Raw genomic sequence first — 230,686 nt, forward strand, 5'->3', positions numbered from 1 at the left:
CTCGGCGAGATCTGAATAACCCTTCTTAATATCCTCAGCTAAGTCAGCTGGCATTGTTGCTCCAACAATTAAATTACGAATCTGTTCACAAGTTTTATGAAGCTCATCTGAACTTTCGTAGTCCTGAATACCCTCCAACAGTGCATTAACCTTATCATTTAATCCAGTCTGCTGCATAAAGTACCGATATGCGCGTGCAGTTGTAGCAAAACCATATGGGACTGGTACATCCATCGAAGAAGTCATTTCTCCTAATGAAGAAGATTTGCCTCCAACTAGGTTAACATCTTCACGATGTAATTCATCAAACCATAAAACATTCGCAGTATCTCGACTACTCATGATGATACCTCCTTATAATTTATTACTTGAAGCCGTCCTCATTAATTATATATATGAAAGCGGTTACATCTATGGCTATAGTATAGTTCATTTATACACAAAGTGTTAGTGTATTTAGAAAATATTTGTTCTAAATATTTATTATAGCTTGCAGGATAATTAAATTATATATTATTCAAACCGTTGTTATAATAGCAATCATCAATTAATAAATTATAAAATATTGTTATTAAATAATTGCATTATCTATATGATATATTATTCACAATTTTGATGATATAAAAATCATCTCGTAAAATAATACGATTCCTTCCGTTTTATCTGACAAAAGCAATTAATACAATTGTCCTTCTAAGCGTCCAAAATCATTTGCCCATCCTAATAATTCTAACTTTCTATATTTATCAAAATAATATAAACTACATACTATAAAGCCATGTGATATTTAAATGGGGGGATTAGTATAATGTTCGCTAAAACTAAAAAAGTTACTATTTTATTGGCTGCCAGTTTATTTCTTGCTACTAGTTTAGGGGAAAATATTGCCCTTGCCGATACAGTAGTTACTGACAATAATAATCTAACAACGGCGACAACCGTTAAAACGGACAGTAATACAGCAGTTACTACTGCTGCCAATAATAACGATGCCAACAAAACCACTGTAACTACTACACCAAACAATAATAATATTGATACTGCTGCAGTTAAAACGGCTATGTTTTCAGAATTAAATCGTTTGAGAGGTCAAAATAATTTACAACCACTAACATCAGTTGCTGTCCTTAACACCTACGCTCAAACCAGAACCGATTCATTCATCGATTCTGGTGGGGTCGATAATCATGCTGGTTGGAAATCTGACAATATGTACCCTTACAACCACACAGCTGAGGAAAACATTTCTCAAATGCCCTTCTCAATGCTTGGGACAACTGACTCCTCAATTATTGCTCAAAAAATCACTCATGAATTTTACAGTGAATTATATGACCCCGAACCCAATTATGGTCATCGAAAAAACATGCTCAATCCATATATTAACTATGTTGGAATTGGTGTAACACTTGGGAACGGCATTCTATACGCCTCACAAGAAATGGGGAATGATCAAACCGCTTATGATAAATATAATCCCAATGACATTTATGCCTATTATCTAACAAAATATAATGATTATTCAAATCCCTCTCAATATGATATTGCCGATAATAGCCATAAAAACGCTGACTATACCCGTCGTGATAAATACAGTACGGCTGATGTCCGTGGCGGTGTAACCACCAAAAATCACGTCACTCAGCTCTATGACCGCTATGGAAAACAACAATCCGGTTTAACATTATCACCAAATTCTGATTGGCTTTCTGATTTAATTGGAATTATAGATGGCAATTATTATTACCATGTAAGTGATAATGGTTTTGTATCCGCCAACGATGTCTTACCATGGGCTTCATTCTTATCCGGTTCTAGTATTACCACGACCACTATTGCTAAAATTTACGATAACAACGGAATTTATACTGGTAAAACTGCAGCTGCAAATAGTAAATGGATTGTTGATCGACGTGCTGAAAATCCGCTTACCTTTAGTAAAATGTATCGAATTGGTACCAACGCTTGGCTCCAAGATAATCAAATCACCCGAAATTAATCCACATTCTTCCTCGTTTTTAGTTAAATCGACATGTTATTTCTCGATTTCACATCAACTAAATAAATCGATATTCTATCTTAATTGATAAAATATCGATTTTTTATTAGTTATTTTAATGTAACATCATTGATGCCCAGAAAAGTAAAGATGCTAATACAATAATAACCCATGAATTTTTAGAAATGAAATCCCAGAAATTCATTTTTCCATATCTTCTAACATATTGATTACTGACCGGATCAAGCACAAACTCATCTGAATCCACTTTTGACTTATTATCAATACCTAATACCAAAGAATCCAAACTGACATTAAATATATCGGATAGTTTAACCAAATTATTTAAATCCGGCGTCGACTCACCCGATTCCCATTTTGAAATTGCTTGTCTTGTTACATACAATTTCCCGGCCAAATCATCCTGCGTAATTCCACCTTCAGTTCTATATTTCTTTAATTGCTTTGAAAATTCAATCATAATTGCGACCCCCAAATCAGTTATTTTGTCTTAATCTATAATTTTATTTTCTTATAGAATTAAGCTTTGAGCAAGTCTTGATTTTTTAATAACTGTTGTCGATTCCATACAATTATTGCAACTCTGATTTGCGCGCTTAGCTGAAAACAGCGCTAGAATAACCCTTATATAGTTGCATGATTGGTTGACATATTATTTGAATGAAACGCCGTTATTATATAGTATTTAAAACTTTGATCTGGTCTATTTATTCATTTTCATGCTGCCCCACCAATTAGGTAATAGTTCTCCTATAGTGATGGTTTCTCTAGTATCATAATTGACCATTACCTAAGTATCCTTATTATTTACTGAAAATTGCATCAATGTTTCTCGGCAGCAACCACATGGCAATCCATCTAACCCTTCTGGTGGAGTCTCCCGAAAGCTTATGATCCGTTTAACTTCCATCTCACCACTATCCTGTAACATATTCAATAATGCCACTCTTTCAGCACAAAGATTAATTGTGCCACAAAGTCCTTCAATACAATAACCAGTATAAATTTTTCCGGATTTCGTTTCTAAAGCACAGACAACATTATTAGCATAAATAAATTCATTTAATTCTGCTGGTTTATATAATGGTTTCGCAGTTAAATATAATTTTTCCCAAATATCCATAAGTTTCCTCTTTTTTCGTTATGATATTGATAATTATAGCAAATAATTACATGAATTCTAATTTGATTAAATTACATGTAATAAACAATGAACACTAACTACTTTAATGCTAAAATAGAAATATTATTATAAAAATGGAGGCCCTTAAATGAGCTCAATCTATATCAAACGTGCACAAGTTTCAGATCTAAAAGAAATAACGAATATCATTAAACAGGCTCAGGCTATGTTGAAAGCTGATGGCAGTCCTCAATGGCAAAGTGGCTATCCTGATACTGCCACTTTAAGAAATGACATTATGGCTCAACAATGTTGGCTTCTAATGGTTGATGGTAAAGTTGCTGGAACGGCCACTTTGATCGTAGCTGACGATCCTAACTATCGGGTCATTACTGATGGTCAATGGCAAAATAATATTGAGCCATACGCCACTATTCATCGAATCGCCCTCAACGCCGATTATGCTGGTCAACATTTAAGCAAGTTCTTTATTTCTAATTTGATTAGTCAAGCTTATCAAAATGGCATCAGTAACTTTAGAATCGATACCCATAAAATGAACAAACGGATGCAAGCTCTAGCTACCAGTGCCGGATATATTCATCGCGGTAAAATCTATGTTGATGAACCCGCCGCTGATCACGAGGATAATGCTCGTTTGGCTTTTGAACTAAATCTTTAATTTTCAATAGATAGGACCCACTAAATTAACTTTGGTTAATTTGGTGAGTCCTATTTTAACGCCATACTTTTAGAACAAGCAAAACAAATCCCGAAAGAAGTAAGATTATTACTATCGAAATAATTATCATTAAAAATTCTCTTTTCCAATAATTTTGACGACTTTTCTTTTTAAATTCAGAACTAACTTCTCTACCTTCGTCAAAAGCTAGAATTTCTTGATAAGTTTTTAAATTATACTTTTTCTTAATCAAATCAATTTTAATTGCAGCAAACATCCCTATACCCCAGAGCAAGATAGGAACTATAAAACCATCGTGCAATAAAGCAGTTGCTGGTATTCCTACTATTATCCCTAAAAATATAAAAGCCAACATTACTTTTGTCCAAAAACTCATATCATGTTTACTTAATTCCTGCCTCATAAGATCAATATCCCCTTTGACCAAAGTATCTAAAGAAATATCAAATAATGCACTCATAATTAACAAGCTATCCAAAGTTGGATAACTACGATTGTTTTCCCAATTAGATATCGTTTGGCGAGATACATAAACCTTATCAGCCAGTTCTTCTTGAGAAAAGTGTTTCTGCTTACGATACTTCTTAATCTGCTCATGAAGTTTCATTATTCATATCTCCTCGACTTCCATTGTAAATTACGACTTCAAAAGAAACTATCAAATGTATTTTACATTAAGGTTATTATTTAATAATATAACGACGTTACGATAATTATTAATCTCAATAGAAAAACAGTAGCAACCTGATTAACTGAGGTCACTACTGCTTTTTTAATATTAATCGCTTGGTCTACTTTAATTTCAAAAATATCATAAAACAAATTTATTAATAACCTCAGCCAAAGCATCATGGTTATTATCAGCTTCAGTCACATACTTAGCAATGTCTTTGACACTATCAATACCATTACTGACACTAACTGGTAAACCAACAACTCTAAGCATTGGTAAATCATTACTATTATCACCAGCCGCAATTATTTCTTCTGGTTTAATATCCAACAATTTCCCTAATTGAACTGCGGCACTCCCCTTATCAATCCCTGCTGGATTAAATTCTACATAACGTCCAGATGAATAGGCAACGGTCAATTTAGAAGCATCGACCTGTGACTCAACAACTGCACGCATTTGTTTACGCTCATCAATTGTCGGTAAGGCCATGATAACTTTCATAACGTTTTGATCTTTAAATTGGTCAAAATTGTCGTTTTCCATGACTTCAAAAGAAACTCCACGATTTTTTAAGTAATTAGAATCATCGTCAATAGGATGATAAATATACAATTCATTCTGAGTATATACATGTGTTGCAGCCTTAGGATTAGCCACTCCAGCTGCAAAAACTGCTTTAGCAATGTCAAATGGCATAGCATTAACAGCCACTGGACGGTTATCCTTATTTTCAACGATCAACCCGCCATTATAAGAAATTGAATATTGATTTGGTTGATCACGTAAGTGCATTGTCTCTAAATCATTTTGAAATGAGGCATAACCACGACCAGAATTTGGAACAAAATAAACACCCTTAGCTGTGGCTTCTTGAATCGCCGCAGCATTTTTCTTTGATAAACTGCCATCATCGTTCATTAAAGTTTCATCAAGATCACAAACAATCATTTTATACATATATAAAATTCTCCTCAATTTAAGCTTATCTGAACACCTTATCGAAGACATCAGACAAATGCAACCGCTTTAACCTCGTAATAGCAAGAATTGATCTCAGTGACACACACTTAATCTTGTATTAAAGTATCCCTATTAATCTAAAAAGTAGGTGTTAGGATGAAATATATTATTTTCTGCTTAGAGTTAATTGCCATCTTTCTGTGGTTAAAGTTTGGAACGACATCAATTTTAACTGGTGTAATTGGAGTGGCCATTATAATTATTATTTCCCAAGGATTACATTCGCTTCTAAAAGCACGTTAAAAAAGAATCTTAACTAACCTCTATTATCTTCATCAACCATTGAAACACCATAACTACCTGTATAGTTGGCATAATTTTTTACCTCAATGCCATGTTGTTTCATATTCTCAAGATTAACAACATTAACATTGAGCGGTTTGAAATATTGGTTCTCACCGACCTTCCACCAGTTCTCACCATTAATTTTGACACGTTGAGCATACCAATGCGTTATCGTCTGTTCATCATGAATAGCCATGGTTCGATTAGTCTTGTGCATCTTATTATCCGTTAATTGATAAACACGTTGTTTTTCAGAATCACCTTTATTATCTAGCGATACAACAATCGTTCTAATTTCTGTTGAAGCTGAATCATTAGTAACTGCTAAAATATTATTACTTGTGCCTACAATTGCGAAACTGATACCTAATAAAGCTGCAATAATTAATTTCTTCATTGGATTACCCCATAGTTTTTTGATGTAATATTCAATTAAGTATAACAAAAAGATTTACCCAATCTTGCTACTAATTGCTTATGATTTCAGAATAGAATATTATTAAATTAGTTCATTAATAATATTGGAAGGATGATAAATATGTATACAGCTTCAGATAAACGTTATTCGAATGGTTTGGTCCGTCATGCCGGAAAAAGTGGCTTAATGTTGCCCCCAATCTCCCTTGGACTATGGAGACATTATGGTAGTGCCGATTCTTTTGGCGACCGCCGAAAGGTTATTCTTCACGCCTTTGATAAAGGTATCTTTCATTTTGACAATGCTAATCACTATGGTGATGGTGACCTTGGCAGTTCTGAAAAATTGCTTGGTCAAATTTTAAATAGTGAATTAAAATCATATCGTGATGAATTGGTGATCTCAACCAAAGCTGGTTATGAAATTCATGACGGCCCTTATGGAACAGGAACTTCTAGAAAATCTTTACTCCAAGGAATCGATGGTTCACTAGAACGTTTAAATTTAGATTATGTCGATATTTATTATGCTCACCGTTATGATGAAGCAACTCCGGTTGAGGAAACTGTCCGTGCCTTGGATGATATTGTTAAATCAGGTAAAGCTTTATACGTCGGTGTTTCTAACTTTGAAGCTCCTCAATTAAAAGAAGCCATCACGCTATTCAAAAAATTAGGGACACCATTCGTTTTGAATCAAATGAGTATGAATATATTGAATAACCATGTTGAAAATAGTGGTATTACTGACATTCTCAAGACTAACGGCGCCGGAGCCATTGCCTATGGTCCCCTTTCTGAAGGTTTGTTGTCCGATCGTTATCTCGATGGTATTCCCGATAATTTCAGGATTCACCCTACTAACAAATACCTATTTGATAACGGTAAAGCCGCTCTAGTTAAAAAGTTAAATAATCTTAACGAAATCGCTAAAAATCGTGATCAAACTCTCAGTCAAATGTCATTGGCTTGGTTATTAAGAGATCCCGTAGTTGCCAGTGTAATTATTGGTACAACAAGTATTGAACATTTAGATGACAATTTGAAAACTCTTGATAATTTACAATTTAATTCTGATGAAATTAAAAAGATTGATGAATTACTCAAATAAAAAAATGGAACTGAGAATTTAATAAAATTCTTAGCTCCATTTTTTATTCCAACATATTCATCTTGATATACCTTCTTGAACCAATTTTACTAAAGTTCGACAAGCTAAGACCGAACTAGGAATCTTTTCTTCATCAATCATCGTCAATTCTCTGGTGTGCCTATTAATGGAACGAATATTATCGATATTAACGATATACGATTTATGACATCTAAAAAATATTTTGTTCTCGGTTTCAATTTTTTTAACTGTACTATAAAATTCAAATTGCCCATTGATCAAATGAACAATCACTTTATGTGGTACTGGTGAACTTTCAAAAAATAAAATATCACTGATCTTGACCAATCGAAGATGATTGCCAGTTTTTATTTGATAATATTCTTCACTTTGTGATTCGTTTTCCTTAAATTGTCTGTTACAAGTAACAATAGCAGCAGTTATTCGTTTCTGAATCTCATTCGGAAAATCCTTCAAAATGTAGTCTAAAGCCTCAATTTGATATTTAAAAGTTAAAAATACCATTTCCGAATGTGTTGTAACGAAAACTATTTTACTATTGAAATGTTCCTGGCGAATTTTAGCGGCCAACTCAATACCATTCAAATCCGTTTTCAAATCAATATCAAGAAAATAGAGACCCTTATTGACATTATTTTTATCTAGATAATCCAAGATTTCCTGCGGATCATTTGTGGCTAATTTGATTTCCATGTCAAAATTCTCCATCAATAAATAACTACTGATATAACTGACTATCTCGGTCATTTGTTTAGCATTATCTTCACAAACAAAAATATCAATCATTCTTCATCCTCACCAATTCCGATGGTTATCTTCTGTAAGAAATATTCATCCATTTTCATAGTCTCTAACATCAAATTATCATTTCGATTTATTATTTCGGTAAGATTGTTTAACCCTAATCCTCGATTAGCTCCCTTGGTCGAAAAACCCGCTGATTTCATTTTCCAAACTGAAATATCATTATTACGCAATGAGTTTTTAACAATAATTGTTATTTCTAAAGCAGTATTCATTATTCCCGTTTGAATACTGCCATTTTTTTGCCCATTTGTTTCTTCAATTGCGTTATCCAGAATTATTCCAACGGCTAAAACCAGATCCAACGTATCAACACAAAAATCATCTATTTTATTTTTAGATTCAAACGACACCTCTGTACCAATCATCTGAGCAGAATAAAGTTTATTAAAAAAAATACTTTTCAACTCCTTCACACCTATTTTACTCAAATCCTCTAATTTATACTTTTGACGTAACACCCTAGAAGATACAGGCTTTATGGCTTCACTATAGTAAACCTTTAAACCGCTTATATCATCCGTTTTAAGATATTCATCTAACGACAATAAAATATTCTGATAATCATGTCTGAATTTTCTCAATTCATTATAGTGCTTTTCCATCTCATTAATATAACGATTATCGTTTTTAATTTGGGTTTCTTTTTTCGTTAAGAGAAACTGTTTTCTCAGTTCCCTTATTCGTGAAAAATGAATAGTTATTAAAATAATAGTTATTAATAATAAAATTACAAAGTTATAAATGATATTGTTTAATTTATTTCCTTGCATCGTTTCAGTAAATATTATTAAGCCACCTATGAGGATTAAAGTGCCAGCAGCAAGAAATACTTCATTTTTAGACAATAGAAATTGCTTATTGAGTCTTTTTTCTCTAATTTTTCGGCAAACCAAATATAATATCAACGTCATAAAGAATGACAATGGAATAAATTCAATCAGATAGGGTAAATTTTTCTGAATTAGTAGGTTGATAATATCCACTAAATGATCGGTGATCACCTCAATAATATATACCATGGTGCCAATCACTATCGATATTTTAATATTGCGAGTCAGTATAATCAGATAAATTATATTCAATATCAAAATAGTTCCTACAAGAACCGATTGATTAAGGTTTGATGAAAAAATAGCCAATGGCATATTAAATAATACAAAAAACAAATCAGCATACTTAATTCTAAAATCATTCAAAACAATCTTACAATTCAGAGCAAAAAAAAGTTCTTGGAATACTAACATCATTACATTTACCATTGACTAACTCCCCTATTAATCCATTTTATACAAGGATTATACCAAATATTCTAAAAACACTTTCTTATTTCTAATAAAACCAAAAGAATATTGAATTTTTTTAAAATAAAAAAGATACGTTAACGACTTAAAACGTATCTTTTATGACATCGTATTTCTAATATCTTTATATTTTGTAAAAAATAAGGTTCATAAAGATAAAAATTTCAATAATAACTGTTTTTTCAGGAATTTCTATCTCCGTTCAAGTCTTTAAATTGTCTTTAGAAATCTTTATTATAGTTAAAAGTGCTGCTATTATTCTGTGTGAGAACCGAAATAAAAAAATTTAAGGAGGACTCAAGATTATGAATCATAAATTAATAGGGACAATAAGCAGTATTATGGCAATTACTGTTTTACTTACGGCTTGCTCAGCTAATAATCATTCTTCAAAAGAATTAAAGGATACAACAACTAAAACTGAATCTGTTAAACCTGCTAAAAAGAACAAACCCAAGAAGAACACTAAAAAAGTGGCTTCCAAAAAAACGACCGACGCTACCGCTTCCCAAACATCACAAAATTCCGCAACAAATAATGATTCACAACCTAAACAACAAGCAACAACTTCTACAGCTCAAAATAATCAGAACAAAACCCAGACTAATTCCAATCAACCAGCACAATCAGCAGCCATCATTACTACTCCTGATCAAGCCGCCAGTTTAGTAGCACATTCCTATGGTAGCAACTCCCATGAGGCAATGAATGTCACTCAAGAAGCTGATGGTTATCACGTCTACTTTGACAGTGGTTCAACCAATCCCGTCGTTACAGTTGTAAAACCAAATGGTGATTTTTACGATGTTAATGGCAATATAACCAGTACTTATGCACACGTATCCGCTCCAAACGGTGGTGATGATACTCAATGGTCCAATTAATAGATAAAAAAAGAGAGTCGAAATATCGATTCTCATTGATGAAACTATTTAAGACTCATAATTTTAAGAAAAATATCCGTATAACGTTTTCTTTCCTGATCATTTAATGAAAAGAATTCCTTAACAAATTGATTACCACGTTCATCTAATTCACTGTGCTCAAAGATGTCACCAAGTTTTAGACCTAGGACGGTTAAAATACTTTCAAGTCTTGAAATGGTAATATCGTCTCTATTACCTCTTTCTAACCGTGATATTAGATCCACTGATACATTGGATTTTTTCGCCAACTGTTCAATTGTTAATCCCATATCCGTTCGTTTATCCCTAATAAATTCAAAACGCTTCGCCATAGTTCTATCACCTCTTATATCACATAATAATGGATTGATCAAAATTATTGTCATAGTTTTAATAAGATGTTTTCAAATAAACATTGCCAAAAAACTGTGTTTGCCCTATTATTGAAAAGTACGTCGATCAATTCGAGTCTATGTTAATTGAATTATGATACTTTTTATTGGATTTTTTATTGAAGTATTGTTTAGGGTGGAATCAGATAATTTAGTTATTGATTCAATAAACCAACAGTTCATTTTCTCTTTTGCATAAATCAATATATGTTTCGATACGTTCTTTAATCTGGTAGTTATTGAATGTATTCCGACTACTTCTCTGAGTAGTCAAAACATCTGTAATATTGTCTATGCTCGTATTGTTATCGACGTACTTGACTACGTTGATACGTAGTCTTTTTTTATAATTAATAATTTTATTTCTAATAAATTCTTTACAGGGGGAACTTTAAAATGAATAAAAAAAGAGTCTTATTAGCCTCTACAATGGCTATTTTAATTGCACCAACTGTCCTCGAAACAATCTCTAACCAAGTAACCGTTCAAGCCGCTCCAACTAACATAAGTGAAAATACAATCAACAACCCTATCGGTACCGTTGACTATGGTGGAGCTGACGCAATTGACAGTAATGGTAATAAAACCGGTCTTTTTCTTTCCGGAAAATCATCTTGGAAATTAGGAGCCTCGGTTCTAATTAACAATCAAAGATGTTACGCTATTGGCGTTAATACTTATGTTAATTCACAAAACATTACCATCACCGATGGTATGCCACCAGTCAATCCCTTCTTAGTCAAAGATACTGACAACAATCAAACTGGTACACTTGGTTATGCGGTAAAAGTTGTCGACATGCATGGAAATCCTACCGGAGTTGTTCTGCCTGCAGGATCATCTTGGAAGTTAGGTAATCTGTATTCAATTAATGGAAAAACCTATTATCAAGTTGCTACAAATGAATACGTTGAATCCACAGTCGTCAAGGTTAACGACGTACCTGCTACTGCCCCCTCTACCTCAGGAAACATGACTCCTGAAAATAGAACAATTGCCTTATCTAATGATTCTCAAGTTTTAGACGATAACGGTAATCCCACTGGAAAAACCCTTCCTAAAGATAGCTTCTGGCATACTGATCAGTCCAAATCAATCAATAACTACCGATACTATCGTGTTGCTACTAATGCTTGGGTTTCTATGGGTGGAGCATCTTCAGCCACTATTTTCGGTAACGGACCAATCTCCATTACTTTAACGACTGATACAACACTATACGATTCTTCAACTAACACCTTTACAAGAAGCCTACCAGCTGGTAGTTCGTGGAAAGCTTACAGCGCAGTTAAAAATCAAAATAATGAAATCTATGTCAAAGTATCATCTAATGAATGGCTCCGTTTAACTGAGAAAAATCAATCTGGTGGCGCTTATACTATGGAGCAAATTGCTACCTATGGAGCTTCTTCGGAACCTGACTTTGCAACACACTACGCTCCAGCTGTCGCACTTACAGCCACTTTAAAGAATAACCAAAGTGTTTATGATACATCATCCAACTCTCTAACTAGAGCATTACCAGCTAGCTCTTCGTGGAAAATAACTAAAGTAGTACGTAATCAGAAGAATGAGTTCTGGGGACGTGTCTCAACTAATGAGTGGCTCTTAATAGATGCATCCAATCTCAATATGTCATACGGTGATTCTGATACGGTACCTAATGTTGCTATCAGTGAACCAACTTTCGCAACAAATATTACTAAATAATTAGATTTATCAACATTATCAACGTTTCATAGTCTAATCTGACTGTGAAACGTTTTTTATTAAAGCCTAGGGGAGAAACATGACAACTGAAAAATCAAAAAAACGAATCACTGCTATTATTTGGGTCCTTTGTGGACTGATACTCATTGGAGTCTTTGGAATACCAAAAATGTACCAAAACTATCATTCTGCACCCTACTATAACGTTAGTGGTCGAACCGTTATTTTGGAAAATAGCCAAACCAATACTCACAAATTAAATAAATATCAAAAAGGTCAATTTATCAAAATTGCCAAAAAAACAATTGATTCTCAAGATGGACCCTTTAAATGGAATAATTATAAAGTCATCTCATTAGATATTTATAAGATAGCCAAAAAATCAGAATACGCTCTTGTTCTCAAAGTTAAACCGAAGATAAAAGTCAAAAATTCGACTGTTACCAACTCTATGATCATTAAATTACATCATCGAAATCTAATAAATTATTACGATGTCTCCGTACAAAAGTATTCATCAGGCTTCTCTAATATTTTCAATATAAAAGGGAAATAGAATATACTTATAGTATGAAACATTGAATACAACTTATATTATATAACAATCAAATACACTTTTGTACATTGATTGTACTTTTTAAATATTCAAATGACTATTATGGATGGTGTCTTTATGGAAAATATTTCAAGAACCGATTTTGGATTACGATTAATGCAACTTCGAAAGACTAAAAACCTCAGCATGCAAGAACTTGCCAACATTATTGGCGTTAGTGGTAAAAGCACCATAAATGAATGGGAAAAAGGCCGCGGTTTGCCAAAAAAATCTACAATGGATCGTCTTGCAACTGTTCTCGGAACTAATAGTAATTATCTATATTATGGTGACCTTAATGCATTCTTAAAACTAAAAGTTCTAAATGTGGTAAATAACTATGGTTATAAGTCAAATGTTACCTTCAATAAGCTCATTGATGTAACTAACGGTAATTTTCATCCTGACGACGTAATTGTAAGACATATCACCAAACCTAAAGGATCACGTCTTAAGAGATGATGAATCAGGTGTTAAAGAGCGAATCTTTAATGAAATCTATCCCGGCCTCTTTCAAATATTTTCAATCAAAGGTATTACCTACGACACTAATCTCGAAGAAATCGACCGAATAACTAATCCGTATATTCAAAATATCTATTTTGACCAAGTCCGTTCTTTCGAAGGTCAAGCCATGGATGTTTTACATGAGTTGGAGGATCGATCTACACATTCAAAGAACACAGAATGGACTAAAAAGGATTTTGATGAAGTCGCTAAAAAATTTGTCAAAGATGGCAACCTCAATTGGGATGGTCAAGACTATCTAATCGATTCTATGAAACAACTAGTTCAACAATACTATCGTGACAAACTAAATGACGAATTGGTTGAAACTAGATTACGCATTAAAAAATTACTATCTGAAGAAAATAATATTGAAGAAAGATATCTTAAATAAAATAATCTAAACAAAAAGTTATTCGGGAAAAGTTATATTTTTTCTCACGCTTTTGTACTATAAATGTACTTATTATATCTTAAATCCTTTTCCTTTTGTTTTAAATTCCAGCTTTCTTTTTCCCTTTAACAACACATATCTAAGTAAAAGCATAGAAAATAATTCTGCAATAAAAAGATTAACCCAGTTGAAAAATTGGATTAATCTTTTTATTTTTGACTTTCCCCAAGACTCCCACTAGCTAAAAGTGTCAGCATCTGAATTGTTGCTGGATAATAATTATTGGTCGACATTTTGGACGTTAACGAACTGGTATAACGAGTCTTGAGCGTTTGATTGGAAAGAACTTCTGCTGCATAAGCTACTGGTGCCGTAAAAGCAACATTTGTATATGACTCAACCGCCTTACCATTTAAGGTATAAACGGCAGTAATCTTTCTTCTTGTCACAAAGAATCGATTCATTTTCTGAACGATCGATTTACTAATCTGACTATGATTCAATTGATAATCATAAGCTACCCGCCAAGGAATTCGACAAGCATTAAATCCGTATTGATTATCATATTCAGAGGCAACTTGCTTAGCCTTAACACTACCGGTTTTCAATTGTGTGCCACTAACAGTCACAAAATCAGCCATCAATCCAGTTGACTGTTGATCACTTAATTTTTTCAAAACAGTTTGACTATTTTGGGCCACTTTAGACCAACTTCCATCCTGAGTATAGCTGGCAAATTTACGGAAATAGGCCGTCATCAAATCAGAAGTACGAACTAAATCAACTGTACTAGCGCTAGTCGACCAATCCCCTACTTTTGGTAATTTAGTAGTCGGATTAATTTCTCTTTTTTGAATAGCACTTAACAATTGTTTGGCGAGGTTGTTATATTTCAAATCACCTTTACTACCCCATTGCTCATCCGCCAAAATCAAAGCATAAGCAATATCCAGATCACCATCAGTAGCACTAGTTTTTTCAGCCTTAGTGCTAATCATTTTTCCATTCTTTTGTTGTTGACGCCAGGCCATTAAGGGATTGCTTGAATCAATTTGATGAGCCAAATAATAGCGTGTTAATTTATCAAATGTCTTTTGACTGCCAAAACCCTGTTTAGCCGCCATAACAGTGATCAACATCCCATAACCTTGTGATTCTGATAATGTTTTCAAATTGCCGCTGTCATTTGTTTTGATGAAATTTTGTTGATGATTAGTTATCAGATAGGATTTTTCCCAGGTTTGATAGTGCGATTTAATCGTTGATTCATCGACACTAGATGTATTTTGGGTCGATTGAGTTGTACTATAAATAGCCGTTCCAATTGCTAAAGCCACCAAAATAATTAACCCACCAATCAACCACTGATACTTATGCTTTTTAAACATTCTTACCTCCATTAGAATCTCTGGGTTTTATACCACTTCGTATGACGTTGTCCAGTAATTTTATCTCGTATCATATCCCAAATTGCAGCAAATGAGACAATAATAAAGAGTTGCGCATAGGTAAAATATGAAATCAATGTATAGAAAAAGTTTTTCACTGTTTCCTGACCATAATCGCTGGCCAAAGCAATATTCATCTGTAATAAATACAAGAAAAACATTAATAACCAGTTGACCATGAAAAGAACAGACATCGGTGCTCCTAACGCTACTATTTGATGTACTTGGGGAAAGAACTCTCTAATTCCAGCAATACTAATATTAAATACAAAGATTAAATTTGAAATAATAATGGCAGCATTAAACCAAAAAAAAGTACACAGATAATAAAACACTTCCAATTTAATTCGCCATGGAGTTCGATCAAAAAGATACTTCATATTCTCCAATATAACCTCGTAATTTCCACGAGCCCAACGTTTACGTTGATTATAATAAGCAAACAATGTCTCCGGTTCCTGTTGAAAGGCTTCCGCTCGATGAGCTAAAGCAATCAATTTTCCAGAGCGCATTAAACTAAATGAAATTGCAGTGTCCTCAGTTAAAGCACCATCATTCCAACCACCGATCGATTGAACAATTTTTTTGTTAATAATAAAATTGGTCCCGGGAATTCGACCTATCTTAAATAATTGCCACAAACCTGTATGCTGAATCCGTTGAGTATTAACGATTTCTAAATTTATACATCTGGTTAAAAAATTTTGTTGATAATTACGAGTTTTATTACGACCAAATGCCGCCGCATATTTAACTGGATCTTCCAAAATTTTTTGAATCAAAAAATAAAGTGCATTGGTCTCTGGAGCAGCATCAGCGTCATAAACACCAAGATACTCACCAGTTGACACTTTGAGTGCATCATTTAACACACCTGCTTTACCACCTGTACCAGTTCTTTCGATAACACGGAAATTCCGACCATGAAACTGTTTTAACTGGTTTAATTCCCGTACACGATCAGCCGTATGGTCATTACAGTTATCTGCATAAACTAAAAGTTCATATCGGTCATGCGGATAATTTAAATTCAGGATTGCCTTAACTGTATCTTGCACCACCAATTCCTCATTATGAGCCGGAACAACTAGAGTCACTCGTGGATAACGTACTAACGGTGGTAAATCGTCAATATTGGTATGATGCATATGTTTAAAAATGAATATTACACCACCAGACAAAGTCACAATAGTCATAAAAATCGACAGCCAAATTGTAATAATTGCCGTAACATACAAGCCATCAATCATGATGTTTATCCTCCGTATTAAAATGACGAATCGTTAATTTAAAAATTTGCCACCAGCAAATCGATAAAACAATAACTACGATGGCAAACATGATCGTAATAACTAAACTAAACGAAAATAACCAACTGAATTTCCCAGCTGCCATTTGATTACCTCTCTATTATAAATATTCTTTAACAATATCGGTTTCAGCACTACGTTCTAATCGTGCCAAAGTATCCTCAACATTGTCGTTTCTGACTTTATCCTGTGTTGAATAAGTAATTTGCCCCATCCTCAATACTAGGGCATTTCGTGCTAAACCAAACTCTTCAGCAATGTCATCAATATGATCTTTGATTTTCTGTTTCATGATAGGCGCATTATCAGCTCCTAACATTGGTGATAGAATTACGAATCGGCCAGTTCCAATATAATATAAATGATCCACGGTAAATAACATCTCATTTAGATGATCAGCTGTGGCTCGCAATAAACTATTGAAACGCTGATTTCCCAAAAAATTAACAATATTTTCTAAAAAATCTATTTTGACCATTGTTAAAGTAAATCGATAATCTTGTTCATGATAATAAACCAACTTTAATTCTCGAGACACATCAATATTTAAAGCCCGTTCATTCAGAGCCCCCGTAATAACTTCCAAATCAGGTTTTTCTTGTTGTAAATGTGCTAATTCTTGTGCCAAAGCCTTTCGCTTCAATAATTGATGATCCAATAAATACATCAAATAAGTTGTTAATGGCGTGATTGTCAATAATGCAATTGCTGGCCAAAAATAAAGTGTCCGCGTATACGGAATCAATAACATGAAGCCCCCAGCACACATACTGACAAATGACAAAGCACTTCCCAAAATAATGTAAGTTGTTCGCCCTAATATTAGTCCCAAAATAAAAACCAATGCCACTATCAGAAAATTCAACCACGATCCATCAATTACACTTAGATACAGTAGTGTATATTGGTAGATTAGAATTAAAACCATCCCAATAAAGACCAGATTATCAACTGATTTCACTTTCATTTATTTTCCCTCATTCATTTTTAGCAAATTTATTTTATACTTTATTATTCTATTCATAGTACAGTTAATAATATTTAATGAATAATATCAATATTTAAACGACTAAAAGCTCAAAGAATCTCATTATTTTGACCCACTCACAAAAATATGGAATGAACCAAATTCATCCCATACAGATATACTTTATTTATTGGAAACGTTCGCTGTCTTACTGGATCTATTAATAATATATTCATAAACTATTAACAAAATAGCTCCGATAACAATTCCACTAGCATTAGCAATCACATCGTTGATATCACTCGTTCGGTTGATCAAGAAAATATGTGATAAGAAATACTGCATAGTTTCAATTCCTCCACCGATAACTAAACCTAGTAGCATAGTTGAGATCAATGATATTTGCGCAAAGAAACGCTTGATCAAAAATCCTAATGGAACTGTTAAAATAATATTTTCCGCAAAACCGATTTCAAAAATCTCTAATTGATGTAAATTAACACTCCCAATTCCCGCTGGCATAACATAAACTGCTGTCCCATCAAAGGATATTGGGGTAAATAAAATTGTCCCCAAAAATGTTAAATAGACTAAACTAAGCAAATAAAATCGACGATTTTCAAAATTCTCAGTTGTCATGATAATGGACAATCCACTGACAATTGAAATAACTAACACGACTAATAATGGTATCCAACGCATTATCATCACTCCTTTTTATATTTATATTTAAATTTCTAATTAATATCTTTAATTGATACTGTTATCTTACCGTTGCTTTATTTAACTAAGCTTAAAAAATATTGATGAATTTATGAAATAATGATGTATTATTTGTGTGTTAAGTAATATACATAGGGAGATTTTAATATGAACTTAGGGATTATTGGCGCTACCGGAAAAACCGGTAATGCTGTTTTACAAGTAGCTCTCGACCGAAGAATTAACGTCACTGCCATCGTCCGCAATGAAACTCGTTTAACAATTGACGTTCCCACTATCGAAAAGGATATTTTTTCTCTGACAGCCGAAGACTTACGTCCATTTGATGCAGTCATTTGTACTTTTGCTTCATCTAAAAAAAGTGACTATCCACGAGTTAATCAACATCTTACTGATATTTTAACTGGTACTGATACTCGACTAATTGTTGTTGGTTCGGGATCAACCTTATTTATCGACGATAGTCGTACTAAAACCGTTGGTGACAAGTTACCAATCATCATGCGTAATTCCAGTCGTAATCATCTGAAAGCACGGCAGATTCTGCAAAATAGTAATATTGATTGGACCTACATGGCCCCTCCAATGAACTATCTTCCTAGTGGCGATAAAACTGGTTATTATCAAACTGGTCATGACGTTCTACTTCACGATCACAATGGTAATTCATCAATTAGTTACGCTGACATGGCTTTAGCACTGGTTGATGAATTACAGCACCCTCAAAATGAAAAGCAATTAATGACTGTTGCTTGGGAATAACTACAGGACAAACAAAAAAGAGAATCCTATTAACTGGATTCTCTTTTTGGTTTACTTTTTTATGAAACTAATTGATTCAACACGTTCAAGACACCCTCATCATTATTAGATTCCGTCAAATGAGTCACTTGATTTTTGATTTTAGGTTCTGCATTATCGACTACATAACCATAGGGCGTCAATTTCAACATACTTAAATCATTCTCATTATCACCAAAAGTCATAATTTCATCATTAGCAATATTGTATTTATGTTGTAATTCTAATAATCCAGCCGCCTTATTGACTGAATTATCACTGATTAACTCCGTGTTATATCCCGATGTCTGACTGGATAATCCACTTGGCAATGACTGGCGCAGATCAGTGATTTTAGCATTGAAATCCACGTGAGGTTCAAATGTGATTCCAATACTAGTAATTTGATCTTGCAAACGTTGTGGTGTCACTGTAGCTAAATCAGTGACACGTTTTAAATGATTGTAATAATGATAGGTTAAATCATAAGCTGCCTGTGAAATCGTTTGATCAACATAAGCTGATTTGACCCCAACCACCAAGTGCTCGGCAATATCAGTTTCAGCAAATTGATGATTGATTACATCTAAAGTAGCGGTAACAGCTTCTTCTGGCATAGCACGGATCAATAACGGCTCCCCATTACTGTAAACAGCTGCTCCATTTTGAGAGACAAAATCCATTTCAGATTTAAACTCGGAAAACTGGTCCTGTAAACGTTGATACTGTGAGCCACTGGCAGCAACAACCCGAATATCTTTGGCGCGTAATTGCTTGAGAATCTCTCCAAAGCGTTGATGATTATACGTATTTTTGTCATTGAGGAATGTTCCATCCATATCAAAGGCAACTAATTTAATGGTCATAACACTACCTCCTTGAAAATTATCTTTTTATCATATCACAAAAAAATAAGCGTTAATCTAATTAGTTATTAAAACTAACTTAAATTAACGTTTTTATTTTGCTAAAGCATAACTATCTTGTAACCGTTCAAAAATTTCGTTATTAGCTACTGAATCATCAAGAATTATCGTATACCAATTTTTCTTATTCATATGATAACCTGGAAAATAGTTTTGTCCATCAACTATTTTTTCTATCTCAGTTACATTGCCGCGCATATCTAATACGGTAACTTCTTCTTCAGAATCTATCCCTAGCTTAGATTTTTTAACAGTCAATAGCGCCCCATACCACTTATGTGTATCATTTCTACGCCAAATAGCATTTTTAGGAAATTTTTCCCATAAGAATTCCAACTGGTTCTCATATATTTTATTTACATATTTAATTATGGTTATAGCTTGTGAGGATTTAAACACATCATCGTCATAACAATCGTTCTTAATTTCAGCTAAAACTTGTCGATATTCAGCGGCTACTTGCCCAACAAATTCTCCACTGGCTTTCGCTGCTAAATGTAAAACGTATTCTTCATTGGTAGTTTGATCAATTACATGTGTTTCTATTTGGTCATCCTTTGAAATACTTACTCGCAACTGAAATTGATCATTAACTATTGGAGTTACATAAGAATATGCTGCGCCATCTTTACTGAATCCAAACGATATTAATTTAGTCAAATTCATCTTTTTATTTTCAAAATTTACAATTGCCATTTATAAAACCTCTTACTTCTAAAAGTGAAACCAGATGCCACTCATTATTGCTGCAGTGGATATCCCATTATATTTCTCTTTTTTATTTACACATTGATTATACAAATCAATAACAGCTTTAGGAAGTTTTACTTTGTGGCTGATACCATAATAAGAGATTCTCCAACATAATGCTGAATAGGTTTGATCACTGATCTGATCCATCAAGTAAGTTACTGCTTCTTCACGTTTCATTTTATTCGCCTCAATTAAAATTCAAGACTAGGATAAAACATTATCATATTTCTAGCAATTGCTTTTAAACAATAAATAATTATTTTATAAGCCCTTGAAAAAATCCGCTTTAGTATCAAAACTGGCATAGTACAAACCTGCATTACCAGCCTTTTGACCAATAACACCTAAATCATTGATCAAGCTCTCTTGATCTTTAGGGAAAAATATCTTATTAGCTGGACCCATACTATAAATGTACGAAACTAGTTTACTGATTAATCTTTCCGGATATTTATTCTTAGCCACCGTCTTGTTGACTTGTTCCAAAACATCCGTGATATCTTGTAAACCACTGTTAGTCTTGTAATCATCACGTTTGATTAACAAATCCTCTAACGCCTTAATAAGTTCTTGACTCTTTTTGATATTATTTTCTGTTTCCAATTTATTCATAATATTCCCCTCCTACTATGAAGACTGTAACACTCAATCCATCAATAGAATAAAAATATCCTGAACCCCTTATTTTATATTCATGAAATAAAAAACCAAGAATTTAATTATTAAATTCTCGGCCTCTAAAAATATTTTATTAATAATCACCTGATGTCATTCTGCGCTGTTCAACAATACCGTAATCTAAGAACCAATACTTATGAATATCTCCACCCATAGCAGTAAAAGTTACAGGTGTTTTATCATTCTCCGTCACTTTTTCCAGTAAATAATCCCGTAAAATGAAAGGATCATTTAATGAGTTCTGTTCCAATTCAAAAATACGATTTAATTTTACAACACTGATACCTAAATCAGATGCTACTTGTTCTTTAGAAAGTCCCGTTAACTCAAAATTCTTTTTTAATTCGTAACGTGTATCTCTCATTTGTTGTGCATTTAATGACATATTAATTTCTTCCTATTCATTATAAGTAGTTTGAAACTATTCAATTGTTTTATCTTTGGTTAAATTAAATAAAATTTGTTGTAACGTTTGCTGAGTTATCTGTAAATCAGTTTCAGAAATACCTCTAGTCATCTCTAACATGGCATTATCAACTACTTGCCTAATCTCTGGCATGATTGTTTCTGCCTTGGATGTTAATCGCAAGTATTGCATATGTTTGTTGTGACTAGCCGGTTCTCCAGTGACATAATTCAATTGCTTCAATTTAGCAATACTTCGTGCCGTCATGGCCCGATCATTTCTCAATTCTAATGTCAGATTACTCTGAGTCATATTGGAGCTAGCCTGCAATACCGCCAGATACGGCCAAAGTCCAGATGTGATCTGATACGGTTTGAGAAGTTTATCCAAATTGACTTGCTTGAATCGAAAAATTTTATTTAATAACATTTCCAAATCCATTTGTTCAATTTCCATAGGGCACATCACTTCCTTTACTATACCAAGCTATTTTAAAACACCCTTATTATAAAAACCATTAGTTGACTAGTCAACTAATTGGCTTAAAAAAAGAATTTGAGCCCTGGAACCAAGTTCAAATCCCTTTTCATTTTTAAAAGTTTTCACCACTAACTAATCTGATCCATTCATTAGTAGCTACCTGACGATATTGAGTCAAAGTTGTTTGATTGGGCATATCAATTACACGATTACTAGCCCATCTCCCAGCATCCAGCATTCTTCCCGTATCACTGAAAGAAAAATCATCTTTATTAAATTGATAGATTTTTTGTGGAGAATCAATACTAAACGTAGCATCCCAATCAGTATGAACGTAGGCCACGTTTTGGGAACTGACCCATTCATTAGTCGAAACACGCCAATTAGGGATTGCAGCATTATCCACGGGAATATCAACCTTATCGGTATACCAATCCGTATTCGGCGCTAAAGCACGATCATAGACCTTCGAAAAATTATACAAATACGCCCCTGGATCAGGTACAATTTCAGCGACCGATCCTCTAGCATACAAACTTTCCTGTTTAAATGTATGAATATAGTCAGCCTTAACTTTTGTTACCCCTGTAATACTTGTCAATGAAAGTAATGCCAAAGCTGAAATAATTGATACCTTGATAACATTTTTCATCTCTTTTACCCCATAGTATTATATTTGATTTTACTATTATTATACTATCTAAATCGCTTACACAAAAGACGTGTTGGATATTTCGTCATCAAATATTTCAGGACTTGTAATTCCCTCATCATAATAAAAAAAGTCCGAAATAAAATTCAGACTTTTGTATTTTAATAATTAAGATGTTTGTCTTGATCCAAACCGTTAATGGCTTTTATTTCTTCATCAGAAAGATTAAAATCAAAAATATCAAAATTTGCTTTAACATGATCAATGTTTGATGATTTGGGGAAAATCACAAAGCCAGTATCAACTTGCCAGCGTAGAACTACTTGAGCTGGTGTCTTACCATGTACCTTAGCAATCTTGTTGATCGTTGCATCTTCCAAAATGAGGTGACCATGTCCAATTGGAGAATAGCCTTCATTAACAATTCCATTCTTAGTATCAAAAGCAGCCAACTCTTGTTGAGTCTTATATGGATGACGTTCGATTTGGTTAACCATTGGTTTAACCTTAGCCATGGCAAAGACTTCATTCAATTGTTTTTCAGAGAAGTTTGAAACACCAATTGACTTAACTTTACCTTGATCATAAAGTGTTTCCAAAGCTTTCCAAGTATCTAAACTCAATTGGAAGTTGTCTTCATTAGGCCAGTGAATTAAATATAAGTCTAGATAATCCAGTTGCAAATCTTTTAGGGTTTGTTCAAAAGCAGCAAGTGTTTTATCATAACCTTGATCAGCATTCCAAACTTTTGAAGTGATGAATAGATCTTCACGTTTAATGCCTGAATCTTTAAAGGCTTGGCCAACTTCAGCTTCGTTGCCATAAATATGGGCACAGTCGAAGTGACGATAACCAGCGTCCAAAGCACCTTGAATTGCAGCGGCAACTTCGGACTTTTTAATTTCATAAGTTCCAAATCCCAACATTGGAATTGAAACACCATTACTTAATTTTTCAAATTGCATAAAAATACCTCCTCCCTTAATTAAACTACTCTTTAAGAAAAATATTAATAAAAAGCTCTCTGATCATCGAAAAAGCCATAAAATCATCAGATTATATCTAATAATTTTATGGCAAGATTTAAATTACATTTTATAACGATTAGTTTCACTTGAATCCCAATCTGGTTTTCTCTCAGTAAACCCATATTTATAATTTCCTGGACGTATCCCATTAATTGAGTTTACTCTGATCAATGGTAAATATTTCACGCTTCCAATTCCGAGAGCACTTTCTTCTTTATAAAAAATTCTAAATTCTGGACTAGATGTGGCCTTTTTTAGTTGAACCCCATAAGAACGCTCAATGGGAATTGGTGATCCACCATCAATATTAAGCATTGGTGTCGAGAATGTATTCAGAGTTCTATTGACATCATCTACATACTTGATCCAATTATAATCATATTCTGACATATTATTATCTCCCTCTTTATTTTATTACAGTTACTATCTTACTAATTGGAGGCGTCTAATTTAGACGTTTTACAAGATTAGTAATAATAAATCAAAATAACAAGATGATTTTAATTAACTATTAAAGTATTGATTTTGGTGTGATTAACGACAAAATTTCCAACTGAATGGGTGAGAATTCTCTCCACTCCACGAGCTCTGCATTTCCCCATAATGATCAATGACACTTTATGTTTACTGGCATAATCAATAATTTCATCTTGTGGTTCTCCATATAAGACCCTAATTTTACATTTTAGACCGGAATTATCAACGATACTTTCAGCTTTTCTCAAGTTAAATTCGGCATCCTTTTGTAATTGTTCGGTTAAATCCGGTTCATAAGAAACACCAATATTGGTTGGTAAGTTAGCATCATTAACAACGGATATCAGATTTAGATCAGCATGGGTTTTAGGCGCCATATCAATTGCCTCGTATAATCCATCAAATGAATTTTCACTACCATCGATTGCTACTAAAATTTTCTTTGTCATGATCGACTACCTCTTACTATCAAGATTTAGCCCAATTTTAATACGACGATTTCTCAATACATCATTTGCTGTGTAGCCATTCTGTACAAAAAAATATCCTCGAAATTCCAAAGATGTTTTCAAATTGCCGAAATCAAATAATATACTCCACTAACCCCAATGAATCCGTAAATGAATACGGTCATTAATTTAATATTCAAATGACTAACTAAACGGTTGGCTAAAATAGTTCCGATAACTGCACCAACAATACCAACTAAAACAAATTTCAAACTATTCAGAGTTAATATTCCGTTAGCAAAACGCAAACTTGTCATCAGCAAAGTATCCACTAAGAAAAATGTTTGAATACTGGCCAAATAATTTTCCTTCGAGTCAGAAATCGTTAGAAAATACAGTGCCATCAATGGTCCCCCGATTCCGAATAATCCATTGAAGAAACCTGAAATAACTGAGAAGAGAATCATTACGTAAATTGGAATCGTTTTGATTTCAATTGAACGGAGATGCATGAAAAAATAATAGACTGTCAAAATAATCAACAATATCCCTAATAACATTTTCAAATGACCACTAGCCAAAGACTTACCTAAGTACAGTGAACTAAAGGCTGTCATTAAATATATAATCAATGGCAAGACTAACCGTTGCCATTTCAAATACTTGCGGTACCTCCAAACCACCATCACATTAGCAACCAACATAGTCATTGTCTGTACGCCGGCACTTTGGTTAATTGGTAATAATGAGGGTAAAAAAATCATCATGACAATTCCCGAACCAAATCCAGTGACACCTTGCACAAATCCTGCCATTAAAGCCGCAAAAATCATTATAAATATCCAGCTCATATTGCCCCCTTTTTTATCATTATTATATCGATAATAATCAATAAATTCCAAAGTACCAGATTATTAATTATCTACAAAAAAAGCGAAAACTGACAATAATCAGTCTTCGCTTTTTCTAATCTAATCAAATTTTTTCCAAAACTTTTGTTGATAATTATGCCAGATCCAACTTGATAAACCAATAATAAGAATAGCGACCATTCCATTAACTAACCAAGCTTGGTTAATAAATAAAATTGCTGAACTATAAACTACGATTACAATAACTCCTAATAAAATACTAATAAACATTGTCCCCATCATGGTAAAATTACCACCACCACGACTAAACAACTGCGTAATATTAGTCCAATTAGTCAATCGTAAACGATAGTCACGAACAAAATAATGCTGACTGATCAGATAGGTCCCCCAGATTTCACCAATAATCAAAGCTAATACCATGATTAAATCAACTCTCAAAATGATTGTCAAAATCAAGATCATTATTGTATTAATACTTAATTGGAAATAATAACCCAATTTAAATTTTCGTTGTAAATATTCCTTCATGGAAATTGGCAAAGATTTAATAAATTCAAAATTTTCTCGATCCAATGAAATTAAATTTCCCACTAATGATGCTTGATTAATTGTGATACCACTAAAAGCCAAACCAGCTACAAAAAATACTCCCGACCATTTAAGTGGTAAGTTTGCTGGTACCTTTACAAAAGCAAATGAAATGATGAAGATAATTGGGATCATCACTGAATTAGTAATTACTTGCAACATTAAATTAGGCTCGCCCAATAGCTGACGATTATAAGCATCTAAAATCGACTTTAATCCTTGTCTGCGAACTCGTTGATGGCTCTTAGAATTTGTGACAGCTAATGTATTAGTTTGCGTTAATTGTTCACTTAAATGTGGCACAATCAAATATTTCAACAAACCACTTAGAACCAATAATATTACTAATAATCCGATCCAGGCTAAGCCACTTTCCATTGATAGTGAATTGGCAAAGATATTAAATAACGGCAGAAATATTTGAATTACCGGTCGATCAACCGTCGTCGATGATGCCCCAGCACTCATAAACATGATCCCACCAATAGCTATCACCATTGTCACACCCATCAAAATATTCATCATCAAATTTTGATGTTCTTGAAATAATTTGGTTTTGGTTAAGGCAAAAACAATCAACGAACATAAAAAGAGGATGATCGTCAAAACAATCAGAAAAACAACGATTGCTAAAGCTAACGCTAACGGTAATAACGTTCCTGAACGCCAACTAGTCAGAAAAAATGCTAACAATAAAGGTAAAGTAAATGGAATAACATTAAAAGAGACAATTAATATTTTGCTAGCAAAAATCTCCTTTTGTCGAAATGGTAAAGGTAAATAACTGGCCAGATCTTTACCCGCAAAGAAAATATTATAAATTCCCGAAATACTTTGTGAAAGGCCTAATAAAATAAATAATCCTACATAAAAAGTAAATAATCCTGGCATCTTACTGAAGTTCATCGCAATCATTGTAAAACCATAAATAAGCATAAAAAGCAGTGTATTCGTAACAAATTGCATTTTTAATTTTTTAGTTAATTCGGAACCAGTTTTACCCTTTTTCCGATATCGGTCAGTCACTTGAGGATTTACCAGTCGTAGATCAACTGCCAGCAAGGCCTGCAATTGTTTTTTATTCATGGTTATCACCTTCAATATCATCAACCAAATGACCACCATCTTGGCGACCAGCCATCTGGAGATAAATATCTTCTAGAGATTCATTATCATGTTGAGCTAACAAGTCATTGACTGTTCCGTTATAAATCAATTGACCTTTTTTCAAGATGGCTAAGTCGTCACATAATTGTTGAGCCGTATCCAAGTTGTGAGTTGAGAAAATCACTGTCTTACCCTTTTTAGCATGAGCCTTCATTAATTGTTTCAAATCATGAGCTGCCTGAGGATCCAATCCTTGCATCGGTTCATCCAAGATCCAAATATCGGGATCAGACAACAAAGCCCCAATTAAGATAGCCTTTTGACGCATCCCGTGAGAAAAACTAGCAATCGTTCCGTCAACATGTTCCCCCATGCCAAATAATTCAACTAACTGCAAGCGTCGTTGTTTAACATCTTGATCAGATAAATTATAGGCGGCCGTTAACAAATCCCAATATTCCATCGCACTTAGTTGTAAAAATATATCAGGTGTATCCGGTACATAAGCAATTTTTTCTTTGATTTCCTGACGGTGTTCTTTTAATTCCATGCCATCAACCGTAATTGATCCACTAGTTGGTTCAATAATACTGACCAAGCTCTTAATGGTGGTCGACTTACCAGCACCGTTATGACCTAAAAAGCCAAAAATCTCTCCTTGTTTAATTTGCAAAGTTAAATGTTGAAGGGCTTTTTTATCACCATAATTTTTACAGAGGTCGTTTATTTCAATCATGCTTTATAATCTCCTATTAATTGTGTCTTGATATAATTAATTATATCAAGTATTCAACTTATTATTTAGGGCATTATGACAACATTAATTTTTATATTTACTAAATATCATTGACACTTTATTTTTGACAAAATAAAAAAGCCCCAACATCAGGACTTTTTCATCATTCATTAAATTGATTCGCCATCTGCTTCAGCGATTTGTTTCTCTATTTCTTTATTGCCACGGAATTCATCATAAGTCGTGTCAGCACGATCAATTACACCATCAGCCGTAATATAAATCAAACGGTTGGCAATAGTTTGAATAAACTGGTGATCATGTGAGGCAAAAAGAATTGAACTCTTATAATCAATCAAACTGTCATTCAAAGCTGTAATTGATTCCAGATCCAAATGGTTAGTTGGGTCATCTAACAAGAGTACGTTAATCTTTTGTAACATCATCTTTGATAACATGACACGAACTTTTTCACCACCAGAGAGAACATTAACTGATTTAGTAACATCGTCACCAGAGAACAACATTCTTCCTAAGAAACCACGTAGGAAAGTATCGTCATCTTCACCCTTTTCAGCGAATTGACGTAACCAGTCGATAATTGGTGTGTCTTCATTAAACATTGAATTGAAATCTTTTGGTAAGTAAGCTTGGTTGGTTGTAACTCCCCAAATAACTGATCCAGAGTCCGGTGTTAAATCACCAGTAATAACTCTGAATAGTGCTGTTGTTACCATATCATTTTTAGCTAAGAAAGCTACCTTATCATCTTTGTTGATAATGAAACTGACATTATTAAGCACTTTTTTGCCATCGATTGAAGCTGACAAATTAGATACTTGCAACAAGTCATTTCCAATTTCACGATTAGGAACGAATTTGATAAATGGATAACGTCTTGAACTTGGTTGAATATCATCTAAAGTGATTTTCTCCAACATCTTCTTACGAGAAGTTGCTTGTTTAGACTTAGAAGCATTGGCTGAGAAACGAGCTACGAAGTCTTGAAGTTCCTTGATTTTTTCTTCTTTTTTAGCATTTTGATCTTGCATCAATTTTTGAGCAAGTTCAGATGATTCTTGCCAGAAGTCATAATTACCCATATAAAGTTGAATCTTACCATAATCAAGATCAGCCATATGTGTACAAACCTTGTTCAAGAAATAACGGTCATGGGATACGACAATAACGGTATTTTCAAAATTGATCAAAAATTCTTCTAACCAATCAATTGAGTCAACATCCAAACCATTAGTTGGTTCATCCAATAGGAGAACATCAGGTTGACCAAACAATGCTTGAGCCAATAAGACCTTAATCTTTTGACCAGCAGTTAAAGTACCCATTTTTTCTTGATGTAATTCTTCAGGAATATTTAAGCCTTGGAGCATTTGAGAAGCTTCACTTTCAGCTTCCCAGCCACCCATTTCACCAAATTTTGATTCAAGATCGGCAGCCTTTGCACCGTCTTCTTCATTAAAATCTGGTTTAGCATAGAGAGCATCTTTTTCTTGCATGATACTATACAATTCAGTGTGACCCATCAAAACAGTTTCCATCACGGTATAGTCATCATAATCAAAATGATTCTGTTTCAAAGTTGCTAAACGTTCATTAGGTCCTAATTTAACCGTTCCGGTTGATGGTTGGATTTCTCCAGACAATACTTTTAAAAAGGTTGATTTACCAGCACCATTGGCACCAATCAAGCCATAACAATTTCCGGGAGCAAACTTAATATTTACGTCATCGAATAACTTACGGTCTGCATAATGCAAACTAACGTTACTAACTGTAATCAAATATATAATCCTCATTTCTTTATTCTAGTCTAAAGCATTATACCGGCTATACCTCTCCGGTGCAAGCCGTGGAACCCTTGAAAGCGTTAATAACTGGTGGAATTATTATTCTTATGGTGATAATATCTTTTGTGATGATTGCGATTTTGATATTGTGAATTGACCACTTGAACACGACCATCATCCCCCGCTACCTCAAAATTATTATCCGCTTGTGAACGGCCAGTGGCATAATCAAATTGAATTTTTGATTGTACATTCCATAAATAACGATTGAATTTCAATGTGCCGTCAGTCGATAATGCTTGAACCCAGACACCCCGTGCCATTAAATCATCACCATGAAAAATCGGGGTAACTTGGTATATAACTTTCTTATTCTGGGCCAATGCCGTGCGCACTAACTGTTCAGTTTCAGTCATCGTCTTTTGATTAGAAAACGCTGTTTGCGTAAAGAGATTGTAAGGATTATTGATACTTCCCAAATGTCCTTGATCAGTTTTCCCATTATCATTCAAATTAAAGGTCATTGTATAGGCAATCAGATGTCCTCTATTTTGGGGAATCACTCGTTCACCATTGATTTGTTTAGGCTCATTATGCCAACCAGTTGGTTTCCAAACTTGTTCCGTTCTGGTTTTGGATTTCCCTAGGTTGTTTCTGGTTAGATACGCGGTGGCTGTTCCCGTTCGATTTAAACTATCTAAACTAGAATAATCAATCCGTGACGTGGAAAAATCAGTTGCCGTTAAAGTAGTTGGTTGGTCATCATTCAAAATTTTAACTGGATTGTCTCCCGATTGATAAGTCCAGTTACTCATTTCACTAAGATTGGCTTTTGAAACAGTCTTTTGTTTTTTTACTTGGGTTGACTCGGTAGTGGTTTTATTACTATCGGTCACTGTGTTACTTGAACACGCTGACAGTAAAAACGGTATTAATAATAGTAGAAAAATCTTCTTTTTCATTTATTCCATCCTCATAATTAAGTTAAATCCATCCCCTTTTAAGTTACTCTATCTCACTCGAAAAATCTTGGTACAATCTGTATTTTTTTAAAACCTATTGCCGCCAAACTAATCCTGCTTGTGTGGCACTCCAATTAAGACCATCATATTCTGATTTCTCGACCCTAGTTTGATAATATAATTCAATCAATGACTTAGGAAAATCTTTGCTATTGGCTAAATATTTTTCGGAAATTTGCTGACATAATACTGATGAAATACAATCAATGTCTAGCTTTTTTTGAAATTGTTTAATACATCGTGAAACAAATATTTTTAAATCAGGCCTTTTTTCAAGTTGTGGATCGTTATAAACTACCTTCAATTCTTGCTCGATTTTACCCGCAATTTCTTCAAGTTCTTCTTGTTTTTCTTGACTTCTCATATTTAAACTCTCCCTCTATTACTTACCCTATCAATAAAATTACAATCATAATATAGTCGGAAATATTCTTCTTAGATAGTTAGAAAGAATCATTTATTATTAATTTTTCTCATCAAAAAAACAGCCATAAGCTCAACTGACAACTGAGTTTATGACTGTTTTTAATTAATTATTCTTAATTTTAATATCGGCTATATTTCAAATCACTATTTTCCATCTAAATCAGGTGAATGTGAATCCTGTCTGCCTTGCTGGCCTTGACGTCCCTGTGGTTTTTGCTGAGGATCAAGAATATATCGATTGATCAGATCGATTATTTGATCATTTTGTGGTAAATCAGAATGTTGTGCATCCGAACCAGAAACTGAAATAGTAGTAAAGTGTTTAACTTGTCCCTGATAAATGTATTTTCCAGCCATCACACTCCCCAGTGGGACTAGTCCATCTGAATTATAAGTTTCTGTTCCAGCCACAAAATAAACACTTAATGAAGTTGGTATTTTTTTCTTATCCTCAATAAAATCGGACAGCATTTGTGTTTTATGATGAACTGATTTTTCATTGAAATTATACGGTGAACCAATTGTCATCAATTGTTTTATTTTGATTTGATTAGAATAACTGGAATAATAATTCTCCAAAAAGGCTGTATAGATCAATCCTCCATTGGAATGACCAATGCCTTTGAAATTATTAAAATTATACTGTTTAGTCAACTGTTTAAAAGCAATATTGAACCAACGAGCTTGTTTTTTTATATTGCTATAGCCATCATGATTATTTTCAAAAGCTACAACAATTATCGGTTCATTGTCACCTTGACGTAATCGGCCACTAAAGTGTAATTTATCATCCGTCGTAACTTTAACCTTGATTAAACTATGGGGATTACGATTATTTTTATTCAACTTTTTTACTAAAGTATCAAACCGATTTTCCGTTGCTGAACTACCAGGAATCATGATTACCGGAGACATTTTAGAATTATGTACCCGCATCAAATCAGAAACATTATTTCGAGACCAATTAAGGGAAACGATGACCAAAACAATCGTTAAGATAATTCCTAACGCTGTTAAAACCCAGGTTTTAATTTTCATCGATCTCACCAGCTTTCTGACTGATCCTATCTGATAATTTAACAAACGGCAGATAAATAAAAACATCTAAAACAAGTAAAGCTACTCCTAAAATCAAAGATAACCAATTACCATTGGTTCCAATAAAAGCAATCAATGGTCCTGGAGTCCCTGATGGTACAGGATAGGCAACTGCTGGAATCCAATGAAGGATTATAAATAACGCTGCTATCAGCATATTAACTAATGGAACTAATACAAACGGAACTAAAAATACCGGATTAAATAAAATAGGAATCCCCAACATCATAGGGTAATGGTTATTAAATATTGCTGGGAATATAGCCCACTTTGAAACATTACGATTTTTAGATTTCTTAGAAAAAATCAAAATAGCAATAATTAAGGCCAGAACGACCCCACTACCACCAAAGTTGGCAAAACTGTGAAACAAGGTGGTATCAGTAAATTTATATGGGACATTCCAAGATGATCCAGCTTTTAGAGCAGCATTCATATTAGCCATTGAAGGCGCATCAGAAAAGGTTGGACTATTGGTAAACGGTCCCCCAACCGCCATCCAAGCTAATAAATTAGTCAAAACGCCCAATCCTAGAACGTACAATAATGCGTGCGATTGACTATGGTCAACGACAAAACTAGCCACATAGGTTGGCACTTCCATCTTTAACATAGCCATTCCTAAAAGGTTTATTAAGGCGGATATAATCATAATTATCAGAATGGGACTAACAATTTTATAACGTTGATCCAGTTTTGAATTCTCAAACGCAGTCAACAGACGACTACATAAATAACCAACAATTATTGCAATCAACATCCCTTGAGACATCAAAAAGGGACTAAAATTTGGAATCCCATCTGCAGTTGGTTGAAAAGCAATAACTAGATAGGCCAATAATCCTACTGCACCTGCTCGAGCAGTATTTTGACCGTATTCCTTAGCTGTGTAGTAAGCCGCACCATAAACAGCATACAGAGCAATCATTTCAATTGTACAGTGGAAAACGACCCCCATGATCCAGCTCAATTCATTATTATATGGTAACCAAGTTGTGATACCGAACATTCTTGCCATGTAACCATTTTTCGTTAAAAAAGCGAACTTGATTACTTCTGCAAAACTACCTAACAACATAATTGGAAAAAGTAATATTAGCGTATCACGGACAGCACTGGCTATTTTAGTATTACGTAATTTAGCTGATAAATATAATATTTGAACTAACATTTTAGCCCCCATAATTCAACAAATCGTCATTTTTTATTACCCACATATTATTGACTTTTTTAATCCTTTTATCCATATTATTAGATAAAAAAATACACTCACAAAGAATTTTTTCTTCATGAATGTTTATTTATAATTAATTAACCTTGATATTTACCATGAATAACAACCTTCATATCAGAAGGTACGTTGTCATAAACCCATTTACAGTCAGGAACTGATAAATGAACACAGCCATGTGACGATGGTTCACGGCCCAAAGTTTTCCCAATTGTTTCATCATATTTTCCATTAATATCTGTTGGTGTGGTGTGGAACAAATACTCACCATGATTCAAGAATGAGACCCAATAATATGCCCCCATTTTTAACGGTTCTGTATAGAAAAAGTCACCACGTTCATGTTGAATATAATAAGTTCCCCGTGGAGTCGTATCGTGTCTACCTGTTGAAGAATACATTGAATATAACTTAGTAGTACCATCCATGATATAAACACGCTGGGTCGCAATATCAACATCGATCCAAGCATTGGGATGTGCCTGCAAATCTGGATAAGCTTTCTTCTCTGATGGACTATCGTACTTAAAATTCTTTAAGCCAACCATATCCTTATCATCTTGAACCGTCTTTGGTGTATCAGCTTTTTTAGCAATACTTTTGGTCGATTTAGCAGATGCTGTTGTTTTAGTATTAGTTTTACTATCAGCTTCTACTTTAACATTGCCATTATTATTGATTGCATAAAAAGCCGCGGACCCCAATCCCAACACAAGCAAAATTGTTAGTACGATTTTATATATCCCTTTATATTTAATTGCTTTTTCCCCCGAATTTGTATATTACAGTTACATTTGTTCATTATACGTTTTCCTTAATGTGAAAAAAAGTCTAGATTGTAGTAGAAAATACGGTAGAACAAATATATGGATAAAAAAACAATCATAATGGTTAAAATATACCAACCGTTATAATTGTTTTATTAAAAACAAAAAATATTTTAAACTTCAATTTTATTATCTGAAATATAAAACTATTCCATTAATTATCGAAAATAAACCCACAACAACACTAGTAATCATTAATCCAAATCCCATATTAAATAAATTATTGATACCACCAATTAGAACCACTGTTCCAAATAATATAAGGTGAATCTGATTAAATAGTGTAGTATGCCAATTCAATCGTCTTCTTATCGATCCTTTTATAACAAGAAAAACAACTATCCAAACGATCAACATATCAAACCAATAAAGACCCTTATTTGTGGACACTTGAGTTAATCTTTCGAGCACCAAACAAAATAAAATACAACTCCATGCGGAAAATTTAATAATATTATTCACTGGGGATGGTTCATTTTTTGATATTAAAGAAGTCATAGACATTTGATAAAAATTTGCAATTGCTTGAATCGTATCCACATCTGGGTGATTACGATTTGTTTCCCAACTGGAAACAGTTTGACGCGATACATGTAATTCTCTTGCAAGATCCAGTTGTGTCAAATGATGATTTAACCGTAATTGTTTTAGTTTAGTACCAATATCGGATGAGCTCACTGTCAATTTCCCCCATATAATAAACAAAGTTCAAAATTTTATAACTTCTTCAAATTTAAAGTGCTATTTTTAATGGCGTCGTGCTATATCCCTCATTAACTTACATATAAATTCTCAATCTTGATACTATAATTATAGACTTAAATTATTCTATTTATTAAATAGCAATGGAGGATTTTATCATGTCAAAGCAAAAGATTATCAATATTATTATTGGAACTACATGGATGTTGATGGCACTATTCTTATATTTTCGTCAGACAGATGGTAGTGGTGCGACTAATAATACCTTAAACCAATTTGTTTCACTCTTCATTTGGTTATTTATAGGACTAATAATATTAGTTATAAGTTGGATTTATTGGCATCACAGGGATTAATTTATTTTATAATGTTTAGCTGTAACGTCGTTATACTTAGAATAGCATGGTTATTAATTCGTTATAAGTTCATGACATGGACTACCACTGCTATCGGAGATTTAAAATAAAGGGCTGAAGTGAACCTCAATAAGGCGGGTGGCCCTTTTTTCTGAGACTATAATTCCTCTTTCACTAGTATCTCAAGATCAATAATATTTATTACAACTTAAACTATATAATTTGAAGCGACCCACTCGTTTGTAGACACACGATGATATGTAATACCATCGACCAGCTTATTTTGACCAGTATACCAAAGCGTATTATTTGCTAATCCACGATCAGAAACAATACTCATACTTCCATCAGGCTGTAATGCTTTCAATGGAACATAAATTGAAGATGTGTTGTTAACACGAATAGTGTTAGTATCTGTTGACCCATTAGCATTCGTTGTGCCAGAATCATTTCCTTCACCATTACTGTAATCAGATGGTGTCTGATAACTAGTGAAAAAATCATCATACAATTGAGAAACATCAAAATTGCCATAACTACCTGCAAATTTATAAGTGCTTGTCCATTGCCAACCATGTGTCCATGAATATTCATTCATATTGGTGGCATCTGAAGGCCATTTAGCAATCCAACCTTTTTCTACATCAACATGCGTTCCTGTGAGACGAGCTGCAAATCCAACAGTTGAAGGTGTTTTTTGAAAATCTACTTTTACAGCTTCATCAAAAACAGCCTTATCTATCAATATCAGTGCTCCAACAGAAGACAAAACCAAAACATCAATTTCAATTATTGTTTTCTCATTTGTATTCTTCTTACCATTTAAAGGTATTCCTATTATTGCCAGTATAATCTCTGGAAGTGTAATTACTCTCGTAATATCAGGTATGGATCTGTTTGCTAATCATTTCCGTGAATAAGAATTGATTGTATTAAAAAATAGAGCTATGAATTTTGACGTTTAAAATTCATAGCTCTATTTTGTTCTTATTCAAATTTTTATCATACCATATTAATATGTTACATGTTTCCATTACTACTAAAACCACAAAGATTAATCCAGAAACCATCAATGGTAAATCGATTATTATCATAGTGTTAAAAGCATTAATCAGATGATCTCTAACAATAAAATATAAGAAAATGTTACTGATCAAAGAAACAATGAACAGCAGACAACTATTGAATAATATTTCTTCACTACGCTCATGTATCAACATTCCACGTGTAAAGCCAATTCTACTTAATTGTCCAAAATTTTCATATTGCTCTGGCTGCTTCAACATTGCTACTGAAACAGTATTAGCTATTACAATTATAAGAGGTGCGTCAACATAAATGATGAATGACACAACGATATTTTTCATATCCATATTATTTGGATCAGACAATCCAAACAGTAATTCTATCAATCCATAGATAATAGTTTGAACCACAATAATTGGAATTAAATCATCCCTTATTTTACTTGCATTAACGCTTGTTTGTTGAATTGCCAAGTTGCCAGTACTGCCGCAATTCTCAGGTAATAATAATCTTCCAATTTTTGCCAATATTTTTATTAAGTCTTGTCCCAAATAGATTTGAAATAATATCATCCAAAACAAAACGAGAAATAAACTTCGTCCAGATTCTGTTCGAGAACTAATTAAAATTATTTTTACAGATGAAACTATAAAACCAACGCTCACAACGACTTGTATGATTAACTTAAAATATTTCCCCGTTGATCTTATTTTAAGAATTTTCTTGGAATTTAAAACTCCTGACAGAAAACAAATCATGATAGATAATAAATTAACTATAACGAATAACATTGGTATTATTTTGAAATTAACTTCAGGTAACCAAACTTTTCCAATAAAATTTTGCAACGTATTATAAATGGAATCTATTGAAAACAACATAACTATATATCCCAAACAACTGCCTATAAATCCAACAAGACTCAACTGTACTGCAATAATAATTGATATTTGACGGGAATCTGCACCAAGAAACATCCACATTCTATACTCATCGCTTAATTCATTGACTATCGTTTTAATTACATTACTAATAACAAAAAATAATGTTATTCCACCAAAGAACATCGGCATGACAAAAATAGGTAAGGGATTGTTCTGTTGTGATGAAAGCTCTTTTTCAAGGGTAACTGCTCCTGTCAAACAAAAGCTTATCAACCAACCATAGACAATAAAGACAAAAATACCTGTCAACCACATCTTTATGGACGATTTAAATTGCAATAAACCCAATCTAATCATATTATTGCCTTCTTTGTTTCATTCATGGCACTAATTAATAACGGTTCAGTTGGATGGTTCACCTCAGCCATTACTTGTCCATCGTTAAGAACTAAAGCTCGGTCTGTTTGTGCTGCCTGTCCTATATCATGTGTAACCATTACTATACAAACACCTGAATCAGCCAGTTGCCTTAACTGATCAAAAATAATTTGTCTAGATGTCGAATCCAAGGCTCCAGTTGGTTCATCCGCAAAAATTATCTCAGCTTTCATTGTTAATGCACGGGCAATCGCCACTTTTTGTTGTTCGCCGCCTGATAATTCAGCAGGTAACTGTTTTAAATCAGCTTTAAAATTCAAGCTATTCATCAACTGATATATTTTCGTTTTATTAATCCTTTGGCGTGATAACCGTAATGGTAAAACAATATTATCAAACGCTGATAGTGCAGGTAACAGATTATAAGATTGAAAAATATAACTAATCTTCGTCCGCCGAAGTTTTGCTATTTTGCGTTCTGATATATTATTCAATAATTGATTATCAATTTTTACAGTACCAGATGTTGGTTGCACCAAGCCGGAAAGACATTTCAATAAAGTCGTTTTGCCTGATCCAGATGGTCCAATTATACTCAAAAATTCGCCCGAGCTTGTCTGCAGGTCAATTCCATGCAAAATTTCAATCTGATTGCCTTTATTTCCCATTACCTTAGTTACTTTGTTTGCCATTATCTTCATAATATTCATCCTCTAATTATTATTAGATTTCGTTCTAGGGACAACTTCATAAATAATTGAATTAATATTGTATCGATAATAAGCTTTTAAGATGTTCCAAAGATATTTAGTTATTTTCCATATTATCGGCAACATTATTGTCCCAACAATAAACATTACAAAACTAACAAGTAATCTCAGCAAATTGAACGATTTAACACTCTCAACTACCTGCCAGATAATTACCCCAGGAGCAATCAAGAATGCTCCTGCCATTACCCAAATGGTCAATATAATTGGTAATAAAATTATGACGATCATACAGAAAAATAGAAAGTTAAAAACCAAGCTTCCTAAAAAAGCATAGAAATTAAAATGATAAGTTTTTATTTGATTCTCCCCGAAAAAATATGATGGTTTGACATGGAATAATTCACTCAGATCTTGTACAGCCTGAATTGGAGGATTGTGTTTATCCTTTTCCCATCTGGCCACGGTCTGTTGTGTCACATATAATTTTTCAGCAACTTGATTTTGTGTCATCTTTTGTTCGATTCTCTTTTGCTTAATACGTGCTCCAATCAATTCTGTCATTTATAAAATCCTCCGCCTGAACATACTCATTAAGACATTATATATTCAAACTAACCAACAATTTATTTGATATATGATGCTCAGCACTGATATATCAAGGTTTTAAATATTGTTCTTCACAAAAAAACATAATTACCAACACAGCGTAACGCCGTGATGAAATTTCTTTATTTAATTCAAAAAAGCATTACTAAGTTTTAATTGTACATTTCTAACTTAGTAACACTTTTTAAAGGAAATAATATTTTTATTATTAATTAATCATTTTACTTTGATTCAATACTCCCCCACCAATTCAGTAAAAGTTCTCCTGTCCTTGTTCATCTATTAAAGCATTTAATTGTGATTCATTAAAAATATACCTATTGCTATAGACCCAAACCATAAAACACTCAAATATCCTTGAAATAGCTTTAGCCTCCATCCACCTTTTACTTTTCCATGATAGGCCTCAGTTAATGCATCTACATACAAAGCAAACGGTGAATATAAGAATAATCCGACCAATCCTATTGCAAATAAGTTGATCCAGGCTCCATGTAAGATATTTTTAATATAAAGACTAAAAATGAATATTCCTAATAATATAAACGTTGGCAATAATTCAAAAAATCGTTTCATAATTATCAACCTTCAATTCTCTAGTTTATTTATACTTTTGAAACACCCTAAACATCATCAGGAAATAAAATTTATACAGATACTACTTATACTGTATCACTTCAATGTAATCGATTACCAAAATAGAAGAATAATATGTTAGCTTCATCACCATTCCGCTATCCAATAATGAGGCCAATATATTATTTCAGTTAACCAATGCACTATATGAACAAATGCTCACCATTTTTAAACAGCTCTTGACAATATTGCTGATACCAAATTTATACTTAGTAATCAAACTATCGGCATAATCAATTTAAATAAAAAAACAAGAGCCATAATTGAATTCAATCATAACTCTCATTTAATAATTACTCTAATTATGAAGCAATCCGATAATATAACTCATTAGTAGCAGCACGTCGATATGTTACCCCATTGGCATCCTTTGTTTTATCAGTATGCCAAGAAGTATTATTTGCTAAAGCGTAATCCGCAACTGTTTCTGTATTAAAAGCAACTAATGGAACTTAATTTCTATTTGCGTTATTAGTTTTGATGACATTTTTTGAAGCGACATCATTTCCTTATATAACTGTACTCACCAATGTAAATATAAGACCTAAATAAAAAAAAACGCTAGATAAAGATAGTTGTTTTAAATGATTAAACAGTTCTGTTGAAGTATCCGTATATTTACTTTCATTATTTTCATTAAAATATTTTGTACATGTTTTAAATTTTAACTTCAAATAACTCTGTGACAGACCAAATTCCACAAGTGTAATAATTAAACAAATTGCAGAAACTAATCTAAAAAGACCATCATCTTGGTAAATATAACCAGCATATAATCCAATACATAATATTCCTATCATTACTCCCCAAAGAAGAATGAACAAAAGAATTAGTCTTGGAGTCCTTGGCCTTTCCTTGATTATTATTCTAGATATTTCTGCGTTAAATTGCTTAGACTTGTTTTTCCCTATACGGGTATTTACCTTACGAGCACGTTTTAAAGATACTCCACTGAGTACAACCAGAACAACCCCCAAGGTCAATAAAGCTATTTCCATTAAAAAACTTATGCCAAACATAAACTCTCCTTCTCCTAATTAAGATTAACAAACTTAATTTCTCCGTTGATCATGTTAACTTTCTACTGACTAGGTCATCAGTTACCTAACATAACTGAACATTAATACCATTAGCCCAATGATTACTGATTTTTGCCCTAATGGGCTCTACCTACAACAGTACAATAAACTATCTAATACTAGGAAAATTAATAAGGTAAAAGAGTATATCAACTTGAAAGAAATATCGTGGACTCAACCTCCTTCATCTTTCCCATACGATTATGATTTTAATTAAAATCTTACTGACTTGCTTAATTAATTATATTTGTTTGCTATTAAAATCTTGTTATGATTTCCGTTAAAGTTTTATAAATTCCGTTTTATTTTATCGTTAATAAATGTTTGATAAATCATCATCACCACTCCACCGATAACTATTCCAAGTGCGTTAGCAATCACATCATTAATATCACTACTACGATTGATCAACCAGGCATTGGACATGTAATATTGCAAAACTTCTATTCCACCACCAACAGCCACGCCGAGTATTCCAATGACTAATAATGGTAACTGGGGAACGAGTTTTTTGAGTAAAAACCCTAGAGGTATTGTCAGGATAATATTCTCAATAAATCCAGCGCCATGCAGATACAATCGGTGCAAATTAACTCGGCCAACCCCTGCTGGCATGATATAAACTGATGCTCCATCAAATGAAACCGGTGTAAACAAAATAGTTCCTAATCCTGCCAAATAAAGCAGGCTAATAAATAATAATTGACGTTTACTATTATCTTCAATTCTTGGTAAAACGATTAAACCACTTAAGGTTGCTAAAGTAAGTATCAGCAAGAGCGGTATCCAACGCATAATTTTAACCTTCTACAAAGCTATTTTTGTTGTGTAAATTTCATCAAATAGTCGTAGGCTTCCTCAATTGTTTTGAAATTCTGTTGTTGTCTAATCTCTTCTAACTTTAGTTGAGACTTTTTACTCAACTGTTTTATTCTGTCTTGTTTGGATAATTCTTTTTTATCTTTCATTTTATGACCTCATTAATAATTCTATTATGAAGTTATATACCTTTTTAAGCAATTTGTCATTAATATTTCATGGTCGAAAAATAAATGTCCTTGTCTCCTTTACTTAGATACTAATGGTAAGATTGAAATAAATACAGTGTTTCAAAGGAGTGTAATTTTTATTATGTTAATGATGGCCTTTGTTTTTTCAGCTCTATTATTTACTACAACCACAATTTGGATGGCCATTCTGGTCTTAAAACAACAAGTCAAGAAACTTTCATATACGGTTAACAAAAATGATCCATCAATCACTATTCAATTAAATCAAAAACTACGTCAAGAATTTGGTTTTGATTTTGTTTATATTGCGATGATATTTTTCGCTTTTTTAGCTTGGCAAAATAGTGTCATGATTCCAACTTTGACGGCCTTTGTAGTTCCCACTAGTTTGACTGTCAAATGTAGCTTATTAACCATAGTCAATTTAGCCAGTACACTCATTAACTACCTCTTCTTAAAACAGACCCGTACTAAAAACGAATTCATTCAAAATTTTTACAAAGAATATAATAATTAGTCAATATACATTCGTTTCAAATGTTTTTCTGTCATCATGCTAAACACCTTGGCATATCGACTCTTAAGATTAAAAAATGGAACTAAAACCGTCACTTGGCGATTTTAGTTCCATTTTGATTTTCAGGATAAATAATCGTTGATAATTGTTTAACCATCCCAATGTGATCAGAGCTTACTTTTCCCAAGGTGAGTTTATGATCGTATCGTAGAAGTTAAATCCTTTATAATCATCATCTAATCGTTTACTAATATCAGCGTTAACAGTTCCAAATGTACTGGCCGGTCTATTTTTAAATCCATTGTAAAATTCTTTTATAATATCATTTTTAAAGTCAATTGATTTAGGATAATCCTTTAAAATTAAATCTCTTATTTCTGGTGAAAATTCAGCGAAATTATCACCCATAACATCCATCCCCACACCATAATATAAAGCCCTGATCACATTATCTTTATGTTCTGGAATGCCAATTGTTGTATGCAAGGAAATAGCACCCCAAACCTGATCAATATCACTCTTATCAATCTGATATTGATTTAAAAATGCTCTGGCAGCATTAGCTCCATCAATCTCAAAACGATCACATTCGCTAGAATATTTCTTAGTTAACCCCATATCATGAAATAATGCAGCTACATATAATAACTCCAAATTTACACAACGGTCATCCTGTAAGCTCTTAACAGCTCCAAAGAAAAAGACTCGATGACAATGATTCCATAACAATTCATCACCATATTTTTTTAATAGTTCCCTAGTCTCTTGCGCCATTGCCGTATTAGGTAAGTTAATTCTATCCAATTTTTTTAACATTATTTTCCCTCCTAAAATTCCATCTCTGCTGTTTCGATGGGAACCATTCTTTTGATTGGTAATTGTGGTTCTAACAGCCCATTGGTACTCCACAACCGATAACTATCTGTATTAGCTTTAAAATCAATTCTCATTTCAGAATCCAAGTACCATTCAGTATCTCTATTAAAGAAGATCGGTCCAACTGTAGAATCAAGTTTCTTTTCAAATCCAGCAGGAACTAAATCAGCTCTAACAACCAATAACTGATATTTCAAACCATTTTCCATCAATAGTTTTGAGAAAGCTCCAATCCCATCATCCAAATCCAAAATCAGTTTATCGTTGCTGGTTCTAATTTCATTTATTCTGGCCATAGCTTCTGCATTAATTGTTAGTCTCATGATCTCTACCTCTTTCTCATTTTTATTTTTTAACGTATGTTCAACAATTAGAGTATATTCTCATACACTAAAAAAAGCAACGTTTTTTAACAGACGTTCAATAATTACCTAAAAAAATATCCAAATTGAAATTTCACTCTTCAATTTAGACATTTTTAACATACTATTTATTTGAATTACTCGATACCATAACCTGTGGATCAATCATTGGTTTCTCACCATTGTTTATAAAATAAACTTGATACCAAACTAAAAAGGTATAGATTGTCCACACTTTGCGCCGATCATCATTCAATCCTGCATAACAATCATCTAACATCCGTAAGATGATCCTTTGGTCAAAAAAGTCTGCGGCAAATTCAGTACTCGTTTAGGTATCTCTATCGAAGTTTTCGAAAAGAAAAGTTTTTATGAGAAACACGAATTTTATATCAATACGGTTTTAAACAAATTGGAACTATTAGTTAATAACCGTGACTATGCCAAAATGAAACCATATCTTAATGATGAAATTTTACAAAACCATTGTACTAATCCTCTGACCAAACAGTGTTTTCTTTGTTATCGTGGAATTTACACTAGTTATGGTGTTAAACAACCTCGTAAAGCCCTGGAAATCTATCGTCAAGCACTTCAAGAAACCAACGTTACAGCTTTTAGCGATATTTCAGACTTTCCTAAACATAAAGAAATTTATTCTAAAACCGAAACCCTATTAATTTCGGGTGCTGCTAGCTGTTATTACCTCTTAAAAGATTTCCAGAAAGCTGAAATTCTATTCAAAGTGGCTTCTCAGAATATCAGCAACATTGAAATGCAATTGTCAACTCAGATTCTAGGGACCATCTATTACAATGCCTGTAAAAATCTCAAAACTCTCAAAAAATACCCTCAGGCCATTGAAATAGCTCAAGACGGTCTAAGATTTGAAACTAATCGAAAAACTATCTATCGTTCGGCTGAGATTCTTTATGAACTCGGTGATATCTATTATCAACAAAATCAACTTGAGCTTGCTGAAAAATACTATATCAAATCAATGTACTTGTCCTATTCGACTAATAGCACCCATTTTTTACCATTACTTTTAACTAGCTTGAGAAAAAAAACCAATTTAAAACTATTACAAAAGAACCTCGTCATGCTCGATCTAATCAATTTAAAAAATCCCTGAAAGATATTTCTTCAAATTATGAGCAACATATTTGCATCAACTAACCTTATAGTGTAAATTATTAATTGTAATAAAGGTTTCGTACAAATCAATTTTGTGCAAATCATTTTCTTAATAGAAGGGAAATTAATTATGAAATTAAATATTAAAGATGAAGCAAAAACATACTTAGCAAATAAAATTCCTGCCGGCAGTCGTGTAATTTTGACAACTGACGATGGTTCAAATAAATATTCAAGTTTAGGTGGTAGTTGTGCCATTGGTGATAAATTTCAATTAGTTATTCTCAAGGATGCTGATTCTGACTACACAACTGAATTGGAAAACAATGCTGGTTATGAAATGAGCACTTTACCTTCATATGAATATCTTTTAGGTAATGGTCTTAATATTGATTTGGTTCACAATACCTTAGCTTTAAGAGATAACGGTGGTATCCTCGATGGTGCCCTTGGTGTTGTTGACTGGAGAAATGTTAAACCTGAAACTGCTGCTGAACGCCGTGAAAAGATGGAAAAACTTGGCGACAAGATCTGTTAATTAATTAAAATACAATTTAATCATCGTGGTGAATCGACTAATTATTTAGTTGATTCACCATTTTTTATTTTGAAATAGCACTAATGATTTTTTAATAAATATGTTAAAAATAAATCTACTGTAGCAAGTCAACCACTTGTACACAAGCAATCATTGTCTATCATCCACCTCTGATGTATTATTAAAAATAAATTAAAACATTGGAGATGTCATCAATGGCAAACCACAGTTTGATCCAACGTCAAATATCTTTATCAACTATTGCCACTTTTGTTTCAGGAATGAGCAATGGTTCTTTTACCTTTGCTATTGGTCTGTTGACCCTCAGAGAAAGTAAATCACCCATCTGGTTTGCCTGTACTCAAATCGTGTCACCAATCATTGCTTTATTGATCAATCGTATCGTTGGAAATATCGTTGATCATAACTCTCACAAAAAAATTCTTTTAAGCACTTATCTTGGTGAAATACTAATTATTGCTATGTATGCTTTTTTGATCAATCAAAATACGGCTGAATATTTAAAACTATCTTTGACTATCCTAGTCGTAATGTTAATTGGCATCTTCTCACTTTTTGAACAATCAGCCTATCAGTCGTCAATTATTGGCTTGGTACCAGAAGATAAAATTCAACAACTGAATTCACTTCAACGGACGGCTAGTTCTTTATCCTCGGTCATTGCCCCCAGTATCGGAGCCGCCCTTTTTAGTACACTTGGTATGTCCAAACTATTGATCTTTCAAATCATAATGATTCTGATTACTTTAATCTGCGTCAGTACCTTGGTATTTGAAGCTTTTAATCAAAATCAAGATACTGACAATTCACCTGAAATCAAAATATCTATTGGTGAGATTCTCAAAAGTAATCGCAAACTGATCTATTCCGTGAGTGCCGCCATTGGGGTTAACCTTTTTATTGCCATCTCTAATACTTCCATCCCGATCATGGCCTTGCACCAACTGAATTTTACTAATCAGCAGTATGCCCTGATCGAAACTATCTTTGGAATTGGTGCTGTAGCCAGTGGTTTAGTACTAGCGCGTTTCAAAACTTTTAAAAATCCAATTCGAATCAGTGCCTCAGCTATGATGGTCGCTGCAGCAACGATTTTTCTATTGGGTCTGTTTGCTAAACTTCCCTTTTCACATTTGGGAACTGTTAATTTGATTCTTCTAGCCGTCTTAATTCAGGGAATCTCTTTTACAGTCATGGAAGTTCCGATGGGTTCTTACATGCAGATGCACGTTGCTAAAAAAGTTCAGGGTTCATATTTTTCTTTTGTCTTTGGCGCCTCACAGGCAATCGTACCCATTGGCGTTATTATTGCTACTATCTTTTCTAGTGTCGCACCATATTTACTATTGATTGCCGGTATTTTGATGTTTATCTTCATTTTCACTATTTACAATATTTGGGGGAAAAATGTTTAAAAAAAATCAGTCTTGTCATTTTCGACAAAACTGATTTTTTTAGAAACTATTTTTAGTCTAAGCTAGCAAACTTTTCAAGTGAACGGATCATTTGAGCTGTGAAACCTGATTCATTATCATACCAAGCAACGGTTTTAACAACTTGACCAGAACCTGAACCAACGATTTGTGTTTGAGTAGGATCAAAGATTGAACCAAAGCTAGTTCCGATCACATCTGATGAAACAATTTCGTCTGCGTTGTAACCGAACGATTCACTGTTATCAGTATATTTCTTGATAGCATCATTAACTTGATCAACAGTAACTTCCTTGTCCAAAGTTGTAACTAACTCAGTTACTGATCCAGAGATAACTGGTACACGTTGAGCATGACCATCCAACTTGCCATTCAATTCAGGAATTACTAGTCCTAAGGCTTTGGCAGCACCAGTTGAATGAGGAATGATGTTTTGAGCGGCAGCACGAGCAGCACGGACATTACCGTTACGTTCTGGACCATCTTGAAGCATTTGAGTAGCTGTATAAGCATGAATAGTTGTCATTGAACCTGCTTTGATGCCAAATTCTTTGTTAACAGCATTAGCTAAAAGTGCAATACAGTTTGTTGTACATGAACCTACTGAGGCAATTTTAACATCATTAGTTAAAACATCTTCGTTAACACCATAGACAACGGTTGGCATTTGACCTGATGGTGCGGAGATCATCACACGCTTAACGCCAGCATCGAGATGGGCTTGGGCTTTTTCAGTTGATGTATAGAAGCCAGTACATTCAAGCACAATGTCAACTCCATCATTTTTGACCCATTTCAAATCTTGGGCCTGCTTTTCAGCGTAAACAGGAATTCTCTTACCATCAATAACGATGGCATCGTCTTCGTTTGAAATTGAATCGATTTTGAAATTACCATGTCCAGTATCATACTTCAATAAGTGAGCCAACATATGTGGTGATGTTAAATCATTGATTGCTACTACTTCCAAATCAGTCTTACCTTGAGTTTGTAATGTAGCAATTCTTCTAAAGGCCAAACGACCAATTCTACCAAATCCGTTAATACCAATTTTTGTTGTCATAATAAATTCCTCCTAAGTTTTTTCTTTCTCTTAACTTACAAGTACATTATATGGTCAGTCTGCTATATAATAAACTACGAGAATGAGAAAGTGGATATCTCAAATACAGATATCAAAAGAGGCTCAATTATGAATATCGATACCTTTAAAATGGTCATTGCCATTGTTCAAACTGGTAGTATCTCTGGTGCGGCACAACAGTTAGGTTATGCCCAATCTAATATTTCGGCCAAGGTCCACCAACTAGAATCTGAATTAAAAACTACTATCTTCTATCGAACTAATCGTGGTGTTGTTTTGACACCTGACGGCAAAAAATTCTACAAACGTGCCATCGAAATCGTTAATTTAACCGAAGATACTATCCACCAACTCCAAAGCCCCACTATGGTAGCTGGTGATTTACATATTGGTACTCTACAATCGGCTTCTGAATCTTATTTACCACCAATTTTAGTCAAATATCATCACAAGTTCCCACGAGTCAAGTTGGCCATCGCCACTGGTAATCCTTTGGAAAACATTCATCAAGTTTTGAATTATGAATTAGATGGTGCCGTTGTTGGTGAAAACGTCGATGAATCCGAATTAGAATCAATTCCCTTAACTACCGAAGAGTTGTGCCTAGTATCAGCTAGTCCAGAAATTCCCGATTTAGATCACACACCATTCTTGGTCTTTTCACCCGGTTGTATTTATCGTGAAGTAGCTGAGGACTGGTTGAAGTCCTTGAATAAAACCATGCACCATCCCATTGAATTTAATTATTTAGACGGAATCATGGCCAGTGTTTGTGCTGGCCTTGGTATCGGGATTGTCCCTAAACATAAAGCAGAATTGTTTGCGAAAGAAAAGCTAGTCTATATGACCGAATTACCAAAAGAATTCTCTTCGATTCAGTTATCATTTATTTATCGCAAAGATTATGTTATTAATCGTCCTTTCTCTGAATTTGTTAATGTGTTACAAAAATAATCAAATCCAACTTGTCTAGCCTATAAATTTGTTTACTTCCCTTTGATGACTTACATTTAAGAAAAAAAGAAATTATTGGAGATGTTGAGCATGATTAGGGAATTTGATATCTTTTCTAAATTAATTGCTGGTCTTTTATTAATCAGCAACTTATATTTTTGGATATTTAAACGAGAATTTAATCTACCATTAATTATTGCAACTTTGATCCTAGTTGTAATCTACTTTATCATGAAAAAGAAACTATCAAAAAACTCGTAATTGGTTTTTAAATCAATTACGAGTTTTTTTATGCCAAATATAAATTTTTCTTGTTATCGAACCGGTTCGATAGACTATATTTAAAGTGATTAGTTATTTAATTTTTTATATGAATATTTAATTAATCAACAATTTTATTATTGGGGGATGTTTTTATGTTGCACTATTTCGACTTAAAACGACCAGCTAAAATTGGACTTTCAATTGATCAACAGAAACAACGTTGGTTAAGAGAATTTCTAAAATCGTTCCTGGTTGTTTTCTTTGTTTATTTCTGTATGTATTTGATTCGTAACAACCTATCAGCGGCTCAACCACTTTTAGTTAAGCAAGGTATATCGACAACTGCCTTAGGTTGGATCGGTTATGGCTTTTCATTAACCTACGGAATTGGTAAAACAGTTCTTGGTTATGTAGTTGATGGTAAGAATACCAAACGATTCATGTCATTTCTTTTGATCTTAGCTGCTTTCATGACTTTGGTCATTGGTATGGCTTTGTTGATGAATCAAGCTCCAGTTGGTTTGATCCTAGTTCTTTGGTCATTAAATGGACTATTTCAATCACCTGGTGGTTCAGCTTCACTTTCAACCATTTCTCGTTGGACAACTACAACTTCACGTGGTCGTTACATCGGAATTTGGAATATTTCTCACGAATTTGGTGGTGCCGTTGCTGGTGTGATTGCCCTTTGGGGTGCCAATCACTTATTCGCTGGTAACGTCGGTGGTATGTTTATTTTTCCTGCTATTATTGGTTTGATTGTTGGTTTCTGGGGATTATTCTTCGGTGCTGATGATCCACAAGAACTTGGTTGGGATCCTAGTGAAGTTATCTTTGGTGAAAAAGTTTCCAAGGCTGATGAAACTGCTTCTCAAATGAGTAAATGGACTATCTTTAAAACTTTTGTTATGAAAAGTCCATGGGTTTGGTTACTATGTGTCGCTAACGTCTTTGTCTATGTGGTTAGAATTGGTATTGTTAACTGGGCTCCACTTTATACCGTACAACAACTACACTTTACCGTAGCTCAAGGTGCCAACACACTATTATTGTTCCAATTAGGTGGAATTATCGGTAGTGTTGTTTGGGGCTGGTTCTCAGACTTTCTAAAAGGCCGTCGAGCTGTGGTATCAATTCTTTGTTTAGCTTTGACAGCTGTCGTTGTTCTTGGTTATCGTTATGGTACTACACCAATGATGATCAATACTTCCCTCTTCTTCTTAGGTATGTTGATCTACGGACCACAATTATTGATTGGTGTTTCAGTTATTAGTTTTGTACCTAAGAGTGCTTTGAACGTTTCTGATGGTATGACTGGTACCTTTGCTTATATCTTAGGTGACTTAGTTGCTCAAGTAGGATTCGCTGCCATTGCTGATCCCAAGGCTAACGGTCTTTCAATTTTTGGTACAACTTTACACGGTTGGAACGATACTTTCATCGTCTTCTATATTGCGGTTGTCTTGAGTATCATTGTCTTAGCAATTATTGCAGTTGGCGAAGAGAAACGTATTCGTCAACAACTAGCTACTAGAAAATAATCTTTAATTATAATCAAAAATAAATCGTATTAACTAGAAATCATAGTTAGTACGATTTTTTTATTATCAATCGAAGCAGATTTAAAAATATTTAATCTATAAAAATAACTATACATTTCTAATATCTTTTCACTTATTAACTGTCCAATGCCTTATAATTTAAGTAATAACTTGTGAAAGAGGGTATTTTTTTATGAAAGCAGCAGTATTTGAAAAAGCTGGTTTAATGAAAGTTGAAGATGTTGATAAACCAACAATTCAAGCTCCTGATGACGTTTTGATCAAAGTTGTCCGTGCTTGTGTCTGTGGTTCAGATCTCTGGTCATATCGTGATTTTGAAGAAAAAGCCGCCCATTCTGAAAATAATGGTCACGAAGCTATCGGTATCGTTGAAGCAGTCGGTGATGACATTACCACTGTTAAACCAGGTGACTTCGTCATTGCTCCATTTACTCACGGCTGTGGTCACTGTCCTGCCTGTTTAGCCGGATTTGATGGTGATTGTCAATCACACACTGATAACTTCAGTAACGGCAATCAAGCCGAATATATCAGATTCCAACATGGTCAATGGGCTTTAGTTAAAGTTCCTGGTCAACCAAGTGATTACAGCGAAGGTATGCTCAAATCACTCTTAACTTTGGCTGATGTTATGGCTACTGGTTACCATGCTGCCAAGGTTGCTAACGTTAAACCTGGCGATACCGTGGTTGTTATGGGTGATGGTGCCGTTGGTCTTTGTGGTGTTATTGCTGCTAAATTAATGGGTGCAAAAAAGATTATTTCAACTAGTCGCCACCCTGACCGTCAAGCTCTAGCACAAGAATTTGGTGCAACTGATAACGTCGCCGTTCGTGGTGATGATGCCATTAAAGAAATCATGGCTTTAACTAATCATTCTGGTGCTGATGCTGTCCTTGAATGTGTCGGAACTGAATTATCAACTGTTACTGCCTTACAAGCTGGACGTCCTGGTTCAATCGTTGGACGTGTTGGTTTACCACACACTGGTAAAATGGATGTCGCAGAATCATTCGGCAAGAATGTTTCTCTAGCTGGTGGTCCTGCTTCCGTTACTACTTATGATAAAGAATTACTTCTCAAAGCTGTCTTAGATGGTAAGATCAACCCTGGTAAGGTCTTTACTAAGAGCTTCTCACTTGATCAAATCAATGACGCTTATCAAGAAATGGCTGATCGTAAGGTCATCAAATCAATAATCGTGGTTAGTAAATAATTAAATGTTTGGTTCACTGCCGCCTTCCACAAAAAGCAAAATTTGGCTGGAACGTGTTGGGCACGATTTGGAGCCCTACGGTCTTCAAACTCGGCCTTGTTCTAAGTGGGTTCCCCACTAAGAACAACTTCAACACTGAGTCAATTTTGCTTTTTGTTCCAGGCTAGATTTTTGTTAAAATATACTATTAGAAATAGTTGAAAGCTTAATAGTTTTTTGTCAAAGACCCTCTATATTAATTGGTTGAGTATGTGTTTCCGATTAATATAGAGGGTCTATTTTTTATTATTATCTAAATTTGAAATATAAAAAAACTCTCTATACATATTGAGCTATACGGAAATTAACCCAATAAATACAGAGAGCTTATTATTATTAATCCATTTTTGTGGAAGACGGCAGTGAACTACCAACAAGAATCAAACCGTCAATTCGATTTGATTGCCTTCTGGATCACAAACAACACTTTCATAATAGCCATCCCCAGTAGTTCTAGGACCACTCAGATGTTTGTAACCGGCAGCATCAATCTCCTTAGTTAGATCATCCACTTTATCTTTAGATCCAAGTGACATCGCAATGTGCATATAACCTAACGGATAACCGGTTTCATGATGTTTATTCAAATCTTCTCTAGAACCAACTTCTAATCTCGCACCATCTGGAAAAGTTAGAAACACAGACGAAAAAGTTGTAACCGGATTATGATATTTTTCCGATGATGTAGCATCAAAAAATGTCTCATAAAATTCAACTGTCCGCTCGATATTCCTGACAAATAGACCGACGTGTTCAATCCTCATAGAATCCCTCTAATCTACAATTTACGATATTTGTATTTATTGGTATAACTAACTCTTTGGCCTTTATTCAAAACTGTTTCGCCAAAATCTTTTTGATTAATAGCATCAGGTAATGTCTGCATTTCCATAGCTAAAGAATCATAGTCATATTGACTAGCTTTTTGTGAATCTTTAGGATTAGCTGTAAAAATAATCAATCCATTACGATCAGTATATAAATCCACTGCTCGCTGATCATTTTTGATTGTAGCGGCTTTGTCACCGACTACAAAAGCATCATCATATTCAAACTTATCCATTGGCTTTAATTGCTTCAAGCCTTGACCAATCTTCTTAAAATTCTTGAAGTCATAAGCATTGGTTGTAGCCAATAATTTACCAGTTGGTATCTTCTCATCATCAACGTCTAAAAAGCGCTTAGCATTGATTTGTAGCTGTTGCTGGCGAATATTTCCTTCACCAACATCAAAGTAAACATGACAAGTTGGATTAAACAACGTATCGTGATTAGTTCTGGCCGTATAAGTAATAGCAACCTCGTCATCATCGTTTAGACTATAGCGAACCTTAACCTTCAACTTACCACCAAAACCATCTTCACCATCGACAACATGACTAAAGATGACTGAATTGTCAGAATCAATTTCTGCATCAAAATTTTGATACTGCAAGCCATTGTTACCACCATGCAGTAAATTTTGACCATCATTTGGCTTCAACTGATAATTAACATCATTGATAGTAAAATGGGCTTTATTAATTCGACCAGCGACACGCCCAATCGTCTTACCCACTTGATATGGTGTCTGAATATAATCAGTCAAATTATCAAAATGTTCGATCAACGGATGTTTTTGACCATCCTCAATCACTTCAAAATTTTGCCAAGTAGCAGCATAACTTAAAACACTGATACTAGTTTGATTACTATTAGTTATTTTGTACAGGTTCACTGATTTATCATCAGTTTCCCCAAATTTTGTTTTTGAAACTACCATACATTTACCTACTTCTGTGTCTCAAATATCTTAATCAGTTGCAATAGAATCGGACATCTGATCCATAGCCTTCTTAATATTTTCAAGTGTTACTTCTGAAGTATCATTGAAGTTAATATCAGCTTCATGAAGAATTTTTGGATCTCCAATTCCAACAGATGTTTCACCTGATCCATTAATAGCTTTAACACCAGCAACGGCATCCTCTAATCCAACACACTCTTCAGGTTTGAGATTCAAGATTTCAGCCCCACGAGTATAAATTTCTGGATCTGGTTTACCATGTTTTAGAGTGACTGGATCAACCCGTTCATTAAAGTACTTAGCTAAATCTAATTTTTCCAAAACTCGTGGTGAGTTTTTAGAAGACGAAGCCAATGAGATCAAATAATGATGATCAGCAATATCTTTAATAAATTCACCCATACCTGGTAAAATTACGGATTTATCTAATGATTCTAGTAGTTTCAAATAATTATCATTTTTCTCTGCAGCATATTTAATTTTTTCATCTTCTGTATAGTCGTTCTCTTTACCACCATACTTTAAGATCAGATTCAACGAATCCATTCTACCAACACCTTTTAGTTGGTTTCCTAGGTCCTCAGTCCAAGTAACGTCTAATTCATCAGCCAATTGATGCCATGCTTGGGCATGATAAGCCGATGTATTAGCAATTACTCCATCTAAATCAAATACAAATCCTTTGATCTGTTCGAATTTAACCATATTAGTTAGCTCCTTTGATTAAAAAGATGCCTGAATTATATATCCAGACACCCTTATTTTACAATTATTTAAGCATAAGTGATTTATCATAAACTTTAATTTCAAGTGGTTCACCAGAAACAAGTTCAAAGTGTGGTCCGTCTTCTTGAACCGAAATTTCGATCACACGTCCTCTGAATACCTGTCTGAATGAATAGCTATTCCATTTCTTAGGTAAGAATGGTTTATAGCTCAATGTCCCATCGTCATGGACACGCATTCCTGCAAATCCTTGAACCATAGCAAGCCAGCCACCGGTCATTGAAGTGATATGTAAACCATCTGCGGTGTCATTATTATAATTGTCTAAGTCTAGTCTAGCGGTTCTTTCATATAATGCAACCGCTTTCTTTTCGTAGTGCAAATCAGCTGCTAAAACAGCATGAATTGCAGGTGAAAGACTTGACTCATGAACTGTTAATGGCTCGTAGAAATCAAAATTACGTTTCTTTTCACGTTCAGTAAAATCATCCATGAAGTCCCAGATTCCTTGAAGGACATCACCTTGTTTGATATATGGTGAACGAAGAATTTTATCCCATGACCAATGTTGATTGATTGGCAATTGATCCTTTGGAATTGCACTAACTGGTTCAAGATCTTTATCTAAAAAGCCATCATGTTGAACAAAAATTCCAAGATCTTCATCAAATGGTAAATACATTTTGTCTACAATATCTTGCCACTGTTTCATTTCAGTTTCAGTAACATTCAGCTTGGCGAATTGCTCTGGTGATACTTCACCTAAGATCTCCAAGGTATATTTCAAAGTCCAACGAGCTAAGAAATTAGTATACCAATTGTTGTCGACATTATTTTCATATTCATCTGGTCCAGTAACACCGTGAATCATATATTGACCGTTACGCTTACTGAAGTGAACTCGATCTTGCCAGAAACGTGACATTTCCGTTAAAATCTTGCTACCCTCGTTGAGAACGAATGACTTATCACCCGTGTATCTAGTGTAATTATAGATTGCAAAAGCGATATCACCGTTACGATGAATTTCTTCAAAAGTGATTTCCCACTCGTTATGACATTCAATTCCATTGAACGTTACCATTGGGTACAAAGCACCCTTTAATCCCTGCTCTTGGGCATTAACATAGGCACCCTTCAATTGATTGTAACGATACATCAATAGATTTCTGGATACTTCTGGCTTAGAAACTCCTAAGTAAACTGGAATACAGAAAGCTTCAGTGTCCCAATAAGTTGCCCCACCGTATTTCTCACCAGTGAAACCTTTTGGTCCGATATTAAGTCGTGAATCTTCGCCAGAATAAGTCGTAAATAATCCAAAGAGATTAAAACGCATCCCTTGTTGAGCATCAACATCGCCATCAATTTTAATATCCGATTGATTCCAACGCTGTGCCCAGACGTTACTATGAGCTTCAAATAAGTCATCATAGGAAACCTTTGCTACTTTGGCTGTAATACCTTCCATAGCATCACGTAGTTCAGCAACTGAATCATAATCACGCGATGTTACTACTGTAACTCGTTTTTCCAATTCAGCAATTTCTTGAGGTTTTAATGTGCTAGTAAAAGTCTGACTAGTTTCCAAATCAGTAACTTGTTGATCAGTCTTTTTCATATCAGTGACATAATTCACTTGCATACCTGAAGTAAATCTTGGTGTACCAAAATCATTTGGTTTAGTTTCGGCAATAATACTGTCATCGTTGATTTCCAAAACGTTCCAAAATCTTTCGTCATAATTGGCATCTTCGTTTTTAACATCTGCATCAAGAGCAGAAATAACTTGAATATCAACTGGTTGATCAGAAATATTTTCAAAACTAACTTTTTGAACTGATAGTTCCTTTTGAGCTACACTCAAGAATCTTGTAAAGCTAAATTTAACTTTACTACCATCTTTTTCAACAACAAACGACCGATTCAAAGTAGCGTTTTTCATATTTAAATCTAATGTAAATTCACTAATTATATCTTTATTAAGGTCAAGTTTTGAACCATTGATCAAGAAGTTCATTTTAATAAAATTAACCGCATTGATGACTTTTCCAAAATACTTAGGATAGCCATTCTTCCACCAACCAACACGAGTCTTATCAGGGTACCAAATGCCTGCCAAATAAATTCCGGCCAGACTGTCACCTGTGTAATCTTCTTCAAAATTACCTCTCATACCCATGTAGCCATTACCCATACTTGTTAAACTCTCTTGGAGTCTTTTGTTATCTTTATCCAATTTGTGGGTCACAACGTCCCAAGGATTTACTTCAAAAATTCTTTGCATTAAGTACACCTCCTATAAAAAAAGGTAATTAGGTAAAAATACCTAATTACCTTTGATAATCCCTAAAGAATTGTTTCGTCTGTATCTTTGTCAAAATAATGTGCCTTTGTCATTTCAAAAGCCATTTGAACATCGTCACCAGGTTTATGATGATCACGTGAGTCAACCTTCGCAATAAAGTCAGTTCCTCCGACTTGTGAGTAAAGGATTGATTCAGCACCTAGTAATTCTGAAACTTGAATATTAGCATTAATTACAGCATCAGGGAAAGCTTGAATTGCAACCTCTTCGGCATGAACGTCTTCAGGACGAATACCAAATGTGAGTTCCTTACCAACATAACCCGCCTTTTCAAGCACCTTATATTGACCTTCAGGAACAGCAATGTTCAAACCTTGATCATTAACAATTTTACCGCCTTCAAGTTTAACATCGAAGAAGTTAGTAGCTGGTGAACCGATAAATCCGGCAACAAACTTGTTTGTAGGTTTGCTGTAAAGTTCAGCTGGCGTACCAACTTGTTGGATTTTACCGTCATTCATGATGACGATTCGATCGGCCATAGTCATGGCTTCAACTTGATCATGGGTAACATAGATGAAATTACGTCCTAAACGTTGGTGCAATTGAGCAATTTCCGTCCGCATTTGGACTCTCAATTTAGCATCCAAGTTTGACAATGGCTCATCAAGTAGGAATAAATTGGCATCACGGACGATAGCACGACCTAAAGCAACACGTTGTCTTTGACCACCTGACAAGGCTGCTGGTTTACGTTTCAAGTAAGGAGTCAATCCTAGAATCTGAGCGGCGTTGTCAACTCGTTTCTTAGTATCTTCCTTGTCATTTTTACGAATATTTAAACCAAAAGCCATGTTATCAAAGACTGACATATGTGGATACAAAGCATAATTTTGGAAAACCATCGCGATATCACGATCTTTTGGTGATACCTCATTCATGACTTTGTCATCCATTTTAAAGTCACCTTTTGATATATCTTCCAAGCCCGCTATCATACGTAATGTGGTGGATTTACCACATCCGGAAGGTCCAACGAAGACAATGAATTCACCATCTTTAATGTCCAGGTTGAAATCACTAACTGAATAGTCAGTATTACCTTGATAGCGTTTGTAAATGTGTTCCAAGTTTATTTTAACCATTTTTAACGCTCCTTTTAATTTTTGACTTCCAGTTAACTAATAAGTTTAATCTTACTAATCAATCTAGATGTGTCCACCACACCCAAAGTCAATCCTTTTTAGCTACTTGACCACCAAGCAATCTGTATGAAAGATATGTTGGTAATGAAACACTACAGATCACACTTAGAAAAGCCAGTTGCAAAACGAAATTCATCAATATCAAGATTGAAAATACTATTACTGAAAGAATAAGTGGAAAGGGTTTTTCAACAAATAATGTCAAAATATTTTCATATTTTCCAGTTGCTATTTGAAAACTTGTGGCAACCAATACCATGCAGTATACAAAGGTAAAAATCAAAACTGCCATATGCCATTGTGGATCACCAACAGTGAATTTATTTAATAGAATAAACATACTTGCTAACAAACCTAATCCGAAGTTAAGCCGATAGTTCTTCAAAAAATCGAACCACTTTTTAAAAAAGTATTTGAAGAAACCTACACTCCCATTGACCTGCCACTCTTGAACTGATGCAAAACTCGCGATTAATCCAGGAATAGTAAAGACTGAGATCATTAACCAAAGAATAAATAACACAATATTATATATCATTGAAAATTTTAGATTGAACAAGATTATCGCGGTCAAGATAACCGAAAAGTTAATCAGGAAAAAGGCGAAGTTGATGGTAAATAATGACATCAGCCAATTGCCACTCGCTATCAGTCGTTGTCCATTTTTAGATTTCAAATTGATCACAATAACTAGTCCTCTCTTTAATTATTTAACCGCACCATCGGTAACACCCTTGATGATCCACTTTTGTGCAAATAGATAAAAGAGAATTACGGGGATGATTGATAGAGTGATACCAGCTAAGGCCAAGTGCCATTGCTTTGTATACTCACCGAAGAAGTTGAACATTTGTAGTGGAATTGTATATTGCGCTTGTGGCAAGACAAGTGATGGCAATAGATAATCATTCCAGATAGCAATGATATTCAAAATTGCAACGGTAACCGTGATGGGACTGAGCATTGGAAAAATGACTTTCGTAAAGATCTGCCAGCGACTAGCGCCTTCGATCTCAGCTGATTCATCCATCGCAATGGGAATACTTGATAATGTACCTTGATATAGGAAGACTGACAAACTACAGTCAAAACCAACATACATGATAACAAGTCCCCACATATTTAGAAAATGTACAGCACCAAAGTTAGCCGTCAAAGGAATCATAACTGATTGGAATGGAATCAACATGGCTGAAATGAACAACATGAGAAGTCCACCACTCAATTTACTATGGTTTCTTTGGAGTGCGTAGGCTGCCATTGATGAAGCTAAGATAATGAGCAACACAGCACAAACTGTGATAATTAGTGAATTAGTCAATGAACCGATAAAGTTCAAAGCCTTGAAGGAATTGACATAGTTATCACCAGTACTAGGATGTGGAAATGAGAGAACTGATGCGAAGATCCCTTTTGGTGTCTTAAACGAATTGGTTAGAATTAAGTAAAATGGGAATAACCATAGGATACCAAGCAAGATTCCAACAATACCTAAAGTAGTTCTACCTTTTTTACCCATTAGAGATCCTCCTCTCTCTTACGGTTATAAGCAACTTGGATCAAAGAAATAGCTGCAACGATGACGAAGAACACGATAGCCTTAGCTTCTGATAAGGCGAAGTTACCAGAGTTATAAGCAGTATTAACAATATCCATTGCTAACATTTGTGTTGAATTGTAAGGTCCACCATTTGTTAATGACAAGTTTTGGTCATAAATCTTAAAACCGTTTGATAATGTTAAAAACATACATACTGTGAATGCCGGAGCAATCATTGGGAACGTGATCTTAGTGAAACGTTGCCATGCTGAAGCTCCATCAATTTTAGCAGCTTCAATGATTTCATTAGGAATATTTTGTAAGTAGGCAATGTAGATGATCATGATATAACCACTCATTTGCCATACTGTAACGATTACTAATCCCCAAAAACCAGTTGTTTCATTAGTCAACCAGTTTTGTAGCCAATCCATGTGTAAAGCATTACCTAAGGCTTGGAAACCTTGAGTAAAAATGAATTGCCAGATGAAACCTAAAATCAAACCACCAATCATATTTGGCATAAAGAAGATAGTACGTAGAAAATTATTTCCCTTGAATTTTTGTGTAACTAATAATGCTAATCCCAAGCCTATTACGTTCAGCATAATGACAGTGACAATTACAAACCCCACTGTAAACCAAAAGGCGTTAAGAAACGCCTTATCTTGGAACAATGTTATGTAATTTTGAAATCCGACCATTTTGGTAAATGTTAAACCGTCCCAGTTGGTAAATGAATAAAACAAACCTTCAAGTACCGGAATAAATACTACCAATGCTAACGCAACGAGGGTTGGTGTTAAAAACAACCAAAACGAAAGACTTCTATTTTTCATATTCATTGCCCTCTTTTGTTACTACTAATTATTAGCTGATTTTTGTTGTTTTGCCCAACCATCAGTCATATTTTGAACTGTCTTATCCCAGCTTTGTTTGCCTGATAAGTACTTTTGTAGATTTGGTTGTGCTACATCTGGATCCCATGAAGTACCTGTATATCCTGGGAATGCCCAGCCTGTTGTTTGATGTTCTTGTGAGTATTTGAAGACTACTGATGTCAAAGGATCTTTCATCTTGTAGTTATCATAACCCTTGTATGCAGGAACAAAGTGCAATGTATCAACAACATCCTTCTTACCAGCCTTAGATGTGTACATCCAGTCTAAGAAGTTCTTAGCAGCTTTTTGTTCTGCAGTTGATTTTTGGCTATTAACAGCCCAGTACAATGATGTACCAACTGGTAATTTACCTTCTTGACCAGGTACTGGAATAGGAATCATACCGATATCGTTTTTAGCAAAGTTCTTATCAATACCTTCAACTGTTGGATAAATCCAGTCACCTTGTTGAATCATAGCGGCTTTTCCTTGTGAGAAGTATTGATTAACTTGTGCTGAATAATCCATTTGCATAACTGGCTTGATTGAGTAATCTTTTTCCATATCAAGCATAGTCTTCATATCAGCATTCTTTGAGAATTTCATTGTTTTTGACTTGTAAAGCTTTTGAGCGTTTCCATCGTAATCTTGAGCAAGGTATAGGTTAGCCAAGTGATCTGACATAATCCATGCTTCCTTACCAGGTAATGCGAAGACTCCCTTAATACCTAATTGATCCTTTTGTGAATCCAATTGTTTAACAGCAGCATCCAATTTATCAACTGTTGTTAAGCTTTCTGGATCGATTCCAGCCTTTTCAAAGACCTTCTTGTTATAAACAAATCCATAACCTTCAACGTTAAATGGTAATCCAACTGTTTTACCTTGATCACTCTTTACAGCGTCCAAAGTTCCAGGTTGTGCTGCCTTAGCAGCCTTTGTATCTGATAAATCTGCTTCATGTGCTTTGAATTGTTTAACATCAGCAGGACCAGCTAAACTGAAAATTGTTGGTGCATTACCTGATGAAATTCTTGTCTTCAAAATTGGATCATATTGAGTACCACCACCAATTGATGTAACTTCAATCTTTACATTTGGATGGCTCTTTTCATACTCTTTCGCAATTTGCTTAAATTGCTTATTATTCTCAACCTTTCCTTGAAGAATTGTAATCTTAACATCCTTACCTGAGGATGAACTATTGCTGCAGGCTGCCAACATAAATGCTGCACCGGCTGCCAAAGCAACAACTCCAACGCTTTTACCTAAACGCTTCCAGAAGTTCTTCTTCATTACCAAAGCCCCCTATAAAAATAATAATTTCTTTATTACGATTCCCATTATTATGCGAAAACGCCTTCATTGCAACCGTTTTCAGGATGTTACCGATAACAGGTTTTGAAATACAAATAAAATTGCATTAAAAAAAGAACCAAATCCACTTACGGATCAGTTCTCATTATCCTGTTATAAATCCCCTTAAGCGTTTGTCTTTCCTTGAATCACGATTGGTTCATAATCGACCATTAAAATACCATCTTCGACCTTAACCAACGAGTTATTAATCATATTAGTGTAATTGTCACTTGACAAAGCTACTGGCACCTCACCCGACATCCCTTTAAGACTAAATAAACCAACTCGAATGATCTCGCCTAAACGATAAGTCACTTCAACAATATCATTCTCAAGTGCTGTTACTTTGTAAGTCCCGGAAACTTCAATATCGCTTTGACTTAACTGATGCATTCTCAAAATCAGAGCGCTAAGATCCATCTGTTGCGACTTCCAATCTAATTTATCCTTATCGAATAAACTAGGTGTCTTTTTGAAACCAGCCTCTTGGCCTGCATAAACCAACGTTGAACCCTTTTGGAATTCAGAGAAGGCTGTCCAGTTGAACAAATCATTTTCATTAATAAATAGACTGTGTGCCCGTGGTTGATCGTGGTTTTCCAAGGCTCGCATCTTAATATAATTTTTAGGGTAAATAACTCCTTGTGTGTTCAGAGCTTCAACATATTTCTTCAATGGAATATCGCCATTAACATACGTCCGCCATGTTTGATCAATATCATAGTCATACGTCATGTCAAAAGCACTGTATAATTCGGCATCAGAAGAAACGTGATAGCCTTTTTCACCCAGACTCTGGATATAATCCTTACTTGTTGATTCTGCTAACCAAACGGTCTTAGGATTGACTTTGGCAACTTCCTTACGTGCTTCCTTCCAGAATTCGATAGGAACTTGCGGCGCTACATCACATCTAAAACCATCAACTATTTTAGCAAATCGTTTTAAGGTTGTAATTTGATAGTTCCACAATGCCTTGTGTGAATAATCTAATTCGGCAACATCAGTCCATTCGGGGTTCTTATTCAACAGCTTTCCATCTTTATCATGTAAAAACCACTCTGGATGAACCTGTAAAAGAACGGAATCACGAGAAGTATGATTATAGACAATATCCAACATAACTTTCATACCATGATCATGAATTGCTTCAACCAATTTCAAAAAGTCTTGCCAAGTACCCAATTTTGGATCTACGGCTCGGTAATCTTTCACAGAATATGGTGAACCCTCTTTACCCTTACGATCTTTTTTGCCGATAGGATAAATGGGCATTAACCAAATACAATCGGTTCCCAATTGTTTGATTCGTTCCAGGTCTGGTTCAATCGCCTTTAGAGTACCCTTCTTAGTATGATTTCTGACAAAGATACAATATATTTGTGCCTTTCTTAATTTGATATCTGTTTGACTTGCCATAATTACACCCCTCTATGATTTTGATTCAAAAGCACAACAATCCCATGGTTCCAGCTTTACAACTCCATCAATTATCCTAACTGTTGTATTTGCTAAAACACTCTTCCAATTCGCCTTAGGCAATTGAAAGCTCTTCTCTTGATCAGAAAAGTTAGCAACCACTAGTCCCTTATGATCACTGGCCTTTCTTAAATAAGCATAAATTTCTGGATTGGTAATCAATAATTGATAATTACCATTTGTAAAACAATCGTGCTTCTTGATTTTCAAAAGCTCTCCATAGAACATCATAATACTATTAGCCTTATTTAACTCTCTATTAACGCTTGTTTCATCCGTTTTAGCCCAATTCCAAGGTTCTTGCGTCGAAAAACCATGAAACTTGGAATTGTCCCATTGCATTGGACCACGTGCAGTCATTTCATCTTGATCATTCAATAACTTCAGAATGGTTGGATCATCAAAAGATTTTTGACGTAAATTGGTAATCAAATCGAGCGCTCTTTGATCATTAAAATCAGTAACTTTTTGATATTTTAATCCATGCATTCCAATCTCTTCACCATAATAAACGATGGGAATACCACGTTGCAAAAATAACATCATTGCTAAAAGTTTCATTACTTTATCATTTTCTACGGGAAGATTCAGGCGATCCAAAACACGACTAATGTCATGATTCCCCCAAGTCAAGGTTGGTAAACTAACGTCATCTAAAATGCTTTCCCAAGTCACATATGTTTGCTTAAGTGAATTGAGCGATAGTTTTCTAGGTTGAAAGAACCTGGGGATATTGGGATCACTGCTATCAAAATTCTCACCGAAATTATCTGAATTAACTACTACATCACAAACGTTCTCATCCTTACGAGTATACTCAGCTGCATCTCGAGCTTTTGCAGAAGAGGCCTCACCAAATAAAAAAGTGTCCGGTTTAAAAGCTTTGATTTCTTTCACAAATCCCGCCAAATAATCTTTAACGGCCGGTAATTTGGCATAGAAGGTATCATCGATTGGAAACTTTTCATCTTGAATTAAAGAATTCTGCTCCAAGTTTGCCTTAGCAATATGAATAAAAGCATCTAATCGAAAACCATCAACCCCTTTATCCAGCCAAAATTTGGCGATATCAGCCATTGATTTTTGAACTTCGGGATTTCTCCAATTCAAATCCGGCATTCGCTTATCAAATAAATGAAAATAATATTCCTCAGTATTATGGGGATTTTTAGCCCAAACACTACCACCAAAGAAGGAGCCCCAATTATTTGGTTCGTGACCAGCAACTTGTTGATGCCAAATATAATAATCCTTAAAAATGCTATTGGCATTATTCACTGCATCTTTAAACCAAGGATGTTGATCAGATGTATGATTTATCGGCAGATCCAATATAATATGTAGTCCCAAACGATGAGCTTTCTCAATCAGCTCTGAAAAGTCATTCGTATCCCCTAAAACCGGATCAATGGCGAAATAATTAGATACATCATATCCATTATCAACTTGTGGTGAAACAAATATTGGATTTAACCAGATCGTATTAAAACCCAGGTCTTTAACATATCTTAAACGGTTAATTACTCCCCTAAGATCCCCGATACCATCATCATTGGTGTCCTGAAAACTTTTGGGGTAAATTTGATAAATAATTGCTTGATCATACCAATTCACGACAGTTCCCCCTTTTGTAAGCCTTTACACCCCAGTATAAAAAAGTAAGCCCCGCACAAGCAAGGCTTTAGTTGATGCTATCGGTAACATTTTACTCTCTAAGTGTACCACCCAAACAAATCTTAGGTTCAAATAGAATTGAACCTTGGGTATCATTGTTTTCGATTTTATCCAGTAGGTTCTCACCACAGGTACTACCCATTTCTATGATTGACTGTTTGACTGTCGTGATTTTAGGAGATGCTACTTGATTTAAAAAGACCCCATCAAATCCAGTAACACCATATTCTTCCGGAATCTTGCCGCCACGACGAGCTATCCCCCGTTCAATTCCAATCGCTAATCGATCGGAAGCACAAATGAAGGCTGTATTTTTCGTAAAGTTATCCCAATTTTTTTCAATAAACTCTTCGCCTAAATGGCTATGATTATCAAAGCGGTATAACTCTGGAACCATTCTTTTTTCTTGAACTTGCTGAATATATCCAGCTTCCCTTGAATATTCAAAGGATTCTTTACTATCAATTCCTATATAAATCAGTCGGTCATAGCCCTTTTTCAAAGCCAATTGTGACAAAAGATATGTCCCCATTTTATTGTTAGTATCAACATAATCCAAACCATACCGATTTTCACCAAACATAATAACTGGTTTAGTCAATTTTTTAATCCACTCGACGTCTTGTTGTCGCATACCAGTAATTATATAGCCATCACAATTACCAATATCAAAATTTCTCCGTGTTACTAATTGTAAAGAATATTGATGTAGATCCAAAGTTTTAGCAATCCCCAGCATCAAGTTCATATAATATGGTTCTGTCGTATCAATGTCTTCTAGGATGCAGAGTTTGATGATCATGGTACTCTTATTGACCAATGCTTTAGCAATCATATTAGGATGATAGTCTAACTCGTGCATCGCATCATAGACCAACCGTTTTAACTCATCGGTAACTTTGTCTGGATGATTTATGACCCGTGAAACCGTCATCTTAGATACATTAGCTTTCTTTGCTACATCAACCAAAGTAGTCATGTTTTCCCCCCTCTATATCATCACTATCTCATTATACCAATTTGAAACCCTTACAAGTCTATTTTTATTAATTATGCTATTTATTTAATTATTATCATAAAATTATATTATTTTGTTTTAGCAAGATATAAATGCGCAACTTGTTTGAACATCTCTTGAATATGAGCAATTATTAAGTTGAAATACATTTAAAGAGATGACAAAAATGATTATTTATTTAACAGCTATTACTGTTTTTATGGTCGAATGTTTGACCATGTATTTCATCTACTTCAGTAAACAAAAGGAATTTAAACAGGAATTAACTAATGCCTACAAATCAAAATATCCAATAGATAAATTTTTCTATTTTATTATGATTCCCTGTCTCAACGAAGGTAAAGTCATCAAGGATACCTTGCAACATTTAATAGAACTAAACGGACAAAAACACATCATTGTAATTGACGATGATTCCGATGACGATACTGTTAAACAAGCTAAAAGTATTGCTGGTCCAATTACTATTCTCCAAAGAAAATTTCCTAACGCTAGAACTGGCAAGGGTGACTCACTCAACAGTGCGATGCCTACCATTCAAAAGCTTATTGACAAGCAACATTTGGATCCCAAATATTGTTTAGTTGGTGTGATTGATGGTGATGGTATCCTCAGTGGCAATAGTATTTATAAATTAAATGATGTTTTCGGTAATGAAGATATTGATGCTGTACAATTGCGAGTCAAAATGAAAACTCCTAAAAATATTTTACAAACCTTTCAAGATATTGAATTTTTTGTGGTTAATCATTTAATGCAACTACTTAGAACCAACCTTAATGCTGTGGCTCTTTGTGGTAATGGTCAATTCTTCAGATATTCATCAGTTTATAAAAAAATGGGGATTCATCCTTGGGGCGATGCTCTTCTGGAAGATTATGAATTAACTTTAAGATTGGAATTACATGGTTTAAAAATCAAATATATTACCGATGCCTATGTTGACCAAGAGGCTCTTTTGAGTATGAAGAGTTTAATCAAACAAAGAGCTCGCTGGTCTCAAGGTGGTTGGGACTGTTGGAAATATTTCAAAGCGATTACTCAATCAAAAATTATGTCGAACGCTCAAAAGTTTGATGTCTATTGTTTCTTTATTCAACCAGTTCTGAATATCTTCGCTGATTTTAGTATTATTTATTTAACCATCAAATTTATCATTCAATATCATGAACATCCTGAGTTTCTATTTGTTTCGATGATTTCCTTAGCCATTCTCGGTTTACTATTTGGCACTATCTTTACGATGATTTATATTCATGAAATGAGAATAAATGACCAAGCTAACGTTGTTATTCAAGAATCTGATATGATCAATGAGAAATTGCATTTAAGAAAAGCTTTCCTATCTATCGGTTTGATGTCCTATATCTATATTATGTTGTTCTTTAGTCTAATTTTATCGACTTATCATATGTTGATTGGTCAAAATGCTTGGGATAAAACTAAACGTATTTAATCTTCGATTCTAACTCAAGTTCAATTAAATTATAAATCAACAGAGTTGTTATTATATTTCCGTCTTCCACTCGATAGTGTTTTCTAGATTCGGTAAATAAATTTCATTTTAACGATATATAGTTACTTTAGAATTACAAAAAATCCATATTAGCTGATATTCACTAATTTCAGTTAATATGGATTTTTAATTTTTCCTATGTTTGATTTCAACAATTCCAAATAAGATTGAACTGACTATCAACGATCCAACAAAAGCTATGACTAAATACCAAGGAATATAAAGGTCCTTGGGGATTTGATCCAAAAATATCATAAATGGCATCTTTATCACCTCTTATTACCTATAATTATCACCGTTAAGTATTTAGATAACAAAAAAGTCGTCCATACAAGATGGACGACGATTCTAGTTACGGAGTCTGCATAACTAGGCGTATGTACTTTTTGAATTTTTGACGGACATATTTAAACATCTATCGAATATCATTATCACTGCTCACTCATAGAAAGTAAATGATTATTCACTTTTATAACCGAACCGTTAGTTTCATGTGACAGAATTGTAAGATTAACGTTATTATGAAATACTTATACTAATAACAAATGGAAGTGATAATATGAATTTTTCAACTGAATTAATTTTTGATATTACTATTATTATGATAACTGCTACTTTAATTGCCGGTGTCGTTTTAGGATCAATCGCCCTATTTCGAATTCTCGCTACTTTAAAACTACGCAACAAAATGCTTCAACAAGCTACCCGTCCATATATTTTCTGCCAAAGAAATCATCAACAACTGGAGATTCGCAACAATGGTCAAGTCCCCATTAAAATTGATGCCTTTGACTCCCAAATTGATTTAACCACACTAATCGGTAAAGTATTACCAGCCGGCCAGACTTTCCTCTATCGAATAGACGAAAGCTCTCAATTCACTATTACAGTTAAATATCATGATCAAATCACTAATTACACTGATAGTTTCAACATTTAACTGATCTCCACCTTACAAAACCGTTAGGACAAAAGCCTGACTTACTATGCTATCATTCCTATTGAAAGTAGAGGAATGATCATGAGTAAAAAAATTTGGACCAGTATTGTTATCATTATTATTTTATTGATCCCGTTAGTGGGTTACCAATTTTGGTATGTCCCCAATTATACTGGTGATGATTATTACACTTATATTGGCAACTCTTATAAAGAGATCATTGAAAAAGATGACTCTGGAAATGACTACCGTGAATACGACTACAAACAAAATGGCTACGATAAAAATGGCAGTGAAAAACTGCTCAAATTTGACAGTGCCTTGGGTCGTCCTATCAAACCTCATAATTACCTAAAAGTAACCTATAATAACAAACATCAGCAAGTGATGTCCTGGGAAAAAGTCCCCAAAGATCAAGTTCCTCGCAAATCACTGGAACAGATACTAAAATAATCCTTTTTCACCTAAAACAATAGCCGCAAGTAATCAAAAAATGATTACTGCGGCTATTATTTTAATATTAAATTCTATTTAAAATATTCTTTTGCAAAATCGGTTGTATTAGTAACGTACTTTTGACCAGCCACTTGCTTCGACTGGGCATGACCAGCGCCTTTAACAATCCATAACTTCTTCGGACCTTGGGCATAATCATAATTCTTATAGGCATTATTCGTTGGTACGAACTTATCCTTTGAACCATGGATCACATACAATGGTACCTTACTTTTCTTCAGAGTATCCTTAGTATTAGCCTGATAGAAGTTATAACCCGCTAACAGATCACCATATAAACTAGCTGTTGGTACGATTGGAAAACTTGGTAAATGGAACATATCTTTTAGTTGATAGTCCAATTCACCGGAGATCGTCGAATAACCACAGTCGGCAATCGCAAATTTAACATTTTGAAGTTTCTCACCCAAAGTATACATTACAGTTGCAGCTCCCATGCTGATACCATAAAGTCCAATTTGTGACTGTGCACCGTTCTCATTGTTGATCATTTTGATCCAATTAGCTAAATCAGTTCGATCTTTCCAACCATACCCCGCATACTTCCCCTGGCTCAAGCCAAAGGATCGATTATCTGGTGCTAAAACGTTATATCCGGCCTTATGAAACATTTTTACATAAGTTCCCATATACTTGCTAGCACTACCATAACCGTGAACAACAACTACTGTTTTAGCGGTTTTGTGCTCAGCTGGTAGATATCTGGCTTTTAACTTTAACTTGTCTTTCGTAGTTTGTTGCCAAATATCTTGTTTTTGGTCGGCCAACCAGTGATCATCTTTACCCAAAGGGCCTTGCGCCTTACTAGCATAACCATTTTTACTGAAGGCATAATTGAACATATAGCCCCCAGCTGCAATATCAGCTACCAACACTACCCCAACGGTAACTGACAAAATTACTTTAATATATTTTTTTAATCGCATAATTTACCCTACTTAAAATTATTATCGCTAATAATCATAAGCTAATTGGTAATTTAATTGCAACTATAAGGTCTAAGCTTCTTCACTAGATAATTTTTCATCTCTAGCACGGTTAGCTGTAGCATCCTTATGGAACCAGTGAATATGTGAATCGAAGAAAGCAATCATATCGTTCATGAAGTACATGATGTAAGTTAAGAATAGAACTGGACTGGCATCACCTTGTGTAGCTGTAAGTCCCCAAAGAACGATTGACATGATACCTTGAACTGTCCAGAAATAATATTGTTCACGGAAACGTAATGTACATAGAAGTGCACCGGTGAAACCAATAGCAGCTGAAACTGAATCAACGATAGGACGAGGACTGATAAATAGACGTGTATCCATCAAATATAGAAGACCCCAAGCTACAAAGAAGAAGACAGCTGTCAAAAGCCATTTAACGCCTGTTAGACCATGGATATGTTTTTCAGCATCTTTAGCCCATTGTGGACTGATCAAAACAGGAATATCTAATAGGACAATATAACTTAATTGAAGAACAACATCAGAGAAGTTCTTAGCATTAATAGCTACATAAATATAAATAAGTGCTGAAACTAATCCTAAAACACCATTTAATGGTTTGGCATTAGTAATAGCTACGGTACATGTAAAACCTAATGTTCCGGCAAGCCATGTCCAGACAGCAAGTCCAGTAAGTGAATGTGACAAGGTTGAAGCTGTGATGGCCCCTAGACCAAACATTAATAGCATGTAACTTCTGAAACTCCAGTGTTTCATTTGATCGACATACCATCTTGGATCGAAAATACTCATGTGATTGTTCTCCTCTTGGATCAAAACAAAATCTATAATCGTGGTAATTATATTTTGAATCGATCGAAATTTATTTATCTTGTAAACTGTATTTATGAAAAATATCAATTTAACCGACAGCTAAAATCATACCACCATTTCCACCTATTTTGGAATCGATTATCTTGGTCATACGGACGACATATCGGTGTAAAGCGCTTAACTAACCTGATAGATAGGTAATTTATCATTTGATACAAGATATAGATTTTTTTTGTTTTGTATCACTATATATTGTTATAACGATTACGTCTCTTCTTAACGCACCGTCATAACATCACTTATCTAGACCAAAAAAAGACCCTGAAAACTATTTTCAGAGTCAAATCATGCTATAAATTAAATTTTGCCAACTAATTTACCACTTGGCTTAATAGTTTTTTCACCAGGATGCCAATTAGCGGGACAAACATCATCCCCATTAGCTTCAACAAATTCTGCTGCCTGCAAGGTTCTTAAAATTTCTTGAGCATTTCTACCGATACCCATAGCATTAATCGTATAGGACTTGATAATACCCTTAGGATCAGCGATAAAGACACCCCGATAAGCTTGACCACTCTCATTATCTAAAATATTGAAAAAATCAGTCAATTGATGAGTCTGATCGGATAACATTGGGTATTCAATTTTTCCAATTGTTTTAGTCGTTTCAGCCCAAGACATATGTGAAAACTGGCTATCAACTGAAACAGAATATATTTCTGCATCAGCTGCTTTAAAATCGGCATATGAATCTTGGAGATCACTCAACTCTGTTGGACAAACGAATGAAAAGTCGGCTGGATAAAAGAAGATAATTGACCACTTTCCAATCAAATCTGCTTTGCTAACAGTTATTAATTCACCTTTTTGATAAGCATTGACATTAAAATCTGGTATTTCCTTATTAATGTAATTCATTTGTTAGGCCTCCCTAAAATATGATTTAATTATATAACAAGCTAGCTTAGAACGCCATCGTCCTATTATGTTTAAACACCTACATAATAACAAAATTTATGACTCATTCAAATATAAAACCATTTATATTCAAATTGTGTAACAATATAGGTATCCAGATAAAAAAGGACTGAGTTTATGACATATGAAAAACAACTTGAGACTATTAAACAATATTCTTATAGCAAGATGAGTAGTGATACTACTGGCCATAATTTTGATCATATTCAACGTGTAATTAAAACCGCTACTAGAATCTTAAAAAGTGAATCTGCTGATCCATTGATCACTTTAGCAGCGGCGTATTTACACGATGTAGCCGACGATAAATTAGTCAGTAACCCTGCCAAATTAGAGGCTCAGATCAAAGACTTTTTGCATAGTATTGATTTTACCAATGAACAAATCACTGAGGTGCTATTCATCACACACAATATGTCCTTCAGTAAGTCACTCAGTACTCCACCTAAGCTATCATTAGCTGGTCAAATCGTTCAGGATTCCGACCGTTTGGATGCCATTGGTGCCATTGGTATTATTCGGGCCATTTATTATGGTGGTGCTCATGCAGAAACAATTTATGATCCTGATATTCAACCACGGCAAGTAATGAATAAAGCCGAATATCGTGATTTGAGTAATGAAACAATTATCAATCACTTTTACGAGAAATTATTAAAATTAACTGCTATGATGAATACCCCTACCGCCAAAAAGATTGCCGAACAACGTCATCAATACATGCTCAACTTTCTTGATGAATTTAAGGGTGAATGGGATGCAGAAAAATAACTATAAAGGGAGTAATTAATTTTGGTATCATATGAAGAACAAGACCATCAATATTATCAACATATCATCAGAAATCTAAAAGATCGTGGTGTCGAATTAACTGATATCGCTGAAATCGTCATTTTTCTAGAGAAGGATTATGTTGAAGGATTAAATGAAGAAGTTTCTATTTATGCCATCAACAAAGTTCTACACAAACGTGAGGCTCAAAATGCCATCATGACCGGAATTGAGCTGGACGTTCTGGCTGAAAAGGGTCTATTATCATCCCCAATGCAACGAATCATGGAAACTGATGAATCCACTTACGGTATTGATGAAAATATGGCCATTACTTTAGCCAGCCTCTATGGATCTGTTTCAGTTACTAACTATGGTTACGTCGATAAGTTAAAACACGGTATTCTAGGCAAACTCAATGATAAATCCACCGGTAAGATCAATGTCTTTCTAGACGATTTAGTCGGTGCCATTGCTGCCGCTGCTTGTGGTTGGTTAGCTCACAATGAAGTTGCAGTTAAAAAAATGTTAGAAGAATAAATTAATCAACGAGGGTTCTAATCATTAATTTGGTTGGAATCCTTGTTTTAGTTATGTTTATTAAAAATAACAATATATGGTGATACAGAAAACAAAAAATTATACCTTGTAGCAACAGATAAATTACCATCTATCAGGTAGTTAAGCACCTTACAACGTTATGTCATCAATATACTTCAGATACTCGTTTTCAAAACTACTCCAAAAGATGGTATGATTCTAAACGTTGCCTTAACAATCCTGCAACGGATTGGAGGTGTATTTAATGTTCAACTCTCTTTTTGCCCCACTTGTGTTTACTGATTGGCTAAAACGTAAACACCGCAAGTAAAAATAAAAGGCAACTTAGCCCACTAAAAAACCCTCAACTACTTACGATAGTTGGGGGTTTTGGTGTATTCATGTTGCTCTCTCTTTGCGGTATTTATTGTATCACAAATCATGATAGTACGTAACTCACGGTTACTCGACTAATGATCTAGTATAACTATAGTTAACAAGCTTATTAAATTCGTATAATGGGGAATAATTAAAAATACTCCGAATTATTAATCGATTAAATATTACGGTTTTGTTCAATAAATACTTAGTAAATATTATTTATTTAAAAATTGGAATTTTATGAGTAAGTTAGGTACTAAGTAAATTTATACATTTTAAATTAGTCTTTATATTCTATTCACCCATAACTAATACATGACAAACTCTATTACGATTCCTATTTTGATCCCAATCTACAAAGTAAATATAACCAACTGATCCAATTAATAATTTACTTTCCTTAATAGCGAACGTCTGATTACCACCAAACATGGATCCTCTAACATGAGCATCACCGTTCAAAATAGTACCAGGATCATCTGGATAATTAGGATTTGTTCTAGCCAAATCTGCTAAAAATTGTACATGCTTTGGACCCGGATATCTATAATTAGTATTCTCAGATAGCTCTCTCGGAACTATGTTATCTAAAATGTTATTCAAATCTACTTGTAAAAATTCATCACCATTGTAGTCTCTATCATGCGTGAATTCCTCAAACAAAACTGAGCATGTTGTATGTGATGTCTGAACTAAACAGATACCATTTTCGATTCCAGATTTTGCAACAATCGATTTAACCTGATCAGTAATATTATCATAAGTAACTCTTGATTCGGTTTTTACTTTAACGTCCTCTTGATAAATATTCATAATTTCACCCTACTTCTTGAATTTAACTAAGGCAGACATCATCTCATCAATTTTATCTTCCCAACTTGGTGCGTTGATAATTCCACTTGTTCCACCTGTTCCATCTGCTCCTAAAGTCATCACTTTTTTAACATCAGCAGCATTGCTTACTCCAGCGGCTTGCATAATTAAAATATTGGAATTTACCTCTCTAACTGCTTTAGTGGTTTCTAAAATATATTCTTCATTACTACTATTTCCAGTACCTATTAAAGTATTGGGCTCGCAGATCATACAATCAGGATTTAATTCAGCGATAGCTCTACATTGTTCAACAGTATCTGCACAGACAATTGTCATTAATCCCAACTCTTTAGCGCGTTTAATTGTTGCGTCTAATTTAGCAATAGTTAATGGTTTTTCAGCATGATTTAGAACAACAGCCTGAATACCCGCATCTACTAGTCCCTCTGGTAATACGTGTCCCATTCCTCTTCCTGGAACTAGTGAGTCCATATGTTGCGCTGTAATTATTAAGTTATTTGTTTCTAATACAATCTTTTGTAAATCAATTAATTGACCCGTAAAAATACAATCAATATTATATTTTTTTGCTAATTTATCTGCTATTTTAGCCATTTTCATTGAATCTTTACCATACAAATATGATTTAGGATTAACTATAAAGAATGGTCTTTTAATTTTTAACATTCTACTTACTCCAATCTGAACTTATCTTTTAAACGTGATACACATATTTATTGGTTTCAAAAACATCATAGTAATGTTTACATAGATTCTTAATTGCAGTTCTTTGAGCAAGAGCTAGATCCATTTCCGTATCGTATTCTTTAGCTTGGCTTGCGTGTAATGAAGTATTTGCTAAATCCGTATAAATATTTACTTTTGTAATTCCCAATTCTGCAGCTTTACGAAGATTATCATCACCTGACGATGATCCTCCATGTAATACCAATGGAATAGAAATTGCTTGTCTCAATTCTTGAAGCCTATCAAAGTTCAATTTAGGGGTCCCAGTCTTATATGTTCCGTGTGAAGTACCAATTGAAACGGCCATTGAGTCAACCCCTGTTAATTCAGCAAATTTCTTGGCAGCGTCGACTTCAGTATATTTGCTATTATCTTCAGTCGAATTTGTTCCTACATGTCCTATTTCGGCTTCAACAACGACTCCACGTTTATGTGCATATTCAACGATATCCTTAGTAGTTGCTACATTATCACCAAATTCATTGGCTGAGGCATCAATCATTACCGAAGTAAATCCGTTATCAATTCCCTTTTTTACCAAATCTGAGGTAACGCCATGGTCTAAGTGAAGAATCACTGGTATTTTTGCTTGTGATCCAAAATACTTACCCAATCCAAGAGCATCATCAATTCCAATTTCTGGGGAATGTTTTTCAGCCCAAGCAAGAATTATTGGTAAATTCAATTCTTCAGCAGCCGCAATTTCTGCACGAATGGAATTACTATCCCAATAATTAAAATGAGGGAAAGAATATCCTTTGTTAAATGCATCATTTAAATAAACTTTAGAAGATACCAACATAATAATTACGCCTCAATTTCTTTCTTAATTTCCTCAAATACCTGATCTGAACCCATTCCGGTTAGTAGCGGAACGCCATTAATAACTTTATCCTTGATATTGTCTGGGACTAACGTTGTTGAAACTACAATGTCATAGTCGTCAATATGATTAACTTCTTCAGCAACTTTACTCTGATACAGTTTAACTTGTGATTCTAATCCTTCATCAGCTAACCATTGTTTTACTTTTCCCATAACAACAGTTGACGTTGCGACTCCACTACCACACATAATCATTAATTTTTTCATAGTAATAACTTCCTTATATTTTATTAAGCCTTTTCAATTTTTTCCATTTGTTTTGCGTCTCTATTCTTAAGCCAAATCAATAATCCTAGCGCAATTAAGAATAATGCACCTAGACCCCACCACTGGAATTTTTCTCCAATAACTAGATAGATCCAATTTGTCCATAGACCGCCATCACTTAATGCAGAAATAGATGAATTACCGCCCATATTAAAACTTGCAGCAATTGCTAATTTTGTAACAACTGGTGCAAACCATGTTGCAACATATAAACTAATAATAATATCAACGGCGCCAGCAATAACAGTTCTTAAAATGTCACCTTCAAAAACAGCAGCAAACAAAGCGAAGAAATATGGTAACGTTGCTAAATCACCAAATGGTAAAACTTTGTTACCCGGCAATACAACAGCAAGTAATAATGTAATAGGAATTAATATCAATGAAGCAGATAATACACTTTGTTGACCAATGGCTAAGGCTGAATCCATACCAATGTATAATTTTCTTCCGGGAAAGTGTTTTTTGACCATACTATTGGCAGCTTCTGAAATTGGTGTTAAACCTTCCATTAATAATGAAACCATCCTTGGCATTAACATCATTACAGCAGCCATACTTACAGCCAAGTTAAGAACTTTAGCGACAGTCATATGGGCTAATAGACCAATAATCAAACCAATAATTGCACCTAGAACTGTAGTATCTCCGAAGATACCTAACCTCTTCTGAATAGTCTCAGCATCAATATGTACTCTGTTTAGTCCTGGAATACGATCAAATAACCATTTAAAAGGTAAGGCGAATACATATCCTGGAGCTGACAAACCATGTGGAAACGAAATTCCTTGTAATCCATAATACTTTTCGACCGTTGGTGCACTTAAATCAGCAAAGAAATATGTGAACATTGTTACAACAATCATGCAGAAAATTCCTAACCACATATTTTTAGTTAGCATATACAAGATTGATCCGGCAAAAGCAACATGCCAGTAATTCCAAATATCAACGTCAAGCGTTTTTGTTAAACCAACGCCAAGGAGAATAATATTAACAATAATTCCAATTGGAATTGCTAAAGCACCTAACGCTGTCCCATAAGCAATGGCAGATGCTGCTGGCCATCCAACATCTATAGTTTGTAAATGTAGTCCATAATTATGAATCATAAGTTTTGTTGCGGGTCCCAAATTAGTGGTCAAAATTCCAATCACCAAATTTAAACCTATGAAACCAATGCCCACTGTTAAGCCAGCTTTAAAGGACTTTCCAGGTTTGATGCGTAAAATAAGACCAAAAATAAACAAGAGAATAGGTAAAAAAACACTGGCTCCTAAATTAACAATCCACTGAATGACACCCATGATAGAACACCCCTTTACTTACCATTAATTATTTTTATAAAATCATTTTCATTGTTACATGAGATAAAAGCATTTATTACTTCTTTCTTTCCAAATAACTCCATCAAATTCTGTAACATATCCAATTGCTTATGTGCTTCTTTCAAACATAATACAAATACCAATCGGACCGGAACAACTTCCGTATCGCTTCCCATCTGTCTAAATTCAACTGGTTTTTCCAAAGACATAAATCCAATTTGATTCTCATTTATGTACTCTGGATCAGTATGTGGAATTGCCACTCCTATTCCCGATGTAAGAGCCAAACCAGTGGGATAATTTTTTTCTCTCTTTTCTATTGCTTCTCTAAATGTTTTTTTTACTACTCCCTTTTTTTCTAATTCAGCGGAAATAACTGCAAACACTTGATTTCTATTACATAAATCCTTATTAAACAATAAAACTTTCTTGGAGAAGAACTTTTCATCAATTAACATTTTTATCACCCCATAACTAGTTTTTTAACATTGTTTATTTTTTCATTATTTATGAATGCTTCTAAATTAATAAGTTCTCCTTTTTTCAAATTCGGATTGACTACCAATATTACAATTTTTTTTAAATTTACAGATATATTAGTAAATTCTGAATTCCAATAAATTGTTTTTCTCAAATAACCATAAATTGCAATATTGTCCAAAACCTTTTTACTTATTACATGGATGATCAAAGAATCATCATTAACCAAACCGTCACCCAATTGATTACGTTTATCTATTAATCTTTGAATCTCATCAGATTTCAAAGTAGGCTCGATAAAGTTTACGATTTTGTAGACTTCTTTATTAAGTGAAGTAATATTATTGGCATTTAAAGTACAAAACCTTTCATTAACAATACTTTTCATTAATTTATTATCTCCTTTATCCTCTTATGAAGGAGTGACTTATCCTTTTCCGTAAAGAGTGAGCTTACCAATACTATTGGAACTTTCACTGGCTTGTTGGGTACAATTGTTGATATTATTAAATCCACTTTTGATATATCCAATCCATTTAATTCATTTGTTCCAATCACATCTACAATTTTTATTTCTGGGAATGAATTATGCACCTTCGTTTTCAATAATTGAGATGTTCCTATTCCTGTAGCACACATGATCAATGCATTTACTTTCCTTCGGTTCTCTTCAATATCTTGAGCAAAATATAAGGTAATATATCCTGCTTCATTTTCATCAATATTGTTTAGATGATATTCTTGTTGAATTACACTAGTTCCCTTAGCCACGGCATCTAAAATATCTCCATACTCTAGTTTAATTTGTTCCAAAAGATTATTATTTATTTTGATATTATTCTTTAACCTATTCAGAAGTGGTCTGATATGTTTTTCCAATTTATCTGAAATGATTTCATGGTCATAGTTTTTAACTCCCAAACGCCTGTATACTTCCGATACTAAACTTTTAGTAATATTTATAACTTCATCATCAGGTTCTGTTTTTAAAATATTCTGTCCATTAAAGCTCGATGACGATAAGTATTCATAAACGTAATAAATTTCTTTATTATCAATATTTATACCTAAATAGATTGAGATATTCTGAATAACTTCTTTACTGATATTCAATAACTGATCATCTGTCTCAATATTTCTCTTCACAATAATCTTCTTTAATGCAGTTTTACTCTCTCTATATCGGCTAAGAAGAATGTATAAATGTGTAAAGAGATTAATATTATATGGGTAAGGAATCTTTATTCCCAAACGATCCTCAATAAATTCAATTTGCCTGGTAACAAAATTCACATCATATTTTTGTTTGAAGTTTTTATTATCCACAATCTGTGTTAAATCCACTATATTTTTGTCATTTACTAGGTCTTTCAAAGCATTTCTAATGGATAATTCGTTTCCAGTAATTTTATACCCGTTGTTCGTTGTCTCTAATTTCAAATTGAATTTTAATAATATAGTTCTCATCACTTTTTTATCTAGTGTTCTGACTGAATCTCCAACATAATATTCTTCCCAAAGGCTCTCTTCCTGGATAAATCTAGGTGAACTTAGTAAAAGCCTCTTTAAAACCCGATTTCTTCTCTCAACTGGAGAAATACTTTGCATATCCTTTTCTGAATTGCTCATACTTCTTAGCATATCTACATTCATAACTTTATATCCCAATCCACGATGGGAATATATAACCTGTTTATTAGATTCCTTATTGATTTTAGAAATGATTCTGTAAACAGTTTTAGTTGAAATGTTCAATGTATCTGCTATTTCATTACTTGTGACATAACTATCATTGTCTAATAGATAAAAAATCAAATCTCGCTGTTTATCTGCAGAAGTCATTCTATTCATCTCCTTTACAAATTCATTATATCCGGTTTAGGAAGCGGTACCATTTGACTTATGTCCATTGCAATGGACATATTCATTTATATCTTTATATACACGATTTAATTACAAATTAATAAAACATTCACAATTCGTTTATTTTCGTATATAGTTGTACATTAATTTAACCATTTTGAATAAACTGAAGATTCCTTGAAATATTTACTAGAATATGGGATTCCAGTTTTACAAAAAAAACGATTATTTTCTTTTTTGAATCTGGAAATATATAGAAAAGGACCCTTTCAGCATTCTCTAAAGATAAAGTGCTTCATAATTGTTAGACAAGAAATCTAACAGCTATGAAGCACTTTTTATATGGTCAAGAATCAAAAACCAAGACTGTCGGTGAATATATATCAAAATCCACTTCTAGTTTGTTGATTTTAAGAAAGCTGCCTATCATGATGAACATAACCGAATAAAGAATTACGTAAATAAATATAAAAATCGAAACATTAATAATTGACGAAGAAATTAAGTATTGCAGACATTTAATTTACAATTGTCGTCACTTACAAGACAAATTCTCTAAAATTCATATAACGAGATAAAATTGTAAAACAATTAAGAAATGGCTTAGACTTTTTCAAGCAAATATTTATAACCGTTCATAAAAAATAAAAATATCCATCGCATAAAGAAACTATTGGAATACGAACGCTATATAAATTCGTTTGACGGATAAGAAATAGGCCTATGTATCTGCAATTGCTGACGAAGCCAATAAAAATTAAGTAAGCGACGATTCCGATAGAAAGTTGATCTTAGATACACTTAACGAATTCTCTACTTGTAAGAATATTATAGAATTCAAAAAAATATCAATAGATCATTTCGATCAATTTAACAATCAACAAATCTCGAAAAATAAAAAGCATGCCTCCCTCAAATACAGGAAACATGCCCTAGCAACTAAAAAAGCTTGCTTTGTCTAACTTTTGTGTTGCACTTTAGAATCTTTCATTAATTCTTGAGATGTTTTTATTTAATAAATTTCACACTTTCACGTTCTTCAATATGTATCGAAACGAATTGTTGATTTTTATCACCAATATTATCAGTAATCTGTTGAACACCTTTAATACCCATTTTATAAAAATCCTGTGAAATACTAGTTAATTGTGGCTGAACTATTTTACACATTTCGGTTCCATCAATGCTCACTATCGACAAATCATCTGGCACTTTAAAGCCAAAGTTTCTTGCTTGATTTAGAACACCTATTGCCACCATATCGCTGACACAAACTATCCCAGTCAATTCAGTATTTTTACCATAATTTGACATTGCATTTTCACCTGAAATATAACTGTAATCACCAGACTGAATCCACGAGTCCTTGGGATCTACATCTATTTCTTGTAAAGCCTTTTTGTAACCATCTAACCTTAGCCTACCTGTATATGGATACATATCAATTCCAGCCAGTCCAATATTCCGATGACCATTTTCGATTAATAACTTGGTAGCCTTATAACCGATTTCAATATCATCTGAACTAACAAATGGTCGATTATCATCAAATCCCATAGACAAAAAGCAATATGGGATTTCTGAATCCTTTAATAAGTTTAAATTATTTTCACTCAATGCAATAGATAACAACAGTACACCTAAAACCGGTCTTTCAATGACTGTCAAAAGAGCCCGTTCCTGTTCTTTTGAATCAGCACTATTAGAGTAAACAATAATTAAATCATACCCATGTCTTGATGCTTCATCTTTAATGCCATCTAATATTTCCCCAGCAAAGTTAGTCTTAACGGAACTGACCACTGCAGCAATAACATTACTATGTTGTTTAACTAGTTCCACAGCTGCCTGATTTTTTTTATAACCTAATTCTTGTGCAGCCCTTTTTACTTTTTCGGCAGTTTCCAAATTATAATATTTTGATTTATTAGCTAGTACTCGGGAAACGGTTGAAGGTGCTACCCCAACCTTTTTGGCTATATCTTTAATCGTTGCTGACATTCTTCCGTCTCCTCTTAATTACTTTATATTACAATTTTACCTTTCTTTGTAGGTATAGAAAAGCCATTCATAATTATATTTATTTACCTTCATGAATAATTGCAACTGAAAAGCCACCAATAACCATTGCAACAAATCCAATGATCATCATCATACTTTGGCTATTACCAACCATTGGGAAAATAATAAAACTGGCTAATGATCCAATGATTTGTGGTAAACAAACTGCTATATTAAATAATCCCAAATATGAACCATTGTTCTTACCATCTAACGAAGTAGTTAACATAGTAAATGGTAAGGTATTAATTGTAAAATTACCGATACCATATAAAGCAAAAGCAAATAATGCAATCCATTGACTATGTGTTGTAGCGACAATAACGATACTGATAGCATCAGCGAATAACCCTACTGAATACCATAATTTACGTTGATTAGCTTTTGTTTTAGCATAAAACAATCCCCAAATCAAAGCGGCCACACTATAAAAAGCTGTCATAACACCATACCAATTACCAGCGGCTTGGAAACCAGCTGACATTGGATTTGTTGTATTCCAAATATTATTGGCCATCGCACCTGTTGCATAAGTCCAAGTATACATAATACCAATCCAACTGAATAATTGAACAACTGATAGTTCCCAGAAAGCTCTCGGAGCTTTTTTGAGTAATTTCCACAAACTAGGAGTTTCCGTTTTTTTAGTAGAATCTAACTTGTGATAATTAGCATACGTCTTTGGATCATATTCTTTAACATTAAAAATAGTAATTAAACTAGTAATTAATAATACACCGGCACCAATTAAGTAAGCCCAAATAACAGTTGAGGGAACTTTACCCTTTGCGGCAGTATTCGCCATACCTAATTTCGTAAGAATAAATGGAAGTAATGCGGCTAAGATACCACCGGCATAACTGAAAATTTGTTGCCAAGACCAAGCCAAATTCTTTTGATCTTCATTAACCATATCTCCAGCTAACATTTTATACGGTGCCAAACAAACATTGCTAAATAAATCCATTAGAGCAATTGCAATCGCAGCATAAACCAATGCCGTTATGGATCCATACCCAAACCCAAACGAACCAGTAAACGGCAACATAATCATAACAATAACTGTAATTGGAGCTCCCACAATCAAGTAAGGAATTCTACGTCCCCAACGATTCCAAGTGCTATCTGAATATTTACCTAATAGAGGCTGAACAAACATTCCCAACAATGGTGGCAATAAAAAGAACCAACCCAAATTATTAGGGTTAACACCAATTGTTTGAGTAATCCGACTCATTTGCGAACCTTGTAATGTAAAGGCCATATTGACACCGATGCAACCAAAGGTCATAGCAAAAATTGTTTTCATTGGTAAATTTGGTAATGAATTATCAAAACCAAATGATTTTTCTTTTTTCTTTAATTTGGTCGTTTTATCGAGCGACTTATCATCTGAAGCTTTTAACATATTAGAACTCCCCTTCTACTACATCTTACTAATACTGATAAACTTTAGCTTCATATGGACGCAGCCTATCATCTTGATCATCCTTATAATTGCTAATCAATAATTTGGCATTTTCTGGTACCGAATAATTACGTTCTAAGTTTTCCTTTGTGTAGTTAAGGATAACTAATAAAGTTGTTTCTTTGTCTCTTCTTGTATAAGCATAAACTTTAGGATCATCTTCATTTCTCTCTACTAACTCATATTTACCATCGGTAATAACTGGCAATTGATGACGTAGACGAATAAGCTCTTGATAATAATAAAAAATAGAATTAGGATCGTCTAATGCTTTAGATACATTAATTTCTTTATAATTCTGGTTCATCTTTTCCCAAGTCGATCCAGTTGAGAAACCTGCATTTTCAGTTGCATCCCATTGCATTGGTGTCCGAGCATTGTCACGACTGTGCATCCCTAAATATTTCAACATTGTAGGTGCATCTAATAGGTCTTGTTCATCAACTAATTGATGGTATGAATTAATAGAATCCAAATCAACATAATCACTTAACTTCTTGAAATAGGCATTCGTCATACCGATTTCTTCACCTTCAAAAATATATGGCGTTCCTTGCTGAAAATGTAACATAGTAGCCAACATCTTAGCACTTAAAACTCGATATTCTTCAGTGGAATCATCGCCAAACCTTGATACGACACGTGGTTGATCGTGATTATTCCAATAAAGTGAATTCCAAGCTTTTCCATACAGAGCTAATTGCCACTTAGTCAAATTCTCACGAATATCTGATAACAAGGCTTTACGATTGGACCAACGTCCAAGTGCTGGATTCTTACTACCATCTAGTCCCATATGTTCAAATTGAAAGACCATATTGAGCTCATTACCATTTAAATTAGAATACTTTTCAGCTTCTTCAGTTGTCACCGCTGGGGCTTCACCAACGGTAACCATCTGATGCTTACTCATAACATTTTTATTCATTTCTTGAAGAAATTCATGCTCACGTTTTCCATTAGCAACTAATGCTTCGGGATTCCCATATTGTTCATCTTTAGACTTAATGGCATCGGGTAAACCTTCCGGTTTAGAAATATAACTGATAACATCCATTCGGAAACCATCAACACCTTTATCAGCCCACCAATTCATCATGTCATAAACTGTATGGCGAACATTAGGATTTTCCCAATTTAAATCAGGTTGTTGTGGAGCAAATAAATGCAAATAATATTGTCCTGAATCTTGATCATATTTCCAAGCTGGACCAGTAAAAAATGAACCCCAATTATTAGGTGCCTGACCATCTTTACCATCTCTCCAAATATAATAATCACGATATGGATTATCTTTCCCTTTACGTGACTCTTCAAACCACTTGTTCTCATCTGATGTGTGATTAACCACTAGATCCATCATAATTTTCAATCCTAGGTCATGAGCCTTTTCCAATAACTTGTCAAAATCCTCCATATTTCCAAAATCAGGATTAATTGCACGATAGTCAGAAATATCATAACCATTATCAACTTGAGGTGATTTATAAATTGGACTTAGCCAAACAATATCAACACCTAATTTTTTTATATAATCTAATCTCTTTGTAATCCCAGGTAAATCACCAATTCCATCACCATTACTGTCCTGATAGCTAGCTGGGTATACTTGATAAACTACTGAATTTTTCCACCAATTGTCCAAAATAAATTATCCTCATATTCATATATTTAATTAAAGCAAACGTTTGCGCAACTAAAATGTAATCCCTTTCACCATTTTTGTCAACAATATATTTTATTAATCATTATTACTAATAACATATATACCAAAAAATCGCATAATTATTTAAATTATGCGATTTTATTTATTTTTTATACAAATAAACTGAAGATCCATAGGCTGGCAAAACAACTTTATCAGTCGTTTTAAATTCTTTTTCAAAATTACTAATAACCAATTTACCGTCTTTATTTCTCACCTGCTTTGGCAATTCAACGGTTTGTTCTTTGTCAGTAAAGTTTCCTGTAACAAACAAAATTTGTTTATCATTTTCACGTAGATATGAATATGTCTGCTCATTATTTTTATCTAATATAACATACTTACCATTCGTAATAATTGGTAATTCATGTCTTAATTTAATCAATTTCTGATAATAATAAAAGGTCGAGTTAGAATCTGCTAGCGTATTTTTCACATTAATTTCTTGATAATTGGGATTCAACTTGATCCACGGTGTTCCTTTAGTAAAACCAGCATTTACACCATCTGACCATGGCATAGGTGTTCTAGCATTATCACGCGATTTTAAATAAATTGATTTCATCGTATATTTCAAACCAAGTTTTTTATTATTCATAAAATCATTATAAATATTCTTAGTTTCAATATCTGAATAATCATCAATTGAATTAAATTTGGCATTGGTCATACCTAGTTCTTCACCTTGAAAAATAAACGGTGTTCCCTGTTGCATATGTAAAATTGTCCCTAACATTTTGGCTGATTGCTCGCGCCATTTAGTATCATCTGCACCAAATCTAGTAACTGGACGGGCCTGATCATGATTACTCCAATATAGACTGTTCCAACCATTATGTTCGGCCATTCCATTTTGCCATTTAGTAAAAACTTCTTTAAGCTCTGACAATTTAAATCTCTTTGTTGAAAATTTTCCATTCTCATCATAATCAAGGTGCATGTGATCAAAATGAAAGACCATATTCAATTCATGACGATTTGCATCGGTGTATTTGACGGCTTCATCAACACTTGTATGCGGTGTTTCACCAACCGTCACAATATCATAGTGACTCAAAACCTGCGAATTCATTTCTTGCAAATAATCATGAATTTTAGGACCATTGGCGGCTCCCTTATAGTAACTGCCATAAGCTTTATTCTGAATAACTGGACCGTCTGGATATGCTGGATCTTTCGAGAATAAACTAATGACGTCCATTCTGAACCCATCTACACCTTTTTCCAACCAAAAGCGCATGATATCATAAACTTCCTGACGTACTTTAGGATTATCCCAATTCAAATCAGGCTGTTGCTTAGCAAATAAATGTAAATAATATTGACCAAGTTTATCAATATATTCCCAAGTCGACCCACCAAAGGATGAACCCCAATTGTTAGGTAACTTCTTGCCATCACCATCTTTCCAAATATAATAATTATGGTGTGGATCATCTTTACTACTTTTGGCTGCTTTAAACCAAGGATGCTCATCTGAAGTATGGTTAACAACTAAATCTAGAATCAAGCGCATATGCCTCTTATGTGTTTCATCTAATAATTTTTGAAAATCTGCCATAGTTCCAAAACTAGGATCAATTTCTCGATAATTACTAATATCATAACCATTATCAACTTGTGGTGATTTATAAATTGGATTCAGCCATATGATATCGATACCAAATTTTTGTAAATAATCTAATTTCTCAGTAATACCAGAAATATCTCCAATTCCATCATCATTACTATCATTAAAACTTTTTGGATAAACTTGGTAAACTACACTATTACGCCACCACTCTATATCATTCATCATCGTCATCCACTTCTACTTTCATTTCATTCACATATACAATGGCATCTTTAGCTTCTTCGACTAACTCTTCTATTCTCTTCGAAGATATTTCGTGATCTTGAGGTTCAAGCGCAATAGCTAGAGCTAACGGTAAATTCATTCCACTAATAATATGTGTATGTGGACGTTCACGATAATTAAAAAATTGTTGGTTAACACTTCCTGCTAACATATCAGTTAAAATAATAACCTCTATGTCCGGTGCAATACCACCCATTAACTCTTTAACTTGCTTATCAACTGGTTGATTATCCATATACGCTGATAAATCAGTTACGTCAGCCGCATTATTAGAAATAAAGTTCAAGGTATCTGCTAATCCAGTAGCTAATTTATGATGTGATGCCAAAATAATTTTACGTGTCATTGTTATGCTCCTCTATGCTTTAAAGATTCCAAAGAATGTACCTACTAAAGAAATTCCAATAACTAATAGAATAATTCGTGTTGGAGTCCATTTTTTATTACCTAATAATTTATAAATCAATAGTGTTAATAAAGCTGGCAAAAGCGCCGGCATGATCTTATCAAAAACACCAGTTTGTAAATTCAATTTAACTTTTCCAAATTGGAAAATAACTGGCATAGAAATTTTAACAACAGTAGCTACTAAAGCACCGACGACACTCAATCCAACGATTGAAGCTGACTCAGTGAAGATATTTAATCTCTCACCCAATGAAGTGATCAATTTTGTTCCTGAGGTGAATCCAACATCAAACATCTTGAGTTTTACAAACCAGAAAACGATATTAGCAATCAACCAAACAATTGCTCCTAAGGGATTTCCCTGTAAAGCCATGTATCCAGAAATAGAACCCATAATTGTTGGCCATAAAACCCAAACTAAAGTATCACCAACACCAGCCATTGGGCCCATCAAACTGGTCTTCAATGATTGAACAGCATCTTTAGCACCGATTCCATCACGCTCTTCCATTGCTAATGAAGCACCTAGAATCAACGATGACATAACAGTCGTGGAATTATAGTAATTAAAATGGTTCTCAAGTGCCATTTCATATTCATCATCATTAGGGTAAATTTTTCTTAGAGCAGGTGCCAAGGCCCATGCCACAGCGGGTCCCATTTGTGATTCATAATTAAAGATATTACATGCCATGAAATTGTAACGGACAGCGGCATGACGACGATCCTTTTTAGTTAATTTAATTTTTTCATCACTCATCATAATCGTCTCCTTCATCTTCACTTACTGCGTTTGTATTTGTAGCGGCCGAAGTGACTTTCTTTGATTCACTAATAAAGTACCAATAAGCCGCAGCAAATCCAATCAACGCTACACCTAGAACGCCGACCTTTAAATAGGCTGCTAGTACAAATCCAACAATAATGTAACTCAAGAACTTCTTAACGGGCATATATCTTAACAACATTCCGACACCGACAACTGGTAACATTCCTCCAGCAACCGTCAAACCATCAGTTACCCAACTAGGTACAACCGTCAAAATAAATTTAACTACATCTGGTCCGAAAAACACAATTAGAATTGCAGGTAATCCAGTTTGTAAACTGAATAGCGCTGGCCCCCACCATGCTTCACGTTGCATCTTTTTAAAATCATGATTCTTAACATCTGTTAACATTCTGTGTGCTAAGAAGTTAACAATGATTCGAGCAACCACTTCTAATTGAATAGCCAATAAACCAACTGGCAAACCAACAGCAATTGCCGATTTAATACCTGTTCCAGTTCTCACGGCAACAAAAATACCAACAATTGTTGCTAAGCCATAGTTAGGTGCTGAAGCTCCACCTAAGGCTGCAACTCCCAACATCATTAATTGGAAAGTACCAGCAATCGTTAAAGCAGTGGTTAAATCACCCATAATAATCCCGGTAATAGTTCCGACGATAACTGGGAACCAAGACATGATGACAAGTCCATTTTGATCAACTGTCATATAGGCCGCTAAAATAATAATAAGTATATCTTGAATAAGATTTATTCCTGTCATGATTCATGATCTCCTTTAGGCTTTAAACTCTTCTTCGTTATCTGTTGGAACATATTGAATAATTAATGGAATACCTTTTTCTTGAATAGTTTGTAAGTCTTGACGTTCCTTATCATCTAAAGCAACAAACTTAGAAACAGGTTTACGACCGTTTTCATTAAAAATAATACCCAAATCAATCTTAGGAATCTTGACTCCACCATCAATTAACTTAATTAATGTTTCAGGTTCTTTTACTAAAACAAAGACACGTTGATCATCATATTTACCAGCATTAAAATTAGTGATGGCCTTCTGGGTATCAATGATTGACATTCCAGTACCTGCTGGTTTTGACATCCTCATGCTTGCTTTAATTGATTCGTTTGTACTTAATTCATCGTCAATTACCATAAAACGCTTTACTTTCAATGATTGAGCCCATTGGTTAACAATCAATCCATGAATTAAACGTTGATCTATTCTTGCTAAAACTACTGTCATAATAAAATCCTCCATATTTGGTATCGATACCAAATTTTCTTTTTTAAAAAGAGCCGTCTATGCAGATGCTCTTTTAATTATTTTCAATTTACATATTTGAACCTTTGGAACTGACTCTCCACTCATTAGATGAAGCATAGTTTCAGCGGCTTTTTGTCCCATTTCATTAACTGGTTGCCTAATAGTAGTTAATGGAATTCGCAAGTTAGCCGAAACTGGTTGGTCATCAACACCCAAAACACCTAATTGCTTCGGAACCTTAACCTTTTGCTCCTCAGCCTCTTGAGTAATTCCCATTGCCACCTCATCACTACCGGCAATAATGACATCAGGCTTATTATCTAAAGCCATAATCATTTTAAAAATATTTTTACCATCTTCAGCGGTATGAGCATTGGTAAATAACCAATCATGATTTAATCCTAATTTATGTTCACTCAATGAATCCTGAAAACCTGCAAAACGATCGGCATCAAAATTGGCTTCTTTTTCCATAATCGTAATCGACTTACGACCAGTCGCATAAGCAATTTTGCTATATCCTTCATCAAATAAAAAATTCGTGGCTTTATAAAAACCGTCGTATTGATCGGCTCTAACGATTGGTACGTGAACATCTTTTAAATATTCATTAACCAGAATTATTTTCCCATATTTACAATAATCACTAATTATCGACCAAGTATTCTCTAATGAACAAAGAATTACTCCATCAACTTGTTGATTTTTTAATAAATTCAAAGCTGTCAGTTCTTCTTCCGCTTTACTAAACGTTTGAACAATCAACGTACTATATCCAGCTTCATCTAATTTTTGTTCAATTGCATCAACCAAATAGGAAAAGAATGGATTAACAATTCTCGGAATGGTTACTGCCATGGTATTAGTTTTTGATCCGCGTAATTGTCGTGCGGCTGGAAGTGGTACATAACCTAATCGTTCCATTGCAGATTTAACGGAATTTCTTTTTTTCTCTGAAACATGTGGACTATCATTAATTACTCTTGAAACGGTTGAAACTGATAATCCTGCTAATTTTGCTACATCTGAAATAGTTGCCAAATTTATACCTCCTTTCACATCGTGAAATCGTTTCCATATCTGTATAATACAAGCCCATTTATTTAATGTCAATGGTTTTTGGTAACGATTTCATTTAAAACGATATTCAAAAATTGAATTCATAAAAATAAAACAGAAAATTTCTCATATTTCATGAGTACTTTCTGTTCTATAATAAAAACAATTATTTAAGTTAATTATTACGAATACTTATCATTACCCTTAATTAAATTTCAAATCCATTATCAGAACTAATTTTTGCATACCAATGACCGGATTTCTTTAGAGCTTTATTTTGTGTATGAATATCATCACGAATCAATCCATATCGATTACGATAAGCATTCTTCCATGACCAACAGTCAATGGCCGTCCACACAAAATACCCATGACAGTTTGATCCCGCTTCAATTCCCTTGTGAAGTTCAATTAGATGATCTTTGATAAATTTAATTCTGTAATCATCTTGTATTTCACCATCCTTCATAAAGCGTTCCTCCCGAGACACACCCATTCCATTTTCTGAAACAAACCAAGGAATATTTCCATAATTATCACGAATATTAACCGCAATATCGTAGAGTGTTTCTGGATAAATTTCCCATCCCTTATCAACATTCATCACTCTGCCTGGCATTTCATAGTTATCAAAATAAATATCTGGCATCCAATCTTGCAAACTCTTAGCAGAAACACTTGGTCGTTGAACTCGTTCAGGATGGTAAAAATTGACACCCAATACATCAACTGTATTGTCCTTAATAATTTGTAATTCCTCAGGTGTACTTTCCCAAATGACACCAGCATCAGTAAGAATTTTCTCCAAATATGCGGGGAAATGTCCTAACACTGCAGGATCCAAAAACATATTGTCATCCCACATGGTTGCAAACGTTGCGGCCTTAACATCTTCTGGATCATTGGTTGCGGGATATGCTGGAGTCAAATTGAGAATTGTACCAATCGTAGCATTGGAATTATTTTCTTTTTTCCATATTTTAAATTTGGAAATTGCTTTGGCTGAAGCTAAATTCAAATTATAAGCTACTTGAACGGCGGCGGGTCCATCAACCAATAATGGATAATGGAATTGATATAAATATTCCCCATCCAAAATCACCTTGGGCTCATTAAAAGTAAACCAATTTTTAACTCGGTCTCCAAACAATTCAAAACATTGGGCCGCATAATCGGCAAAGAGATCCGTAACATGCTTAGATTGCCAACCACCATATTCTTGATATAATTTTATCGGTAAATCAAAATGAAATAAATTTATATATGGTGTTATACCGTTCTCAATTAAACAATTAATAACATTATTATAGAAAGTTACACCATCAGGATCAACTTCTCCTGTATCTAAGTTTTTTATTAAACGAGTCCATTGAATGGAAGTTCTCAAGGCTTTGATTCCAGCTGAAGCCATCAATGGAATATCCTTTCTATAATCATTATAAAAATTCGATGCCGTATCAGGACCAACACCGTCATAAAATTCTTCAGGATTCTTCTCAAACCAGTAATCAAATACATTTTGATTAGGTTTATGAAAATTCCCCTCTGATTGTGGTCCAGAAGTTGCTGCTCCCCATGCAAAATCCTTTGGAAATTCTAACATTTTTAAATTACTCCCTTATTCTAAAGATGGTCTTATCCCATTAAAATTGAGATAAGACCACCTTTTATTATTTCAATTAGTCAACTGAATATGTTTGGATAAAATCTACAGCTGCACCTCTTAGGTTAGCTTCATCGGTAAACTTACATGGAACCACCTTAGGTTCAATCGAAGCAATTTTGACAATATCTCTAATTTGTTTAATTTCTGTATCAATATTAGGAATTAAATCCGGATTATTCGATACGGCTCCGCCTAAAACAATTAGCTCTGGATCAAAACTATACTGTAAATTATAAATTCCCTTTGCCAGAGCATAATACATCGTTCGAATTTCCTTTTGGGCTCGTGAATCACCTTTTGCGGCCAGATCGAAGACTTCTTTACCCGAATAATTGGTTACTGGACTGGAATTAAGATTATATCTTTCCGCAACTCCAACTGAAGTGCCCAAATTGCTCAAAGTCTTTTCATTATCACTAAGTGTGAATCCAAATTCCCCACCAAATAAATGAGCTCCATGCCAAATCTTATGATTAATAATTACAGATCCGCCGACACCAGTTCCTATAATTAAAAACAACAGGCTATCAACGTTCTTACCGGCACCAGAATCCAATTCCGCTAAAGCTGCACAATTTGCATCATTCTCAATACTTACTGGTAATTCAAATCGCTTAACAAGTTCTTGTTGAATTTCAAAGTTATGAATATACGGGATTGCAGAGGCTCCTTCAATCACACCACTTTTTTTATTGACTGCTCCTGGTGAACTTATTCCCACACCAACGATTTGGTATTCAAATTTCATTTGTTGAACTTTTTTAGTTAGATCACCATAGAATTCTTCAATTGTTTTAGGAGTCTTAACAGGCTCCATTTTTTTAAGTTCGTTATCTTTCATTACAGCAAATTTTATGGATGTACCACCAATATCTATCAAACCTAGATTACTCATTTTTTCACCCTATTTCCATTTCAAATGGTGCTAATGGTGCACCAAATTCATTAAATACTGAACATCTAGGATAATTTGTAAAGGCATATCTAATTTTTTGAATACCCTCAGTTTTATTCAAAATTAACATGTGTCCCTCTATCATGACTTCCCTAGTAATCCACAATCCATTCACATTAACATCAAATTCAACTTTTCCTCTTTGTACTAAAGCGCTTACTTTGTTTACAAACAAATATATCTTGTTATCAATACTTTGATAATTATAGACGGTTGGACTGGCATCATATCTGATATCAGAAACAATCTCACCGATTCTTGTTCCCGCAATCCGCTTGTGTGTCGGGTGAATGTTGTGTTTTTCACCGGTATCTGATATTGAAATCAAATGCACATCATTAAGTTCTTCAGAAACTTCTAATTGATGTTGTCTAATAATTGCCCAGGCATCCTTTGGTTCATCGACATAACCTGGTAATTGAATTACATAAAATGGTAATGAACGATCATTAAATAATTTTCGCCAACCTTTAATTAAACCCTCCAACAATTTGCCATATAAATTAGGATTTCCAGCATCGTTTTCTCCTTGATACCAAATGACTTTATCAAATGAATAATTTTTCACTTTTTCAATCATCGTATGATAAAGACCATTTGGTCGTAAATAAGATGTTGGTGTCATTGGTGGTGGCCAAGGCGTATGACCAACATGATCTTTGGCATCGCTCAAAGAAATCTTAGGGTTTTCTTTCATAAACTTTGATAAATCACTGTTGTGTTTAACTACCAAATTATTATATTCAGTAAATTCTCGGTCATAATCAGATTGAATTTTTCCAGTAGTAGCCTTCTCAAATGGCTTGATATATTTAGAAATCAAGTTTTGATCATTTTGAAGAACTTCTTCCGATACCCACGATGAAGCTGATGTACCACCCTTATAGCAATCAATAACTCCGATAACTTGATTTGGATTTAATTCATGTAATTTTTTTACCATCCAATAACCAATATCAGACATTTTCCAAAGTGTTGTTTTATCAGCAACTTCCCATACTGATGTCTCTAGATCTTCTGGTAAAGTAAGTTCATCATCCTGATATTCCAATTGGGGAACATTGTAAAAATATACATTATCAAAATCCACTGATTCAATTTGTTCTTGATATTCACTGTCATCTCTAAATTTGAATTCAATATTTGATTGTCCAGTGAGTAATAAGACCATTCCAGTACGAACATTTTTAATATCAATATTTTCATTTTGATTATTAATTTTTAAATTCGTTTCAATTTTTGCTGGTAATGGGTCAACCTCAATCATCCATGAACCATTTTCTGACGCAATTGTGGAATGATTTTGGTTATAAATTTCTAGACTTACTATGGAATTGCTAATTGCCTGACCACTAATTTTAAACAATTTATTAACTGGTACTACCATCTGGTCAGTGTAGATTCCATCCAACTTCAAACTAGCCATTTACTTTTCCCTGAGCTTTTAATTCATTAATTTCTTTATGTAGATTAATAACTTTTTCAGCGACAGTCATCATAATATCGGCTGACATAAAATGATCTTGAGAATGAATCAACATGATAGTTTTTTCAACTTTCTCACCATTCATTTCATCAGTCATCCATTTTGTTTGAATATTATGTGCTTGATGCAATAACTTCCGCGCATCTTTTAAAGTTTCCTCTGCCTTATCAGTATCTCCACCTTCAGCTTGAGTCATGACTTCAATACTTTTTGACTTGGCTGTACCAGCAACAGAAATAAGATCCATTGCGCGTTTTAATTGTTCTTCATCCAATTTATTTTATCTCCTTAAGCAGGTTCGATTTCAACATCTTTTTCTGCATTTTTATGAGCTGCTTCCATATCTGCATCTTTAACAGAAACATCAGGATTCAGCTTGTTGTCCATACGAACAAATGGATAGTAAATTGCAGTAGTTACAACAACGATAACTGCCTGAACAATTAAACCCTTAATTGATCCTGTATAAAGTAATCCAGAAAGCAATGTTGGAACTGTCCATGGAACATTATTAACGATAGGCCCGATAAAACCAATTCTAGTAAAAAATATTCCAATATAGAAGGCCAATGGTTGTGCAACTAACCATGGAATAAAGTACAAAGGGTTCAAAATAATTGGTAGACCAAAGGTTACAGGCTCTGAAATATTAAAGATAGCTGGCATTAAAGCAATTTTTGATACTTTTTTAGCCGCAGCTCTTTTTGAAAATAGAATTAATGCTAGAACTGGTGATACTGAACATGATCCAGCGGCAATAGTTGAAAAGTTCATGAATAATGTTGAATAGATATGATGTGCTTGACCCAACATATTTTGGGTATCATTGATGTTCCAAGTTAAGCCAAAGATTGGTCCCCAAATTGATGTTGGATGTATACCGAACCACTGAAGTAAACTCCAAGTAATCTGAGATACGAAAGCGAATAATCCGGTACCCGAAATTGCTAAAGCTGGTTTCTGTAAAGCTGTCAATAATAGTTCTGGCATAGTTTCACCAGTAAAGGTTGTACTGATACCTGTCAAAATAATGAAAACGCCCATAGTAATAACACCAGGAATCAATGACTCAAAACTACGTGCAACAGCAGGTGGTACTGAATCTGGCATTTTAATCGTAAAGTTCTTCTCTAAAACCTTGTTATAGATCCAAACTGCAAAACCACTAATTAGTAAAGCGGCGAAAACACCTTTGGTACCAAAGAATGTTGTATCCATATAATTTAAAACATCGATTGGTTTCTTAGCTCCGTCTGGAGTGTATTGGAATTTCCAAGGCATACAGATGAAGAAGGCACCTAAAGCATAAAGAACGGATGTCATATGTTCCTTACTCTTGGGAAAATACTTACGTGAAAATGTATGTGAGAAAATAACTACCAATAATACCGCAAATGTATTTAACGAACCGTTTGAGATAAGCCCAATCAGATTACCAGTAGTGGTTAGCCCATTGAACAAACCTGAAGCTTGCCAGGCAGTCCATGAACCACTGATCAATCGACCTAATCCCAAACCTTGTTTACCAAAAATCAAGCCATTGGTTGGATCAACGAAAACATTTTGGAGCATAATTGCAAATCCAGCAATCATTGATGTTGCTGCAACAATAATAAACGAATCACGAAGCGTTAATAACAATTTATTGGCAGCAATTTTACCAGCTGTTTTGGTAAACTCGCCTTGAAATTTCTGCCAGCCTTGGCCCTTTTCTTTCTTACTCATCTTAGCCAATCCCCTTTTCGTCCAATAAATCTACTAACACTTGTCCATCCATACTTCCAAATTGTTGCATAGTTAATAGAATAACTTTGGTATTTGGATGTCCTGCTTTCGTTTGATCAAATGCCCAACCAATCTGTGGTGCTAAGAGAATAACATCAACATCATCTCCAACTTCGTCGACCATGCCAAAATCATAAGCATCAACTTTTACATCCCTATCTGCAGCGTCATAAACCTTCTGCATTTTTGATCCTATTAAACTCGTTGAAAAACCCCCGCTACAAAATATCGCAATTTTTAACTGTGCCATAATATAAATCCCCTCTCTTATTTGTTAACGCTTTCAGTATAAAAGCATATACTTTTAAAGTCAATACAATTTTATAATTTGTTATAACAAATATTTTTCCGAAAAAAATAGCCATCAACTTGTAGTTAATGACCTTTAAATAGATTCATGCAATGAATACTGTGATGATCTAATATATGTATAAGCATATTCAAATATTTGTCCATTCTTTAAAAATGATCTTTGTTCAATTGTTAAGAGTGGTTCCGGTCCCTTTAAAGACATTACTTCTGATGTATCTTCATTGGCCATTTCACAAGAGATAGTCCTGATAGCACTACCTATTTCTAAATCTAATTCCTTATTAATAAAATCATATATAGAACCCATTAATGAATCCATTCTCATACCTTGAATAATCTTTACAGGCATGAATATGTTTTGTAAAGCAATCGTCTCTTTACCCTTCATAATCAACCGTTCGATCTCATATGTTAAGTCAAATTGATTTATATTCATTTGATTCATAACTTTATCATCCGGTTTACTAACCCCAAAGTTTAATAACTTAACCTGATATTCATTAAAATCAAATATTTCAAGAGACTGTTTATCATCAATTAATTCGCCTGGTTTATTGTCTTTAACAAATGTCCCCGAACCCTGTATTCGATAGATAAGGCCCTCATTAACAAGAATATCCAGAGCCTTTCGAACTGTGATACGACTAACATTTAAGGATGAGGCAATCACCGTCTCTTGTGGAAGTTGGTCGTTTATTTGATATTCTTTCTCCAATATTTGCTGTCTTAGACGATTGGCAACAACCACATATTTTGGCGCCTCTTTCATATAGATTCCTCCGGGAAAAGCTTATTTGTATGATCAAAATTTGTTATAACAAATATTTATCTGCATCATTGTATTATAACTCACAATATTTCTATTTGATATTAATATGTATATACCATTATATTATAAGTCATTAAAATCACTTCTTCTACATGACATTTTATCCATTCTATAAGGACAAAAAGAATCTTCCATAATTATCTTAAAGAAATAATCATGAAAGATTCTTTTTTATTTAAACCACAATCAAAATATTAATACTAGTATGTTCAGAAACATACCTGGTAACAGAGCCTACAAATACCCGTGTAAAGGCACTGGTACCGGTCTTGCCCATTACAATCAAATCAATCCCATTTTCTTCTGGGAACCGGGTTAATTGTTCACGAGGTTCCCCATTCAATAATTTAACGGTACTAGACAATCCAGCTTTCTTTACGATTTCAGAAGCCTTCTGAAGATCCTTTTCGGCACTATCTTCCAGATCTCTAGTCAATCCTGGTGCATATGACACTCCGACGTTCATTGGTAAATTAGCGGTATTAACTACTGATACTAAATAAATCTCTGAATTAAACTGTTTGGCTAGATCCACTGCTGAATCTAATGCATTATAAGCGCTCTTGCTACCATCAATAGCTACTAAGATTTTTTTATACATCACTATACCTCCTATTTATATCCTTTATACAGATTTTACCAAGTTAAGGAAAAATATGGTAACCATAAGCTATTAAGAAGTTCAAATTGTTGTTATACTTAATAATGAGTAGTAGATGACTTTTTTAGGGGATTAGTTATTATGCAAACAAAACACAGATTAGAGCTCATTGAACGAGAATGTCGTATTAGAACTAATTTAAAAGAGATTCAATTTACTCATTATTTTTCCAATCGTTTTATGGAGAAAAATACACAATTTTTCTGTATTGAAGATTTTTTCAAGGCACTCGGGGTTACTAGCAAAAACGCCTTGGAAAGATTACCAATTGCGATTTGGGAACAGCAAGTTAAGGACTCCACTACATTCTCATCTTGGCAAGAAATGCTGGATCAGGCTGGTAATGAATACAGTCTAGCAAATCTTTAAGTATCCTGATTCTGGGGTGCTTTTTTATTTTCCTAAAAATAGGACTATTCTGATATAATTAAAGTGTATAAAATACGTAATTTAGTTATAGGGGGAAATATCGTGAAAAAAAGTATTATCTCTAGTTTAATCGCATCAACCTTGTTACTTGTTGGTTCCATTGCACCAGTAGTTGTTAGCGCTGACACTACTACTGCCGGAGTTATGAATTTAGCCGACAAAGGTACTTTGACAACAAGCAAAATGGCCTTCCTGTTCTCATTAAATGGCAATAGTTTTACTCAGGTAGCCTCTCGTGCTTTAGGTCCTAATAGCGCTTGGATCTATGACAAATCTATCAAAGGTGCTGACGGTCTAACCTACTATCGTGTTTCAACAAACGAATGGGTTGGTTCTGATGAGCTTAGTCAAATTAATGGTACAGGTTCAAATATTTCACGTACTAAAACTACCATTTACATCGGTAACTGGTCAGCAGCTGTCCTTGACGCCAATGGTAATAAAACAGGTAACATCTTGCCTGCTCGTTCTGCTTGGGTCGCTTTTGATGACCAAGTAACTATCAATGGTGGCTCATATTACCAAATTGGTAGTGATCAATATGTTTCAACTTATGATACCGGTTCAGCACCAGTTGTAAATATTGATAACAACAATAACAACACGACTACTGACACATCATACAGTGGCAGTATTATTGGTAACTCTGATTCAAAGATTTACCATGTTCCTGGTCAACGTGGCTACAATATTAAGGCCTATCATACGGTTTACTTTAATACCGAACAAGATGCCATCAACGCTGGCTATCGTAAAGCTAAAGTTTAACAATAAAGGACTCATCGCCATGATGAGCCCTTTTTATATACCGTTAGCAAACAAATGAATCAACCAAAGATGTAATGGATAAAAAATGTAAAATACGTATTTTAGTTGCATGCTATATTTACCAACCCTACCATTATAAAAATGTAACATGGGTATCAATAATATAAAACACATATCGCTAGCACTCATGGCTACACTATCAAATAACATCACTGGTGTTGAACCCGAAACTGACAAAGCAGATGGCAGTTCAACTATTGCTAGAAATACTGCTAAAATCAAATACCATAAATCTCTTTTTTTAACATCACCATGCGTCAATTGTGTAATAAACATCACTGGAATAACTACAAAACTTCCCTCTAAAATTGGTAATAAACTAATTAATAATATTGCCAATGAAAGTATTTTTAATATTCGCCGTAGTTTAAAACTTTTGACCTGATTATCCCACAGGCATATCACAATCGACCCTAACGCTAAAGTTAAAAAGATGTTATCTCCTATGATTGAGAGTGAATATTGTTTTCGTAAAACAAATAAATTCAAAAGGTAATTACCGATTGCCATAAAAATCCCCCAACCGATCAATCTAGTTAGATAATTTTTTCGACTGTGGGTGTAATGTAGTCCTTCAACCACTAAGTAAGCAAATCCAACTGCCACCACTCTGGTCACAAGATGAAAAACATCAGCCAAATATGGTGAGATAAAGTAGCCGATATGGTCTAAAACCATTAACCACATTAAAATGATTTTAAATGTTTCCCGATTTATCGCCTTCGATGAAATATTAGGTGTGAATTGTCGCATATAATTTCTCCTTCAGTTATTACTTTCAATTATCCAGAAAAAGAATATGGTTGTAAATGTACCTAACACAACCGTTAGTGCTATATTACAAATTAGTAAGACTATTAATTAGGATTGATTAAAAATGAAAAAATTTCATAAATTTATACATTCAGATAGCTATTATATGCTCATTGTCATTGCTGGACTAGCTTCAATGATCATCTTGGTACTCAGTTACCTACCTGGTTTTGATGTCTCCAGATCACCTTATATTGAAATCGATATTTTAACACTAGTTATTTTCATGTTTGATTATTTTGGACGTCTATATCTGGCTAAAAATAAAATGCAATTTTTCCGTCATAATATTGTTGATCTTTTGGCTATCATACCTTTGAGCACAGCCTTTAATATCTTTCGAGTTTTCCGTGTTTTCAACGTTATTCGTTTTGCCAAGGTATTCACTTTGATCAGGTTTATTGGAACTGCTGGTAAGTTACAAAAAAATGCCAAAAAGTTCCTCAAAATCAATGGTTTTATTTACCTGATCATTATTTGCGGCATAGTTTTGGTCACAGCGGCTATTACCTACTCATTGGCTGAAGGGGTTTCCTTGAGTAATTCATTTTGGTGGGCTGTCGTTACCGCTTCGACGGTTGGTTATGGTGATGTAGCACCGAAAACTTTGGTCGGACGTGCTGCCGCAATCTCTTTGATGGTCGTAGGAATTGGTTTTATTGGTACCTTAACTAGTACGATCACTAATTATGTTACCCATGAAAGTACCGTTAAAAGTGAAGATAAGTTGGACAAGATCTTACTAAAATTAGATAAAATTGAAAAAGAGAATCGCAAATTACGAAAAGATTTAATTGATTTAAAATCTAAACGAGATTCCGAAAACCAGAATAATAATGATGTTTAAATTATTTGCCTTATATCATTAAAAAAACATTCCCAACTAAATTTTCTGTTAGGAATGTTTTTTAATTGCTAATTATAATAAAAAATTAAATGACATAAATATATATTACTAAATTATTATTCACTAACATCATCTGTTGAAATAAATTCATTGGTTGATACTCGGTAATATTGTTTACCATTGATTTTAACCATTCGATCTGTTTTCCAGGTAGTATTTTGGGCTAAGCCACGTGCTTTTACAAGCTCACCACGTGAGTCAACTAACTTTTTAAAAGTTCCAGTATTTGTATTGATAACTTTATCATTTGCTGAATATTCATAGACATCTTCAGCACGAACCCATTCATTGGTAGATACTCGATAATATGTCTGACCCTCATGAATCATTTCTTGATCACTAAACCAATCTGAACCAGCCGACAATGCTCTGTCCGTCATTTTCTCATGTTTCTTATTGTATAAAGCGACCATTCCTGAGTTTGAGTGAGTTGCTACCTTTCTCTCAACTTTATTAATAACAGCCTGATTATTATTAACTGCTGGTTTCTCTTTGTCCTTACTTGGTTTAGAAGTATGTGTCGGTTTTGAAGGTTTAACCGGCTTTATTGGCGCAACTGGTTTCTTGTTTAATTGATAAGTCACATATCCAGCATGCTCAGGATCGTTTACAGTAATACTCTTCTCATTAACAGTTACTTCAACTTGTGATTTATCCTTTGTATATCCAGCTACATCAGGTGTATCAACTTTCAATACGTCCCCAACTTTTCCTTGAATATCTTTAATAAATTTAGTTCCTAAACTAGTTTTAATGGCAACATTAGAAATAATAGTTGTTGTCATGGGACTATTGGCAACTTGTCTTACATAAACTGCTGCTTTTTTATTAGCCACATTATGATTTTTTTCAATATCCGCAGCTACTAATTTAGTCTTGCCTTCTGGTTTTTCAATAGTTCCACTTCCGACTTCTAGCCAATTATCTGGATCATAAGTTTTATCCGGATCAACATGAGTCGCATGATTCTTACCATCGGCCAATGCAGCTCTCAATCCAGCACCTCGCAAACTCACTGTATCTGAAACCTTTAAAATATTAATAGGTGAATATGCCAACATCATTGAAGTTAAGGAAAATTCACCGCATTTCCATCCCGAAAGATCTAATGTATTTAGCTTAGTTTCGGAAAACATGGATACCATATCAGTTACATTTTCTACATTCCATTGCGATACATCCAATTGCTTTAATGGACTAGCAAGAAACATACCATCCATGCTAGTAACATTTCCAACATTCCATTTAGAAAGATCTAGCGAATTCAAATGCGTTTTCAAAAACATATTGTCCATGCGTGTTACCTTGGATACATCCCAACTACCAACATTAACGCTAGTTAAACCAGTATTGGCAAATAGATTAGCCATACTATTAACCTTTGAAACATTCCAAGACGATAAATCCACTGTCTTCAATGAACCATCAGATGCAAACATATTATCCATATTTTCAACATTACTTACATCTAGGTTCTCGATATGATCAATTCTTTGCAAACCCTTAAGATCCTTAAATAATTCTGAAGAATCACTGGCAGCAGATACCTTACCATCAAAAACGATCACTTTAACTCGTGAGGCATTGGTCCCATTTAATCCGGTAATTTGACCAGATTCTTTATCCTTTTCTGAAGTAAGTTGCCCCGCATCCAACTGCCCTGCTCCAATATGAAGTTCTCCATTTGAAAACAATGTCCAATTACTAGTCCCATTAATACCTTGATTTACAATGTCAGATGCTTTTTCAGCGACATTTGAAATATTGTTATCCAATACTTGTGCCTTAACCTCTTGTTCTTTGGCACCCGTTAATATTAGACCCACGCTCAAAGACAATCCCGCAACGATTGCAAGGTTCTTGCCCCGGTAATTCTTTTGTTTTTGAGTTAATTTGTTGTTTTTTCTTTTTGATTTCATACTTAAAAAATAATCTCCCAAATTTTAATTTATTTTTGCTACAAATTAAAATTAACAATGAGTTATATATAAATTGTTTATAAATCAAAAATTTTCTATTCGCTTTTTTAATCTTTTTTTATTAATTATTCTATTTAAGCAATTTTTTATCTTTCAATATACCAAATCAGAATAGCATCAACAGTTTGTTTTTCGATATACTAAGTTCAAATATTTAGGAGCCTAGTAATGAAAAAGAAATTTCTAAAAAGCATCATAATATTCAGTCTTTCCCTCACCATTTTTCCCATCACAACTAATTTTTCATCATTATCAGTCTTGGCAACGGGCATTTCGGAAAACAAACATACCAAATCCTATAACAGTCTAAAAAGAATCAATTATGTAATCAGCGAACGTCTCTACAACAAGCGTGGTCTTATCACTGATAATCTTAGTAACAAAACCAAGCTCAAATCTAGCAAAGATATTGCCGATAATTGGTCAAAATTCATTAAAAAAATCAATTATTTAAAAAACAATCAAATTGAAATTTATGTAACATCTGAATTTAAAAGCTTGAATCGCAAGCTTAGAGAAAAAATAATTATCAAAGCACAACTATTTTCTCTCAAGACGGTTTATGAAATAAAGAAATTTAATCAGGAAAAATTTCTAGAAGGTTTTGCTACTGCCATCTTTTGTGAGGGAGTTTATCTTGGGAAAACCGAATATCTAAATAACTCAAATATTATTTGGAATAAAGTATCACTTAACAAGTCCCCTTAAATTGCCTTAAATATTTCTTTCAGTTATACTGATAAGACTAATATTTAGGAGAATTGATTGAAAAATAAGAAATTTAAACGCTTAATTAAACTAAACACCATTCTGACTGCGGTAATTATCGCAAGTGATGTTTTCCTCTTACATCCCCACAACACCGCTAACAGTATTTCAGTTGGACAAGTTACCGTTTCACATCAGATGAAACATAAACCAATGAATCAGTTACGCAGCATTCAAGCTGATGAGGAACAAGAGTTTAGTGCTACATAGTCTAATATCTAAAGCAAATAACCTCTAGTAAAAATTAAAGTGCAATACGAAAGTTAGACAAAATCGAATATTATTAAGCTGCTAAGGCATACTCCCTGTATTCACGGGGAGTCATGCCTTTTGTTTTTCTTGAGATTCGTCGATTGTTAAACCAATCGATGTACTTCTTTGAAAGTTTCCTGAATTCTTTAATATCCTTACAAGGAAGAAATCCATTAAGACATTCTGTTTTGAATAGGTGAAAAAAACTTTTGATTGGAGCATTGTCGAGACAATTTTCTTTGCGAGACATGCTCTGTATGAATCCTTCTTCAGAAAGCCTATCAGTATAGTAATTTACTTGATAATGCCAACCTTGATCCGAATATACCATTGGTTTTGTTCCTTCATGTATAACTGCTATTAATTCATTTAATGTATCCATAATTAATTTACTATTGGGACTATTATTTACTTTGAATGCAAGAACTTCTTTGCTTGCCTCATCGGTAATTGCGGAAATGTAAGCCCATTTGTTATCACTTAAACGAACCTGTGTAACGTCAGTATGGAGGATTTTTAAAGGTTCAGTTTCATTAAATTGTTGATGTAAAACATTGCGTGCGACTTTCCCAACAGTTCTCTTATATGAGGAATATTTTCCGTATCTATGACGATTATAGAGGCTTACTTGAACATTTAATTCATCGGTCAGACGACGTACTACGGTGTCTGATATATATGAAGCCCTTTATTATAACTTTGTTTTTTTAATAGTAATTATAGCGATCGTTAACATTTTTTAGATTATCAAGCTCTTATATGGAAAAAATAAATTGTATCAATAATATTTGTGTTTTTATTAGCATTTCAAATATCATGATATATCAAACTCGAATGGAATATACCATTTTTTCTAGATATAATATCCTAATACATTTAAAGGGGATTTATATTTATGAGAAATAGTAAAAATACAGTAAAGAAAAAATGGTATCAAAAGAAGAGATTCTGGATATGGTCATTCATTGTTCTGATAATTATTATGGGTATTAATAGTATTGGGGGTTCAAGTAGCAATAGCAATAAAGAAGCTTCTAATAAAATTAGTAAAGTAAATAATAAAAAAGTTAACCAAGAAAACAATAAAGAAGAAAAATCTGAAACTTCATCCAATATTCAAGAATCTGATAATGTACCAACAGAATATAAAACAGCTTTACGCAAAGCTAAAACTTACTCTGGATTTATGCATATGTCTAAATTAGGAGTACAAGAGCAATTAACTTCTGAATATGGCGAAAAATATTCACAAGAAGCAGCTCAATATGCCATTGACAACGTACAGGCAGATTGGAATAAAAATGCTCTAGCAAAAGCAAAATCATACCAAAAAGATATGTCAATGTCACCGGAAGGTATTAGAGATCAATTGACATCTGAATATGGTGAAAAATTCACACCTGAAGAAGCAGAATATGCTATAAATAATTTAAAATGATTTCTATAAAAAAAACAATCGTTGTATTTACATTCAATAACGATTGTTTTTTGTTTAATATTCTTCATTGTTTAATTGTATTTTGCACGAATCCACCATCTTGGCATTGACCAACAAATCAATTCTGTGCAATCCAGGATAGATTTTTCTAGTAGATAATTGTCGCCATTTTATCTTCACATCCCCTGTCAGTGAATGATTAGATCTAAGTTCTGTCTTTTTTAGAAAAAAATCTTTGTAGGAATCAGTTTTATTCTGACGAACATAATGAACTCGATAACCAAGATAGATTGAAAGATTATAATTCGATTTTGAAGTGATATTATAGTGTAAAGTCGAACTTTCTCCAATAGATACTTCTGATTCGACAGACTTTAATTGAATTTTTTTTAACTCGTCTGCTGCCTGTGGATCATAACCTAATAATTTCAAAACCACTGGGTCACCTTGCTTAAAAAGCGTCCGTAAACCACGAGTCAGCACCCAATCAGTACTTGTTTGTTGGCCCCAATATTTTTTGGCAAAATCAATCACTAATTGTGGATGGTCTTTACTAATATCATTCAAATTATTGGCAACCGATTTTTGGACATATTCAGTCTTATCAAATATCAAATTATGCAATATTTCTACGACCGGAGCAGGATCAACCATATATTGCTTCAAACGCATCCCCCAAGGCAATCTAGGACGCATCCCTTCACTAGCCAATCGTCTGACATCGGTATTGTTACTCTTGGACCATCGCAACATCTGTTGACTAGTTTCAAGCGGATATTTAACCAAAAATGGACGGATTGCAAACTCTGCACTAGAATATTGGGTCAATAATCGTAAAAGATCCATTGAGGTTTGCCAATTATCCAAACCATACTTGGCGACATAATTTGGTAAACAGACTGCCACTAGACCTGTAAATGAGGGACCAATCTGTCTCAGAATATCGGCTGTTTGATCAAAATCGACTGGAAATTGTTCATGTAAGCTATAGACTATTCGATCACTGCGTTCCATTAATTTCAGGCTTTCCCAATCATCTGTTAAACATGCTGCTAAAAATTGTTTTTCTTTAAACTCTGGTAAGGAGTCTTTAACACTGCCAGCTAGGGTTTCCAAAAATTCTGTTGAATACATATCTTTTAATTGCATAACTAAGCTCTTCCTAATATTTTGTAATGTTCGCCAATCCTCGATTTATCATAAAGCCAAGTGTATTATGATTATTACAGAAAGAAACTACTACTTTTAATAACTTGGTTCTATGAGAGGAATTATTTCAATGAATAAATATTACGTTTTTAAAGAAAAATTTCAAGGACAAATAATCGACCAATTTAAAAAAGCTGATATTCAAGTAGTTGGATTTTACACTAAAAAACCAACCATTGAAGAATTAAATCACATTCAAGATCCCATGACTTTGAAAGTGAAGCTCGATAAAAAGGAACTATCTTTATTTAATGGATCTACTAACGGTAAAGATATCTATTACGTCACAATCAGCCTCAAGAATTCTACAGCCTTACCTACCTTTTCCTCCGATAAATTTTTTATTGAAGAAACATTTATTTAAATATATATGTCCTAAATATAAAATGTCGTCATCTGAAGATGGTGACATTTTTTTGTGACCAATATTAGTAAAACCCTGCAATTGCCAAATAGTGACATGGTGCTCTGCTACTATTTTCTAGTAAATAAAATTAAAAGTAGAAAGCGAGCAAGTATGAAAATTAAAACATCACAAGTAACGACTGTACTGTTACTGGGAATCCTTCTTTTAACCGGATGCAGTAGTCAGAGTAAGTCCAATAATTCTTCTAGTAAAAAAGTGACAACTACTACAGTCAGTCATAAAAAAGTATCGAGTATCAAAAGTTCTAAGGAGCTTTGGAACAGTGATAAAGATGCCAAATTGACAGCATTTATCAATCAATGGGCACCAACTATGAACCAGTCCTACATTAAATACGATGGTAGTCACTCACTCAAGACTTCAACCGGAACAACTTATCCCGGTGAGTTGAAACATGTAACCGTCGAGGGTAATAAAGCGTCTATCGGTTGGAATAAGGCTGGCAAAGGAAATTATGAATATAACGTAGTTGCTATTTATAATTATGACGGAACTGAACCACCATTACCTAATCATATTACCTACTTCTTTGCATTTCATAATGGTAAACCGATTGTTTTAGTCGATCAAAGTACCAATGGAACACCCGATTTACTTGCTACCCAGAATACTGCTCTGAAATCAGGTTTTGAAAATATTGTTAATGGTAAGAAAACTAATGTATCATCCGTAACAACATCTTCTAGCAATGATAATAATGCTAATAACAGCAACGACAACAATAAAAGTAATAGTGGTTCAACTCAAACAGTTTCTGATCCTAAGATGGTTGGTGTTATGCTTTATGAACTAGATAGAAATTTCGATATTTCTGGAGCACCTAATTTACAAATAAACATTGCTAATGGTAGATACTGGATCGGTACTGGAAGCAGTAATTCTACTCTGCCATATACTATTGAAGGTAATACTGCTCACTATTGGACTGTCCTTTATACTGGTAACGATATACGTCCAGATGGTACAACTGGTCCATCACCCGAAACTGAACATACTATTAGTTTGGACGATTTAGCGGCTAAATATTATTCAACTGACGATCAAAAACAAGAACTTGATCAAGTAACCAGTCAAATACCTGATATTGAGTGATAAGATAAGATTAAATTTAATTCTTTGATAAAGATTCAATGAACATACCCATAGTGAGGTATAAGAAAATCCATAATAATATTCATTAATTTTATAATTTTGTTTCCAATTTAAGTTCAAGCAAAAAACATCCCAGTGTCTTTATTCACAGGGGTGTTTTTTTGATAAATAATATAAAGTATCAATGATTCTTTGGATAAACTAGTTGTTGCCTTAATCTAGAAATTTTCTCACAATAAACTGTCCATGGTGATATCTTAGAGCAAAGACACCAAAGTATTAATAAATTGTTCGTGAGTTTTACTCTTCAATAGAATCGCAATATTTTTAGGCTCAACTGTTATCTGTGAGAAATCATCAAATATATTTCTGTAAGCCTGTTTGTTTGTTTCGTTCACTGCAAGTAAAAACATCATTTTAACATTGTGATTGTCTGAATTCCAATCTATACCGTTTGGGGCAATAACAACAAACCCTTCTGTCCTTAAGGCAATCATTTCTAACGAGTGAGGAATGGCAATACTTCCAAATGCGGTACTAGACATTTTCTCTCTGGCTATTAGCTTTTGTGCAAATCCTACCTTTACGACATTTTTCTTCTCAAGAATCGAGCTTATCTGTATAAATAGATCATCTCTATTAAGCTTTTCTTGGGAAACTATGAAATTTTGCTTTGGAAAAAATTTTTCAAGGTTATTGGTAAAGTTAATTTTCTTTCTGGTATGTTTTATTTCTTTAATAAGTGTTCCCACTTTTTTATAGTCTGACTGAGTTAGAAATTGTGTAATATTTGTATATCTGTATGTATCAATTGGAGTTTCTGTATTAACTTGAATTACAAAGTCTACACTTCTTGGAAACTTTTTTTCTACCAGCTCACTTGGGTCATGAATTACCTGTCCGATTACAATATCTTGACTGAATAACCTACCTAATTGACTAGTAAAATTCTCTAAATCACTTTGGTAATCAGGAATAAGGATTACTGCGTAGAGTTTATGAAGATCATTGATATATTCAGAAACAGCATTTCCAATGTGCATTGCAATATAAGCGATTTCATCATCCTCAATATCAACATCTTCAGTTTCTTCCAGTTTATTGGAGATTAAAACAGCACATTCGTATATTATTGGAGAAGATTTTCTTATTCTGGCAGTCATTGGATTTCGTTCAACATAACCATGAGATGAGCGTTCTAAAAGTCTTTGAATATGTATTGCAAACTGTTCCCTAAAGTTTAATACTCTAAGGTCTATGTTTAACATTGTATTAACATATTTAATTAGTTTATCTACAAGCATAGCAGTATTGGGGGTGATTGAATCTTCAAGATTTCTATGTTTACGCGTAATTGAAAACTGAATGATCAATATTAAACTGTGTTTTTCCTCATCCGAGAACTGAATATGTGAGATTTTTTCGACACTAGTAATTAGAGCCGTACCGAATTTCTTTTCTTGTTTGGTTGATCCACTAACATCATCACTTAATACCTTGTTGTCGGACGAGATTGGTTGATATCCATTTTTAGTTCTGTGAGTAGATATAGCAATATGCAACAAAATATTATTGAAATCAAACGTGTTTAGATAGATATTACTTTCCATTGCCAGTCCATTTATTGAATCTGAAATTGCTTGAACATCTACATCAGGAAAACTAGCTTTGATAGAGTCCTTCCCTATGAATGTTTGACGTGATTCTCTGTAAAGAATATCGCTAATTAGTTTGCGTTTGTTCATCTCGCTACCATTCAATCTCCATATATCTCCAGATTGTGATAGTTGAAGCCCAAATTGAAGTACATACTCCTTAACTTCTTTAATCAATTTAAGAACAGTGGATTCACTTAGATATAATTCACTCGATAAGTCATATATATTCAAACCTTCTTTTTGAGTGAATTCATTCATCAGAACTCGTTTTATACTTCCATAATCAGAGTTTAAAGATTCATTTTTATTCATCTGATTCGTCTGTTGTTGATTAATCGTATATCCCTTTTCACTACCCAAAATAGCTGTGGAATCAATTAAGTCCTTGGCATAGCGCTTTATGCTACGTTGAGAAACTCCGATTACCACAGCTAATTCATTGGAAGTATGCCACCCAGGGTTATTTTGCAGATAAACCAATAGTTCTGATTTATGATTTTTACGCAAAGGACACATCTCCATTATTTATATTTTTTAAAATAAATAGTGTATCGTCTTTTAGATGCCTTTTCCATTTGTAGAAATAACATTTTTGTACCAGTAATAACTATCTTTTAATATTCTCTTACCCGATCCGTTACCATCATCATCCTTATCAACATAAATGAATCCATAACGCTTAGACATTTGTTGAGATGAACAACTTACAATATCAATTGGACCCCAAGCACAATAGGCAATTACTTTTGCTCCATCGTTAATTGCTCTGCCAACTTGTTCAATATGCTCACTTAGATAATCACTTCTATATGGATCATGAATCTTTCCATCTTCAATCTTGTCATACATCCCGATACCATTTTCTGCGATGATAATAGGCTTTTGATAGCGATCCCAATACTGACTCAACGTATTATATAGTCCTTGTGGGTCAACCGCCCATCCCCAAGGGCTTTCCCTTAGATAAGGGTTCGGGCTAGTATCAGATGGTTTATAAGAATTCTTTGTAGAGTCAGCTACTTTTGAATAATAATAAGAGATTGCCAAAAAGTCCATGTGGTTATTTGACAATAGTTCCAAATCATCATCCTTGATATCCAACTTATCTCCACGTTGTTCTAAATAATTCTTTGCATATTCTGGATAATATCCACGAAATTGAACATCTGTAAAGAAATATTGAAGTCTATTTTGACGCATAGACAATATTACATCATCAGGTTTACAAGTAGCAGGATATGTCGTTCCATCAGCAACCATCGTACCAATTTGAATATCTGGATTATTTAATGAGACTGCATATTTCTTTATCCATGCAGCCGCAACCATTTGATTGTGAACTGCCTGATAAAGAGCTTCTTCTTCGTTTTCATATTGATCAGAACAGACCCCAACGGACAAGAACGGTTCGATTTGGACCATATTAATCTGATTTACAACAATCCAATACTTAACTTTCTCACCAAACCAATCCAAGAGAGTCTTCCCAAATTTCTCAAACATTTGAATTACTTGTCTGTTTGGCCACCCACCATATTTTAAAGTTATGTTAATGGGTGTTTCATAATGATTCATTGTAATAATCGGTTCTATTCCATATGACAATAAACAATCAATCATCTTATCATAATGCTCTAATGCAACCTTATTAGGTTCTTCATCATCTCCGTTGGGAAATATTCTTGACCAATCCAATGAGGTTCTAAAGCTCTTAAATCCCATATCTGCAAGAAGTTTTATATCTTCTGGATAAGTATGATAAAAGTCAATACCAAAACGTTTTGGAAAATAGTCCATTATATCTTTGACGTTTTTCCTTACTTGTTCAATCTTCATTCCATCAGTTTCTAATTTTTGGATTTCTGAGTTTGACATCCCTTTTAAATACGGTTGAACATCTGAGGAATTTAAGCCCTTGCCATCTTCATTGTATGCACCATCAGCTTGACTGGCCGCTTGTGCACCACCCCATAAGAAGCCCTTTGGGAAATATGGAAATTTATTTTCTTTCATACTAATGCTCCTAACTTAATAATCCGATTTTTATTTGGCGCTCTGATCCCTTTTTTCAAAGACTGTAATTAAGTGTTTAGCTAAATTGTATTCACTCATAATTGTCATTAACGTATCTTGAGCATGTGTGAATAATACTGAATATTTAACGTCTTCCCCTTCCGCTTCTTCCTGAAGTTTCTTAGTTTGTAATCGATGTGCAATTACTAATTTTTCATCAGCTTTTTTTATATTTTCCTTTGCCTTTTCATAATCAAAATCCCCAACATTGTCTAGGGCGTCAGATACAAATGCACGAGCATCACCTGCATTAATAATGATTTCCATCGTATCTTTAACCGACTTATTATCAAACTCTTCTTCTTCCATGAATTGTTTCTCCTAATCTTTTATAAATTTAATCAGCCATTTCTTCTTTTGGTTGTGATTCTTCTTTAAGAATTTGTTTGTCATATACTTTGAAGAACGGGAACCAAACAAACCATGCAATAACAAATGTAATAATAACTAGAATAATTGAACCTACTTGAGGACTAATTAACCATGTTGAAATTGGGAATGGAATGTACCACATTTGCATAACTGCCTTTGGGATTGCTGCAAGTCCGCTCTTTAATCCAATCCACGTTACCAATGGAATAATAAATCCATTGATCCATAGAGGGATCATTAAGTATGGATTCCAAACAACTGTACCAAAAACTAGGGGTTCATTGATATTAAAAATTGAAGGAACAATACATGCTTTTCCAAGCGCCTTTAATCTTTGAGATTTTGATAAAAACAGCATCATAATTGCTAAGGGCATTGTACAACCAACCCCACCAATGAATGCCCATCCACTGAAGACGGCTTCACTTGTAAAGATATGAGTTGCTGGATGTCCAGCTGCAATGGCTGCTGCATTAGCAGCAATTCCACCAAGCATTAGTGGTTGAGTAATTGGAGTCAAGACCCAGCTTGAGATACCCATGGAATAAATAAAACAATAAACGAATAGAATCAATGTGAATCCGTAGATTGTGTCTGCACCCGTTGCTAACGGACTGAAAATCGATTGTACTGCATTGTATACATTAAAGTGTGCAACGTCGGTTAATAGCCATCCGATAATAATCGATAGTCCAATTGGAAGAAGTGAGTCAAACCAAGAAGTAACAAAATCTGGAATCACTGTATCTTCACTGAAGAATGAAAACGTTCCAAACAATTGCATAATTAAACTGACAACTACTGCAACAATAATGGCAACGAACATACCACCCGCACCAAATTCACTGAAGTTAAACGAAATTGTTGATCCTCCACCAGTAAACTTTGGATTTAATAACATCAGAAATAATGCTAATGAGGTCAATCCAGCAATTATTCTTTGTTTCTTTATTTTTTTATGTTCCATAAAGTTAAATGGAATTAGGAAAGCAATAAATATAGAAATCAAACCAAAAGTAAAACTACTTACCGGTGAAAAGTCTGGCCACCATTTCCAAAAACTACCAGGAATATTAAGTAAACTTACAACCGAACCTACAAGGATGAAGGGTAATATCTCAAGGACTGAATTCTTTAAAGTAACAATCCATTGATTATTTCCTACAACTTGAGCTTTGGGAGCAAATTTGTTATTTAGAAAATCCATAAACTTATTCATATTTAAAGCCCCTTTTTTAATCTTTTAAAATTATTCTCCAAGTTCCTTTTGTAAATGCTCAATCGCACCCTTACCATCTAGGATTGAATAATAGTCTGCATGCATTAAAATTACCTTCACATTGTCTGGAACTTGTTTCTTAATTCCTTCAAATTCAGCCTTCAAATGTGGCCCAACCATCAATGCATCAATATCATCTGCATAATCTCCTAGTTCTGACTCACTACGTGCTTTAATTTTGTAATCTAATCCTTCTTTCTTTACTGCTTTTCTCATATTTGCTGCCATAAATCCTGATGATGCACCTGAACCACAAATTAATAAAATACTTTTTGACATAATATATTTCCTCCGTTAATCCTTTATTTATTTCTCTTTACGTTTATATAGTATTTCATTACTGTATTCGTTTACATTTAATTTTGACACCGGGGGAGTGACAAAATTAAACAAAACTATAGGTTGAAATATAAAAAAGGGTACAAAATCCCACCTGGAATCTTGTACCCTAATATTAAATAACTTCATTAAAATTGAAATAAACATTCCGACATATTTTCAAAATTGGAGAATTGTATTTCAGATTAGTTAACATACAATTTACTTTAACTTATGATGAATTCAACTTTTATTTTTCTTCTTCAATGACTCTATAATCTTTTATATCATCAACTAGAATATGCATTCTAAAGAGATTGGTTTGAGAATATGCGTGTCCTGAAATAGATTGCCAAACAGCTCCAACGGCTAATTTACTTTTACCGATATTTATTAATCTATGAGCGACTTTACCAGGTATATAAAGAACACTTCCTGGGCTGACTCTAGTTATTGTCTCTGTATCATCCGGATAATGTAATAAAAGTAAGCCTTCTCCAGAGATACCCCAGTAGTATTCCCCTGTATCTAACTTCTCATGATAGTGACCACGAGTAAAGTAATATTCATTATTTATTGAACCAGCATTTAATGTTGAGACTCCAAAGAATAAACCACCCTGCTGTCCTTCAGATACCGCATTCTTACTAACACGAACACCATATGCAACTTTTGACGCTTCCGAATCGGAGATATTAGAATCCATGAGAAAACTAGAAATATCTTTAACAAGAGTCTCACCTTGTTTAGTATCACCAACTAGGGTTCCATCGATATTTAATCTGCTATTTGCTTTAATTTCTTTCATTTTGACCACCGTTGTTATGGACGATAATTGAACCACTTATTTTTATATTCATCCGGATTAGTTACAAAATCAAATTTATCATGATCATCTTCGTATTGTTTATAAATTGGAATTCTAGATTCAATATTGAAATCCTCATATTTTCGTGCTTTTTTTTCAATAAGATAAGTATCCCTATATGTTAAATTGGGTAACCATCCTAATTGATTTTTGGCAACGATAGGATAAAATGCAAGACCATGATGTTTTCTAATATCTTTATATTCGAATCCAAAATCCCGAATACACCATGCTCCAAATGCTAATTCTGTTTCAGGACGACTATTAATTGTGCAATGGGCCCATGATGGAGGAACAATAACAACATCTCCAGGTTGAGCATGGACAGCAAAACATTCTTTAGGATTATTTGAAGCGTTTGGCTGCATCATGACAACAGCTTCTCCGGACCAAATTTCATAAACTTCCGGTGTAGATGATCCACAAGATGATGAAATTGCATGTATATGTCCTTGGCTTCTAACAGGTTCACGCCCAATCTGTCCCTTATTGTAGACAACTGCGCCAAAAAGCAACATCCTATTCTTTAAATCTACTAAGTCTTTATTTCGACCAACATCCATTGCAATCGAGTATACAGTGTCTGGACCTGATGCGCTTTGATCCAATAGACTCTTTCTAATATCATTCAAATGTCTAAGTTCTGGTGATGGTCCAAATGTATCATTTCCATATTCAAATTTTAAATCAGTGTTAATTCTGAGATCGAGTCCTATATTAATCATTTAGTATCCCTCACAAACGCCTGAATTATAGCAATTTTGTCTGATTTAGATTCATTTTTAATTTGATAATTTTCTATTCCTGATGGCACAATAAATGTTTCGCCAAAATGGATTTCATATGGTTCAAATTTATTATCTGGACTCTGTACAATTGCTTTCTCACCTTCAACCATATTAAGCATATTCACACTTTTATGAGTATTAAAGTTTCCAACGTCTTTTATCCAATGTCTTTCAGTTTCGATAAATTCTAACTCTGAATGCAGTCCCGTCTCTTCAAGTTTTTCATGATTATCTTCTCGAATATCTTTAAAACAATTGATTAAGTGATCTTGGGCCCATTGAGTATCCCTTTGGTATTGAAGGTTATCAAGCCCTTCCCTTACATGTAATGGACGTGGCCTTCCATCTAGTCCTATTCGTCCCCAATCCCACATTTTAAATGTGAAGATATATGGTGTAGCACTAACTTCAAGAACAACTGTATCTGGTCCTCCGCAATGAATAGTCCCGGCTGGGATTAGGAAATGATCATGCTTCTTTGCAGGAAAGTTATTAATATATTTTTCATCAGGGAATCTAATTTCCCCCTTTTGAGCCGCAACAAAATCCTTTTCCATTTGTTTCTTGTCAATATTAGATTTTAATCCTAAATATACAGATGAATTTTTTGTAGATTCCAAAATATAGTAACTTTCGTCTTGTGTGTAACTCATGCCGTATTTATTTTTAATATATTCAGTTAATGGATGGATCTGTAAACTTAAATTTCCACCATGCATCGTATCCAAATAATCAAATCTGATTGGAAAATCCGCACCAAATCTGGAAAATACCCTGGTTCCCAAAATCTGTTTTGGATAGAATAGCATCAAATTCATAGCAGGAATTTCAAATCTAATATCCCCAAATTTAAAATAAAGACTGTTCTCTTCAGGAACCCCATCAAAGGCCCATCCATAATTTTTACCGTTATCAGGTAAATTGAAATGATTTTTCATCCACTGGCCGCCCCATACGCTGGCATCAAAATATGGAACTGTTCGATATGGCTGTTTAGTAAGTTTCTTCAGACTTTTTAATAAGTCTTCTTTTGAAATTAATTTCGGATCATCTTTCATATTTGTATCCATTACAAAATCAGATACTGGCAATACTTCCTTTTTTAATCTATCTGCCATTCGCCATTCGAAAAAATAACCCCGTTTAAATTTTCTTAACGGATCTTCCTCTGAATTATCTTGTCGCCAATTGGGTAATCCCGCCCTATATCTTAATTGTATTTCCCATCTTGCCATATCGGCATATATTAAAATATCGGAATTAGGGGCTAAAAGCGTTGCACCGGTTCCATAAACAATGGTTAATCCATCTAGGGTTTCTATTTTTTTTGATACGTTCTCAACATTAGGGAAAAAGTCTTTTAATTGGTAATGTGACATAACTCCAAATACTCGATCGTTTGTAACCGTATCTTTAATTTTTTCATTTAAATCTTTAGAATCCATTGCATTTTCATCAGAATTAATAATATTTTGAGGACTTAGATGATCAATCAACCCTTCACGCAATTCTTTTAAATTAGTTGCTGGATAACATTCGATAACAAGAATTATATTTTTCTTTTTATTCTCGTTTACTTTTTTATTTAAAAATTCACTGATTTTGGAATATCCAGATAATGCAATTTTATAATCATTAATCTTAGTGGTTGGTGCTAAATCATAAGACATTTTTAATTCCTCCATAGTTATATTGATATAACAATAGATTGCAAATTAAAACTCTTCATCTGAATCTTCATCATCTGCAGTCTGATCATTACTAATTTGAATACTTGCTATTGCTGCATCTTTTGCGCCAGCAGCATTTCCAGATAGTAAAATATCTAAAATCATTCCAAGATTCATTCCACTTAAATACTCAAATTTGAAATCAGACTTCATTAAGGCTTCTAACGCAGTATTTCCTGGTGATCCGGCTGGAATATCGGAGACAAGAACTATTTGTTCGTTTTTATCAAACGTTTCAATTACTTCATTGAATCTTTTCTTAAAGGATTCAATTCCACGTTCATCTAATTCAATATGATTCTCATTTCCCTGTTTCCCAGCGATAAACTGTGCTGCTTTAATCATTCCACTAGCCAGACCCAAATGGCTTACCAATAATAATTTCATTTTAGAAACTCCTTTGTCTATTTAAAGTGCCATAATACCGTATGCAATGCCATATCCAATAAAGGCTATAACAAAGTAAGCTAAAATCAATTTAATCGGTGATACATGACGTTTAGCCATAAAATACCATGAAACAAAAACAACTAGTAATGGAAGAAGTGATGGAAAAATACCATCCAAAATCTTTTGCACATCAATACTTGCGTGTGACATTTGAATTTTAATTGGTAATTCAATCTTTACGTAAGAAGCCGCCACACCGCCAGTTACAATAGTTCCAAGTACAGTAATTGCCTGTGTGACTTTTTTGGCAGTATCACCTACAAATAAATCAACTGAGGCGGCTCCTAATTCATATCCTTTATAATATAAATAGCGACTTCCAAAAAATGCAATTGCATCATAAGCTACGATATAAAAGATTGGTCCTAAAATATTTCCACCTTGTCCTAATCCCATACCAATTGAAAGCAAAATTGGAATCAACATGCCAGGAATCATTGAGTCTCCAATTCCTGCAATGGGACCCATTAAACCAACCTTCAAGCTATTAATAAAGTCACCGTTAATATCTTCATTTCCTAAAGCATGTTGTTCCTCAAGACCTACAGTAATACCATTAATCAATGCACCTACTTGAGGTTCTGTGTTAAAGAAAATTGAATGTCTTTTTAGTGCATTACGATATTCTTTTGAATTAGGGTCGTATAGTTTTTTCAAAACTGGCTCCATTGAATATGCAAAACCAAAAGCTTCTAGAAATTCATAACTAGTTGCAACTAAGTTAAACATAATCCATCGAATATACGATTTGTTAACAGTTTTTTTATCCAATAATTGGTATTGTTGTTTTTTCATTAGAATTCTTCCTCCTCTTCCCCATTAGATGTATTGGATCCACTATTATTTGAATCATTACTACCTTTGTTTGATGTTGCAAAGTAAAAAATCACTGCGATCATGGCGGCAACCATTGCTAGTGCAATCATATTTAATTTCATGAAAACAACAGCAACAAATCCGAATAGGAAAAATACCCACATATAACTCTTTTTAATAACGACGGTCAATAACATTACGATTCCCAATGCTGGAAGGGCACCTCCAAGAAAGGTCATAACGTCTAATAAATACTTAGGCATACTACTTAACATTTCTTTGGCAAATCCTGCACCAAAATAAATAACTAGAAATGACGGAATAAAGCGTAACAGGAAATTTAATATCTGTGGACCCCAAATCGTGTTGAAATGAAAAGCTTTTTCATCTCCCTCTTCAATGGCCTTTGCAGAGCGGTGATTCCAATAAGAATTAAGAACTTGGAATAAGTTAAACGCAATCGTACCAATGACACCAATTGTTGTTGCCAATGTAACTGCAACTCCGGTAGATGCATGTGATAAAACTGCCAATGCAATTGCTGGATAGGCAACATAATTTAAATCAGCTGGCATTTGACCACCTGGTGTTACCATTGCAATATAAACAGCTTGAACAGCTATACCGATAATAATTCCTCGGGGAACATCCCCTACAATTATTCCGATAAGAAATCCAGAAACCAACGGTCTAGATAGTGTATACCATCCACCAATGATACCCATTGCCCAAGGTGTACTTAAAGCTCCTAAATAACAAAGTAAAGAAATTAAAGTTGCTTGAACTAATAACATTATAATCACCTCTTAATTATTAAAATTCTGACTTGCATCTTCAAAAGAAGTTTTTTTAGAATCTGGTACTAATTGAAAATATACTTCCGCTCCATGTTCTGATAAAAATTTGAATGCTTTAAACTCGTCTTCAGTTACATTAGCATTAGGGCCAACTTTTTTAGCCCCTTCACGTTCACTCATTGGACCGACATTAATTTTAGACTGCTCTTTAATAAAATCTGCTCCTTCCTTATACAAGTTCATCAATGTTACTGGAGATTTGGCAACTAGAAAATATCTTTTACTACTTCCAACGATATCATCCCAACGTTTTGATACTCTTGATACCGGCATTACAAAACCTTTTAAACCAGATGGAACCGCACCTTTTAATACCTTAGAAATAATTGGATCGTTTGCAGCCGCATCATCCACTGCAAGGACTCCATCAGCCTCTACCTCACTTAGCCATCTTGTAACTACTTGACCATGGATTATTCGATCATCAACTCTTATAAATGAAATTGACATTATTAAATGCTCCTTTGTTTTATTGTTATATCATTATTACAATACAAATTATAAATCGATGCATGTATTATGTAAAGGGTTTCATTTACATTATTTACTGTTATGGTTAAAATAGTTATATTGATATGACAATGAGCACTTGAGGTGATTTAACTATGAATAAAGATATACCTTTATATTTACAAATAAAAAATAATTTACGCTTTAAAATAAATAGTGGTGAATGGATCGATGGAGATAAAATTCCTTCTGAGATGGAACTTGGAGAAACGTTTAATGTTAGTCGTATTACAATTCGACATGCATTAGATGAACTCGTTCAGGAAGGTTACCTTATTCGTCAACGCCCTAAAGGAACCTTTGTAAGAGAACCACAGGATCTTAAACAAAAGTCCTCTTATACTCTTGTTACCAGTTTTACTCAGGAGATGCAGGAGCTTGGGAAAAAGCCCACAACCATTTGGGCTCATGTCAAAAAGATTTCTGCCAATGAATTGTTTGCTAGAAGACTTAATGTTGATGTTGGAACCCCTTTACTTTCGCTTAAACGTCTTCGTGGAGCTGATGATGAAATCATCACCTATTCTGAAACATATACTCCCTATCATAAAGGTTTTTCATTAAACTCTTCTGATTACAAAGGTTCACTTTATGAATACCTAGCAAAGTTTGATATTCATGTAAATCAACAAACGGAGTATGTTGAAGCGGTGGATGCGACTCCTAAACTCATGGAATTATTGAATATGAAAAAGAAAGAGCCTCTTTTAAAACGTGTCCGTGAAATTTCAGAGTTAGACAGCGATTACTATGAATATAGTATTAATTACTACATTGGCACGAAATATCGTTTCTATGTTAAATATTGAGTTTTAAAGTTTATTTGAATAGATTCTTTCCTATAGCATAATGATCAAAAGGGTAATCATTTAAACCATATAGATATGGAATATTTTAATTAGAACTATTCGAAATTTAAGTACAAAAAAGAACATCCTACGGTCTTATACAAAAGCCATAGAGATGTTCTTTTTTGAATCATTTAAGGTGAGTACAGGATTTTAAAAAGCCTATATATCAATCCCCATTTGAAATATGCGCAAAATATGCGCAAATCCTTACTTTTTATTATGTTTTTCTACCCATAAACGGTAAAACATCTATCAGTTTTGATGAATCGGTGTGTCACGAAAAAAATAAAGTGGGAATGCAAATTATAATCGTTAGTCTTAATTGACTAGCGATTTTTTTGTATAAAAATAATTGAATTAAATTTGCAATCTACTATGCAATGATTTTTTTTAATTATTTTTAGACAAATAAAAAAGCCCACCACCTAAATTAATAGATGATGGGTTTTTCTAACCCTATCAGGGCTAATTCAAAATCGAGGTAATTTATAATATTGTCCACGTCAATGAACACCTTTAAATTAACGCATATTATTTAATTTGTCTAGCATTTACCGTTTAAAATTTATCCAGTATATCCAGAACCTTGAGCGTACTTGATTGGAATGTACTCATCAGTAGCAACCTGATAAGAGTAGCCAATATTAGGGATGTTAACTAACTTATCTTTAGTTTGCCAAGAAGTACCGCCTTTAAATACTTTATTACTATCTTTAATTGATTCACCTTTAGAATTGTACGCAAGAACGCCATAATCAGAGCGGTAGTTCACTATAACTGTACGATTAAAAGTTGTACTTGACTGTGGAAGCAACGTGTCAACACCGATAACATAAAATGGTTTATCGTTTATGACTGTGATTCCATTAGATTTCCACGATGTGCCAGAAATTACATTTGTACCAACATTTGCTTGTCCCAAATTATTATAGGTAGTGAATGCTTTGTAGCTATTGCCCTTTACATCTACGTTGTTATTAATAGTAGAAGCTGGATCAATAAGTGGTGATTGTCCGCCGGTGAAGAAGTTGTCATAGTTTTGAGAAACATCAAAATTACCATATGATCCTTGGAATTGATATGTGCTACCCCATTGCCATGAATGATGATTTGAGTACCATTGCTTACCACTAGCATTATATGGATAAGAGGCAATCCACCCTTTCGATACGTCCATTTTTGAACCAAGCCAAGATGACATAGTATAGACGGCCGAACGATAACCATACTTGGCAACTTCATTCATGAAGGCCACATTATTAGCATTGTTAGTCGCCCGTGAGAGTCCATTCTGTTCTTGTGCTTCCACATCAGTGATCAACACTGAACCAATTGGTAGACCGTCAGATTTAGCCATTTGACCAGCATAGTCAGCCTCATTGATAGCACCTTGAACCGTTGTATATCTAGCAAAGTGGTAGCCATTAATATATAAGCCAGCCTGTTGTGCTGTCGAGATATTATTAGCTGCAGTGTAATCATGATAGTAATTGCCTTCACTGATTTTAGTAACTACAGACTTTACACCATAATTATTCAGCATATCTTGAAAATTAGATACTGTCATATAGCCGTTATGGTTAGATACATCGACCATATCAGTTCTTGCCGCATTTACACTAGTTGTACAAAAAAATAAGCCTGCAATTAGCAGACTTACAATATAAACTAGTTTTTTCTTCATTCTGATGTACCTCCATCGTTTAAGAAACCTTGAATACCGTCAAACATACCTGATGTCCAACCGCCGACTAACAGACCGGCAATAATAGCTTTGCCAATTTCCTTATCATGAAATACCAGAGCTGTAACTATTGCTAACACCAATCCCAACGCCATTGATACGAATGGCATCCATTTAGTATCAACGACCTTTGTATTTTTGATTGAGTTGGTTAGGACATAACACAAAATAGCAATTACCATTAACTGTGCTACATCAATCAATTGCAATCCTTCAATAATTTTCATCTATTTTTCCTCTTCCAGTTCATTAAATTTGTCGAACTTACTATTTAATACCCCAACCTGTTTATTTAGTGCATCGATAGTATTATTCTGCTTTGAAACCTGATTTTGTAACTTAATAACCTGTACCTTTAAATCATCACGTTCTTGAGTAATCTGATCTAAACGTTCAAATAACTCTTTAGTATGATCTGCATAAACATTTTCATTTGAACCTTGATTCTTTAAACGTTGCAACCAAACTCCAAAGATACCAGTTATGACTGCACCACCAATAGCTGATATCAAAATTCTGATTGTTTCTTGTTCCATTTATCCTGGATCACTCCAAAATGCTTCTAAAAGAATTCGAATGTTAATAAATAGAATAAAAATAGTTTTGAATTTTGGTAACAAAACCGGTGCAGTCAAATCATGTATTGAAAAAATTATTAAGTAGAATGTCCACACAAATAACAAAAGAAATACGATTAAATCTTTGTTAGACTTACGTAATTCGTCGAAACACGAGAACATCACATACAGACCAATAATTATTAGTGCTATTGCGAATGGTGGATCATCTACATTAGCTATGAAGGGGGGCGCCGATGGTGGTCGGTCAATAAAGTTACCATTAGATATAAATAATAGTCCTAGAGCGAATGTTTCCATTCCCGTTAAGAACCAAAAGTGATTCTGTTTTAAGTATTTCAATCCGCATCACTCCAAAATAAAAAGGCTAGCATTTGCTAACCTTCCTTCTTAAATTCTTCACCAGTGATTTCTTTAAAATCGTCTTCTGAAATTTGACCTGGCACATATGTTTCTAAATCTGATGCTTTAAGCATTCCCCACGAAAATACAATTTTTAATGTTGATACGTCCATAATTAATTCCTCCTAATTTGTGCTTCCTGAAATAGAGTTATTACTTAATTTCATAAGTTGCATAGTTAAATTAGTGATAACTTTTTGTTGGTCTTCTTTATCTTTTTCATCTTGTAAATTCTGAAGTGTTTGAGCAGTTTGAATTTTATTCATATCAGCCATATCGGACTTCAAAGAAAGATTTTTCAATGTCAATTTGGTCAATACAGAATTTTTTTCCTCTGCTGATGTTTGATTTGTTGATTTATGAACCAAAGCATTATCTTCTGATCTAACAGTCCAGAGATTTTTTTCTTCAACAGAAAAAGCTGGATCACTATCAACTAGAATCCAACCTACATTTAATCTCATCTGTGCTTGCGCCGAATTTTCATCAGCATAATCTGAAATTATACCATCTTTTACAATTACAGCTATTTGTGACATTTATTCTTCCACCTTCCAAGCTGAAACAGTTTTAACACTAACTACAAGAGTACATTTTCCTTCCAATGTATCTTTTGTCTTATTATCAAGCCATGTATTACTTGTAACTTTAATCGAAGAATTACCAATCTTAATACTATTTGAAAATCCTTTAACGTCTGCATCGATACTCTCATTACCACCAGTACCATAAAAATAATGGACAGGTTTGATAGTAACATGACTTAAATATGAACTTTCAGTACTCAAATAATCAAAACCGAAAATGAGGGCGCTCCTAGGAATATATATGGTATTCGGTAATCCCAATTCAGTTCTTGAAATACCAAATATTGAATTATGTGGGCTTACGATGCGCATGGCATTATTTAATTCAATTTTTAATCCAGATACATTAGTCATGAAATCATTAACCGCAGTCAATGCAACTTCCGCAGAAGTATTACCACTAAATAATAAAGTTCCTGTTGGAAATTGAACTACGGCAGGTTGAACATTATATGTAGATATAAATTCAATCACTGGATCATATATAAATCCATTTACCCCTCCACTGTCACCATCATTGTCATATCCTTGTATTGGTTCGATATCCATAGTCTTATCCGATTTAAAGGTAAGAGTAAATCCAGGTGCTTTATGGTTTTTCATACCTAGATTTTCACCTATCCCTTCTAATGTAATTGTATTAGGTTCATCAACTTCAAAACTTTCAGACTTCGTATACATCGGTACTGGAGCCGTGGTCGTATAATATCCTGCTTTAAAGGCGTTTTTAGGATCATAATTAAATGGTATTTTTGATACTTTTCCCATTACTCCCTTTGTTATCGCTGTTTTTTGTAAATTTACAATATATTGAAGACCTGTACCAATCATATTTAACTTATTTCCAACATCAAGTTCAAATTTAATATTAGTTTTATTGATTGGATTTGTTGAACTTGAATAAGCAATATGTCTATCGGTGATCTCTCCGTTTTCCATTGAACCGGCATAGTAGTCAATCCCAGCTGCAGGATGATCCTTATCAGAACCTCCACTACCGTTCAAGCTCAAATCAGATATATCAATTAAACCATCAGAAGGATCTGGAAGATGTGCATCAATATTTCCATCATTATCGATAATTTTAAAACCACGGGTCATATGTCCAACTGCTTCTGCTATTTGAGTAACTTTATTCAAGTCCTTACTCTTGTATTCTGAATAAGCCAATTGCTTTTGTAATTGATTATCAATATTAGAATCTTGAATCTTATCATTTATATCAATCTCAGCAATTCTATCTTTAACATATTCTTTTGTTGCTAATCCAGTCGGATCAATAATAACTGTCACGTTCTCAGTACGACCGACAATAATATACATTGTGATCTTAAATTGTAATAATACTTTATCCGCAAAGTCTGGCATGAATTCTGGTTCAACGGCAATGTTTAAAGCATAAAGGATTTCTTCACTTTTACCTTCTTCTTGTGCATACAATCCGACAGCATTGATCGAATAACTATTTTTAATTTCTTCATTGGTAAATAAAATTTCCGTACCAACGACAGCTTTAGAATTCGGAATATTCTCATCCCTATTTGTAATAGTCCCTGATTGTATTTCATTTGGCAATTTAGTTAGGTTTTGTAAATCAACCTCTGACATTGCACTTAAATCATTTGATGTTGCAGCTGCTCTAGTAATCGTGAATCTAACTTTTCCGTTGGCTGCTCTAGTTGCTAAATCCAAACCATTTGCTGTAAGGATTGTTTCGCTATATTTAGACAATAATATTCAGCTCCTTTTCTTTCGGGTATGTTTTTATTTCTATAGAGATCATTGGCTTCGATGTAAAGATGACACTTGAATTAGTTATTTCTGTTTTTTTCGTAATTAAAGCTCTTGACCTAGCCTTAACCAAGGTTTGAGATGAAATTGAGCCTTGATATAACTTAGCTTTTGAAGCGGCATAGGTAATCAATCTAGGGTTAGAAATAACTCTGGTTTCAGTATTGTAAACAACACCTAAATAATATTTCAATACTGCATCTGTATCAGAAGTCGTGATGATATCAAAAGTGAGATTAGCCGGTAGATAAACGTTTAATAGGTACCTAAGACGTTTAATCTGATCTTTGCTAATCTCACTTCTTTTTGCTTTCGCTATTACATTTCTAATGGCGTATTCAACATTTATCGATGCTGGTACGTTTAATGTATGAAGTAGTTCCCTAAAATAACGTAGAGTTATAGGATTAGGCGGCAATGAATGCATCAGAACATTGTATTGACGAGTTTGAAGTGAATCATTTGGATTAGGACCAATTCCTAACTGGTCCTCAAAAATTGAAATACCATCAATATCAGTTTGAATAACAAATTGATTCAATAACGTTCTAAGAATCAAATCATCAAAATCACTGAAATCAACTTGTTCTGCTGCTACCAATTTCTGCATTTCATAAATGTCGTCATAATATTCTGGAAGGTAATCTTGTAGCTTAACCATTTAAAACCACCGTCCCAACTATCGGAAGTTGTGATACATCATTATCAAATTTCAAGGCAATATCATCATCAATACCGTTTAAAGTAGGAATCTTAGCATTAACTACACCATCAACTTTCATAATTGCTGATAGAATTTGTGATCTATAAATTGTGAGTGCATAGCCCCTACCGGTTGACTTATTCAATTCACTCCAGGCAATTCTTTTAAGATGAAAGTAATCAGCAATAGCATTCAATATTTTAGGTTGTAAGACCTCAATATCACGTTGAACATCAACTTCAATCTTAGTTGAAATATCGATTGTGATAGGCTCTGGTGCCACTACAGTGACCGTGTGGTCAATAGGTGCTAGCCCATAACCTAGTCCTTCCGAATCCGGTGGATCGATTTCATTTTTGACCTGGGTCAATAGTTCTGAACTTGCTGGCATTAAATCATTATCCAAAACAACCAGCTTAACAGTGCCACCACCATTCCAAACAGGATAAACCTGGGCCGAACCAACAGCCGGAATCTTAGATAACATATCTAAATATTCAGTAATATTACCACCATAAGCAATCCAAGAATCAGTCGATAACAGTCTATTTCTAAGATGCTCATCTGTTTCATTATCTTTTGCTGGAATAGAAACCTCTACAATTTCAGCCCATGACAAAATATCATTTGGTGTTACTGGAAGAATCTGGCCAAAATATCCGTTAGGTCGGGTACCAACTTCTTCAGCCTCCAACATTCCAGTTAAATCAGCGTTAATTTTGATAACCTTATAGAAAATCGGCGTATCACCTAAGCTGGCAAATCTATCGCCGACTTCGACGTTATCAATTGGTTGCCCACTATTATCCAGAAATTTGGCTTTAGCCTGCGTAGCTGTTGCCAATTGTCTTGAAGTCCCATGCTCAACAGCTCGATAATCAAGAAACTCACCGTCTGCAGTTTTGAGATAGGTCTCTCGAACAATATTGGATAGGCTCAATGATTGCTGAGCCATAACCATAGCTGCAGGTGCTAAAGCATCATAGATAATTGCACCTTGTCGCTTATCAATATCATCAGGAACGTTTTTCATCATTTGAGATAGGTAAAAGTCAAAATTCTGCTTCTCAATCTTATTAGATAAATCTTCAGGCGTCATTTACACTCACCTCACTCTCTATATCAATATTTCCATAGATTGTTGTGCATGATCCATGGACTTTCAAAATAGTTCTATCAACAATTTCAATATCGTCAACAGTAACCGTTAAAACTCGTTCATCAGCCAATAGTGCTTCTTTAACCATTCTCCCAACTTCAACAGTTGCATAATCAAAACTCTTTCCAAAAAGTTCAAAGAAATCATTACCATATTGGTTATTATAGATAGGATAAACAAATCTTTCAGTTTTCAAAATTTTATTGACCGCTTGAATCATTGCTTCATGACCATCAAATTTATTCAAAATACGTCCATTTTTGATTTCATAAGTTTTCGTAGGATTATCCATCTTAGTTATCATCTCCTACTCTGTCATTAGTTCTTTCAAGAACAAAGAATTGCTGACCACCATTAAAACGAATCATCACTACTGAATCACCATCTTTTAATGTTCCGTCAATTTCAATAGTTTCAAAAACATCGGGGCGATTACCAGATGTATCTCCAATAGAATCATGATGAGCTAGCACTCTGATACGCTCCTGATGTTTGGTAACTTGTCTTCCAAGTACTAAAAAAGACTCAGACAAAATCATTTGGTTAGATGTCTGAATCTTTAATGGATCACTTGAAATTACTTTTCCATAAACAATATCGGCATAATCTGATTCGTTACCACCTTTACTATTCATCATTCCGAGGAGTTGTTCTCCAGCCATGGCTCATTCACCTTCATTTCTAAATCACATTTATAATCCACATCAAAAGTATGAGTAGCCTTCATAATTGCCGTGTTATTAATCCAAAAACCAGCCTTAGATAAATCATCAATTTGAATATTCACAGAATTACCAGCAATCAATGACGTATCGCCCAAACAGGTCAAACTTAATGTATAAGTTTCCTTGTTTTTTTCTTTCAGTAATTCATCTGCTCGCTGTTTCATTTGAGCATCATTGGCTTTATCTTTAGCATTCTCGACCTTTTGGAGCTTACCCCAATCTTGAACATTACCTGCAATACTATCGGTATAATTGAAACTAGTTTTAGCAGGATCTTCACCACTAGATTCTTCACTAACAGATGAAGTTGAACTAGTCTGTTGTGATTCAGCTTGATTCTTTTTAATAATACGAACTGAATTAGCAGCCTCATCAATTGATTTCTCAAAAGAAAATCCAGTCAACAAGGACTGGTCACCAACAATAATATTCAATTCGTTATATGGTGCTTTTCTCAATTCAACAACATCATAGTTAGCAAGAACATAATACATTTGATTAGTAGCCTTTTGAGTCTTATCAATGCTTGATTTCAGCATATCAAAGTATGTCTTATTATCGGCCACTTCTGCAGGTAATTTATAATCTGAACCATTAACAACCTTGTGACTTATTTCAGCCATTTTACAAACAGTATCAAATCTATCTGAAATGGTTGAGATTGGCCAAACTAATGAATCTTCATTCTTCAGATACCTAGTCTTGTCATAGGCTGTAATACTAAACTTCTTGTCTTCTTTAAAACTTACTTTAAAGACATAGCCATAAAATATCTTTTGTTCATCCCACTGGAATTCAACCACATCACCATCTTGAGGGTAAAACGAACTATCAAATAGCAAATCAAATGTTAATGTGCCTGCAGCGAAGTTTAAATCAGTGACCCATTTAATATCACTAACCAAATTAATAACATTCCAAGTATCACCACTATGTCGGCGACCAATAGTAAATTTGGTAATCATGCTGATCTCACATCACTTTCTTTGACCCAACCACGAGAGCCACCATCTAAAGTAGCGACATGATATGGATATAAAGCACCAGGAGCAACTAGAGAAATCTTTCTAGTAGCATTTTGCTCTGTTTGCCCCAGTCCATTGCCTTGGCTATCTCTATGCAGCTGACCGTTAACAATAACAATTGAACCCATACCCACCTTTGAAGGTGGACTGGGACGTTCTTCAACAGTCTGTACTGGTTGTTGTTTAACGCCTATTTTTTTTGCCTCAAATGGTCTGAATTCTTTTAACGACAATGTGTAAGTATATTCACCATCATATCCATTCTTCATACCATATTCAAAACTGGAAATCGTTGACTTCAAAGAAACCTTAGTAGTTGAAATAACCAATCTAATTGGTTTTTTTAATTTTCTAGCTGATTCAATCCAATCGATATAATCCTGAGCTGAATCCAATAATTCTAATGCTGAAATATAATTCACCGCCTTAGGATCTATAGGTAGTGAACTCTCAATACTAATGTCCTGTAATTTGTCTTCACCCAATAAATTGACTTCACCAAGTTTGATAACGGTTTCAGATTTATCATCACTTTCACGTTTGATCATAATTTCTGTTGGATTAACTGGTAATTCAATCGTTTCATTTGAATCATTTGTTAAATAAAACCCTAAATGATTATCCACATACATCACCTCCTATCCTAGTGAAGCATTATTTCTGTCTATTAAATATTGTTCAATAATTGAAACTAATTTTTCACCATCATAGTTTTCATTCCCTGTGCTATTTATTTGAATTGCTCCAGGCGAAATGTTAACAGTGCTTTGACTATTTGACGTTGTACTGCTATTAGCACCTTTTGAAACAATACCACCAGCACCTATAACTGGATCATCATTTTTTAAATCATTTTGAATCGTTCCATTAACACCTAGATTGGATCCATTTAAACCTTGAAAGGTTGTCATCAAAGTGTTTAAAACACCTAATGCACGTTGAAAACCATTTGCTAACATATCACCAGGGTTATTTGCTAATCCACTCATAGTCATTGGTCCAATTTGAGGATTCATATTAGAAGCAGCGTCTACTACTCCTTGTGCCATATTGGCTGAAGCATCAGCTGCAGCGCCTGAATCTCTATTCAATCCATTGATTAAACCTTGATCAACCCAACGCCCGTATTGATTAAACAATTTTGATGGTGAACCAATATGAAGCACAGACTTAGCAGCAGAAACTACTTTACCAGCAACACTCTTAACTGCACTGACAGCCGATCCAATCATTGATTTAATACCATTAACTAAGCCTTGAATTAAATCTTTACCTACACTAACCAATGAATTAACAAACCCCTTAGCTGCATTAACAGCATTCTGAATTCCACTCGAAACTGCTGTTACAACCCTAGACATAGCACTAACAATGGCAGTTACCATCATTGTTCCAGCCATAATAAATGCTGTTGCCAAGGTAATAACCGCTGAAGCTACCATAGTTAAACCACTAGCAACAATCATAAGAGCAACACCAACGATAATTAATCCTGCTCCTAAATTGATAGCTGCAACTCCAAGTAACAATGCTCCAATAGCTGCAATCATCATAAGTGGTGCAGCCATCATTAAAGCGACAGCGAATATCATCATTCCAACACCAGCAACAATTGCAACAGCTGCAATCATAATCAAAGCTACTGCCATTAATAGCAAACCAACTGCAGCTAGCATTGACATAACCGCAACAATCATTAATCCAGCCCCTAGCAATAAAGTACCAACTGCAGCAACCATTGCACCGACACCAATTAATAATAAAGCTGCACCAAATAAAATGGCACCAATTGCACCTACTACAAAACCAACGCCAAGAACTGCAATGGCAATTCCTAGTGCTAACACACCAACAGCACCAACAATAGCAGCCAATCCAAATACCGCAATAGCACCAGCCAAAGCCAATAATCCAACAGCTGCACTAACACCATATTGAGAAATTAAAGGCAATTGAGTAGCTAATAATGCTATACCGGCAGAAGCAATGAAAATAGATACACCAATCAATAATAAGGCTGCTGAAAATACTAAAAATCCAGCAGCGGCCACGATAAATTCAGGCCCTAATAGTTTGACCACAACGGCAAGTATGGCAATTGCTGCAAACATACCAAAAAATACAGCAATAGCAGCACCTCCACCTGAGGCAATCTTTTGAGTCGCCATAGCCATAAGCAACATTCCACCACCAGCTAGAGCAACACCTGCACCAACCATCATCAAAGCTGCTCCTAATTTCATGTAAGCACTAGCTGATTGAATAATTCCACCAGTCTTAGGAGTTTGAGGTAACTCAGGCGTTTTAGGAACTTTAGGCGTCTTAGGGGTCTTCAATTTTTTAAACATCTTTGAGAAATTTGATATTCCACTACCAATTTTCATAGCAGCCTTCAAAATTATAAATGCAACTGCAAGATTTTTAATTGTTCCCGCAATTTTAGTTATAGTACTTGGTTTCAATTTACTAATTCCATTGATAATGGCTGTAAACACAAGACCTTTTAAACCGCCTTTTAGGATTATAAAAGCACTGCCTAATGCTGTGATAGTACCAGGACTCAATCTACTAATAACTTTTGCAATAGCTGAAATAGATTTAACAACTCCTGATAAAGAGCTGCCAGCAAATGCCCCTAATTGTGAAAAAATATTATTTTTTCCACCAGACATCTTTCCAAATATCTTACTTCCCGCATTACCCAAATCATCAAACATAGTTTTAATATTATCCAAAGCCCCAGTAGATTTAAAACCACTAAACATATCGCCAATACCTTGTTTAATCTTTCCAATAACTATCATTGCTTTGTCGGCGAACGCATCAAAGTTAATATTCCCGATTGAATCAGTTAAATTGCTCACCATCTTAATTCCGACTTTACCAACCCGATCAAATGCACCTTGCATCTTATTAGCAACAGTTTCTTTTAAACCGTCCATAGCTTGACCAACTGTCTTATATTGTGTAGCCATTTTTGAAAAGTACTTATTAGTACCCGTAGAAGAAATAGCATTAAAGAAGTCTTGAGTTGCAATTTTACCATCTTGAACACTTGAAACTAAATCTTTGGTCGACATTCCCATCGTCTTAGCGACTTGAGATACACCAGCAGGTGTTTGCTCCAACATCAACTTAAAGTCTTGCCACTGAACCATTGGTTTGGCAGCCATCTGAGTGGCTTGTTGGCTTAACGTCTTCATAGCCTGTTGAGGATTATCAGACGCAGCAGCCAATCCACCAAAACCTTTAACTAGTTTTCCGGTACCTTTAATACCCACGGCAGCCAATTGACTATACGTAGATGCCATATCAGATGCAGAATAGATTGTTTGTTGAGCGAATTTTTGCATGGATCCTTTAGCAACGGCAATTTGCTTAGGTGACTTACCCATCATCTGCATATTACCATCAAATGTCTGCCATGCCTTACTTGACTCGTTCAACTCACCTACCATAGAAGTAATTCCAGCAGTGGCCAGTCCAATACCTTTAGTGATTCCAGCACCGACAACAGTTCCACCAAGAACAGATTTGAACAATCCACCAGCTTGTCCAGCTGATTTAGTTAGTCCGCTAAACGCACCACCACCGTTTAAAACTGATTTAAAACGTTGAAAACCTGATTCCCCTTTACTTAAACCTGAACCTAATTTACTTAATGTTGAAGAAAAGCCATCGTAAATTTTAATTGTGGAACTTATAGTAGCCATATTAACCTCCTTTCTAGCAAAAAAAAGCTAAATCCTAGCGATGTGCTTTGGACTTAGCCTTTCTTTCTGCCTCTTTTTGTTGTTTCTTTTCCTCATTGATTCTTATTTCAATTCCAGCGATAATTAACGCTCTTTCTCTATTTGAAAACGAAAGCCACGTTTGAGGCGTCCAGTGATATTCATTCATTGCATAGAAATAGTAATTTAAATCGCCTGTATCACTAGAATTGGCTAGTTTTTTACTTCTTCACGGAGATTATCCACATCCTCTAAATCAAAACCACATAAATCTTGAATTTGATTGAGTAATTCGGCGTATTCCCCAACTTTTAACATTTTTTTCAAAAGTCCCACTGGATCAGCAATTGAGTTCCAACTCTTCTGTAAATCAGCATTATCAAGTTCAGGAGACACAACACATGCGGCTGCTAACAGATCAACATATTTAGATTGATCAACAGTTGATGTGATTTGACGTGTTTGTCTGTCTTTCGTCTTAGTTGTGGCTTGTTTTTGAAGAACTGAATTTTCATCTTCTGTAATTGATTTAATTACAAATGGTGCTTTAAATCGAGGAAACTTAATCTCCCTTGTTTCTGGTTTTGCATCCACATTTTGCATCAAAAAATCTTTAACGTCTGCCATTAATAAAACTCCTCCTATAAATCAAATCCTGTAAATGGTGTTACCAAATCTACTTCTTCAAACGTAAAGTCTGATTCCCATTCCATTACACCATCATCGGCTTCAAAATCTCCAATAGGAATATCGTCTAAGTTAACTTCGCCTAAGTGAACTGTTTGTTTTCCAGCTCTTGAAGTAGCATCTTCAATTGACATCGTGATTTCAAAGTATAAATCTTTGCCACCTTGAATGTAAGGTAAAGCATATTTCAACCACGATGAACTGATTACATATCCACCTAAAGTACCGGTACCTTCTACACTTGTTGTTTTCTTGTGTTTCCATCTACTACCCAGAGTTTGAACATCTTCCTTATTTTTTTCTAACTTCGCTGTAAATTTAGTAGCTTCAATCAAAGGAATCACTTTTCCATTAATTGTGATATATAGTTTGGCGTCCTTTGTTGAAATAGTATCTCTACCATTTAAAAAACTACCAATAGTACTTGTTGATTCAGCCATATTTCATTCTCCTTCCTATTCAACCACGATTGTCATGTAAAGTTTTTCCATGCTATCAACTGGCGTTACTGCCACATTGACTAAAATTGAATCCTTATCATTACCAGGTTCAACTGTTAAATCTGATGAATCAAAATCAGCAATAATGCCTGCTTTCATCAAGTTCGACATATAAGAAACTCGATTGGCCTTAAATAAGTCACGACCAGTTGAATCATTATTGACCTTGCCAATGAACATATCTTCAAAGGCTTCTTCCGATTCAGTAGCAATCTGATCTAGAGTTCTGATGATTCGATTCTTGCTAAAGTCTTTAGGCTTCTTGTCGCTAAATGTAGTCAATGAATTAATATCTTGTTCGATTACCACACGTCCACCACGCTTGGCTGTAAATACGATCAAACCATCATTTAATGCCTTAATGGTTGATTCGTTATTCAGTGATGGATTAGTTGAAACTGCACCAGGATATTCTGAATAAGTTAATGATTTACTTGCATCAGTAGCAGATGAGATACCAGCAAAATAACCAGCCGCAGTTGTAGTATCAATTTGAGTACCATCTTCCAATACAACGCCATTAGCGACTACTGAAATGCCTTCATAATTGTAGTCATAGCCGCCTTCATAAACTGGTACAACAGCACGGACTTTATAACCTTCATCATCACGTAATCTTTGAACTGATTGAGCTAATAATTGGTGAATATTATCATCTGGTTTGAAACCTGCAGCAGTAACCACATTGAATTGTTCTGTTTCTAAAGCTTCATTTAATAATTCTGTGATTTCGATTGGTTTAGTTGTTCCACCAGTCAAATCGTAGGTAGTTGAGTTTGCAAGCGACTCTAACTTATTTGTTGCTGGTTTGTCCTCAACACCAGGTACCTCATCAGTTGTAAATGCAACATCAATATACTCGTTTGATTTCAAGCCTTTAGCCGTGGTTGTTCTGATAACTTGTTGATCAACAACCTCAGTACCATAAATAGTTGAAACTGTAATTCTAGTTGTATCGTTTGGATCCTTAACAACCGTCACATGCAATTCATTACCTTTGGTACCAGGATATTTAGCTGTAAAATTCCAAGGCAAAGCATCGTTTGAAATTGTCGCTTTATCACCATCATTATCATTTAAGAAAAGTACTGTTAAAGCACCCTTCAAAGTTTCTCTCAAAGCTCCTAATTCTGGTGTATCTAATGATTCACCTAGTAAAGCCTTAAAATCTGAATTTGAATTTAATTCAGTAACACCTTTGGCACCCCAATTAAGAGTGACATTGTTGACCAAGAGTGTTCGACCTAGATTGGTATCAGCTTTTGGTTGTGCAGCACCAATCGTATTGATATAAGCACCTGGTCGACGTTTATTTTGTGTTGTCCAAGTTCCACCCATTACTTGATTCCTCCTTTAAACTTCTTAATTAATCTTTTTGCTTCAGTGAGTGAATACTGATCACTATCTGAAAGGACGATTTGTAAAATATCTCGATCAATGACACTGAACCCATCACTTTTAACCAATGAATCTTTAGTAAATTTATCTTCCATCAGCAATCTTCCCTTTAAATTTCATATTTCGTTGCTTATCTGTTTCATCAATCTTGTGTGCTCTGACTTGAATACCAAATGTTAATAACAACGTATTATCATCAGACTGCTTAAAATTTCGATCACGAATCACAGCATAATCAGTTAATTGAGTTAAATTATCTAACAAAATATCTTCCACATTTTCTATATCAGCTTTTGAATCATCTAACTTAGGAAAATAAACTAACTGATAGCTGTACTTTCTCATTTGAATATTAAATAATTCAGGCTTAACGCCTGTGACAATCTTTTCAACAAAAAAAGATGGCTCTTCAAAGCCACCTTTCTGGTTTTCTCGATATATTGGAATATTAGGAAAAATCCTTGCTAATTCATTTCCAATTAAATCTATAATACTAACTTTCAATCAAACAGACCTCCCAACTTCTTCATTGCAGGAGTCAACAACATCGGCATCATATCTTCAATTTCAAACAACGTTTCCATAAGCATATGTTGACCTGATACCCAGCCACCACCTCCACGAGTACGATGACCATCTTCAACATATCCGGCATACTCAACGTTATTCTCTATTTCAATCAGGAATAATGCACCATTGTACGTAGGACCATTCAAATGCCAACCTCTTCTCAAGGTGCCACCAGTCCGACCGTCAGTATATTGACCAACAGGCGTTCTGGATTTGACACCCTTAAGTGATTGAGTACCAACACGCTTAGAACTGGACTCAACAGCCTGTCTAATTTCTTGAGCTTCAATTTTACTCTTTACCTTGTCAGCAAACTTTTGAAACTCAGCATCATCAATTGTTCCCCATGCCATCACCAACCACATCCTTGGCTTTTTCATCTCTGATCATCGCTACCTCTTGATGGCTGACATAGCCCTGATATCCTTTACTAGCACGTTTGTATTTAGTCTTGTGACCATTTACATCAGTAACATAAATATCAGCTCCAGCAGGAATAAATACGCTATTATCAATCAATAACTTAGCATAATACTGATCAGTACCAAAAAAAGATTGTTCAGAAGGCTTTTGACCTCCTAAAACAACCTTTGCTGGATGATTTTCAACTATGGTTACATCTTTACTACCAGTAAAAGCTCCCTTTTGAGTCCCAATGACACCTTTAATCGTCACTCTGTCATTCCACAACTTAGGTAATACCCTACCCATGTGTTTGAATGCACCAATCATCGTTGAATCCTCCGATAACTATTTAAAATCGTTACGTAATTATCGGACAATGGATTAATTGACTGAAGTTCAGTAAAGATAGTTGCAGGAGATTTGAAAGTAACTGACGTATCACCTTCTGATAATGATTGAACATCATCATTCTTATCTTCAATTGGAACAAGGAATTGATGTGAATCAATCAGTTGCATACTGATGCTGACAATAACCTTGTCCAACTCCTCCGGTAATTCAATAACTGGAATATGAGTATAACTTGTTACATCATCTATAACCTTTGATACTACAAAATTAATTATTGAATCATAACTATCCAACTTATTAGTATTCGGTATCAATGATTTAAGAGTAGTAGTTATATCATCAATTCGTGGATGCTCTTCCATTTAAATCACCTAACCTTCTGCTGCAGTCACGGTAACTTTTGTAGTTCCAACGATTTTACTATCTGATTTAGATGTAGCCGTAATTGTTGATGTACCTGCTGTCTTACCAGTCACAGTTCCACCAGATACGGTTGCTACTGCAGTATTACTTGAGCTCCAATTAACACCACTTTCAGTGGCATTTGAAGGCTCTACTGTTGCAGTCAGTTTAGATGTGGCACCAACAACAATTGATGCTGTGGCAGGGTCTAATGTGACTTTAGTTACACCAATGACTGGAGCTATAACTGTAACCTCTGGAAAATCAAACTTGTCAGTCTTCTTACCATTATCATCAACCAACTCACCCTTAAACGTTCCTGCAGGATAAGTGGCGGGATCCAAATTAACATGAACTGGACTTTCGCCAGTTCCAACTACCTCTGAACCCTTATATACATTTAATGTAGTCATGTAATTCCTCCTTAAATAATTGCTGTGAAATCGGCTCCGCCATCACTAGGTTCTACCTTGATTTGTGAGGGAACCTCTATGCTTTTGGGGCTTTATCTGATGTTACGAATGCAATCCCACGGGTCTTAGTCTTAAGAAGTAACACATCATCATATGATTGTTCATAGTACAAATAGTTACCGCTGTTTTGAGCTGATGGTGCATCGAATCCTACAAATGAATACTTCTCAGGAGCAATTTGCACACCATTGTAAATAAGCATCATGTCGATTTGTTTGGCAGCATCCTCAAGCTTTGATCCAACTTCAAAATCAAATGATGTTTGCATTAGATCAGATGGGACAACCACAATTTTGACATCATCCAAGCTATATACATTACGGTGAATATTAGCTACATCAGTAATAACTAATTGGCGATTAATGGCATCAGCACGTTTCAACATTGAATTAATCTTAGGTGTTACATACAAAAATCTGTTATCTGATGGAATACGTTGCTCATCAAAATTAACCATCATTTGATCAAATAATTCTAAGATGTTCTTTTCGTCAATAGTGTCTGTATAGATATCACCATCAGCGGCATTTGTCTTCTCAATAAACAATTTACTGAACATGTAACGATCCTTTTCAGGCATCTTTTGTTGCAAATTAAATTGACGTGTAACATTTGCCATTGAGATAACCATATTTGATTCGTCAACATCTGATGGGTCAACTAAAGTATCCCAATATCGTTCATTTGTCAGTTCATATGAATCCCAATCATTACTGTAATTAGCTGCAATCGATGTGATTGTTCGACGTGTACGGTTCTTACGTCCTTCTTCAATACTTAAACGTGGAACTTTGATATGTTTAGCTCCATCGAATTTGATAATACTATTTGATGGTGAATTCCAAAGATTTTGTGAATATAAGTGACCGTCATAAAAAGCTTCTTGGACGGCTTGTTGATATGCATCAGCATAATTAACTGTTGGCATTTAATTTTCCTTCTTTCTATTGTTTGAACGCATTGACTAAATCTTGGACTGAATTCTTATCAACGGGACCTTGTCCGCCAGCAGGCTTGTATCCTTGTTTGTTTCCTTCATCGAATAAATAACTATCAGTCTTCTTGAGTGAATCAAGTTGATCATTAACGCCCTCGAGTTCACCCTTATCATTAAGCTTGATAGTGTCCATATTCAAAAGTCCACGGACTGCCTTAGTATTACGAACATTGGCTGAATTTAAGGCGTTGTCTAACGCTCCGTTCAGCTTTGTTTCGGATAATTGGGCGTTAAGGTTATCTGTATCGTCCTTGTACTTGTCTTGCCAGGTCTTTAACTGGCCTGATAAGTCCTCATTATCTTTAACTTGCTTGGATAGCGACTTAATATCTTTATCACGTTCAGACATTTGAGTCTTCAATGATTCATTCTCTTGCTTAATAGAATCAACATCCCCAAATGACTTCTTAGTATTTTCAATATCAGTACCGTTAGCAGACATGATTTGGTCAATAACTTTATCGTCCAGATTCAATCCTTTTAAAAATTCTCGTTTCATAATTAAAAATCCTCTCTCGTTAGATTTACGTGGAACGGCCACATTTGAGGTATAAAAAATAAGCACTTTTACGACTTACTCAGGTCAAAATAGTACAAAAATAGCACTCAATTAAATTTTTGCTTCCATTCATCAAAGCTCATATTTTTAATAATCTTGCCTTTACCTGTTTTGGGATCACGCATCCAACGTTCTTTAACTTCAGGTAATCCTTCAATATAAGGAACTGTAGTACACCGGCAATTAGGATGAATTAATGGATAGTTAATGCCTTCCTTTTTCTCCGGCATTTTAAATATTTCACCATCTAAATGAGCACACACTTCACAAGTATGAGATTCAAGTGTTGCCATATATTCATACTCTTCAACCCCTGATTCCTCATAACCTTTTGCCGTTGCTTCCTCACTGATATGTCCCAATTCAGAAAATACTAATCGATGAATATCTTTCTTACTAACATCTTGAAATCGAGCATGTAACATATTAGATATTTTAGAAGGTGCATAGCCTAACAAGGTTCCCCTCAACATTGTATCCATAAGTTTATCAGGTAATACTTCATGATAGTTTTTCCAAATACGTTTTGAGAAATTCTTTCCTGACCAGGGTTGCCCTGCAATTAGTTTTAACTGATCATCATTAAAATGAGCAAAATTAGAAGAATATCTTGATTGAGCTGACTGCGATTTATAAACCGTCCGCATATATGAATCTTTATATTGAGCTGCTAATGCATCCCCCATATGAGATTCTTCACCCTCAGCAAAATAACCTGCTCTATCTTTAATCTGTTTCTCAAGATTCTGCAACCTAGCAATACGACTTTTAAAATATTCATTATCAAGTTCCTTTTCGTGACCACCTTCGATGGCCTTCTGTTTGAACTGATTCAACGTCATATTCCAATTAGAATTCCCGATATTATTTAATATTTTACGAGCTTCTTCTTCAGGAATATCGTTATTTTTTGAATATCTTCGGTAGTATTGATTAGCTTCGAGGTCAATTTGATTAAGTAACCCCTTGAGTTGAGGTTGTAATGCACGTTCATACGCTTCCGTTGATTTGAGCTGACTGGCCTTAGTTTGGAGGAATCGTTTCTCCCAGTATGTAAGATTACTCATCTTCATTACCATCTAAATCATCAAGTGATTTCTCATTGCTGTATCCATCACCCTTAATAATATTATCCTGTCGGTCTTGCAATTCTTGCTGCCAATCAGTTACAAGCGGATTACCTTTAGCAATTGCTTCATCAGATGTGACACTGGCCACCTGTGATACAACTTGAGCTTGTTCAACATCATTTTGAATAGCTGTACGAGTCCATGTCTGAGTGATTTTACGTCCATCAGCATCAGGAACATTCAACCAATTCATAATTGCTCTTACTAGTTGATTAACACTGCCTCTAAAATATGATTCAGTAACTGATGCTTTCAATTCCAAGTGACTATATAACATCTTAATTGCAACACCAGTAGCATTATTAGTTTCAAAGTCCGATGGATCTATCCCTTGTCCGTGAACAAAGATATCCGACTTGGTAATATCCAATAACGAATTCCTAGCTTCAACAGGAATATCAATCGTTAATGTATCGACACCTGATTTATCACCAGTTCCCATTGAATCAACTTTGATAGCTTTATCCTTAACCAATGTTTCCTTGAACTTATCTAATGACTCACCACCATAATTAGTCAATACAAGGATAACTTGCTGCACATCATCAACATCATTCACGAATCCGTTATATACATTGTCATAAACATCAATCAGTCCCTTATATTTCAACAAGTCAGGACGTTCATATTTATTCTTAGGAAACGGAATGAATGGAATACGTCCAAAATTATGATGCAATACATTGCCGGTTCCAATCTCCATGCCTGTAGCAACGTCATACGTAGTAAATCTATCAGTCAGTTCAGACAAATCAGAATAGCCAGGGTTCATTGATTTAAATACTGTGCAATCCTCGTCAGTCCAATATTCATGAACCTTATAATACTTACCATCATCAGGATTAAGCTGTGAGTACGTTCTTCTAACGGCTAACAGCTTCTTATCCAGGTCATTAGAATAGATAGGTGTTACTTGATCAGGAGGCACAATCCCATATCTAAATTGTCCACTGTCATCGATCCAATAATGAACCCACGATACTCCTGCATTAGCAGCATCAACTACTAACTGATTCATTCTTAAATTGAAGTTATCGCCTAAAGTATTCTTAATCTTGTCATTGAGTGAATCATCCTCCACATCAATTGAAGGTGGAATGGTTGCTAAATATCCTGCCTCCTGATCGACAAGTAACTGATGATAGTTCGAACTAACACGATTATCAGCACTACGTAATGGATCATCTTTCCCATGTTCATTAACCTTCGACTCGCCATCATTTCTAATAGTAATGTCATTCTTATTGAAATAATATTTCAACGACTTATCAAATCTAACGTTGAATTCCATTCTTCGGGCATCAGTATTTTGTAGCAACCTCTTCATTGCTTCTATTTCCAAGGTTTGAAACCTCCCTTCCTAATTGTTGATTCAAGTGAATATCTTGTGGCATCCATAGCATGATCATTACCATCAGGATAACCAGCTTTGAAATTTCTATTTGAATCTTTTTCTAATTCATAAGTACTAAATTCCCTTGCAGTGTTAGGACACTTTTTAGGATCAATAACAATCTCACGCAAATCTTGCAGCCATTTGTAACCCTGGTCTCGACTACCTGGTCCCTTTATTGCACCATAAACGTTCAATCCCATATCTCTGTATTCAGCAATCGTACCTGGGGATGCAGAATCACCAATCACCTGCTTATTTTCTGGATCAAGTTTCTTAATCAAATCAACAGCATTTCTATTCTTCAACCCAACCTGATAAATTTCATTAAAAATATATAGTCGGTGTCTTGCGACATCAAAAAAGGTCTCGACATATGCTAATGGATCATGAGCAAAACCAAAATCGAGACCTCTTTTTATGTTATCGAATAGTTGATATTCTTCTTTGGTAATTTTTCTTAATGTAATGTTGTTAAAAACTTCTGCACCAGTACCAGTTATTTCACCTAAGTATTCGTGATTAAACGCCTTAGGATTATCCTTCTTCAATTGCTCGGCATCAGCCAAGAATTCTTTTCCTAGCCATTCTTTAGGAACCGACAAGTAATCAGATGAGTGAACTAAAGTATCATCACGAGTACCTTCTTTAGCCGTTGTCTGATTAACCCAACTATTAAGGCTGGCAGGAGGATTGTAAGAATAAAAAGTAATGATATTACTACCACCACGATTTAGAGATTGATTCATTGAACGTATCTCAGCCCAATTGTTGAACTCATCAGTTTCTTCATAATGTTTAAACTTGGTAAATCCGTGACGAAACTTCTGAGACTTAATCTTTCTTGGCTTGTCTGCCCCCTTAAAGCGAATCTGTTGACCTGTAGGTTTGTATGTCAGTGTCATAGGGCTAACTGACTCTTTCCAGTAATCTTGCACACCTAATGCATCAATCGCCCAAAGATATTGATCATATACTGAATCACGCAAAGTATTTGCAACCTTTCTGAGTACAACTGCGTTAGCTTCTGGATCTCGCATGATTCCAAGCACAACTTCAATTGATACGAAACTAGATTTAGTTGAACCACGTCCACCTTTAAGCCAATAATTTGAATGTCTACGATTCTTGATATCTACATGAAGTTGTCTGAACGATGGTGCAATTTTACTTTTAAGTCTTACCTTTTGCACCATCTTCATCATCTCCTTCAATATCATCTATGATCTGAATCATATTATTGTCATCCTTATCTTTAAATGTATCGGCCAATTTGGTTAAACTATCCAATGCTTTCTGCTTGTCATAAAGTTTGACCACTAATCCATCTTTTCCCCGATGCATCTCTTGGACCAGCGACCAATCTATTTCCTCACTAGGTTTCAAATAAATATCAGCAACATGTTTCTCAACCGGATTATCTTCTGTATCAAGAAAAGCATTGCCATCATTATCCATAACAATTTCCTTATGGACCTTGTAGTCTAATACATCGCCTAAACTGGCAAAGGCTTGCTTGGCATATTCCTTAACGATGTCATCGATACTAATATAAATATCCGAATGTAATTGCTTCTTTAGTTTTGCTAATTGGTCTTTTACACCAACATTTCCCATCAATCTTGGTCCAGCCCTTAAAGCATTGTCATAATTAACGCCATATGCTTTTTGGTATGCCCAAGTTGCATTGAATCGCTGCAAATAAAAAAGGCAGAACAGCTTTTGCTTATCATTAAGCTCACTGTTTGCCTCTAATTCATCTACTATTTTGGGTGCAACCTTTTTAGTTTGTGGGTGCAACTTTTTAGTTGCGGGCGCATCCCTTTTCCATTTTTCTCGACTTCGCCACGACTTCAATGTATTGATCGGTATATCGTACTTTGCAGATATATCTTTGTACTTCATGCCGTTAGAATAATCTTGTGCAGCTTTTTCCTTTTTATCCATTACATGGCACCTACCTCCTTTTGAGATATTAATTACTTATTTTTTATTGTTTTAGTTTTAGACTTCGCTTTATTTCTCTTTAGTTCACGGTCAACATCGCCAATCATTTTAGCTTCAAGTGGTGTCATCAACCCGCAAGATGTCTTAATCATCTTCATGATTACACATCTTTGTAGGCTTTTTCTTGCCTTGCTTCATTAATTTAATTGCTTTGTCAAATTTCATATTTTCCTCCAAAATAAAAAGACCACTATTTGTGATCTTCAATTGCTTTATTAATTCTCTTAGTTGCTATGTCGAAATAGTCTTGCTCTAATTCATAACCAATGAAATCACGGTTAAGATTGACTGCCGCTACTCCAGTAGAACCAGAACCCATAAATGGATCAAAAATGATATCAGAATCATTGCTAACTAGTTTTATCAATCGTTGCATTAAAGAAATGGGCTTTTGAGTTGGATGAAATTGTTTTTTTCTATTCCTAATAGATACTTCTGAGATAATATCCTGTTCATTTTTTCCATTTACTACGCCTCTCAAAACGTTCAGTCCAGCGTTTGCTACTTTGACTTTTCCTGACAATACAATTCCATCTACGCTGCCGCGATAATATTCCAATTGTCCTTCACTTAAATAATCCTGAATCATTTTTAATTCTTTAGGATTATTTATCGCGCTTGAGATACGTGATATATCATCATTTATTTTTTTCAAATCATATTTATTTTTTTTAATATATGGAACCTTAACTTTATTAACCTTTCCGTTCTTAGATAAAATAGAAATCATTTCATGAACACGGCCTATTGGAAGCATTGGTGATGATGTTCTTCTTTTATTCCAAATCACTTCTTCCTTAAAATTCCAACCTTTTTTGTTTAATAGATAGTTCCAGCGATGAAATGATTCACCGCGACCGAAAAAAAGTATAAATCCGTCATCTTTCATAATACGGTTCCATTCTCTAAATACGGTTGTTTCATCAAAATGTTTATCCAACCTATGGTTTAAATATTCATATGGTGGATCTGTAACAACTGCATCAACTGACTTATCAGGTATATCTTTCATCAATTCCAGGCAATCACCTTGTTTTAAATCAATCATTTAATTAGTCCTTTCAATTTAAAATAAAAAGACCAGCCATAATTGACTGATCTCAAATTAATAGTGTGAGTGGGATTCGAACCCACGGTTTATCCCTCTACTTAAAGAGCGCTTCAATTAAGAAGCTACCACACTACCATTAACCTTAGCGGTTACACGTCTGCTCCCCTCATCATCACAATGTCCACTCACGTACGAATAGTGAGCTAAGTTTCACGGCTAATATATAAGTATTCATCAGGCAATTGTCTATGTTAATACTATATGATTATGCTCATTATCCAATGGACTGTTTTCATAATCATTTTGGAAAGTCCCACGAGCCGTTATCTCGCTTCCATCTAACTGGTCTTGGATTAACATAATTGTTCTCAATATTAATGGTGTATATATTTTAGAAGCAATTCTGATTTTCTTAAATCACCCTGTTTTGAAACAAAATTTTGCTTTTTACCCAAATCAGCTACAATTTTCGTATTTGGTAATTTCTTATATTCCGAAATATAAATTTCATTTGTTGGTAATTCATTCATCCATTTATCAAAATCACTATTGTTGAATTCACCATAAACTTTGTTGGTATTAACATATGGAGGATCACAATAGACAACATCATCTTTTTTTATATCTAAATTTATGTAATCTCCATTAATGAATTCCAATTGTTGTAACCGTTCTAACTGCTGTAATTGTTTTAAACTTTCTAACTGCTGTAATTGTTTTAAACTTTGTAACCGCTGTAATTGTTGTAACCGTTCTAATTGTTCTAACTGCTGTAATTGTTTTAAACTTTGTAACCGCTGTAATTGTTGTAACCGTTCTAATTGTTGTAATTGATCTGTATGACCAGACAGGCCCATATTCTTAATGCGCCATTTATGATAGAAAGCATGTTTTGCCTGAATTGTTTCTAATTTACTTGCCTTTAAAAATAGATCATCATAAATAGTACCTGTATCTCCAAAAAATAGACCTCTGGTCAAAACTAGTTTTTCGTCTTCTATACTTTTCCCCCACAAATAACTTTTCATGCTATTTGAAAATGACCATACTAATAAAATAAGAGTTCTTTTGACTGAATCAGGTTTATTATCCTTCCAGTCAAAAAACTCTTTTCTTGTAATATAAACATATTTTTCTAAATCTATATGAGGACTGTCATATATCAAAGCTTTTAATAAGCTCACAACGGATTTACGTTTCTCGTTATAAATAACCTTATCCCACTTACCGCTGTTACTAGCTGTCAGTGAAATTGATCCACCGCCGCCAAATACATCAACAAATCTTTCACCATCGGGTAAAAGATCAATTATTTGCTGTGCCTTTTGCCCCTTATTTCCAACGTAAGGCAACCCACGCATCCATTTATCAGCATTTTTCATTTTCTATTTTCCTCTATTTATGCAAAATAAAAAGACCAGCCATAATTGACTGATCTCAAATTAATAGTTTGATTAGGGTTTGAACCTATATCGTGCCCTTATAAGGATCCCGCTCTAACCAATTGAGCTATCAAACTATATAGCCAATCTAACAAGTGGTTGGCCAGCATCACCTGTTGCGTGCTTGCCAGATTGGTATGCTACATATGTAACTAATTTAATTAACCTTAGCGGTAACACGTCTGTCCCCTCATCATCACAATGTCAAACAACGTTCTAATAGTTGTTGTAAGTTTCACGGTTAATCTTATTGCCATACAGCTCTTCGGTACGCGGACGTTTATGGCATAAGCGGATATCTGGAATCGAACCAGAATATTAAGTAAGCGATATTTTAATGAATTAAAATTAGGAGTTTTATAAAAGCAATGTCTACATTTTGGTATTAAATTAACTTGTAGTAACGGGGGATTCCACCTAACATATATCCAATATTATCCGCATGTTGTGACCAGCTTTATCATCACTGATCACTATTAAGGGTTAAACATTTTACGTCTGTTGAGACGGTTGTTAATTAGCACAAAGAAAATTGTTATTTAAAAAGTGTTTGGTTTTGATAGGTGTCCTTCCTAAAATGCTCCTTTTAAAGTGGTGGAGTAACCACAGTCGCTATCTCTTTGTTTTTCAACAATACCAATATACAACGGAAAGTGACCGCTTGTGTGTCGCTCTTTAATCGCCATTACGTCGCTAAGACACCGGCATTACGTCGCTTTTTTGGTTTTCTGGAATATAAACATGCAAATCGTAGCAATCTGTAAATGAATCAGCAAAATATAATAATGCTAAATTTTTCAATTCGTTATATCTTGTCGGACCATAACCAATTAACTCTTGAACATCAACATTTACCATGCTATGAATGTAATGATTTTTGAGTATCATCTTATACTCATGTGGACAATTATTAATTAGCTTCATGGTTATCTCAATATATTGTTTTGCACCCAATTTACCAACAATTTTATCTTCCTGCGTATTACGTGTACTGCCACTAGTTCCAACACTATCAAATGAAGGGGACTGTACAAACGTCAGACTAATATGTGATTGAGCAATTAATCTAGGAAACTCATGTTCAAAGTAATTTTTAACATTTTCAATTGTTTTCTTTTCATCTATATCTGGTAATAGTCCCACGATATACAGCCCCCATAAGTGATATAATTGATTTGTCGGTATCAATTAATTAGCTGCTCACTTTGTGAGTGGCTTTTTTATTTAATCTATTTGAACCCGTGCTTATTCCTTCTAGCATTCAGCCTCTGCCACTCATCGTCCTCTCTATATAATTTTTTACCGATCCTGTTATTTTGACGTTGAATAATGTTGATGTAGTTAAGCTCTTTGTGCATGGCCTTCGCTATTTCGGTAAATTTATACTTATTTTCACGCATTTGATAGACCGCCAAATTATCATCCGTCATAATTAATATCTCCTAAAATGGTGTAATGATTTTCCAAATGATGTCATTCTTTTCGCCAGAAGTTAGATGTCGTTTTGCTTCTTTAAATTCAGGCTTCCACTCATATATTTTGGCTTGGTTAGTATTGATATATGAAATTGTTGCTTCAATATCCTTGTTGTGTTCTTCAAAAATTAATTCAATGAAATTTGAATATATTTCTTTATAATTCATATTAACCTCCTAAATCCGAATGATTATCTCTGCTGGTAGCATATATTTCAGCCGTTTTCTTAACATTAAAAGTTTGGCCATAAAAATATAACTGTTATTTACGAACATTAGAACGGAAGGTCATCGTCACTGATATCAATAGGTTTTCCTTTGTCAGCGAATGGATCGGTATTATTGTTTTTCTGCATATTATCTGCACGTTGATTGCTGTAGCTACTGGTACTACTGGATTTACTTGCTTGATTATCTGCATGCCCATTAGATTGACCATTTGAATCGTTATCCCATTCAAGCTTTGAGAAGTTTTCTACAATGACATCTGTTCTGTAAACTCGTTGTCCTTGCTGATTGTCATATGAACTTGTTTGAATACGTCCATCAATGCCAACGAGTGAACCTTTATGAACTAAATTAGCGAAGTTCTCAGCAGCTTTTCGCCAAATAGTACAATTGATAAAGTCGGCTTCACGTTCGCCTTGTGAGTTAGTAAATGTGCGATTAACAGCAACTGTAAAACTAGCAACTGCTGCACCATTAGCTGTATATCGAAGCTCCGGATCACGTGTCAGACGTCCTACTAGAACTACTCTATTTATCATTTATGCTTCCACCTTTTCTTTAGCTTTCAAAAACTTATTAACGAAGTAGTTTTGACCTTTGCCGGTCACTCTAGTAGTCAATTTAATTTTGGGCTTTCCATTGTTATTCGAAATTGTCCATTCACTGACTTCAAATAGTTCTAAATCCATAGCCTTTTGAGTAGGTGCATAACCATTACTCTGCTTGAGCAAATAACCTTTATCCCGCAGCCAATTGAATAAACGATTTTGACCAATATTGATACCATTTTGACGTAGGAATTTTGCTAAATCTCTAACTAAAATTGTGTCATCACTAGCTGCTACCGTGTCGGCGAATAACGCTTTAGGTTTAAGCTGGTCGTTCTCAATTCTTAATTGATTATTTTCGTTTTGTAAGATTTCATAACCTCGTTTAACTACTTCTTGAGGATCATTCCATTTTTCTTCAAGCTTTAAGAAATACTTACGGTATCTTTTACCATTGTCATTTCTGACCATCATTGCTAATTGTTTGGCCATATCTATAGTGATCGTGTAATCATCTATTTCTTTAGTTCCACCGTATTGATTTAGCTGTGTACTTGATGTACAGGGCACATAATCAATACCTTCTTCAAACATTTCAAAATTATTTAATACCCAGCGGCTAAAACGTTGAGCAATTTCTAAACCGTTATACAAATCTCTAGCGCTCAAAACTTGCTGATTGTTTTTAATGTCTACTTTTATTAATTGATCCATTTATTTACCCTCCACGAATTTAAATGCCTTCACAAAACATCTGCGCAAAATTGCGCACATCTTTTTCTAAATCATCAATTGCTCGTAATACGTCTCTGTGGTTTTTATCAAATGTTTCAGCAACTTGTAAGCTGCTAGTCACTGCTTGTTGATCTTTCATAATTACTAAGTTATTCATTTTTCCACTCCTCGATCAAAATTTCAGTACGTGGGTTCTCATCATAGTCTTTACTGACGATATAGTCCGTAACTTGTCCATCATCGAACCATGCAGCTTTTAAGCCATCTTGAATTGCTTTGATGTAATTATCCAAGTCTGGTTTAACTGCTGCTCTAACCTCATGTGAGACTCTTCTAGCGTATTCTTTTTTGGATAGTCCTTTTTGAATCGATCTATAAAAATGGAACTTTGCTACCAACGGAACGCCCCTTTCAAAGAGTTGCTTATTTCCATATTTAAGTTTGTAGCAAAGTTCTACCTTCGCTTTAAATGCTTTATATTTTGGCGGTGTGTATGTTCCCCATCTTGTAACGCGAGGCCTTGCGGCGGGAACTGGTTCGCCATCGATCACAATTTTCAATTGATTACTCACTTTCTAATCCTCTCTTACTTTCATATCCAAATAGTTCATTTGGCGTGATATCCAAGACTTTACATATCGCCTGCATATCTTTAAATTTCATTGATTTAATATTTTTATTTTTGTGTGAAAATGCATAAATGATTTGAACGCTTATTCCTGTTTCACTAGCTAAATCTTTTAGCTTCATTCCTCTAGCTTTGACATATTTCTTTAAGTTCAAACTAATTATTTTCAGCCACCAACTTTCTAAGTTCGGTATCGTAGCATTTTCGTAAGCTGTACGCATTAAGAAGTGAATTCTCTAAATTCAGCATTAGAATTGGACTTTGAAATAGATCCGAATGATTTTTTCTCAAATGATCCATGTGTTCAAATTGATGTTGTAAATTGTCAATTACTCTTTCTAGATACACGCTTTCTCTAGATATTTCGTCTATGATCGTCTGTCTATCATCTGAAACAGGTGTCTGTGGACGCCTATATAACAATGTTTTTGTCTTACTTTGTAGCATTTTTTCATCCCTTAAATTTTACTTTGATTTCAATCAATTATCTAACACGTACGTCTTCAATATGTGGATTATGCTTAATAATCTGGCTGTTGAAATATTTGTTAACTCGATCCGCACGCTTTTCAATTTCTCTTAAATCATCAAGAATCGAATCGTCTAAGTCGAAATCTTTGACATCATGTTCGGTTATCAATACCTCGTTTAGTGTCTTAGACGCTTTATAAGATACGTCAGCCATCACATCACTACCAACTACTAAAGTTCTGTTTAAATGTTCTACACTGTCACGATCAAATTCCGTTCCTGCAAGTAATAACACTTTCTGTTCTGGTTCTAACATGATTGTTTCCTCCTAATTGTTTCTCATATCGTTGCCACTAAACTTGATCGTGTTAGCGGCTTTTTTTGTCATTAAACGACTAATAATCTTGGGATCGTATAATTGTTGCAGCCCACGTCCAGTGTTGTTCGTGGTTATGATATTTGTTTTGTTTTTCCGATAATCAGCAAACCTAAAAAGTATTCGTTGAGCATAGTTAGTTGCTTCGTTCGTTTCGGATCTTAGCGATGATTCACTGCCCAAGTCGTCAATAACAAGCACGTCACAGTTCTTAACACACTCTTCCACCTTGTAGTTATCACGTTTTAAAAACTCGTCCTTAAATGCCATTTGAGAATTATTGACGAACATTGTAAAACTCAAGAAATAACATGATAGTGAGGTATCTTGACTGTTCAAACCATTCAAAATGCTAACAGCTAACATAGATTTACCAAGTCCTGGCTCACCAGTGAAAAGAAAGTTGCCCGTTTCACCGACATAGATCCTATTAGCAATATTCTTAGCCTGTTTAAGCTCACTCGCTTGGTTAGGTGTATCAGTCTTAAAATCTGCAAAATTGTATTGTAAGTCGTTGAAATCACTCACTAGCGAGCTTCTAAATATTCCCTCACGTTTAACTTGGATATTTTTTTTAGTGAATTCGATAGATCGTTGCTGTTCTCGTTTATCACGCTCAGAAATAACTTTTTTGAAGTCAATTCCTGAATAGTCAACACCGTGTTTTAAGGCTATTTCACGGGAAACTTTATCCAATCCAAACATTGATTCCATAGCTACCCCCTAGTACGGCAAGTCATAGAGTGGTTTTCTGCCACCCTTGTTGCCATTAAAATTATTTGGTACGTCTGCTTTATCTATCAACTTGCCAAACTGCTTTCTAAGTTTTGAAGCAGATAAGATATTGTTCTGCCAGAAACTGTCTTGTTGACACCATTCAATAATTCGCTTGATATCGTCGTAAGAACGTGCATCACGTTCGTGCATTAGTCTGATGTCATTAGCCCATTTCTGCGTATCAGGTGGGTTCTTAGAATCAGTCGGATAGATGCTAGAGTTACGTTCACGGATCTTAGTTAGCAAGTAATTGGCTAGTTTCAAGTTAAGGTCGTCCGGTTCGTAAACACGCTTTGCGGGTTTCGAGTCGTGACTATCTTTATTACTTTTATTTACTTTACTTTCATTTACTTTACTTTGTGTACTAAACGGCACATTAACTGGGGTTTCTGGTGCATTAACCGAGGTTTTATCGTCATTAACCTCGGTTTCTGTTACATTAACTAAATCAAGATCATAAGCTTTTTTAATTCCAGGTTTTTTAGTTCGTTTTGCCATTTCTTTATATCTGTTTTGAATACCATTCGATGTTAGAATTTTAAATTTATCTAGCATGTTTTTATCAAAGAAATTCACCTTCACAGCCTTCTTGACAATCTCCTGCACAGCCGCTTCACTAACCCCAACCAGTCGATCAGAAACTAGGAAACAGACGTCTTCGTCCCACTGCATGTAATACCCGTGATCGCCATAGATGTTACAGAGCAGGTAAAGAAGCACAGTAGACCCTTGAATGCCTGAAGCGTGCATAATCTTACGAACCTTTATATTGTCAAAAAAATCCTTATCTAGTGGGAAGTAATCAAAGCCTTGCTTAATTGGTCTTGCCATTTCTACCTCCCCCTTCTACTAAGCTCTTTGTTTTCCCTCAGATTTACCAAACATACGTTTTATATATTTTTTCTTAACGGCATCAAGATATTCCATAGCGCGTTCTCCACACTGAATACTTATACCTTTCAAACTCGTAACGTTTTCATCTGGAAAACTTGCATTTAAATATTTAAGAAGTGAATTCATTAACTGTTTTCTATCGACATTGGTTTCATCAGAAATACTTGTTACGGCATCTTCTAACTTATTTAATTCATTTGAACTAATTGTTTTAAACTTATTAATATTTTGTGGAGCTTTCTTGGTACCTTTTTGCTTGCCATTCTTCACATCTGAAGCATTATTACCATCATCATCACTATCACTTGCTATTCCTAAGGCGGCCGCTAAGGCGTACCTTTTAGCATATGTAGTTGATGAACCATAAGCTTGTGCATCTTTTTTAGATCCTGCCGGCACGTTAAAAGGTCCATACATCACATATTGACCACTTACATGTGATATTAAAGTGGTAACTGAAACAATATTTGAATCAGTATTACTTGTTACATCTTGGGAGTAAACTATTCCATTATCTTCAGCAATTTCTCTAATTGAATTATCGGCCGCATCCAACATTCCTTCTAAAGTTACATAACTATTTCCCATAAATTTGTTAGTTGCATCCTTATTCGGCTGACTAAGTGATTTCCTAAATTGAATCATCCCTTTAGTCCACTGATCAATTTTGTCTGACATCATCATGATTAATCACCAACTTTCTTTGGATTACTAAGGACTGAATATTTTGCATTTTTTGAATCAATGAATTGATATATTTCTTTTAAAACGCTTTTTGGTGCAATAACTTCAAAAGACATAGCATATTGTTCTGGCTTATCATCGTTAATTACTTCATCATCAATAACTTCACCAGTTTCTTGATCAATAATCTTATTACCAATTTTTGATTGATTAACCTTACTAATAGCATTGATATATTCTTGATGATTCTTTTTATCTTGTTCAGCCTTTTGCTTATCGTCAGCAGCTTTATCAATTTCAGCAAGCAATTGGTTGATATCAGTATCATCATTTATTTGAGCAATCCAACCAGCGGAATCAACATTTTTATACTCGCAATGTTCTTCAACCACTCTTTTATTTTTTTCAAACATATCTTGCTTATTTTTTAATGCCGTGAAACCGTCTTTTAAAATCTTGGTTAATTTGATTTGGGTCATAGACTTATTCGTCCATTCACGTTCGATCTTGATATCTTTAGGATCAACGCCATATTCAGGAGCCATCCTATTAATTAATTCTCTAACCTTTAGAGTGCGCTCGTCACGTTGCTTAGTTTGAATCGTCTTAATAGAGGCCTCAATTGGCTCAATGGTACTTTTAAGAGTCGCTTGTAATTCGTCAACATCTCTTTTAAAGTCGTTGTAAGGCTCGTCATAGTCACGCTTAACTGCTATGCGTTTGTCATTAATAGTTTTGATTAGCTTGTTTAATTCAGCACGTGCAGACTTTGCACCCTTTAAGCTTTCATCGGTTGCGACCAAGCCATCGTACTTTTTGGCATAGCCGTTAATTTTTGCCTTTAATTCGTCAAAATTGTTTATAGAAATTTGTGACGGTTGAAATGTGACTGTGAAATCGTTTTGAGTTAATTCAACTTCGTTAGTCATATTAGTATTCCTCCGATAGGTCTTCTTTATTTAGTTCATCTTCATTGTTTTCAAGGTACGAATATTTATTAATTTCACCATCTTCATCAGATAGCCAATTATCATAATTAAAATTACCCATTTCAAAAACCTCTTAACGTGATATAATTTAGGCATAAATTTTTTGTAAATATCTCGACTTGCTATTTGATGGATAGCAGGTCTTTTTTTATGACTTCAGGCGTGTATTGGGTATAGGTACCAATGCTGCCGAAGTCATTTTTATTAAGTAGATTGTTAAATAAGTGCTTAACAAACTCGTTCAATACTTTCATCCCCTTTGTAAATAAATGTGTACTCGTAGCTAAGAACATTTCTATATGCGTCTTTTTTCATTCGAACTTTAACAATTACATGATTTGCTTCACCTAGCGGTCTAAGGACCTCATCACTAAGTGGTTCCTCATAAATCTTTCTCATTTTAAATGTTCCTCGGCTGACCAATTCAGCGAATTGTCTAGAAATATCTTCTAATTTCCGTTGATCATTACCAACTTTTTCAGCCTTAACGAGCATTGAATCAATGTAATCTGCTGTTATTTGCATCTATACTTCCTCCGATTTCATAAACTCTCTTTTGTGCGTTAAAACAAATTCTTTAAATTCGGGTGCTTGAAATTTCCAAGGGCTACCAGAACCAGTAGAATATCTAACACATCCACCCTTATCCATATCTAGGACGTCACGGTATCTTTCTAGTTTCTTTACTAAAGTTGGGGCTGAACAACCAGCAATTTTACATGCCCAAGGAAGCAATTCGATACCCTCTTCAGCAGGCTTGCTGATCAAATCCTTCAGTTTATCTTTTCGTACCCAAGCCAGTACGTATCCATCTTTCTCTGGAATACCAAATGGTAAAGTCTCTGGTTCTTGCATTTATTTCACCCTCTTTCGCCTAATACAGCTTGTTTAAGTGATATGTGGTACCTATGTGACATTGCTGTTGCACAAGCACGCATAATTGAACTCGTTCTGAACATTTTGAATATTCCAAATTTGATAATATTTTCATCAGGATTACTCTTGCTAATTTCTTTAAGTGCATTTTCGATTGCACTATCACTATTCAAATCTTCAATCTGCGTACCTATCAGCAATGATGATGTTTCTTGGTTATACTCACTAGAAATATTTAACAAAACCGGTGGCAGATTGAATAGGTAGCAATTAACCGCCAATGAAAATCTTGTATCATCAATGGCATTAGATAGATTAACTAAATATTCATCTTTAATTGGAGTTCCTTTAAACCATTTACCAACAGTTGTTTTTGACGTTCCTGCTATTGCTGCCAAATCAGTATCATTGAAATTTTGACGATCTTGCATATCTAAAACTTCCTTAACAATGTTTATGTCGCCCATCAGTTATCACCTCCTTGATAACTCCGGTTTACAAAACTGACTTCATTTGTAAATCGCTGTTTGTGTACTCTTAGTGTGTAGAATTTTTATACCATAGCAATCGGAATATTATTTACTACTCGTTTCGAGTACCTGATGATCAAAAAAAATAGTCCACTTAATATTCAGAATTTCAGCAACTTCTTTTGCCTTATCAACACTAGGTGTTCGTACTCCTTGTTCCCATGAAGCATATGTTGTTACAGGAACATTAAGAAGTTCCGCAAAATTTGATTGAGTCATATTTTTTGTTTCTCTTATTTCTTTAAGCCATTTTCTTTGCTTCATTGTTTCTCCTTTCTTACGCTTATCGCGTTGCTATGGTTATAATATACTACTCATTATGTGTATTGTAAATAGTTTTCTACTCTTTTTGTGTATTTTAATATAAATACACGAATTGTGTAGTATATTTTACTCGAGGTGATTCATATGTTCTCTAACACGCTTAAAAAATTAAGAAGTAAAACACATAGAACACAAAAAGAAATTGCCAAGGCTCTTGGAGTAGCTCCTACAACATACGCTTCATGGGAACAAGGCAAACGTGAACCAGATCAGGCTGCTACAATAAGAATTGCCGATTATTTTAATGTCACACTTGATTATCTCTATGGAAGAAATGAAACACCACAATGGGCAAAACAAAAAGACACCATTGATTTAAAATCCTTTTTGGATAAAAACCTTGTAGGTGCCTTCTATGATGGTGATGAACTAACTGATGAACAAAGAGATAAGTTAAAAATTGCTTTAACACAGATATTCTGGGATCAACGCAAGAAAGAAAGAAGCGATACTGATGACATCGACAAGGGAAATAAATAAATTAGTTTTTGCCATTGGTCAACGTTATAGTACGTTTGATCCATTCACCTGGGCCGATAAATTGAACGTTCAAATATATTGGAAGGAAGTGGCAGATAAACCACTTGCAGAAACCTTATATTACGGCGACACACCGATTATTATGATATCCAATACAATTAGATACAGTACTCAGAAATACTTCGTATTGGCTCACGAGCTGTGTCATGTAATCGAACAAGATGGTTTATCAGCATATTATTCTTCAAATGTGAGATTTAAAAATAAATCAGAGAATTCAGCTGATGAATTTGCAATGTCTCTTGTTACCAATCTATACATAGAAGAGAATGGCCATTTACCAGAAACGTATAATGATTTAAGATATAATTATGGATTACCATTTTTAGGAAACTAATTTTTGTCCAGATACGGACGACATTAAAAGCTGATGTATTTTTAGGGGGAGAGCAATATGAAAACTAAAAATTTAACTTTAGCGGGATTAACTATACTTTTAGCTTCGTCATTAGTTGCTTGTTCAAATGGAGAATCATCTAACTCTGAATCAAAAGATACCGTTAAAACCGAGAAAAAAGAAAAAAAGACCACTGTTCAAAAGAATCAGTTAGGCTTAACAAAATCTCAAAATGATAAATTTAATAGTAGTTTGATTGATGGGTTGAACGAAGATCAAGGATATGCTTCTTCTGGAGATGACAGTTATTCCTGGGCTCAATATATCGATACCTTAGTGTATGATAACAACCGTGGTTTAATTATCAAAGTTACCTCAGACTTTACTAACTTCAGTGAAAAAGATAAAAACACTATTGCTGGCAATGCTGTAGGTCTTGCAGAAGCCCAACTTGCTATCATGGGTAAAAACGATAGCGGTACGAAAACAATCCATTCAAACGTATATATGGAAAATACCAAACTAGGAAGTTCAAAGTTTTCAAATCCACGAGAATTTAAGTGGAAATAAATAAAATAAATCGATCATACTATTTTAATTTAAAGTTAAGCCTTAACTGGCTTTTTATTTTTAGCGCAAAAAGAACATATGTGCCCCATAAATTGACATTTTCTTCATATTCGTCAATAGAACTATAAAAAATACTCAAAACAAGACAAATCTTATAAAACAAGTTTACGAAAGAAAGGAAATTGTAATTATGGCAACAATTCATAAACGCAATGGCAAATGGGAATATCGTGTTTCCTACAAAGACCCCACTACCGGCAAATATAGAAATAAAACAAAGGGCGGGTTCGTCAGGAAAACAGAATGTGAGGAAGCCGCTAGGAAAATTGAATTACAAAAATCAAATCATGCTAACTTAGCAAAGCAAGATATGCTCTTCTCTGATTACTTTAAAGAATGGGTTGAATTATATCGCATTAAAGGTAAATCACATTCTACAGTTAATAGATACTATTTTGCGATAGATGTAATCAAAAAATACTTTCCAAACATGAGGCTGGTTGATGTTACTAAAGCAGATTACCAGCATTTTTTAAATGAGTTTGGCAAAACTCGCACAAAAGTAACCGTTAGCAAATACAATAGTTTCTTTAGATCAATGTGTGAAGATGCAATAGCTGAGCAATTAATCTATACAGACTTCACTAGAAATACAACCATTGTTGCCGGTAAGGAATCAAAAAGCCCCGATGAAAAATTTCTTGAACCTGATGATTACATAAAACTGATTGAAATTGCTAAAATGCATACTTCTATTAATGATATATCATCAGCTGAAGTATATTTAGTAACACAAACAGGAATGAGATACGAGGAATGCGCGGGGCTTACTTGGAATGATATCAATTTTAATAAAAAAGTAATTCGTGTCAATAAAGCCATCGAAAATGATACCCGTAATCAAAAGGCCACTAAAACACCTGCTGGTGTTAGGTATGTTGATGTTAGTAGTGACTGCATTAATGTACTTAAAAAGCTCAAAATTGGTCAGGAAGAATACTTTAAGAGAGTTAACTACACTGATCCTTACAATTATGTTTTTAGAAGCAGACGTAAAGAAACTCCTACTTCTCAATCAGTCAATCAGCAATTAAAGAAATTGCTAAATGAAATCGGTGCAAGCAAAATAATTAATTTTCACGGGATTAGACATACTCATATATCCTACCTACTTGATCAGGGCTTTAATCTTAAATATGTATCAAGACGTGTTGGTCATAAAACAACCGCTACTACATTAAAATATTATACTCATATGTTCGATTCAACATCGCTTGAGCAAAGCAGTGATCTTAGAAAATTATTTAACGGCATTGAAGAAACTAATAATAATGATTAGTATTAATGCAATATTTTGCGCACACCTTTTTTGCTGATTTTTTCCTGCGCAAAATGGGACAATGAATCTTCCACTGCGCAAAATTCTGCGCAAAGAAAACTTACATTATCTTTAATTTTCAAGAAAATAAAAAAATAGGAACGCCTTTTTATCAGCATTCCTATTAGTAATCTTACGAACTTTTGTTCTCTTTTATTCTAAAAAAGGTGAGTACAGGATTTGAACCTGCGCGCCCGCGTATAACGGGTTCGCCGGATTTCGAGTCCGGTGCATTACCACTCTGCCAACTCACCATAATTAAGATCTGACCAAAATCAGACCTCTTTTAATTAATATTGCATAAGGGTAAACATATCATACCCTTTAATCTTATCACGTCCGTGCAAATCTGTTAACTCAATCAAGAAGGCTGTACCAACTACGATACCACCTAATTTTTCAATCAACTTGATTGTAGCAGCTAAAGTACCACCAGTTGCCATCAGATCATCCACGACTAAAACTTTTTGACCAGGCTTGATTGCATCTTTTTGCATATACAAAGAACCTTGACCATATTCAAGATCATAAGTAACAGAAACTGTTTCTCGAGGTAGCTTACCCTTTTTACGTGCAGGAGCAAAACCAATTCCCATGTTATAAGCAACTGGACAACCCACGATGAAACCACGAGCTTCTGGTCCAGCAATCATTTCTGCACCACGGCTCTTCGCATATTCAACAATCTTATCGGTTGCTGCAGCATATGCCTTACCATCAGCCATTAATGGTGAAATATCACGAAATAGTACACCAGGTTCTGGAAAATCTTGAACATTAGCAACATATTTCCTAAAATCAATATCCATTTTTAAAATTCCCCATTCAACCTAACAATGGCAATCATAATCACTCATCCAGGACAAGAGATCGTCAAAGTTGGATTCAATTAATATTTTTTCAACATCATTGCGTTGTAATCTCTTTAAATAAGTCGGAGATTCAGTCAATTCACGTTGTTGTGAAGCATCAGCTTTTTCAACAAAACCATTTACTATTTTAACAAAATTCAGCTCAAAAAACACTTTTAAATAAAAATCAATGTCGTTTTTTTGCAATTTTAGATATTCTGCCACCAGATCCATTCGTTCAGCTTGAATATTTTGATGGGTATAAAGATACTTCAAAAGGGTTTTCATCTTTATCATATCAGGCTTTAAGTAAGTTCCAGTTAAATCTGTATGGAACAATAAAGCCGTATATTTAGTTTTATTCTTTTTTATGAAATTTTCGAATAACTCTAAACTGTGCGGACGATCATAAATCAAAATATTGTTCCCATCACATTCTTCATCATAATGAATCAGCTTGGCCTTTATATTGGCACGTTTGGCAGCCTCATAGTAAGTTTCATTAAAGAACACGATATTATCAAAGTGTCCCATAACTTCGCTGGAAAGGCGCTTATTTCGATAATCTAGGTATACCTGTCTCAAAGCTGCTATCTTTTTTGCTTGTGGTGAGATTTGGAAATCATCAAGCATCATTTGAAGATTCTTTTTACCAGCCCATTCGTTAATACCCAATTCTCCGTAAACATCACAGACACTATTCTTAATTGTCTGTGACTTAGCAAACATCCCAAAACCAATAGCCCCAATCTGGCGATTACCATCAGCAATCATGGTCTTTAAATGGGTCGCATCTTTTCCAATTGAACGTGGCTGTGCCAAGGAAACATTAGTCAATTTAACAACTGGTTTGGGATTGCCCATTCCAAATGGTGCTAATTGATTAATTTTTTTAATTAAATCAAAATTCAGTTCAGTAATATTTAAAGCTAAATCATATTTCTTAACAACTGGAGCCTGGGGATCAAACCCTTGTTCTTTTGGCTCTGCTTGGAGCAGTTCAGTCAATTTATCCAATTGAGCTTCTTCAATCGAAAAACCACAAGCTTGAGCGTGACCACCAAAGGCAACAAAGAGATCATTATACTTGTTCAATGCCGTAAAGAGATTAAAACCTTCAGGACTACGTCCTGAACCCTTCATCACGCCACTATTTTCATCAAACTGCGTTGCCAGGACAGGTTTATTTTCTTGATCCATTGTCCGACTGGCAACAATTCCTAAAATACCTTGATGCCACTTATTACCCTTTAAAACAATCACACCATGATCTTTTTGCGCATTGATCTGACTTTGAGCATCGGCAAAAGCAGTATTAACTAATTCCTGACGTCGGGTATTAATATCTTCTGTTTCATCAACGATCTCTTTGGCAAAAGATTTATCACCGGTCGTTAATAATTCAACTCCTGATGAAGCATTTTCCAATCTGCCTAAGGCGTTGATTCGTGGTGCCAATTTGAAACCAATATCCTCTTCACTGATTCCATTGACTTTTAACTTACACTTCTTGATCAAAGCAGTTAATCCGACATGATGATTCTGTTTCATCTGTTTCAGACCTTCGGTAACGATTACTCGATTCTCACCTTTCAGGGCTACAGAATCGGCCACAGTACCGATTGCAGCTAAATCAATCAACTCTAAGGCTTCGTCACCCAAAAGCGCGTCAGCTATCTTAAAAGCCACTCCAGCACCAGATAAGTACGGACAAACATATTCTGAGCCCGGGATAGTCGGATGAACGATTGCATCGGCTTCTGGTAATTCCGCTGGCAGATCATGATGATCGGTAACGATCACTTTAACACCACGATCTTTCATATACTTGATTTCATCTTTACCACTGACACCATTATCAACAGTGATCAATAAATCAATTCCCTGATCAGCTAAAAATTTATACCGTGCCAAATTAGGACCATAGCCGTCCTTAAAACGATCTGGAATATAAAAGATCGGTTTGGCCCCTAATTTTTGCAAAGCCAATTTCATGATTGAGGTACTGGTTACACCATCAGCATCATAATCACCATAAATAGCAATCTTAGCTTCTGATTCAATCGCTTGATCGATCAATTCCAAAGCCTTATCCATATCATGTAATTCAAAAGGATCTTGTAATTCATCTACTCCCGCGTGTAAAAAGGTTTCGATATCTGCTGGTTCTGTAATATCTCTTTCCAAAAGTAACTCTGCTACGATTGGATCAATTTTCTTATCTTTAGCAAATTCGTCTATCACTTGTTTGGTGGGATTCTTACGCTTTTCCCAATTTATTTCTGTCAAAAAATCACCTACTGTCAATTAATTATATCAATTTTGGAGCATAAAAAAAAAGCCCTGAAGGATTATTTACAATATAATTTCGTAAACCAATCATTCAAAACTCTTTTAAGGAATCATTAAGAAAAGACTGCTAAAGTACCTTTATTGGCCGGTTGACTGCTTACTAATGAACCCTGTAAAGCCCAGCGGTTAGTACCACCGTCAGCACAAGTGATCAAGGTCAAAATACTTTGATTTTTCACATCGTCCAGTAAATAAACCGCTGTAGGTGGAACAATCTTTTTGAAATAGATCTTATATGTATAAACTCGTTTCATATCGGTAATATATGCTAAATCACCAATTTGAGCATTTTCCAATGGTGAAAATAGTGCCCCTTTATTAGTCATATAATGACCAGCTAAGGCATAATTTGATTTACCCATCTTCTCGTTCTCTTTCATCGTACCACCACCGGTCGACAAAGCATTATCGCTCAAGCCGACTACGATTGGTAGACGCAAGTTAACTGAAGGTACAGCCATTTTACCGACTACTGCCGCATCATTATTGACTGACGCTTTGGCAACCTGCGAGGCTGAAATGGGTTTTACTTTATTAAAGTCAAACTGTCCTGACTTCTTTTTGTTTTCCTTGACCTTCTTAGCCGTCAAGGCAGATAAATTCTGCTGGGAAATACGCTTAACCGCATATTCTTTAATAGGCTGGTTGAAAATCAAAGCCAAAGCAATTAGAAGTAAGAGGACAGTTCCAAAAATTGAAAAGAATTTCTTCATTTTTTTCATTCCGTTCCAATAAATTTGCTATATAACTTAATATTAAAACATATATGGATAAAAGTTAAGTTTTTAATTTATTCAAGTTGTTCTCAAATTTAAAGACAATTAAAATTCAGCAAATAAGTTATAATAGTTTTATAAATGAATCTGGAGGTAATTTTATGAGTATTCTCGTTTTAGGTGGTGCCGGATATATTGGTTCTCACACTGTTGATCATCTGTGTGAACTAGGATACGACGTCATTGTAGCAGACAATTTATCAACGGGTCACGTACAAGCAATTAATTCGCAAGCTAAATTTTATCAAGGTGATGTCCGTGATAAAGAATTTTTAATCAAATTATTCCAAAATGAAGACATTACTGATGTGATCCATTTTGCCGCATTTTCAATCGTTCCAGAATCAATGAAAGATCCCTTAAAATACTTCGATAACAATACTGCGGGAATGATTTCACTCTTACAAGTCATGCACAATTTTGGAGTTAAGCATATCGTCTTCTCCTCAACCGCTGCAACTTATGGCGAACCTAAACAGATTCCCATTAAGGAAACTGATCCCACTGTTCCCACTAATCCCTATGGTGAAAGTAAACTAGCTATGGAAAAAATCATGCACTGGTGTGATGTTGCTTATGGCATCAAATTTATTGCTTTGAGATATTTCAATGTTGGTGGTGCTAAATCTGATGGTTCAATTGGTGAAGATCACAATCCTGAAACTCATTTGATTCCAGTGGTACTCCAAGTTGCTGCCGGTCAACGAGACGAATTGACTATTTTCGGTGACGATTACGATACTGCTGATGGTACCAACGTCCGTGATTATGTTCATGTGGAAGATTTAGCTGAAGCCCATCGTTTAGCAATGGAATATCTTCGCAAAAACGAAACTAGTAACGTCTTTAACTTAGGTTCATCCAATGGTTTCTCCAATAAGCAAATTCTTGAAGCTGCTCGTAAAGCAACTGGCAAAGAAATCCCTGCTAAAATTGGTCCACGTCGTGCTGGCGACCCTAGTACTTTGATTGCTGACTCGACTAAAGCCAGAACTGTTTTGAAATGGCAACCTAAGTATGACGATGTTGAAAAAGTTATCGCTGATGCTTGGAATTTTAAAGCAAAACATTTAAATGGTTATGAAGATTAATAATCTTGATTAAAAAAACTGATTCTGAGATAAATCCCAGGGTCAGTTTTTATTTTTATATCAAATATTCCAAATCACTAGCTGCAGTTGGATAAGCAAAAATTTCTTTCAAAACGTCTGCATGAGTCATATGATTCTTAATTGCTAAGGTCAACAAATTGATCAAACTATCAGCATTCCCAGTTAATAAAGTGGCTCCAATAATCTCTGAACGGTCATTTAGGACAATACGAATCATTGCCCTAGCTTCATTGGTATGACTATAAGTAAACCAACTTGTCACATCTTGATCGACTACTCTAGCACCTTCTTGAGCACCAACTTTAGCCAATTTAGGACTACCGTAAACAACTGTTGGAATCAATGGATAGTCAATTGCCACCGTTGTTTGACCAAGAATAACCTGACTGACATAACTAGCTTCAAACCCGGCTACAGGCGTCAATTTAGGTTCTTTAGTTGAAATGACATCCCCAATTGCATAAATTTTACTACTTGAGGATTGTAAATGATCATTTACGATTACACCGTGACGATCGACTTTGACATTAGCTTTCTCTAAATCAAGAAAATCATCATTAGGAATCCGACCAGTAGCACCAATCACCAAATCGGTCGTCAACTCAAAACCAGCAGCTTTAATAGTATATTGACCATCTTTAGTAACGTCAATTGCTTGAGTATCAACGTTAAAATTGAAATCAACACCCTTATTTTCTAATTGTTTAACTAATTCCAAGGCATATTCTTCATTAAATTCCTTCAATGGATGATTATTATGATGAATAATATGCACTTTAGCTCCGGTGGCATTAGCGATTGTAGCTAATTCAAAAGCAATATATCCAGCCCCAATAATAGTAATATCAGCTGGCATCTTCTTTAACGAAAGAAAATCAGTACTCGATAACAACTGTTCTTTACCGGGAATATTCAAATAGCTGGGACGTTGACCAGTTGCCAAAATAAAATGTTGTGCTTGATAATGATCAGTTCCATTCACGACTACTTCATCTTCAGAAATAAACTTTGGTTGACCATCAATTGCAGTCATTCCAGCACCAACAATACCATCACGACTACCTTTAGATACCGGATCAGTAAACTTTTCTTTAAACTGTTCTAATTCTTTCCAATTTACAAATGGCACATCAGAAAATCCTTTATCTTGCAGTTGCATCATCTTGTCTCGAGCTTCCACACCACTCAAGAAAACTTTTTTCGGATCACAGCCCCGATTAGGGCAAGTACCACCCCAAAGGTTATTTTCAATTACAGCCACTGTTTGACCAGCTGCTTTCAAATCATAAGCTGCGGCTAAACCGGCTGGACCAGCACCAATAATAATTGTATTGAATTTTTCCATTAATAAAGACCTCCAAAATAAAAAAGCGCTTATAACGTAACAACTAGTTACATTATAAACACTTATTGATTATTTACTGCCTTCTTTGCCTCGGTTAAGATCAAGCACTGACATAAAGGCTTCTTGAGGAATCGAAACTTTTCCAACTTCCTTCATGCGCTTCTTACCAGCCTTTTGTTTGTTCAATAACTTATCACGACGAGTTCTATCACCACCATAAAGCTTAGCAGTAACATCCTTCCGATAGGCTTTAACATTAGCCCGAGCCACAATTTTATTGCCAATTGCTGCTTGAATAGGGATTTCAAACATTTGACGAGGAATAACTTCCTTCAAACGAGCTACAATATCACGACCACGTTTTTGGGCAAAATCTTTATGAACAATAAAACTAAGAGCATCAATCGATTCACCATTCAACAAAATATCCATTTTAACTAACTCACTTGGTTCATAATCTTCAACCTCATAATCCAAGGAAGCATAACCCTTAGTGTTAGACTTCAAATCATCAAAGAAATCAAAGATAATTTCTAGCAACGGAATCTTATAGATAACGTTAACTCGATATTTGTCCAAATAGTCCATCGTTACGAACTCACCACGTTTACGTTGGCAAAGTTCCATAACTGGTCCCACAAAATCCTCAGGTACCATAATTTCCGCTCTCACGTATGGTTCACGAATCTCCTTGATCTCAGAAGCATCTGGTAATTCAGATGGATTATCAACTACAATATTTTCGCCGTCAGAAGTAGTTACATGATAATCAACTGATGGTGATGTTGTAATCAAATCAAGATCAAAATCACGTTCCAAACGTTCTTGAACCACATCCATGTGCAAAAGTCCTAAGAATCCACAACGGAATCCAAATCCTAAGGCAGTTGATGTTTCTGGTTCATATTCCAAAGCAGCATCATTTAATTGTAATTTTTCCAAAGCTTCATGTAGATCTTCATATTTGGAATTATCAACTGGATAAAGTCCAGCGTAGACCATTGGTGTACTCTTACGGTAACCAGTCAAGGCTTCATCAGTTGGATTATTAGCCAAAGTAACGGTATCACCAACTTGAGTTTCCTTAACTGACTTGATAGCAGCAGTAATATAACCTACATCCCCAGCCATCAAATAATCACGTTTGACCGCTTTAGGGGACATGACACCGACTTCAGTTACTTCAAAGGTCTTCTTATTACTCATCAATTGAATCGTGTCTCCGACCTTTACAACGCCCTCACGGACACGTACATCCAAAACAACTCCACGGTAACTGTCATAAACCGAATCAAAGATCAAAGCTTTGAGTGGTTTATCAAGATCACCTTCAGGAGCAGGCACGTCAGAAACGATTCGTTCCAAAAGTTCGTCGACCCCAATACCAGTTTTAGCACTCATCAAAATAGCTGATTCGGCGTCAATACCGATAGCTTCTTCGATTTCTTCTTTAACTTTATCAGGTTCAGCTGATGGCAAATCGATTTTATTGATTACTGGCACGATTTCCAGATCATTATCAATTGCTAAATAAGCATTTGCCAACGTTTGGGCTTCAACACCCTGGGCAGCATCAACCACCAACAAAGCGCCCTCACAAGCAGCCAATGATCGTGAGACTTCATAGGAAAAGTCTACGTGTCCTGGTGTATCGATCAGATGGAAAATATATGTTTGTCCATCTTTAGCTTCATATTCAAGTTCTACCGCATTCAACTTAATCGTAATCCCACGTTCACGTTCCAAGTCCATATCATCAAGGATCTGAGCTTTCATTTCACGTTTGGAGATTGTCTTAGTTCTTTCCAAAATCCGATCGGCAATTGTTGATTTACCATGATCGATATGCGCTACGATAGAAAAATTACGAATTCTTTTTTGTCTTTCTTTTAACTTATCGAGATCTAAATTCATAAATTGTTCCCTTCTATCAGAAATTTTATCATTTTGTCTATTTTACACTATTGTACACCGATGTTCTAGACAGCAAACTGTACAGCTTTATAGATTTTAGTTAATCAAAAAATACTATCCTCGTAAAAATAATACTTTGACGACGCTGGCGTTTTACAATTACTCACAAAAATACCATCAATCCAAATAGGAATTGATGGTATTTTTTAATGTTAACCTTATTGGGTCACATTTTATTCGCCTTTAAAGGCATCTTTTACTTTATTGAAAAAGTTACTATCTTTTTCTTTGATCTTGTCGCCACCTGCTTCAGCAAACTTCTTCAAAGCACTACGCTGTTCACCCGAAAGTTTACGAGGAGTCACAATATTAACAGTAACTTTTTGATCACCGATACTCTTACTATTGAGTACTGGTGCACCTTTACCACGTAATCTAAAGGTTGTTCCAGTTTGAGTACCACTTGGGATATTCAATTGAACTGGTCCATGAACAGTATTTACTTTGATATCATCACCCAAAGTAGCTTGTGGGAAACTGATATTTACTGAGGCATAAATTGTTGATCCATCACGTCTGAACTCCTTGCTTGGAGCAACGTGAAAGACGATGTACAAATCACCATAAGGTCCACCGTTAGTTCCGGCTTCACCTTGACCATCTAAGCGCATTTGTTGTCCATCTTCGACACCAGCGGGAACGGTAACTTTAAGTTCGTGTTTTTCATTTACCTTACCTGAGCCATGGCAAATATTACACTTGTCTTTAATTTCTTTACCAGTACCATTGCAGACATCACAAACAACTCTTGTACGCATACGGCCAAGTGGAGTTTGACGGTCAACTTCTACATAACCTGAACCATGACACTTTGAACATGTTTCCGGATGAGTACCAGGTTTAGCACCAGAACCATCACAAGTTGAACATTCTTCTTCACGGTTGTAAGAAATGTTAGTTTTTTTACCGAAAACTCCCTCTTCAAAGGATAAATCCATTCGATATTGAAGATCGGAACCTTGTCTTGGGGCATTAGGATTTTGACGAGCAGCACCGCCACCGCCAAAGAATTGGCTAAAGATATCTTCGAATCCGCCGAACTGGTCAGAACCAGCCCCACCACCGAAGCCACCAAATCCACCTTGGCCACCATTCATACCGGCAGAACCATATTGATCATATTGAGCACGTTTTTGAGGATCTTTTAATACTTCGTAGGCTGCATTAACTTCCTTAAACTTATCTTCAGCATCAGCGGCTTTATTCAAGTCAGGATGATACTTCTTTGAAAGTTTACGAAATGCCTTTCTTATATCATCATCAGAAGCGCTTTTATCAACGCCTAGTACGTCATATGGATTTTTATCTGCCATTAAATCACCCTTACGTAACAGGACAAATTGTCCTATTCCTTTTTAACGCTCAAAAGAGCAGTTATTGTTTTTACTATACCATAACTGGTTTTAGTAATTAAACCACTGCTCTTTTTCACACTTATTATTTCTTATCTTTGTCAGGATCTACTTCTGAAAAGTCGCCATCAACGGTATTATCGTCTTTTGACTTCTTGCCATCAGTTGTTGAACCCTTATCAGCACCAGCGTCACCACCAGCAGCTTGTTGTGATTCCTGAGCTTGTTGATAAAGTTTTACAGATAGATCTTGAACAATCTTGTTCAAATCATCACGTTTCTTCTTCATATCTTCAAGGTCACCTGAGTCTTGAGCTTTCTTCAAAGCATCACGAGCATCTTGGGCTTTCTTGATTTCATCGTCAGAAACTTTACCTTTAACGTCTTTTAGAGTCTTGTCAGTTGCAAACAATGTTTGTTCAACGTCATTCTTAACATCGACTTCTTCCTTACGTTTGTTATCTTCTTCTTCGTGTTCTTTAGCTTCCTTCATCATCTTGTCGACTTCTTCATCGCTCAAGCCTGATGAACTCTTGATAGTAATCTTTTGTTCCTTATTAGTACCCATATCTTTAGCAGAAACATTAACGATACCATTCTTATCAATATCAAATGTAACTTGGATTTGAGGTACGCCACGAGGTGCAGCAGGAATATCTGTTAATTGAAAACGACCCAAAGTTTTGTTATCAGCGGCCATTGAACGTTCACCTTGTAACACGTGAATATCAACAGCACTTTGATTATCAGCAGCAGTTGAGAAGACTTGTGATTTACTTGTTGGGATAGTTGTATTTCTATCGATCAACTTAGTAAATACTCCACCCATTGTTTCGATACCTAATGATAATGGTGTGACATCAAGTAAAACAACGTCTTTAACATCACCAGAGATAACACCACCTTGGATAGCAGCACCTAAAGCAACAGCTTCATCAGGGTTGATTGAGTGGTCTGGAGCTTTGCCAGTCCATTTAGCAACAGATTCTTGAACAGCAGGAATACGAGTTGAACCACCATTTAAGATAACCTTGTCAATATCAGCATTAGTTAAGTTTGCATCTTTCAAAGCGTTGTCAACAGGAGCCTTTGTTCTTTCAACAAGATCAGCTGTCAATTCATCAAACTTAGCACGTGTTAAAGTTTCTTCCAAGTGAAGTGGGCCATTAGCACCAGATGAAATAAATGGAAGACTAATTGATGTTTGGGCAACACCTGACAAATCCTTCTTAGCTTTTTCAGCAGCATCCTTTAATCTTTGAAGAGCCATCTTATCTTGTCCCAAATCAACGCCATTCTTAGCCTTGAATTGTGCTACAAGCCAATCGATGATCTTTTGGTCAAAATCATCACCACCAAGACGTGTATCACCATTTGTTGAAAGTACTTCGAAGACACCATCACCTAATTGAAGGATAGAAACATCAAATGTACCACCACCAAGATCATAAACAAGAACTTTTTCGTCACCCTTGTCATTATCAAGACCATAAGCAAGTGCTGAAGCTGTTGGTTCGTTAACGATACGTTGAACGTTTAAACCAGCAATTTTACCAGCATCCTTAGTAGCTTGTCTTTGTGAATCATCGAAGTATGCAGGAACTGTAATAACAGCATCTGTAACTGGTTCACCAAGGTAGTCTTCTGAGAACTTCTTGATATGTTGCAAAATGAAAGCTGAAATTTCTTGTGGTGTGTAATCCTTACCAGCTACAGAAACTTTGTATCCAGCTTCACCCATATGACGCTTGATTGATGAAACTGTATCAGGGTTAGTAATTGCTTGTCTCTTTGCAACTTCACCAACTTGAATTTCACCATCTTTGAAAGCAACAACTGAAGGAGTTGTTCTTGCGCCTTCTGGATTAGTAATAATTTTTGGAGAGCCACCTTCTAGAACGGCTACAGCAGAGTTTGTAGTACCTAAATCAATACCAATAACTTTTGACATAAACCTAAACCTCTTTTTAATTTTTTTATATTATTAATTAACTATTTTATTGTGCAACAACGACCATTGCAGGACGTAATACACGATCATCTAACTTATAACCTTTTTGAAGCACTTGAACTACGGTATCTTTTTGATGTTTATCATCAGCAGGAACCGTTTGAACAGCCTGACTAAATGTTGGATCAAATGTCTCACCGGCATTGTCAATTACAGTCACATGATTATTTTCCAAAGCTTTAACCATATGTTGTTGTACCATTTCAATACCCTTCTTGAGTTGCTTGCTGGCATCGTCGTCAGCATCAACAGCTAGGGCACGTTCAAGATTATCAATCACTGGAAGGATTTCAGTTGCCAGCTTTTGACCATCATATTTAAGAATTCCAGCAACTTCTTTTTTATGACGTTTATTCATATTTTGAATTTCAGCTTGGTATCTGAGTAGATCATCTTGTAGATCTGAATTTTTGGCTTTAAGATCTTTGATTTCTTGATCTTTGGGATCTTTACCAGCATCGTCTTTCTTAGCTGATTTCTCAGCCTTTTCATCAGTCTTTGGAGCTGCTTGTTTAGCAGTCTTCAAATCTTGATTTTTTTCTTTATCTGCCATTACTTCCTCCTAAATTTCAAGAATCATCGTATCTCGAATAATAATCAATCAATCTTTTGGCTAGTTCGCCACGAAATTCTCCTAACAAACCAATCAACTGTGAATAATGCATTGACGTTGGCCCTAATAAAGCAATAACACCTTTACCATGGTGACCAACATCATAATTAGCAGTAATAATACTATAATTTTTCAATGCATCACTACCTAATTCACTTCCAAGACGAACATGAATTCCGTCATCAGAAATACTTGGATCCAACAGTTTTCTCAAATCAGTACTTTGATTCATGATTGAGAATAACGATTGAACTTGTGAGAGATCTTCGTTATTAGCATAGTTTAAAAGATTTAATTGTCCATCAACATAATACTTCTCTGATCCTGCTTTTTTGAAAAGCTGATCCATCATATCCAACAAACCATCAGTTGAATACATGTATTCTGAAAGAATCGCTGGAACATCATTGTGAAGCATTTGGATAACCTTAGTTAACGGTTGTCCAACTAATTTATCATTCACAATATTTACGATTTTTTCAATTATAGAAGTATCAAAATCATCATCGATTGTATAAATATTATTCTCAACATTATTATCACTAGTGACAATGATTGCCATCAGCTGATGTGGATTCAAGGGAACAATTCTAAATCCTGTCAACAGGATCGAACCACTCTCTGGTCCTAATGTGATTGCTGTGTAACTTGTTAAATGAGATAAAATTTTGGCAGATTGTTCAATAATGTCATCAATTTGATGATATGTCTTACCAAAATCCTCGTCAATTCTTTGTGCAATATCTTGCGGTACACTGGTTGGTTGCACCAGATGATCAAGATAATAGCGATATCCCATTGCTGAAGGAATTCTACCTGATGAAAGATGGGTCTTTTCTAGATAACCAACTTCCTCAAGCATTGCCATTTCATTTCTGATGGTCGCAGAACTTACATGAAAAGGTAATTCATTCATCAATGTCTTCGAACCAACCGGCTGGCCGGTATCTGTAAATATGCGCACGACTTCTCTCAAGATTGCATCTTGACGTTGTGATAGCATTATACCGTCCTCCTTTTTAGCACTATTCATACCTGAGTGCTAACAATGTAAAATATAACAATCTATCCTAATAGTGTCAAGTCTGCACGCTCAATTTTTTAAATTATTTCCAGTATTTTCTTTTAAATCGTAATTGTCCTGAATTATAGCAAAAAAGAACCCAAATTATTATCGGGTTCTCCTAATTATCTATAAAGCTTTAATGGTATTTTTCTTATCGATTTCTAATTGTTTAACTAATCCGGCAGCATCAGCAAACTTTACCTCACCACGAAGATACTTGACCCACTCTATTTCCACATGCTGACCATAGATATCTTCGTCAAAATCAAAGATATTAGCTTCGATCGTCACACCGGTGTTCTCTTTGAAAGTAACATTATAACCAACTGAGGTCATCGCTGAATACCAAGTATCGTTGATCTTGATCCTAGTAGCATAAACACCAATCGCTGGGACTAACTGACAACCATCAACTGAAATATTAGCAGTTGGATAACCTAAAGTTCTACCCCTTTGCAAGCCATGGATCACGGTTCCTTGATTCTGATAAGTATAACCGAGAAACATATTAGCTGTTTCAATGTGACCGTTGGTTAGAAACTCCTTGATTGCACTAGAACCAATTTTTTGACCATTGATCAATTGTTCTGGCACTGTAATTGTCGCAAATTTTCCTTGAGCGTAGTTGGGCAAGGTCTGCATATTGGCGACATCCTTTTTACCATATGTATAGTCAAATCCAGCGATTACATACTTTGCATTCAAGGCAATCATATATTGATCCACAAATGCTTGCGGTTTTAGTTGTGCAAAGATGTCACTGAACTCGACAAAATAAAGGTAATCTACCCCTAATTTTTCAATTAGTTGTGCTTTACGTTCCATGGTCGATAGATACCTATAATCTTTTTCGTGCTGATAGACAGTTCTTGGTGAACGGTCAAAGGTTAATAAAACTGATTTTAAATTATGCTGTTTAGCCAATTCAACTCCAGTCTCAATTACCTTTTGATGTCCCAAATGTACCCCATCAAAGAACCCCATGATCAAAGCTGTATCTTCTAGGGGACGTTGTGTTTTGAGCAACGGATGTTTAACGTTTATAATCTGCATTTTTAATCTCTTTTACTTATTATTCAATAACATTAAATCCGGTATCCACATATCTCTTACATTATCATACTTGTAAATGGCTTTAGTAACACCAGCTCGCATAACCCGTAGTTGTTTAGTTTTGTCGGAATCAATTTCTTCCAAAAAGCCACCATGAGAAACGCGCACTTCCCATTCTTCATCGGTCAATTCATGAGCTGGAACATCGGCTAAGACATCATCAATTGTTCTCAAAAAGCTCAGGTCGTTATTATCCATCATTTCTTCAATTTGACCAAGCGTGAAAGTTTCACCAATTTCAAAACCAGCGCTCTTAACTCTAGTCAATTGAGACATAAAGGCAGGATAACCTAAACTATGACCAAATTCGACTGCTAATGTACGTACATAAGTCCCTTTAGAACATTTAACATGGAAACGAAGTGTCTGATAGCCAGTAGTTTCATCAAAAATTGGTTCATCCATAATATGAAAATCATAAATATGAATCTGACGCTCAGGACGTTCCACTTCTAATCCAGCTCGAGCATATTCATAAAGTTTTTTCCCATTAACCCGAACTGCTGAAAACATTGGTGGAATCTGGGTAATATCTCCGGTCATTTTTGCAAAGATTTCATTAAACTCGTCAATCGTAAAAGGTTTGTCTAGTTTCTTTTCCTCAACCGTACTTCCTTCACGGTCCTCAGTTGTGGTCGAACGACCCAAAGTTATTTCACCCTCATACTCTTTAGCAGAGCCTGTAAGCGTGTTTACCAGTTTTGTTGCCTGACCCACGCAAATTGGTAGAACACCATTTACCAGTGGATCTAGTGTCCCTGTATGACCAATCTTTCTTGTATGCAATACTTTTCTTAATTTATAAACATAATCAGAACTTGTTTGACCAATTTCTTTATTTAATGGAATTACTCCGTCCATAATAAATCCTCATCTCGTCGTAGTATCTTTCAACAATTTTACTAGTTATTTTTAATAATGAAAAGGATTACTTAAACAAAAAAGATAGCCAATACCCGCAATGGATACCGTCTACCTTTAGTTTAGTATTTATACAAATTAACGATTTGCTTCGTCTTGATGCATCTTAGCAATTAATTGATCGATCTTCTCACCATAACGCACTGATTGATCTTGTTTAAATTCAAGTTCAGGCACTTTGTATAAAGTTAATTTTTGACCCAACTCACGTCTGATCAATCCAGTAGCTTTATCCAAACCAGCTTGAGTTTTTTCAACATCACTGGCCTTCTCTGAAAGAATACTGTAATAGATGGTTGCTTGTTGCAAATCACCTGTCATTTCAACGCCTGTAACAGTAACACCTTGTACTCTAGGGTCACGAACACGTTTCAAAAGAATATCATTAACTTCTTTTTGAATCTCTTGTTCAACACGACCAATTCTATGTTTAACCATATTAATCCTCCTACTAAAAAACTTTGCATTGCTAATTAGCAATTTATTTATCTAACAGTTTTTACAACTGCTTTTTTTAATCATCACTGCTTGATTATATCACTACTATTTCGAAAAGATAAAGCAGTTAGGACACAACTATCTTTTTCATTAACTTGGACTTTTGTTTAATTATAAAAATGGCGTTAACTCAAAATCGAGTCAACGCCATTTTTACATTAATACTCGGAGTAAATATGTTCTACTCTTTATTTATTAGTTGAAGATTTTAATTATTTAACAGGAACTTCTTCCATTACATAAGCTTCGATTTCATCGTTGATCTTAATATCGTTGTAGTTTTCGATTGTGACACCACATTCGAATCCTGCACCAACTTCTTTAACATCATCTTTGAATCGTTTAAGTGAAGCAAGCTTACCTTCAGTGACAACAACGCCATCTCTGATAAGTCTGATTCCACTATCACGTTGAATCTTACCAGTATTTACTAAACAACCAGCAATTGTACCGATCTTAGAAACATTGTATGTTTCACGGACAGTTAAATTACCAATAATCTTTTCTTCATAAACTGGTTCAAGCATACCCTTCATGGCTGCTTCAATTTCATCGATAGCCTTGTAAATAACTCTGTGAAGACGGATATCAACATTTTCATCTTTAGCTTGGATCTTAGCTTGAGCAGTTGGACGAACATTAAATCCGATGATGATAGCATTACTTGCAGAAGCAAGGTTAACATCACTTTCAGTAATAGCACCAACGGCTTGATGAATGATATTGACACGTACACCTTCAACATCGATTTTCTTCAAACTTCCGGCAATGGCTTCAGCAGAACCTTGAACATCGGCTTTGATAATAACGTCGACTTGTTTAAGTTCTCCTTCTTTCATTGTTTCGAATAAGTTATCAAGTGTTACAGGGTTAGTGTTTTGACGTTCCTTTTGAAGGGCCCGACTAGCACGTTCTTCACCGGCTGCACGAGCTGTCTTCTCATCATCGAAGACAACAAACTTATCAGCTGATTCTGGAACATCATTTAAACCTGTAACTTCAACTGGTTCAGAAGGTAAGGCTTTTTCAATTTCAACACCCTTGTAGTTAGTCATTGTTCTAACACGACCAAAGGTATTACCGACAACGATTGGGTCACCGACATGAAGTGTACCTTGTTGTACCAATAGTGATGCAACAGGTCCACGACCCTTGTCCAACTTAGCTTCAATAACTGTACCAATAGCTTTTTGTTTAGGATTTGCTTTCAATTCCAAAACATCAGCTTCTAGTAAAATCATTTCCAACAATTCATCGATATTTGTACCGACTTTAGCTGAAATGTTAACAAAGATAGTGTCACCACCATAGCTTTCTGGAACAAGATCATACTTCATAAGTTCTTCAGTTACGTGTTGAGGGTTAGCGCCAGCCTTATCGATCTTATTGATAGCTACGATGATAGGGTCATTTGCGGCCTTAGCATGGTTGATAGCTTCAATAGTCTGTGGCATAACACCATCATCAGCTGCAACAACTAGGATAACGATATCAGTGATATCAGCACCACGAGCACGCATATTAGTAAAGGCAGCATGTCCTGGAGTATCCAAGAAGGTAATCATTCTATCCTTAAGACGAACTTGGTAAGCACCGATATGTTGTGTGATACCACCGGCTTCACCTTCAGTAACGTGAGTATGTCTTAAATGATCAAGTAAGGTTGTCTTACCATGATCAACGTGTCCCATGATAGTAACAACGGGAGGACGTGTAGCAAGATTTTCAGTTGTATTAACTTCAGCATCAAAATACTTGTCAATATCGGCAACATCTTCTTGAACTTTTTCTACTGCTTCAATACCGTAATCAGTAGCCAATAATTCAATAGTATCCTTGTCTAATGACTTGTTTTGGTTGATCATGATACCCAACATAAACAACTTTTTAACAATTTCGGCTGGTTCTCTATGAATCAACTTACCAATATCTTGAGCGTTCATACCAACGGAATAATTCAATGTTTCTGGTAATGGACGATCTTTTCTTTGTGGCATGATCTTCTTAGGTTCATTGTTATTACGTTGACGTTGTTGACGCTTGCGATCTTTCTTCTTCTTACGACTACCAAATGGGTTGGCCAAGTTAGTTCTGTGACCAAAGTCACGAGTGTTATTAGTTGGCTTAGCCTTCTTATACTCTGGCTTTGGAACATTAACATTAGCTGTTGTCTTTGGAGCTTCTTTAGCCTTTGAGGCAGCAGCATTATTATTATTTGGTCTTCTGTTTTGAGTATTGTTAGTAGAATTATTGTTACGGTTATTAGTACTGTGATTGTTGTTGTTATTATTTCTGTTGAAGCGGTTTTCACCACTTGCATTGTTATTTGGACGGTGACTGTTAGTAGTATTTCTATGTGCATTGTCACCACTAGGACGACTTGTATGGTTGTTAGCAGGTCTAGTTGGATGACTAGGAATACGTGAAGCATCTTGAATATTTGTCTTAAATTGTTCTAGATACTTGTTACCAGCACTTTGTCTTGGACGTGGAGCTTGACTTTGTGCGGTTGGACGATCACGTCTGTTATTATTACGGCTGCGGTTATCACGTGATTGTGGACGATTATTGTTGTTATTATTTCTGTTATCGTTTGGACGATTACGGTTATCACGTGACTGTGGATTTGAAGTATTGGTTCTGTTATTAGTACTGTTGTTGTGTGTACTATTGCTATTTGTAGTAGTAGCAGTGCCATTGTTAGGACGGTGACTATTATTATTGCTGTTTGGACGATTACTGTTGGATGTGTGATTATTGTTGTTGCGATGGTCAAAATGACCGTTACCCTTATTAGCATCTCTTCTTACAGCAGTAATCTTAATCTTAGTCTTGTGGTCACCTGAACTTTGATTACTACCTTCGTGTTTGACATCTGCAGACTTAGCTGGTTGTGCAGTGTGACTTGCAGTTGTAGGCTTTGCAGCTGGTTTAACAGCTGGTTTGGCTGGTGTTACTGGCTTAGCAGCAACTGGTTTCTTACCACCCTTTAAATTACCTACGATTTTCTTTTCAGCACTTTCATCTACTGATGACATATGGTTTTTAACATCAATACCCAATTTTTCAGCGGCATCGATTACTACTTGATTCTCAACACTATTTTCTTTTGCAATAGTATAAATTCTCTTTTTGACCATCCTATCACTCTCCTTAATTGTCCATAATTTGTTTTAACCTTTTAGCAAATCCGTTATCAGTTATTCCAATAACTTTTCTATCTCTTCCAATAGCCGCTTTTAACGCCATACTGTCAATTGTATCTACCACAGGTACATTATAATAACTTGCCTTATTGTGCAAATCTTTTTTTGTCCGGTCGCTACAATCACTTGCCATAATGACTAACTTAACCTCACCACTGCGAACACCGTTGAGAGTTATCTCAGTTCCACTAATTGTCTTACGTGCTCTGACTGCGAGTCCTAAAAAGTTTAAGAAGGCATCCATTAGTGTTTTTTACCTAGATCCCCAAAGAGATCCATTCTAGCCTTTTGATGATCAACAAAGTCGAATAGTTCATCATAGAAATCAGCTGGTACTGTATGTGAGAACACTTTTTCAAGTGATTTTTTAGACTTTGCAGCTTTGATGGCTTCTGGATCCAACCCAACGTAAGCACCACGACCAGGTTTTTTACCGGTAGGATCTATTGAAACATTGCCCTCTTTATCTTTGACAATTCTTACCATTTCTCTTTTAGGATACATCTTGTTTGTCAAAATATCTTTTCGCATTGGTAGCTTACGAGTTGTCAAATCCATCACCCCTTTTTAGTTTTCTGAATCAGTTGAATCTGGATCAGTTACATCTGGTGTTTCTGTAGATGCAGATTCAGTATCATCGGAGTCAGCTGCAGCTGGGTTTTTAGCATCATCAGCATTAGCAGCATTTTCTCTTGTTTTTTCAATATCGATCTTGCCACTTTCAATATCCTTGATGTCAACGTCTTGATCATTGTCATCAACAAATTCTACTTGTGATTCAGGTTTAATATCAATCTTGTAACCAGTCAATTTAGCAGCTAAACGAGCATTTTGACCCTTTTTACCGATGGCAAGTGATAAATGATAATCAGGAACAATTACGATACATTGTTTCTTATCTCTTTCATCAAATTGAACTGCGATAACTTCGGCAGGGTTCAAAGCATTAGCAATAAAGTCCACTGGATCATCAACGTAAGGTACAACATCAATATTTTCACCATTTAGTTCGTCGACAACTGCTTGAACACGGGCACCCTTAGGTCCAACACATGTACCAACAGGATCAACATCGGGATTGTCTGATTTAACAGCAATCTTTGTACGATCTCCAGCTTCACGAGCAATCGAAACGATTTCAACAGTTCCATCATATATTTCTGGAACTTGTTGTTCAAATAAACGTTTAACTAAGCCTGGATCAGTTCTAGAAACGAACACTTGAGGACCCTTAGTTGCATTCTCAACTTTTGAAACATAAACACGAATTCTATCTCGAGAATTGTAAACTTCGCCAGGCATTTGATCAGCCTTAGGCATAACAGTTTCAATTTTACCAAAAGTAATATAAACATATCTACTATCACTACGTTCAACAGTACCCTGAATAATTTCATGTTCATACTGACTATACTCATTATAAATGATATCACGTTCAGCTTCACGAACTCGTTGCATAATTACTTGTTTAGCTGTTTGAGCAGCAATTCGACCAAAATCCTTCGGAGTAACTTCATCTTTGATATGATCACCGATTTCATAACCCTTGCTCTTACCTTGAGCATCTTCAAGACTCACTTCTAGACGGTCATCAACAACTTCGTCAACAACTTCTTTGACTGCATAAACATGTATATTACCCTTTTTAGCATCAAATTCAACATCTACGTTTTGGGCTTGGTTGTAATTTCTCTTATAGGCAGCAACTAAGGCGGCTTCTAATGATTCAATGACATATTCTTTTTTAATACCCTTTTCGCTTTCAAGCGCATCGAGGGCCTCAACCATTTCTTTACTCATGATTTTCTCCTTAGAATTCTATTGCAAGTCGAATCTTAGCAATGTTGTCACGACTAATTTCTACTTGTTTCTTTAAATTCTTAACTTTAACGATCAAAGTTATCTTAGTATCCGTTACCTCAGTCATAGTTCCTTCAAAAGCTTTTTGACCATCTTGTTTTTGATAGAGCGAGACGTGAACATAGTCGTCGACATTGTTTGATAAACTTTCATCATTTTTAAGTGGACGTTCTGCACCAGGAGAAGAAACCTCTAAATAATAGGCAGGGTCGATTGGATTCAATTCATCCAATTTTTCTCCATATTCTTCACTAATGACGGCACAATCATCAATATTGATTCCACCTTGTTTGTCTGCATAAACTCTCAAATACCAATCTCCGCGTTCATGTATGAACTCCAAATCAACTAAATAAAAATTATGTTGATCCAAAATCGGTTGTAAAATGGCTTTTAATTCTTCAACTTTTGTATCCAAGGACATTCCTCCAAAGTAATCGGCAATAAAAAGAGTGAGCATCTCTGCTCACTCATTAATCAGTAATTAACTAATAGTTAATTTAACATAGATTTATTATTAAATCAACTTATAACAACCATACCTAAAACAATGATAACTGATTTTCATCTGGCATGCCATCTAATACATGATTTTCTGTCATATACTCGATAACCGTCTTCGAAACTTTTCCTCTAGTACCGAGATCTTGTTTAGATAAGAATGGTTGTTCTTCACGAGCGGCAATGATTTGTTTAGCAACGTTATCACCCAAACCGGGAATTGCGTTGAATGGAGCTAAGAGTGTTTTGTCATCAATGATCTTAAATTCAAAGGCCTCAGATTTTTCAATATCGACCATCTTAATCTTGAAATCACGTTCCAAACATTCGTTAGCTAATTCTAGTACTGTTAATAAATTTTTTTCTTTAGTTGAAGCATCCATCCCTTTATCATTGATAGCTTTCATTGATGCTTTAACAGCATCTTTACCAGAAGCCATCGCTACCAAGTCAAAATCATCAGCCCGAACTGAGAAGTAAGCACTGTAATAATAGAGTGGATGATGCACTTTAAAGTAAGCAATTCTCAACGCCATAATAATATAGGCTGTCGCATGGGCTCTTGGGAACATATACTTGATCTTCAAACAAGAATCAATATACCAATCAGGAACCTCAGCGTCTTTCATTGCTTGCTTCCAATCATCTGGAATACCACGTCCCTTACGAACATGTTCCATGATTTGGAAGGCCATCTGTGAATCCATACCATAGTGAATTAAATCCATCATGATATTATCACGACAACCAATAACATCCTTCAAAGTAACGATACCCTTGTCGATCAACTCTTCCGCATTACCTAACCAAACATCAGTCCCATGTGAAAGTCCTGAAATTTGTAGCAACTCGGCAAAAGTTGTTGGATGGGTTTTCTCTAGCATCCCTCGCACAAAACGGGTTCCGAACTCGGGCACACCCAAAGTTCCAACCTTCGAAAAGATTTGTTCTGGTTTAACGCCTAATGAGTCGGTACTCTTGAACAATTCCATGACACCTGGATCTTTAACTGGAAGTGTCTTTGGATCAATACCTGACAAATCTTGAAGTGTACGGATCATTGTCGGATCATCATGTCCCAAAATATCCAGTTTTAAAATATTATCATGAATTGAATGGAAATCAAAATGAGTTGTCTTCCAAGCGGCTGTTCGATCATTGGCTGGAAATTGAATCGGCGTAAAGTCAAAAATATCCATATAATCTGGCACAACAATGATACCGGCCGGATGTTGTCCAGTCGTCCGTTTAACACCTGTCGAACCCATTGCCAATCGAGCTTCTTCGGCATTACGGAAGTTTTGACCTGTCATTTCTTCATAGTTCTTTACATAACCAAAAGCAGTTCGATCAGCAATCGTCCCAATAGTACCAGCACGGAATACATGGTCTTCCCCGAACAATACCTTGGTATAATTATGAGCTACTGGCTGATAATCACCTGAGAAATTCAAATCAATATCCGGAACTTTATCACCTTTGAAACCAAGGAAGGTCTCAAAAGGAATATCTTGACCATCTTTATCTAAGTCAGCCCCACATTTAGGACATTTTTTGTCGTCCAAGTCATATCCAGAACCAACCTCACCATTAGTGAAAAACTCTGAATATTTACACTCTGGACAACGATAATGTGGTGGTAAAGGATTAACTTCAGTAATTCCGGTCATTGTTGCAACAAAACTGGAACCAACCGAACCACGGGAACCAACCAAATATCCATCTTTATTAGACTTGAAAACCAATCGTTGAGCAATTAAATAAATAACAGAGAATCCGTTACCAATAATACTCTTTAATTCACGATCCATTCGCTTCTGAACTAACTCAGGTAAGGGTTCACCATACAGTTCATGTGCTTTAGTCATCGTCAAATTGCGAATCTCATCTTCAGCACCCTCCATTTTAGGAGTATAAAGCTTATGTTTAACCGGTGAAATATCTTCAATTGAATCCATGATTTCTTTAGGATTATCCACAATCACTGCTTGAGCTGTCGCATCATCCAAGAAATCAAATTCATCAAACATCTCATTAGTTGTTCTAAATTGCACATCAGGTAACTCAGGTCGACGTCCCAAGGCATTACTCTTCACTGCCTTAATAACAATATCTCGATAAACCTTATCAGTCGTATCTAAATAATGGACATCTCCAGTCGCAACGACCGGTTTTTTCAACTCTTGACCTAATTTAACAATATTTCCTAGAATCTCTTCCAGGGCTTTTTCATCTTTAATAATCTTAATATCAATCAGATGTTGATACATCGTCTTAGGCATAACTTCTAAATAATCATAATACTGAGCTAGTTCTCGAGTATCGTCATATCCCTTTTGCATCATGCTGGTAAAGACTTCACCATTTTCACATCCAGAACCAACCAAGATTCCTTCACGATATTTATTCAATAATCGTCTCGGAACACGAGCTGTCCGATAGAAATAATTAGTCATTGAATAAGATACTATCTTAAACAAATTCTTCAGACCCGCTTGAGTTTTAGCAATCAAAATGGCATGACTGGGACGAGCTTGTTTATAAGCTTCTTCCCCACCAATATTATCATTCAATTGTGCAACATCATTAGTCCCAAACTTGTTTTCCAATTCCACAAACAACTTGTACATCAGATATCCAGTTGTTTCCGCATCGGAATCAGCCCGGTGATGATGTTCCAATACAATATTGTAACGTTTAGCTAAGGAATCTAGTTTATGATTTCGGTATTCGGAATGCAGTGTTCGTGACATTTCCAAAGTATCGATCACAGGCATTGCTAAACGAGGTCGACCCATTCGTGTCAAAGCAGCATTCATAAAGCCCATATCAAAAGTAACATTATGACCAACTAAAATATCGTCACCAATAAAATCCATAAACTTCGAAATGATGACTGTTTCATCTGGAGCGCTGTCGACCATTTCATTAGTAATACTAGTCAAATCAGTCGTGATATCGGATAAAGGATGACCGGGATTGATAAATTCATCAAAACGCTCAATTACTTCACCGTTTAACATTTTAGTCGCACCAATTTCGATAATAGAATCATAAACAGCTGACAAACCAGTGGTTTCAGTATCAAAGATAACGTACTCTGCACCTTCGAGCTTTTGATCTCTTAGATTAAAGGCAATTGGATTACCCTCATCTACTAAATCAATTTCCACACCATAACCAATCTTGACACCATACTTTTGCCCTGCCGTATAAGCTTCTGGAAAGGCCTGTAAAGCATGATGATCGGTAATAGCAATCGCAGGTTGTCCCCATTCACTGGCTCGTTTGATTAAATCAGTTGCACTTGGAATGGCATCCATTTGACTCATATTCGTATGAGCATGCATTTCGATTCGTTTATTATCGTCCTCAGCAGTATCTTTACGTGATTCATGCTTAATGATATTGATATCATTTGCCATAATGACTAATTCTCTAGAGAAATTATCCTCTTGAATATTACCACGTACACGAATCCAAGCGCCCTTATCCAATGATTCAAAGAAACTTTCATCATCTTCACCATTAGAGAATTTTTTAATACTAAATGACGAAGTATAATCAGTCACCTGCATGATCAACAGTGAACGACCGGATTTTAACTTTCTAACTTCCATGTCAAAAATATAACCTTCGACAACCTTATTCCGATCTTCTTCAATGATATCGACCATTTGAGTAATTTCTTGGTCATTAGGAATCTTTCGTCCGACTTTGGAAACATTACCAGCCGGTTTGGCAGCTTTTTTCTCACTAACCTCTTTGGCTTTAGCTTGAAATTCTTTAGTCTTCTCAGCATTAGCAGCCTTCATAGCAGCTTCTTTGGCCTGAGATTTATTTTCATCAATATTAGTTCTGATTTTGAAATCAGGAAAACCAAGGCTAGTGTATTCTGACTGCAAACCGTTGATTAACTTACCATCAACAAAATCAGCCATAAAACCATTAGATACATCCAAAAAGACCTGACCATTTTCCATATGTGGTGGTGTTTGACTAATTTTGTCCAAAACCATTGGCGATTGGACATTACAGTCATTCAACACATAATTCCAATAATCTCTGATGATTTTTTCATTCAATTCAGCTTTAGTCGTACTAATCTCAAAGTCCACTTGCGCGATACCTTCAAAACTTGCCTTTAAAGCTTTAACAAAAATCAAAAATTCATCGAATGGCAAAACGTTAGTGAACTCAAAATAAAAGGTCCAGCGTTTACTATTCTTATGAACTTCCAACTTATTTAATTGTCCATTAACAAACGAATCATTAGAATTCAATAGCTTATCTAATTTGATCTGCTTAACTAAAATTTCAAAAAGTTGCTTTGTGTCTGACATATTCTACCCTTCGATAAATAAAAAAAGGCCTAAGCCTCATTACTGATTCTTAAGCAATATTTTTACTGAATTTACTAATTCATCTTTACTTACTTCAATTGTTTCGCCAGTACTTCTAATCTTTAGTTCCACAATATTATCGGCAGCTTTTTTACCAACGGTGATTCGAATTGGAATACCAATTAAATCAGAGTCAGCAAATTTAACACCGGGACGTTCTTTTCTGTCATCAAGTAAAACATCATAACCTTCGTCTTGAAGTAATTCAACGATATCGTCACTTAATTTTCCTTGAACATCATCATTATATTTAATTGGCACAACGTGTACTTGGTAAGGAGCTAAACGTTCTGGCCAGATAATACCATTTTCATCACTGTGTTGTTCAATGATAGCTGATAATAATCTTGAAATACCAATACCATAACAACCCATGATCAATGGATTAGACTTACCATTTTCATCCAAGAAGTTAGCACCAAGTGCCTTAGAGAACTTAGTACCCAATTTAAAGATATGACCAATTTCGATACCACGAGTGAATTTGATATGACCATGACCATCAGGTGATGTTTCACCCTCTCTGATAACACGGAAATCTCTAAACTCTGGCATTTCATCAGTAATATCCTCAAAGTTAGCATTAACAAAATGACGATCAGCCTTATTAGGACCAACAACAAAGTTTGTTAAACCAACTAATGAACTGTCATACAGAATTTTAACCTTATCATCCATACCCTTAGGACCAATGAATCCAGGTACACTGTGGAAAACATCAGTTACTTCTTCAGGTGTAGCTTCACGTAAGAAATCAGCACCCAAATAATTTTTAATTTTAACATCATTAGCATCATAATCACCACGAATCATAACCATTACTGGTTCATCATCGGCCATATAGGCTACGGCTTTCATAATTCTTGATGCATCAACTTTCAAAAGATCAGCCAAAGTATCAATTGTATGAACTTTTGGTGTATCAACTTCTTCAAGTTCTTTTTTATCTTCTTGAGGATTTTCATCCATTTTACTTGCAGCCATTTCTAGGTTGGCTGAATAATCTGAATCATCAGAATAAGCAATCGTATCTTCACCGATGGGAGCAATAGCTGAGAATTCTTTGGAATCAGTTCCACCCATGGCACCCGCATCACCAATAATGGCACGATAGTTTAATCCACAGATATCAAAAATATTCTTATAAGCTTGTTCCATTTGGTTAAAGATAATATCCAATTGTTCTTTATTAGCCGTAAATGAATAAGCATCCTTCATCAAGAATTCACGACCACGAAGTAGACCATAACGAGGACGATCTTCATCACGATACTTCATTTGCATTTGATATAAAACAAGAGGTAATTTCTTGTAACTATTCAAACCTTCTTTAACTACACTAGTAAATGTTTCTTCATGTGTAGGTCCTAAAACAAATTCTCTTTCATGACGATCCTTAAGCTTAAAAAGATTATCGCCATATGTTTCGTAACGGCCACTCTCTTTCCATAAATCAGCGGGTAAAATTGCTGGCATTTGCATTTCAACAGCATCAACTTTATCCATTTCTTTACGAATCGCATCCTCAAGTTTACGAATTACTGACCAAGCTAATGGTAAATATGCGTAAACACCTGCAGAAACTTGTCTAACGTAGCCAGCTCGCAACATCAACTGATGACTAATAGCCTCAGCATCTGAAGGAGTTTGCTTTAATGTTGGAATATATAATTTTGATTGTTTCAAGTTCTTAATCCCCCTATTTTATGAAGAAGCGCTGAATATCATTCCAAGTAACGGCAACCATCAATAAGACCAGAATCCCCACACCAATCAATGTAATCACATTTTCGTATTGTTCTGGAATTGGTTTTCTTCTGATAGCTTCAATAATATTTAATAGAATTTTTCCACCATCAAGTGCTGGAATTGGAATCAAGTTAACGATACCCAAGTTCATTGACAACATCGAAGTGAAGAAAATAATATTGATCAAACCTGTTGAGGCTACTTTGGAAGTCATTGAATAAATTCCCACTGGTCCAGATAACTGATTAATACTAAAACCACCAGATACCATCTTACCCAAAGCGTGGAAAATTGTTAATGAAGTACTCCAGCTATATGTAAAGCCATATTTAATTTTACCCATGGCACTTGAATCCATCTTCGGCATAATACCGATCAGGCCATATTTTTGACCAGACGATTTAACTGTCTTAGGTGTTACTTTGACTTGTTTTACTTCTTTACCAGATTGAACTTTTAAAGTTAACTTCTTACCGGGACTATTTTGAATTGTTTCTGACAAATCAGTCCAAGAAGCAGTCTTTTTATTATTAACACTTAAAATTTTATCATTAGCTTTTAAGCCAGCTTTTTGAGCAATCGAATTCTTTTGAATTTGACCAAGTTGATTAGTTCCGGTTCCAACTGAGCCCATCATAAAGGCTGCTAAAATAGCCGCCACAATTGCTAAGATAAAGTTATTAAATGGTCCTGCAAAGTTAGTGATCATTCGTTTCCAAACTGAAACAGATTGAAGTTGAACGTCACGTGGTGCAATTTGCACTTCCGTACCATCTTCTTCAACAATTGTTGCATCATGATCAACTGAATATTTCTTAGTGACAGTTTCATCACCATTTTCGTATCCTTCAACTACTAGATCATCTACAAGATCAGCCTTAGAAATTTGGACTGGAACCGCGTTTGCATCATAAACTTTACTAGAAGTTATTATTTTTGTTACTTTGTCAGCGTCATTTAAAACTAACGATGCCATCGTTCCTGGTTGGATCTCTGAATCATCTTCTTGAGCACCAGCCATTCGTACATAACCACCTAGCGGCAATAATCGCAACGTGTAGGTCGTATGATTTTTTCTGTATGCTACGATTTTGGGGCCCATACCAACTGAAAATTCACGAACCAAAATCCCTGATTTTTTAGCAGCATAATAGTGTCCAAATTCATGAACGATTACCAATATTCCAAAAACGATTATAAATGTAATTATCGCGGTCATTTTAACCTCCAGATGCTACTTAAACTAAACCAAATATATGTAACAATGGTAGCACGATCAACATACTATCAAATCTATCTAAGATCCCACCATGTCCTGGTAAGATATTTCCTGAATCCTTTACTTTATAGAAACGTTTATAAGCTGATTCAATCAAATCGCCCATTTGTCCCATAACTGAAAGTACGAAAGCAATCATCAACATGGTTGGAATCGAATATTCTTGAGGAACAAAAATCATATAAATACCTGACAGGATCAAGGCCATAATAATTCCGGCAATGGTACCTTCCCAGGTTTTATTGGGACTAATTGCAGGCCACAACTTATGCTTACCGATTTTTCTACCAAATGAGTAGGCAAAAATATCTGTTGACCAAACAACGATCAAAGCATACATCAATAAACCTAAACCAGGATTAGAGTTTCTAACGGCGGCCAAATAATGAAAGCCCATACCAATATAGAGCATTGACACCACTGAAACACCAGCATCTTCAAAATTGAATTTATTCTTAGTTAAAACTGTGATCACTAATAAGATGATCGAGAAAACATAGAATAAGTCTAAACGTGTGAAACTTTTGGGAAACCAGCCACGATAAAAAGTATCTGGTACTACCAAAGCTAGGGTTCCTAGAATAGTAACCAAGAAATCCATTGAAACAATGATTCTTTTGCGCATGATATAAACTTCAAATATAGCAACTAAAGCTAAAGCTGCGGCTGCAATTTCTAGCCAAACGCCACCTGCTAGCAATATGGGAATAAAGATTGCTAAAGCAATAACGGCGGTGATTACACGTTGTCTCATAATTTTCCCCCAAACTAACTAAACGGATCCAAAACGACGATCTCTTCGATCAAATTCTAAAATATCTTCAATCAAATTATCAACTGAATACTCTGGCCAATATGTCTTATCAAAAACCATTTCTGAATAAGCCAATTGCCACAGCATAAAGTTAGAGATTCGTTCCTCGCCACTTGTTCTGATCAAAAGATCTGGATCAGCCAGATCTCCTAATTGATTTGTTAATAATTGATCAGCAAACATTGTATCGTCGATCTTTGTTGGATCAATCGAACCATTTTTAGCTTCGATCGCCAAATTTTTAACTGCATTTACAATTTCAGCCCGACCACCATAGTTAAAAGCAAAATTGAGGATCATCCCAGTATTATCCTTTGTGTCCTCAACTGCTTTTAAAACTACTTTTCTAGTTCTGTCAGGTAATTTATCAGTAAATCCAGTTACTTCTACTTTAATATTTTCTTTAATTAAATCCGGCATAAATGTTCCAAAAAAGTCTACTGGCAAGCGCATCAAGAAATTAACTTCTTTGCTTGGTCGACTCCAGTTTTCTGTTGAAAAAGCGTAGAGACTTAAAACCCTTACTCCCAAATGACTTGCAGCAGTTGCAATTGTTTTGACATTATTCATGCCCTCTTTATGTCCAGCAATTCTTGGCTGACCTTTTCTCTTAGCCCACCTACCATTACCATCCATAATAATCGCAATATGCTTAGGAACAGATATTTCAGGACCTAATTGTCTCTTAATATCCTCTGTCATACAGATTATTACCCTTCAGTAATTTCTTTTTCTTTATCAGCAGCTACTTGATCAAGTTCAGCAATAGCATCATCAGTTACTTTTTGAACATCTTTTTCAAGTTTACGTTGTTCATCTTCAGTAATATCGTTAGCTTTGAGTTGTTTCTTCAAATCGTCCATAGCATCACGACGAACGTTTCTAACGGCGATACGGCCACCCTCGGCTTCTTTACCAACTTGCTTAGCAATTTCTTTTCTGCGCTCACCAGTGAGTTGTGGGATAACCAAACGAATTACATTACCATCATTAGCTGGATTAAGTCCAAGATCTGATGAGTTAATAGCATGTTCAATATCATCAAGAGCTGACTTGTCATAAGGTGTGATCAAAAGCACACGTGCTTCAGGAATATTGATTGAAGCAACTTGGTTCAATGGTACTTCACTACCATAATAAACAACTTTAATGTTGTTCAAAATTGAGGCATTAGCTTTACCTGCACGAATATTACTCAATTCACGTCTTAAAACGTCAATTGATTTTTGCATATTTTCTTTTGCTTTAGAAACGGCTTTATTTGTCATCATTACCACCCTTTATAATTGTTCCAATATTTTCACCTTGGACAACCTTTTTAATGTTTTCAGGTTTGTTCAAGTTGAATACGATCAATGGGATATTGTTATCCATTGACAATGATGAAGCGGTTGTATCCATAACACCCAAGTTCTTATTAATAAGATCAAGTTGTGAAAGTTCTGAATACTTCTTAGCATTAGGATCTTTCTTAGGATCAGCTGAGTATACACCATCAACATTGTTTTTAGCCATCAAAATGACATCAGCTTCAATTTCAGCAGCACGTAATACTGAAGTTGTATCAGTTGAGAAGTAAGGATTACCAGTACCACCAGCAAAAATAACCACACGGCCCTTTTCGAGGTGTCTAACAGCCTTTCTTCTAATATAAGGTTCAGCTACTTGGCGCATTTCAATTGATGTTTGTACGCGTGTAGGAACGCCAATATGTTCTAGCCCATCTTGCAATGCTAGACCATTCATGACTGTAGCCATCATACCCATGTAATCGGCTTGTGCACGGTCCATACCCATTTCGGCACCAGTTTCACCACGCCAAATGTTCCCACCACCACAAACAATGGCAATTTCAACACCTAGGTCATGAACGCTTTTGATTTGTTCAGCTATCTTCTTAATAACTGGGGGATTGATTCCAAAACCTTTTTCTCCAGCCAAGGCTTCACCGGAAACTTTTAAGATAATTCTTTTATACTTGATATCAGGCATAAGTACTCTCCTTTAATTTTGCTATTAAATATTTTAACATATTCGATACAGTAAATTTATCTAAAGACTATTTTTAAATAAAAAATGCTAGGTTACAACCCTTTATACAAAGAAAAGGCCGTTTAATTCAAAATGAATTAAGCGACCTTCCTCAAAAATATGTATTTACTACTTCATTTGATTCTTTACTTCTTCAGCAAAATCTTCTTGTTTCTTTTCGATTCCTTCGCCAACTTCAAAGCGGACGAATGAAACTAATTTACTGTTCTTTGAATCAACAAATTGTTGAACAGTCATATCTGAATCCTTAACAAACTCTTGGTCAGCCAAACTAATTTCTGACAAGTATTTGTTTACACGGCCTTCAACGATTCTTGGGATAATCTTTTCAGGTTTACCTTCGGCTTTTGTTTCTTCAGTGAAGATTTCTTGTTGTTTAGCAAGAACATCAGCAGGAACTTGTTCGCGTGTCATGTATTCAGGGTTGATAGCAGCAACGTGCATAGCAACATCCTTAGCAGCTTCTTCATCAGAACCATCAAGAGTAACAATAGCACCGATCAAACCACCATTGTGGAGGTATGAACCGAATACTTGTGTATCAGTCTTGTCAAGAACCTTGAAACGTCTTAAGCTGATTTTTTCACCGATAACAGCTGTTAAGCCTGTGATAGCTGATTCAATTGTACCGTCGTCAAGTTTCAAAGCCAAAGCTTCGTCCATTGTCTTAGGTTCGTTTTCAACAATAGCTTTAGCAACACCATTTACAAGGTTGATAAATTTGTCATTTGATGAAACGAAATCAGTTTCTGAGTTAACTTCAATGATAGCAGCTTTGTTACCAGAAATTTCAATATGTGCTAAACCTTCAGCAGCAATGTTTCCACTCTTCTTAGCAGCTTTAGCAATACCTTTTTCACGAAGTCCGTCGATAGCTTTTTCCATATCACCGTCAGCAGCGACCAATGCCTTCTTAGCATCCATCATACCAACGCTTGTTCTATCACGTAATTCTTTAACTTGAGCAGCAGTAATTTTAGCCATTCGTAAATCCTCCAGTCGTATAAATAAAGCCATCTTACTCAGATGACTCTATTTTACAGATATTATTTTATTATTTGTTATCTTTATTGTTTGTTGCGTTTGCTAAATCTTCGATAGATTTGTCATCAGCAGCATCTTTGTTTGTATCTTTTTTATCAGCAAAATCAGCATCAGTAACAGCTTCTTCACCTTGTTTACCTTCAACAATAGCATCTGCCATCTTTGAAGTGATCAATCTAACGGCACGAATAGCATCATCGTTTGATGGAATGATAACGTCGATAGGATCTGGATCAGTATTTGTATCAACCATAGCTACGATAGGAATGTTAAGTTTCTTAGCTTCGTTAACAGCAATGTTTTCCTTGTGAGGATCAACAATGAACATAACATCAGGGATTCTTGGCATATCTTCGATACCACCAAGGAATTTCTCTAACTTAGCTTGTTGCTTTGTAAGTAAAGCAACTTCTTTCTTAGGTAGACGATCGAAAGTACCATCAGTTGACATTGCTTTGATAGCCTTTAATCTCTTGATACGTTTTTGGATTGTGTTCCAGTTAGTCAAAGTACCACCTAACCAACGATGGTTAACGTAGTATTGACCGGCACGTGTAGCTTCTTCAGCAACAGCGTCTTGAGCTTGCTTCTTTGTACCAACGAATAGGAAAATTCCGTCATCACCGGCAACAGCCTTCATAAAGTTGTAAGCATCATCAATCATGCGAACAGTTTTTTGTAAATCAATGATGTAGATACCATTTCTTTGTGTAAAGATAAATGGCTTCATCTTAGGATTCCATCTTCTTGTTTGGTGACCGAAATGTACACCGGCTTCTAGCAATTGTTTCATAGAAATAACTGACATATTTAGTTCCTCCTGGTTTTTACCTCCACTTAAGTCATGTCTAGTTGAAACACTTCCGTGCACCAACAACTAAATCGTTAAGTGTGTGTATTCAATACAAGTTAATATTGTAAAGGAAGTTTTCCTTTAAATCAAGTAGTCATGCCAATTTATTCCATGACTTTTTAGTAAAACCTCTTTTTGCTGACGAGTGAGTTTTTTAATGACGATTTCACGTTTCAGGGCCTGCGACTTGTCTGCCAGTTCCTCGGTATACATTAATTGTACTGGCCGTCTGGTTTTCGTATACTTAGCACCCTTACCAGAATTATGTGTAGCCACTCTTTTTTCAACATTATTACTTGTACCAGTATAAAAAGTTCTATCCTTACAAAGCAACATATAAACGTAATATTTTTTAGCACTTGCCATTGATTATTTGTTCCGCCTCTTTACTCAATACCTGATCATGTTGATAAATGACTAAATCAGGTTCTACTTTTAATGAAGCAGATTTAACAGTTTTAATTACATCCAGCAAAACCAGATTAGCATTCTTTTGTTTGGTCGATCTTACAAAACGAATTCGTTTAGGTTGTAGTTTCTGTTGTAACATCTCGCTCATCAACTCACTCAATCGTTCAGGACGATAAACTAAGTAGGCATGAGAATTTTCCTTTAATAGGATCTTAATAGTTTTCAAAATATCGGTTAAATCAGCTTTGATCTCGTGACGAGCAATCGCTAAAACCGAATTTTCTTTGATAGCAGTCTGATCCGATAATTTAAAATAAGGTGGGTTACAAACGATTGTATCGACCGTATCGTGGTCAATGTATTGTTGAACATTTTTCAGATCATCGTTGATCAGATGAACTTGTTCTTCTATATTATTGTCCTCAATACTCCTTTGAGCTAGCTCTGCGAGTTCTTTTTGAATCTCGACCAAATATATCTGTGCTTTGGTTTTGGCCGTTAGAGATAAACCAATGGCTCCATTACCGGCACATAGATCAACGACTTTACCTTTTTTTGCGGGTTTTGCAAAATTATAGAGTAAAATAGTATCTAGATTAAAAGAATAAAGTTTTTTATCTTGATTGATGATAATTCCACTATTAGAAATAATATCTTGCGAATTAGTCGACATGTTACACCTGCTTTATGGTATTTTAAATAAGTCAAAATTATTTTTGGGAGAATGATACTTTTATGTTCTATAAAGTTATTCGTGTCTTAGTACGGGGCTTAGTTTTTTTACTAAATGGTCGTTTTGACATTGTTGGTAAAGAGAACCTCCCCGATAAACCATATATTTTAGTTGCTCCCCACCGAACTTGGTGGGAACCAATCTTTTTTGCCTTAGTAATTGCGCCACGTGATGCCACGTTTATGGCTAAGAAGGAACTTTTTAAAAATCCGATTTTAAGGTATATCTTAGTTCATGCACATGCTTTTCCAGTTGATCGAGTTCATCCCGGACCTTCAGCCATCAAAACACCAGTTAAAGCCTTGAAAAAAGAAGGACGTGTTTTGATCATGTTCCCTTCTGGAACTCGCTATTCTGAAGAACTTAAGGGTGGTGCCTCACTGATTGCTAAACTTTCCAAAGCACCACTGGTTCCCTTCGTTTATCAAGGACCATTGACCTTTGGTGGTTTATTATTGCACAAGCAGATTACCGTAGGAATCGGACCTGAGATCGACTTTGACTTCAAGGCCAAATTAGATGAGAAACAAACTAAACAAGTTAACGATGATATGGAGGAAGCTTGGAAGTCAATCGACAAAGAGATTGATCCAAGTTTCGAATATATTCCACCTAAGAAGAAACATAAATAATTATATACTAAAAATAAAAAACTATACTTCATCGTGTTTAAAGGCTCCACAAATGTCAGGTAAGAAAGTTGACATTTGTGGAGCCTTTTTATATGAATAAATATAATTTGGAATCAAAAACTAAGATTATCGTTAAATACCGAACAATCTTCTTAACTAAGTTCAAAAATAATATAACGGTTTAATATTGCCGAGTAACCTGTCTGCTCAAATATATTAAATTCTTGGTATGGAATCACCTATGTATATGGGGAACACAACTCCCACGTCATTCTGAACCGTAATAAATAAGAATCATCCCCATGTATATGGGGAACACTTTCTTGCAGGCACATTTGTTGGTGGTGCTGTAGAATCATCCCCATGTATATGGGGAACACGTTAAGTATTATTTTGAAGAAGAATTTCCTAGAGAATCATCCCCATGTATATGGGGAACACACTAAAGAAAGATTGATATACCGGTACTTTGAAATTAGAAAAGCACTTATTTTTATCAACTTAAAGAATCACGGACATCAACTTCTTAAAGCATAGCCTCCCTTTTTCCTTCGAGCAACTATTTTTTTAATCTCTTATCCAAGAATCAATTTGATTTAATAACAATAAACCCCAAAAAGAAACTGGAGATTCCATAATGGAATTTCTCAGTTTCTTTTTATTTAAAGTTTAGAATCACATCTCATATTTTTAAATGGAGTTTTTACCGATATCACGACGATAAAAAATGTTTGTTTGATCCATTTGGTCTAACTGCTGATAAATGATTCTTTGTGCATCGGTTAAATTTGAGGCACTTGTCTGTATCAAATAAATTCTACCGCCATTACTATACAATTTATGGTCTTCCTTACGAACGGCGGCATAGTTTACTGGTAACGGACAATTTTTAAATATCTCCTTATCGCCTAAGTTTCCAAAAATTGGTTTTTGTGGATAACCTTTACTGACAGCAAAGACTCCTAAATTCAAACCAGTCGTTTGCCACTCAACCTGAACAATTTTTTTATGATTCAATATCTTGTCAATCATTTCTGACAAATCCGATTCTAATCGTGGTAAAACAACCTCTGTCTCAGGATCACCAAAACGGGCATTAAATTCAATCACTTTAATACCAGTTTTAGTTAAAATCAATCCAGCATAAATTATCCCAGTATACTTAATTCCCTGTTGATAAAGCTCATTCACAAATGGCCTCAGAACGGTTTCAATAGCCGTTTGTTCAATCTCTGACGAAATATTTGCCACTGGACAAACTGCACCCATTCCACCAGTGTTCGGACCCTTATCATCTTCAAAAATTTTCTTATAATCTTGTGCCAATGGCATCGGATAAAAGCGTTTATGATCCACAAAGGCCATTAATGAAAATTCTTCACCCTCTAGAAACTCTTCGATTACAATTTTTCTAGTATTAAATTTATGACCGTCTAAAAGTTCACTGACAATCTCCAACGCATCATCTAGGATGCGAACAATATAGACACCTTTTCCAGCCGCTAGACCATCAGCCTTGATCACGATAGGAAAACTAACTTTAGTCTTCAAATATTCATGCGCTTGTTTTAAATCAGTAAATTCTTGATAGTCAGCCGTTGGAATTTTCGCATCAGCCATCAATTTCTTCGTAAAAGATTTAGATCCTTCAATTTGAGCACCTATTTTGTTTGGACCAAAGATTCGCAGTTTTTTCCGTTTGAAAAAATCAACGATTCCATTTACTAAAGGTTCTTCTGGTCCCACAACTGTATAGTCAACATTATTAGTTTGGACAAATTTAGTTAAATGATCAAAATCGTCTTCATTGATTGCAATCGTTTTGATTCCAGCCATCTTCATACCATCATTGCCTGGGGCACAGAAGACAACGTTGTCTGAGTTTTTCAAAAGTGATTTACAAATGGCATCCTCACGTGCTCCAGAACCTACAACAAGTATTTTCATTAAAAGACCTCTCTAGTGTTTGAAGTGTCTTCTACCTGTGAAGACCATTGCTATTCCGTATTTATTAGCCATATCAATTGAATCTTGGTCCTTGATCGAACCACCCGGTTGAACAATAGCAGTGATCTTATGTTCAGCAGCGTATTGAACACAGTCATCCATTGGGAAGAAGGCATCCGAAGCCATGATCAACGGTGCATGTTCATCAGCCAATTCTTCTTGTTCAATGGCAATCTTAACGGAACCAATACGATTCATTTGACCAGCACCAATTCCCAGAGTCTTATCAGTTGTTGTAATGACAATGGCATTACTCTTAACATGCTTAACAATCTGTTGACCGAATAAGAGAGCTTTCATTTCTTCGGCAGTTGGAGTTTTGTCAGTAACAACTTTAAACTCACTCAATTGATCAACGGTCGTATCACGTTCCTGAACTAATAAACCACCCATGACAGAAACGTATTCGTGTTTGTCAGCATCTTTTGCTTTACTAAAATCAAGTGTCAAAAGACGGATATTTTTCTTAGCTTCCAAAATTTCCAAAGCTTCAGCTGAGAAACTAGGAGCAATAACAATTTCCAAGAAGATCTTGTGCATTTCTTCAGCAATTTCCTTAGTTACTTCACGGTTGACTGCTACAATACCACCAAAAATTGACATCGTATCGGCTGTATAAGCTTTACGCCAAGCTTGGTAAATATCCGTTTCATCAACTCCAACTCCACAGGGATTCATATGTTTCAAAGCAGCGACACATGGTTGACTGAAATCAGAGACGATTCTCAAAGCAGCATCGGCATCTTTAATATTATTGAAGGAAAGTTCTTTACCATGTAATTGTTTAGCTGAGGCGATTGAATATTCAGTTGGCATTGCACTTTGATAAAAGGCAGCCTTTTGATGAGAATTTTCACCATAACGTAATTCTTGATGATAATCGTAACCAAGTACTTCAACGTCTGGGAATTCATCCCCATTTAAATCAGTTAAATAATGAGCAATGATACTGTCGTACTCAGCCGTGTGACGGAAAGCCTTGGCAGCTAAACGACGTCTTAAAATAACATCATCTTCAGCTGATTTGATACTTTCCAAAACTGTTACATAATCATTGGCATCAATCACAACGTAAACACTCTTGAAATTCTTTGAAGCTGAACGGATCATTGATGGACCACCGATATCAATTTGTTCAATTGCTTGAGCTGGTGTGACATCATCTTTTGAAATAGTTTCTTTAAAGGGATATAAATTAACACAGACCAAATCGATAGTTTGAATATTTAGTTTCTTCAAAGTTTCCATATGTTCAGGATTATCACGTTTAGCTAGTAATCCAGCATGAACCATTGGATGAAGTGTTTTAACACGACCATCAAGAATTTCTGGGAACTTAGTTACTTCATCAATTTCAGTAACCTTTACACCATTTTCTTGAAGTTTCTTGTAAGTACCACCAGTTGAAATAATTTCGAAATCATTGGCGATCAAACCTTTCGCAAATTCAACCACACCTGTTTTATCAGAAACACTAATCAATGCTCTTTTCATTATTTATCTCCATTATTTTTATTTAATAGATCAAGGATTACTTGTCGATACATTTGATGCTCGGTTTGATGAATCCGGTGTTCCAAGGTTTCTTCAGTATCATTTTGTAAACGAACGACCTGACACTGTTTGATAATTGGACCAGTATCAACCCCTTCATCAATATAATGGATCGTGACACCTGTTACTTTATCTCCTGAAGCAAAGGCTCGCTCAATTGCTTCCAGTCCTGAGAACTTCGGTAATAGTGACGGATGTATATTGATTATATGATTAGGATATTCTCCCAAAAGAACTGGCGTCACCACCCTCATATAACCGGCTAATAAAATATATTCGATTTGAAGTGGTTTTAATTTTTCAATAATGGCCTGTTCATATAAACCACGGTTGTCATAGTCTGATAATTTAACAACTTCGACTGGAATATGATATTTTTCAGCTCGCTTGATTACATGGGCCTGCGGCTGATCACAAATTAAAACTTCAATTTCCAAACCAGCATTTCTCAATTCGGTTGATTTGGCAATGGCCTCAAAGTTGCTTCCGTTTCCAGAAGCGAAAATAGCTACTTTCACAGCTTAGCTCCCTTCAGAATCAAACTTTCTTGTTCCTTAGGTACTACCTCGCCAATTGTATAAGCGACCGTTTCAAATTCATTCAAAAGCTCTAAAACTTCAATTTCTTTACTAGGGTCAACGGCAATCACCATACCCAAGCCCATATTGAAAATATGATACATATCTAGTAGTTCCAACTTGCCATATTTTTGTAAAAGTCCAAAAATTGGTAATTTTGGCCAAATATCCACATTAATATCGGCAACCAAATTCTCTGGTAACATTCGCGGAATATTTTCGAAGAAACCACCACCAGTAATATGTGAAATTCCTTTGATCAAACGCTCATCAAGTAATGGCACCAAATCTTGTACATAGATCCTAGTTGGAGTTAACAATAGTTCACCCAAAGTTATCTCTGGATATTCAGGCAATACACTGTTGACCGTAAAATTATGATCTTGGAAAAAAATCTTTCTAACTAATGAATAACCGTTCGAATGAATCCCACTCGATTTCAGACCAATCAAAACATCACCGGCTTGAACATTCTCTTTTTTCATTAAATCATCTTTTTCACAAATACCAACTGAAAAACCAGCGATGTCATAATCATGTTCACTGTAAACACCCGGCATCTCAGCGGTCTCACCACCAATTAAATTAGCATTGGCTTGATTACAACCTTCGATGACACCTTTGAGGATTTCTTCAACTTTGGCATCAACTTTTCCAGTAGAAATATAATCCAAGAAGTATTGGGGAATTGCACCCTGCGACAAAATATCGTTGACGCACATGGCCACACAATCAATTCCAATCGTATCCCACTTTTTAGCTTCGATCGTTAATAATAATTTAGTTCCAACACCATCATCACTTGAAACCAGTACCGGATGTTTGTAACCTTCAGGTATTTCATAAATACCACCGAAGTTACCGATATTGCCGTTATTTTTGATATTCTGTTTCACAAATTTAGAAATCTTATAACCAGATTCAACATTTACACCGGCATCTTGATAGGGATTAGACATGCTAGTCCTCCTTATTTTTTAGATTCATAATCATAAAGATACGCTGGGTAATCACCATTAAAATACGACATATCCAATCCAGAGTATGGGGCATCGGCGTTTAAACCAATTGCTTTGATCAAACCGTCTTCACTCAAGAACTTCAATGAATCTGAACCAAACATTTGATTCATTTCAGCAATACTCTTATGTGCGGCAATCAATTCGCTCTTCTCTTGAATGTCGATTCCAAAGAAACAAGGATGTTTAAATCTTGGTGAGGCGATCCGTAAATGAACTTCAGTCGCCCCAGCATCCTTTAACAACTGGACGATGTAGGCACAAGTAGTTCCTCTGACAATTGAATCGTCAACTAAAATTACGCGTTTTCCTTGGACAACACCTTTAACGGCAGCTAATTTTTGACGAACACTCTTTTCGCGAAGCTCTTTAGTTGGTTGAATAAATTCTCGACCCATGTATTGATTCTTGATCAAACCCATTTCGTAAGGTAACCCACTAGCTTCGGCGTAACCACTGGCAGCCGATAAAGATGAATTAGGTACACCAACGACAATATCTCCAGGAGCTGGTGATTCTTTAGCTAAGTTAGCCCCCATTCGTTTTCTAGCTGAGTGAACGTTGATCCCTAAAATATCGGAATCTGGACGAGCAAAGTAGATAAATTCCATTGAACAGATGGCTAGTTGTGTTTTATTTGTCCAGTTATCAATCTCCATCCCCTGATCAGAAATAGTGATCAATTCACCTGGTTGCACGTTACGAACTAAAGTGGCACCAACTGCATCCAGAGCACAAGTTTCACTGGCTACAACGTAACCACCATTTTCCAATTTACCGATTGATAATGGTCTAAACCCATGGGAATCCAATGCTACGATCAAAGAATCCTTGGTTAATAACAAATATGCAAAACCACCTTGGATCTTATTGAGCGATTCGATAATTCGTTCGTGTAAAGAACCTACTTTAGATTGTCTGATCAAATGTACAAGAACCTCTGAATCTGAACTTGATTTAAAGATATGACCAGCATCTTCTAATTCTTTTTTGAGTGTCGTTGCGTTCGTCAAATTACCGTTATGTGCTAAGGCAATTTGCGTATCCGTAAAATCAAACAATAATGGTTGCACGTTCTCAATTTTATTTTCACCAGCGGTCGAATAACGAACATGACCGATTGCCGAATTTCCAACCAAACTATTTAGATATTCTGTTTTAGAGAAAACTTGAGTCAACAATCCCAAATTACGATAAATTCGCAACTTTTTGCCATCATTCGAAACAATTCCGGCACCTTCTTGACCACGATGTTGGAGACTATGAAGTCCCAAATAAGTTAAGTAGTTAGCATTTTCAGCACCCCATACTCCAAAAACACCACACTCTTCGTTTAAACTTTTTACTTCATTAAACATGGAATTGCCTCCTTCCAATTTGTTTCAGCTTGTCTTCCATCAATTGAAACTTTTTCATCAGTTGTTGTAACTACAAATTCTGGTTCAGTAGTAACTTGACCTAATAATTCAAAATCAGTTTGTAATAAGGTTTCAAATTTAACTTGATCTTCTGCCGCAATAGTTACCAAGAAGCGTGATTGAGTTTCTGAGAACATTTGAGCTGACGTTAAAGTGGTTTTAATTTCAAAACCTAATTGGTTGTCAAAGGCAGATTCTGATAAGGCTACCGCCAGACCACCTTCAGATAAATCATGGCAACTCTTAATTAATTTTTGGGCGATAGCTGTTTTAATCAAATCTTGATTAAACTTTTCTGTTTGTAAGTCTAATGGACGTAAATCACCCTTGATGGCACCAGTCTTTTGCATCTGAAGTTCTGAACCATTGAAATCATCCTGAGTTTGACCGATTAGATAAATCAAATCATCAGCTTTTTTAAAACCGATAGTAGTGATCTTGTCAATGTCATCAATCAAACCAACCATCCCAATCATGGGACTAGGATAAATGGCAACTTCGTTATATTCGTTGTAGAGCGAAACATTTCCTGAAATAACAGGTGTCTTGATCAACTCACAGGCCGATGAAATACCTTCAACACTCTTATCAAGTTCATAAAAAGCTTCGGGATCCTCTGGATTACCAAAGTTTAAACAATCAGTCACACCAATCGGTTCACCACCAGTAGCCACAATATTACGGGCTGCTTCCATGACCGCAATTTGACCACCGATAAAGGGATTTAAATAAGTATATTTAGAATTGCTATCGTTAGTCATGGCAAGAGCTTTTTTAGTACCACGGATTCTAACCACACCGGCATCTCCACCAGGACGAACTAGTGTATTAGCTTTAACCTGTGAATCGTAAGTCTGATAAAAATGTTTTTTACTAGCGATATTAGGGCGTTGCAACATTTCTTGCCAAGTTTCTTCAAGTGAAGTAATTTCGGGGATAAAACGATAATCTTTGTCATCAATCATTCGTTGTGGTTCTGTTTCTTGACGGTCATATTCAGGAACATCTTCTGTCAGACTGTCGACCGGGATATCAGTTACTAAGTTATTTTGATGATAAATTTTATATTGACCATCCGTTGTAACTCGACCAATCACGACCGCATCCAATTCATAGTCTCTAAAGAAATTCAAAACTTCCTCTAAGTAATCTGGTTTAATACAAAGCACCATGCGCTCTTGTGATTCTGACAACATCATTTCATAAGCTGACATTTTGGTTTCACGTTGGGGAACTTTATCTAGATTTAGAACCAATCCACTACCAGCCTTTGAGGCCATTTCAGCAGTTGATGATACTAATCCCGCTGCACCCATGTCTTGAATTCCTAAAACCCATTCAGAATGTTTTTCAATAATTTCCACACAAGCATCCATCAACAACTTTTCAATGAAAGGATTCCCTACTTGAACGGCCGAACGTTGTTTGTTTTTCGTATCGGTAAATTCATCAGAAGCAAAAGTTGCACCGTGAATCCCGTCACGACCGGTCTTAGCACCAACATAGATAATTAAGTTATTATCGCCACTGGCTGTTCCGTGTTTAAATTCAGTTTTGTTCAACAAGCCAACGCACATCGCATTAACCAAAGGATTGTGTTCGTAGCAATCTTCAAAGGAAACTTCTCCACCAACGGTTGGTAGACCAATACAATTACCGTATCCACCGATACCAGCAACAACTTCGTTAACCAAATGTTTAGTTTGACCATTTTTCAACGGACCAAACTTCAAACTATCCAACAAAGCGATCGGAGTAGCTCCCATTGAGAAAATATCTCTGATGATTCCACCAACCCCAGTTGCAGCACCTTGATATGGTTCAACAGCTGAAGGATGATTGTGACTTTCAGCTTTGAAAACAACCGCTTGATCGTCACCGATATCTAAAATTCCAGCATCTTCGCCTGGTCCAGCTAAAACACGAGGACTCTTGTTAGGCATTTTACGAAGAACTTTTTTAGAATTCTTGTAAGAACAGTGCTCACTCCACATAACTGAATAAAGACCAGTTTCCGTGTAGTTAGGCAAGCGTTTTAAAATCTTTTGGCTGATCAATTCATATTCGGAGTCCGTCAAACCCCATTGTTGATAAATTTTTTCATCTTTAATTTGTTTAGCCGTAGGTTCAGTCATTAATTATTCACCTTTACTTGATAATTGATTATTGATTGGAATAACTTCAAGCCGTCAGCGGAACCAAGAATATCTTCAACAGCACGTTCTGGATGGGGCATCATCCCAAGGACATTTCCATTTTTGTTTGTTACCCCAGCAATCTGATCAACACTACCATTGACGTTATCTTGATAGCGGAAAACAATTTGTCCATTTGCAATCATTTCTTGCAGCGTAGTCTCATCACAGTGATAACGACCTTCACCGTGAGCAATTGGAATTCTAATATTTTCATTCTTTTGGTAACAGTTGGTAAAAGCTGTCTGATTATTAACTACTGTTAAATCAACAGTGTCACAGATAAAACGGTTTTTCTCATTCTGAACTAGGGCACCAGGCAACAAGTTTAATTCAGTCAAAATTTGGAAACCATTGCAGACACCGAAAACGATTTTACCTTCCTTAGCAAATCGCACGATTTCCTTAATGATTGGAGCATGAACCGCAATCGCCCCGCTGCGTAGATAATCACCATAAGAAAAACCACCAGGAATCAATACCCCGTCAAATCCGACCAAACTATTATTTCGATAATCAACTAATTCAACTTTTTCATTAATACCATCTCTAATGGCATAATATAGATCCATATCACAGTTGGAACCGGGAAAATTAATAACGGCAAATTTCATCTATTCTGCCTCCGCAATTTCGTAGCGGTAAGTTTCAATATTGGGATTGGCTAAAAGTTCATCACAGATGGCATCAACATCTTTTTCCATTGCGTTATAATCATCTGCAAAACTTAATTCAAAATATTTACCCATGTGAACATCCGCAACTTTGTCATAACCCATCGTGTTAATGGCTGATTTAATGGCCTCACCTTGAGCATCTAAAACTGATTTCTTGAGAGTTACATAAACTTTAACTAATTTCATTATTTTCTCCTATTATCTGGTTGTTAATCGTTGCAAGACTTGACGATAAGTTTCAACTAAATCAGCTTCATGTTTTCTGAAGACATCTTTGTCCATTGAATGGTGACTGGTTTTATCCCAAATTCGGCAATTATCAGGTGAAAATTCATCTACAAGGATAATTTCATTATTGATCTTGCCAAATTCAAGTTTGAAATCAACTAGATCAAAATCACTCTGGGCAAAAAATGGTACTAATAGATCATTAACTTTTACGGTCATTTGTTTGATATATTCAAGTTCAGTTTTATCAGCAACTCCCAAAGCATGAATCTGGGATTCGTTGATAAAGGGATCATCTAAAGCATCACTCTTGTAATAAAATTCGATAATTGGTTCAGCTAAATGTTGACCTTCTTCAATTTGGAATTTTCTAACCAAACTTCCTGAAGTAATATTTCTCAAAACAACTTCTAAAGGAAAAACAGTCGTCTTTTTAACTAATTGTTCATGGTCAGAAATATTCTTCACCAAGTGAGTTTTGATACCATTTTTAATCAAGTAGTCAAAAACCAAGGCCGAAATCTGACAATCCAATGTCCCTTTACCTGGTAAATGTTCTTTTTTCTTACCATTTAAAGCAGTCGCCTGATCTTTATAAACAATCAAAACTTCATCATCATTTTCGGCTTGGTAAACATTCTTCGCCTTACCGGTATAAAGCAATTTATCTTCTGTCATAATTTACACGTCCCAAATTGAATTATTTTCGATAGCTTGTTTTGTTGCTGTGAGATCATCACTTAAAATCGTGATATGTCCCATCTTGCGGTTTTCTTTCACGACATCTTTGCCATAATCATGGAAATTCCAGTCTGAATGATTAACTAAATCCTTTTTGGCATTATCTAAATGCTGACCAAGCAAATTAACCATGGCTGCTGGTTTTAAAAGTTTGATCTTGGGCATTGGTAAATTACATACACCACGAATATGAGCATTAAATTGAGAAATATTACAAGCCTCAATTGTCAGGTGCCCCGAATTATGTGGTCTAGGTGCAATTTCGTTCACAAAAACTTCGTCGGATTCGGAAACAAAAAACTCAATACACATGGTTCCAACTAATTCGAGTTCTTTGGCTAGGGTTTCGCCAACTTGATAGATGTGTTGGGCGGATTTTTCAGAAATATTAGCTGGGCAGGTACTTAAATGAAGGATATTGTGCCGATGCACATTTTCAATCACTGGGAAAATCGAAGTTTCACCATTACTATTAGCGGAAACAACTACTGAGACTTCTTTTTTGAGATCGATTTTTTTCTCCAACATACAAGGACCTTGCATCAGAAGCTCTTCAATATCGGCATAACAAACCTTTTCAGGATCATCGATTCTAATTTGACCTTTACCGTCATAACCACCACGGATAGTTTTCAAAATCACGGGAGAACCTAATTCTTCAACACCGCGGTGATACTCGAAGATATTTTCGATCACAACATGAGGAACAACTTTAAAACCATTAGCTTCAATAAAGTTTTTTTCAGAGACTCGGTTCTGTGTTACTCGTAGAGCTTTGGTTCCTTGGGGCACTTGTGTGTACTTCTTTACTTCATTGATGGCTTTAGCATCAACGTTTTCAAATTCATAAGTTAAAACGTCACATCTTTTAGCTAATTCAATCAGTTTATCCAAATCATCATAGGCTGCAACAATCTGATCATCCGATACTTGAGCGGCAGAACAATTCTCTTGTGGATCCAAAATAATAACTTTATAACCCATTTCTTTAGCTGAAAAAGCCATCATTTGACCAAGTTGACCACCACCGATAATTCCAATCGTAGCTCCTGGTAGTAAGATATTATCCAAGATTTTTCCCACTTTCTATTGATTTGTCATGCATTACTTCGACATAATCACTGAGTGATTTTTGATAGGTTTGATTATTTAAGGCACAAATTTTCGTAGCTAGAATGGCCGCATTTTTAGCCCCAGCTTCACCGATGGAAACTGTCGCTACCGGAACACCGGCAGGCATTTGGACAATTGATAATAAGGAATCCATCCCCTTAAGGTACCGTGACGGTACTGGTACCCCAATCACTGGTAGAGTTGTTGAGGAAGCTATCATCCCTGGCAGATGTGCGGCTCCACCAGCTCCTGCAATGATCACTTTAAAATCATTGCTAGCAGACCTGGCAAAATCTAACATTTCTTGTGGCGTCCGATGTGCCGAGATAACTTTGGTTTCAAAACTGACACCAAGTTCATTCAAGACGTCAATAGTATTCTGCATAATCTTCAAATCGGAGATTGAACCCATAACTATTGCTACATCACTCATTAAAATTTCCACCCTTCTTGCTTTGGTATCCAAAGTTTATCAAGTTATGAAAATTCTTTCAATGCTAAATCCGTATTTTATGCAATTATTTTTCATAATCATTCGTATTTAACGTTTACATTTTGTATATTATAATTAATAAAATACAAATAGTTCGTAATTAAATTCAAGGTTAATTTTTTGTATAAAAAAATAGACGTTATACATATAAAAATATGTATAACGTCTAAATATTTCGACTATTTATTATTCTTTTGTGAATTCTTCATAGTACTCATTAATTGATTAAGCTTCTTTTGTGAAGGTTTTTGTCCCATTTGTTCCATCATTTGCTTGATCATATCTGAACTGATTGGTGGATTGTCTTGGAAGTATTTCTTCATATACCATCTGGCTGCGAAGAAACCACCGACTAAACCGATCAATAAAGCTAAAATACCAACTACGATTGTTGTTCCCATTTATGTTTCACCCTTTCCATATACCTATTAATATTACAAAAAAAACGTGCTAATTAAAAGCCTAATCGTCACGTAATCCCTTTTTCCGTTGAATTTCTCTAACTTTTTCAGGTGTTACTTCATTTCCGTCCTTGTCATAAACCTGCATTAACTCAATTTGGGATTTAAAACTTTCTCGAAAATTCTTCAAATATTCTTTTCTCAGTTCTGCTTGTTGATCTTCTTCTTCTTTAGTAATCGTGCCATCTTTAGCTTTATGAGCTAATTCGTTAATTTTTTTAAGTAATTTATCTTGTTCATTCATTATTTAAAACTCTCCCCCATTTCAATCGAACACTTGTTTGAACTTGTATTCATATTTTGATACAATCTATTTAAGATATTAACAATGAGGTGTTCTAATGTCAAAAGCTGAAGGCTCTAAACAGTCACAAATTTTACAATGTATTTATGATTATTTAGATGAACATGGATATCCACCTACTGTCAGAGAAATCTGTGAAGTTGTCGATTTATCTTCGACTTCAACAGTCCATGGTCATTTATCTCGTCTCGAGAAAAAAGGATTCATCCAACGTGACCCTACAAAACCAAGAGCAATCGAGCTTACTGGTGCAGGGCTAAATTCTATTGGAATCAAATCAAAACAAATTCCTATCTTAGGTGCTGTGGCTGCGGGTCAACCAATTACGGCTGAACGTAATCCTGATGGTTACTTCCCTATCCCACCTGATCTTAACCGTGATTCTGGAGAATTGTTTATGTTAGAAATCCATGGCGAAAGTATGATCAATGCTGGAATTTATGATGGCGACCACGTCATTGTCCACGAACAAAATTCTGCTAATAATGGTGAAATCATTATTGCGATGACTGAAGATATTGAAGCCACATGTAAGAGATTCTATCAGGAAAATGGACATTACCGCTTACAACCAGAAAATGATACGATGGATCCAATTATTTTGGATAACGTTGAAGTTCTCGGCAAAGTTGTTGGACTATATCGTTCACAAATTTTTTAAAGATGAAACCACTCGCAAATTGCGGGTGGCTTTTTTATTACTGATGTTTAATAACCCGTACTCGATAAACTTCAACAATTGAGTTCAACGCTGTTATTAAATCACTTTCATTATTTTGATTCAAGCCATCAATATCAATAATGGTATAAGCAACTGACTTTTTAGCTGCATTAGCCATATTTTCAATGTTGATACCATAATGGGCTAGTTGGGTACTGATCTGTCCAACCATGTTAGGTACATTTTGATGAATGACAGTTATTCGATAAGCTGTTTCAAAACTAACTTGCATATTTGGTAAATTGACACAGTGTGTGGTATCTCCATTTTCCAGATAATCCATGACAGTATTAGCACCCTGAATAGCACCATTTGTTTCGGCCTCTAAAGTTGAACCACCAATATGGGGAGTAATAGTAATTTGAGGCTGGTTAGCAATCACTGGTTCTCCAAAGTCTGTACAATAATGACTAATTTTTTCATTGCGAATGGCTTTGACAGCAGCATGATTATCAACGATTCCCACACGTGAATAATTGAATAAAACCACGCCATCTTTCATTTCAGTCATTTCCTTAGTTCCAATCAAACCAATTGTATTTTCATTCTTAGGAACATGAACCGTTACAAAATCAGCAGTTTTAACAGCCTTCTTGATTGAGTCAACTCGTTTAACCTTGTTATTAATTCTCCAAGCCGCGTTAGCTGACAAATAAGGATCATAACCGATAACTTTCATCCCTAAATTAAGAGCCGCATTAGCAACCATTGATCCAACATTTCCCAAACCGATCACGGCTATTTTTTTACCCGCCAATTCCGTCCCATTAAACTTGGTTTTATCCTTTTCAGTCCGTTGTGAAACATCCGCTTCTGTATGCGCATTTGAATAATCATGAGCTGCAAAGAGATTTCTTGCCGTATCGATCATCAAAGCCACAACTAACTCCTTGACCGCATTGGCATTGCTTCCAGGGGTATTAAAGACGGCGATACCTTTTTCAGTGGCACGATCCAAAGGCACATTATTAACGCCTGCTCCTGCCCGAACAATTATTTTTAAACTCTCTGGAAAATCGGCCGCCAATAAATTAACTGACCGAATCAAGTAAGCATCTGGTTCATCGGTTTGATTAATTTCAAAATTATCAGTAAAAGTATCTAAGCCACTTTGGGCAATTGCGTTAAATGTTTTAACTTCATACATTGGTCTTTCCCCCTATTATCGGTTGTTCTTTTCAAATTTGTTTAGAAAATCAACTAATTTTTCGACACCAGCATATGGCATCGCATTGTACAAACTAGCTCGCATTCCACCAACTGAACGATGCCCTTTAATATTCAAAAGTCCTACATCAGCTGCCTGAGCAATCAATTTGGTATCTAACTCTGGTTGTCCGGTAATAAAGGGTACATTAGTCAATGAACGAGCTGCTTTCTCAACTGGGGCAGTAAACAACTGTGAGTTGTCTAAAAAATCATATAGTAGACCAGATTTTTGACGGTTGCGACGTTCCATCTCAGATACCCCACCTTGTTCCTTCAACCATTTCAAAACTAATCCCGCAGTATAAATAGCAAAAACTGGTGGTGTATTGAACATCGAATTTTTCTTGGCAAATAAATCGTAATCGATCATACTTGGCAAATTTTTAACTTTACCAATTAAATCATTTCGAACAATCACTATAGTTAAACCAGCAATGCCCAAGTTTTTTTGCGCACCTGCCATAACTAGACCAAACTTTTTCATATCATATTGTTGTCCCAAGAAATTTGAAGACATATCACCAACTAATTCAGTGGCTCCGGTATCCGGTAATTCTGAATAGGCAGTCCCTTCAATCGTATTATTCGTAGTAATGTGTAAATAATCATAGGTATTCTGAGTTAAACTTTTTAAAACTGGCAACTTAGTATAATGATCTGCTTTAGTTGAAGCTAAAACATCGACCTTTGTTCCTACTCTCTGGGCTTCATCCCGGGCTCGGTCAGCCCAATGACCACTATCTAATAAAGCGATTCTGTGATAATTATTGGCTAAATTGAGTGGTGCTGCAGTAAATTGTAAGGTACAGCCACCTTGAAAAAATAATACTTGATAATTATCGGGAATCCCTAAAAGGTCACGCAGATCTTGTTTAGCATCATCAATAATTCCATCAAAGAGTGCCGAACGATGGGAGATCTCCATCACACTCATGCCAGAATTAGCATATGAGGGCAAATCTTCCTTGATCTGGTTGATAACAGAATCTGGCATCGTTGCGGGACCTGCTGCAAAATTATAAATAGTAGTCATAACGTTCACTCCTTAATTAAAATTAGATAAAAAAATCCTCACAGATAAATTTTCTGTGAGGAAGCCAGTGTTTGAAATATTAGAAACCTCACAGATATAAAATGTCTAGCATCTATACATGAGGTTTAACGATGGTTAATAAGCCTACATGTATCTATATGTAGACTTGGAGGAGACTGCAAGGTTAAATGTTTTATTGATATTTTTCATATTAAAGAACCTCCAATTAACTTAAAATCACTTTAACATTATTTTAATAATTGTCAACTGGAAATTATTTCAATTCATGAATATAATGGTTTTAACAATGAATCACAAAGGAGAAAAGATGACCGAATTCTACTTGATCCGGCATGGACAAACTGCCGCCAACGTCATGAAAATGAAACAAGGTACCATCAATAACGAAATGACTTATCTTAATAAAAATGGTCAAAAGCAGGCTCAAACTTTGGCTAACAACTTCGATATTAGTTTTGCCGACCGGATTATTTGCAGTCCCTTGCATCGAACTGAACAAACAACCGATATTTTAAATCACCAAGCCCACTTGCCAGTCAGCTTTGACAAACGGCTCTTGGAAATCTCTTATGGTCAATGGGATGGTCAAAAAAATGCCGACCTCAGAAAAATTCATCCTGATGCTTATAACGATTATTGGGATGATGTTTTACCTATCTATGTCAAGTATGCCACTGACGGTGAAACCTTTGATGGTGTCATTAATCGAGTTCACGATTTCTTGATCGACACGATGCATCAATATCCCGATGAAAAAATCATCTGCGTAACTCATGGTTTCACTGTCAAAGCTGCCGCTTTGGATGTTTTAAAACCCAAGGATCCAATGAGCTTACCTGAACCTGGCAATACCTCGGTTACCAAGATCATTGGTTTGTCTGATCAAGAATTTTATTTGGAATATTATAATCAAAAATTCAATTAAAAGAGTTTGGGACATAACTGCCTTTTTACTCAAACATGCAGCATAAACGCGGAACAAAACATAGTTTCACTCCGCTTAATCCAAAAGGGACGGCAACTCAAAATCGAGTTGTCGTCCTTTTTACATTAATGCTCGGAAGCTGAACATGTTTTGTCCCGCTCCCCTTTAATTATTCTAATTTCAGATCAGCTGAGGCCAATGCCTGTTGAACCACCCACATTACATCATCACTGTGAGTTAACCTAGTTTTCACAGCTACTAAATCATCTTCACGAATGATCCGTTCAAACTCAACAAATTCCTGATACATCCGATTTGGATAAATATTATGATCAACTTTTTCCAATAAATTCTTGTCTTTATCATAAACATCGAATGATGCCATCTTATTGGTAGGACCATTAACAACAATTGAGCCTTTATTACCCTGGACAATTGATTTTCTGATTGGTGAGACTGAATCCTTAGCTCCAATGGCAACGGCCTTAGAGGTCCCATAATCAAGCGTCAGGATACCTGATGTATCGACACCACGTTCAATATTTGGTAAATATAACACTTTCTTTGGACGCCCCAATAACCCAACGATAAAGTGGATGTTATAGATGTTGAGATCTAACAATGCTCCACCACCCTTTTTAGGATCAAAAGCTGGCAAGATTTCACCGGCTTCAAAGGCATCATAGCGTGATGAATACTGTGAATAGTTACTCTCGATTAATTTCAAATCACCTAATTCAGGCAATTTGCTCTTCAAATCGATGTAATTTTGAAGATATTGATTAGTGATTGCTTCAACCAAAACCAATTTTTTCTCCAAAGCAATCTTTTGCAAATCAAGAAATTCCTCATATTTAACAGTAAATGGTTTTTCTGAGATAACATTTTTGCCATGTTCCAAAGCCTTTTTAGAAAAAGCATAATGTAAAAAGTTAGGTACGGCCACATAGACGGTATCAAAATCCCCTTCGGCTAAGGCCTTATCAAAATCAGTATAAACAGTCCCAATCTGATACTCTGACTGAAGTTGTTTCATAATATCTAAACTTCTCGTTGTACCGATAATAGCTGTAAGTTCAGTATCCTTTAAATCCTTCGTAATAGTTAAAAAGTCATGCACAATGTTACCTGATCCAATAATCGCTAATTTCATTTCAACCACTCCTTATTTTCTTTTCAAGTTAATTTAAACACGCTAGAATAGTAATAAATGCAATATGTACAGAATGGTAATAATATTCCAAAAATATTTATATTTTTTATTTGATGGGTGGAACAAAATGACAATAATCAAACAACTACAAACAAGCGAAAAATTTAACGGTTCCGAAAAAACAATTGCCCAATATATTTTACAAAATAAAGAACAAGTTATTACAATGTCTATCCAAGCTCTAGCTTCAAAAACTTTCACTTCTACTTCCACGATTGTCCGCCTATGTAGAAAACTCGGTTTAAAGGGTTATCAAGATTTCAAAATCAACTTAGCCGCTGAATTGCAGAAACACTATGATAATATTTCTACTGTCGACCCTGACTTCCCCTTTACTGAAGATGATTCCAACAAAGAAATATCACAAAAGATCCTCGAAGTCATGAAAGATTCCATTACTCAAACTAGTGATCTCTTATCAAATGAACTTTTAGAACGAGCTGTCAGAGATATTCTCAAATCCGATAAATTAGGATTATTTTCATATGGTGACACTTATACCGCTGCTTTGAGTTTTCAAAATAAACTAATGAAGATCAATTTTAATGTTACTATGCCAGTTTTATTCGGTGAAAATAATTTTTTGGCCTCGAACTTCACCAAAAATGATTGTGCCATTTTGATCTCATATAGTGGTAGTAGTAAAGATACCTACCAAATTGCTCGAATTTTAAGATTAAACGGCTGTAAGATCATCACGATCACATCTGATAAAGACTCAGAAATCGCTAAGTTAAGCGACCTAGTCCTGCCAATCATTAATACCGAAAGTAAAGCCGTCAAAATTTCGCCCTTTGCTTCACAAGTCGCTATCGAATATATTCTCAACACCTTATATTCATGTTTATTCGTTGCTAATTATGATGACAACCAGCGCCACCGTCTAGCATCAGAAAAACTCTTTTCCAATTCACGATTTTAAAATTCTTTGAACAAAAATAGCCATCAATCATAAGGGGATTGATGGCCATTTTTTTACTTAAAATCATTTAATTCTTGCTGTTGCTTTTCTCTTTTTGCCAAAACTGATACCACTAATTACTGAAACAAATGAAAGTAAGATTGCGCCTAACATTTGCAACTTAGTTTGCTTAGCATCACCAGTTTGTGGCAATGTATTCAAAGCATTATGAATGTCAGAAGCGACTCCATTTACGTTTGATACATTAGTCATAGTAGTCGTTTTATTACTATATGCTGGATTATAACCGTTCAAACTTGGAGTTCCGCCGCCGAAATTATAAACTGCAATATTATCCGTTTGAGCATTTCCATCATAGTTAGTAACTGTCACATTATTATTTTGACCGACATTATTGTTATCAGTATCAGTCACACTATTTCCAGGTTCACTTGGATCTGTGGATTTAGTAGTCGTCCCATTAGAATCACTAGGAGTGTTGGTATTTGTTTCTGGTGTTGTTACATTTGGATCACTAGGAATATTTGTGTTAGTTTCTGGTGTTGCAGTTGGATTGCCAGGTGTAACTGGATTTATTTCTGGATTTCCTGGTGTACTAGTGTTAGTTCCTGTACCGGTATTAGTATTTCTGCCATTGTGAGAATTATTTGTAGTCGAAGTATTGTCCTTTGGTTGTTGAGGTAATGAAGCCTTAGCCAAAGTTATTATTGGTGCTACAACACCAGTGACTGTTCCTAACTCAGAATTGACTTTTGTTCCTCCAGAATAATTTTCTACCTCAGGAGCATCTTTCAATTTCCCTAATTCAGTATCCGTATAAGTTGGTAAGGCTGGTAGTAAATTACTGTTTAATGATAATTCAGAATTTAAATTCACAATATTGTCTAAAGTAGATGTTTGTACTATATCGAAAACAGGAGATGCACCTATCGTCTTACCACCCTTGTCATCAGTAGTTGTAATAGTTGGTTCAGCAAGATAATAGAATTTATAGGTAGGCTGCTCATGAAGATCGTACCCAATTCCTTTAAATAAACTACCAAAAAGCTCGGAGATTGGATCAGCCGTTTTAAACACATAAAAGTTGCTAGTTGAACCAGGCGCCCCTTGAGCTTGATCTATTTTTGTTCCGGGTACAACAATGGCTGCTAGATAATAATTTTTTCCATCTTGAGAATAAGTCGATTTAACTGAACTTCTCAACGCACTCTCCACAGCAGCCTGATCAGTAGCATTTAAAGCATAGTAATGTGTTCCATTATCATCAGTTTCCTTAATTAAATCTTTTTTATAGATGGTAGGAATATCAACATTAATAAGATCATCACTATTAGTAGTCATCTCGGGATCCGCTTTATCCCCTAGTTCCATTCCATAAGTATCACTATCAACATCATTATCATTGTTATTAACAAAACTATCTAGACTGTCACCCATATATATATCGACCGTAAGTGACGTTTTTGACGTTCCGTTTTTTACTACAGATGTATCCGTATTATCAGTAGATAGCTTTGCTGCATTTTGCATACTTATTTTAGCAGCATCATTTAAGGCATCATTCGGTTTTTGATCATTGATTTTAATCAATAATTGTCCATAGTTATCTTTAAAAGTTGTCAAATCGCCATTAAAAGCAGTTAATTCCCCCTGCAAAGCCTCTACAGAAGTAAGCTTCTGTATCCCTAGGGCTGAACCAGTGGCTTTATTGAAATCATCAACCGCATCGGCATAAGCCTTAGCTAAATTACCATAGGAAGAGTTCTTCGGTTCAGTTATGGCATCATTATATAAAGCACCAGTAGCAATATAAGTATCACCAATTTCTTTGATTTGGGTAGCTAAGATTCCCCATTCATTAGTAACATTGGCAGCCTGAGAAGTACTATTCCAAACTTTAGCTGTATTATTGATCAAACCAGCAACTCCATTGATTTCATCAATCTTCTGTTGAAGTAATCTTTGCGTCTTTTTAACACTAACAAGTGAATCAGTTGCATCAATAATCTTATTATTTTTAGTGATTTCGTCACTTAGATTATTTTGTAATGGAGTCAAATCTGTTAATTTAGATTTGGAAATATCTACTGAATCTTGATAATTATTTAGTGCTGCTTGATAAACCTTTTGATTTTCAACCAGTGTTCCCACTGAATTATTTAAAGTATCCTGTGCAGTCTTAACACTGTCACCTAAGGTTTTTAATTTTTTCACTGAATCATCACTTAAAACTGTATTAGTAACTGTATCTACTTGACTCGCTCTCTGAATATCGATTTTATAAGCTGTAACCGCCTGACTCCAATTATCAATATATTTCTGTAGATCACTTGTTTTGACGCTTATATTCTTAGAAGCTGCAGCAAAATCTACCTCTGAAGCACCTTCTGATCCAGACAAATCTGAATATTTCTTCTGGAGTTCCTGCAACTCTTTAGCTGCAGTTATAATGTCTGTCTCTCCTTTTTCAATATCTGAAGAATTGGCTGGTTGAATACCTGAATCATCTATCGCTTGAACAGTGTTCAAAGCTTTTTGATAAGCAGCGACTGCTGTCTTCCAATTATTTAAGTTTTTATTTACGATACTTGTCTGACTGTTAGTTATATCATAAGCTGCTTTAGCATCTGCGTAAGCTTTTGCTGATTTTAAATAACTTACTATTTTATCAACTGAATCGGTTGAGGATTTTTGTCCATCCGCAGTAGTGGTACTGACAACAACTTTTGAAGGACCATCTGAATTAGTCTTATCATAAGTATCCACTGCACTATTATAAGCAGTAACTGCGGCATCATAAGCAATTTTTAATTCATTTATCGTGTTGATATTTTCAACATAATCTGATGAATTTTTTGAAGTAGTAATTGCATCGTTCAAAGTATTTGCAGCGGTGTTTAAATTACTTTGAGCAGTATTAACAGCTTCTGCCTTACCATAATTATCTTTATTATTCTGAACAACCTTCAATTGGTCATTAATTGTATTCTGATAATCCTTAACTATTCCATCATAGTCTTCAAGTGTATTATTACCGACCGTTTTACCATCTTGAGTAACCGATGAAACTGCGCTAGGCTTTGCAGCAACCAAAGCATTAATAGTAGCTTGATATGTTGCAACTGTTGCATCAGTATCAGCCAAAGTATCATTAAATTTACCGGATTTAGCCTGATAATCATCTAAAGCTTCCTGTAGATCACTTTGCCAATTAGGTGTTGTAGTCAAATCTTTTTTATTTAATATACCTTGAAGTGCGCTCAAACTATCATTAGCTGCTTTAGCATCATCGTTGGCAGTATCCGTCTGTGTTTCAGCAGCATCATAACTATCCGATAGCTTCTCAGAATCTGGTTTATTAGCTTCAACTGCAGGATCAACCGCTGGTATACCTGTTTTAATTGTAGATGCAGTCGTTGGCTCTGGTGTTGGTGCTTCTGCTACTGGTTCAGACGCTAGTACTGGTGTTACTGGAGTTTTTTCTACCGATGTAGGATCAGTAGTTACCCCATCAGCTGATTTAGTAACTGTAGTAGTCCCATTTGACACGGTTGGAGAATCAGTAGTTGGTTTAGAAGTTACTGCTGGTTTTGCTGCATCAACATTAGAAGTGCTAACTGGTGCTTTAGGTGCTGCATTTGTACTTGTAGTTACACTATCATCTGCCGCCGCCTGAACAGATTGAGTATTAGTATTCAATACTAAGTCTATGCTCAAAGCCGTTAGTCCAGCAACATATAACCATTTTCTATCCTCTTTAAATACTTTATTCTTTGGGTTATCTACTAAATTCTTCACGACAGCTTACCTCATCCATATATATTCAATCTTTATTATTAACAAATTAATATTTCTATACGCATTGAACAATATAGCATTACAGGAAAATCATGCATGCCACTGTTTGTTAGAATCCTTTTCTTAATTTGAATATTTTATTAATATTTACCCAATTGGCATATAAATATTTTTATTTAAGAAAAATAGTCAAAAAAATAAACCGAACTCTCAAACAATTGAGAATTACGGTTTATTTTTTAAAGTTAAATTGCTGATCTAAATGTGTATTATTAGATGTCGCGACGACGTTCTTTAATACGAGCAGCCTTACCTGTACGAGCACGTAGGTAGTAAAGCTTACTACGACGTACACGACCATGTCTGATAACTTCGATTTCTTCAACACGAGGTGTGTTTAATGGGAATGTTCTTTCAACACCAACACCATTACTCATCTTACGGACAGTATATGTAGCACTGATACCAGCACCATGTCTCTTGATGACAACACCTTCGAATAGTTGAATACGTTCACGTGAACCTTCAACAACCTTAGCGTGGACACGAACTGTATCACCACTACGGAAGTCAGGAACATCAGAACGTAATTGTTCTTTAGTAATATCTTGAATTAAGTTATTCATAAATAATTCTCCCTGTCGACACTCATATATAACCTATTGATATACAGCGGAATATCGTTAATATGTGTTCAAACACTCTTAAAATTATACTTTATTTGAACACGATTGTAAACTAGTTATTTCGACGAATTTCACGTAAAATCTTCTGTTCTTCATCAGTCAACTCAGCCTTCTCTAATAAATCAGGCCGACGCTCCAAAGTTTTCTTCAAAGACTGTGTTAAACGCCATAAGCGGATTTTTTCATGGTCCCCGCTAGTTAAGACCTCTGGCACTTTTTTACCACGGAAATCAGCTGGACGAGAATATTGTGGATATTCCAACAAATTATTAGAGAAAGATTCCTCTTCAGCCGAAACTGAATTACCAAGCACACCAGGTACAAAACGCAAAGTAGCATCAATCATACTCATAGTTGGCAATTCTCCACCAGTCAAAATATAATCACCAATCGAAACTTCATCAGTCACCAAATCTTTGACCCGTTCGTCGAAACCTTCATAATGTCCGCAGATAAAAACCAATTGATCTTCTTTAGCAAAATCACGAGCCATTTGAGTGTTGAAAGTTTTTCCAGCTGGATCCAAAAGAACCACTCTTTTTTTACCAGGTTTCTTTTTTTCAACATAATCCATAGCATCATAAATTGGTTGAGCCTGTAAGAGCATTCCCGCACCACCACCATAAGTTCCATCATCAACATGATTTTGCTTATTAGTGGTAAAGGCTCGAAAATCAACAACCTCAATATTGGCTAAATTCTTTTCTTGAGCTTTTCCAATCAATGATTCATCTAAAGCCTGAAACATTCTAGGAAAAATACTTAAAATTGTAATATCCATTAGTCCATCAATCCATCCGGTATTTCGACATTAACAACTTGGTTATCCAGATCAACTTTTTTGATAACATCCTTGATATAAGGCAAAAGAATTTCCTTATACTTAGTTCCTCGAACCACCCAAACATCATTTGAGCCTAATTCGAGAATTTCAGCAACTTTCCCGACTTCACCCAAATCCTTATCAACAACTTTCAAACCAATAATTTGGCTATAAAGAAATTCATCTTCATTTAGGCTAGAGACTTCAGCGCCATCAGCAAATAATTCTGATTTAACATACTTTTCAACATCATTGATATTGTCGTAACCCTTAAATTTCAAAAGGATAAAGCTCTTGTGTGGACGTGATGATTCAACGGTAAACTCTTGAACTTGATCTTTGTTTTTAAGGTAAACTTTTGCGCCCGCCTTAAAACGATCTTCTGGAAAGTCAGTAATTGAAATAATTCTTAATTCGCCTTTAATACCATGAGTATTAACGATTGTTCCAACGCGATATAATTTTTCGGTCATTTTTCCTCCGTGAATAAAAATGAGACCTCGACAAAATAATGTCTGGCCCCATCAAAAATTACTATTTTGTGAATTTGCTTTCGTGATACTTTTGCATAATTCCGTGTTGTTTCAACAAGTGACGAACAGTATCTGAAGGTTGTGCACCTTTGTTTAACCATTCAACGATCTTGTCGTCTTCTAATTTAATTTCTTCTGGTTGTGAAATTGGGTTGTAGTAACCAACCTGTTCGATAAAACGGCCATCACGTGGTGAACGTGAGTCTGCAATAACGATTCTGTAAAATGGTCTTAACTTACTACCCATACGTTTCATTCTGATCTTAACTGCCATGTGTTTGTTTCCTCCAAGTAAATACTTAACTTTGTTAGTATACACAAAAATTAGAGTGGTGTAAAGTTTTTTTCTTTACAGTGATTTTTTATAGTTCAAGGATGCCGTCCTCCGTAAAAATCGCAATTTGGCCGGAACGTAGTGGGCCGACAAAAATCGGAGGCTAAGGATAACTTCACTACTGAGCCTCCGATTTTTACTCCGGACTAGTTTTTTGTTTTATTTGTAATTTTCATAATAACTCATTTATTGTATATTTCAATCTAACAAATTTAATACAAAAAAATGAATATTTAAACATACAGACGTCAAATCACAAATAAAAAAAGACAACTTAACTGACCTCAAATATTTAAAGTCAGTAAAACTTATCTTTTTAATATATTAATATTCGTAAATTAATTTAAAATTCTATCAAAAACATTAGTATGGAGCAAAAATCGGGAATTGGCTAAGATGTGAAATTCTACTTAGGCGGCGTACTTTGCCGTCTTAGTAGAAGGCCGAGTTTTGAAACAGTTTGAACTTCAACTGGTTCAAAATCGTGCCCACATCGTTCCAGCCAAATTCCTGATTTTTGCGGAAGACGGCAGTGAACAACCATCACCAAAAGAATTATGACTTAAAGCGTTTGATCTTCTTTAAGCGTTTCTTCTTGTTCTTCTTATTCTTACGAACCATTGAATGCATCGCCATCTTACCCAAGCGACCTTGGATACCATTGCCCATCAATTGATCCATACCTTGCATATTACCCTTAGACATCTTATTCATCATGTCACGGGATTGCTTAAACTGTTTGATCATGCGGTTAACGTTTTGAACGCTTTGACCAGAACCACTAGCAATTCGGCGTCTTCTGGAAGGATTCAACAAATCTGGATCTTCACGTTCTTTAGGTGTCATTGAATAAACAATGGCCTTCAAATGGGCAATATCCTTTTCGCTAATATTAATATTAGCTAGTTGCGGATTATTAGCCATTCCTGGAATCATCTTCATAATTTCATCCAATGGTCCCATTTTTTGGACTTGATCCATTTGATCGATAAAGTCATTAAAATCAAAACTGTTTTCACGAATCTTTTCAGCTACTTGTTGAGCTTGCTTTTCATCATAATCAGTTTGAGCCTTTTCAATCAAGGTCAGCATGTCACCCATACCTAAAATACGGTTGGCCATACGATCTGGATGGAAGACATCCAATTGGTCGAGTTTTTCACCTTGCCCAATGAACTTGATTGGCTTACCAGTTACGGAACGAATTGAAAGTGCAGCACCACCACGGGTATCACCATCCAACTTAGTTAGAACAACACCAGTAATATCAAGCTGTTCGTCAAATCCAGCCGCTACTTTGGCAGCCACTTGACCAGTCATTGAATCGGCAACGAACAAAATATCATTTGGATGAGCCAATTCTTTGATACGTTTTAGTTCGTCCATCAATTGTTCATCGATTTCCAAACGACCGGCAGTATCAATAATGACATAATCATTTTTGTTTTCAGCCGCTACCTTTAAACCATTCCGGACAATATCAACTGGATCAGGTTCTGTTCCCTCGTCGTAAACTGGTACATCAAGTTGCTGACCAATCGTCTTCAACTGTTCAACCGCAGCAGGACGATAAACATCGGCAGCAATGAATAATGGACGAGCTTTTTCCTTAGTCTTCAAACGGTTAGCTAACTTACCGGCAGTGGTAGTCTTACCAGCACCTTGGAGACCAACCATCATGATGATTGTGGGAATATGTGGTGCTTTATTCAATGGAACAGCTTCTTGTCCCATCAGCTTAGTTAATTCTTCGTCAACGATTTTGACAACTTGTTGTGAAGGTGTCAAACTTTCCATTACTTCGGCGCCTAAAGCACGTTCTCTAACTGTCTTAACGAAAGTTTTAACAACATCGAAGTTAACATCAGCTTCCAACAAAGCCATTCGAACTTCACGCATTACTTTACGGACGTCTTCTTCAGAAAGCTTACCTTTTCCCCTTAAGGAAGAGAAAACTTTTTGTAAACGATCACTTAATCCTTCAAAAGCCATACTCTACTCCTACATTTCATTTATTTTAGAAATTCTTCTTACTAACTTTAATAACTCTTTATCATCTGAATATTTAGTTTGTACTAGTTGATCCAATTTTTCCGAAATATCATCAATTTCTTGAGTCTTTTCAATCAAATTTAATTCTTTCTCAAACGATTCTAACAAATTAACCGAGCGATGCAGGTTATCCAGAACCGCTTGGCGCGAAACCTTTAACTGTTCTGCAATTTCACTAAGTGAAAAATCTTCCACATAATAAAGGTCTAAATAACGACTCTGTTTTTTAGTTAGCAAGGCATGATAAAAATCATATAACAAATTTATACGCGTTGTTTCATCAATATCCATAACTACTTATTCGATGCTCCAACAATCAATTCCTTGAACAATCCATAAATGAATTTCTCGGGATCAAAGTCACGTAGATCATCCATTTGCTCACCTAAACCGACCAGCTTAACTGGAATATGTAATTCGTTACGGATAGCTAAGACGATACCACCTTGAGAACTTCCGTCAAGTTTTGTGAGTACAATTCCTGAGACCTGAGTCGTTTCGTTAAATTGTTTAGCCTGACTCAAGGCATTCTGACCAGTAGAGCCATCCAAGACTAACAGTACCTCTTGAGGTGCATCGGGTAATTCACGAGTAATGACACGTTTAATTTTTTCAAGTTCACGCATCAGGCCTTCTTTATTTTGCAAACGACCAGCAGTATCAACTAATAAGATATCAAAGTCTTCTGAAATAGCTCGTTGGACAGCATCGTAAACAACTGAAGCAGGATCGGTGTGTGCCTTGCTAGCTTGAACTGGGACACCATCACGTTTACCCCATTCTTGAAGTTGTTCAATGGCACCAGCTCTAAATGTATCAGCGGCAGCCAGTAATACTTTCTTTCCTTGTTGTTGATAACGGTGAGCTAATTTACCAACAGTAGTGGTCTTACCAGCTCCATTAACCCCAACAAACAAGAAAACAGTTGGTGTTTTATCGGCACTGAATTTCAAAGAATTATCTTCTTCTTTACCTTCTTCGCCATACATATCAACTAATTTTTGAACAATAACGTTAGAAACATCCGAACGTTTCTTAGCGTTTTCCAATTTAACTTCTTCACGTAATTCATCTGAAATACGCATAGCCGTTTCATAACCCACATCAGATTCAATCAATAATTCTTCCAAATCATCGAAGAAATCTTCATCAACACTTCTGAAATTTGCTAAGAAACGATTAAATCTGGCACTAAAGGAATTACGACTTTTCTTAAGACCTTCATCGTATTCCTTAATGTCGTCCTTAGGTTCCGCTTCAGTTTCAGTATCAGTTGGTTCGACCGCATCTTCGTTTGGCTCTTCAGTATCTGAAACGTCAACTGGCTGTTCCGGTTCAGCTGATTCAGTATCCTCTTTAGGTGTCTCTGATTCCACTGTTTCTTCTGAATCTTCTGATTCCTTTGGTTCTTCTGGTACAACAGTTTTTGGCGTTTCAACTTCAGCTAGTTTTTCAGGTTGTTCCGGTTCTTCTGGTTCTTCTGGTTCTGACGTAGCTGGTTCTTCTGGTTTTTCAATCGGTTTTGTCTCAGGTTCTGGAGTTGGCTCTGTTACGGCTTTTTCTTCCGTGGATTCAGATTCTTCAGGAGTTTCAACTGCAGCTGGTTCTTCTGGTTCTACTGGAGTTTCCTCGGTATTTTGCTCAACATCAGTTTGTTCAGTCGATTCAACTTTTTGGTCAGATTCTTTTTCAGATTCAACGGTTGATTTTTTTTCTAAATCTTTATCTTCAGAGGAATCTTTACCAGTAAAGGCTTTTTTAATTCGATCAAATAATCCCATATTTAACTCCTATTCTTTGACTTTAACGGATAACATCCGTGATACACCAGACTCTTCCATGGTGACACCATATAAACGGTTCACATTCATCATGGTTCCTTTCCGGTGAGTAATCACGATAAACTCAGTATTGTCATCATATTGATTTAAGTAATTAGCAAAGCGGAAAACATTGGCATCATCTAGTGAAGCTTCAACTTCATCCAAGATACAAAATGGCACGGGTTTAACCTTGATAATAGCAAATAACAACGTAATTGCTGTCAAAGCTTTTTCCCCACCAGATAACAAACTCAAACGTTGGAATTTTTTCCCAGGTGGTTGCGCGATAATTTCAATTCCTGACTCTAACAAGTCTTCTGGATCAGTCAAGACCAACTTGGCCCGACCACCGGCAAACATTTCCGGAAAAATATCCTCAAAAGCCGACGCTACCTTATCAAAGGTCTTCTTAAATCTAGTTGTAACTTCCTTGTCCATTTCAGCCATAGTATCTAATAATTGTGAACGAGCTTGCAGTAAATCATTTTGTTGTTGAGTTAAAAATTCGTAACGATCCTTAACTTTGTCATACTCTTCAATTGCAGACAGGTTGACCGTTCCCAATTCTTCAATACCCATTTTCAACAAACGAGCTTCTTTTTGTAATTCATCGGGATCATAATCTTCTTTTTTAAGTGCCTGTAACGAAGCCTCATAAGTCAACTGATACTCTTGTGACAACGTATCTAGACGACTATCAATTTGATTAGAGAATTTAGTGTTTTGAATGGCTAAAGATTCCTGTTGGTCAGAGGCGCTCTTTTGTAAATCAAAGTTTCGTTGTGCTTTCGAATTCAATTCACTAGCCAAGGCCTGCTTTTGTTCACGTTCAGCCTTCAATTTATTAACCACCGTTTGAAGCTCGGCAATTTCTTGTTGTAGCTTTTCAATTCGGTTTTTGACTTCAGTGTTGCTTAACTCAAGTTGATCTTTCTCCGAATCCAACGTAGTTAATTGTTGTTGAATACCCTCAATTTGACCAACCGTTACAGTAAGGTTTTCTTTCAAATCAACATTTTGCTGTGATTCATTAGTATGATTACTCTTCACAACTGCTAATTTGGTCTGAATAGCTTGTTCTTGTGTTGTAATTGAACTCAATTCAGCATCAAAATCGGTTAATAATTTTTCTTTTTGCTTAATTTCTTCCTGAATATTATCAATATCATGTTCTATCTGTTCAGCAGTTTTTACTTGTTGCGCCAAGTTTGTTTCTAAATCCTTTTGTTCAGTTTGATTCTTCGATAAATTATATTTAATTACATCCAAACGTTCACTAAAGTGACGTGCCTCATTTTGATAAGTTGAAATTTCATTCTCAAAATGATTCTTTTCTTGATTAAAGTTAGCTAATTTCTCATCAACGGTTTTCTTTTCCGCATTCAAAGTCATCAATTGTTCTCGCAAATCTTGAACAGTGGTTTGTTTTTGATCCATTAACACTTCTTGTTGTGACAATTCTTTAGTTAAAGAAATTATCTCATCTTTTCGTGTCAAAATGCTTGAATTTACGCGACGTTGTTGCCCACCAGTTAAAGAACCACCAGCATTGACCACATTACCATCTAACGTAACCACACGATATTTACGATTAACGGCATCTGAAATTTTAGTTGCTACATCAATATTTTGAGCAATCAACAGATTTCCTAAAATATTTTTCACAATATTTTCAACTTTACTATCATACTTTACCAAATCACTAGCGACGCCAACAAAACCAGAGACATTTGCAGCTTTGTTCAAATCATTAGCATAGATATTTCTTGGTTGAATGATATTTAATGGCAAGAAAGTTGCTCGACCACCATGACTTTGCCGTAAGAATGAAATCGCTGCTTTAGCAGAATTTTCATCCTCAGTAACGATTGATTGGAGCTGATTACTGACTACCGTTTCAATAGCTAATTGATACTCTTTAGGTACTGATACCAACTCAGCAACCGCACCAACGATTCCCTTGACCCGAGATTCATTATTCAGAATATTTTTAGCCCCTTCGAAGAACCCAGCATGCTCTTGAGCCATGTTTTCAAGGACCTTTTTATTAGCCTTGATTTCCTGAAGGTTCTCTAAAATTCGTAAATAATTACTATTCTCATTCTTACCATTTTCAGTAATTGTCTGAATCGATTGCGTTATTTCTTGATCACGTTGAATCAATGATTGATTGTCGGCTACCAACTTCTTAACTTGCTCGTTTATCGATTGATTATCTGTTTGATAAGTATTCAAACTGGCTGTTACTTCAGCTAATTGGGCATTTTGTTCCTTTAGTGCAACTGATACCTCAGAAAGTTCTTTTTGTGAATAATTTTGATCATTTTTATTCGAAACTTGAGCCTGCAAGAGATCAACATAGTCATTTCGTAAATCAGTAATATTTTTCTCAATATCAGCCGGCGTTTTTTTCTTTAGCTGCTGTAAATCACGCAATTTCTTTTCAAAATCAGTGATCTTATCAACGGATTCTGCCAATTTTTGGTTTGATTCCGTCAATTTTGTTTCATTGACTACTTTTTGTTGTTGTAGATCAGCTAAACGTGTATTCAGATTCATTTTATTAGACGAATTAAAACCATTTTTTTCATCCGCCACAGCAACTTGACCATTGTAAATTTCCAAAGTTCTAGTCGCCTTAACCAACTTGGTTTGATTATCATCAATTTGATTAGATAAGTTATGAACCGATTGATTATTATCTTCGACCTGTTGGTTAGCTGTCTTTACCTGTTGTGAAATATTTTGTAAGCTCAATTTCACTTCACGGAGATCCTTATCGATCTGATGCTTTTGGGCAGATAAATTCTTAACTTCAATGGTTAAGATTTTTTGATACAGACTATCATACTTACCTTTTTGAGCTTTATAATCCCTAGCAATACTGGCCTGCTTTTTTAATGGTTCAACCTGTTTAGATAATTCTGACACAATATCAGAAACCCGATGCAAGTTATCAGTCGTTTCAGACATTTTACCTTCAGCCTGTTGCTTCTTTTGCTTAAACAAAGAAACTCCAGCTGATTCTTCAATAATACTTCGTCTCTCAACTGGTTTGCTATTGAAGATCTCCTCAACTCGTCCTTGAGAAATAATGGAAAAAGATTGTTTTCCCATCCCTGAATCCATGAATAACTCAGTAATATCACGTAAGCGACATCCCTTATTATTGATCATAAATTCAGTATCACCGTTCCTAAAAAGACGACGACATATAACTATGTCGTCTTGGGCTGATTTTAATTCTTTATTATGATTATCGAACTCTAAAATTACTTCAGCTCGGTTCATTTGTGGACGAGTATCACTACCAGCAAAAATCACATCGACCATTCTGTCTCCACGTAAACTCTTTGCTGATTGTTCTCCCATTACCCAACGAATGGCTTCAGTAATATTTGATTTTCCACTCCCGTTGGGTCCAACAATACCAGTGATACCACTAGTAAAGTCGATCTTTGTTTTATCAGCAAAGGATTTAAACCCATTGATCGTTAATGATTTTAACGGCATAAACTACAAACTCCTATAATTCGTCTAGCGCTCTTTTAGCAGCCATTTGTTCAGCATGCTTCTTACTGTAACCGAGTCCTTTAGACAAAATCTTTCCATTGGCGATTAATTCCACCTTAAATTTCTTGTCATGATCAGGACCTTCTTCATCAATTACCTTGTAATCAATTTCAACTTCGCCTGATTGTTGTAATCTTTCTTGAAGATGTGTCTTGAAATCAGTATCTTCAGAAAATTCACCTGAATCAATGTGTGGATAAACAACTTTTTTCAAGAAATCCTCCACAACTTCATTTCCTTGATCAAGATATAATGCCCCATTAAAGGCTTCAAAAATATCTTCAAGCAATGTATGTCTCTGACGGGCACCTTGTTTTTCCTCACCCTTACCGATCAATAAATATTTATCGATATTGATTTCCTTAGAAAAACGAGCAAAGCTATCAGTTCTAACGATATCTGATCTCAATCTAGTTAATTTGCCTTCTGGCAAATCAGGATATTTCTCGAAGAGGTATCTAGAAATATTAATTTCTAGAACAGCATCCCCCAAAAATTCTAGACGTTCATAATCACCGATACCTAACTCTTTGTGCTCATTATCAAATGATGAGTGAGTCATAGCTCTCTCAACTAATTTTTTATCATTAAACTTGATACTATATTTTTCATCTAAAAAATCTAAGAATTTTGGATCTAACATAACGTGTCCCCTTTCCGATAATATTAATTATACTAAACTTTTATCATAAAAAATTGTTTGGACAAAAAAATAAGACCCTATTGGCCTTATTTTTGATGTGATGAAATGTAATCTGTGGCTTCACCAACGGTAGTAATCTTTTCAGCATCGTCATCAGGGATTTCTGCCCCAAATTCTTCTTCAAGTTCAAGTACAAATTCAACAAGGTCGATTGAATCTGCATCAAGATCCTTAGCAAAAGATGTTTCCTTAGTAATTGTTGATGGTTCAACTTCAAATTTGTCAGCAATCAATGCCACAATTTTATCAAAAACTTCTTGTTCTGTCATGGTGGTTCTCCTTATTTTTCTGTACTCATTTGTTCGAAATATTTATTAGCTTTACTAATTGTATCGTTAGTTAACATATCATAAATTTGTTTAACAGTATAATAGACTGTTCTGCTGTCGGCGGATCCATGAGCCTTAACAACTGGTGACTTCAAGCCCAACAAAACTGCCCCACCAGCTTGAGAAGTATCAAACATCTTACGCATGCCTTTGAGTGATGGAGCAACGATAGCTGCACCCATTTTAGTAAAAATACCATTATTTAGCAAGGCATCTTTTAATTCACTTAATAGAATTGTTGCGGCGCCTTCAGTAGCCTTCAAAGCAGCATTTCCAGTAAAGCCATCAGTAACGATAACATCGGCCACACCTGCTAAGATATTGTTGGATTCGACGTTACCAATAAAATTAATATCTTTAGTGTCTTTCAACAATTGATAGGCTTCTTTGTGCATCGTATCGCCTTTATCATATTCAGTCCCATTATTTAACAAAGCAATTCTAGGTTTGTCGATCTTCTTAACATCATGAGCGTAAATCGAACCCATAACCGCCCATTGTTGTAAGTATGAGGCCTTGGCCTCAGCATTAGCACCAACATCCAACATATTAACACCTAATGGTGAATTAGTGGCTGGTAACGTTGGCATCAAAGCTGGGCGAGCTACTTGTTTGATCCGACCAACGATAAAAATACCAGCAGCCAACAAAGCCCCTGTATTACCTAAAGAAAATAGGGCGTCATTTTCACCATCTTTTACTGACTTAGCAGCTAGGACCATTGATGCATCTTTTTTAGAACGAATGGCCCGTACTGGTTCATCGGTCCCCAAAATTTGTTCATCGGTATGGACAATTGTTATTCGTTCATCGTTTTTTAAATATTCTTTAATCGCCGATTCTTTTCCATATAAAACAAATTCCAAATCTTTCCACTCATCACGTGCTCGTTCAATTCCTTCAACTACTACTTGAGGTGCATTATCTCCACCCATAGCATCAACAGCTATTTTCATTTTATTTCCTCACTAATCAAAATTATTTAATTGTTCATATTCATCACTGATAAACGATTTTAGAGCCTTCGTTTCTGGGTCATTATTCAGAGCCTCATCGTCATAAAGACGTTTGGCTTCCTCTTGAGCAACTTCCAGAATATTAATATCGTTAATGGGATTTCCAACCTTGAATTCAGGTAGACCAGATTGTCGATTCCCTAACATATCACCAGCACCACGCATCTTCAGATCCTCTTCGGCCAAGACAAAACCATCGTTGGTTGAGGTAAGAATCTTCATTCGTTCAATTGCTGCTTCATTTTTCGGATCGGCAATCAGTATACAATACGATTGCTTTTCTCCACGACCGACTCGGCCACGTAACTGATGTAATTGTGATAGTCCGAAACGATTAGCATCATATATTACCATAACTGAAGCATTTGGTACATCAACCCCAACCTCAATTACGGTTGTTGAAACCAACACGTCAATTTTTTTGGCGCTAAAGTCACTCATAACTGATTCTTTTTGATCATTGGGCATCTGACCATGTAATAAACCGATTTTATATTTTTTGCCAAACAATTCAGTAAATTTATCATAAATCAATTCAGCATTCTTCAAGTCCATTTTTTCTGACTCCGAAATCAATGGCGTTACTACATAGACTTGGGCCCCACCGGACAATTCTTTAGTTACGAATTGATACATCTGCTCAACTTTTTGACTGCGGATCCAATAAGTCTCAATTTTTTTCCGACCAGCTGGTAACTGATCAATTCTAGAAACATCCATATCGCCATAGGTCGTAATTGCCAAGGTCCGTGGTATTGGTGTCGCCGTCATTGCTAAAACATCAGGATTATCGCCCTTCTCACGCATAGCTTTACGCTGATTAACTCCAAAACGATGTTGTTCATCAATTACGATCAAACCAAGATTTTTAAAATCAACGCTATCTTGGATCAACGCGTGCGTCCCAATAACTACATTGGTTTTTCCTTCACGAATATCACTAGTAATAAAATTATGTTCTTTTTTAGTCTGTGATCCAGTCAAAAGAGCCGTTCTGATATGTAAAGGGGTTAATAATTTACTAATTTTGTCAAAATGTTGCTGAGCAAGAATCTCAGTTGGTGCCATAATAGCGGTCTGATAACCGGCCGTAACTGAAGCTAACATGGCAATCACTGAAACAATCGTTTTACCTGAACCAACATCCCCTTGCAAAAGCCGATTCATGTGATGATTTGACTTCATATCAGCCAGAATTTCTTTTACAACACGGTCTTGGGCCTCAGTTAACTGAAAAGATAAACTCTTAATAAATTTTTGAATAAATTCTTGGTCATATTTCTCTTCGATTCCAATATTATCTTGATTATCTTCTCGTTTAATACTTTGTAAACCACACTGGAATAGGAAAAATTCTCTGAACTTGGCACTTCTTCGTGCTTCATCACTTTGAGTTTCAGTTTTAGGAAAATGAATTCCTTCAACAATTTCCTCATCGCTTAATAATTTATACTTTTCCCGTAAATGCTCCGGTATGACCGTTTCAATTTGGTCATGATATTTATCAAAAGCTAATTTGA

At 35.0% G+C, this 230,686-nt stretch carries 245 protein-coding genes, 3 tRNA genes and 3 pseudogenes (2 of these 251 only partly in view); 41 read left to right on the top strand and 210 right to left on the bottom strand.

Annotated elements, in window-relative coordinates; translation table 11 throughout:
• Positions 1 to 342 carry the start of a phosphoenolpyruvate synthase gene (ppsA, locus tag IV57_RS00310; RefSeq protein ID WP_057879487.1) on the bottom strand. Its footprint begins 2,055 nt before the window's first position, so 342 of the gene's 2,397 nt are visible here — the first part of the coding sequence; it begins with the start codon at positions 340 to 342; the stop codon falls past the left edge of the window.
• Positions 343 to 808: 466 nt separating this feature from the next.
• Between ppsA and IV57_RS00315 the strand changes: the two genes are divergently transcribed.
• Entirely contained in the window at positions 809 to 1,999 is a 1,191-nt protein-coding gene (locus IV57_RS00315) for a CAP domain-containing protein (RefSeq protein ID WP_057879488.1), read from the top strand.
• A gap of 115 nt (positions 2,000 to 2,114) precedes the next feature.
• Here IV57_RS00315 and IV57_RS00320 read toward each other — a convergent pair whose 3' ends face one another.
• The gene (locus tag IV57_RS00320; protein ID WP_057879489.1) at positions 2,115 to 2,480 is read right to left on the bottom strand and encodes a helix-turn-helix domain-containing protein; all 366 of its coding nucleotides are present in this window, start codon (positions 2,478 to 2,480) and stop codon (positions 2,115 to 2,117) included.
• Between the two features lie 243 nt (positions 2,481 to 2,723).
• Positions 2,724 to 3,143: pseudogene (locus IV57_RS00325) on the bottom strand (cytidine deaminase family protein).
• A gap of 148 nt (positions 3,144 to 3,291) precedes the next feature.
• Between IV57_RS00325 and IV57_RS00330 the strand changes: the two are divergent.
• Entirely contained in the window at positions 3,292 to 3,825 is a 534-nt protein-coding gene (locus IV57_RS00330; protein WP_057879490.1) for a GNAT family N-acetyltransferase, read from the top strand.
• A 55-nt stretch (positions 3,826 to 3,880) separates the two neighbouring features.
• On the opposite strand, the gene IV57_RS00335 is transcribed toward IV57_RS00330, so the two are convergent.
• The 3 genes from IV57_RS00335 to IV57_RS00345 form a co-directional block, all read right to left on the bottom strand.
• Positions 3,881 to 4,453 carry a helix-turn-helix transcriptional regulator gene (locus IV57_RS00335; protein WP_057879491.1) on the bottom strand — a complete coding sequence of 191 codons (573 nt, stop codon included), beginning with the start codon at positions 4,451 to 4,453 and terminating at the stop codon, positions 3,881 to 3,883.
• 204 nt (positions 4,454 to 4,657) lie between these two features.
• Positions 4,658 to 5,479 (bottom strand): Cof-type HAD-IIB family hydrolase, encoded by an 822-nt coding sequence (locus tag IV57_RS00340; protein ID WP_057879492.1) that lies wholly within the window; start codon positions 5,477 to 5,479, stop codon positions 4,658 to 4,660.
• A gap of 319 nt (positions 5,480 to 5,798) precedes the next feature.
• Positions 5,799 to 6,224 (bottom strand): hypothetical protein, encoded by a 426-nt coding sequence (locus IV57_RS00345; protein WP_057879493.1) that lies wholly within the window; start codon positions 6,222 to 6,224, stop codon positions 5,799 to 5,801.
• Between the two features lie 141 nt (positions 6,225 to 6,365).
• Here IV57_RS00345 and IV57_RS00350 point away from each other — a divergent pair, with 141 nt between their 5' ends.
• On the top strand, positions 6,366 to 7,355 hold the full coding sequence (locus IV57_RS00350; RefSeq protein ID WP_057879494.1) for an aldo/keto reductase: 990 nt from the start codon (positions 6,366 to 6,368) through the stop codon (positions 7,353 to 7,355).
• Positions 7,356 to 7,412: 57 nt separating this feature from the next.
• Here the strand turns inward: IV57_RS00350 and IV57_RS00355 are convergent, their stop codons facing one another.
• Together IV57_RS00355 and IV57_RS00360 are read right to left on the bottom strand one after the other, a co-directional pair.
• A complete protein-coding gene (locus tag IV57_RS00355) occupies positions 7,413 to 8,162 on the bottom strand; it encodes a LytR/AlgR family response regulator transcription factor (protein WP_057879495.1) in 750 nt (249 codons plus the stop codon).
• Entirely contained in the window at positions 8,159 to 9,442 is a 1,284-nt protein-coding gene (locus tag IV57_RS00360; RefSeq protein ID WP_057879496.1) for a GHKL domain-containing protein, read from the bottom strand. The genes IV57_RS00355 and IV57_RS00360 overlap by 4 nt, the downstream gene beginning before the upstream one ends.
• Before the next feature lie 347 nt (positions 9,443 to 9,789).
• Between IV57_RS00360 and IV57_RS00365 the strand changes: the two genes are divergently transcribed.
• Positions 9,790 to 10,368, top strand: coding sequence for a hypothetical protein (locus IV57_RS00365; RefSeq protein WP_057879497.1), 579 nt, complete (start codon positions 9,790 to 9,792; stop codon positions 10,366 to 10,368).
• A 44-nt stretch (positions 10,369 to 10,412) separates the two neighbouring features.
• Here IV57_RS00365 and IV57_RS00370 read toward each other — a convergent pair whose 3' ends face one another.
• Positions 10,413 to 10,721, bottom strand: a complete 309-nt coding sequence (locus IV57_RS00370; RefSeq protein WP_057879498.1) for a helix-turn-helix domain-containing protein — start codon at positions 10,719 to 10,721, stop codon at positions 10,413 to 10,415.
• Between the two features lie 456 nt (positions 10,722 to 11,177).
• Between IV57_RS00370 and IV57_RS00375 the strand changes: the two genes are divergently transcribed.
• The 4 genes from IV57_RS00375 (at position 11,178) to IV57_RS00390 (ending at position 13,987) form a co-directional block, all read left to right on the top strand.
• A complete protein-coding gene (locus IV57_RS00375) occupies positions 11,178 to 12,491 on the top strand; it encodes an SLAP domain-containing protein (protein ID WP_057879499.1) in 1,314 nt (437 codons plus the stop codon).
• A 79-nt stretch (positions 12,492 to 12,570) separates the two neighbouring features.
• Complete coding sequence (locus IV57_RS00380; protein WP_057879500.1) at positions 12,571 to 13,047, top strand: hypothetical protein; 477 nt, start codon at positions 12,571 to 12,573, stop codon at positions 13,045 to 13,047.
• A gap of 117 nt (positions 13,048 to 13,164) precedes the next feature.
• Positions 13,165 to 13,548 carry a helix-turn-helix domain-containing protein gene (locus IV57_RS00385; RefSeq protein ID WP_057879501.1) on the top strand — a complete coding sequence of 128 codons (384 nt, stop codon included), beginning with the start codon at positions 13,165 to 13,167 and terminating at the stop codon, positions 13,546 to 13,548.
• A gap of 172 nt (positions 13,549 to 13,720) precedes the next feature.
• Positions 13,721 to 13,987, top strand: coding sequence for a hypothetical protein (locus tag IV57_RS00390; RefSeq protein WP_057879502.1), 267 nt, complete (start codon positions 13,721 to 13,723; stop codon positions 13,985 to 13,987).
• Between the two features lie 209 nt (positions 13,988 to 14,196).
• Here IV57_RS00390 and IV57_RS00395 read toward each other — a convergent pair whose 3' ends face one another.
• The 5 genes from IV57_RS00395 to IV57_RS00410 all read right to left on the bottom strand — a co-directional run bounded on the left by IV57_RS00395 (position 14,197) and on the right by IV57_RS00410 (position 18,414).
• Positions 14,197 to 15,375: a family 8 glycosyl hydrolase gene (locus IV57_RS00395; RefSeq protein ID WP_057879503.1), complete on the bottom strand. Its 1,179-nt coding sequence runs from the start codon at positions 15,373 to 15,375 to the stop codon at positions 14,197 to 14,199.
• An 11-nt stretch (positions 15,376 to 15,386) separates the two neighbouring features.
• The gene (locus IV57_RS00400) at positions 15,387 to 16,685 is read right to left on the bottom strand and encodes a glycosyltransferase family 2 protein (protein WP_057879504.1); all 1,299 of its coding nucleotides are present in this window, start codon (positions 16,683 to 16,685) and stop codon (positions 15,387 to 15,389) included.
• Positions 16,678 to 16,830, bottom strand: a complete 153-nt coding sequence (locus tag IV57_RS13065; RefSeq protein WP_157051863.1) for a hypothetical protein — start codon at positions 16,828 to 16,830, stop codon at positions 16,678 to 16,680. The genes IV57_RS00400 and IV57_RS13065 overlap by 8 nt, the downstream gene beginning before the upstream one ends.
• A 15-nt stretch (positions 16,831 to 16,845) precedes the next feature.
• Complete coding sequence (locus IV57_RS00405) at positions 16,846 to 17,712, bottom strand: diguanylate cyclase domain-containing protein (protein ID WP_057879505.1); 867 nt, start codon at positions 17,710 to 17,712, stop codon at positions 16,846 to 16,848.
• A 183-nt stretch (positions 17,713 to 17,895) separates the two neighbouring features.
• Entirely contained in the window at positions 17,896 to 18,414 is a 519-nt protein-coding gene (locus tag IV57_RS00410; protein WP_057879506.1) for a VanZ family protein, read from the bottom strand.
• 168 nt (positions 18,415 to 18,582) lie between these two features.
• Between IV57_RS00410 and IV57_RS00415 the strand changes: the two genes are divergently transcribed.
• On the top strand, positions 18,583 to 19,197 hold the full coding sequence (locus IV57_RS00415; RefSeq protein ID WP_057879507.1) for an NAD(P)-dependent oxidoreductase: 615 nt from the start codon (positions 18,583 to 18,585) through the stop codon (positions 19,195 to 19,197).
• 59 nt (positions 19,198 to 19,256) lie between these two features.
• Here the strand turns inward: IV57_RS00415 and IV57_RS00420 are convergent, their stop codons facing one another.
• From IV57_RS00420 to IV57_RS00515, 20 genes are all read right to left on the bottom strand, one after another.
• Complete coding sequence (locus IV57_RS00420; protein ID WP_057879508.1) at positions 19,257 to 20,081, bottom strand: Cof-type HAD-IIB family hydrolase; 825 nt, start codon at positions 20,079 to 20,081, stop codon at positions 19,257 to 19,259.
• 93 nt (positions 20,082 to 20,174) lie between these two features.
• Positions 20,175 to 20,837, bottom strand: a complete 663-nt coding sequence (locus IV57_RS00425; protein ID WP_057879509.1) for an MmcQ/YjbR family DNA-binding protein — start codon at positions 20,835 to 20,837, stop codon at positions 20,175 to 20,177.
• An 18-nt stretch (positions 20,838 to 20,855) separates the two neighbouring features.
• Positions 20,856 to 21,071 (bottom strand): hypothetical protein, encoded by a 216-nt coding sequence (locus tag IV57_RS00430; RefSeq protein WP_057879510.1) that lies wholly within the window; start codon positions 21,069 to 21,071, stop codon positions 20,856 to 20,858.
• A gap of 84 nt (positions 21,072 to 21,155) precedes the next feature.
• Positions 21,156 to 21,506: a bacteriocin immunity protein gene (locus tag IV57_RS00435; protein WP_057879511.1), complete on the bottom strand. Its 351-nt coding sequence runs from the start codon at positions 21,504 to 21,506 to the stop codon at positions 21,156 to 21,158.
• 139 nt (positions 21,507 to 21,645) lie between these two features.
• Positions 21,646 to 21,957 (bottom strand): DUF2316 family protein, encoded by a 312-nt coding sequence (locus IV57_RS00440; RefSeq protein WP_057879512.1) that lies wholly within the window; start codon positions 21,955 to 21,957, stop codon positions 21,646 to 21,648.
• Between the two features lie 36 nt (positions 21,958 to 21,993).
• Positions 21,994 to 22,434, bottom strand: a complete 441-nt coding sequence (locus tag IV57_RS00445; RefSeq protein ID WP_057879513.1) for a MarR family winged helix-turn-helix transcriptional regulator — start codon at positions 22,432 to 22,434, stop codon at positions 21,994 to 21,996.
• A 136-nt stretch (positions 22,435 to 22,570) separates the two neighbouring features.
• Entirely contained in the window at positions 22,571 to 23,110 is a 540-nt protein-coding gene (locus tag IV57_RS00450) for a hypothetical protein (RefSeq protein ID WP_057879514.1), read from the bottom strand.
• Between the two features lie 161 nt (positions 23,111 to 23,271).
• On the bottom strand, positions 23,272 to 24,075 hold the full coding sequence (locus IV57_RS00455; protein ID WP_057879515.1) for an aldo/keto reductase: 804 nt from the start codon (positions 24,073 to 24,075) through the stop codon (positions 23,272 to 23,274).
• 123 nt (positions 24,076 to 24,198) lie between these two features.
• Positions 24,199 to 24,528 (bottom strand): hypothetical protein, encoded by a 330-nt coding sequence (locus IV57_RS00460; protein WP_057879516.1) that lies wholly within the window; start codon positions 24,526 to 24,528, stop codon positions 24,199 to 24,201.
• 110 nt (positions 24,529 to 24,638) lie between these two features.
• The gene (locus IV57_RS00465) at positions 24,639 to 25,064 is read right to left on the bottom strand and encodes a universal stress protein (protein WP_057879517.1); all 426 of its coding nucleotides are present in this window, start codon (positions 25,062 to 25,064) and stop codon (positions 24,639 to 24,641) included.
• Between the two features lie 119 nt (positions 25,065 to 25,183).
• Positions 25,184 to 25,915 carry a sulfite exporter TauE/SafE family protein gene (locus IV57_RS00470; protein ID WP_057879518.1) on the bottom strand — a complete coding sequence of 244 codons (732 nt, stop codon included), beginning with the start codon at positions 25,913 to 25,915 and terminating at the stop codon, positions 25,184 to 25,186.
• Between the two features lie 120 nt (positions 25,916 to 26,035).
• Positions 26,036 to 27,613 (bottom strand): hypothetical protein, encoded by a 1,578-nt coding sequence (locus IV57_RS00475; protein ID WP_057879519.1) that lies wholly within the window; start codon positions 27,611 to 27,613, stop codon positions 26,036 to 26,038.
• Positions 27,606 to 28,370, bottom strand: coding sequence for an ABC transporter ATP-binding protein (locus IV57_RS00480; RefSeq protein ID WP_057879520.1), 765 nt, complete (start codon positions 28,368 to 28,370; stop codon positions 27,606 to 27,608). Before IV57_RS00480 ends, IV57_RS00475 begins: the two co-directional genes overlap by 8 nt.
• Before the next feature lie 170 nt (positions 28,371 to 28,540).
• Positions 28,541 to 30,172 (bottom strand): ABC-F family ATP-binding cassette domain-containing protein, encoded by a 1,632-nt coding sequence (locus IV57_RS00485; RefSeq protein ID WP_057879521.1) that lies wholly within the window; start codon positions 30,170 to 30,172, stop codon positions 28,541 to 28,543.
• An 86-nt stretch (positions 30,173 to 30,258) separates the two neighbouring features.
• On the bottom strand, positions 30,259 to 31,140 hold the full coding sequence (locus IV57_RS00490) for a DNA/RNA non-specific endonuclease (protein WP_057879522.1): 882 nt from the start codon (positions 31,138 to 31,140) through the stop codon (positions 30,259 to 30,261).
• A 94-nt stretch (positions 31,141 to 31,234) separates the two neighbouring features.
• Complete coding sequence (locus tag IV57_RS00495) at positions 31,235 to 31,564, bottom strand: hypothetical protein (RefSeq protein ID WP_057879523.1); 330 nt, start codon at positions 31,562 to 31,564, stop codon at positions 31,235 to 31,237.
• A 206-nt stretch (positions 31,565 to 31,770) separates the two neighbouring features.
• Positions 31,771 to 32,664: an alpha/beta hydrolase gene (locus IV57_RS00500; RefSeq protein WP_057879524.1), complete on the bottom strand. Its 894-nt coding sequence runs from the start codon at positions 32,662 to 32,664 to the stop codon at positions 31,771 to 31,773.
• Complete coding sequence (locus IV57_RS00505) at positions 32,654 to 33,895, bottom strand: PTS transporter subunit EIIC (protein ID WP_057879525.1); 1,242 nt, start codon at positions 33,893 to 33,895, stop codon at positions 32,654 to 32,656. The genes IV57_RS00500 and IV57_RS00505 overlap by 11 nt, the downstream gene beginning before the upstream one ends.
• A gap of 140 nt (positions 33,896 to 34,035) precedes the next feature.
• Complete coding sequence (locus IV57_RS00510) at positions 34,036 to 34,668, bottom strand: L,D-transpeptidase (protein WP_236704295.1); 633 nt, start codon at positions 34,666 to 34,668, stop codon at positions 34,036 to 34,038.
• A gap of 243 nt (positions 34,669 to 34,911) precedes the next feature.
• Positions 34,912 to 35,460: a helix-turn-helix transcriptional regulator gene (locus IV57_RS00515; RefSeq protein ID WP_057879527.1), complete on the bottom strand. Its 549-nt coding sequence runs from the start codon at positions 35,458 to 35,460 to the stop codon at positions 34,912 to 34,914.
• A gap of 182 nt (positions 35,461 to 35,642) precedes the next feature.
• On the opposite strand from IV57_RS00515, the gene IV57_RS00520 reads away from it, so the two are divergent.
• Positions 35,643 to 35,840, top strand: coding sequence for a DUF3923 family protein (locus IV57_RS00520; protein WP_057879528.1), 198 nt, complete (start codon positions 35,643 to 35,645; stop codon positions 35,838 to 35,840).
• Between the two features lie 208 nt (positions 35,841 to 36,048).
• On the opposite strand, the gene IV57_RS00525 is transcribed toward IV57_RS00520, so the two are convergent.
• The 8 genes from IV57_RS00525 to IV57_RS13070 all read right to left on the bottom strand — a co-directional run bounded on the left by IV57_RS00525 (position 36,049) and on the right by IV57_RS13070 (position 42,130).
• On the bottom strand, positions 36,049 to 36,585 hold the full coding sequence (locus IV57_RS00525) for a glycoside hydrolase family 25 domain-containing protein (RefSeq protein ID WP_057879529.1): 537 nt from the start codon (positions 36,583 to 36,585) through the stop codon (positions 36,049 to 36,051).
• 223 nt (positions 36,586 to 36,808) lie between these two features.
• Positions 36,809 to 38,107 (bottom strand): FtsX-like permease family protein, encoded by a 1,299-nt coding sequence (locus IV57_RS00530; RefSeq protein ID WP_057879530.1) that lies wholly within the window; start codon positions 38,105 to 38,107, stop codon positions 36,809 to 36,811.
• A complete protein-coding gene (locus IV57_RS00535; protein ID WP_157051864.1) occupies positions 38,104 to 38,829 on the bottom strand; it encodes an ABC transporter ATP-binding protein in 726 nt (241 codons plus the stop codon). Before IV57_RS00535 ends, IV57_RS00530 begins: the two co-directional genes overlap by 4 nt.
• Before the next feature lie 12 nt (positions 38,830 to 38,841).
• Positions 38,842 to 39,402: a helix-turn-helix domain-containing protein gene (locus IV57_RS00540; RefSeq protein ID WP_057879532.1), complete on the bottom strand. Its 561-nt coding sequence runs from the start codon at positions 39,400 to 39,402 to the stop codon at positions 38,842 to 38,844.
• A gap of 336 nt (positions 39,403 to 39,738) precedes the next feature.
• Positions 39,739 to 40,023, bottom strand: a complete 285-nt coding sequence (locus IV57_RS00545) for a LasU family protein (RefSeq protein WP_057879533.1) — start codon at positions 40,021 to 40,023, stop codon at positions 39,739 to 39,741.
• A 569-nt stretch (positions 40,024 to 40,592) separates the two neighbouring features.
• Complete coding sequence (locus IV57_RS00550; protein WP_057879534.1) at positions 40,593 to 41,102, bottom strand: hypothetical protein; 510 nt, start codon at positions 41,100 to 41,102, stop codon at positions 40,593 to 40,595.
• A gap of 348 nt (positions 41,103 to 41,450) precedes the next feature.
• Positions 41,451 to 41,957 carry a VanZ family protein gene (locus IV57_RS00555; RefSeq protein ID WP_057879535.1) on the bottom strand — a complete coding sequence of 169 codons (507 nt, stop codon included), beginning with the start codon at positions 41,955 to 41,957 and terminating at the stop codon, positions 41,451 to 41,453.
• A gap of 20 nt (positions 41,958 to 41,977) precedes the next feature.
• Complete coding sequence (locus IV57_RS13070; RefSeq protein WP_157051865.1) at positions 41,978 to 42,130, bottom strand: hypothetical protein; 153 nt, start codon at positions 42,128 to 42,130, stop codon at positions 41,978 to 41,980.
• 163 nt (positions 42,131 to 42,293) lie between these two features.
• Between IV57_RS13070 and IV57_RS00560 the strand changes: the two genes are divergently transcribed.
• Positions 42,294 to 42,689, top strand: coding sequence for a hypothetical protein (locus IV57_RS00560; protein ID WP_057879536.1), 396 nt, complete (start codon positions 42,294 to 42,296; stop codon positions 42,687 to 42,689).
• Positions 42,690 to 42,863: 174 nt separating this feature from the next.
• Here the strand turns inward: IV57_RS00560 and IV57_RS00565 are convergent, their stop codons facing one another.
• The 3 genes and pseudogenes from IV57_RS00565 to IV57_RS12890 form a co-directional block, all read right to left on the bottom strand.
• Positions 42,864 to 43,505 (bottom strand): HD domain-containing protein, encoded by a 642-nt coding sequence (locus IV57_RS00565; protein WP_057879537.1) that lies wholly within the window; start codon positions 43,503 to 43,505, stop codon positions 42,864 to 42,866.
• 11 nt (positions 43,506 to 43,516) lie between these two features.
• A complete protein-coding gene (locus IV57_RS00570; protein ID WP_057879538.1) occupies positions 43,517 to 43,888 on the bottom strand; it encodes an iron-sulfur cluster biosynthesis family protein in 372 nt (123 codons plus the stop codon).
• 163 nt (positions 43,889 to 44,051) lie between these two features.
• Positions 44,052 to 44,249: pseudogene (locus IV57_RS12890) on the bottom strand (hypothetical protein); the annotation flags it as partial.
• Here IV57_RS12890 and IV57_RS00575 point away from each other — a divergent pair.
• The 3 genes from IV57_RS00575 to IV57_RS00585 all read left to right on the top strand — a co-directional run bounded on the left by IV57_RS00575 (position 44,223) and on the right by IV57_RS00585 (position 47,038).
• Positions 44,223 to 45,062 carry a tetratricopeptide repeat protein gene (locus IV57_RS00575; RefSeq protein WP_057879539.1) on the top strand — a complete coding sequence of 280 codons (840 nt, stop codon included), beginning with the start codon at positions 44,223 to 44,225 and terminating at the stop codon, positions 45,060 to 45,062. The pseudogene IV57_RS12890 and the gene IV57_RS00575 overlap by 27 nt on opposite strands.
• A 132-nt stretch (positions 45,063 to 45,194) precedes the next feature.
• Positions 45,195 to 45,602, top strand: coding sequence for an iron-sulfur cluster biosynthesis family protein (locus IV57_RS00580; RefSeq protein WP_057879540.1), 408 nt, complete (start codon positions 45,195 to 45,197; stop codon positions 45,600 to 45,602).
• Positions 45,603 to 45,817: 215 nt separating this feature from the next.
• A complete protein-coding gene (locus IV57_RS00585) occupies positions 45,818 to 47,038 on the top strand; it encodes an MFS transporter (protein WP_057879541.1) in 1,221 nt (406 codons plus the stop codon).
• Between the two features lie 52 nt (positions 47,039 to 47,090).
• Here IV57_RS00585 and gap read toward each other — a convergent pair whose 3' ends face one another.
• Positions 47,091 to 48,119 carry a type I glyceraldehyde-3-phosphate dehydrogenase gene (gene gap, locus IV57_RS00590; RefSeq protein ID WP_057879542.1) on the bottom strand — a complete coding sequence of 343 codons (1,029 nt, stop codon included), beginning with the start codon at positions 48,117 to 48,119 and terminating at the stop codon, positions 47,091 to 47,093.
• 129 nt (positions 48,120 to 48,248) lie between these two features.
• Here gap and IV57_RS00595 point away from each other — a divergent pair, with 129 nt between their 5' ends.
• The 4 genes from IV57_RS00595 (at position 48,249) to IV57_RS00605 (ending at position 52,136) form a co-directional block, all read left to right on the top strand.
• The gene (locus tag IV57_RS00595; protein ID WP_057879543.1) at positions 48,249 to 49,094 is read left to right on the top strand and encodes a LysR family transcriptional regulator; all 846 of its coding nucleotides are present in this window, start codon (positions 48,249 to 48,251) and stop codon (positions 49,092 to 49,094) included.
• A 90-nt stretch (positions 49,095 to 49,184) separates the two neighbouring features.
• Complete coding sequence (locus IV57_RS13075) at positions 49,185 to 49,355, top strand: hypothetical protein (RefSeq protein WP_157051867.1); 171 nt, start codon at positions 49,185 to 49,187, stop codon at positions 49,353 to 49,355.
• A gap of 155 nt (positions 49,356 to 49,510) precedes the next feature.
• Complete coding sequence (uhpT, locus tag IV57_RS00600) at positions 49,511 to 50,899, top strand: hexose-6-phosphate:phosphate antiporter (RefSeq protein ID WP_057879544.1); 1,389 nt, start codon at positions 49,511 to 49,513, stop codon at positions 50,897 to 50,899.
• 193 nt (positions 50,900 to 51,092) lie between these two features.
• The gene (locus IV57_RS00605) at positions 51,093 to 52,136 is read left to right on the top strand and encodes an alcohol dehydrogenase catalytic domain-containing protein (RefSeq protein ID WP_057879545.1); all 1,044 of its coding nucleotides are present in this window, start codon (positions 51,093 to 51,095) and stop codon (positions 52,134 to 52,136) included.
• A gap of 419 nt (positions 52,137 to 52,555) precedes the next feature.
• Here the strand turns inward: IV57_RS00605 and IV57_RS00610 are convergent, their stop codons facing one another.
• The 12 genes from IV57_RS00610 to IV57_RS00665 all read right to left on the bottom strand — a co-directional run bounded on the left by IV57_RS00610 (position 52,556) and on the right by IV57_RS00665 (position 66,112).
• Positions 52,556 to 52,939 (bottom strand): VOC family protein, encoded by a 384-nt coding sequence (locus tag IV57_RS00610; protein ID WP_057879546.1) that lies wholly within the window; start codon positions 52,937 to 52,939, stop codon positions 52,556 to 52,558.
• Between the two features lie 14 nt (positions 52,940 to 52,953).
• The gene (locus IV57_RS00615) at positions 52,954 to 53,937 is read right to left on the bottom strand and encodes an aldose epimerase family protein (RefSeq protein WP_057879547.1); all 984 of its coding nucleotides are present in this window, start codon (positions 53,935 to 53,937) and stop codon (positions 52,954 to 52,956) included.
• 30 nt (positions 53,938 to 53,967) lie between these two features.
• A complete protein-coding gene (gene pgmB, locus IV57_RS00620) occupies positions 53,968 to 54,666 on the bottom strand; it encodes a beta-phosphoglucomutase (RefSeq protein WP_057879548.1) in 699 nt (232 codons plus the stop codon).
• A 64-nt stretch (positions 54,667 to 54,730) separates the two neighbouring features.
• The gene (locus IV57_RS00625) at positions 54,731 to 56,974 is read right to left on the bottom strand and encodes a glycoside hydrolase family 65 protein (protein ID WP_057879549.1); all 2,244 of its coding nucleotides are present in this window, start codon (positions 56,972 to 56,974) and stop codon (positions 54,731 to 54,733) included.
• Positions 56,975 to 57,036: 62 nt separating this feature from the next.
• Entirely contained in the window at positions 57,037 to 58,140 is a 1,104-nt protein-coding gene (locus IV57_RS00630; RefSeq protein WP_057879550.1) for an ABC transporter ATP-binding protein, read from the bottom strand.
• A gap of 88 nt (positions 58,141 to 58,228) precedes the next feature.
• The gene (locus IV57_RS00635; RefSeq protein WP_057879551.1) at positions 58,229 to 58,885 is read right to left on the bottom strand and encodes a hypothetical protein; all 657 of its coding nucleotides are present in this window, start codon (positions 58,883 to 58,885) and stop codon (positions 58,229 to 58,231) included.
• Positions 58,886 to 58,906: 21 nt separating this feature from the next.
• The gene (locus tag IV57_RS00640; RefSeq protein WP_057879552.1) at positions 58,907 to 59,719 is read right to left on the bottom strand and encodes a carbohydrate ABC transporter permease; all 813 of its coding nucleotides are present in this window, start codon (positions 59,717 to 59,719) and stop codon (positions 58,907 to 58,909) included.
• A complete protein-coding gene (locus IV57_RS00645) occupies positions 59,719 to 60,579 on the bottom strand; it encodes a carbohydrate ABC transporter permease (RefSeq protein ID WP_057879553.1) in 861 nt (286 codons plus the stop codon). The genes IV57_RS00640 and IV57_RS00645 overlap by 1 nt, the downstream gene beginning before the upstream one ends.
• Before the next feature lie 24 nt (positions 60,580 to 60,603).
• Positions 60,604 to 61,917, bottom strand: coding sequence for an ABC transporter substrate-binding protein (locus tag IV57_RS00650; protein WP_057879554.1), 1,314 nt, complete (start codon positions 61,915 to 61,917; stop codon positions 60,604 to 60,606).
• A gap of 186 nt (positions 61,918 to 62,103) precedes the next feature.
• Positions 62,104 to 63,399: an alpha-amylase family glycosyl hydrolase gene (locus IV57_RS00655; protein ID WP_057879555.1), complete on the bottom strand. Its 1,296-nt coding sequence runs from the start codon at positions 63,397 to 63,399 to the stop codon at positions 62,104 to 62,106.
• Between the two features lie 12 nt (positions 63,400 to 63,411).
• Entirely contained in the window at positions 63,412 to 65,073 is a 1,662-nt protein-coding gene (locus IV57_RS00660; RefSeq protein ID WP_057879556.1) for a glycoside hydrolase family 13 protein, read from the bottom strand.
• 91 nt (positions 65,074 to 65,164) lie between these two features.
• Complete coding sequence (locus IV57_RS00665) at positions 65,165 to 66,112, bottom strand: LacI family DNA-binding transcriptional regulator (protein WP_057879557.1); 948 nt, start codon at positions 66,110 to 66,112, stop codon at positions 65,165 to 65,167.
• A gap of 205 nt (positions 66,113 to 66,317) precedes the next feature.
• Here IV57_RS00665 and IV57_RS00670 point away from each other — a divergent pair, with 205 nt between their 5' ends.
• The 3 genes from IV57_RS00670 (at position 66,318) to IV57_RS00680 (ending at position 69,060) form a co-directional block, all read left to right on the top strand.
• A complete protein-coding gene (locus tag IV57_RS00670; RefSeq protein ID WP_057879558.1) occupies positions 66,318 to 67,607 on the top strand; it encodes a glycosyltransferase in 1,290 nt (429 codons plus the stop codon).
• A 619-nt stretch (positions 67,608 to 68,226) separates the two neighbouring features.
• Entirely contained in the window at positions 68,227 to 68,607 is a 381-nt protein-coding gene (locus IV57_RS00675) for a hypothetical protein (protein WP_057879559.1), read from the top strand.
• A gap of 81 nt (positions 68,608 to 68,688) precedes the next feature.
• The gene (locus tag IV57_RS00680) at positions 68,689 to 69,060 is read left to right on the top strand and encodes a YxeA family protein (protein WP_057879560.1); all 372 of its coding nucleotides are present in this window, start codon (positions 68,689 to 68,691) and stop codon (positions 69,058 to 69,060) included.
• A gap of 74 nt (positions 69,061 to 69,134) precedes the next feature.
• Here IV57_RS00680 and IV57_RS00685 read toward each other — a convergent pair whose 3' ends face one another.
• From IV57_RS00685 to IV57_RS00695, 3 genes are all read right to left on the bottom strand, one after another.
• Positions 69,135 to 70,049 (bottom strand): alpha/beta hydrolase, encoded by a 915-nt coding sequence (locus IV57_RS00685; protein ID WP_057879561.1) that lies wholly within the window; start codon positions 70,047 to 70,049, stop codon positions 69,135 to 69,137.
• Between the two features lie 72 nt (positions 70,050 to 70,121).
• Positions 70,122 to 70,871 (bottom strand): nicotinamide riboside transporter PnuC, encoded by a 750-nt coding sequence (gene pnuC / locus IV57_RS00690; RefSeq protein WP_083488835.1) that lies wholly within the window; start codon positions 70,869 to 70,871, stop codon positions 70,122 to 70,124.
• Positions 70,872 to 71,249: 378 nt separating this feature from the next.
• Entirely contained in the window at positions 71,250 to 71,813 is a 564-nt protein-coding gene (locus tag IV57_RS00695; RefSeq protein ID WP_057879562.1) for a redoxin domain-containing protein, read from the bottom strand.
• 177 nt (positions 71,814 to 71,990) lie between these two features.
• On the opposite strand from IV57_RS00695, the gene IV57_RS00700 reads away from it, so the two are divergent.
• Positions 71,991 to 72,644, top strand: a complete 654-nt coding sequence (locus tag IV57_RS00700) for an HD domain-containing protein (RefSeq protein WP_057879563.1) — start codon at positions 71,991 to 71,993, stop codon at positions 72,642 to 72,644.
• A gap of 21 nt (positions 72,645 to 72,665) precedes the next feature.
• On the top strand, positions 72,666 to 73,184 hold the full coding sequence (locus IV57_RS00705; protein ID WP_057879564.1) for a phosphatidylglycerophosphatase A family protein: 519 nt from the start codon (positions 72,666 to 72,668) through the stop codon (positions 73,182 to 73,184).
• A gap of 675 nt (positions 73,185 to 73,859) precedes the next feature.
• On the opposite strand, the gene IV57_RS00710 is transcribed toward IV57_RS00705, so the two are convergent.
• From IV57_RS00710 to IV57_RS00830, 25 genes are all read right to left on the bottom strand, one after another.
• Positions 73,860 to 74,378 (bottom strand): YjbQ family protein, encoded by a 519-nt coding sequence (locus IV57_RS00710; RefSeq protein ID WP_057879565.1) that lies wholly within the window; start codon positions 74,376 to 74,378, stop codon positions 73,860 to 73,862.
• 9 nt (positions 74,379 to 74,387) lie between these two features.
• Positions 74,388 to 75,068 (bottom strand): triose-phosphate isomerase, encoded by a 681-nt coding sequence (locus IV57_RS00715; RefSeq protein ID WP_057879566.1) that lies wholly within the window; start codon positions 75,066 to 75,068, stop codon positions 74,388 to 74,390.
• A gap of 28 nt (positions 75,069 to 75,096) precedes the next feature.
• Positions 75,097 to 75,930 (bottom strand): class II fructose-bisphosphate aldolase, encoded by an 834-nt coding sequence (locus IV57_RS00720; protein WP_057879567.1) that lies wholly within the window; start codon positions 75,928 to 75,930, stop codon positions 75,097 to 75,099.
• A 5-nt stretch (positions 75,931 to 75,935) separates the two neighbouring features.
• The gene (locus tag IV57_RS00725; RefSeq protein WP_057879568.1) at positions 75,936 to 76,220 is read right to left on the bottom strand and encodes a PTS sugar transporter subunit IIB; all 285 of its coding nucleotides are present in this window, start codon (positions 76,218 to 76,220) and stop codon (positions 75,936 to 75,938) included.
• 23 nt (positions 76,221 to 76,243) lie between these two features.
• Positions 76,244 to 77,587, bottom strand: coding sequence for a PTS galactitol transporter subunit IIC (locus IV57_RS00730; protein WP_057879569.1), 1,344 nt, complete (start codon positions 77,585 to 77,587; stop codon positions 76,244 to 76,246).
• Between the two features lie 14 nt (positions 77,588 to 77,601).
• Positions 77,602 to 78,066 carry a PTS sugar transporter subunit IIA gene (locus IV57_RS00735; RefSeq protein ID WP_057879570.1) on the bottom strand — a complete coding sequence of 155 codons (465 nt, stop codon included), beginning with the start codon at positions 78,064 to 78,066 and terminating at the stop codon, positions 77,602 to 77,604.
• A 5-nt stretch (positions 78,067 to 78,071) separates the two neighbouring features.
• The gene (locus tag IV57_RS00740; RefSeq protein WP_057879571.1) at positions 78,072 to 78,476 is read right to left on the bottom strand and encodes a hypothetical protein; all 405 of its coding nucleotides are present in this window, start codon (positions 78,474 to 78,476) and stop codon (positions 78,072 to 78,074) included.
• Complete coding sequence (locus tag IV57_RS00745; protein WP_057879572.1) at positions 78,476 to 79,930, bottom strand: BglG family transcription antiterminator; 1,455 nt, start codon at positions 79,928 to 79,930, stop codon at positions 78,476 to 78,478. The genes IV57_RS00740 and IV57_RS00745 overlap by 1 nt, the downstream gene beginning before the upstream one ends.
• Positions 79,931 to 80,959: 1,029 nt before the next feature.
• Positions 80,960 to 81,952, bottom strand: coding sequence for a LacI family DNA-binding transcriptional regulator (locus tag IV57_RS00750; RefSeq protein ID WP_057879573.1), 993 nt, complete (start codon positions 81,950 to 81,952; stop codon positions 80,960 to 80,962).
• Between the two features lie 79 nt (positions 81,953 to 82,031).
• Complete coding sequence (locus tag IV57_RS00755) at positions 82,032 to 83,321, bottom strand: SLC45 family MFS transporter (RefSeq protein WP_420806313.1); 1,290 nt, start codon at positions 83,319 to 83,321, stop codon at positions 82,032 to 82,034.
• 127 nt (positions 83,322 to 83,448) lie between these two features.
• Positions 83,449 to 85,125, bottom strand: coding sequence for a glycoside hydrolase family 13 protein (locus IV57_RS00760; RefSeq protein ID WP_057879575.1), 1,677 nt, complete (start codon positions 85,123 to 85,125; stop codon positions 83,449 to 83,451).
• Positions 85,126 to 85,288: 163 nt separating this feature from the next.
• A complete protein-coding gene (locus IV57_RS00765; RefSeq protein ID WP_157051874.1) occupies positions 85,289 to 86,980 on the bottom strand; it encodes a glycoside hydrolase family 13 protein in 1,692 nt (563 codons plus the stop codon).
• Entirely contained in the window at positions 86,973 to 87,389 is a 417-nt protein-coding gene (locus IV57_RS00770) for a PTS sugar transporter subunit IIA (protein ID WP_057879577.1), read from the bottom strand. The genes IV57_RS00765 and IV57_RS00770 overlap by 8 nt, the downstream gene beginning before the upstream one ends.
• Positions 87,390 to 87,401: 12 nt before the next feature.
• Positions 87,402 to 88,211, bottom strand: a complete 810-nt coding sequence (locus tag IV57_RS00775) for a PTS system mannose/fructose/sorbose family transporter subunit IID (RefSeq protein ID WP_201782890.1) — start codon at positions 88,209 to 88,211, stop codon at positions 87,402 to 87,404.
• Positions 88,204 to 89,004 carry a PTS mannose/fructose/sorbose/N-acetylgalactosamine transporter subunit IIC gene (locus IV57_RS00780; RefSeq protein ID WP_057879579.1) on the bottom strand — a complete coding sequence of 267 codons (801 nt, stop codon included), beginning with the start codon at positions 89,002 to 89,004 and terminating at the stop codon, positions 88,204 to 88,206. The genes IV57_RS00775 and IV57_RS00780 overlap by 8 nt, the downstream gene beginning before the upstream one ends.
• Before the next feature lie 15 nt (positions 89,005 to 89,019).
• Positions 89,020 to 89,487, bottom strand: coding sequence for a PTS sugar transporter subunit IIB (locus tag IV57_RS00785; protein ID WP_057879580.1), 468 nt, complete (start codon positions 89,485 to 89,487; stop codon positions 89,020 to 89,022).
• A 57-nt stretch (positions 89,488 to 89,544) separates the two neighbouring features.
• The gene (locus IV57_RS00790) at positions 89,545 to 90,549 is read right to left on the bottom strand and encodes a LacI family DNA-binding transcriptional regulator (protein WP_057879581.1); all 1,005 of its coding nucleotides are present in this window, start codon (positions 90,547 to 90,549) and stop codon (positions 89,545 to 89,547) included.
• 226 nt (positions 90,550 to 90,775) lie between these two features.
• Positions 90,776 to 92,170 carry a glycoside hydrolase family 1 protein gene (locus IV57_RS00795; RefSeq protein WP_057879582.1) on the bottom strand — a complete coding sequence of 465 codons (1,395 nt, stop codon included), beginning with the start codon at positions 92,168 to 92,170 and terminating at the stop codon, positions 90,776 to 90,778.
• A gap of 76 nt (positions 92,171 to 92,246) precedes the next feature.
• A complete protein-coding gene (locus tag IV57_RS00800; RefSeq protein WP_057879583.1) occupies positions 92,247 to 93,128 on the bottom strand; it encodes an ROK family protein in 882 nt (293 codons plus the stop codon).
• 4 nt (positions 93,129 to 93,132) lie between these two features.
• Entirely contained in the window at positions 93,133 to 94,614 is a 1,482-nt protein-coding gene (locus IV57_RS00805) for a sialate O-acetylesterase (protein WP_057879584.1), read from the bottom strand.
• Complete coding sequence (locus tag IV57_RS00810) at positions 94,607 to 94,948, bottom strand: PTS lactose/cellobiose transporter subunit IIA (RefSeq protein WP_057879585.1); 342 nt, start codon at positions 94,946 to 94,948, stop codon at positions 94,607 to 94,609. Before IV57_RS00810 ends, IV57_RS00805 begins: the two co-directional genes overlap by 8 nt.
• Before the next feature lie 14 nt (positions 94,949 to 94,962).
• Entirely contained in the window at positions 94,963 to 96,399 is a 1,437-nt protein-coding gene (locus IV57_RS00815; RefSeq protein WP_057879586.1) for a PTS sugar transporter subunit IIC, read from the bottom strand.
• A 1-nt stretch (position 96,400) separates the two neighbouring features.
• Positions 96,401 to 96,709 (bottom strand): PTS sugar transporter subunit IIB, encoded by a 309-nt coding sequence (locus tag IV57_RS00820; RefSeq protein WP_057879587.1) that lies wholly within the window; start codon positions 96,707 to 96,709, stop codon positions 96,401 to 96,403.
• Between the two features lie 135 nt (positions 96,710 to 96,844).
• Positions 96,845 to 97,540 (bottom strand): GntR family transcriptional regulator, encoded by a 696-nt coding sequence (locus IV57_RS00825; protein ID WP_057879588.1) that lies wholly within the window; start codon positions 97,538 to 97,540, stop codon positions 96,845 to 96,847.
• Between the two features lie 235 nt (positions 97,541 to 97,775).
• On the bottom strand, positions 97,776 to 98,201 hold the full coding sequence (locus IV57_RS00830) for a universal stress protein (protein WP_057879589.1): 426 nt from the start codon (positions 98,199 to 98,201) through the stop codon (positions 97,776 to 97,778).
• A 141-nt stretch (positions 98,202 to 98,342) separates the two neighbouring features.
• Here IV57_RS00830 and IV57_RS00835 point away from each other — a divergent pair, with 141 nt between their 5' ends.
• On the top strand, positions 98,343 to 98,630 hold the full coding sequence (locus IV57_RS00835; RefSeq protein ID WP_057879590.1) for a hypothetical protein: 288 nt from the start codon (positions 98,343 to 98,345) through the stop codon (positions 98,628 to 98,630).
• A gap of 102 nt (positions 98,631 to 98,732) precedes the next feature.
• A complete protein-coding gene (locus IV57_RS00840; RefSeq protein ID WP_057879591.1) occupies positions 98,733 to 99,458 on the top strand; it encodes an SLAP domain-containing protein in 726 nt (241 codons plus the stop codon).
• Between the two features lie 33 nt (positions 99,459 to 99,491).
• On the opposite strand, the gene IV57_RS00845 is transcribed toward IV57_RS00840, so the two are convergent.
• The gene (locus IV57_RS00845) at positions 99,492 to 100,271 is read right to left on the bottom strand and encodes a TraX family protein (protein WP_057879592.1); all 780 of its coding nucleotides are present in this window, start codon (positions 100,269 to 100,271) and stop codon (positions 99,492 to 99,494) included.
• 124 nt (positions 100,272 to 100,395) lie between these two features.
• On the opposite strand from IV57_RS00845, the gene IV57_RS00850 reads away from it, so the two are divergent.
• Positions 100,396 to 101,178, top strand: a complete 783-nt coding sequence (locus tag IV57_RS00850; RefSeq protein WP_057879593.1) for a potassium channel family protein — start codon at positions 100,396 to 100,398, stop codon at positions 101,176 to 101,178.
• 116 nt (positions 101,179 to 101,294) lie between these two features.
• On the opposite strand, the gene IV57_RS00855 is transcribed toward IV57_RS00850, so the two are convergent.
• Positions 101,295 to 103,157, bottom strand: coding sequence for a BspA family leucine-rich repeat surface protein (locus IV57_RS00855; protein WP_057879594.1), 1,863 nt, complete (start codon positions 103,155 to 103,157; stop codon positions 101,295 to 101,297).
• 228 nt (positions 103,158 to 103,385) lie between these two features.
• Here IV57_RS00855 and IV57_RS00860 point away from each other — a divergent pair, with 228 nt between their 5' ends.
• Positions 103,386 to 103,925 carry a hypothetical protein gene (locus tag IV57_RS00860; protein ID WP_057879595.1) on the top strand — a complete coding sequence of 180 codons (540 nt, stop codon included), beginning with the start codon at positions 103,386 to 103,388 and terminating at the stop codon, positions 103,923 to 103,925.
• Positions 103,926 to 103,982: 57 nt separating this feature from the next.
• Positions 103,983 to 104,195 (top strand): hypothetical protein, encoded by a 213-nt coding sequence (locus IV57_RS00865; RefSeq protein ID WP_057879596.1) that lies wholly within the window; start codon positions 103,983 to 103,985, stop codon positions 104,193 to 104,195.
• Between the two features lie 73 nt (positions 104,196 to 104,268).
• Here IV57_RS00865 and IV57_RS13300 read toward each other — a convergent pair whose 3' ends face one another.
• Positions 104,269 to 104,913: an IS3 family transposase gene (locus IV57_RS13300; RefSeq protein ID WP_157051868.1), complete on the bottom strand. Its 645-nt coding sequence runs from the start codon at positions 104,911 to 104,913 to the stop codon at positions 104,269 to 104,271.
• A 219-nt stretch (positions 104,914 to 105,132) separates the two neighbouring features.
• Here IV57_RS13300 and IV57_RS00875 point away from each other — a divergent pair, with 219 nt between their 5' ends.
• A complete protein-coding gene (locus IV57_RS00875; protein ID WP_057879598.1) occupies positions 105,133 to 105,675 on the top strand; it encodes an Ltp family lipoprotein in 543 nt (180 codons plus the stop codon).
• A 54-nt stretch (positions 105,676 to 105,729) separates the two neighbouring features.
• On the opposite strand, the gene IV57_RS00880 is transcribed toward IV57_RS00875, so the two are convergent.
• Positions 105,730 to 106,824: a DNA alkylation repair protein gene (locus IV57_RS00880; RefSeq protein ID WP_057879599.1), complete on the bottom strand. Its 1,095-nt coding sequence runs from the start codon at positions 106,822 to 106,824 to the stop codon at positions 105,730 to 105,732.
• A gap of 130 nt (positions 106,825 to 106,954) precedes the next feature.
• Here IV57_RS00880 and IV57_RS00885 point away from each other — a divergent pair, with 130 nt between their 5' ends.
• Together IV57_RS00885 and IV57_RS12895 are read left to right on the top strand one after the other, a co-directional pair.
• The gene (locus tag IV57_RS00885) at positions 106,955 to 107,248 is read left to right on the top strand and encodes a hypothetical protein (RefSeq protein ID WP_057879600.1); all 294 of its coding nucleotides are present in this window, start codon (positions 106,955 to 106,957) and stop codon (positions 107,246 to 107,248) included.
• A 153-nt stretch (positions 107,249 to 107,401) separates the two neighbouring features.
• A complete protein-coding gene (locus tag IV57_RS12895) occupies positions 107,402 to 108,403 on the top strand; it encodes an Lreu_0056 family protein (protein ID WP_083488837.1) in 1,002 nt (333 codons plus the stop codon).
• Positions 108,404 to 108,660: 257 nt separating this feature from the next.
• Here IV57_RS12895 and IV57_RS00895 read toward each other — a convergent pair whose 3' ends face one another.
• From IV57_RS00895 to IV57_RS00950, 12 genes are all read right to left on the bottom strand, one after another.
• Positions 108,661 to 110,568 carry a BglG family transcription antiterminator gene (locus IV57_RS00895; RefSeq protein ID WP_057879601.1) on the bottom strand — a complete coding sequence of 636 codons (1,908 nt, stop codon included), beginning with the start codon at positions 110,566 to 110,568 and terminating at the stop codon, positions 108,661 to 108,663.
• Positions 110,569 to 110,619: 51 nt separating this feature from the next.
• On the bottom strand, positions 110,620 to 112,074 hold the full coding sequence (locus IV57_RS00900; protein WP_057879602.1) for a glycoside hydrolase family 1 protein: 1,455 nt from the start codon (positions 112,072 to 112,074) through the stop codon (positions 110,620 to 110,622).
• A 30-nt stretch (positions 112,075 to 112,104) separates the two neighbouring features.
• Positions 112,105 to 112,443, bottom strand: a complete 339-nt coding sequence (locus IV57_RS00905; protein ID WP_057879603.1) for a PTS sugar transporter subunit IIA — start codon at positions 112,441 to 112,443, stop codon at positions 112,105 to 112,107.
• Between the two features lie 28 nt (positions 112,444 to 112,471).
• Positions 112,472 to 113,725: a PTS sugar transporter subunit IIC gene (locus IV57_RS00910; protein ID WP_057879604.1), complete on the bottom strand. Its 1,254-nt coding sequence runs from the start codon at positions 113,723 to 113,725 to the stop codon at positions 112,472 to 112,474.
• A gap of 30 nt (positions 113,726 to 113,755) precedes the next feature.
• Positions 113,756 to 114,064, bottom strand: a complete 309-nt coding sequence (locus IV57_RS00915; protein ID WP_057879605.1) for a PTS sugar transporter subunit IIB — start codon at positions 114,062 to 114,064, stop codon at positions 113,756 to 113,758.
• 289 nt (positions 114,065 to 114,353) lie between these two features.
• Entirely contained in the window at positions 114,354 to 114,911 is a 558-nt protein-coding gene (locus IV57_RS00920) for a glucose-6-phosphate isomerase family protein (protein ID WP_057879606.1), read from the bottom strand.
• A 14-nt stretch (positions 114,912 to 114,925) separates the two neighbouring features.
• A complete protein-coding gene (locus IV57_RS00925; protein WP_057879607.1) occupies positions 114,926 to 115,696 on the bottom strand; it encodes a glucose-6-phosphate isomerase family protein in 771 nt (256 codons plus the stop codon).
• On the bottom strand, positions 115,693 to 117,429 hold the full coding sequence (locus tag IV57_RS00930; protein WP_057879608.1) for a class I mannose-6-phosphate isomerase: 1,737 nt from the start codon (positions 117,427 to 117,429) through the stop codon (positions 115,693 to 115,695). The genes IV57_RS00925 and IV57_RS00930 overlap by 4 nt, the downstream gene beginning before the upstream one ends.
• 45 nt (positions 117,430 to 117,474) lie before the next feature.
• Positions 117,475 to 117,876 (bottom strand): PTS sugar transporter subunit IIA, encoded by a 402-nt coding sequence (locus tag IV57_RS00935; RefSeq protein WP_057879609.1) that lies wholly within the window; start codon positions 117,874 to 117,876, stop codon positions 117,475 to 117,477.
• A gap of 21 nt (positions 117,877 to 117,897) precedes the next feature.
• Positions 117,898 to 118,734: a PTS system mannose/fructose/sorbose family transporter subunit IID gene (locus IV57_RS00940; RefSeq protein WP_057879610.1), complete on the bottom strand. Its 837-nt coding sequence runs from the start codon at positions 118,732 to 118,734 to the stop codon at positions 117,898 to 117,900.
• On the bottom strand, positions 118,734 to 119,549 hold the full coding sequence (locus IV57_RS00945; RefSeq protein ID WP_057879611.1) for a PTS mannose/fructose/sorbose/N-acetylgalactosamine transporter subunit IIC: 816 nt from the start codon (positions 119,547 to 119,549) through the stop codon (positions 118,734 to 118,736). The genes IV57_RS00940 and IV57_RS00945 overlap by 1 nt, the downstream gene beginning before the upstream one ends.
• A 12-nt stretch (positions 119,550 to 119,561) precedes the next feature.
• Positions 119,562 to 120,062 (bottom strand): PTS sugar transporter subunit IIB, encoded by a 501-nt coding sequence (locus IV57_RS00950; protein ID WP_057879612.1) that lies wholly within the window; start codon positions 120,060 to 120,062, stop codon positions 119,562 to 119,564.
• A gap of 155 nt (positions 120,063 to 120,217) precedes the next feature.
• On the opposite strand from IV57_RS00950, the gene IV57_RS00955 reads away from it, so the two are divergent.
• On the top strand, positions 120,218 to 120,931 hold the full coding sequence (locus tag IV57_RS00955) for a GntR family transcriptional regulator (RefSeq protein ID WP_057879613.1): 714 nt from the start codon (positions 120,218 to 120,220) through the stop codon (positions 120,929 to 120,931).
• Positions 120,932 to 121,538: 607 nt separating this feature from the next.
• On the opposite strand, the gene IV57_RS00960 is transcribed toward IV57_RS00955, so the two are convergent.
• The 50 genes and pseudogenes from IV57_RS00960 to IV57_RS01190 all read right to left on the bottom strand — a co-directional run bounded on the left by IV57_RS00960 (position 121,539) and on the right by IV57_RS01190 (position 156,258).
• Positions 121,539 to 122,657 (bottom strand): GH25 family lysozyme, encoded by a 1,119-nt coding sequence (locus IV57_RS00960; protein ID WP_057879614.1) that lies wholly within the window; start codon positions 122,655 to 122,657, stop codon positions 121,539 to 121,541.
• Positions 122,654 to 122,944 carry a holin gene (locus IV57_RS00965; RefSeq protein ID WP_057879615.1) on the bottom strand — a complete coding sequence of 97 codons (291 nt, stop codon included), beginning with the start codon at positions 122,942 to 122,944 and terminating at the stop codon, positions 122,654 to 122,656. Before IV57_RS00965 ends, IV57_RS00960 begins: the two co-directional genes overlap by 4 nt.
• Positions 122,945 to 123,253, bottom strand: coding sequence for a hypothetical protein (locus IV57_RS00970; RefSeq protein ID WP_057879616.1), 309 nt, complete (start codon positions 123,251 to 123,253; stop codon positions 122,945 to 122,947).
• Positions 123,254 to 123,637, bottom strand: coding sequence for a hypothetical protein (locus IV57_RS00975; protein ID WP_057879617.1), 384 nt, complete (start codon positions 123,635 to 123,637; stop codon positions 123,254 to 123,256).
• A gap of 35 nt (positions 123,638 to 123,672) precedes the next feature.
• Entirely contained in the window at positions 123,673 to 123,810 is a 138-nt protein-coding gene (locus IV57_RS12900) for an XkdX family protein (RefSeq protein ID WP_083488840.1), read from the bottom strand.
• A gap of 12 nt (positions 123,811 to 123,822) precedes the next feature.
• Positions 123,823 to 124,236: a hypothetical protein gene (locus IV57_RS00980; protein ID WP_057879618.1), complete on the bottom strand. Its 414-nt coding sequence runs from the start codon at positions 124,234 to 124,236 to the stop codon at positions 123,823 to 123,825.
• The gene (locus IV57_RS00985; RefSeq protein WP_057879619.1) at positions 124,237 to 126,015 is read right to left on the bottom strand and encodes a phage tail protein; all 1,779 of its coding nucleotides are present in this window, start codon (positions 126,013 to 126,015) and stop codon (positions 124,237 to 124,239) included.
• On the bottom strand, positions 126,008 to 126,736 hold the full coding sequence (locus tag IV57_RS00990) for a putative phage tail protein (RefSeq protein WP_057879620.1): 729 nt from the start codon (positions 126,734 to 126,736) through the stop codon (positions 126,008 to 126,010). The genes IV57_RS00985 and IV57_RS00990 overlap by 8 nt, the downstream gene beginning before the upstream one ends.
• Positions 126,729 to 127,877, bottom strand: coding sequence for a baseplate J/gp47 family protein (locus IV57_RS00995; protein ID WP_057879621.1), 1,149 nt, complete (start codon positions 127,875 to 127,877; stop codon positions 126,729 to 126,731). The genes IV57_RS00990 and IV57_RS00995 overlap by 8 nt, the downstream gene beginning before the upstream one ends.
• Complete coding sequence (locus tag IV57_RS01000; protein WP_338025633.1) at positions 127,867 to 128,229, bottom strand: DUF2634 domain-containing protein; 363 nt, start codon at positions 128,227 to 128,229, stop codon at positions 127,867 to 127,869. Before IV57_RS01000 ends, IV57_RS00995 begins: the two co-directional genes overlap by 11 nt.
• Before the next feature lies 1 nt (position 128,230).
• Positions 128,231 to 128,599, bottom strand: a complete 369-nt coding sequence (locus IV57_RS01005) for a DUF2577 domain-containing protein (RefSeq protein ID WP_057879623.1) — start codon at positions 128,597 to 128,599, stop codon at positions 128,231 to 128,233.
• Positions 128,572 to 129,627 (bottom strand): XkdQ/YqbQ family protein, encoded by a 1,056-nt coding sequence (locus IV57_RS01010; protein ID WP_057879624.1) that lies wholly within the window; start codon positions 129,625 to 129,627, stop codon positions 128,572 to 128,574. The genes IV57_RS01005 and IV57_RS01010 overlap by 28 nt, the downstream gene beginning before the upstream one ends.
• Positions 129,624 to 130,313 (bottom strand): hypothetical protein, encoded by a 690-nt coding sequence (locus IV57_RS01015; RefSeq protein WP_236704296.1) that lies wholly within the window; start codon positions 130,311 to 130,313, stop codon positions 129,624 to 129,626. The genes IV57_RS01010 and IV57_RS01015 overlap by 4 nt, the downstream gene beginning before the upstream one ends.
• Before the next feature lie 12 nt (positions 130,314 to 130,325).
• Positions 130,326 to 133,400 carry a tape measure protein gene (locus IV57_RS01020; RefSeq protein WP_057879626.1) on the bottom strand — a complete coding sequence of 1,025 codons (3,075 nt, stop codon included), beginning with the start codon at positions 133,398 to 133,400 and terminating at the stop codon, positions 130,326 to 130,328.
• Positions 133,401 to 133,631: 231 nt separating this feature from the next.
• Complete coding sequence (locus IV57_RS01025) at positions 133,632 to 134,045, bottom strand: phage tail assembly chaperone (RefSeq protein WP_057879627.1); 414 nt, start codon at positions 134,043 to 134,045, stop codon at positions 133,632 to 133,634.
• Positions 134,046 to 134,059: 14 nt separating this feature from the next.
• Positions 134,060 to 134,545 carry a phage tail tube protein gene (locus IV57_RS01030; protein ID WP_057879628.1) on the bottom strand — a complete coding sequence of 162 codons (486 nt, stop codon included), beginning with the start codon at positions 134,543 to 134,545 and terminating at the stop codon, positions 134,060 to 134,062.
• Between the two features lie 15 nt (positions 134,546 to 134,560).
• A complete protein-coding gene (locus IV57_RS01035) occupies positions 134,561 to 135,943 on the bottom strand; it encodes a phage tail sheath family protein (protein WP_057879629.1) in 1,383 nt (460 codons plus the stop codon).
• Positions 135,943 to 136,098: a hypothetical protein gene (locus tag IV57_RS13270; protein ID WP_169790817.1), complete on the bottom strand. Its 156-nt coding sequence runs from the start codon at positions 136,096 to 136,098 to the stop codon at positions 135,943 to 135,945. The genes IV57_RS01035 and IV57_RS13270 overlap by 1 nt, the downstream gene beginning before the upstream one ends.
• Entirely contained in the window at positions 136,088 to 136,507 is a 420-nt protein-coding gene (locus IV57_RS01040) for a phage tail terminator family protein (RefSeq protein ID WP_057879630.1), read from the bottom strand. The genes IV57_RS13270 and IV57_RS01040 overlap by 11 nt, the downstream gene beginning before the upstream one ends.
• Positions 136,504 to 136,926 (bottom strand): HK97 gp10 family phage protein, encoded by a 423-nt coding sequence (locus tag IV57_RS01045; RefSeq protein WP_057879631.1) that lies wholly within the window; start codon positions 136,924 to 136,926, stop codon positions 136,504 to 136,506. Before IV57_RS01045 ends, IV57_RS01040 begins: the two co-directional genes overlap by 4 nt.
• Entirely contained in the window at positions 136,907 to 137,305 is a 399-nt protein-coding gene (locus tag IV57_RS01050; RefSeq protein ID WP_057879632.1) for a hypothetical protein, read from the bottom strand. Before IV57_RS01050 ends, IV57_RS01045 begins: the two co-directional genes overlap by 20 nt.
• A complete protein-coding gene (locus IV57_RS13080; protein ID WP_057879633.1) occupies positions 137,302 to 137,691 on the bottom strand; it encodes a head-tail connector protein in 390 nt (129 codons plus the stop codon). Before IV57_RS13080 ends, IV57_RS01050 begins: the two co-directional genes overlap by 4 nt.
• 9 nt (positions 137,692 to 137,700) lie before the next feature.
• Positions 137,701 to 138,144: an Ig-like domain-containing protein gene (locus IV57_RS01060; RefSeq protein ID WP_057879634.1), complete on the bottom strand. Its 444-nt coding sequence runs from the start codon at positions 138,142 to 138,144 to the stop codon at positions 137,701 to 137,703.
• Positions 138,145 to 138,220: 76 nt separating this feature from the next.
• On the bottom strand, positions 138,221 to 139,132 hold the full coding sequence (locus IV57_RS01065; RefSeq protein ID WP_057879635.1) for a hypothetical protein: 912 nt from the start codon (positions 139,130 to 139,132) through the stop codon (positions 138,221 to 138,223).
• A 16-nt stretch (positions 139,133 to 139,148) separates the two neighbouring features.
• Entirely contained in the window at positions 139,149 to 139,700 is a 552-nt protein-coding gene (locus tag IV57_RS01070; RefSeq protein WP_057879636.1) for a phage scaffolding protein, read from the bottom strand.
• Positions 139,701 to 139,807: 107 nt separating this feature from the next.
• Positions 139,808 to 140,827, bottom strand: coding sequence for a minor capsid protein (locus tag IV57_RS01075; protein WP_057879637.1), 1,020 nt, complete (start codon positions 140,825 to 140,827; stop codon positions 139,808 to 139,810).
• Positions 140,820 to 142,232 carry a phage portal protein gene (locus IV57_RS01080; protein WP_057879638.1) on the bottom strand — a complete coding sequence of 471 codons (1,413 nt, stop codon included), beginning with the start codon at positions 142,230 to 142,232 and terminating at the stop codon, positions 140,820 to 140,822. Before IV57_RS01080 ends, IV57_RS01075 begins: the two co-directional genes overlap by 8 nt.
• Positions 142,223 to 143,479 (bottom strand): PBSX family phage terminase large subunit, encoded by a 1,257-nt coding sequence (locus IV57_RS01085; RefSeq protein ID WP_201782891.1) that lies wholly within the window; start codon positions 143,477 to 143,479, stop codon positions 142,223 to 142,225. Before IV57_RS01085 ends, IV57_RS01080 begins: the two co-directional genes overlap by 10 nt.
• The gene (locus IV57_RS01090) at positions 143,457 to 144,230 is read right to left on the bottom strand and encodes a terminase small subunit (RefSeq protein ID WP_057879640.1); all 774 of its coding nucleotides are present in this window, start codon (positions 144,228 to 144,230) and stop codon (positions 143,457 to 143,459) included. Before IV57_RS01090 ends, IV57_RS01085 begins: the two co-directional genes overlap by 23 nt.
• A gap of 250 nt (positions 144,231 to 144,480) precedes the next feature.
• Complete coding sequence (locus IV57_RS01095; protein WP_057879641.1) at positions 144,481 to 145,338, bottom strand: DNA-methyltransferase; 858 nt, start codon at positions 145,336 to 145,338, stop codon at positions 144,481 to 144,483.
• 61 nt (positions 145,339 to 145,399) lie between these two features.
• A tRNA-OTHER gene (locus IV57_RS13085) sits at positions 145,400 to 145,473 on the bottom strand.
• Between the two features lie 242 nt (positions 145,474 to 145,715).
• Positions 145,716 to 146,723, bottom strand: coding sequence for a DNA adenine methylase (locus tag IV57_RS01100; RefSeq protein WP_057879642.1), 1,008 nt, complete (start codon positions 146,721 to 146,723; stop codon positions 145,716 to 145,718).
• A gap of 64 nt (positions 146,724 to 146,787) precedes the next feature.
• Positions 146,788 to 146,860: transfer RNA gene (locus IV57_RS01105), tRNA-Ile, on the bottom strand.
• 616 nt (positions 146,861 to 147,476) lie between these two features.
• Positions 147,477 to 147,926 (bottom strand): ArpU family phage packaging/lysis transcriptional regulator, encoded by a 450-nt coding sequence (locus tag IV57_RS01110; protein ID WP_057879643.1) that lies wholly within the window; start codon positions 147,924 to 147,926, stop codon positions 147,477 to 147,479.
• Between the two features lie 86 nt (positions 147,927 to 148,012).
• Positions 148,013 to 148,213, bottom strand: coding sequence for a hypothetical protein (locus IV57_RS01115; RefSeq protein ID WP_057879644.1), 201 nt, complete (start codon positions 148,211 to 148,213; stop codon positions 148,013 to 148,015).
• A gap of 12 nt (positions 148,214 to 148,225) precedes the next feature.
• Positions 148,226 to 148,426: a hypothetical protein gene (locus tag IV57_RS01120; protein ID WP_057879645.1), complete on the bottom strand. Its 201-nt coding sequence runs from the start codon at positions 148,424 to 148,426 to the stop codon at positions 148,226 to 148,228.
• 107 nt (positions 148,427 to 148,533) lie between these two features.
• The gene (gene ssb / locus IV57_RS01125) at positions 148,534 to 149,025 is read right to left on the bottom strand and encodes a single-stranded DNA-binding protein (protein WP_057879646.1); all 492 of its coding nucleotides are present in this window, start codon (positions 149,023 to 149,025) and stop codon (positions 148,534 to 148,536) included.
• Positions 149,026 to 149,748: a phage antirepressor KilAC domain-containing protein gene (locus IV57_RS01130; protein ID WP_057879647.1), complete on the bottom strand. Its 723-nt coding sequence runs from the start codon at positions 149,746 to 149,748 to the stop codon at positions 149,026 to 149,028.
• Positions 149,749 to 149,776: 28 nt separating this feature from the next.
• Positions 149,777 to 149,926, bottom strand: a pseudogene (locus IV57_RS12910) (Rha family transcriptional regulator); the annotation flags it as partial.
• A complete protein-coding gene (locus IV57_RS01135; RefSeq protein WP_083488844.1) occupies positions 149,919 to 150,341 on the bottom strand; it encodes a RusA family crossover junction endodeoxyribonuclease in 423 nt (140 codons plus the stop codon). The pseudogene IV57_RS12910 and the gene IV57_RS01135, both read right to left, overlap by 8 nt.
• Positions 150,334 to 150,618, bottom strand: coding sequence for a helix-turn-helix domain-containing protein (locus tag IV57_RS01140; protein ID WP_083488845.1), 285 nt, complete (start codon positions 150,616 to 150,618; stop codon positions 150,334 to 150,336). Before IV57_RS01140 ends, IV57_RS01135 begins: the two co-directional genes overlap by 8 nt.
• Before the next feature lie 263 nt (positions 150,619 to 150,881).
• Positions 150,882 to 151,184, bottom strand: a complete 303-nt coding sequence (locus IV57_RS01150; RefSeq protein WP_057879650.1) for a hypothetical protein — start codon at positions 151,182 to 151,184, stop codon at positions 150,882 to 150,884.
• 12 nt (positions 151,185 to 151,196) lie between these two features.
• Complete coding sequence (locus tag IV57_RS01155) at positions 151,197 to 151,958, bottom strand: AAA family ATPase (RefSeq protein ID WP_057879651.1); 762 nt, start codon at positions 151,956 to 151,958, stop codon at positions 151,197 to 151,199.
• Between the two features lie 9 nt (positions 151,959 to 151,967).
• On the bottom strand, positions 151,968 to 152,852 hold the full coding sequence (locus IV57_RS01160) for a DUF4373 domain-containing protein (RefSeq protein ID WP_057879652.1): 885 nt from the start codon (positions 152,850 to 152,852) through the stop codon (positions 151,968 to 151,970).
• 18 nt (positions 152,853 to 152,870) lie between these two features.
• A complete protein-coding gene (locus IV57_RS01165; RefSeq protein ID WP_057879653.1) occupies positions 152,871 to 153,599 on the bottom strand; it encodes an ERF family protein in 729 nt (242 codons plus the stop codon).
• 2 nt (positions 153,600 to 153,601) lie between these two features.
• On the bottom strand, positions 153,602 to 154,528 hold the full coding sequence (locus IV57_RS01170; protein ID WP_057879654.1) for a DUF1351 domain-containing protein: 927 nt from the start codon (positions 154,526 to 154,528) through the stop codon (positions 153,602 to 153,604).
• 288 nt (positions 154,529 to 154,816) lie between these two features.
• Complete coding sequence (locus tag IV57_RS01175; RefSeq protein ID WP_057879655.1) at positions 154,817 to 155,113, bottom strand: hypothetical protein; 297 nt, start codon at positions 155,111 to 155,113, stop codon at positions 154,817 to 154,819.
• Positions 155,114 to 155,443 (bottom strand): DUF771 domain-containing protein, encoded by a 330-nt coding sequence (locus IV57_RS01180; protein ID WP_057879656.1) that lies wholly within the window; start codon positions 155,441 to 155,443, stop codon positions 155,114 to 155,116.
• A gap of 5 nt (positions 155,444 to 155,448) precedes the next feature.
• Positions 155,449 to 155,931 carry a hypothetical protein gene (locus tag IV57_RS01185; RefSeq protein ID WP_057879657.1) on the bottom strand — a complete coding sequence of 161 codons (483 nt, stop codon included), beginning with the start codon at positions 155,929 to 155,931 and terminating at the stop codon, positions 155,449 to 155,451.
• A gap of 108 nt (positions 155,932 to 156,039) precedes the next feature.
• A complete protein-coding gene (locus IV57_RS01190; RefSeq protein ID WP_025024136.1) occupies positions 156,040 to 156,258 on the bottom strand; it encodes a helix-turn-helix transcriptional regulator in 219 nt (72 codons plus the stop codon).
• A 144-nt stretch (positions 156,259 to 156,402) separates the two neighbouring features.
• Between IV57_RS01190 and IV57_RS01195 the strand changes: the two genes are divergently transcribed.
• The 4 genes from IV57_RS01195 (at position 156,403) to IV57_RS01210 (ending at position 159,104) form a co-directional block, all read left to right on the top strand.
• Positions 156,403 to 156,798, top strand: a complete 396-nt coding sequence (locus IV57_RS01195) for a helix-turn-helix transcriptional regulator (RefSeq protein WP_057879658.1) — start codon at positions 156,403 to 156,405, stop codon at positions 156,796 to 156,798.
• Complete coding sequence (locus IV57_RS01200; protein ID WP_057879659.1) at positions 156,773 to 157,195, top strand: ImmA/IrrE family metallo-endopeptidase; 423 nt, start codon at positions 156,773 to 156,775, stop codon at positions 157,193 to 157,195. The genes IV57_RS01195 and IV57_RS01200 overlap by 26 nt, the downstream gene beginning before the upstream one ends.
• A gap of 57 nt (positions 157,196 to 157,252) precedes the next feature.
• Positions 157,253 to 157,765: a hypothetical protein gene (locus IV57_RS01205; protein WP_057879660.1), complete on the top strand. Its 513-nt coding sequence runs from the start codon at positions 157,253 to 157,255 to the stop codon at positions 157,763 to 157,765.
• Between the two features lie 190 nt (positions 157,766 to 157,955).
• On the top strand, positions 157,956 to 159,104 hold the full coding sequence (locus IV57_RS01210) for a site-specific integrase (protein WP_057879661.1): 1,149 nt from the start codon (positions 157,956 to 157,958) through the stop codon (positions 159,102 to 159,104).
• Between the two features lie 204 nt (positions 159,105 to 159,308).
• On the opposite strand, the gene IV57_RS01215 is transcribed toward IV57_RS01210, so the two are convergent.
• The 4 genes from IV57_RS01215 to IV57_RS01230 all read right to left on the bottom strand — a co-directional run bounded on the left by IV57_RS01215 (position 159,309) and on the right by IV57_RS01230 (position 163,059).
• Positions 159,309 to 159,397 (bottom strand) — tRNA-Ser (locus IV57_RS01215).
• A 36-nt stretch (positions 159,398 to 159,433) separates the two neighbouring features.
• Positions 159,434 to 159,952, bottom strand: a complete 519-nt coding sequence (locus IV57_RS01220) for an adenine phosphoribosyltransferase (protein ID WP_057879662.1) — start codon at positions 159,950 to 159,952, stop codon at positions 159,434 to 159,436.
• 21 nt (positions 159,953 to 159,973) lie between these two features.
• The gene (gene recJ, locus IV57_RS01225) at positions 159,974 to 162,283 is read right to left on the bottom strand and encodes a single-stranded-DNA-specific exonuclease RecJ (protein ID WP_057879663.1); all 2,310 of its coding nucleotides are present in this window, start codon (positions 162,281 to 162,283) and stop codon (positions 159,974 to 159,976) included.
• 116 nt (positions 162,284 to 162,399) lie between these two features.
• Complete coding sequence (locus IV57_RS01230) at positions 162,400 to 163,059, bottom strand: class A sortase (protein ID WP_083488846.1); 660 nt, start codon at positions 163,057 to 163,059, stop codon at positions 162,400 to 162,402.
• A gap of 164 nt (positions 163,060 to 163,223) precedes the next feature.
• Here IV57_RS01230 and galE point away from each other — a divergent pair, with 164 nt between their 5' ends.
• Complete coding sequence (galE, locus tag IV57_RS01235) at positions 163,224 to 164,213, top strand: UDP-glucose 4-epimerase GalE (RefSeq protein WP_057879665.1); 990 nt, start codon at positions 163,224 to 163,226, stop codon at positions 164,211 to 164,213.
• Positions 164,214 to 164,268: 55 nt separating this feature from the next.
• On the opposite strand, the gene IV57_RS01240 is transcribed toward galE, so the two are convergent.
• From IV57_RS01240 to IV57_RS01360, 25 genes are all read right to left on the bottom strand, one after another.
• Positions 164,269 to 165,579 (bottom strand): dihydrolipoyl dehydrogenase family protein, encoded by a 1,311-nt coding sequence (locus IV57_RS01240; RefSeq protein WP_057879666.1) that lies wholly within the window; start codon positions 165,577 to 165,579, stop codon positions 164,269 to 164,271.
• A gap of 69 nt (positions 165,580 to 165,648) precedes the next feature.
• The gene (gene lepA, locus IV57_RS01245; RefSeq protein ID WP_057879667.1) at positions 165,649 to 167,493 is read right to left on the bottom strand and encodes a translation elongation factor 4; all 1,845 of its coding nucleotides are present in this window, start codon (positions 167,491 to 167,493) and stop codon (positions 165,649 to 165,651) included.
• 233 nt (positions 167,494 to 167,726) lie between these two features.
• Complete coding sequence (dnaJ, locus tag IV57_RS01250; RefSeq protein ID WP_057879668.1) at positions 167,727 to 168,866, bottom strand: molecular chaperone DnaJ; 1,140 nt, start codon at positions 168,864 to 168,866, stop codon at positions 167,727 to 167,729.
• 124 nt (positions 168,867 to 168,990) lie between these two features.
• Positions 168,991 to 170,856: a molecular chaperone DnaK gene (gene dnaK, locus IV57_RS01255; RefSeq protein WP_057879669.1), complete on the bottom strand. Its 1,866-nt coding sequence runs from the start codon at positions 170,854 to 170,856 to the stop codon at positions 168,991 to 168,993.
• 46 nt (positions 170,857 to 170,902) lie between these two features.
• Positions 170,903 to 171,469: a nucleotide exchange factor GrpE gene (grpE, locus tag IV57_RS01260; RefSeq protein ID WP_057879670.1), complete on the bottom strand. Its 567-nt coding sequence runs from the start codon at positions 171,467 to 171,469 to the stop codon at positions 170,903 to 170,905.
• A 16-nt stretch (positions 171,470 to 171,485) separates the two neighbouring features.
• Positions 171,486 to 172,532 carry a heat-inducible transcriptional repressor HrcA gene (gene hrcA / locus IV57_RS01265; RefSeq protein ID WP_057879671.1) on the bottom strand — a complete coding sequence of 349 codons (1,047 nt, stop codon included), beginning with the start codon at positions 172,530 to 172,532 and terminating at the stop codon, positions 171,486 to 171,488.
• 189 nt (positions 172,533 to 172,721) lie between these two features.
• Entirely contained in the window at positions 172,722 to 173,648 is a 927-nt protein-coding gene (gene ribF / locus IV57_RS01270) for a riboflavin biosynthesis protein RibF (RefSeq protein WP_057879672.1), read from the bottom strand.
• Positions 173,649 to 173,660: 12 nt separating this feature from the next.
• Positions 173,661 to 174,569: a tRNA pseudouridine(55) synthase TruB gene (gene truB / locus IV57_RS01275; RefSeq protein WP_057879673.1), complete on the bottom strand. Its 909-nt coding sequence runs from the start codon at positions 174,567 to 174,569 to the stop codon at positions 173,661 to 173,663.
• Positions 174,570 to 174,707: 138 nt separating this feature from the next.
• Positions 174,708 to 175,067, bottom strand: coding sequence for a 30S ribosome-binding factor RbfA (gene rbfA, locus IV57_RS01280; RefSeq protein ID WP_057879674.1), 360 nt, complete (start codon positions 175,065 to 175,067; stop codon positions 174,708 to 174,710).
• A 272-nt stretch (positions 175,068 to 175,339) separates the two neighbouring features.
• Entirely contained in the window at positions 175,340 to 178,267 is a 2,928-nt protein-coding gene (infB, locus tag IV57_RS01285) for a translation initiation factor IF-2 (protein ID WP_057879675.1), read from the bottom strand.
• A 13-nt stretch (positions 178,268 to 178,280) separates the two neighbouring features.
• Positions 178,281 to 178,577, bottom strand: a complete 297-nt coding sequence (locus IV57_RS01290; protein ID WP_057879676.1) for a L7Ae/L30e/S12e/Gadd45 family ribosomal protein — start codon at positions 178,575 to 178,577, stop codon at positions 178,281 to 178,283.
• Positions 178,577 to 178,885: an RNase P modulator RnpM gene (gene rnpM / locus IV57_RS01295; protein WP_201782892.1), complete on the bottom strand. Its 309-nt coding sequence runs from the start codon at positions 178,883 to 178,885 to the stop codon at positions 178,577 to 178,579. The genes IV57_RS01290 and rnpM overlap by 1 nt, the downstream gene beginning before the upstream one ends.
• Positions 178,886 to 178,900: 15 nt before the next feature.
• Positions 178,901 to 180,133: a transcription termination factor NusA gene (gene nusA, locus IV57_RS01300; protein ID WP_057879677.1), complete on the bottom strand. Its 1,233-nt coding sequence runs from the start codon at positions 180,131 to 180,133 to the stop codon at positions 178,901 to 178,903.
• Positions 180,134 to 180,143: 10 nt separating this feature from the next.
• Positions 180,144 to 180,617: a ribosome maturation factor RimP gene (rimP, locus tag IV57_RS01305; protein WP_057879738.1), complete on the bottom strand. Its 474-nt coding sequence runs from the start codon at positions 180,615 to 180,617 to the stop codon at positions 180,144 to 180,146.
• A 118-nt stretch (positions 180,618 to 180,735) separates the two neighbouring features.
• Complete coding sequence (locus IV57_RS01310) at positions 180,736 to 185,037, bottom strand: PolC-type DNA polymerase III (protein WP_057879678.1); 4,302 nt, start codon at positions 185,035 to 185,037, stop codon at positions 180,736 to 180,738.
• Positions 185,038 to 185,076: 39 nt separating this feature from the next.
• A complete protein-coding gene (locus IV57_RS01315) occupies positions 185,077 to 186,783 on the bottom strand; it encodes a proline--tRNA ligase (protein WP_057879679.1) in 1,707 nt (568 codons plus the stop codon).
• A 13-nt stretch (positions 186,784 to 186,796) separates the two neighbouring features.
• Positions 186,797 to 188,065, bottom strand: a complete 1,269-nt coding sequence (gene rseP, locus IV57_RS01320; protein WP_057879680.1) for an RIP metalloprotease RseP — start codon at positions 188,063 to 188,065, stop codon at positions 186,797 to 186,799.
• A gap of 19 nt (positions 188,066 to 188,084) precedes the next feature.
• A complete protein-coding gene (locus tag IV57_RS13305) occupies positions 188,085 to 188,879 on the bottom strand; it encodes a phosphatidate cytidylyltransferase (protein WP_057879681.1) in 795 nt (264 codons plus the stop codon).
• An 18-nt stretch (positions 188,880 to 188,897) separates the two neighbouring features.
• Positions 188,898 to 189,647 carry an isoprenyl transferase gene (locus tag IV57_RS13310; protein WP_420806314.1) on the bottom strand — a complete coding sequence of 250 codons (750 nt, stop codon included), beginning with the start codon at positions 189,645 to 189,647 and terminating at the stop codon, positions 188,898 to 188,900.
• A 2-nt stretch (positions 189,648 to 189,649) separates the two neighbouring features.
• On the bottom strand, positions 189,650 to 190,207 hold the full coding sequence (gene frr, locus IV57_RS01335; protein WP_057879683.1) for a ribosome recycling factor: 558 nt from the start codon (positions 190,205 to 190,207) through the stop codon (positions 189,650 to 189,652).
• Entirely contained in the window at positions 190,197 to 190,931 is a 735-nt protein-coding gene (pyrH, locus tag IV57_RS01340; protein ID WP_057879684.1) for a UMP kinase, read from the bottom strand. Before pyrH ends, frr begins: the two co-directional genes overlap by 11 nt.
• A 168-nt stretch (positions 190,932 to 191,099) precedes the next feature.
• Positions 191,100 to 191,975 carry a translation elongation factor Ts gene (gene tsf / locus IV57_RS01345; protein WP_057879685.1) on the bottom strand — a complete coding sequence of 292 codons (876 nt, stop codon included), beginning with the start codon at positions 191,973 to 191,975 and terminating at the stop codon, positions 191,100 to 191,102.
• Between the two features lie 70 nt (positions 191,976 to 192,045).
• Positions 192,046 to 192,843, bottom strand: coding sequence for a 30S ribosomal protein S2 (rpsB, locus tag IV57_RS01350; protein ID WP_057879686.1), 798 nt, complete (start codon positions 192,841 to 192,843; stop codon positions 192,046 to 192,048).
• A 126-nt stretch (positions 192,844 to 192,969) separates the two neighbouring features.
• Positions 192,970 to 193,254: a GIY-YIG nuclease family protein gene (locus tag IV57_RS01355; RefSeq protein WP_057879687.1), complete on the bottom strand. Its 285-nt coding sequence runs from the start codon at positions 193,252 to 193,254 to the stop codon at positions 192,970 to 192,972.
• Entirely contained in the window at positions 193,241 to 193,972 is a 732-nt protein-coding gene (locus tag IV57_RS01360) for a tRNA1(Val) (adenine(37)-N6)-methyltransferase (protein ID WP_057879688.1), read from the bottom strand. Before IV57_RS01360 ends, IV57_RS01355 begins: the two co-directional genes overlap by 14 nt.
• A gap of 62 nt (positions 193,973 to 194,034) precedes the next feature.
• Here IV57_RS01360 and IV57_RS01365 point away from each other — a divergent pair, with 62 nt between their 5' ends.
• On the top strand, positions 194,035 to 194,664 hold the full coding sequence (locus tag IV57_RS01365) for a lysophospholipid acyltransferase family protein (protein ID WP_057879689.1): 630 nt from the start codon (positions 194,035 to 194,037) through the stop codon (positions 194,662 to 194,664).
• Positions 194,665 to 195,354: 690 nt separating this feature from the next.
• On the opposite strand, the gene purD is transcribed toward IV57_RS01365, so the two are convergent.
• From purD to IV57_RS01430, 13 genes are all read right to left on the bottom strand, one after another.
• Positions 195,355 to 196,611 carry a phosphoribosylamine--glycine ligase gene (gene purD, locus IV57_RS01370; RefSeq protein ID WP_057879690.1) on the bottom strand — a complete coding sequence of 419 codons (1,257 nt, stop codon included), beginning with the start codon at positions 196,609 to 196,611 and terminating at the stop codon, positions 195,355 to 195,357.
• Between the two features lie 12 nt (positions 196,612 to 196,623).
• Positions 196,624 to 198,165: a bifunctional phosphoribosylaminoimidazolecarboxamide formyltransferase/IMP cyclohydrolase gene (gene purH, locus IV57_RS01375; protein ID WP_201782893.1), complete on the bottom strand. Its 1,542-nt coding sequence runs from the start codon at positions 198,163 to 198,165 to the stop codon at positions 196,624 to 196,626.
• Positions 198,165 to 198,743, bottom strand: a complete 579-nt coding sequence (gene purN / locus IV57_RS01380) for a phosphoribosylglycinamide formyltransferase (RefSeq protein ID WP_057879692.1) — start codon at positions 198,741 to 198,743, stop codon at positions 198,165 to 198,167. The genes purH and purN overlap by 1 nt, the downstream gene beginning before the upstream one ends.
• Positions 198,740 to 199,762 carry a phosphoribosylformylglycinamidine cyclo-ligase gene (gene purM / locus IV57_RS01385; protein ID WP_057879693.1) on the bottom strand — a complete coding sequence of 341 codons (1,023 nt, stop codon included), beginning with the start codon at positions 199,760 to 199,762 and terminating at the stop codon, positions 198,740 to 198,742. The genes purN and purM overlap by 4 nt, the downstream gene beginning before the upstream one ends.
• A gap of 11 nt (positions 199,763 to 199,773) precedes the next feature.
• Positions 199,774 to 201,180 (bottom strand): amidophosphoribosyltransferase, encoded by a 1,407-nt coding sequence (gene purF, locus IV57_RS01390; RefSeq protein WP_057879694.1) that lies wholly within the window; start codon positions 201,178 to 201,180, stop codon positions 199,774 to 199,776.
• On the bottom strand, positions 201,165 to 203,375 hold the full coding sequence (purL, locus tag IV57_RS01395) for a phosphoribosylformylglycinamidine synthase subunit PurL (protein ID WP_057879695.1): 2,211 nt from the start codon (positions 203,373 to 203,375) through the stop codon (positions 201,165 to 201,167). The genes purF and purL overlap by 16 nt, the downstream gene beginning before the upstream one ends.
• Entirely contained in the window at positions 203,375 to 204,049 is a 675-nt protein-coding gene (gene purQ / locus IV57_RS01400; protein ID WP_057879696.1) for a phosphoribosylformylglycinamidine synthase subunit PurQ, read from the bottom strand. Before purQ ends, purL begins: the two co-directional genes overlap by 1 nt.
• Entirely contained in the window at positions 204,050 to 204,298 is a 249-nt protein-coding gene (gene purS, locus IV57_RS01405) for a phosphoribosylformylglycinamidine synthase subunit PurS (protein ID WP_057879697.1), read from the bottom strand.
• A gap of 12 nt (positions 204,299 to 204,310) precedes the next feature.
• On the bottom strand, positions 204,311 to 205,018 hold the full coding sequence (purC, locus tag IV57_RS01410; protein ID WP_057879698.1) for a phosphoribosylaminoimidazolesuccinocarboxamide synthase: 708 nt from the start codon (positions 205,016 to 205,018) through the stop codon (positions 204,311 to 204,313).
• A 3-nt stretch (positions 205,019 to 205,021) separates the two neighbouring features.
• A complete protein-coding gene (gene purK, locus IV57_RS01415) occupies positions 205,022 to 206,152 on the bottom strand; it encodes a 5-(carboxyamino)imidazole ribonucleotide synthase (protein WP_083488847.1) in 1,131 nt (376 codons plus the stop codon).
• Positions 206,145 to 206,627 (bottom strand): 5-(carboxyamino)imidazole ribonucleotide mutase, encoded by a 483-nt coding sequence (gene purE / locus IV57_RS01420; protein WP_057879699.1) that lies wholly within the window; start codon positions 206,625 to 206,627, stop codon positions 206,145 to 206,147. Before purE ends, purK begins: the two co-directional genes overlap by 8 nt.
• Before the next feature lie 239 nt (positions 206,628 to 206,866).
• Positions 206,867 to 207,088 carry a YneF family protein gene (locus IV57_RS01425; RefSeq protein ID WP_057879700.1) on the bottom strand — a complete coding sequence of 74 codons (222 nt, stop codon included), beginning with the start codon at positions 207,086 to 207,088 and terminating at the stop codon, positions 206,867 to 206,869.
• Positions 207,089 to 207,149: 61 nt separating this feature from the next.
• A complete protein-coding gene (locus IV57_RS01430; protein WP_057879701.1) occupies positions 207,150 to 207,392 on the bottom strand; it encodes a DUF896 domain-containing protein in 243 nt (80 codons plus the stop codon).
• Positions 207,393 to 207,489: 97 nt separating this feature from the next.
• Here IV57_RS01430 and lexA point away from each other — a divergent pair, with 97 nt between their 5' ends.
• A complete protein-coding gene (lexA, locus tag IV57_RS01435) occupies positions 207,490 to 208,113 on the top strand; it encodes a transcriptional repressor LexA (RefSeq protein WP_057879702.1) in 624 nt (207 codons plus the stop codon).
• A gap of 37 nt (positions 208,114 to 208,150) precedes the next feature.
• On the opposite strand, the gene IV57_RS01440 is transcribed toward lexA, so the two are convergent.
• Positions 208,151 to 209,320 carry a phosphoglycerate dehydrogenase gene (locus tag IV57_RS01440; protein ID WP_057879703.1) on the bottom strand — a complete coding sequence of 390 codons (1,170 nt, stop codon included), beginning with the start codon at positions 209,318 to 209,320 and terminating at the stop codon, positions 208,151 to 208,153.
• 15 nt (positions 209,321 to 209,335) lie between these two features.
• Positions 209,336 to 210,415 (bottom strand): 3-phosphoserine/phosphohydroxythreonine transaminase, encoded by a 1,080-nt coding sequence (gene serC, locus IV57_RS01445; RefSeq protein ID WP_057879704.1) that lies wholly within the window; start codon positions 210,413 to 210,415, stop codon positions 209,336 to 209,338.
• Positions 210,416 to 210,743: 328 nt separating this feature from the next.
• Here serC and IV57_RS01450 point away from each other — a divergent pair, with 328 nt between their 5' ends.
• On the top strand, positions 210,744 to 211,361 hold the full coding sequence (locus tag IV57_RS01450; protein WP_057879705.1) for a histidine phosphatase family protein: 618 nt from the start codon (positions 210,744 to 210,746) through the stop codon (positions 211,359 to 211,361).
• Positions 211,362 to 211,530: 169 nt separating this feature from the next.
• Here IV57_RS01450 and IV57_RS01455 read toward each other — a convergent pair whose 3' ends face one another.
• On the bottom strand, positions 211,531 to 212,514 hold the full coding sequence (locus IV57_RS01455; protein WP_057879706.1) for a Gfo/Idh/MocA family protein: 984 nt from the start codon (positions 212,512 to 212,514) through the stop codon (positions 211,531 to 211,533).
• 127 nt (positions 212,515 to 212,641) lie between these two features.
• Between IV57_RS01455 and IV57_RS01460 the strand changes: the two genes are divergently transcribed.
• Positions 212,642 to 213,496, top strand: a complete 855-nt coding sequence (locus tag IV57_RS01460; RefSeq protein WP_057879707.1) for a MurR/RpiR family transcriptional regulator — start codon at positions 212,642 to 212,644, stop codon at positions 213,494 to 213,496.
• Positions 213,497 to 213,559: 63 nt separating this feature from the next.
• On the opposite strand, the gene IV57_RS01465 is transcribed toward IV57_RS01460, so the two are convergent.
• The 13 genes from IV57_RS01465 to recG form a co-directional block, all read right to left on the bottom strand.
• Complete coding sequence (locus tag IV57_RS01465; protein WP_057879708.1) at positions 213,560 to 217,294, bottom strand: LPXTG cell wall anchor domain-containing protein; 3,735 nt, start codon at positions 217,292 to 217,294, stop codon at positions 213,560 to 213,562.
• Positions 217,295 to 217,566: 272 nt separating this feature from the next.
• Positions 217,567 to 217,920: a 50S ribosomal protein L19 gene (gene rplS / locus IV57_RS01470; RefSeq protein WP_057879709.1), complete on the bottom strand. Its 354-nt coding sequence runs from the start codon at positions 217,918 to 217,920 to the stop codon at positions 217,567 to 217,569.
• Between the two features lie 112 nt (positions 217,921 to 218,032).
• Positions 218,033 to 218,761: a tRNA (guanosine(37)-N1)-methyltransferase TrmD gene (gene trmD, locus IV57_RS01475; protein ID WP_057879710.1), complete on the bottom strand. Its 729-nt coding sequence runs from the start codon at positions 218,759 to 218,761 to the stop codon at positions 218,033 to 218,035.
• Positions 218,761 to 219,276 (bottom strand): ribosome maturation factor RimM, encoded by a 516-nt coding sequence (gene rimM / locus IV57_RS01480; RefSeq protein ID WP_057879711.1) that lies wholly within the window; start codon positions 219,274 to 219,276, stop codon positions 218,761 to 218,763. Before rimM ends, trmD begins: the two co-directional genes overlap by 1 nt.
• Positions 219,277 to 219,337: 61 nt before the next feature.
• A complete protein-coding gene (gene rpsP, locus IV57_RS01485; protein ID WP_057879712.1) occupies positions 219,338 to 219,610 on the bottom strand; it encodes a 30S ribosomal protein S16 in 273 nt (90 codons plus the stop codon).
• A gap of 615 nt (positions 219,611 to 220,225) precedes the next feature.
• Positions 220,226 to 221,662, bottom strand: coding sequence for a signal recognition particle protein (gene ffh, locus IV57_RS01490; RefSeq protein WP_057879713.1), 1,437 nt, complete (start codon positions 221,660 to 221,662; stop codon positions 220,226 to 220,228).
• Positions 221,663 to 221,671: 9 nt separating this feature from the next.
• Complete coding sequence (gene ylxM / locus IV57_RS01495) at positions 221,672 to 222,013, bottom strand: YlxM family DNA-binding protein (protein WP_057879714.1); 342 nt, start codon at positions 222,011 to 222,013, stop codon at positions 221,672 to 221,674.
• A 2-nt stretch (positions 222,014 to 222,015) separates the two neighbouring features.
• Positions 222,016 to 223,503, bottom strand: a complete 1,488-nt coding sequence (gene ftsY / locus IV57_RS01500) for a signal recognition particle-docking protein FtsY (RefSeq protein WP_057879715.1) — start codon at positions 223,501 to 223,503, stop codon at positions 222,016 to 222,018.
• Between the two features lie 9 nt (positions 223,504 to 223,512).
• Entirely contained in the window at positions 223,513 to 227,058 is a 3,546-nt protein-coding gene (gene smc, locus IV57_RS01505) for a chromosome segregation protein SMC (RefSeq protein ID WP_057879716.1), read from the bottom strand.
• Between the two features lie 13 nt (positions 227,059 to 227,071).
• The gene (gene rnc, locus IV57_RS01510) at positions 227,072 to 227,761 is read right to left on the bottom strand and encodes a ribonuclease III (protein WP_057879717.1); all 690 of its coding nucleotides are present in this window, start codon (positions 227,759 to 227,761) and stop codon (positions 227,072 to 227,074) included.
• 86 nt (positions 227,762 to 227,847) lie between these two features.
• Positions 227,848 to 228,090, bottom strand: coding sequence for an acyl carrier protein (gene acpP, locus IV57_RS01515; protein WP_057879718.1), 243 nt, complete (start codon positions 228,088 to 228,090; stop codon positions 227,848 to 227,850).
• A gap of 11 nt (positions 228,091 to 228,101) precedes the next feature.
• Positions 228,102 to 229,106 carry a phosphate acyltransferase PlsX gene (gene plsX, locus IV57_RS01520; RefSeq protein WP_057879719.1) on the bottom strand — a complete coding sequence of 335 codons (1,005 nt, stop codon included), beginning with the start codon at positions 229,104 to 229,106 and terminating at the stop codon, positions 228,102 to 228,104.
• Between the two features lie 12 nt (positions 229,107 to 229,118).
• A protein-coding gene (gene recG, locus IV57_RS01525) for an ATP-dependent DNA helicase RecG (RefSeq protein WP_057879720.1) crosses the window boundary here: on the bottom strand, positions 229,119 to 230,686 show its 3' portion. The gene runs 469 nt beyond the window's last position; only the last 1,568 of its 2,037 coding nucleotides appear in the window; the start codon falls outside the window, past its right edge; its stop codon occupies positions 229,119 to 229,121.

Origin of the sequence: Companilactobacillus kimchiensis (assembly GCF_001438805.1) — a bacterium.
Taxonomy (GTDB): domain Bacteria; phylum Bacillota; class Bacilli; order Lactobacillales; family Lactobacillaceae; genus Companilactobacillus; species Companilactobacillus kimchiensis.

Coding starts and splice junctions, on each gene's coding strand:
- IV57_RS00355 (WP_057879495.1), bottom strand. CDS start 8,162: ATGATTGATATTTTTGTTTGTGAAGATAATGCTAAACAAATGACCGAG.
- IV57_RS00805 (WP_057879584.1), bottom strand. CDS start 94,614: ATGGCTAGTTTGAAGTTGGATGGAATCTACACTGACCAGATGGTAGTA.
- IV57_RS00995 (WP_057879621.1), bottom strand. CDS start 127,877: ATGACGCCTGAAGATTTATCTAATAAGATTGAGAAGCAGAATTTTGAC.
- IV57_RS00685 (WP_057879561.1), bottom strand. CDS start 70,049: ATGCGATTAAAAAAATATATTAAAGTAATTTTGTCAGTTACCGTTGGG.
- IV57_RS00925 (WP_057879607.1), bottom strand. CDS start 115,696: ATGATTAATATAGGACTCGATCTCAGAATTAACACTGATTTAAAATTT.
- IV57_RS00835 (WP_057879590.1), top strand. CDS start 98,343: ATGCAAACAAAACACAGATTAGAGCTCATTGAACGAGAATGTCGTATT.
- IV57_RS13075 (WP_157051867.1), top strand. CDS start 49,185: ATGATTAGGGAATTTGATATCTTTTCTAAATTAATTGCTGGTCTTTTA.
- IV57_RS01165 (WP_057879653.1), bottom strand. CDS start 153,599: ATGATGATGTCAGACAAAATTGATCAGTGGACTAAAGGGATGATTCAA.
- IV57_RS01365 (WP_057879689.1), top strand. CDS start 194,035: ATGTTCTATAAAGTTATTCGTGTCTTAGTACGGGGCTTAGTTTTTTTA.
- IV57_RS00815 (WP_057879586.1), bottom strand. CDS start 96,399: ATGAGTAAGAAAGAAAAGGGCCAAGGCTGGCAGAAATTTCAAGGCGAG.
- rpsB (WP_057879686.1), bottom strand. CDS start 192,843: ATGTCAGTTATTTCTATGAAACAATTGCTAGAAGCCGGTGTACATTTC.
- IV57_RS00960 (WP_057879614.1), bottom strand. CDS start 122,657: ATGAAGAAAAAACTAGTTTATATTGTAAGTCTGCTAATTGCAGGCTTA.
- IV57_RS01355 (WP_057879687.1), bottom strand. CDS start 193,254: ATGGCAAGTGCTAAAAAATATTACGTTTATATGTTGCTTTGTAAGGAT.
- IV57_RS00445 (WP_057879513.1), bottom strand. CDS start 22,434: ATGGAAATTGAACAAATGGATTTGGAAATGTTATTAAATAAAATTTTT.
- IV57_RS00410 (WP_057879506.1), bottom strand. CDS start 18,414: ATGCGTTGGATACCATTATTAGTCGTGTTAGTTATTTCAATTGTCAGT.
- IV57_RS01005 (WP_057879623.1), bottom strand. CDS start 128,599: ATGGCTGGAGAACAACTCCTCGGAATGATGAATAGTAAAGGTGGTAAC.
- IV57_RS00365 (WP_057879497.1), top strand. CDS start 9,790: ATGAATCATAAATTAATAGGGACAATAAGCAGTATTATGGCAATTACT.
- IV57_RS01290 (WP_057879676.1), bottom strand. CDS start 178,577: ATGGATGCCTTCTTAAACTTTTTAGGACTCGCAGTCAGAGCACGTAAG.
- IV57_RS00665 (WP_057879557.1), bottom strand. CDS start 66,112: ATGACTACTTTGGTTGATGTAGCAAAGAAAGCTAATGTATCTAAGATG.
- IV57_RS01100 (WP_057879642.1), bottom strand. CDS start 146,723: ATGAAAAATGCTGATAAATGGATGCGTGGGTTGCCTTACGTTGGAAAT.
- IV57_RS01140 (WP_083488845.1), bottom strand. CDS start 150,618: ATGCGTACAGCTTACGAAAATGCTACGATACCGAACTTAGAAAGTTGG.
- gap (WP_057879542.1), bottom strand. CDS start 48,119: ATGACAACAAAAATTGGTATTAACGGATTTGGTAGAATTGGTCGTTTG.
- IV57_RS01045 (WP_057879631.1), bottom strand. CDS start 136,926: ATGGCATGGGGAACAATTGATGATGCTGAGTTTCAAAAGTTTGCTGAC.
- IV57_RS01155 (WP_057879651.1), bottom strand. CDS start 151,958: ATGGAATCAATGTTTGGATTGGATAAAGTTTCCCGTGAAATAGCCTTA.
- IV57_RS00695 (WP_057879562.1), bottom strand. CDS start 71,813: ATGAATTACATTAATAAGGAAATACCAGATTTTAATGTCAATGCTTAT.
- IV57_RS00385 (WP_057879501.1), top strand. CDS start 13,165: ATGGAAAATATTTCAAGAACCGATTTTGGATTACGATTAATGCAACTT.
- IV57_RS00545 (WP_057879533.1), bottom strand. CDS start 40,023: ATGAAACGATTTTTTGAATTATTGCCAACGTTTATATTATTAGGAATA.
- purQ (WP_057879696.1), bottom strand. CDS start 204,049: ATGAAATTTGCCGTTATTAATTTTCCCGGTTCCAACTGTGATATGGAT.
- serC (WP_057879704.1), bottom strand. CDS start 210,415: ATGACTACTATTTATAATTTTGCAGCAGGTCCCGCAACGATGCCAGAT.
- IV57_RS01000 (WP_338025633.1), bottom strand. CDS start 128,229: ATGGATAATCCTACGAAAACTTATGAAATCAAAAATGGACGTATTTTG.
- IV57_RS01440 (WP_057879703.1), bottom strand. CDS start 209,320: ATGTATGAAGTTAAAACATTTAACGCAATTGCCCAAAGTGGCTTAGAT.
- IV57_RS00580 (WP_057879540.1), top strand. CDS start 45,195: ATGAAATTAAATATTAAAGATGAAGCAAAAACATACTTAGCAAATAAA.
- IV57_RS00740 (WP_057879571.1), bottom strand. CDS start 78,476: ATGAAAAGTATTGTTAATGAAAGGTTTTGTACTTTAAATGCCAATAAT.
- rplS (WP_057879709.1), bottom strand. CDS start 217,920: ATGAATAACTTAATTCAAGATATTACTAAAGAACAATTACGTTCTGAT.
- IV57_RS00830 (WP_057879589.1), bottom strand. CDS start 98,201: ATGTATAAAAAAATCTTAGTAGCTATTGATGGTAGCAAGAGCGCTTAT.
- IV57_RS00465 (WP_057879517.1), bottom strand. CDS start 25,064: ATGACAAAGAAAATTTTAGTAGCAATCGATGGTAGTGAAAATTCATTT.
- IV57_RS00455 (WP_057879515.1), bottom strand. CDS start 24,075: ATGCAATTTGAAAAATTAAGTAATGGTGTTTCAATTCCAATGTTGGGA.
- IV57_RS00860 (WP_057879595.1), top strand. CDS start 103,386: ATGAAAAAGAAATTTCTAAAAAGCATCATAATATTCAGTCTTTCCCTC.
- purC (WP_057879698.1), bottom strand. CDS start 205,018: ATGACAGAAGATAAATTGCTTTATACCGGTAAGGCGAAGAATGTTTAC.
- purL (WP_057879695.1), bottom strand. CDS start 203,375: ATGACTGAACCTACGGCTAAACAAATTAAAGATGAAAAAATTTATCAA.
- IV57_RS01455 (WP_057879706.1), bottom strand. CDS start 212,514: ATGAAATTAGCGATTATTGGATCAGGTAACATTGTGCATGACTTTTTA.
- IV57_RS00820 (WP_057879587.1), bottom strand. CDS start 96,709: ATGGCACAGTTAAAAATTGCGATATTTTGTAGCGGGGGTTTTTCAACG.
- IV57_RS00570 (WP_057879538.1), bottom strand. CDS start 43,888: ATGAGACTAACAATTAATGCAGAAGCTATGGCCAGAATAAATGAAATT.
- IV57_RS00375 (WP_057879499.1), top strand. CDS start 11,178: ATGAATAAAAAAAGAGTCTTATTAGCCTCTACAATGGCTATTTTAATT.
- IV57_RS01070 (WP_057879636.1), bottom strand. CDS start 139,700: ATGAAACGAGAATTTTTAAAAGGATTGAATCTGGACGATAAAGTTATT.
- IV57_RS01095 (WP_057879641.1), bottom strand. CDS start 145,338: ATGATTGATTTAAAACAAGGTGATTGCCTGGAATTGATGAAAGATATA.
- IV57_RS01180 (WP_057879656.1), bottom strand. CDS start 155,443: ATGCAAGAACCAGAGACTTTACCATTTGGTATTCCAGAGAAAGATGGA.
- IV57_RS00765 (WP_157051874.1), bottom strand. CDS start 86,980: ATGAATGATATAGAGTGGTGGCGTAATAGTGTAGTTTACCAAGTTTAT.
- IV57_RS00730 (WP_057879569.1), bottom strand. CDS start 77,587: ATGGGTGTCATTCAGTGGATTGTTAATTTAGGAGCCAGTGTTTTTTTA.
- IV57_RS00350 (WP_057879494.1), top strand. CDS start 6,366: ATGTATACAGCTTCAGATAAACGTTATTCGAATGGTTTGGTCCGTCAT.
- IV57_RS00530 (WP_057879530.1), bottom strand. CDS start 38,107: ATGATTAGATTGGGTTTATTGCAATTTAAATCGTCCATAAAGATGTGG.
- IV57_RS00610 (WP_057879546.1), bottom strand. CDS start 52,939: ATGAGGATTGAACACGTCGGTCTATTTGTCAGGAATATCGAGCGGACA.
- IV57_RS01310 (WP_057879678.1), bottom strand. CDS start 185,037: ATGTCAGACACAAAGCAACTTTTTGAAATTTTAGTTAAGCAGATCAAA.
- IV57_RS01075 (WP_057879637.1), bottom strand. CDS start 140,827: ATGAGTAATCTTACATACTGGGAGAAACGATTCCTCCAAACTAAGGCC.
- IV57_RS00875 (WP_057879598.1), top strand. CDS start 105,133: ATGAGAAATAGTAAAAATACAGTAAAGAAAAAATGGTATCAAAAGAAG.
- IV57_RS00735 (WP_057879570.1), bottom strand. CDS start 78,066: ATGTTAATTGATGAAAAGTTCTTCTCCAAGAAAGTTTTATTGTTTAAT.
- pnuC (WP_083488835.1), bottom strand. CDS start 70,871: ATGAGTATTTTCGATCCAAGATGGTATGTCGATCAAATGAAACACTGG.
- IV57_RS00970 (WP_057879616.1), bottom strand. CDS start 123,253: ATGGAACAAGAAACAATCAGAATTTTGATATCAGCTATTGGTGGTGCA.
- IV57_RS00480 (WP_057879520.1), bottom strand. CDS start 28,370: ATGATTGAAATAAACGACCTCTGTAAAAATTATGGTGATAAAAAAGCC.
- IV57_RS00715 (WP_057879566.1), bottom strand. CDS start 75,068: ATGTTAAAAATTAAAAGACCATTCTTTATAGTTAATCCTAAATCATAT.
- IV57_RS00320 (WP_057879489.1), bottom strand. CDS start 2,480: ATGATTGAATTTTCAAAGCAATTAAAGAAATATAGAACTGAAGGTGGA.
- IV57_RS01130 (WP_057879647.1), bottom strand. CDS start 149,748: ATGGATCAATTAATAAAAGTAGACATTAAAAACAATCAGCAAGTTTTG.
- IV57_RS01050 (WP_057879632.1), bottom strand. CDS start 137,305: ATGATTGGTGCATTCAAACACATGGGTAGGGTATTACCTAAGTTGTGG.
- IV57_RS01210 (WP_057879661.1), top strand. CDS start 157,956: ATGGCAACAATTCATAAACGCAATGGCAAATGGGAATATCGTGTTTCC.
- ylxM (WP_057879714.1), bottom strand. CDS start 222,013: ATGGATATTGATGAAACAACGCGTATAAATTTGTTATATGATTTTTAT.
- IV57_RS00630 (WP_057879550.1), bottom strand. CDS start 58,140: ATGGTTAAAATAAACTTGGAACACATTTACAAACGCTATCAAGGTAAT.
- rnc (WP_057879717.1), bottom strand. CDS start 227,761: ATGTTAGATCCAAAATTCTTAGATTTTTTAGATGAAAAATATAGTATC.
- IV57_RS00755 (WP_420806313.1), bottom strand. CDS start 83,321: ATGAAAACAATTTTTGCTATGACCTTTGGTTGCATCGGTGTCAATATG.
- IV57_RS00750 (WP_057879573.1), bottom strand. CDS start 81,952: ATGTCAGCAACGATTAAAGATATAGCCAAAAAGGTTGGGGTAGCACCT.
- IV57_RS00980 (WP_057879618.1), bottom strand. CDS start 124,236: ATGTCACAAATAGCTGTAATTGTAAAAGATGGTATAATTTCAGATTAT.
- IV57_RS00535 (WP_157051864.1), bottom strand. CDS start 38,829: ATGAAGATAATGGCAAACAAAGTAACTAAGGTAATGGGAAATAAAGGC.
- IV57_RS00625 (WP_057879549.1), bottom strand. CDS start 56,974: ATGCAAAGAATTTTTGAAGTAAATCCTTGGGACGTTGTGACCCACAAA.
- IV57_RS00915 (WP_057879605.1), bottom strand. CDS start 114,064: ATGTCAAAAAGTATTTTATTAATTTGTGGTTCAGGTGCATCATCAGGA.
- IV57_RS00520 (WP_057879528.1), top strand. CDS start 35,643: ATGTCAAAGCAAAAGATTATCAATATTATTATTGGAACTACATGGATG.
- IV57_RS00335 (WP_057879491.1), bottom strand. CDS start 4,453: ATGAAACTTCATGAGCAGATTAAGAAGTATCGTAAGCAGAAACACTTT.
- IV57_RS13080 (WP_057879633.1), bottom strand. CDS start 137,691: ATGGAAGAGCATCCACGAATTGATGATATAACTACTACTCTTAAATCA.
- IV57_RS01085 (WP_201782891.1), bottom strand. CDS start 143,479: ATGGTGCAAAAGGTAAGACTTAAAAGTAAAATTGCACCATCGTTCAGA.
- IV57_RS00550 (WP_057879534.1), bottom strand. CDS start 41,102: ATGTTTGGCATAAGTTTTTTAATGGAAATAGCTTTATTGACCTTGGGG.
- infB (WP_057879675.1), bottom strand. CDS start 178,267: ATGGTCAAAAAGAGAATTTATACTATTGCAAAAGAAAATAGTGTTGAG.
- IV57_RS01115 (WP_057879644.1), bottom strand. CDS start 148,213: ATGACGGATGATAATTTGGCGGTCTATCAAATGCGTGAAAATAAGTAT.
- IV57_RS00905 (WP_057879603.1), bottom strand. CDS start 112,443: ATGGAAGAAGAAGAGTTTGATAATAAGTCGGTTAAAGATACGATGGAA.
- IV57_RS00560 (WP_057879536.1), top strand. CDS start 42,294: ATGTTAATGATGGCCTTTGTTTTTTCAGCTCTATTATTTACTACAACC.
- dnaJ (WP_057879668.1), bottom strand. CDS start 168,866: ATGGCAGATAAAAATCCATATGACGTACTAGGCGTTGATAAAAGCGCT.
- IV57_RS00315 (WP_057879488.1), top strand. CDS start 809: ATGTTCGCTAAAACTAAAAAAGTTACTATTTTATTGGCTGCCAGTTTA.
- IV57_RS00605 (WP_057879545.1), top strand. CDS start 51,093: ATGAAAGCAGCAGTATTTGAAAAAGCTGGTTTAATGAAAGTTGAAGAT.
- IV57_RS00640 (WP_057879552.1), bottom strand. CDS start 59,719: ATGGGTAAAAAAGGTAGAACTACTTTAGGTATTGTTGGAATCTTGCTT.
- IV57_RS01060 (WP_057879634.1), bottom strand. CDS start 138,144: ATGACTACATTAAATGTATATAAGGGTTCAGAGGTAGTTGGAACTGGC.
- IV57_RS01175 (WP_057879655.1), bottom strand. CDS start 155,113: ATGCAAATAACAGCAGATTACATTGATTCAATGCTCGTTAAGGCTGAA.
- IV57_RS00645 (WP_057879553.1), bottom strand. CDS start 60,579: ATGAAAAATAGAAGTCTTTCGTTTTGGTTGTTTTTAACACCAACCCTC.
- IV57_RS00720 (WP_057879567.1), bottom strand. CDS start 75,930: ATGTTGGTATCTTCTAAAGTTTATTTAAATGATGCATTTAACAAAGGA.
- ribF (WP_057879672.1), bottom strand. CDS start 173,648: ATGCAGATTATAAACGTTAAACATCCGTTGCTCAAAACACAACGTCCC.
- purM (WP_057879693.1), bottom strand. CDS start 199,762: ATGTCTAATCCCTATCAAGATGCCGGTGTAAATGTTGAATCTGGTTAT.
- rimM (WP_057879711.1), bottom strand. CDS start 219,276: ATGACCGAAAAATTATATCGCGTTGGAACAATCGTTAATACTCATGGT.
- IV57_RS00955 (WP_057879613.1), top strand. CDS start 120,218: ATGAATAAAGATATACCTTTATATTTACAAATAAAAAATAATTTACGC.
- IV57_RS00345 (WP_057879493.1), bottom strand. CDS start 6,224: ATGAAGAAATTAATTATTGCAGCTTTATTAGGTATCAGTTTCGCAATT.
- galE (WP_057879665.1), top strand. CDS start 163,224: ATGAGTATTCTCGTTTTAGGTGGTGCCGGATATATTGGTTCTCACACT.
- IV57_RS01240 (WP_057879666.1), bottom strand. CDS start 165,579: ATGGAAAAATTCAATACAATTATTATTGGTGCTGGTCCAGCCGGTTTA.
- IV57_RS01020 (WP_057879626.1), bottom strand. CDS start 133,400: ATGGCTACTATAAGTTCCACAATTAAAATTTACGATGGCTTTTCTTCA.
- IV57_RS00725 (WP_057879568.1), bottom strand. CDS start 76,220: ATGAAAAAATTAATGATTATGTGTGGTAGTGGAGTCGCAACGTCAACT.
- plsX (WP_057879719.1), bottom strand. CDS start 229,106: ATGAAAATAGCTGTTGATGCTATGGGTGGAGATAATGCACCTCAAGTA.
- IV57_RS01030 (WP_057879628.1), bottom strand. CDS start 134,545: ATGGCTGAATCAACAAGTACTATTGGTAGTTTTTTAAATGGTAGAGAT.
- hrcA (WP_057879671.1), bottom strand. CDS start 172,532: ATGCTATCACAACGTCAAGATGCAATCTTGAGAGAAGTCGTGCGCATA.
- IV57_RS00745 (WP_057879572.1), bottom strand. CDS start 79,930: ATGACTTCTGCAGATAAACAGCGAGATTTGATTTTTTATCTATTAGAC.
- IV57_RS01160 (WP_057879652.1), bottom strand. CDS start 152,852: ATGGCAAGACCAATTAAGCAAGGCTTTGATTACTTCCCACTAGATAAG.
- pyrH (WP_057879684.1), bottom strand. CDS start 190,931: ATGCCTGATATCAAGTATAAAAGAATTATCTTAAAAGTTTCCGGTGAA.
- rpsP (WP_057879712.1), bottom strand. CDS start 219,610: ATGGCAGTTAAGATCAGAATGAAACGTATGGGTAGTAAGTTAAGACCA.
- IV57_RS01450 (WP_057879705.1), top strand. CDS start 210,744: ATGACCGAATTCTACTTGATCCGGCATGGACAAACTGCCGCCAACGTC.
- IV57_RS00885 (WP_057879600.1), top strand. CDS start 106,955: ATGAATAAATATTACGTTTTTAAAGAAAAATTTCAAGGACAAATAATC.
- IV57_RS00390 (WP_057879502.1), top strand. CDS start 13,721: ATGGATGTTTTACATGAGTTGGAGGATCGATCTACACATTCAAAGAAC.
- IV57_RS12895 (WP_083488837.1), top strand. CDS start 107,402: ATGAAAATTAAAACATCACAAGTAACGACTGTACTGTTACTGGGAATC.
- IV57_RS00780 (WP_057879579.1), bottom strand. CDS start 89,004: ATGACAGGAATAAATCTTATTCAAGATATACTTATTATTATTTTAGCG.
- IV57_RS01065 (WP_057879635.1), bottom strand. CDS start 139,132: ATGCCAACAGTTAATTATGCTGATGCATATCAACAAGCCGTCCAAGAA.
- acpP (WP_057879718.1), bottom strand. CDS start 228,090: ATGACAGAACAAGAAGTTTTTGATAAAATTGTGGCATTGATTGCTGAC.
- IV57_RS00990 (WP_057879620.1), bottom strand. CDS start 126,736: ATGGTTAAGCTACAAGATTACCTTCCAGAATATTATGACGACATTTAT.
- IV57_RS00395 (WP_057879503.1), bottom strand. CDS start 15,375: ATGTTTAAAAAGCATAAGTATCAGTGGTTGATTGGTGGGTTAATTATT.
- IV57_RS00965 (WP_057879615.1), bottom strand. CDS start 122,944: ATGAAAATTATTGAAGGATTGCAATTGATTGATGTAGCACAGTTAATG.
- ssb (WP_057879646.1), bottom strand. CDS start 149,025: ATGATAAATAGAGTAGTTCTAGTAGGACGTCTGACACGTGATCCGGAG.
- IV57_RS00900 (WP_057879602.1), bottom strand. CDS start 112,074: ATGAAAGAAAATAAATTTCCATATTTCCCAAAGGGCTTCTTATGGGGT.
- IV57_RS01120 (WP_057879645.1), bottom strand. CDS start 148,426: ATGAATTATAAAGAAATATATTCAAATTTCATTGAATTAATTTTTGAA.
- IV57_RS01425 (WP_057879700.1), bottom strand. CDS start 207,088: ATGGGAACAACAATCGTAGTTGGTATTTTAGCTTTATTGATCGGTTTA.
- IV57_RS00585 (WP_057879541.1), top strand. CDS start 45,818: ATGGCAAACCACAGTTTGATCCAACGTCAAATATCTTTATCAACTATT.
- IV57_RS00945 (WP_057879611.1), bottom strand. CDS start 119,549: ATGTTATTAGTTCAAGCAACTTTAATTTCTTTACTTTGTTATTTAGGA.
- IV57_RS01200 (WP_057879659.1), top strand. CDS start 156,773: ATGACATCGACAAGGGAAATAAATAAATTAGTTTTTGCCATTGGTCAA.
- IV57_RS00940 (WP_057879610.1), bottom strand. CDS start 118,734: ATGAAAAAACAACAATACCAATTATTGGATAAAAAAACTGTTAACAAA.
- IV57_RS00330 (WP_057879490.1), top strand. CDS start 3,292: ATGAGCTCAATCTATATCAAACGTGCACAAGTTTCAGATCTAAAAGAA.
- rbfA (WP_057879674.1), bottom strand. CDS start 175,067: ATGGTTAAACATAGAATTGGTCGTGTTGAACAAGAGATTCAAAAAGAA.
- IV57_RS00595 (WP_057879543.1), top strand. CDS start 48,249: ATGAATATCGATACCTTTAAAATGGTCATTGCCATTGTTCAAACTGGT.
- IV57_RS01195 (WP_057879658.1), top strand. CDS start 156,403: ATGTTCTCTAACACGCTTAAAAAATTAAGAAGTAAAACACATAGAACA.
- pgmB (WP_057879548.1), bottom strand. CDS start 54,666: ATGGTTAAATTCGAACAGATCAAAGGATTTGTATTTGATTTAGATGGA.
- uhpT (WP_057879544.1), top strand. CDS start 49,511: ATGTTGCACTATTTCGACTTAAAACGACCAGCTAAAATTGGACTTTCA.
- IV57_RS00880 (WP_057879599.1), bottom strand. CDS start 106,824: ATGCAATTAAAAGATATGTATTCAACAGAATTTTTGGAAACCCTAGCT.
- IV57_RS00490 (WP_057879522.1), bottom strand. CDS start 31,140: ATGAAAAAGAAGATTTTTCTACTATTATTAATACCGTTTTTACTGTCA.
- IV57_RS00475 (WP_057879519.1), bottom strand. CDS start 27,613: ATGAATAAAAAACAATTGCAGGCCTTGCTGGCAGTTGATCTACGACTG.
- IV57_RS00505 (WP_057879525.1), bottom strand. CDS start 33,895: ATGTTAGTTCAAATATTATATTTATCAGCTAAATTACGTAATACTAAA.
- IV57_RS00420 (WP_057879508.1), bottom strand. CDS start 20,081: ATGACCATTAAATTAGTTGCCTTTGATATGGATGGAACATTCCTCAAT.
- IV57_RS00700 (WP_057879563.1), top strand. CDS start 71,991: ATGACATATGAAAAACAACTTGAGACTATTAAACAATATTCTTATAGC.
- IV57_RS00675 (WP_057879559.1), top strand. CDS start 68,227: ATGAATTTTTCAACTGAATTAATTTTTGATATTACTATTATTATGATA.
- IV57_RS00845 (WP_057879592.1), bottom strand. CDS start 100,271: ATGCGACAATTCACACCTAATATTTCATCGAAGGCGATAAATCGGGAA.
- IV57_RS00855 (WP_057879594.1), bottom strand. CDS start 103,157: ATGAAATCAAAAAGAAAAAACAACAAATTAACTCAAAAACAAAAGAAT.
- IV57_RS00850 (WP_057879593.1), top strand. CDS start 100,396: ATGAAAAAATTTCATAAATTTATACATTCAGATAGCTATTATATGCTC.
- IV57_RS01090 (WP_057879640.1), bottom strand. CDS start 144,230: ATGGATAAAAAGGAAAAAGCTGCACAAGATTATTCTAACGGCATGAAG.
- rseP (WP_057879680.1), bottom strand. CDS start 188,065: ATGACCGCGATAATTACATTTATAATCGTTTTTGGAATATTGGTAATC.
- IV57_RS00435 (WP_057879511.1), bottom strand. CDS start 21,506: ATGAATAAATTGGAAACAGAAAATAATATCAAAAAGAGTCAAGAACTT.
- frr (WP_057879683.1), bottom strand. CDS start 190,207: ATGACAAATAAAGCCGTTTCTAAAGCAAAAGAAAATATGCAAAAATCA.
- IV57_RS00360 (WP_057879496.1), bottom strand. CDS start 9,442: ATGGTAAATGTAATGATGTTAGTATTCCAAGAACTTTTTTTTGCTCTG.
- nusA (WP_057879677.1), bottom strand. CDS start 180,133: ATGAGTAAAGAAATGGTTGAGGCCCTCGATGCGCTTGAAAGCGAAAAG.
- IV57_RS01220 (WP_057879662.1), bottom strand. CDS start 159,952: ATGGATATTGATTTTAGGAAATATGTTGCTAATGTTCAAGATTTTCCA.
- lepA (WP_057879667.1), bottom strand. CDS start 167,493: ATGAATTTAGATCTCGATAAGTTAAAAGAAAGACAAAAAAGAATTCGT.
- IV57_RS01230 (WP_083488846.1), bottom strand. CDS start 163,059: ATGAAGAAATTCTTTTCAATTTTTGGAACTGTCCTCTTACTTCTAATT.
- IV57_RS01185 (WP_057879657.1), bottom strand. CDS start 155,931: ATGGGCGACATAAACATTGTTAAGGAAGTTTTAGATATGCAAGATCGT.
- truB (WP_057879673.1), bottom strand. CDS start 174,569: ATGGACGGAGTAATTCCATTAAATAAAGAAATTGGTCAAACAAGTTCT.
- purD (WP_057879690.1), bottom strand. CDS start 196,611: ATGAAAATACTTGTTGTAGGTTCTGGAGCACGTGAGGATGCCATTTGT.
- IV57_RS00920 (WP_057879606.1), bottom strand. CDS start 114,911: ATGAAAGAAATTAAAGCAAATAGCAGATTAAATATCGATGGAACCCTA.
- trmD (WP_057879710.1), bottom strand. CDS start 218,761: ATGGATATTACAATTTTAAGTATTTTTCCTAGAATGTTTCAGGCTTTA.
- IV57_RS00785 (WP_057879580.1), bottom strand. CDS start 89,487: ATGACAGTAGTTTTAGCAAGAATAGATCAACGTTTAATTCATGGATTG.
- IV57_RS00425 (WP_057879509.1), bottom strand. CDS start 20,837: ATGGCAATTGTAAATTTTGAAAATAAAAAGATGAATTTGACTAAATTA.
- IV57_RS01190 (WP_025024136.1), bottom strand. CDS start 156,258: ATGAAGCAAAGAAAATGGCTTAAAGAAATAAGAGAAACAAAAAATATG.
- IV57_RS01025 (WP_057879627.1), bottom strand. CDS start 134,045: ATGGCAGACGTTAAAGATTTTTTGATGCAAAATGTGGATGCAAAACCA.
- IV57_RS00415 (WP_057879507.1), top strand. CDS start 18,583: ATGAACTTAGGGATTATTGGCGCTACCGGAAAAACCGGTAATGCTGTT.
- tsf (WP_057879685.1), bottom strand. CDS start 191,975: ATGGCTAAAATTACTGCTGCTCAAGTTAAAGAATTACGTGATAGAACA.
- ftsY (WP_057879715.1), bottom strand. CDS start 223,503: ATGGGATTATTTGATCGAATTAAAAAAGCCTTTACTGGTAAAGATTCC.
- IV57_RS00370 (WP_057879498.1), bottom strand. CDS start 10,721: ATGGCGAAGCGTTTTGAATTTATTAGGGATAAACGAACGGATATGGGA.
- IV57_RS00950 (WP_057879612.1), bottom strand. CDS start 120,062: ATGTCAATTTCATTTATAAGAGTTGATGATCGAATAATCCATGGTCAA.
- ffh (WP_057879713.1), bottom strand. CDS start 221,662: ATGGCTTTTGAAGGATTAAGTGATCGTTTACAAAAAGTTTTCTCTTCC.
- IV57_RS01430 (WP_057879701.1), bottom strand. CDS start 207,392: ATGAATGAACAAGATAAATTACTTAAAAAAATTAACGAATTAGCTCAT.
- IV57_RS00795 (WP_057879582.1), bottom strand. CDS start 92,170: ATGTTAGAATTTCCAAAGGATTTTGCATGGGGAGCAGCAACTTCTGGA.
- IV57_RS13070 (WP_157051865.1), bottom strand. CDS start 42,130: ATGAAAGATAAAAAAGAATTATCCAAACAAGACAGAATAAAACAGTTG.
- IV57_RS13065 (WP_157051863.1), bottom strand. CDS start 16,830: ATGGCAGCTGGGAAATTCAGTTGGTTATTTTCGTTTAGTTTAGTTATT.
- purF (WP_057879694.1), bottom strand. CDS start 201,180: ATGTTTAATGAAGTAAAAAGTTTAAACGAAGAGTGTGGTGTTTTTGGA.
- IV57_RS00440 (WP_057879512.1), bottom strand. CDS start 21,957: ATGTCATTAAATGCACAACAAATGAGAGATACACGTTACGAATTAAAA.
- IV57_RS00930 (WP_057879608.1), bottom strand. CDS start 117,429: ATGTCTTATGATTTAGCACCAACCACTAAGATTAATGATTATAAAATT.
- IV57_RS00800 (WP_057879583.1), bottom strand. CDS start 93,128: ATGAGTAATCTAGGTTTGATAGATATTGGTGGTACATCCATAAAATTT.
- IV57_RS00650 (WP_057879554.1), bottom strand. CDS start 61,917: ATGAAGAAGAACTTCTGGAAGCGTTTAGGTAAAAGCGTTGGAGTTGTT.
- rimP (WP_057879738.1), bottom strand. CDS start 180,617: ATGTCCTTGGATACAAAAGTTGAAGAATTAAAAGCCATTTTACAACCG.
- IV57_RS00680 (WP_057879560.1), top strand. CDS start 68,689: ATGAGTAAAAAAATTTGGACCAGTATTGTTATCATTATTATTTTATTG.
- IV57_RS01035 (WP_057879629.1), bottom strand. CDS start 135,943: ATGGGTGGAACTTGGACAACACAAAATAAACGTCGACCAGGTGCTTAT.
- IV57_RS01460 (WP_057879707.1), top strand. CDS start 212,642: ATGACAATAATCAAACAACTACAAACAAGCGAAAAATTTAACGGTTCC.
- purS (WP_057879697.1), bottom strand. CDS start 204,298: ATGAAATTAGTTAAAGTTTATGTAACTCTCAAGAAATCAGTTTTAGAT.
- IV57_RS00380 (WP_057879500.1), top strand. CDS start 12,571: ATGACAACTGAAAAATCAAAAAAACGAATCACTGCTATTATTTGGGTC.
- IV57_RS00555 (WP_057879535.1), bottom strand. CDS start 41,957: ATGCGTTGGATACCGCTCTTGCTGATACTTACTTTAGCAACCTTAAGT.
- purE (WP_057879699.1), bottom strand. CDS start 206,627: ATGAGTGATGTAGCAATAGTTATGGGTTCAATCTCCGATTTGAAGATT.
- lexA (WP_057879702.1), top strand. CDS start 207,490: ATGTCAAAAGCTGAAGGCTCTAAACAGTCACAAATTTTACAATGTATT.
- IV57_RS00670 (WP_057879558.1), top strand. CDS start 66,318: ATGATTATTTATTTAACAGCTATTACTGTTTTTATGGTCGAATGTTTG.
- IV57_RS01150 (WP_057879650.1), bottom strand. CDS start 151,184: ATGTTAGAACCAGAACAGAAAGTGTTATTACTTGCAGGAACGGAATTT.
- IV57_RS00450 (WP_057879514.1), bottom strand. CDS start 23,110: ATGAAAAATGTTATCAAGGTATCAATTATTTCAGCTTTGGCATTACTT.
- IV57_RS00500 (WP_057879524.1), bottom strand. CDS start 32,664: ATGAAAATTAAAACCTGGGTTTTAACAGCGTTAGGAATTATCTTAACG.
- IV57_RS01170 (WP_057879654.1), bottom strand. CDS start 154,528: ATGACTAACGAAGTTGAATTAACTCAAAACGATTTCACAGTCACATTT.
- IV57_RS00540 (WP_057879532.1), bottom strand. CDS start 39,402: ATGACAGAATTGATTGGAGCACGTATTAAGCAAAAGAGAATCGAACAA.
- dnaK (WP_057879669.1), bottom strand. CDS start 170,856: ATGTCAAAAGTTATTGGTATTGATTTAGGTACTACAAACTCTGCTGTA.
- IV57_RS13305 (WP_057879681.1), bottom strand. CDS start 188,879: ATGAGACAACGTGTAATCACCGCCGTTATTGCTTTAGCAATCTTTATT.
- IV57_RS01010 (WP_057879624.1), bottom strand. CDS start 129,627: ATGATTACCAAATTTACTATTGGTCGCCGACATAGTGGTGATACTTGG.
- IV57_RS13270 (WP_169790817.1), bottom strand. CDS start 136,098: ATGGAAGATAAATTTACTAAAGATTCATTGGTTAAAAGTGATGGGTTC.
- IV57_RS01205 (WP_057879660.1), top strand. CDS start 157,253: ATGAAAACTAAAAATTTAACTTTAGCGGGATTAACTATACTTTTAGCT.
- IV57_RS00935 (WP_057879609.1), bottom strand. CDS start 117,876: ATGAAATTATTATTGGTAAGCCATTTGGGTCTGGCTAGTGGAATGATT.
- IV57_RS00400 (WP_057879504.1), bottom strand. CDS start 16,685: ATGATTGATGGCTTGTATGTTACGGCAATTATTACAATTTGGCTGTCG.
- IV57_RS00495 (WP_057879523.1), bottom strand. CDS start 31,564: ATGAGAAGTCAAGAAAAACAAGAAGAACTTGAAGAAATTGCGGGTAAA.
- IV57_RS00430 (WP_057879510.1), bottom strand. CDS start 21,071: ATGAAACGTGAAGAAGCAGTAACTTACTTGATGGATCAGATCAGTGAT.
- IV57_RS00615 (WP_057879547.1), bottom strand. CDS start 53,937: ATGGTAGTTTCAAAAACAAAATTTGGGGAAACTGATGATAAATCAGTG.
- IV57_RS01360 (WP_057879688.1), bottom strand. CDS start 193,972: ATGTCGACTAATTCGCAAGATATTATTTCTAATAGTGGAATTATCATC.
- IV57_RS00825 (WP_057879588.1), bottom strand. CDS start 97,540: ATGAAAGAGGCGCCAAAATATGTGGTTGTTGCCAATCGTCTAAGACAG.
- IV57_RS00405 (WP_057879505.1), bottom strand. CDS start 17,712: ATGAAAGTGAAATCAGTTGATAATCTGGTCTTTATTGGGATGGTTTTA.
- purH (WP_201782893.1), bottom strand. CDS start 198,165: ATGAAAAGAGCATTGATTAGTGTTTCTGATAAAACAGGTGTGGTTGAA.
- IV57_RS12900 (WP_083488840.1), bottom strand. CDS start 123,810: ATGGACGTATCAACATTAAAAATTGTATTTTCGTGGGGAATGCTTAAA.
- IV57_RS00775 (WP_201782890.1), bottom strand. CDS start 88,211: ATGAGTGATGAAAAAATTAAATTAACTAAAAAGGATCGTCGTCATGCC.
- IV57_RS00565 (WP_057879537.1), bottom strand. CDS start 43,505: ATGTTAAAAAAATTGGATAGAATTAACTTACCTAATACGGCAATGGCG.
- smc (WP_057879716.1), bottom strand. CDS start 227,058: ATGCCGTTAAAATCATTAACGATCAATGGGTTTAAATCCTTTGCTGAT.
- IV57_RS00460 (WP_057879516.1), bottom strand. CDS start 24,528: ATGTCAGAATATGATTATAATTGGATCAAGTATGTAGATGATGTCAAT.
- grpE (WP_057879670.1), bottom strand. CDS start 171,469: ATGGCAGATAAAGAAAAAAATCAAGATTTGAAGACTGCTAAACAAGCA.
- IV57_RS00340 (WP_057879492.1), bottom strand. CDS start 5,479: ATGTATAAAATGATTGTTTGTGATCTTGATGAAACTTTAATGAACGAT.
- IV57_RS00710 (WP_057879565.1), bottom strand. CDS start 74,378: ATGAATATTTATCAAGAGGACGTTAAAGTAAAAACCGAATCAAGAGTT.
- IV57_RS00655 (WP_057879555.1), bottom strand. CDS start 63,399: ATGGCAAGTCAAACAGATATCAAATTAAGAAAGGCACAAATATATTGT.
- IV57_RS00470 (WP_057879518.1), bottom strand. CDS start 25,915: ATGAGCTGGATATTTATAATGATTTTTGCGGCTTTAATGGCAGGATTT.
- IV57_RS00910 (WP_057879604.1), bottom strand. CDS start 113,725: ATGAATAAGTTTATGGATTTTCTAAATAACAAATTTGCTCCCAAAGCT.
- IV57_RS00770 (WP_057879577.1), bottom strand. CDS start 87,389: ATGACACGTAAAATTATTTTGGCATCACATCATAAATTAGCTACTGGA.